This window comes from Haloferax sp. ATCC BAA-644 (genome assembly GCF_000336975.1).
Classification (GTDB): domain Archaea; phylum Halobacteriota; class Halobacteria; order Halobacteriales; family Haloferacaceae; genus Haloferax; species Haloferax volcanii.
On sequence record NZ_AOLF01000013.1, the window covers coordinates 219,968 to 439,963 of the forward strand.

Genomic DNA, 219,996 nt, shown 5'->3' on the forward strand with positions numbered 1-219,996 from the left:
CACGCGCTGAAAACGGGCGAAACGAGCGTGACCGTCCCGCCCGAAGGCGACAGCATGGACGACGACGACCCGAGGCGACGACCGCGAATCGACGGCAGCCGCCAGTGGGAAGTGTTCTACCGCGACGTGCCGACCGAGCCGATGCGCCACGTCGGCAGCGTGAGCGCGCCCGCCGAGGACCTCGCGACCGAGCAGGCGCGGACGCTGTTCGGCGGCGGCGACGCGGACCTCTGGCTCGCGCCGGCCGACGAGTTCCTCCGACTCGGGGGGAACGACCTCGCTGCGAAGGGCGAGGAGTCGAACGGCGGGGCGGGAACCGGCGACGATGCGGGGGACGCCCGCGGTGCCGAAAACGGGGTGTCCGCCGAGTGATTTCCATCAGCAAGCTCCTCTGCGGGCAGGGAGCCGAGGGCGACGGCCTCCGCTACGACGACCCCGACGCCGACATCGACCAGATACGCGAGGAGAAACAGAAACGTCCGGTCGTGGTCTGGAACACGACGCGGCGCTGTAACCTCTACTGCGAACACTGCTACGCCGGGGCCGACCTCGACCCCGCGCAGGGCGAACTCTCGACCGCCGAGGCGAAGGGCCTCATCGACGACCTCGCGGCCTACGACGTGCCCGTGCTTCTGTTCTCGGGCGGCGAACCGCTCGTCCGCGAGGACCTCGTCGAACTCGTGGACTACGCCACCGACGCCGGCATCCGGGCGGTGCTTTCGACCAACGGGACGCTCATCACCGAGGAGAAGGCCCGGGCGCTCCGCGACGCGGGGCTCTCGTACGCCGGCGTCTCCGTCGACGGCTTGGAGGAACGCAACGACCGCTTCCGCGGGAAAGACGGCGCGTTCGACGCCGCCGTCCGCGGCATCGAAAACTGCCTCTCGGTGGGGCTCAAGACCGGCCTCCGGTACACCATCACCGAGCACAACGCCGCCGACATGGAGGACGTGGTGGACCTGCTGTACGACGTGGGCGTCGACCGCTTCTGTTTCTACCACCTCGACTACGGCGGCCGCGGCGGCGACATCGCCGACGCCGACCTCGACGACGAGGCCCAGCGCCGCGCCGTCCGCCGGCTGTTCGACATGACCCGCGAGTACCACGCCGAGGGCGAGGAGATAGAGACGCTCCTGGTCGGCAACTACGCCGACTCCGCCTACGTGGTCGAGTACGCCGAGGAGGAGCTCGGACGCGACCACGCCGAGCGGATTCACCGGTATCTCCGCGTCAACGGCGGCGACCCGACCGGTGAGCGCGTCGCCGACGTGGACTACCGCGGCGACGTGCACCTCACGCAGTTCTGGCAGGGGTACAGCCTCGGCAACGTCCGGGACCGCCCGTTCGGTGACATCTGGGACGACGAGTCGAACCCGCTTCTCGCCAAACTCCGCGAGCGGGAGGAACACCTCACCGGCAAGTGCGCGACCTGCCAGTATCAGGACGTGTGTCGCGGCTCCTCGCGGCTTCGGTCGCTCGCGGCGACGGGCGAACTGTTCGGTCCCGACCCGCAGTGTTACCTGACGCCCGAGGAGCGCGGCGCGGGGGCCGACGCGAGTCCGGGCGCGGCCGACTGAGCGCCGCCGACCCCGCCGTCTCCTTTCACCCGCTGGGAACGCTCCGTACGCTTATTTTTCGTCGACTCCAACCGCGGCTATGGAAACCAAACGGGGAGTTCCGAACATCCTCGGGAACGGGCTCGTCGGCGTCGGTCTCGTCATCTTCGCCGTCGCGGTCGCGGACGCGGTCGGCGTCGTGGACGCGCGCTTTTCGCCCGGCGTCTACCTCATCTTCGTGGCGATTAGCTTCATCCTCGCGTGGCTGTTGCGGTCTTTGACGTAGCGCGTCGAAGCCGGACACGACCGAAAAACCGGAGATTGAGACGGGACGCTCGCTTACTCGGCCGCGCCCGCGGCCGCCCGCTTCTCCTCGCGTTCGAGCTCTTCGAGGTAGTCGTCGGCGTCGAGGGCGGCCTTCACGCCCATGCCGCCGGCGGTCGCGGCCTGCTGGTAGTGGTAGTCGACCACGTCACCCGCGGCGAAGATGCCGGGCACGTCGGTCGCCGTCTGGCCGCCGCCGGAGCCGCCCTTGGCGACGATGTAGCCGTCGTCGTCGCGCTGGACGCCCGTCCCCTCGAGGTAGTCGGCGTTCGGCGTGTGGCCGATGGCGTAGAACACCGCGCCCACGTCGAAGTCGAACTCCTCGGTCCCGGGGTCGTCGAGCTTGTCGCTCGGGTGACCCTCGGGGTTGCGGACGAGCGTGACGTGGTCGACGCCCTCCTCGGGCGAGCCGTGAAGCTCCGTCGCCTCGGTGTTGAGCATGAGTTCGATTTCGCCCTCGTCGACCTTCTCCATCAGGCGGTCGACCCAGTAGTCCTCGGCGCGGAACTCCTCGCGGCGGTGGACGAGGTACACCGTCGAGGCGAACTTGGTGAGGAAGTTGGCCTCCTCGACGGCGGCGTCGCCCCCGCCGATGACCATGATTTTCTCGCCGCGGAAGAACGCGCCGTCGCAGGTCGCACACGTCGACAGGCCGTAGCCCATCAGGTTCTCCTCGCCGGGGATGCCGAGGGTGCGGGCCGACGCGCCCGACGCCGCGATGAGGGCGTCCGCGGTGTACACGTCGCCGTTCTTGAGCGTGACCGTGAAGGGTCGCTCCGAGGCGTCCACGTCCTCGATGATGCCGTGGCGAATCTCCGTGCCGAAGCGCTCGGCCTGCTCTTTCATGTTGTTGATGAGCTCCGGCCCGGAGATGCCCTCGGGGAAGCCGGGGTAGTTGTCGACCTCGGTCGTGAGCGTGAGCTGTCCGCCCGGCTCGTCACCCTCCAGTACCAGCGGCTCGTTGTTGGAGCGGGCCGCGTAGATGGCCGACGAGAGGCCGGAGATACCCGAGCCGGCGATGATGAGTTTCCTGTGTTCCACGAACGAATCGGCGTCCTCTGTCATAGCCGATAGTTCGCTACACCGGCGTCTTAAGGTTTCGCTGTATTGCGAGGCGCGCTACACCACCGACACGACAACGCATGCCACGGCTCTCGCGGCGCGCGGAGCGAAAGACCGGTATCCGTCGCGGACGCACGACTCCGCATGGCCGCCGACTTACAGGAGAAGACGAACCGCTACGAGGGAATGCTCGCCGACGCGCTCGACGAGGCGGTGCAGGCCGTCCCCGACGAGACGCACCTCGGCGACGCCGCCGCCGACTGTCTGGAGATGGCCGAGTCCTACCTCGACGACGGCCGGCACTTCAAAGCCGACGACGACTGGGTGAACGCGCTGGCGTCATTTTCGTACGGCTATGGCTGGCTGGATGCGGGCGTCAGAATGGGGCTGTTCGACGTTCCCGACGACTCGCACCTGTTTACGATGTGAGCCGGGGAACCGGGAGGATTACTCGAACCGGAACGTCGCGCCGTCGGGGCCGTCTTCGACCTCAACGCCGAGCGCCGTCAGGTCGTCGCGCAGGTCGTCGGCGCGCTCGTAGTTGCCCGCCTCGCGCTCGGCCTCGCGCACGTCCAAGACGAGCTGGACGAGGTCCTCCGCGACCGACACGTCGCCGCCCTCGCCCGCGTCACCGAACGAGAGGCCGAACACCTCGCCGCCGAGGTCTTCGAACGCCTCGATTGCCCGCCGGAGCGCGCGGTAGTCGTACGCGTCGGCGTCGACGACGTGGCGGTTGACCGCGCCGGCGAGGCCGAGCAGTTCGGCCATCGCCTCGCGGACGTTGAAGTCGTCGTTCATCGCCTCGCGGAAGTTCTCGCGGGTCGCGGTCACGGTGTCGCGGAGCTCCCCCGCCTCGACTTTCGTCCGGGCGTCGGGGCTGTCGGCGGCGTCGACGGCCGCCTCGTAGGCGCGTTCGAGGCGCTCCCAGCGCTCTTCGGCCTCGGCGATGGTCTCCTCGGAGTACGTCTGCTCGGAGCCGTAGGCCGTCGAGAGGTAGAACGTCCGAATCACGTCCGCGCCGAACTCGTCGAGGGCGTCGCCGACGGTGAAGAAGTTGCCGAGGCTCGAACTCATCTTGTCGCCCTCCGTCTGGAGCAGGCCGACGTGGAGCCAGTAGCGGGCGAACTGCTGGCCGGTCGCCGCCTCAGACTGGGCGATTTCGTTCTCGTGGTGCGGGAACACGAGGTCGCGGCCGCCGACGTGGATGTCGAGGGTGTCTCCGAGGTGCGTCATCGACATCGCGGAGCACTCGATGTGCCAGCCGGGGCGGCCCTCGCCCCACGGCGACTCCCAGGTCTGACCGCACGGCTCGTGGAGCGGGTCGAGGTCGGGGTCGCGGTGTTCGGCGGCCGTCTTGGGGTCGACCGCGCCGGCCTTCCAGAGCGCGAAGTCGGTCGGGTTGCGCTTCTCGGAGCGCTCGTCTTTCGTCGCCCGCGACTCCAGTTCCTCGAGCTTCTGGTTCGAGAGCTTCCCGTAGTCGTCGAACGTGGACACGTCGAAGTAGACGGAGCCGTTTGACTCGTAGGCGTGGCCGCGGTCGACGAGCGTCTGTACGAGGTCGATAATCTCGGGGATGTGCTCGGAGACGCGCGGGTAGACCTCGGCGCGCTTCAGGTTCAGCCCGCGCATGTCGCGAATCACGTCGCCGACGAAGTGCTCGGCGACGCCCGCCTCGTCGCCGCCGAGGTCGTCCTCGCCGATGCGGGCGGCTATCTTCTCGTTCACGTCGGTGAAGTTCTCGACGTGGCGCACGTCGTAGCCCTCGTAGTCCAGCCAGCGGTGCATCAGGTCGGCGTGCATCCACAGGCGGGCGTGGCCGAGGTGCGCGTGGTCCGAGACCGTCAGTCCGCAGACGTAGAGCAACACTTCGTCGCCGTGCGACTCGAACTCCTCGCGCTCTCCCGTCAGGGTGTTGGTCACGGACAGGGTCATCACATTCGGCTACTTCCGGGACCGCTTTCAACCCGTCGGAAGCGCGGCCGGTTCGGGGTCGGTGTGCCGCCGTCCTCACGGGCCGACCGCCGCGCCGTCGTCACCTCATCGCAGCGGTTACTTCGTCCACTCCGGGCGGTCGGCCTCGCCGCGGCGAATCTTCGCCAGCGTCTCCTCCGAGAGCAGTCGCTTGACGAACGCCGGAATCCGGTCGGTTGGGTCGGCGGTTGCATCGTCGCCGGTCGGGGTGGACTCAGCGCCGCCGACTCGGTCGCCCGTCGAGGTCGTCGCACCCATCTCCCTGCTGACCGCGCGGTCGGCGTTCGCCGCCGACGCGAGCGCGTAGTGACCGCCTCTGGTGGCGACGCCGCCGTCGGTCGTCGTCTCCGCGCGCCGGCGGAACGATTCGAGGTCGGCCTCGCGGTCCAACTCCTCGACGGCCGTGTCGAGGTCGGCGGCCTGTTCGGCCTGCTCGGAGACGCTCTCGGAGATGCGGTCTATCTCCTCGGTCACCTCGTCGACCTGCGTCGCCGCGTCGTCGACGAAGGTGGCGATGTCGGAGGTGAGCGTCGCCTGCTCGTCGGTCGCCCGCGCCACCTCGTCGATGCCGTCGGTCACGTCGGCGACCGAGTCGGTTATCTCGTCGAGGCTCTCGACGGTCGATTCGACCCGCTCGATGCCGTGGTCGATGTTCTCGTCGGCCGACGACAGCGCCTCGGCGGTGTCCTCGATGTGGTCGGTCACGTCCTCTATCATCTGGCCGATGCGCTCGGCCTGCGACTTCGACTCGTTGGCGAGCGATTTCACCTCGTCCGCGACGACGGCGAAGCCGGAGCCGGCCTCGCCGGCGCGAGCGGCCTCGATGGAGGCGTTGAGCGCGAGCAGGTTCGTCCGGTCGGCCACCTCGTCGATGACCTCGACGATGTCCTGAATCTCGTCGATGGCGGCCACGAGCGCCTCGACGTTGACGGTTATCTCGTCGCGGTCGTCACCGACCTGCCGCATCGCGTCGATCGCCTCGCCGGCCTCGGCGCGGCCCTCCTCGGCCCGCGTGGTGGCCTCGTCGCTTCGGGAAGACACGTCGTCGGCGGTGGCCGCGACCTCCTCGACGGTCGCGCTGAGGTTCGACAGCTCGGCGGCGATTTCCTCGGTCATGTCGGCCTGCCGGGCCGCCAGTCCCTCGATTTCCGCGATGCTCTGGCTCGTGCCCGCGGTCTCCTCGTGAAGCTGGGACGCGACCGACTCCAGGTCCCCGCGGCTCTCTCTGGCCCGGCGGACCTCCTCGCGAACGTCCAGCGAGTACGAGTAGAGGTAGGTTGCGTTGACGACCTGCCGGTCGAGGTTGAGCCCGCGGACGACCGCCATCATGTCCGCGAACGCCTCGTCGATGGTGTGTTCGACGCGGTCGGCGTCGTCGCCCGACAGCGACTCGGTGGCGTCGGCGACGGCGCGCCCGCGGAGTTCGTCCGCGAAGATGCCGGTGACGTTGGCGAACATCCCGCCGAAGTAGTGCAGCGGCATGTCGAGTTTGTCGTGGAGCAGGCCGATTCGGGTGCGCGCCGCGTAGTGGTTCCGGTCGTAGTTCCCGTCGGTGAACGAGCGGTAGTAGCCGGAGACGACCGCGCGGAGGCCGTCGAGGTCGGTCGTCGAGCGGTCGATGACGTCCGTCGTCCGCTCGTTCGCGAGAATCGGCTCGACGAAGCCGTCGACGAGCGCCTCGTCGCGGGTCTCGACGACATCTCGGAGATCTGCGAGACGCGCGGCGTCCTCGTCGTCGAAGCCGACGAACGACTGCCGCCAGCCCAACTCGTCGCCGTCGAGGTCGAGTTCGGCGAGGAGTTCCGTGGATGAAAGCGAGATGTTGCCGTCGTCGTCGCGGGGGCTGGGCGAAACCATTGAGGAACTCACCGACTCCGAGGTAATAAGCGCCGGCCGCCGGCTATCACGGTTGATAGCCGAGAATCAGACGTATAAATCGCTGACGGCCGCCTCGACGACGCGGAGGGCGGCGGCCCCCTGTCGGCGCGGCACGACCACGGCGAGCGCGTCGCCCGCGACGCCCGCGGCGTCGACGACGACGGACTCGGCGTCGAGTCGGGAGAGGACGGCGGCGAGGACGGTCGGGTCGACCTCGCCCTCAGCGATGATAGCCGTGAGCGGGCCGCCGCTTGCGAGGTCGACGCCGGCGACCGAGAGCACGGGGTCGTCGTCGGTCTCCTCGACGTCCTCGCCCACGAGGCCGACGCCGCTCCGCATCGTCACGGACGCGTCTCGGGGGTCGGCTTCCAGCGACGGGAGGTCGTCAGCGAACCGGCGGAGCGCGGCCGCGACCGCCTCGTCGTCGCCGAGGTCGAGTTCGGCCGCGGCGGCGGCGTAGTTGACGACGCCCGCGCGGAGCGCGGTGAGGAGGTACGGTCGTTCGCGGACTGCGTCGCGCGCGTCGGCGGCGAGGGACATGCCTCAGCGGTGGTCGGGCGCGCGCAAAAAAGCGCCGCTCGCCGGGCGCTGTCGCGGCCGTCTCGGAGGCGACTCCCCGCCCCACCGCGTCGCGCCGCCTGAACGAGTAGTGAACGCGAGTTGGCCGAACCCGAAGATTCCTTTCTTCGATGCGAAGTTCATAAGACACTCCCCTCGTAACCCCCGGACATGCAAGCTCTGGTCATCGTGGCGCACGGGTCGCACCTGAACCCGGATTCGAGCGCCCCCACCTACGACCACGCGGACACGGTCCGCGAGGTGGGCGCGTTCGACGAGGTACGGACCGGCTTCTGGAAGGAAGAGCCGTCTATCCGCGAGGTGCTCCGGACCGTCGAGGCCGACGAGGTGTACGTCGTCCCGCTTTTCATCAGCGAGGGCTACTTCACGGAGCAGGTCATCCCGCGGGAACTCCGCCTCGACGGGTGGGACGTGGCCGACTGGGACTCCGACGGCCTGTCGGCGTCGCACGTCACCCTCACCGCGAACGACGTGCCCGAGAAGACGATTCACTACTGCGGGCCGGTCGGGACGCACGCGGCGATGACCGACGTGTTGGTCCGCCGGGCCGAGACGGTCACCGGCGACCCGAACGTCGGTGAGGGCTTCGGCCTCGCCGTCGTCGGCCACGGGACCGAGCGCAACGAGAACTCCGCGAAGGCAATCGAGTACCACGCCGACCGCATCCGCGAGATGGGCCGTTTCGACGAGGTACAGGCGCTCTACATGGACGAGGAACCCGAGGTCGACGACGTGACCGACTACTTCGACTCCGAGGACGTGGTCGTCGTCCCGCTGTTTATCGCCGACGGCTTCCACACCCAAGAGGACATCCCGGAGGACATGGGCCTGACCGACGACTACCGAACGGGCTACGACGTGCCCGCCGAGGTCGAGGGCCACTGCATCTGGTACGCCGGGGCGGTCGGAACCGAGGGGCTCATGGCCGACGTGGTACTCGAACGCGCGGCCGACGCGGGTGCCGACATCGGTAACAGCCTCGAAGTCGTGCGCGAACGCACCCGGAAGACGCCGCAGGAGGCGAACTGATGGGGCACCACCGCAACGCCCTCGTCGACGCCGCGACGACCGGCGGCGGCGTCTCGCTCGACGGCCTCACCGTCGCCCCCGACGGCGACGGCGGGTTCCGCCTCGAAACGCCCGACGCGACGCTCTCGGGGCTCACCGAAGACGGACTCCGCGAGGCTCTCGACGACTGCGACGACTACGCGACGAACTGGTACTTCTGGTCCGAGGTCGTCGGGGAGTCCAGCCCGCAACGACGGGCGTTCCTCCGCTGGGTCGAGGGCGCGCCGGTCGATACGGGCGGCGACGGAAACGGAAGCGACAGCGCCAGCGACGCCGACGCTGACGCCGCCGTCGCTTCGGTCCCCGAACGGTACGACGACCTCCGGGACGGGGTCAGCCGCGAGTGGGGCCAACTGCTCGTCACGGTCACGGTCGACGACCACGGCGAGCGGTCCTACGAACTCCGCCACGCCGACGAGGCCGCCGCCGACCGCGACGACCTCGACGCCTACCACGAACCGCTCGCGGCCCGCCAGTTGGCGACCTACGACGAGAAGGGGCGGTACCGCCCGCTGAAGTCCGGCAGCAACCTCGCCGGCGGCTGGCTGTTCCCCGCCCTCGACGGCCGCGACCTCGTGGAGACCGTCGAGACGTTCTACCCCGCGTCGGTTCCCAACTGGTACCGCGAGCGCCGGGGCGAACTCGACGTGACCCACTGGGAGGACGCCATCGGCCGTCAGACCGGGATGTACAGCGTCGTGAAGACGTGGAACCGCGGCGACGGTCACGAACACGTCGACTGGGTCGCGGAGGCCTGCTGCGACGACAGCCAGTGCGTCAAGCGCCGCGAGTGGGAGTACGACGACGACACCGACCTCGACGTGGACGGCGGCGACGGCGCGTTCCCGTGCCGCGAGCCGTGTTCCGTCGTCATCGCGGCGTCCCGAAAGTGGACGCGGCTGGAGGGCGAGGAGACCCGGACCTACGAGTTCGAACTCACGCCCTCGGAGAAACAACAGGTCGAGGACATCATCGACGCCGTCGCGGACGGCCGCATCGACGACATCCGCGAGGCCGACGTGTACGAGGGCGCGAACCGCTACCGGGCGCGGTTCCTGCGCGCGAAACTGTTCGACGACGACGGGAACCTCGGCGGCGTCCCGACCGACGCGCCCGACGACGAGTAAGTCGCGCCGCGAGAGACCCGCCCGACTTTTTCGGCTGCCGTCACCGCATCGTTAGCATCACCGCATCGTCAGCACCAGCGCCGCGAGAACGCCGCCGACGACGACGCCGGCCCCGAGGGTGATGGCGAAACTCTCGAACAGCGACGCGAGCGCCACCGCGAGAACGAGCGCGACGAGCGCGAGGCCGAAAAGCGGGGCGGCCCGCGGGTCGACGCTCGGGAACACGTCGGCGATGCTCTCGGTCACGCTCGGCTCGGGTTCGGGCTGTTTCGGCTTCGACAGCGTCTCGTCCACGTCGACCGGCGGTTTGCCGCCGGAGCCGGGTTCGACGGTCACGTCGACGTATCTCGTCTCCGAGCCGTGGCCCGAGACGATTTTGAGCTTCCCCGATACCGGCTCGGACGGCTGGGTGACGAACACCTCGACGGTCTTGGTCTGGTCGCCGTCGACGAAGTGGTTCCCTTCGGAGAGGCTCGCCGCGCGCGAGAGTTCGTCGTCGATGTGCAGGTGGACGTGCACCGCCTGCCCCTCGTTCGCGAGTTCGACCGAGAACGGCCCGTTCGTCGAGAACGACGGCGCTACCGAGAGGTCGTGCGGGCGCTCGTCGTTCAGCGTGACGGTGAGCGGCGCGTTCGACACGGCTTCACCGTCGAGACGAGAATAGAAAAACGTTCAGGTCCGATGAGGTGTCTCCTCAGTCGTCGCGCATGTCCGGCGGCAGGAGGTTCGGGATGCCGTCCTCGATGGGGTACACCTCGCCGGTGACCGTACCGATGAGCCGCCCCTCGATGATTTCGTCGCCGTCGCGCTCGTCGACTTCCAACTCGAGTTCGCTCTTGTCGAGGGGGTCACAGAGGATGTCCATCAGGGATTCTTTCATCGTCGTGACGGTGGATTGCGCGAAGTAAAAGCGTACGGGTTCGCCGCCGTCACGGCGGTGGTCGGCGGGCGGAAGCGCGCCGTCACCGGGTGGACGACTGCGCGGCGCTCAGTCGTCGAACGGGTTTTCGAGGTGGACCGTCTGCTCGCGGCCGGGGCCGACGCCGACGGCGTAAATCGGCACGTCGAGTTCGTCCGAGAGGTATTCGAGGTAGTCCTGTGCGGCGTCGGGGATGGCGTCGTAGCCCTCCTCGGCGACGGCCGCCCAGTCGACTTCCGGCCACGTGTCGAACTCCTTGAGGACGGGTTCGCACTCGCCCCAGCGCTCGGTCGTCGCGGGCATCGTCAGGCGTTCGTCGCCCTCCAGTTCGTAGGCGTGGCCGACCTTGACCTCGTCGAGGCCGGCGAGCACGTCGAGGTGGTTGACGGCGATGCCGGTGAAGCCGCTGACGCGGGCGGCGTGGCGGAGCATCGGCATGTCGAGCCAGCCGATACGGCGCGGGCGGCCGGTGACGGTGCCGAACTCGCCGCCCTTCTCGCGGATGAACTCCGCGAGCTCCTCGTCGCGGTCGTCGCCGTTCAGCTCGGTCAGCATCGGGCCCTCGCCGACGCGGGAGAGGTAGGATTTGACGATGCCGACGACCTCGCCCTGTCCGACGACGGTCGGACCGACGCCGGTGCCGGTGGCCGCGCCGCCCGCGGTCGGGTTCGAGGAGGTCACGTACGGGTAGCTCCCGTGGTCGATGTCGATGAGGGTGCCCTGTGCGCCCTCGAACATCACGCTGTCGCCGGCCTCGCGGCGCTCGGCGAGGAAGTCGCCGCAGTTGACGGCCATGTCGTCCTCGCGGAGGCGGCGGCCGATTTCGGTGTACTCCTCGACGAGCGCTTCCACGTCGCACTCCTCGCCGGCTTCGAGGCCGTACACGTCCTCGATGAGCGCCTTCTTCTGGGGCACGACGTACTCCAGTCGTTGGCGGAGCACGTCGGGGTCGAGCAGGTCGCCGACGCGGATGCCGCGGCGGCCCGCCTTGTCCTCGTAGGTGGGACCGATGCCGCGGCCGGTCGTGCCGACGGTGAGGTCCGAGTCGGCCTTCGCCTCCTCTTCGATGGTGTCGAGGCGGCGGTGGTACGGCATGATGACGTGCGCGCGCTTGGCGAGGCGCACGTCGGGGTCGAGGCCGCGCTCGCGGAGGTCGTCGATTTCGGAGAACAGCGTCCGCGGGTTGATGACGCAGCCGTTTCCGAGCACGCCGATTTTGTCGCGGACGGCCCCGCTCGGGACGAGCGAAAGCTTGTACTCCTCGCCGTCTTCGACGACGGTGTGGCCGGCGTTGTCGCCGCCCTGATAGCGGACGACGATATCAGCGTCGCCGCCCCACAGGTCGACGAGCGCGCCTTTGCCCTCGTCGCCGAGTTGCGAACCGACGATGGTAACAGTCATACGTCGGCCGTTCCCCGCGCCGGACTAAACAGATTACGGTCGCGGCCGACGAGCAATGCACATTCGTGTCTAATTCTCGAACCGTTGCCGAGGAATACGCCATGAACACGCATTGGCGTGGCGACGGATAACACAACGGTTAATTAGTGTCCTCGTTAAGGTCGCGTTATCTCATTTTTTCGCCGGCTCGGAGGGCAAGGCTTAAAGCCTCCCAAGAAGAGTTAACAAATGGCATGATAGACCGACTTGAGAAGGAAGTCGATATGTTGGAGCGCCATCTCCAGGTCCTGAAGATGGTCATCGAAAGTGAGCCGATCGGCATCGTGAAGATGTCCAACGAGACGGGCTACCCGCACCACAAGGTTCGCTACTCCCTCCGCGTTCTCGAAGAAGAGAACCTCATCGAGCCCTCCAGCCAGGGCGCAATCACCACCGAGCGCACCCAAGAGTTCGTCGACGAACTCGACGACAAGCTCGACGAAATCGTCGGCAAGCTCGAATCGATGAAAATCGAGGAAGCGGCCGAAATCGAGAACTAACCACACTTCAGGCGCACGCGGTCGTTCTATCCTGTTTCGTCCGACGAGTCTCTCCGGGCACGACATCGGACCGACCGCGTTAGCGACGCTTCGACGCGGTCGGAACCGAACGGTACCGACCCGACACCACGGACACTCGCCGCGGTCGCGCTCCGAGCCCCGCGGTCGTTTCACTATCGCTCAGTGCCGCCGACAGCCGCGGCGAACCGCGGACACAAACTAACACAGCGACAGCGACCGCGACGACGGTCGAATCGGGGGCGACTCAGAGGTCGGGCACGTTCAGGTGGAACTCGCCACCCCGCGCTTCGACCAGACAGAGGTGGTAGCCCTGTTTCCGCGAGAGCTTCACGAAGCTCTTGCGTTTCGACCGACTCAGGAGACCCCCGCCGGTCTCCTCGGTGGCGGCCTCCAGCGCCCCCGGCTCGAAGAAGCTCTTCGTGACCATGAACGCCGAGCCGAGCGTCTCCTTCGCGTTGGCGACGCTCTTCGAGTCCTTGATGAGTTGGGTGACCATCGGCCGGGTCGCCGGGTCCCGCGAGTCGTTCAGGTTCGCCACGAACAGCGGCTCGCCCATCTGGTCGCGGACGATGATGTCGAACTGCCGGGACTCGGCTTCGCCGTCGCCGAGGGGTATCGAGACGCTCCCGTACAGTTCGATTCGGTCGGCCTTCGGAATCGAGTCGAAGACGCCCGCGAGGCTCGACCGGTTGCCCGTCTCGCCGATTTCGTAGAGCAGGTCGGTGACGACCCACTTGGCGAAGCCGTACTCGGGCGTCTCGTGGAGGAACTCCTCGTAGGGCTGGCCGTCGATGCCGAGCCCCTCCGTGTCGAACGTGGTGTGGTGTTCGAGCCGGAGGTTCTCGACGACCTCCTCGCGGGAGGCCTGCCCGTCGTGGGCTTTCTCCAGCGTCGCCTCGCCCTTGCGGGCGTAGCGAACGAACAGGTTCGTCCCGCGGAGCGCCTCGTCGGCCGACATCGAGCGGTCGGTCGACCGAATCCCCGCCTCGTCGAGTTGTCCCCGAAGCCGTTCGACCTCGGATTCGAGCTCCGCGACGCGGTCTGCCAGCTCCTCGGCGCGCGAGCGGTGTTCGTCGCGCTCCTCGCGGAGTGAGTCGCGCTCGGATTCGAGCCGGTCGCGCTCCGACTCCAGCGCCTCGACCTGCTCTTTCAGCGACTCGGCTTCCGCCGGGTCGGCGGCGGGCTCGTCCGGCGTCCCGTCGGCCGGCTGGGCCTGCCGCTGGTTCGACCGCTGGCTCTGGTCTTGCGGCGACGCCCGCGATTCGCCCTGTGACTGCCGGCGATGCGTCGCCTGCGTCGTGTTCCGCTGGTGGCTTCGAGGCGTCCCGGGGCGGCCGTCGACGGACTCTCCCTCGGCGTCGCGGGGGTCGAGCGACGGAATCGACCGGGCGTTTCGCCACTGCGCCTCGGCGGAGAACACGTCGTCGCCGGTCGCGCCGCCCTCCGGATTCGGGTCCGGGTCCGGGTCCGGAGACGCCGCCTCGCCGTTCTTCTGTGGGGCGTCGGTGACGACCGGTCCCTCGCCCGTCGGCGGCCGCGACTCCTCCGGCACGGGCCGGTTCGTGGGCGACGCGGCCGCCTCGGTTGACTCCGGAGACCGCGACCCGCCCGGAGTCACAGACGGTCCGGACTCCGTCTCGGTCCACTCGTCGTCGGGGCTCGTCGACGCTGCCGGCTCGGCGTCGTCCGCGGTCGTGTCAGCCGCGGGACCCGGTTCTTCGTCGGCCGGAGCGTCGGCCATCGCCGGCTCGCTGTCGACGGGTTCGCCGTCGTCGCTGTCTCCATCGTCATCGCCGTCACCGTCGGCGGGCTCGGGTGCGGTCTCGTCGGCAGCGGTTGCCGCCCCCGACTCGTCAGGGACCGCCGGTTCGGGCTCCGGCACCTCGGACGGGTCTGTCGCGTCGGTCTCGTCGTCCGTCGGAGCGACGCCGCCCGCGGCGGCTCCCGTCGCATCGTCGGCTTCCTCGTCGGAGTCGGCCTCGGGAATGTCGACGAGGTCGATGTCCACGTCGTAAACCTTGTAGATGCCAACCTCGTCGCTCGCGCGCTCGAACGCCTCGTCGCCGGTGATGAGCCGCTTGCTGTTGCCGACGAAGGCGGCGCTCATCGACTTCCCCCCGTGGTAGACGACGAAGTAGTCGCCCGAGAGCACGTTCTCGGACAGTTCGACGTAGCCGGTGAAGCCGCCCGACGAGAGCGTTCCGTTTGCGTCTTGCAGCGGCGTCTCCTCCGTGTAGTACTGCGCGCGGACGTCGCCGCCGGTCTCCTGCATCGCGTACAGAAGCGGCAGCGCTGGGTCCGGTGCGCGGTGCGCCTCGAACGATTCACCCTCGAAATCTGCAACCGCCCCGTCGAAAACGCCGAGGAGACGGCCGTTGAGCATGAATCCCCACGTCATGCCAGCGACGACGGCTCCTGTGAAGCCGTCGTCCGCGAGCGACCGGAGGCCACCGTAGCCTCGTTCGGCGGGCGCGGAGTCCCACCCGGTCACCGCGTCAATAATCTCGCTATCCATTTGGGGTTACATCACCGGAACCGAATCAAATACTTTCCGGGCGAATCGAGCGAATGTTTAGCTCAGTTCACACTTCAGCGTGTCTGCTGTGACCGATTCGCTCGCCGCGGTCGGGACCGAGCCGGGAGAACGGTTATACGAGTCCGCCGAGACGGGTCGGTCGTGACCAGCCACGACGACCGGTTCGTCCACTACCTCCGCGCGAAGGAGCCCGTGGACGACCGCGCGCTCCACCGACCGACGCTCGCGAGCCTCATCGACCGGCTGGAGGCGCGCGCCGAGTCGCGGTCGGGACAGCCGCTCCGCGTCATCTCGGTCGGGGCGGGGACGGGCGCGATGTGTCGGCGGCTCCTCTCGTGGGGCGTCTTCGACGCGCACGACGAGATAAAGTACGTCATGGTCGACCGAACGCGCGGGATGGCCGACCACGCGGCCGCGGCGTTCGCTGAGTGGGCGCGTGCCGCCGGCTGGACCGCCGAGCCGACGCCCGACGGCTTCCGCATCGAACGCCACGGCCGCAGCGTCTCGCTGATCTACGTGACGAGCGACCTCTTCGAGGCGATGACGGTCCTCCCGAAGGCAATCGACCTCGTGGTCGCGCACGCGGTCCTCGACGTGCTCCCGCTCCGACGGGCGGTCGACGCGCTCCTCTCGCGGCTCACCGACGACGGCCTCTTTTACGCGCCCATCACGTTCGACGGTCGAACCGCGTTCCGCCCGAGCCACCCCGACGACGACGCGGTGCTCGGTGCGTACCACGAGACGATGCGCGGCGGCGACCGCGCGGGACCGAACACCGGCTCCGACCTCCTGTCGACCCTGCGGGAACTCGGCGCGCCGGTCGTCGCGGCCGGCGGCTCGGATTGGGTCGTCCACCCGCCGCACGACGACGAGGCGCGGATCTTCCTCGACCGCATCCTCGGCTTCGTCGAGGAATCCGTCGGCGAGTCGGCCGCGGTCGACCGCGCGACGCTCGACGGGTGGCTCGACGCCCGACACGACGCCCTCGCGGGCGACGAACTCGCGTACGTCGCTCACAACCTCGACGTGTTGGCCGAACTCGACTGATTACTCCGAGACGGTCGCGTCCCCGTCCCCGTCCGTGTCGCCCCCTCCCTCGCCCCCGAACCGCCCCGAGACGTAGCCCCAGTCCCGAGCGAAGCCGACGAGGAGCGCCGCCGCCGCGACGCCGGTCACGAGCGGCATCCACGGGTCGAAGACGCCGGGCGCGAGCGCCAGCGGGACGACGGCCATCTGGACGCCGGCGAGGACGCGCCGCGAGGCCCGCGGCGGGAGGTCGAACGTCGGCCGGCCCGCTCGCTCGCGGAGGCGGCGGCCGACGAGAAACACGTACCGCGCCGCGCCGACCGAGAGATACCACCACGCGAGTTCTCCGAGGAGGACGCCCGCGAGCGGGGCGACGAGGAGGCCGAAGGCGTCGACCGCGGTGTCGAGTCGCGCGCCGAGGCGGCTGACGCGGTCGAGTCGACGGGCGAGCGCCCCGTCGAGCGCGTCGAGCGCGGCGGCGACCCCGTAGCCGGCGGCGGCGGCCCACGCCCACGACGGACTCAGCGACCCGTGGAGCGCCACGCCGACGATTCCCGCGACGCCCGCGACGAGAAACCCGCGGACGAGCGTGACGGTGGTCGGGACCCCGAGGTCGTCGTAGGCGCGGGCCGACCCCGCCGCGGATTCGGCCGTTCCGGCGTTTCCGGGCGCGACGTTCTCGTCCGCGTTCGCGTAGGCGTACGCGCAGAGCCCGACGACGACGAGCAGGGTCCCGGCGGCCCACGTTGCCGCGGCGGTCTCGGGCGAGGGGGCGGCCCGCGAGACGAGCCAGAGCCACTCGACCGCGAGCAGTCCACCGACCACCAGCGTGGCCGCGGCCGCCGCGCCGCCGGTTTCGAGCACGCGCCGTCTCGTCCGACGTGTCGTCCGCGGCGTCGCCGCGCCGTCTCCCGAAAGCGTCACGGCCGCCGACTGTCGTCTCGGCGGTCGGACGGTGTGCTACACATACCCGTACAGGGGGACGGGCGGCTGTTAAGTATTCCTCGCGTAATAGGTCTGCGGGGCAGAGTCACGGGCGGCTCTCCCCTCGGCCGCGACTCCGAAACTCGACCGCCGCGAGGAGGAGCAGATAGGTCGAGAGCCCGGCCGCGACGGCGAGGAGCGACGCCGGCCCGAAGACGACGACGCCGAGAGAGCTGCCGACGACGGCGACCGCGACGGACGCGGTTCCCACGGTTCGTCGCGCCCACAGCCTTCGGACGGCGGACGCCCGCACCGAGAGCGCAATTTCGAGGGCGAGCGCCCCGGCGACGCCGACGAAGACTGGTTCGGGCGTCATCGGCGTCCCCAGAAGGACCGCCGCGGCCGCGACGGGGACGAGCACCGCGATTGCGAGCGCGGCGTCTCGACGGCGGCTCATGGAACGCCTCCCGCGTCAGGACGCTTTTAGCCACCGGCGGCCATAGCGGGTGTATGTCTATTTCGGGCGACGGCCCCGGGTTGTCGAAGGCGAAGCGACGACTCGGCCGCTATCTCGCGGGTGCCGGGCTGTTGATGCTCATGTTCTCCATCGCCTACCAGTGGGCGGCGGGCTTTTTCGCCGGCGAGGACATCACCTTCTTGCAGGCGGTCCACGTCGTCGTCGAGACGTTCACGACGACGGGCTACGGCGAACAGACCCGATTTTGGGTCGACCATCCGCCGTTACTCGCGCTGTCGATTCTGATGCAACTCACGGGCGTCACGACCGTCTTCCTCACGCTCCCGCTGTTTCTCGTCCCGCTCGTCGAAGACGCCCTGCGGACCGCGCCGCCGACGGCGTCGACTCGCTCGGACCACGTCGTCATCTGCACGTTCACCCCGCGCGGCGACGCCCTCGTGGACGAACTCGATTCGATGGACGTGCCCTACGTGATTCTCGAAGCCGACCGGGACCGCGCCGAGGAGCTACACGGCGCGGGCTACGACGTCGTCCACGGCGACCCCGAGGACGTCGAGTCGCTGGAGGCGGCGAACGCGGCCGAGGCGCTCGCCATCGTCGCCGACGACGACGACGAGACGAACGCGAGCATCATCCTCGCCGCGAAACAGGCCGCGCCTGACGCCCGCGTCGTCAGCCTCATCGAGGACCCCGATGTCGCTGACTACCACCGCTACGCCGGGGCCGACCGGGTCGTCTCGCCGCGCCGGCTCCTCGGCGAGAGCCTCGCGGGCAAGGCGACCACGTCCATCTCCTCGGAACTCGGCGACGCCATCGAAATCGGCGAGGACTTCGAGGTCGCGGAGCTGCTCGTCCAGCGCGGCAGCCCCGCCGAGGGCCGGACCATCGCCCAGAGCGGCATCGGGAGCGTCACCGGCGTCAACGTCATCGGCGCGTGGTTCACCGGGGAGTTCGTCTCCCCGCCGGCCCCCCACGCCGTCATCGACGAACACACAATCCTGCTCGTCGTCGGCCGCGAGAAGCAACTCGAAGAACTCCGCGCGCTGACGCTGTCGTCGGCGCGGCGCTTCCGCCGCGGAACCGTCATCGTCGCCGGATACGGCGAGGTCGGTTCCACCGCGGCCGAGAAGTTAGCGAGCGCCGGCGTCCCGCACCTCGTCGTCGACAAGCAGGACAAGCCCGGCGTCGACCTCGTCGGCGACATCACCGACCCGCAGACGCTCTCCGAGGCGAACGTCTCCGAGGCCCGCGGCGTCCTCCTCGCGCTTGACAACGACACCACGGCCGTCTTCGCCACCCTCGTCTCCGAGCGCGTCTCCGAGGAGACGGAGGTCATCGCCCGCGCCAACGAGACCGAAAGCATCGCCAAACTCTACCGCGCCGGCGCGGACTACGTGCTCGCGCTGTCGACGGTCGCCGGCCGGATGCTCGCCTCGACGGTGCTCGACGAGGAGGTCATCGCGCCGCAGTCGCAGATAGAAATCGTCCGGACGAACGCCCCCGGCCTCGTGGGGCGGACCCTCGCCGGGGCCGACGTTCGCGCCCGAACGAACTGCACCGTCATCGCCGTCGAGCGAAACGGCGCGCTCGTCACCGAGGTCGGCCCGGCGTTCCGGGTCGAAGCCGACGACGACCTCGTCGTCGCCGGCGTGGACGAAGACATCTACCGCTTCAACGAGCAGTTCGGGTGAGCGGCCGCTGACGGGTCGGTCCGGCCGTCGGTCGACGGTCGCGGCTCTCGGAAAAGAGCGGTTCGAAAGAATCGGTGCCGCGGCGTCGCGGCGACGGACGGTGACGTTACGCGCCGACTTCCGCGCCGACGTAGAGGACGACGACGAGGAAGATCCAGACGACGTCCACGAAGTGCCAGTACATCGAGGCCGTGCTGACGGAGACGTGGCGCTCGGCGGAGTACTGCCCGCGGAGCGCGCGGACGAAGACGATACCGAGAAGCACCGCGCCGAGGCTGACGTGGAGGCCGTGCAGGCCGGTGAGGCCGTAGAACGCCGACCCGAAGATGCCGTCGGTAATCGAGAAGTTCGAGTGGACGATGAACTCGTAGTACTCGTACACCTGCCCGCCGATGAATATCACGCCGAGCAGGAGCGTGACCGCGAGCCCGAGGACGAAGTTACGGTGGTTCTCCTCGCGGATGGCGACGTGCGCCCAGTGGAGCGTGAGGCTGGACACGATGAGGATGGCGGTGTTCGCTAACACTAACGACCCCGTGAGATGCGGGAGTTCCTGCGGTGGCCACGTCCCCGCGCGGATGAAGAAGTAGTACGCGAACAGCGCGCCGAACGTCCCGAGTTCGGAGCCGAGGAAGGCAATCATCCCCCAGCGGAGCTTCGACGCGCTCTTCTGGCTCGCGTCGCGCGACCAGAAGTGGCTCACGAACGCGTGGTACAACCAGCCGTAGAGCCCGGCCAGGAAGAGGAAGATACTGCCGATGAACACGGCGGGACCCGCCGTCTGACCGACGATTCCGTCCTGTCCTAAGACGTACAGCCCGGCACCGGCGTAGATGCCCGCGCCACCGACGGCGGTGACGAACGGCCACCAGCTCGCCTCGCCGAAGCCGCGCGGCCAGTCCTGAACCGCCGGCAGGTGATGGCCGTGGTCGTCGTGTGCTTCTTCGGTACTCATAGACGCCCGTTATGCTTGGGTTACTAAAAATCCTCCCAAACTGCGTTCGTCACGGGACCGCATGGGTCTCGAATGCGGTTCCGACGGGGTCGCGGCGGGTGCGAAGCGTGGCGTTCGCGGGAGAGAAATCCCCGCCGCGTTCGGCGGCGCTCGAAGCGAACGGACGGAGAAGAGACGCGAAAACGGAACCGAGGCCCGACCGACGGCGCGGCGTCGTCTTCAGTCGAGGTTCGTCGTCGCTCGGTGGAACGGCTGGCGCGAGATGATTTCGCGCATCTCGGCGAGCGACTCGGAGCTCGCGCCGTTCATCTCGGAGACGACGGCGAACACCTCCTGTCGGGAGATTTTGACCCCCTCGCCCGTCACCGCGTGTTCGGGGTTGGCGACGAGTTCGCGGAGCGTCCCGACCGCGAGGAGGAACGGAATCGCCCACGCGGCGAGCGTGTTGCCCTCGCGGAGCGGCACCGTCTCTAAGTAGGTCTGCGCGTCGTCGAGGAACGATTTCGCGTGGTCGGCGGTCCGCGCGACCACCGAGGCCGTGCGGTCGTTGTGCTCGGGGTCGACGACCTCCTCCTGCGGGACGCCCGCGTCGTCGAGCCAGTCGGCGGGGAGGTAGACGTTGTTCTCGGAGGTGTAGTCGTCGTGCACGTCCTTCGCGATGTTCACGAGCTGGAGGAGCAGGCCGAACTCCTCGGCGGTGTCGTAGAGCCGCGACCGGCGCTCGCTGTCGACGTTGCCGCGGGTCACGAGGTTCGTGATGAGGTTGCCGACGGTGCCGGCGGCGTAGTAGCAGTACTCCTCTAACTCCTCGCGGGACTGGATGCGGAGCCCGCCGGTCTGGGAGTAGCGTTCGACGAACATCGCCATGCCCGAGACGAGTTCGCGGACCGGCGGTCTGACCGCCTCCCGCACGTCCTCCGGCAGCGCCTCGAACGTCCGGAAGACCCGAGCGGTGTTGGCGACGACCATCCAGTCGTCGGACTGTTCGCCCTCCGCGGGGAGGTGCGGCTGTACTGCGGTCACGAACTCGTCGACGGTGGTGTCGTCGTCGGGGTCGAGCGCGCGGTCGTAGAGTCGAAGGAGGTGTGCCTGCTCGTCGGGCGCGATTGAAGACGAATCCTCCACGGTGTCGGCGATTCGACAGAGGAGATATCCGATACAGATGTGCGACGCCATCGGTTCGTCGAGGACGTCGACCGTGAGGGCGAAGGTCCGAGAGACCCCCTGAACTGCATCGTGACACCAATCGAGGTCGTCATCAGTTGCCGGTGGCCGGGCATCGGCGTGTCGAGACATTCGAAGCGTACCCGTATTACGGAAGGGGGGATAAAAAGTCTCGTGGGGGGCGCATCCGCGGACGGCCGGGACGACGCAGGAGAAAACCATAAGCATAGTCGATGAAAGATTCAGGCATGGACTTCGCGCTCACTGCGGAGCAGAAGCAAATCAAGGAGATGGTCTCGGAGTTCGTCGACGAGGAAGTCAAACCTCGCGCGGCGGAAATCGACGAGACCGACGAGTTCCCCGCCGACCTCGTGGCCGAGATGGGCCAACTCGGCTTGATGGGCATGCCCTTCCCCGAGGAGTACGGCGGTGCCGGCCTCGACTACCACTCCTACGCCATCGGTCTCGAAGAGATTTCTCGCGGCTCCGGCGGCCTCGGGACCATCGTCGCCGCCCACACGAGCCTCGCCGGCAACATGCTGTACGAGTTCGGGAACGAAGAGCAAAAGCAGACCTACCTGACGCCGGTCAACGAGGGCACCGACATCGGCGCGTTCGCGCTCTCCGAACCCGGCGCGGGCAGCGACGTGCCGGCCATGGAGACCACGGCGGTCAAAGACGGCGACGAGTACGTCGTCGACGGCGGCAAGCTCTGGATTTCGAACGGCTCGGTCGCGGACACCGTCGTCGTCTTCGCCAAGACCGACCCCGACGCGGGTAACAAGGGCATCTCGTCGTTCGTCGTCCGGCCCGAGGTTGACGACGGCTTCGTCGTCGAGGGCACGGAGCACAAACTCGGAGACAAGGGCTGTCCGACCGCCGAACTCCGCTTCGACGACATGCGCATCCCCGAAGACCGACTCCTCGGCGACGAGGGCGACGGCTTCGTGCAGGCGCTGAAGACGCTCAACGGCGGCCGCATCACCATCGCAGCGCGCTCTATCGGCATCGCCCGCGCCGCCCTCGACGACGCCGTGACGTACGCCGGCGAGCGCGAGCAGTTCGACCAGCCCATCGGGGACTTCCAGGCCATCAAGCACAAACTCGCGGACATGGACACGAAGGTGCAGGCCGCGACGCTCCTCATGCACAAGGCCGCGGACCTAAAGATGCGCGACGAGACGTTCATCAAGGAGGCCGCACAGGCGAAGCTCTACGCCAGCGAAATCAGCCGCGAGGTGGCCAACGAGGGCATCCAGATTCACGGCGGCTACGGTTACACCAAGGACTTCGCCGCCGAGCGCTACTACCGCGACGCGAAGCTCAACGAGATTTACGAGGGGACGAGCGAGATTCTCCGCAACACCATCGGTGACTGGCTCCAGAAGTAACGTCAGTCGACGACCGATTCGTTCGTATCCTCCGCGTCCTCCGCGCCCCGCGCCCCGTTTTCGACGCGCGCCGCGAGCCACGCGTGGTACGACTCGACCCGCTCTGCGCCCGCGTCGGTGAGGCCGTACACGTCGTGGATGCCTTCCGTCCGGCGTTCGAGGTGGCCCGCTTCAACGAGCGCGTCGAGCGTGCCGTAGAACGCTTGGGGGTCGATTCGGAGGTCGTAGTAGCGTTCCAGTCGGGTCTTCAGCTTCTGTCCCCGGAGTTCGCCCGCGTCGTAGAGGACGGCACACAGGTCGCGCCGACGGCCGCTCTGAAACCACATAGCTCCCGTCTCGTGGGAGAGACACACGTCACTTTCGTTCCGCCGGCCCGCCGGTCTGCCGGTCTGCCGGCCCGTCGCGTCCAGCCACGCTCTCCCACGCTAGTCCGCCGGAACCGATAGTTTAGACAGCCCGTGCTCCCTAGCGCCTCGCATGACCGACGCAACCGCAGAGGCGAACGGCGTCACCGCGCGGTACTACGTCACCGACGCCGAGCGCGTCCTCGAATTCGACCGCGACGGGCGGACCGCCGCCGTAGCCCAGAACATCGACGGCTACGCGATGCTGAAGGTCCGACCGACCGCCGACGGCGACGAACTCGAACGCTACTACGGCTTCGACATGGCGCTGGACCACGCCGCGGAACTCCTCGGCGTCTCGCCGCACGACCTGCCCGTCCCGGAGGACGCGGTTGACATGGGGATGTAAGCGGGCGCGTTCCGTTCCGCCGCCCCGGTCACGCCCAGTAGAAGCGCGGCCCGAGAAACAGGTAACCGAGCGCCAAGAACAGCAGGCCGAACGAGAAACCCTCACCGAGCGTCCCCGAGCAGACGATTGCGAGGCCCTGAACCACACCCATGACGAGCGCGTCCTGCGCGTGGAGGTCGGGGTAGCACACGTCCGAGAGCATGAGTGCGGCCATAACCGCCGAGAGGCCGACGAGCAACATCGGCTCGACGAAGCCGACGAGGACGCCCGCGGACAGAATCGTCGCGGCGAGCGTCGTCGGCACCCCGACCGTCTCGTCGGACCCGCTGTCGTAGGCGGTGTAGAGCGCCAGTCTGACGACCGCGGCCGCGACGAACAGCGCGGCGACGGCGACGCCGGCGACGACCCGGACCCGGTCGAAGCCCCACATCTCGCGGACGACCGCGACGACGAGCAGGGCGGGCGCGACGCCGAAGGAGGCCACGTCCGCGAGGGAGTCGAGATACGGCCCCGCGTCGGTCCCGCCGTAGCGCCGGGCGACCACGCCGTCGAGGCCGTCGGCCATCGCGGCGAGCAGGATGACCTTGGCCGCGAGGTGCACGTCGACCGCGGTTAACACCGCCGCGACGAATCCCAGCGCCGCGTTCCCGGCGGTGACCACGTCGGCGGGGCCCAACCGACCGACGAATCGGGGTCTCATACCGATGCGATTGCGTACCTGCCCTTTCCCTCTTACGTTCCGTCCGTCGGCGACCGGCTTCGCGTCGCTGTCGCTCGAACCGGCAGTCGCGGCGTGTTCCGCCCCGCTCGGCGGTTCGGCGGGCGAACCATGCGACATTTATCGGTCGCGTCCCGAGAAGCGACCATGCGAGACCACGGGTCTTCGGACGACGGTCGGACGCGGCGTCAGTTCCTCGCGGCGGCCGGTGCGGCGGCGACCGCCGGCCTCGCGGGCTGTGCGACCCTGACGGCGTCGGGCGACGACTTCGACATCGGGATGACCGCGGTCGCGTTCGACCCGCCGACGCTGACCGTCGAGGCCGGCGACGAGGTCGTCTGGCGCAACACGAGCTCCCGCGGCCACACCGTCACCGCCTACGAGGGCACCCTCCCCGAGGGAGCCGCGTTCTTCGCCAGCGGCGGCTACGAGACCGAACAGGCCGCCCGCGACGCCTACTCCAACTCGCTCGGCGGCCTCATCGCCAGTAGCGAGACGTACTCGTACACCTTCGACGTGCCCGGCGAGTACGAGTATCTCTGTGTTCCCCACGAGCAACAGGGGATGGTCGGCACTATCGTCGTCGAGGAGTAGCCCCGGAACTCACCACCCGCCGTCTGCCCCGGATTCAACACCCGACAGCGGCGTCGCTCGCTCATCTGCAGGTGCGGCCGCGTAAAAAGTCGAAGTTCGAAGTCGGGCCGCCGACGAGACGGCTTACGCTTCGGTCTCTTCGTCGTCGACGTCGACTGCGACGTCGCCTTCGTCGACGCTGACGGCGGCTTCCTCTTCGGCCTCGACCTCTTCGGGACGGGCTTCGAGGGAGAACTTCTTGACCTCGACGCGGCGCAGGGGGTAGATGACCTTCGCGTCGCCGTAGATGGCCGACGAGAGGCGACCCTGTCTCTTATACACATCTCTGAGCGGGCTGGCNGAGTTCCGTCATGATGCGACGGATTTCGTGTTCCTGGCTCCGGTCTGCCTTCTTCGTGGTGAAGGCGACAGGCTGGAGCTGGACGCGGTAGTCGTCCTTGGTGATGGCCGTGACGTTGGCCTCGATTTTGGACGCGCCGCGGCGGACGAGGCTCCGGAGGTAGTCTCGGGTGAGCTCCTGCTGGATGAACTCGGTGTAGGCGGCGTCGCTGCCCACGTCGGTAATCTTGAACGTGAGCTTGACGTTGTTCGCGCCCTGGTCGTCGTTGAGGTCGCCGAGGGTGGACTCGACGGTGCGACCGCTGATCTTCTCGGGTTCGTCCGCGAAGGTCGAACCGAGTTCCTTACGGTCGAAATTCTCGGGAGCGATGACGGTGTACCATCGCTTTCCGCGCTTCTGCTTGGAGACGGATCGTTCACTCATGGTTAGTGTCTGTGTGCGTTCGTGTGGCTTCGATGACGGTCTCGGCGACCGTCACGTTGACGACGTAGTCATCGACCGTGGCGTGCAGGCCGCCGGTCGAATCGCGTTCGATTGTGGTGACGAGTTCGTCCCCCTCGACTCGGCTGTGCATCGACTCGGTGTTGTCCGGTTCGAGCGCGCCGGCGACGATGTCGGCGTCGTCGTGGGTCGTCCGCAGGGTCGCACGCCGGCTCATCGGCGCACCTCCCTGACGGCCGCGACGACATCGCTCGGCTCCGCCGCGGAGTCGAACGTCATCGTCGCCTCCGACGGCGACCCGGTCGCGGACGCGGCCGGCAGGTCACTCGCGGCCGCGGCGAGTTCCTCGTCCAGTCCGGCGGGGCCGGTCGAGACGAGGGCCGCGGCTCCGACGCCGACCGCGAGAACGGTCGGCTCGGGCGAGCGGAAGTCGCGGGCGAGCCTCGCCACCGTGGCGAGTCGCCCCGGCGACGACAGGTCACAGGAGAGCGCGTAGAGGCTCTCGTAGCGGCCCGTCGTCGCCTCGCGGAGCGCGGCGTGGGTCGCCTGCGCGTGGTCGCGCCACGCGTCGAGCGCGGCGTCGCGAACGTCGTGTCCGAGCGCCAGCGCGACGGCGGTCCCGGGCGACTCTCGGACGGTCGCGTCGAGCACGTCGGCGAAGCCGCCGACGGTTTCGAACGGTCCGTTCGGAGTCACTTCCGGGCCCAAAACGCGCTCGACGGCGGTCGCCGCGCGGGCGGTCGCCTCGCCGCTCGTCGCGTCGATGGCGACGAGGGAAGCGACGCGCCTGCGGGCGTCGGCGTCGAGTTCGGCCGGGAGCGACAGTTCGGCGAGGTCCGCCTGCGCGCGCTCCCTGTCGGCCGAAAACGGCGCGTGGACGAGCGTCGAATGCGCCAGCCCGTCTGCGAGGTCGCCCGTGGGGACGGCCACGCCGGGTCCGGCTTCGACACCCGCGTCGGCCGCGGCGTCCGCGAGGTCGGTGTCGTCGTCCGGCGATTCGCCGGCGGCGTGGAGGCCGGCCAGCGCGACCGCCGGGTCGGGGTCGACCCCGAGTTCGCGGACGACCGAAACGGCGTCGTTCGGGTCGAGTTCGAGGTCCGCATCGGCGTCCGACAGTCCGACGACTGCCACAACGTCGTCGTGTGCGACAGTGTCCGGGGCGTCGGTCGCGCGGATGCGGAAGGGGACGTCGAGTGTCCTGAGCGCCCGTCCGATGACACCGGCGGCCGCGACAGCGGCACCGCTCCCGTGGACGCGGAGGCGAACGAACGTCGCCTCGCGCAGGGTCGCGGCGGCATCGGCGGCGGGTGTCTGTTCGGCGGGGCTCACGGACATTCAGTTATTCTTCGAGGAGTTCGACAGCGACGTCGTAGCTGTACGTGAAGTCGTCGTCGAGCTTGTCGCCGCGGTAGTACGAGACGAGGCGGCGAATCTTCGACTCCGTGTTCTGGAGCGCGCGACGGTTGGACTTGTCCTGCTGGTTCTCCTCCATGTGCTCGCGGAGGCGGACGGCGCGCTCCATGAGGTTGCGGAGGTCCTCGGGGAGGTCGCCTGCGGCGTCGTTCTCCTCGAGGATGGTGGTGACCTTCTTGCCCGTGGCGAGCTTGACGTCGGGGACGGGAACGCCCTTGACGCCTTCGTCGCGCAGGGACAGGCCGATTTGGCTCGGGTCCTTGCCCTGTTCTGCCAGTTCGACGACGCGGGCTTCGATGTCAGCCGCGTCGACGTCGCTCCACTCCGGTGCTTCGTCTGCCACCGGCTTGTCCGAGCTGGACGAGCCACGGCGGCGGGTGTGCATTCGTGCCATTGTTGCGGGTTGGAACCGCACTGACCGCAGAAACGAGTACCCCGCAGTCGTATCACCGACTACCGGGGCACTACCGCAATCCCAAGCCCAAACGGGCGAAGTCAGATTTGCGGCCGTGCTGGATTCCCATCGGGTTGTCCACGCGCGCCGGGTTAAACCGTTTCGACTCGGGCCCGACTCGCCCCGGTCGGAATCGAAGGGCTTCTAAACGGGCGACGGCTATCGGAGGGTGCGGGCTCGTAGATCAGGGGTAGATCACTCCCTTGGCATGGGAGAGGCCCCGGGTTCAAATCCCGGCGAGTCCATCAACTTCTGTCGATACCACCGGCGAGCGAAGCGGGCCGCGTGTATCGACTGTATTGATGTCTGTTCGAGACGGGATTTGAGCAGCGAGCAACGCGGAGCGTTGCGAGTGAGTTCAAATCCCGTGAACTCCGTTCACGACCGTTGCAAACCTCCAGTTTGCTTAGTCCCGGCGAGTCCATTTCTGAACGAAGTGAGGAAATGACGAGACGAGCGCTCGCCGTAGCGAGCTACCGCAATCGAACCGTTGTGGCTGAAACGTATCGAGACAGGGCGTTAGCGCCCGTCTGAAACCTCACGCCTCGTCTTCGTCTTCGAACACGCTCATGTCCTTCGCCGCGAGGTCGGTGACGTGCTTGACGATTTCGGGGTCGACCTGCGCGATGTCGTCGCCGTCGTGGACCTGTTCGTTGTGGCGCTCGATGGCGTCCGCGACCTCCGAAAGCGGAACGCGAGTGGTCGTGTCGCAGGCCTCGCACACCACCGGAACGTCGGGAGCCTCGTCGTCGGTCATACCGAGTGGTTCCGCCAGCGACGGAAAAAACGAGTCGGTTCGTCGCCGCCGTCGTGGTCTGGAGTGTTCGCCCGCCCACGCGGTTCCCCCACAGCCGTCGAACGATTCGAAGCCCTTATTTATTCGACCGGGAAATGGATGATTGCGTTTGAGGGCTCGTAGATCAGGGGTAGATCACTCCCTTGGCATGGGAGAGGCCCCGGGTTCAAATCCCGGCGAGTCCATTTCTGAACGAAGTGAAGAAATGGCGAGTCGAGCGCTCGCTGTAGCGAGCGTGTGGATTTGAATCCCTGGAAGTCGCGCGGAGCGAACATCGTGAGCGAGCACGTCTTGCTCCGGGTTCAAATCCCGGCGAGTCCACTCACTTCCTTCCGTCGCTTCGCTCCGTCAGTCGTTCGTGGACTCGCCGACGTCCCGCTCGCTGCGCTCGCGGGACTCCCGGCGAGTCCGCTAATGTCTCTCTGAACTTCCGACGAGTCCACTGTTCTGCTCGACGGTCGCGTGAACACGTCTCTCGAACGAGTCTACTTACCGGACTGTCAGGTACCCCGCGACGTTTTCACCCCGCATCTCCTTCAGGTAGGTAATGAGCGGTCGCCCCCGGGTTCCACTGGTCTACCGCGTCGTCAGAGACCGGACGGCGCAGACCTCACCGATTGCGGTGGTGCTCCTGTTAGCGGTGACGGTCGCCGGAACGACCGCCGTCGTCGCGCTCGGGGGCACCGCCCTCGACGAGACGGAACAGGCGTCCCAACTGACGCGCGCCGAGCACTCGATGACGCTGTTCGACTCGCGGGTCGCTATCTCCGCGCTCGGCGAGGGCGAAACGCAGTACGTCGACCTCAGCGGCACCGGCGGCGGTTCCTACGTCGTCGACGACGACAGCGGCCGACTGAGCATCACGCACAAGAACTACACCGACGCCGGCGACGACCAAGAACTCTACAACGAATCGCTCGGGAGCGTCGAGTACCGCAACGGCGACGCCCGCATCGCCTACGAGGGCGGCGGCGTCTGGCGCACGCAGGGCGGCGGGACGACGATGGTCTCGCCGCCGGAGTTCCACTACCGCGGTGCGACGCTGACGCTCCCGGTCGTCCGTGTCTCCGGCGACGGGTCGTCGTCAGGTGACGTGTCGGCGCGGGTCGCGGCGACCAAACGTGCCCGGAGCATCTATCCGAACGAGACGGCGGCGTACAACGAGACAGCGGGCAGTTACGACAACCCGGTCAGTAACGGCACAATCGTCGTGACGGTCCACAGCGACCACTACCGGGGGTGGGCGGGGTTCTTCGAGTCGCGGAGCGAGGGGACCGTGACGGTCGATGACGCCAACCAAACCGCGAGCGTGGAACTGGAGACCCTCGGCCTCGTCGGCGAGTTCCAGATGCCGAACGAGGGCACCTCGGTCGACGTGCGCGGAATGGCCGGGAATCACAACGTCTCGGCGTTCACGCTCACGCTCTCGAACGACCAACACCTCCAGAACATGGAGTGGGGGATGTACTACGACGGCGACCAGCGCGACCTCGAACTCCACGTACAGGCGGACGACAAGTGCAAGGGCGGTAGCTACGACGGCACGTTCGACCTGACGCTCTACTACGCCACCGAAGACGGCAAGTACCACGGCTGGCAGGCGACCGACCTCGACCCGGACACGAGCGACGCGGTGAGCATCGACTGCTCGCTGAGCAACCCCGAACTCAGCGTCGACTTCACCAGTTCGGAATTGATGACCTACGGCGACATTCAGTCGGACAAGGGCTTCGGTAACCAGAACAAGTGGCAGTTCGCCCCCGAGATCACGGACGGCGAGGCCTACGACAGCGTCACCTTCGACGAGCACGCCGCCGACAGCGGCCAGACGTTCTCGAAAGCCGACGGCGACACCGCCTCGATGGAGTTCGTCGTCAACCACTACTTCTCGCTCGCCGCGCCGCAGTTCGAACTGACCGTCACTGACGGGCCGGGCAACAGCCAGAGCGTCGACGAGTCCGGCTCGCGCGGCGAACTCGACTACGACCAAGCCGAGGGCGGCCAGTTCATCACCTTCCTGCACGTCACGGAGAACGAGGTCGAAGTCGACGTCGAGTGAGCGGGTCCGCCCGCCCACCCGACGGTCGCGGTCCGAGTCGGGTCCGGGTCCGGTTTCGACTCAGTCGGCGAACGTCATGTCAACCGATGTCGAGACGACGTGAACGCGGGCCGTCCCGTTCACGTAACACGAGACGCTCGGGTACGCGTCCGGCGGCTCAACCACACCGTCGCAGGTCACGTCGGGGCGGCTCGATAGCTCTCGTTCCCAGAGCGCCGCCCGCGGGGAGCGAACGGTCAGGTTCACGTCGTACGAGCCCTCGGTCCGCGCGGCCAACACGTCGCTCGCGGCCTTGTCGGCCCGGATGAGGAACGTCCCAGACCCGCCGACGGCGGTCGTCGCCTCCTCGTCGGGCCGCGTCACGAACGCCGGAATCAACACCCGCTCGTCGGTGAGCACAAGCGAGGGTCGTCGGACGAACGTCCCGGTGTCGCCGCGGGTCCGGAAGAGCGCGTCGAACGCGTAGACGACCTGCTCGTCGCTGGAATCGCTCTCGTAGACGATTGGCGACACCTCGTACGTGTTGGTGAAGTTGACCGACGGGTCTCCCGTCCGCTCGCCGGAGACGACGAACTCGACGGGGCGATCGAGCGTCAGGCTGGCGTCCTGAAGCTTCACCTCGGTCGCCCGACTCGGCGCGCCGCGGTCGGCGATGTCCTCCATGTTGTCCCCGAGGATGTCGAGGGCGCGTTCGGCGTTGTTGACGCGCTCGACGTCGCGGGCGTCTTGGAGGCCGGTCATCCCGACGGCGGTGACGAGGCCGACCATCGAGAGGACGATGGCGAAGACGAAGACGAACCCGAGCGTGTCGCTCACGGCGCGGTCGCTCACGACGCCACCTCCACGCCCGAGGCCGGGTCGTAGGTGATGGTCACGTCGCCGCCGTCGACCCGGCTCGCGACCAGCGAGGTCTCCGTCTCCACGGAAACGCGGACTGTCACCTCGGGGTCCGTCGAGGTAAGTACGAGTTCGTTCGACGCCGGCAGCACCTCGATGGTGTATGTCGTTCCAGCGACCCTCGGTGGCAGCCGAACCGTCGCCTCGACCCGGGACTCGCCGGGAGCGGCCCCGATTCGGTCGACCGATTCGATGCCGGCCGCGAGCCGGTTGCCGACGACGTCGAGTTCCGTCTCCGTGACTCGCTCGCGCTCGTCGGAGACGAACCCGCCGGCGGCGACCAGCAGCCCCGAGATGAGGACGACCGTGATGGTGAGCGTGAGGACGTAGCCGAGCGCCGTCGAGACGCCGCGGTCTCCCCGGTCGTCCGGAAGCGTCGGCGGCGTCACGCAATCTCACCCGGGGCGACCCGAAGCTCTCGGTAGACGTACGTCTCGCCCGACTCGTAGACGTACGAGACGGTGACGGCGTACAGCGCCTCCTGTGCGACCGGCGACGACCCGCTTCCCGCGGGTTCGTACTTCGTCGCGTCGAAGACCGTGGCGTTCGTCTCGTTCACGTACAGTTCGTAGGTCCCCTCGGCCTCCGCCGCGTTCCGATACGAGACCGTGACCGGGCCGTCGAGGTCGGTGTGGACCGCGTCGAGCGGGTCGCAAGCGGTCCCGTTGAGTCGGCCATCGGCGACGTCAATCGTGACGTAGTCACCCGCGTCGGCCGCGACGCTACAAGTCGTCTCCACGCCACCGGCGTCCTCGACGGTCACGAAGACCCGAGACGAGTCGCGGTAGACCGCGGTTTCGACCGCGTTCGTCTCGCCGTCGACGACGAGGTGGAACGACGACGCGTTCGACGTCGAAAGCGAGTCGCGCGAGACGTTGAACCGGACGCCGCGGACGCCGACATCGCTCGCGAGCGTCCAGTCGGCCGTCTCGTTCCTGTCCGTGAAGTTCCGCGCCGCGTCGGACTGGGAGATTCGCGTCCCCTCGACGGGGTCGGCGTGGTCGACGTACGAGGCGTCCGTCGCGGCCCCCCTGACTGCGGCGAGCGTCGCGGCCCCGTCGCTCCAGTTGCCGAGCGTCTCGTCGAACCCGTCGGCGAGTTCGCCGTACGTGCCGCCCTCGCGGTTGACCTCGTCGAGGAGCGTCCCCGCTCCCGCCTCGACTGCGCCGCCGTGATTCACTGCGCCGTCGAGGTTCGTGTCGGTCGTGCGCGTGGCGAGGTTTTCCGTATAAATCGCGGTGTTGAGCGTCAGCGCGAGGCCGACGAGGAGCACCGCGATTGCGAGCGCGGCGACGAGCATCAGCTGGCCGCGGTCGTCGCCGCCGAGACGCGGGGGGTCGTCAGCCGCGTCGCTCGCGCGCTCGACCGCGTCGGTCACATCCGCCATACGACCACCTCCACGTCGACGACGGCGTAGAGCGGCCCCGCGCTCCCGTCCTGTATGAAGTACGTCTCGTCGGTCTCGGCGGCGACCGAACCGAGCGTCTTCCGCGTTTCGACCGCGCGGGGGTCGCCACCCGGCGACGTGCCCGGTTCGGTCAGCGCGTCGTCGTCAGCGAGCGTCACGAGCCGGGTCCGCGAGACGGCGTGGTCGCTCGGCTCGCCCATGTACACGAGGCGGGTCGTCCGCCTGACCTCCCGGTCGCGCAGGTAGTGCAGGTAGACGTTGAACGCGATGCCGCGGTCCAAGAAGGACTCGTCGAGCATCGCCCCGAAGGCGGTCGGCGGGCCGCCGTCGACGTAGTAGCCGCGCGCGTCGATGTCGTAGAAGCTCCCGTTTTCGGGGTGCGTGAACAGCACCGTTCGCTTCAGCGCGCCGGTCTCGGCGGCCGCCGTCAGGACGCCGTCGGCGACGGCGGCCTGCTGGTTTTCGATGTGTTGGCTCGACGTGCTCGCGGTCAGGGGCGTCACCGCGGTCACCTGCAGCGCGAACGTGACGCTGGCGAGAAGCACCATCGCGGCGACGATGGCTTCGAGCGCGTGGGCCTGTGCGCGAGACACGGTCACCACACCCTCACCGATAGCTCGTGGAGTTCTCCGTCAAGGAGGACGGCCCGCCGGGCGGTGACGACGCTCCGGGTGGTCGGAACCGGCTCGCCGGTCGTCTCGACGACGCTTCTGTTCTGTGAGAGCGTGACGTTGAGCCCGTAGGACGCGCCGATGCCGGTCGCGGTGTTGGGGTCGGCGCTGCCGTAGTCGCAGTCCCCGGGGGGCTCGTCGGGCGAGTCCCCGTCGAAGAACGCCTCGGTGCAGACCGGGTCGAGCACGTCGGGGTTCTCGTCGTCGACGAGCAGGCGCTGGGTGAGCGAGTCGGCGGCGCGGTTGGCGACCAGCGGGCGGTCCTGTTCGGCCTCGAAGGGGTCGAGAATCTGCGGGATGGTGCCGACGACCCACGCGACCGCGAGGAGGAAGATGCCGACGCCGACGGCGAAGTCGATGGTCGTCTGGGCGCGGGCGCTCCGACCGCTCGTCTCGCGTCGCTGTCGGCGGTCGCTGTCGGCGTCGCGGCGGTCGCCGGCCCCGCGCCGACCGCGTCGCCGCATCAGCCGACCACCATCCACACCGCGAGCGACAGCGTCTGGAGGATGACGACGAACTTGACCCCCGAGAGGAGGTCCGCGTTGCGGATGTAGCCGCTGATGAACCCCGAGAGCATCGCCTGGATGGTGACGCCGTGGAAGAACAGAAGCGACAGCAGGTCGGGGTCGATGCCGCCGCCGAAGCTCGGGCCGCCGGTCGTCGCGCCGCCGGAACTCGACGCCTGCGAGGAGAGCCCGGCCATCACGTCGAGGAACTGCGTCTTCAGGATGGCCATCACCGCGAGCAGCGTCACGTACGTCATGAGGATGATGGCGACCTGCATCCGGGTCCGCGAGATGCGCTCGCGCTCGATGTCGTCTTGGTTCTCGGAGGCTTGGGCGGCGGTCGTCAGCACCTCGGTAATCTGGCTCGACGCCTCCTGGGCCTTCGTGATGAGTTTGACCGTCCGGGCGAGCCGCGGGATGTGATACTTGTTGTTGAACTCGACGAGCGCCTCCTTGAGGCTCATCCCGTAGTGGACCTTCGCGTGCATCACCTCAAACTCGTCGGCGAGTTTCCCGGAGGAGGTGTCGGAGACGGTCTTGACGGATTCGAGGAGCGTCTGGCCGGTGTCGTTCGCGCTCGACAGCTTGCGGAGGTTGTCGGAGAGCTTCCCGGTGATGGCCGCCCGCGAGTGGACGTTCCACTCGTGGAAGGCGGTCAGCGGCACCGCGACGAGGTAGACCGGGACGTAGAACCAGATGAACGTCCCCCAGACGGGGTTGGCAATCATCCCGTCCCACGTCGTCGGGGCGGCCCCGCCGGCGACGGAGACGCCGAGGAGCGCGAGCGCCGCCGGCACCGTCAGCGCGAGAGTGAAAAGCGGATGCCGCTTGAAAAACAGGTGCGGGCGGCGCAGGAGCTCCTTCGTCTTGAACGTCCCCTCGCGGGACTTGATGCGCGAAAAGAGGCTGAACTCGCCGACGTAGCTCTCGACGAGCCCCATGTGGACGAGCCCCTCGCGCTGTTGGCCTTGCAGGCGGTCGCTCTCGTCGTCGGGGCTGAGAAAGCCGTCACCGATTTCGTCCTGTTTGACCGTCGAGACGAGGACGAGGAAGCCGACGCCGGTGAGCGGGATGAGGCCGTAGACCGTGGCGTACAGCAGCCTCGACTGGGCCTCCCCGAGCATGCTCATGATGACGAGGATGATGATGAGAAGCAGCGGAAACAGCGACAGCGTCATGTACATCTCGCCGAACAGCTCCATCGTCTCCAGCGTCTGTTCCTGCTGTTGTTTGGCGGTTCGGAGGTGCTTGTCCTTCTTGTCGTCGAGGAAGCCCTGCATGTCGCCGCCGGAGTTGACGATAGAGAGCATGTCCGTCAGGAACTGCGAGAGCTCGTCCGAGGGGGTCAAAAGCGCCTGCTGGCGGATGGCGTTGCGGTAGTCGGTCCCGAAGTACTCCGTCTCCTGAACGATGCTCTGGAACTCCCGGGAGACCTCGCCGTAGGTGTCTTCGGCGCGGGCCATCGCCTCCAGAATCTCCAGTTGGTTCAGCCCACCCACGGAGAGGGCGTACATGAACGAGACGGCGTCCGACAGGAGCATGTTTATCTCGCGTTTGCGGGCGGACGCCGTCGAGTACGGGATGGCGACGAGCGTCCCGAACCCGCCGGCGAAGCCGAGCGACCCGAAGACGAACCCCGAGACGACGACCGCCGCGGGCATCGCGAGCGACCGGAGCGTGTCCGCCGTGGCCTCGCTCCCGACCGGAATCCCGAGGCTCACCGAGTCCGCCGAGACGAGCCCGAGCGCGAAGACGCCGTAACCGACGAGCATCCCGACGAGCCACGACACGAGGCCGACGAGCACGCCGACCGCGAGCGCTCGCGAGAGGTAGAGTTCGACGGTGTCGGGCATCCGGGCCTGCTGGAGTTTCGTTTCGATGTCGGAGACGAACTCTCCGTCCTCGTCGAAGAGGAGCTGAAACAGCGGGTAGAACGCGTCTCCGAGGGTGTCGGTACTGCGGTCGAGCCCGCCCGAGGTCTTCGAGTCGAGATTGCTCATCTACGCTCCCTCGCCGGAGTCGGAGCCGCGCTCGTCCGCGTCGTCCGGGGGGTCGTCGGCATCGACCGCCTCGAACCCGCCCCACGTCTCGTCTTCGTGGCCCCCCTTGTCGTTTCGGCTCGGTTCGTCGTCCGGGTCCGCGGTCGACCCGGACACCGACCCCGATTCCGGCCCCGGTTCCGCTCCCGACTCCGATTCCCCCTCGATACCGAACGCGCCGAAGAAGTCGTCGAGGTCTGCGCCGTCGTTGGGGTCGGAAAACGAGACGCCGTCGTCGTTGAACCCGAACGGGCCGTCGTCGTCTCCGAAACCTCCCGGTTCGTCGTCGGCGTCGGTGTCGTCAGGGTCGGTGTCGTCGGTGTCGCCCTCGTCGGCGTCGCGTCCCGCTTCCAGCGCCGGCGTCTCGCTCTCGCCGTCAAGCGACGAGGGGCCGCGGTCGCCGTCGACTTCGGGCGTGTCGTCGCCCGCGTCCAGTTCGGCCCGGTCGCGCCCCTCGTCGAGTTCTGGGTCGCCGCTCGACGCGTCGAGCGAGTCGAGTTCGTCCCGCTCGCCGGGGGTCGCCTCCACGTCCGGGGCGTCGCGCATGTGGTTGAGCGCCTCGGCGACCTCGCCCACGTCGCGGTCGCGGTAGTCGGGGAACAGTTCGTCTTCGGCCCGGCGGAGGATATCCTTCGCCAACTGCCGGACGTGTTCGGGCGGGTCGGGCCGGGGGACCATCGCCTCGCTGTCGGGGTCGATGTTGATGTGCACCGATTCCATCTCCCGGAGGTCTTCGAGACTGCGTTCGAGGTCGTCGGTCGCCATCAGCCCGAGGATGGTGTCCTGGTCGTTGATGAACGCCTGGAACGTCGCGGCGACCTGCGTGTAGGTGTTGAGCCCGCGGTCGATGAGGTACGCGAGGACGACCTGTCGCTTGAATATCTCCAGTTCGACCGTCTCCTGATTCCAGCCGCGGTCGAACTTGATCTCTTCGAGCGTGTTCGACGAGCCCATCTGGAGGAACTCGTCGGTCTCGGCCTGCCACTGATAGACGTCTTGGACGTTAATCTCGTCGTTTTCGGGGTCGTAGTGGTTGATTTCGGTGAGCGATTTGTTCCGGCGCACCTTGTTGCCGCCGACCCGCGTCGAGGTCTGGATGGACACGAGGTCGAGGGCGGTGAACATCGTCTTCGAGACGTTGATGGGCGCGGTCGTAAACCGCTTGAGCACCTCCCCGACCGAGTCCGCGTGGAACGTCGTGTACGTGGTGTGACCCGTGGACATGACCTGAAACAGCGTCCGCCCCTCCTCGCCGCGAATCTCGCCCATGACGATGTAGTCGGGGCGCTGGCGGAGGGCGGCTTCGAGCAGGTCGAACTCGTCCACGTCGCCCTTGTCGTCGTCCGCGAACGACGGCCGGGTGACGGAGGCGATCCAGTTGCGCTGGGGCAGTTCGACCTCGCGGGTGTCCTCGATGGAGACGATTTTCGTGTTCGACGGGATGAAAAGCGAGACGGCGTTGAGCGAAGTGGTCTTCCCGGACGCAGTCCCACCGGCGAAGATGAGGCTCTTGTCGTTCTCGATGCAGAGCCAGAGGAACGCCATCTCCTCCAGCGAGAACGTCGACCAGTTGATGAGGTCGATTGGCGTGAAGGGAACGTCCTTGAACTGGCGGATGGTGTAGTTCGTCCCGTGGTCCGACACCTCGCGGCCGAGCGTCAACTGGGCGCGCGACCCGTCGGGGAGCGTCGCGTCCACCTGCGGGCGGCGCTTCGAGATGCCCTTCCCGGAGCGCTGGGCGAGTTTCACGACGAAGTCGTCGAGTTCGCCCTCGCCGTGGTAGATGTTCGAGATGATCTGCTCGTAGTCGGAGTGGTAGACGAACACCGGCGAGTTGTAGCCGTCGCAGGAGATGTCCTCGACGTTGATGTCGTGTTTGATGCCGTCGATGCGCTCGTAGCCGATGAAGTCGCGACGGAGGTAGTACTGGAGCTTCCGCACCTGGTAGTCGTTCAGGACGTCGGCGTCGTCCGCGAGGACCGCGGACTCGGGCCGGGCGGCGATGCCGTCGATGCCGCCGAGCGGGTCGTCCTCGTCGGCGGTTCGCGCGCGACCGCCGAAGACTGAGTTCAGCCCCAACCGAGAACCGAGACCGCCGAACCGCCCGGAAGTCGTGGCGGTCGTCGAACCGTCGGCCGACGAGCCGTTGCCGCCGCCGAAGAGACCGCCCAGTCCGAGCCGGGACGCGAGGCCCGACGACTCCGCCGCGCCGTCAGCGTCAGCGGCCGCGGCGGCGGTCGAACCGTCGTCTCCGGCCGCCGCGGACGCAGACGCCGACGCCGGCGGGTCGTAGAGGTCGTACCGCGAGAGCAGTTCGTAGGTCTCGGCCTCGATGACCCGCCCGCGGTTGTCTCGGCCGCCCTCGACGACGCTGTCGTCGCCGTACTTGATGGCGGTTCGGAGCTTGTTCGTGAGGAACTCCGTCAGGTCGTCTTCGATGCGGTTCAGGTGCGGTTCGACGACGTAGTACTTCTTTTCGTTCTCCTTGACGGAGTGGAAGACGATGACGAACGCGTAGGGCTTGTTCACCCAGTAGCGTTCGACCTCGCGGAAGTGCGTCTTCTTCTCCATCGGGACGGCCTTTTCGAGGTCGTAGCGGTTCGCCAGCGTGGTCGTGCCGTCCACGCTGGAGAAAAACGCGTCCTCGTCGAACTCGGGGTCGACGTCGACCGTTCGTTCGTCGACGACAGCGGCCAGCTCCCCGGCGCGCTGGCCGGCCCGCGCGACCGCGTTCTCGATGTAGTCGGGGTCGAAGCCCAGCGCCGCCTCGCCGTCGAAGGGGACGATTTCGCCCGCCGAATCCTGCGGGCGAGCGCCGTCGTCCTCGTAGTAGTACTCGCGTTTGTAGTGTTCCCACAGCCAGACGCCCTTGACGACGGGCGTCGTCTCGGGGTCGCAGAAGGCTTCGAACTGCTCACTGAGGTTCTTCGCGTGCGCGCCGCGATCGCCCACGAACGCCGCCACGTCGACCGGGTGACAGTCGAGATACTCCTCGGGGTCGAGGTCGACGCGGTCCCAGTCGGCCCGGGTCGGCGTCGACGCCGACCCGTCGTCGTCTTCCCACCGGGACGTGCCGGGCGCGTCGCGTTGCGTCCGCGGGTCGGTCCCGTAGAGGGATTCGACATCGCCGTCGCTCCCGTACTCGTCGAGAAAGTCGGCCCACGTGTACGACCCGACGCGCGCGTTCGACGCCTGCTTCGGAGCGGCGTCACTCTCCGCCGGCGACGTCACATCACCGGATAACGCCTGTTGGTCTCCGCCGTCGGCGTCGTCGGTTGCCATTGTCACCGGGTATTCGGGCCGATGGAAAAGTCTTTTTCCCAATTAACTCACAATTTAAGGTCTGTTTAAGTTCTATTTTTATACTCGTTTATATGTAGTCGGTTCTGGACACCGCCCGGACGCGCCGTTAAAGTAGGGGTTTATCCCCAGCAGAGTCGGCGTGTGGCGTGAGTCCCGCGAGTGAAACGAGTGGAACGCGGGAACGGCAGCGTCAGGAACGACGTAAGAGAGTCTGACGTGGCGGGATTGAGCAAACACGGAGCGTTTGCGATGTCCATCACGGCCGCGGAGCGAACGCAGTGAGAGAAGCGGGCGTGGCGGGATTCGAACCTCGGTCGCAACTCTGCGAGTTGCTCCCTGATTCGAATCCCGTACGGGCGTTCCGACACGCCTCGCTGTCACTCGGCGGTCTCCACGGGCGTGACGGGAGTCCCGCGAGCGAAGCGAGTGGGACTCAGGAACGCCCGCTGAACGAACGCAGTGAGAGAAGCGGGCGTGACGGGATTCGAACCCGCGATCGAGAGGTTAGGAACCTCTCGCCCTGTCCACTAGGCCACACGCCCCACGGCGCTGTCTCTCAGGATCGGCCAAAAATCGCGTGGTTCGCGCTGGGCGGACAGAAGAGAGAAAGTGAGCTGTGATCAGTTCGACGATTCCGTCGAAACCGAGTCGGTCGAAACCGAGTCGGCGGAACTCTCGCTGGTCGCGTCGTCTTCGTCTTCGTCGTCGTCGCCCGTCATGTCCTGCAGTTCGTCTTCGATCTCTTCGCGCCCGCGCTGGAACTCGCCGATGGCCTGCCCGGAGGACCGAGCGAGCTTCGGAATCTTGTTCGCGCCGAACAGCAAGACGACGATGAGCAGCACGACGAGCAGCTCGGGCCCGCCCGGGAGACCCGGGAACAGTGGGGTGATGGTCTCGAACATCTATTTCTGCGTTACCTAGTGGCAATTATAGGCTTTTTGCCTTCTACGGGTTCTGGAAAGACGGAATATCGGCGCGTCGGAACGCCCGCATCCGCCGAATCGACGCGTCTCGGCGCGTCACTCCTACGAAAAGCTTGTGGCCGGTGTGTCGAGCGCAGTCGGTCGGCCGCTGCGGCGGCGACCGGCGAGTCCGCCGTCGGCGGTTCCCCTGAATTTCCGCCGACGGTGAAATAATGTGGGCGGAGTCGAATGCCTCCGTATGGTATCAGTCGGCGACGCCGCCCCGGACTTCACCGCACCGCTCACCGACATCGACGGCGACATCGAGTCGTTCACGCTCTCCGAGAATCTCGACGACGCGCCCATCGTCCTCGCGTTCTTCCCCGCGGCCTTCACCGGGACGTGCACCACCGAGATGTGCACGTTCCGCGACCAGATGGCCAACTTCGAGGACGTCGGCGCGACGGTGTACGGCATCAGCATCGACACGCCGTTCACGCTGACGGAGTTCGCCGAGCAGAACGGCCTCAACTTCGGCCTCATCAGCGACACGAACCGCGAACTCGTCGACGCCTACGACGTGGCGATGGACTTCGCGGGCCTCGGCGTCAACCGCGTGGCGAAGCGCGCGGTGTTCGTCGTCGACGGCGACGGCGAGGTCACCTACGCGTGGGTCAGCGACGACCCCGGCGTCGAACCCGACTACGAGGCGGTCGAGGCCGCCGCCGGAAAACTCGAAGAGCCGAGCGAGGCCGCGTAGGACCAAGACACAGCGTGACGTGGTAGCGCACCTGATTCGGAGCCCAAGTCCTTTTCTCTCCGTGCGACTACCTTGCGGGTCATGAGCGATACCGAAGACACCCTGAACGGCGGCCGCGTCTACGACCCCGAGGCGGACCACGCCTTCCCCGACGAGAAGCTCAATGAGGTGCTCCCCGTGCTCCTCGACGACGAGGAGGTGACGACGCTCCTCGAAGCGCAGAACGTCAACGCGGTGACGCGCAAGGGCTACAACGACCACGGCCCGAAGCACATCGAAATCGTTCTCAACCGCGCACTCCGGCTGTACGACCTGCTCAAGGCCGGCGGCTGCGAGTTCAACGGCGCGGCCGAACAGGGGCTCGACGAGGCCGACGAGGCGGTCATCATCGCCCTCGCGGCGCAGCTCCACGACATCGGTCACATCGTCCACCGCGACAACCACGCCTACTACTCGATTCCGCTCGCGTCGGACGTGCTCGACCGCTTCCTCCCCGAGTTCTACGACCTCGCCGACGCGGTCCGCATCAAGGCCGAAGTCCTTCACGCCATCCTCTGTCACCACCGCGAGGAGGACCCGCTCACGCTCGAAGCCGGCGTCATCCGCGTCGCCGACGCGCTCGACATGGAGCGCGGCCGGTCGCGCATCCCCTACGAGAAGGGCGGCCGCGGCATCAACACGCTCTCCAGTCGCGCCATCAAGGACGTCGTCCTCAAGCCCGGCGACGAGTCGGCGGTCCTCGTCGAAATCGAGATGCTCAACGCCGCCGGCGTCTATCAGGTCGACAACCTCCTGAAGGCGAAACTCGACGGCTCGGGCCTCGAAGACCACGTCCGCATCGTCGCGGTCAACACGAAGTCCGACGACCGGCTCGTCGAGCGCATCGAGCTCTAAGCGGCGCTGTCGAATCGGGTATGAAAAAGGCGAGTCGGTGTGTGAACCGGGCGGGGCGGCCCCCGCGGTCGGTCGTGTGCCTCAGTCGTTGGACTGCGCGAGGCGCTCCGCGCCGCCGACCGAGAGCTCGCCGCTGAGGGTGCGGTTCGGGTAGGGGATGTCGATGCCCTCCTCGTCGAACCGCTCTTTGACGGCGGTGACGTACTCGCCGCGGGTCTTGACGAAGTCGGCGCGGCTGGGCTGGGAAATCCAGATGCGCGACTTGAGCGTGACCGACGAGTCACCGAGTTCGGTCAGCCTGACCGACGGCTCGGGCGTCGTCATGATGCCGTCGTGCGCTTCGGCCTCGTCGAGGATGATGTCTGTCGCCTGCTGGATGTCGTCGTCGTAGCCGATGCCGAACGGCACCTGCAAGCGGAGTTTGTCCTTCGCGACGGGGTTTTTGATGACGCCGTCGGTGAGCTGCGAGTTCGGCACGGTGAGCAGTTCGTTGTCGAACGTGCGAACCCGCGTCACGCGGAAGGAGATGTCTTCGACGATACCGGAGTTGCCGTCCCATTCAATCCAGTCGTTGATGCGGAACGGCTTGTCGGTGAAGATGAAGATGCCGGCGACGAAGTTGGCGATGACGTCCTGCATGGCGAAACCGATTGCGAGCGTCGCGGCCGCGCCGATGGTGGCGAGCGACTGCAGGATGTTGCCGAGGCCGGCGAACGCGAACCCAGCGCCGAGGGCGACGAACGCCACGACGAGGGTCGCGATTTTCATCAGGGGCTTTTTCGCGTGTTCGTCCGCGCCGCGCCGGTCGAGGACGCGGTTGAGCGCGGACGACACGACGGCCTTGCCGACGATGTAGACGACGGCGAAGCCGAGAACGAGACCCAAGAGCGTCCCGAGCGTCTCGGCGTACGGGACGTTCTGCTGGGTGAGTATCCGGCCGACAGCACCGCCGTCACCCTGCAGTTGGAGCGGGACTACGAGCGCGTTCATCGGTGGTAGACCGCTGTCTTCCCCCGCGTCTCTATCAGGTCCGCGTTCACGCGCTCCGCGAGATCCGCGGCGGCCTCGTCGACCGTCGTGCCCCCGAGCGCCGCCCGGAGGAACTTCGCTTTCACGAGGTTCCGGTCTGCCAGCTGATCGTTGAGTTCGCCGACCACCGATTCGATGCCGCTCTTACCCACCCAGACGGTCACGTCGAGGTCGTGGGCCTCCTTCCGAAGCTCCTGCGTGTTCATGTGTGGCCTCCACTATGTGCCAGAGGGCTTCAATAGTAAGGCTTTGGCGGCCGTTTGGTTGTCGTACACACGCGGGAACGGGGCGATTCTGCCGAAATCGCCGTCGGGCGGTCAGTAGGGATAGCGCTCCGTCGCCCCGCAGTCGCACCTGACGACGACGTGGCCGCCGGCGCGGGTCCGGACGCGGGCGTTGACGCCGGGGCGGAGGTAGGCGTCGCAGTCGTCGCAGGTGAACCGGCGGAACGCTTTGGGGAGGCCGCAGCGGTTCCGCTCCGCGACGCGACGGGCGAGGCGGACGTACTCTCGGGCGCGGTCGTGGTCGCGGTCGCTCGCCGCCTCGCGGGCGAGGGCGTGGAGTCGGTCGATGCGCTCCTCCGCGATGTTCATACACGTTCGGGCGAGCGGCCCGGACAAAGACGTTCCGAACCGCGACGCGGGACCGACACCGAGGAACCGAAGCCGATACTGTGATACCCCGGCCGGAAAAACGGCGACTGTGCGCGTCCTGAACTACCTCGAGTTCGCCTCGCAACTCGAACGCAGCGGCATCGGCACCGCCACCGACCAGCAGCGGGCGGCCCTCGCCACGACCGACGTGGAGGTCGTCACCTCCCCGTGGCCCGAGTCGGTCGCCGCGAGTGCCGCGAGCCTCCTGCGGGGCGACGGGGTCGTCCGCGACTACGACGTGGCCCACTGCAACCTCATCGGTCCCGGCTCGCTCGCCGTGGCCAGACACGCCAAGCGTAACGACATCCCGCTCGTCCTCCATTCGCACGTCACCCGCGAGGACTTCGCCGAGAGCTTCCGCGGGTCGACCGCGGTCGCCCCCGCCCTCGGGAAGTACCTCAAATGGTTCTACTCGCAGGCCGACGTGGTGCTCTGTCCCTCCGAGTACACGAAGCGAACCCTCGAATCCTACCCGGTCGACGCGCCGATTCGCCCCGTCTCGAACGGCGTCGACACCGAGGCGCTCGACGGCTTCGAGGACCTCCGAGAGGAGTACCGGGCCGAATACGACCTCGACGGCATGACCGTGTTCACCGTCGGCAACGTCTTCGAGCGCAAGGGCCTCACGACGTTCTGCACGCTCGCGCAGGAGACCGACTACGACTTCGCGTGGTTCGGCCCGTACGACACGGGCCCGCACGCCTCGAAGAAAGTGCGGTACTGGGTCGAAAACCCCCCCGAGAACGTCACGTTTACCGGCTGGGTAGACGACATCCGCGGCGCGTTCGGCGCGGGCGACGTCTACCTCTTCGCGACGAAAAACGAGAATCAGGGCATCGCGGTCCTCGAAGCGATGGCCTGCGGGAAGGCGGTCGTCCTCCGCGATATCCCGGTGTTCGAGGAGTTCTACACCCACGGTCACGACTGCCTGAAATGTTCGAGCGACGCGGAGTTCCGCCGGGCGCTCGACCTGCTCGCCCGCGACCCCGACCTCCGGCGGCGACTCGGCGAGAACGCCCGCGAGACGGCCGCCGAGCATAGTCTCGACCGCGTCGGCGACAGACTCGTCGAGACGTACGAGGACGCGCTGGCCGGGCGACTCGAAGGCTGACCGGCGAGATACTCGGCTATCTGGAAGTTGGCACGCTAACACACGACAGTCCAGCGGGAAGTCACAACGGTTTATCCCGTCGGAGTCGCACGAACGGCCATGCAGTCGGTCGCCGCGTTCACGGACACGTACCTGCCGACCGTCAACGGCGTCACCTACACGATTCAGACGTGGCGCGAGCGGTGGCACCGCCGCGGCGGCCGCATGGACGTGGTGTTCCCGGCGGACGACGACTACGACCCCGAACCCGGCGAGTACGGCGTCCGGAGCCTCCCCTTCCCGTTCTACGAGGGGATTCGAATCGGCGCGCCGCGGATTCCGGGGGCCGTCGACGACGTGGATGTCGTCCACGCCCACACCCCGTTCGGACTCGGACTGGCCGGCCTCCGACTCGCCCGCCGGCGCGACCTCCCGCTCGTGGCGTCCTACCACACCCCGACCGGCGAGTACGCCGAGTACCTCAGTTCCGTCGGCGCTATCGAGCGCGGCGTCGAGCGCACCGCCGAGCGCTACGAGCGGTGGTTCTTCGACCGCGCCGACGCGGTCATCGTCCCGAGCGAGGACGCCGAGCGCCGCCTGGTCGACGAGGTCGGCGTCGAGGCCGAAATCGTCGTCCTCTCGAACGGTATCGACGCAGAGCGGTTCGAACCCGTCGAGGGCGGCGACTTCCGCCGGCGCTACGACCTCGGTGACGGCCCGCTCATCGGCTACACGGGTCGGCACGGCTACGAGAAGCGCCTCGACGAACTCGTCCGCGCCGCGGCCGACCTCGACGCGACGCTCGTCTTCGGCGGCGACGGCCCCGCCCGCGAGGAACTGGTCGCCCTCGCCGACGACCTCGGCGCGGACGCGCACTTCCTCGGCTTCCTCGACCGCGAGGAGCTGCCGGCGTTCTACTCCGCGCTCGACGTGTTCTGCTTCCCGAGCCCCGTCGAGACGCAGGGGCTCGTCGCGCTGGAGGCCAACGCCTGCGGGACGCCCGTCGTCGGCGTCAACGAGGGCGCACTGGAGGACACCGTCCTCGACGGCGTGACCGGCTATCACTACGAGTCCGGGGATTTGGAGGGCTTCCGCCGCGGGATTCGGCGGGCGCTCGCGGAGCGCGAGGCACTCAGCGCGCGCTGTCTCGACCGCCGCGACGAGGTGAGCGTCGACCGCTCTGTCGACCGACTCGCGGCGCTCTACGACCGATTGGCGTCGAAATAAAACAGCGAGACCGACTGCGAAACCGCGTTAGTCGCGGTCTTCGAGCGCGTCGGCGATGCGGCGCAGTTCGCGGTTCACGTCGCGGACCTCGTCGCGGAGCTGTCGGACCTCGCGGACGAGCTGTTCGTCGCTGCCGCTTCCCTTTTCGGGGTCGCGCGGGCCGCTCTGGCCGCCTCCCATACCGCCGGGGCCGCCACCCATGCCGCCGCCGCCCATGCCGCCGGGGCCGCCGCCGCCCATCATGCCGCTCATCATCTGCGCGAAGGGGTTGCCGCCGCCGCCCATGCCGCCGGGGCCGCCGCCGCCCATCATTTCTTCGGGGTCGGGGCGCTCGCCCTCTTCGCGCTCTTCCTCGCGGCGCTGTCGAATCTCTTCGACCCGCTCGCGGAACGACTTCTCCTCTTCGCCGTCGTCGCCCTCGTCGGGCGTCTGCGTCTCGTCTGCGGGTTCGTCGTCAGCCATGAGAGCGAATTGGCCGTCCTCCCGGAAAGTGCTGACGGTCTCTGAGAACCGCACCGCTCACCCGAACGCGCCGAGGCTCGACTGGAGGTCGCGGTCCGTCCCGCCGTCGTCGAGTTCGTGGCCGACGAGGTCGCGCAGGTCCACCGCGTAGGTCGTCCCGCGGTGGTCGAGGACGAGCACGCGCCCCTTCACGCCGCGGACGGTCCCCGTGGCGACGGTTTCTGCGACCGGCGAGCCGTCGAGGTCGAGGCCGTAGTCGAACGCGAACGTCTCGATGGGGTCGAACTGGGCGAGGAGCGCGTCCCACGCCGCGGCGTCGACCGACCGGCCGAACCCCTCGATTTTGGTCGGGACGCGGATGCGGTCGGGAATCTCGGTCGCCAGTTCGGCCTCGTACTCGCGGGCGACCCGGCCGTCCGAAAACGTCCGGACGTGGGCCGCGCGGTCCGCCCCCTGCTCGCGCAGGCGGGTGTCGAGCCGCCACTCGCGGGTGACGCCGACTTTGAACGTGTCGGGGGCGAACGCCGCGAGGTAGACCGCGTGGTCCTCGTAGCAGTCCATCTCGTCTTTCAGGCACGTCCCCGTGCACTTCGCGCAGACCCATGTGTGGCGGTGGTCCGAGCAGTAGGGCGCGCGGTCGTTGTCGCAGGCGACGTGGCGGTCGTCGTGGATAGTGCCCGCGCAGTGGCGCTCGCCGAGGCGGTAGTCGAGTTCGGTGCCGGGGGCGAGCGCGACCGAGTCGATGCCGTCGCTCGCGCTCACGAACAGCGCGGGGGTTCCGGTATCGTAGCCGACGACCTGCACGCTCCGGGGTAGGGAGTCGCGGTAGAAAGGTGGCTCGCTCCGGGGGCGGGTTTCGGGGTCGCCCCGGGCGTCGCCCCGCGGTGTCGGTGTTGGTCGCGGGTGTCGCCCCGTGGTGTCGGTCGCGGGTGTCGGTCGGCGCTATTCGTACTCGGCGCGAAGCTCCTCGGCGAGTTCCTCGGCGGCGCGGCGAACCGCCTCGTCGCTCGACCCGTCGGGCTCCCAGCCGAGCGCCGAGAGTTTCTCGATGGACAACCGCATCTTCGGTACGTCGCCGGTCCAGCCGCGGTCGCCGCCGGTGTACTCGAACTCGGGGTCGAGGTCCAGCACGTCGGCGACGATGTTGGCGATGGTCGTCACGGAGGTGGTCGTCCGCGTGCCGAGGTTGTAAACGTTGTAGTCGCGGTCGGCGTGTTCGACGACGTGACACATCGCGTCGATGCAGTCCTCGACGTGGAGGTAGGACTTCTCCTGTCGGCCGTCGCCGAGGATTTCGAGCGTCTCGGGGTCTTCGAGGAGCTTCTCGATGAAGTCCGGAATGACGTTGCCGCGCTGGTTCGGGCCGACGATGTTGGCGAAGCGGTACATGTAGACCGTGACGTCGTAGGAGTGGGCGAACGTCGAAAGCAGCCCCTCGTCGGCGAGCTTGGAGGAGCCGTAGATGCTGATTGGTTCGAGGGGGGCGTAGTCCTCGGGAGTCGGCCGCGGGGCCTCGCCGTAGATGGTCGACGAGGAGGTGAAGGCGATGTTCGACACGCCGACCTCCCGCATCCGTTCGAGGACGTTGTACGTCATCTCGGTGTTCTCCTCGAACAGCTGTCGAGGGTTGCCGTAGTTCGTGTCGGTGTAGGCCGCGAAGTGGAAGACGATATCGAGGTCCTCGGTGACGGCCTCGGCGACGTCGTCGTCGTCGGTCATGTCGGCCTGTACGAACTCGACGCCGTCGGGGACCTGCTCCCGAGCGCCTTTCGAGAGGTCGTCGGCGACGACGACGTGGTTGTCCTCGGAGAGGTGTGCGGCGAGATGAGAGCCGACGAGTCCCGCGCCCCCGGTCACGAGGACGCGCTTGTCGGAGAGTTCCAGCGACATGAGTCAGATGATTCGGCCGAGTGATAAGTCCGTTTCCCCTCCGGGCCGCCGACGGGCAGCGGTGGCGACCGCCGACGCGACCCGCGCCGCCCGCGTTCCGAAAGCGCCACTTTCCCCCGCCGTCTTCGGAGAGACATGCACAACGAACCCGAGGTCGCCGTCCTCCGGTACGGACACCGACCGGGGCGCGACGACCGGATGACGACGCACGTCGGCCTGACGGCCCGCGCGCTCGGCGCTGACCGGGTTATCCTCCCGGACAACGCCGGCCATTCGATGGAGACGGTCGAGGACATCACGGGCCGGTTCGGCGGCCCCTTCGAGGTCGAACTCACCGAGGCGCTCAACGGCGTCATCCGCAACTGGGCGGGGAAAGTCGTCCACCTCACGATGTACGGCGAGCGCGTTCAGGACGTGGAAGCCGACATCCGCGAGGCGCACGCCGAGGAACCGCTCCTCGTCGTCGTCGGCGGGGAGAAAGTCCCCTTCGAGGTGTACGAGGGAGCCGACTGGAACGTCGGCGTCACGAACCAGCCGCACTCGGAGGTCGCGGGTCTCGCGGTGTTCCTCGACCGCTTGTTCGACGGGCGCGAACTCGACCGCGAGTGGGAGGACGCCGAAAACCGGGTGGTTCCGATGGCGACGGGCAAGAAAGTCGTCCCGGCCGACGAGGAGTAATCGGAGCGTCGGCGCGCCCGCTTGCGGTTCTCCGCTGCCCGGGAGTAATAAGACTTAATGGCGTTCCTGACGCCATTTCGCACAATGGCTTTTGAGGAGTTACTGAACGACCCTGTTATCCAGAAGTACCTCCACGAGTTGGTCGGGCCAACCGGGATGCCGGTCGCGGCGGCACCCCCGGACGGCGAGGTCACCGACGAGGAACTCGCCGAGGAGCTGCGGCTCGAACTCAACGACGTGCGCCGCGCGCTGTTTATTCTCTACGAGAACGACCTCGCGTCGTACCGCCGCGTCCGCGACGAGGACTCCGGCTGGCTCACCTACCTCTGGACTTTCCACTACGAGAACATCCCCGAGAACCTCGAAGAGGAGATGTACCGCCTCCTCGACGCGCTCGAAGAGCGCCTCGACTACGAGCGCAACCACGAGTTCTACCTCTCGGAACCCGCCGGCATCCGCTTCGAGTTCTCCGAGGCGATGGAACACGGCTTCCAGTGCCCCGAGACGGGCGCGCAGCTCGAACCGATGGACAACGACGACCTCGTCGACGCGATGGAGCGACGCATCGAGGAGCTCCGCGACGAGCTCAACGTCGAAGTGACGGGGACGAACTGAATGGTCGTTCTCGCAACGAAGTGCTACATCGACGGCGACGCCCGCGAGCGGGCGCTCGACAGCCTCACGTCGCTCGTCGCCAACGACATCGGCGACCTCGACGTCGACTACGACATCGGCGTCCGCGACGACGGCTTCATCTCCGTGACGGTCTCGGGCGACGACGAGACGGTCGCGCGGAACGTCCTCCGCGAGGAGTGGGGCGAGGTCACGCCGCATCTGTCGGCCGGCGAGACCTACGTCGGCACCCTCGAGCACTGGGACGACGACGGATTCGTCCTTGACGCCGGTATCGAGGTGCGCGTCCCGACCGAGGAACTCGGCCTCGGCCGCGGCTCCGCGACCCAGATTCGCGACCGCTTCGGCCTCGTCCAGCATATGCCGCTGACGTTCGTCTACGGCGGCGACGACGAGCCCTCGCGGCTGGCCGACGAGCAGATCGACCGCCTCTACGACTGGACCCGCGGCAGCGGTCGCGTCAACGTCAACAGCGCGACCCGCGGCGAGGTCCGCGCGACGGTCAACCGCGCCGGCCACGCAAAGGACATCGTGACCGTCGAGCGCCTCGGCCTGCTCGAACAGAGCATCGTCTGCCGGGACGAAACCGACCCGCCGGGGCTCCTCGCCAGCATCGGCTCGTACCTCCCGTCGGAGCTGAAGTGCGTCATCGGCCAGTAAGACGATGAACAGGCGACTCCTCGTCGGTATCGCCGCGCTCGCCCTCCTCCTCGTGACCGCCGGGTGTCTCGGCGGCACCTCGAGCGTCTCGAACGACCGCCTCGACGCCGCGCCCGACGGCGAGTACGCGTGGACCGCCGAGACCGACGCGCACATCACGGTACAGGACAACGGTCGGTTCCGCGCGGTCTACGAGGTAAACAGCTCCTCGGTCGAACTCTACCGGTTCGACGGCTTCGGCAGTCGGACGCCGCTTTCGGTCGAGGCGGTCCGCTACCGCTACGGCAACGGGACCGTCGTCAACGGGACCGAGCTGAAGGCCCGCGGCGGCGACGTGACGCAGAACGACCGCATTACGAACGTCACGCTCCCCGCGGACGCCGGGAGCGAGGGAAAAATCGCGTTTAGCTCGTCCTCGACGCCGAAGCGGTTCTCGCTTCCCGTCTTCGTCGAGGGGAGCTACGAGGTCGTCCTGCCCGCGGACCGCCGCGTCGACTTCCCGATATTCGGGTCGGTTCGGCCGTCGGGCTACGACACCGAAGTCGTCGACGACCGGCTCCACATCCGGTGGGACGAGGTGACCGACGGGAACGTCGTCGTGCAGTTCTACCTCCAGCGCGACCTCGGCATCTTCGCGGCCGTCGCGGCCGTCTCGGTGCTCGTCGGCGGCGCGGGGATACTCTACTACCGCCGGCAGATTCAGACGCTCCGCGACCGCAGACAGGAACTCGGCTTGGACGTCGAAGACGACGACCGCTGAGCGACGCCACCTGACCCCGACCCCGACCCCGTTCTCGGCGTCGGTCGCTCGCCCCGGTTCGCCGGTGTGAACGCTTTTTTGCCTCGCAGCCCGCTACCTCGGGGTATGCAAGTCGCCGTGGTCACCGTCGGGGACGAACTCCTCGCCGGCGACACCGTCAACACGAACGCCGCGTGGCTCTGCGAGGAACTGACGGCGCGGGGCGTCTCCGTCGAGCGCGTGACGACGGTCCCCGACCGCGTCGCCGACATCGCCCGCGTGGTCAACGAGTACCACGCGGAGTACGACGCCGTCGTCGTCACCGGCGGGCTGGGACCGACACACGACGACGTGACGATGGAGAGCGTCGCGGCCGCGTTCGGGCGCTCGCTGGAGCGCAACGCCGACGCCGAGGAGTGGCTGGAGACCAACGGCGGCTACTCCGCGGCCGACCTCGTGGAGGGGACGACCGACCTCCCCGCGGGGTCGCGGATGCTCCCGAACGACGAGGGCGTCGCGCCCGGCGCGGTCGTCGGCTCGGTGTACGTGCTCCCCGGCGTCCCCGGCGAGATGAAAGCCATGTTCGCCCGCGTCGCCGACGAGTTCGCCGGCGAACGGACCCACGTCCGGTTCGTCCACACCTCGGAGCCCGAAAGCTCGCTCATCGAGCGGTTCGAGGCCGTCCAATCGGCGTTCGACGTGACCGTCGGGAGCTACCCCGGTGACCACGTCAGAATCAAACTCGCCGGGGCCGACGAGGAGACGGTCGAATCGGCGGCCGCGTGGCTCGAAGCGCGAGTCGAGTTGTACGAAGAGTAGGGTCGGTCGGCCGACGGGTCAGCGCTGGAGGTACCAGAGCCACCCGGCGGTCATGAGGATACCCACGAGAAGCACGGTCGCGGCCGTCTCCGAGGTCGGCAACACCTGCTCGCTGGCTGATAGCGGAATCATAGGTGACAGTTCCCACGTCCGGTTCTTAAACGGTGAGGTTCTGGCGACAGTTGTCACGGCGTGAGCGTCAGCGAACCCGTGGGGGCGCGCCCCAGTCGCCTCTCGCCGGCTACCGCGTCGCTTTTCCCCGGGGCGCGGGTTCGTTCAGTCATGCGAATCGGTGTCGTCGTCAACCCCGTCGCGGGGATGGGCGGCCGGGTCGGCCTGAAGGGAACCGACGGGAAAGTCGCGGAGGCCAGAGCGCGCGGCGCGGAGCCGCGGTCGCCCGAGCGGGCGCGACGGGCGCTCTCTCGGCTCTTCGAGGCCGCCCCCGAGACGGAACTGCTCGCGTGGGGCGGCGAGATGGGCGCGGCGGCCGCCCGAGACGCCGGCTTCGACCCCGAGGTGCTCGGCGGTCCGTCCGGCGACGAGACGAGCGCGGCCGACACCATCGCCGCCGTCGAGGCGTTCGTCGCCGCCGACGCGGACCTCGTGTTGTTCGTCGGCGGCGACGGCACCGCGGCCGACGTGGCCGAGGCGCTCGACGGGACCGACGTGCCGATGCTGGGCGTCCCCGCGGGCGTGAAGGTCTACTCCTCCGTGTTCGCCGTCTCTCCCGAGGACGCCGCCCACGTCGTCACCTCGTTCGAGCGGACCGAGGCCCGCGAAGTCATGGACATCGACGAGGACGACTACCGCGAGGGCGAGGTCAGACCGGAGCTTCGGGCGGTCGCGCACGTCCCCGTCGCGGAGGACCTCCAGTCGTCGAAACAGACCGGCGGCGGCACCGTCGAGGCGCTGGCCGCGGGCGTCGCCGACGATATCCGGGCGACCGCGGGCGTCACCTACGTCCTCGGCCCCGGGAGCACCGTCGGCGCGGTGAAAGCCGAGTTGGGCATCGACGGGTCGCCGCTCGGCGTCGACGTCTACCGCGACGGCGAGGTGCTCGCCCGCGACGCGACGGAGGCCGAAATTCTGGCGAGCCTCGGCGAGGAGAACGTCATCGTCGTCACACCCATCGGCGGACAGGGGTTTGTCTTCGGTCGCGGCAACCCCCAGCTCTCCCCGGCCGTGATTCGACGCTGCGACGTGTCGGTCGTCGCCTCGCGGTCGAAACTCGACGGGATTCCGGTCCTCCGGGTCGACACCGACGACCCCGACCTCGACGCGGACCTCCGCGGGTGGACGAAAGTCCGCGTGGGTCGCGTCGAGCGTCGGATGATGAAAATCGAGTGAGCGGCGCACCCAGTCGGAGTCGATTCGGCGCGCCGTGCCGACAGAAAAATGAGCGAGCGGCCGGGTTCGACAGCCGTCTCGTCAGTCGTCCGCCGGCGCCTGTTGTTTCGTGACGTACTCGACGATTTCGTCCGTTTCGGCCTTGAACTCGTCGAGTCGGTCTCGTTCCCGTGGAGCACCGTCGAGAAGTACTTCGTGTCGGCGGCGAGGTTGACTGCCTCTCTGAGTCCCTCGGCCGTGACGCCGCTCAACCGCGCTTCCTCGGTGTGGATACAGTAGGGACAGCTAGTCGCAGCCGCGACGCCGACGCCAATGAGCGCCTTCTCTCGCCCGGACAGTTCGGTGTCCGCTCCCAGATTGAGGTCGCGGAAGAGCCCCCAACTGTGTTCGCTCGCCGGTTCTGCCACGTCCTCCATCTAACTCGGGACCTGACTGAGCATTCCCTCCATCTCTTGTCGTGTGTTGTTCGATACCATCTCTCTTCCCGTCCCTCCGCAGTCCCGTCGCTATGGAGGCGATCATTACGAGCCCCGGAGCAGTAAAGTTATGAACAGTCTGGAAAATCACAATCTGCCCGTATCGACGACGTTCCGGGGGAACTCGGGGGTAATACGCCGGTGTACGGGACGGCCAGCCGTTTCCATCCCGCCCGCTCGACGTAGATGATTTAATATTCGGAATCGTGTGCAATGAGAACCACTACCCATTATTCACACGGGGTGTAATATAGTGAGATTTAAGGTCATTGGATGGGTTCTGACTGGCATGGAAACCCGGAAAGTCCAGCGTCTCGGTCCCTCCACGCTGGCGATGACGCTTCCAGCGGAGTGGGCCAAGGAACACAACGTCGAGAAGGGCGATGAGGTGACGATTCGGACGAGCGGCAAGGGAACGCTGACCGTGCTTCCCGAATCGGTCAACACCGAAGATTCGAAGGCGACGATTCGCGCCGACAGTCTGAACGCGGAGGCGCTCGAACGCGCCATCGTGGCGCAGTACGTCCTCGGACGGCGCGTCATCCACATCGAGAAAAGCGAGGGCGCGCTCGATTCGGACCACATCAACGCCGTCTACAAGGCCGAGACCCAGCTCATGGGCCTCGGCGTCATCGAGGAGACCCCCGAGCGAATCGCGATTCGCTGTTCGGTCGACGCGGAGGACTTCACCCTCAACAACCTGCTCGAACGCCTCGAAAACACGGGCAGCACGATGCGCGGCGAGGCCGTCAAGGCGCTCGCCCACGGCAACCCCGACCTCGCCCAGCGGGCGCTCAACCGCGAGCGGCAGGCGAACAAGATTTTCGTCCTCCTGCTCCGGCTCATCTTCACGTCCTACCAGAACCCCAACCTCGCGCGGGCGGTCGGCCTCGATTCGGGCTTCCCGCTCATCGGCTACCGCTCGGTGGCGAAAAACCTCGAACTGACCGCCGACAACGCCGAGGACATCGCCAACATCGTCATGGACGCTGAGGGCCACACCATCGACGTCGACCAGTCGACGATGCGGCGCATCCGCGAGTTCACGGACCACGTCGACGAGATTACGACGACCGCGGTGCGGGCCGTCGTCGAGCGCGACTACGACCTCACCATCGAGTGCCGAGAGCTGTTCCGCGAGATTAGCGACCGCGAGCGCGACATCCTCAACGACCTCCCGGAGATGGAAAACCAGAAGCTCCTCCAGATTCGCGAGGTGCTGGTGAGCCTCCAGCAGACCGCGCAGTACGCGATGCGGAACGCGGAAATCGCGTCGAACCTCGCGCTCAACGAGGAGTCGGACCACGTCACGATAGACTGAGGCTGCGGAACCGAAGACGGAAGGAAAGGCGAGTCGCGGTCGGCGCACCGGCGCGCCGTCGTACCGGCGCGCTCAGTCGGCGATGACTTCCATCGCCTCGCCGTTTTCGGTCTCGGACGACTCTTTTTCGCCCGTCAGCGGGTTCCGACTGGCGATGCGGCAGTCGAACCCCGGATGCTCGCCGAAGTGCCGGAGTATCATGTGGCGGCGCGACCCGGTGATGCCGGTGCGACCGATGTCCTCGGCGGTGAAGCGCTCGGGCAGGCGGTCGTACAGGCGGCGCAGTTCGTCGAAACTGGTGAACACCTTCGCGTTGCCGGTGGAGTCCGCGCCGCGGCGGGAGACGACGTAGCTGCCGTCTCGGCGGTACTCGCCGGCCGTGCGGAAGAACTCCCGTTTCTCGGTCAGCGCCGAGCCGATGGCCTCCTGCAAGTCGGCGGCGGCGTCTCGGGACAGTTCACAGGACTGGTCGCCAAAGGAGACGACGATGGTTTCGTCGTCGCTCTCGACGGACACAGGGTTCTCATTACGGGAGAAGAACTCGATCAGGAGCGTGGGTACTCCGTGTCATATCATCGACTATCGTAGCCGACGGTAAAGAGTTATCGGCTGAGTCAGGATTCACCGACGATTCTTCGATAGACGCCGGCGGTCGAACGGCCTCCGACGCCACGTCTGACGCGGGACTGTTATAGGAGGCCGTCGTCGGTGGTCGTGGTCCCGTCGTCTGACGAGGGCGTCGTCGTGGTCGTGGTTGCCGTCGAAGTCGTGGTTGCCGTCGAAGTCGCGGTCTCGGGCTCGGCTGTCTCAGTCGCCTCGGTTGTCTCGGCCGTCTCCGTCGCCGTGGGTTCGTCCGCCGTCTCGCTTCCGTCAGACGCCGCCTTGTTCCCGAAGATGTCCGTCTCGAACGTCTTCTCGTAGGTCAGCGGGTCGAGGGGGACGCGAAGCGTCGTACCGCCGGCGTCGAGGTTCGCGTAGAAGTCGATGCGCAGGTCGGTCGTCTGGTCGCGTTCGAGATGCGTGACCCACCACTCGTCGAGCCTGTCGTTTTCGATGTGGGTCGTCGCCTCGATTGTCTCCGTCGACCGCGGAGGGATGACGTACTCGGAGTTCGTGGTCCCCTCGCCCGCGGCCACGTCGTTCATGGAGATGTCGTAGCCGAGTTCGGAGACCGCAATCGGGTGCGGCTTGGGGTTGTGGACGATGAACGTGAGTTCGAGCGCCGTGCGCTCGTCCGTGGATTCGCCCCACTCGGCGTTCGTCTCGTTGACGTACAACACGGGGTCGGAGACGACCGGCGACTCCGCGTTTATCTCGCGGGTCTCCGTGGAGTTGAACGCCGACAGCAGGTCGGTGTCGATGCTCCGGGTAATCTCGGGCGCTTCGAAGGTCCGGCCGAGCGTCTCCGAGGTGACGGTGGCGTTCACGGCGAGGTCGGTGTGCTCGCCGTTCTGGATGTGCGAGACCCACCACTCGGGGATGCGCTCGTTTTCGAGCGTCGTCCGAAGCGGGACTGCTGTGGTCCCCTGCCCGACAGAGACGCCTTCCTTCTCGCCGGTCGCCATCCGAATCCCGTTCATCTCGACGCCGTAGTCGACGGCGAGCCCGGAGAGGTTCGCTGAAAGCGGGTTCGGGTTCGAGACGTACAGGTCGGTCTCGATGACCGTCGCCGTCTCGTTGACGCCGCCGAACCGGTTGTCGACCCGGTCGACGCTCGGCGCGCCGATTATTCCGGCCGCGAACGCCCCGCCGATGACGGTCGCGAGGAGCACCAGCGCGACGAGCGCGATACGGAGTTTACCGCCGAACAGCGCGGATGTCAGTCCCATCTTGTGGACACACGAGACTGGTGGTACATATGTCGAACGGCCGAGCGCGACGGCGGTTCGCGGGACCGTCCCGCACGCCTCGACCCCGACACGTCACCCCACGGCAGGCGGTGTCGAATGAACTAAGTGCGCACCCGCGAAGGTCGGGAACATGGAAACCAAGACGGTGCAATCCGACAAGTCCATCGGCTTTGCGGCGTTGTTCGGCGTACTCACGCTCGTCGGCGCGGGGCTGATGGTCGCCGGACCGGACCAGTTGACGAAGGCGCTCGGGTTCATGGTCGCGATTATCGCCGCCTCGCTGGCGGTCTGCGGCGCGCACCTGTTCCAGTAGCGTCGAGTATCAACGCTGAGGAACACGGGTAACCGTTAATAACGCCCATTCCCTAGACGGTCCGAGGATGACTGAGTACACCGACGAGGAACAACGCATTCTCGCCTATCTCCGCGACAGCGTCAGCCGCGGGGAGGGCTACTTCCGGGCGAAGAACATCGCCGAAGCCATCGGTCTCACCGCGAAGCAGGTCGGGTCCCGTCTGCCGCGGCTGGCCGAGAAGTCCGAAGACGTCGAAATCGAGAAGTGGGGACGAGCCCGCTCGACGACGTGGCGCGTCACCCGAAGCTGAGGCGATTCCACGGATTTTTACTGTGGAGGTGTGATGGTATCTCATGACCGTCCGCGTGAAACGAACGTTCGAGTTCGACGCTCCCGGCGAGCGCGTCTGGGAGTTCATCGCCGACCCGGCCAAGCGAGCGGGGGCTATCAGCGTCGTCGACCGCTTCGACGTGTCCGACGACGGCCGCCACGCGACGTGGTATCTCGAACTCCCGATTCCGCTCGTCCGTTCGACGGTGACAGTCGAGACGGAAGACATCGAAGTCGACGAGCCGACCCACGTCAAGTTCGTCGGCAAGTCGCGGGTGATGCGGGTGACGGGCGAACACACCATCGAGGAACACGACGGCGGCAGCCGCCTCATCAACGAGTTCACCGTCGACGGCCGACTGCCGGGCGTCGAGGCGTTCTTCGAGCGCAACCTCGACCGCGAACTCGACAACCTCGAAGCGGAGCTCCGACGCGAGTTCGAAGCGACCGCGTAACGCCGGCGACGACCGTCAACGCTCGGTGAGACAGGGCGAGGAACCGCGAGAGCCGTGCGCTCGCGGGGTGTGAGAGCGGCTGTTGCGGTGGCTTTATACATCGTGGCTCCTAAGCGAAAGTCGCCGACGCAATAGGCGCTTTTCTCGCCAGTCGTCGGCGACTCCACATCCGCCGCACCCGCCGCAACGTTTCGGGGTCCGTTGCGGCATCCGAAACGACGTGGCCACGTCGTTTCGCGCTCCCAAGCCCGGTGGGAGCGCACTCCCCCTCGTCTCACTTCGCCAACTGGTGACGCGAGACTCGGCGGGAGGCGCATTCGCCTCCGCCTTTTGACGACCGCTTCGCTCCGAGCCGCGGCGTCGTCGCGCCTCGGCGGCGACCCCCCGACAGTCCGAGAGCGCACGCTTCTTTCCCCCGGCCCTCGTCGGAGCCACCATGACCGAGACGATTCGAGGCGACGTGCTGCACGCCATTCCACCGGACGAACTCGACGACGAGGACCTGTCGCCCGAACTCCGGGCGCTGGCCGACTCGCGTCACGTACTCGTCGTTCGGAAGGGCGGTCATCCCTCGATGCTCGACCTCGTCTGGGCGTTCGTCCGCCGCGACCCAATCGAGGCCGTGACCGTCGTGACCGACCGCCCCGCCGAGGAGAACGAGGAAGTGGCGCTGACCGTCGAGGAGACGGGGATGCCCGGCGTCTACGTCGCGGCCGGCGCTCACGGGGAGGCTGAATCGACCGACGGACACTGAAACGGTGGACGGAAAAAGCAGGACTGCTGCGGGGCCGTGACGCGGTGACCGGCTGGACGACTTCAGTCGTCTTGCTTGGTCTTGATGTCCGCCGAGAGGCCCTGCGCCATGCGAATCTCCTTGGAGTTGTTGAGCGTCCACGCGGTGCGCTCGGTGACGGCCTCGATGATTTCGCGGGCCGAGGGGTAGCCGTTGCCGGACTTCTTCACGCCGCCGAACGGGAGGTGGACTTCCGCGCCGATACACGGGAGGTTGCCGTAGGCGAGGCCGACCTCGGCGTGGTCGCGGAAGTAGTTTATCTGGCGGTAGTCCTCGGAGATGACGGCACCGGCCAGCCCGTAGTCGGTGTCGTTCTGAATCTCGACTGCGTCCTCGATGTCGCCGGAGTACTTCAGCAGGGCGACGTGGGGGCCGAACACCTCCTCGTGGGTGCAGCGGAGGTCGTCGTGGGGGTCGGCCTCGTAGACGAACGGCCCGACCCAGTGGCCGTCTTCGTGGCCCTCGGGAATCTCGTCGGCGTCGAGCTCGGTGCGGTCGACGAGGACGTTCACGCCCTCCGTCTCCGCGAGTTCGTTGTAGTTCGTGACCTTCTCCTTGTGGCCCTCCTCGATGAGGGGCCCCATGAACGTGTCCTCGCGGAGCGGGTCGCCCACGGAGACGTTCTTCGCGTTCTCGACGAAGCGCTCCTTGAACTCGTCGTACACGTCCTCGTGGACGACGATGCGCTCGGAGGAGACACAGCGCTGGCCGGTGGTCTTGAACGACGACATCGTCGCGGAGTGGACCGCGATGTCGAGGTCCGCCTTCTCCGTGATGACGATGTTGTTCTTGCCGCCCATCTCGCACGCGGCGAGTTTGCCGGGCTGTTGGGCGACCTTGCTCGCGACCTCGTGGCCGACCTCGGCGGAGCCCGTGAACAGCACGGAGTCGACGCGCTCGTCGTCGACGATGCTCGCGCCGGCGTCACCGAAGCCCTGTACCATGTTGAACACGCCGTCGGGGATGCCGGCGTCCTCGAACATCTCGGCGATAATCTGCCCGCACCACGGCGTCTGCTCGGCGGGCTTCCAGACGACGGTGTTGCCCTCGACGAGCGCGACGGCCATGTGCCAGAAGGGGATGGCGACGGGGAAGTTCCACGGGGTGATACAGCCGACGACGCCGCGGGGCTTGCGGCGCATGTAGGCGTCCTTCGCGGGAATCTCGGAGGGGACCACGTCGCCTTTGGGGTGGCGGGCGTCGCCCGCGGCCCACTCGACCATGTGGTACGCCTCGATGACGTCGGCGCGGCCCTCGGAAATCTCTTTGCCGCACTCCTTCGTGACGACCTCCGCGAGTTCCTCCGTGCGGTCGCGCAGTTCGTGGTAGATGTCCCAGAGGTACTCCGCGCGGTCGATGTGGGAGAGTTCGCGCCACTCCTCGTACGCCTCGTCGGCCGCGGCGGCCGCCGCGTCGATGTCCTCGGGCGTGCCGCGTCGGAACGTCCCCAGCGACCCGCCCGTCGCGGGGTTCGTGCTCTCGAACGTCTCGCCGCCGGTGCCGTCCGTCCACTCGCCGTCGATGTAGTGCTGATATTCGTCCTGCGCCATATGACTCTATACTCACAACTATGATTAATAACCCCGGACCCTCCCATGGAAGGGACGCGCCCGAACCGACGCATCACCGCGACGCCGAGTGACCACAGATAACATCTTACGTAACGACGTATTACCCGGTGTATGAGCGAGCGCACGGCAGGTGAAGGCACGCGCCTTACGCTCGACCTGTGGCATCCGAACTGCTGGGCGATAGAATCGACGAGCGAACACGACGGCGGCATCCTCGCACACGCCATCTACGACGCCCCCGCCGCGGGCGTCGAGCGGTCGAACGGGTTGTTCACCGCCTACGGCGAGTCGCTCGACGAGGTCGAGACGCTCCTCGACGCCATCGCTGACTCGGAGCTCACGGGCGAGGTGTTGGAACTGCAAGAGCGGTTCGACTCCCGCGGGAAGCACGTCGCGCCCGGCCCGGTCGCCCGCGAGTTCTTCTTGGAGTACGACCCGAGCGACATGATGTGTCCGGAGCTGCTCAAGCAGGGCTTCGTCCACAGCGCCCCCACGCAGATAGAAAACGGCCGCGAGCGGTGGGAAGTCTGGTTCGCCGGCGCGCGCGAGGAGATACAGCCGCGCATCGAGACCGTCATGGACGAGACCGGAGCCGAGATTCGCGTCGCCTCCATCTCCACGTCCGAGGGCGCGGAACCGGAGCGCAGTCGGCGGCTCGACACGCTCACCCGGAGTCAGCGGGAGGCGTTCGAACTCGCGCGCGAAGAAGGCTACTACCGCTGGCCCCGCGAGGTGTCGACCCGCGAACTCGCCGCCGAGATGGACATCTCGAAGACGACGCTGCTCGAACACCTGCGCAAAGCGGAGTCGAAACTGCTCGACCCGCAGTAGCACGGGACGATTGGGTGTCTGTCCCGGCTCAGATACCGGCGACGGCGCGGAGCGCGAACAGCGCGTTCGACTTCCGCTCGCGGACGCGTCGGTAGAAGTAGGAGAACCATTTGTCCCCGTAGGGGACGTACTGCCACGTCTCGATGCCGGCGTCCGCGAGGTCGCGCTGGCCGTCCTCGCGCACGCCCATGAGCATCTGCACCTCGTAGGGCGTCCCGTACTGTTCGTGGAGGCGGCGGGCGTGTGCAATCATGTGCGGGTCGTGGCTGCCGACCGCCACCCCGTCGTCGAACTCGGTGAACATGAATTCGAGGAGGTCCCTGTACACCTCGTCCACCTTCGACTTCTCCTTGTACGCGATGGACGCCGGCTCGTTGTACGCGCCCTTGACGAGACGGACCTTGCCGGGTCCCTCCGCGAGGCGTTCGAGGTCGTCGCGCGTGCGTTTCAGGTTCGCCTGCACGCAGACGCCGACGTTCCCGCCCGTCCGGTGGCCCAAGTCGTCGACGGCGTCGAGGGTCACGTCGGTCGTCTCGTGGTCCTCCATGTCGACCCAGACGAACACGCCTTCGGCGTCCGCGGCGTCGACGATGCGGTCGAGGTTCTCCCGGAACGCGCGGTCGCTGATGTCGAGACCAATCTGCGAAGGCTTCACCGAGACGCAGCCATCGAGGTCCGTCGCGCCGAGTTGACGGACGAGGTCGACGTACGCGTCGGCGTCGGCGTCGGCGGCCGCCCGGTCGGTGTAGTGCTCGCCGAGCAGGTTCAGTATCCCCGCGATGCCGTCGCGGTTCAGCGACTCGACGTGCGAGACCGCTCCGTCGGCCGTCTCGCCCGCCACGAAGTTGTTCGCGATGGGGGGTATCACGACCCGCTATTGTGAGACACGTACCCTAAAGAGGGACCCTACCAAATCATTCTGAAAAATATTCCTGAAATAATTACGGAACGCTCGTTTCGTCCGACGGGGTCCGGGGCCCCGACCATGGACGGTCACAGGTATATTTACGATAGCTGGAGAGCAATGCTTGTTATGTCACCACACGACATGGACCGCAGAACGCTGCTGAAGCTGTCGGGGCTCTCGCTCGTCGGGGCGACCGCCGGCTGTCTCGAAGGGGAAGAAGAGACTCCCACGGCAACGACCACCGAGGAAAGCGGCGGCGGCGGTGACGGCGGCGACGAGACCACCACGACCACCGAGGAAAGCGGCGGCGACGAATCGTCGTACACCATCGGTATGGTCGACTCGCTCACCGGGTCGCTCGCGCCGTACGGCGAGCGCAACACTCGCGGCCGCGAACTCGCGCTCGCGGCCATCAACGAGGTCGGTATCGGCTCCGAAGGGGCGTCGCTGAACATCTCCGTCGAGGACGACGAGAGTACGAACCAAGGCGGGGTCAACGGCGCACAGGTGCTCGTCAACCAAGACGGCGTCCCGCTTCTCATCGGCTCCGTGGGCTCCGGCGTCTCCATCGCCATCCACGACAGCGTCACGAGAGACGCCGGCGTCGTCCAAATCAGTCAGAACAGCACGAGTCCCGAACTCACGACGCGGCCGGAGCTGCTTCGGATGAGCCCCTCCGGTTCCGCGAAGGGACAGGCGCTCGCCAGCCTCGTCAACGACGACGGCCACGACACGGTCGCCGTCACGTGGATCAACAATGACTACGGGACGGGGCTGTCCGACGTGTTCGCCGAGACGTTCGAGTCCGAGTTCGACGGTACCGTCGCCTACAACGAACCGCACGACCAGGGTCAATCGTCGTACAGCGGCATCCTCACCGAGATGGCATCGACCGACGCCTCGGCGTGGATTTTCCTCACGTACGCGAACGAGTACACGGTCATGGTCAACGAGGGCTTCGACCAGGGCTACAACACGTCCGTCGACTACTACGGCGCGGAGTCAACCGTCGCCGACTCCATCATCGAAAACACGCCCGAAGGTAGCATGGACGGGATGACGGGCATCACCGAGAGCGCCCCGCAGGACCAGGAGAACTACCAGAACTTCGTCGCCGCGTTCGAGGAGAACTACGACGGGACGCCGACGGTCTGGTCGGCGTACGCCTACGACGCCGTGACGGTCGCGGCCATCGCCATCGAGGCGGCAGACGAGTTCACCGGCGAGGCGCTCGCGTCGGTCGTCCGCGACGTGACCCGCCCCGAGGGCGAGGAGGTCTTCAACTTCGAGGAGGCCGCGGCCGTCCTCCGCGACGGCGGTTCCCCGAGCGACATCAACTATCAGGGCGTCAGCGGCCCGGTCGACCTCGACGAGAACGGCGACCCGCCGGGCTACTACCAGATTTACAGCGTCGAGGACCACGAGTACGTCTTCGGTGACTACATCACGAGCTAACTATGCACGCACGGAACGGACGGCGAACGACCCACGGGAGGGCCCCGGAGCCGTGATACCGCTCCAAATCAGCCCCTTCCAGTACGTCGCCAACGGCGTGGTGTTCTCGAGCATCATCGTCCTCGCGGCCATCGGGCTGTCGCTCGTGTACAGCATCGCGGACTTCGCGAACTTCGCCCACGGAGACCTCATGACCGTGGGGGCGTTCTCCGCGCTGTTCTCGGTCGGCTTCTTCCGACCGATGCTGGGCGACGCGGGCGTGTTCGGCCTGCCGCTTTGGTTCTTCCTCGCTCTCGCGTTCGGCATGGGTGCGGCGGCGGTCATCTCCGTCGTCACCAACCGCGTCGTCTACCGCCCGGTGAAGGACAGCGGCTCCATCGGACTTCTCATCTCCAGTATCGGCGTCGCGCTCGTCTATCGCGCGCTCGTGTTCCTGTCGTTCGGAACCGAGCCCGAGCGCTACGGCGTTCCCCGACAGGGGCCGGTTCCGTGGGTCCGCGAGACGCTCGGCATCGCGGTCACGCCGCGCAACCTCGTCGTCGTGGCGCTCACCGTCGTCCTCGTGACGGCGCTGCACCTGACGCTGACGCGGACGACCCTCGGCCGGAAGATGCGCGCGACCGCCGACAACGCGGACCTCGCGCGGGTCAGCGGCATTCGGACCAGCGAGGTCATCTTCGCCATGTGGCTCATCGGCGGCGCGCTCGCCGCGGCCGGCGGCGTCTTCCTCGGACTGGAGGAACTCGTCCGCCCGCGCATGGGCTTCGACATCCTGCTCATCGTCTTCGCCGCGGTCATCCTCGGCGGCATCGGCTCCGTCTACGGCGCGATGCTCGGCGGCCTCGTCATCGGGATGGTCCACGAACTGGTCCCGCTTTTCGACCAGTTGGGCGTCCCCTTGGTCAGCACACCGTACGCGGAGGCCGTCGCGTTCGTCATCATGGTCGTCATCCTGCTCGTTCGCCCGAGCGGAATCGCGGGTGATAGCGGATGAGCGCCGTCACCTCGTGGGTGCGTGAGACGCTCGTCCGCGACGCGACCGAGCGACGCATCTTCGCCGCGCTCGGCCTCATCACGGTGCTGCTCGTCGTCGGCGTCCTCACCGGCGTCGTCGGGCTGCGATTCCTCCTGTTCCAAATCGCGCTCGTCGGGATGTACGCCCTGCTCTCGCTCGGACTCAACGTCCAGTGGGGCTACGCCGGGCTCATCAACTTCTCCGTCGCCGCGTTCTGGGGCATCGGAGCCTACTGCGCCGCGCTGTTGACCGCGCCGAACTCCCCGCTCGGACTCGGACTCCACCCGGTGTTCGGGTTCCTCGCGGCAATCGTCGTGAGCGCGTTCGTCGCGGTGCTCATCGGTATCCCGACGCTCCGCCTGCGCGAGGACTACCTCGCCATCGCCAGCCTCGGACTGGCCGAGGTCATCCGCGCCATCATCCTCAACGAGCGGCAGTGGACCGCCGGGTCGAGCGGTATCAGCGGCATCCCGAACCTCATGTCGTGGCTCCCGCTGACCGACTCTGCGACGACGGCCGCCATCGTGGTCTTCCTCATCGCCGTCGTCTACCTGTTCCTCCGGCGCGTCCACCGGTCGCCGTGGGGGCGCGTCCTCCGGACCATACGGTCCGACGAGGACCTCGCCAAGGCGCTCGGGAAGAACACCTACCGGTTCAAGATGCAGGCGTTCGTCCTCGGCTCGGTCATCATGGCCGTCGCCGGGGCGTTCTACGCCCACCTGAACCTCTACATCGACCCCTCGGACCTCGTTCCCCTGACGACGTTCTACATCTGGATTGCCGTCATCCTCGGCGGGACCGGGTCGAACCGCGGAGCGGTCGTCGGCGCGGCCGTCGTCATCGCCATCCGAGAGGGAACCCGCTTCCTCAACGACATCGGCTTCATCCAGACGCTCGGCGTCGACTTGGCCCCGCTCCGACTGCTGTTCGTCGGCGGGCTCATCATCCTCATCATGCGGTTCCGGCAGGACGGGCTCCTGCCGCCGAAGGACGAACTCATCTGGCCGGCGGCGCGCGACGGAAGCGGTGCCGGCGGCGCGTCTCCCTCCGGTGCCGCCTCCGACGGCGGGACCTCCTCGAACGGGGGTGACGACCGATGAACGACGATGCGTACGAGGGTGCGCGCCTCGACAAGGACGACGTCGTCCTGAAGACGACCGGCTTGGAGAAAGCGTTCGGCGGCCTCGTCGCCACCGACGACGTCTCCATCGAGGTCGAACGCGGGACCATCACCGGGATGATTGGACCGAACGGCGCGGGCAAGTCCACGCTGTTCAACCTCATCTCCGGCTTCTACGAGAACGACGCCGGTCACGTCACCGTCAACGGCGAGGACGTGACCGACCTCGAACCGCACGAGCGCGCCCGAAAGGGGCTCGTTCGGACCTTCCAGACGCCCCGGCGGCTGGAGGGGATGTCCGTCCGCGAGGCGATGCTCGTCGGTCCCGGCCCGCAGAAAGGCGAGTCAATCTTCTCGCTTTTCTTCGCCGGCTCCGACGTGACAGAAGAGGAGCGGGCGAACATCGAACAGACGCGAGAGCTGCTCGAACGGTTCGAAATCGGGCATCTCATCGACCAGCCGTCGACCGACCTCTCCGGCGGGCAGATGAAGCTCGTCGAGCTCGCGCGGGCGTTCACGACGAACCCCGACATCCTGCTTTTGGACGAGCCGGTCGCCGGCGTCAATCCGACGCTCGCGAACGACATCAAGCGGTTCATCCGCGAACTCAACGAGGAGGGACAGACCTTCCTCATCATCGAACACGACATGCCGTTTATCATGGACCTCGCAGACCCCATCATCGTTCTCGACCAAGGGAAGGTGCTCATGGAGGGCTCGCCGGACGAAGTCCGCTCCGACGACCGCGTCATCGAGGCGTACCTCGGAGGGGCCGGCCCATGACCGAGCGCGCACTCAACGTGACCGGCGTCGACAGCGGCTACGGCGAGGTGCAGGTCCTCCGCGACCTGTCGCTCCACCTCGAATCGGACGAAATCGTCTGCATCATCGGGCCGAACGGCGCGGGGAAGTCAACCGTCCTCAAGACGGTGTTCGGCCTCCTCGAGCCGTGGACCGGGACGGTCGAGCTGAGCGGGCGAGATATCACCGGCGAGGAGCCGGAAGACCTCGTCCGCGTCGGGATGGGCTACGTCCCGCAGGTGGACAACGTCTTTTCGTCTCTCACCATCGACGAGAACCTCAGGATGGGCGGGGTCGCCCGCTCGGAGGGCTTGCAGGCGCGAATCGACGAACTGTACGACCAGTTCACGATTCTCGACGAGAAGCGCTCTGCGAAGGCCCGGACGCTCTCGGGCGGCCAGCGGCAGGTGCTCGCGTTCGCCCGCGCGCTCGTGATGGAGCCCGAAGTGCTCCTCATCGACGAGCCGTCGGCGGGCCTCGCGCCCAACATCGTCCAGTCGGTGTTCGAGGACGTGAAGAAGGTAAACGAACTCGGGACGGCGGTCCTGATGGTCGAGCAGAACGCCCGGGAGGGCCTCGGCATCTCCGACCGCGGCTACGTCCTCGACCAGGGGACCGTCGCTTACGAGGGCGACGCCGACGGCCTCCTCGACGACCCCGAAGTCTCGCGGCTCTACATGGGCGGCGCGGACTACGAGGGCGTCGAGGGCGAGTAACGCGCGACTCGCCCCGCGTTCGCGGCTTTTTCCGACCGCGTGCTACGCCGCGTGTTTCTCGATTTCGCCTTTGAGCGACGCGGCGTCGAAGTCGTGGTCGGGCCGGATGTTGACGAAGTCGAGGAAGTCGACGGCGTCCAACAGCGCGTCCGCGTCGTAGGAGTCGAGCGCCGCGGCGACCGCCGCCTTGGGTCCGACGAGCGGTTCGAGCGCGGCCAGCCCGCAGGCGAGGTCGTACGCGCGGGCGTCGCGCATCCCCTCGTCGTTGACGTTCGTCGCGTCGATGAAGTAGATGCCGTCCTCGCGGACGAGGACGTTCTCGGCCCGGAGGTCGCCGTGAGCGAGGTGGTTGTCGTGCATCGCCGCGAGCGCCGCGAACAGCTCGGGGGCGAGCCGTTCGACCTCCGCTCGCGGGGCGGTGTCGAGGGTGTGGAAGTTCGGCAGGTATTCGAGGACGAGCACGCCGAGGCCGTCAACCTCGAACGCCTCGACCGGCGCGGGCGCTTGCAGGCCGATGTCGCGGAGTCGCTTCGTCGCTTCGAGTTCGTGTTCGGCCATCTCCAGCGGCGTCCCGAAATGCCCGAAAAAGCCCTCCGTCCCGCTGGAGAACGCGCCGAGGTTTCGCCCGGTCGTGAAGACGGCGTGGACGAGCGAGTTCTGTTTCGAGATGACTTTCACGAACCACTCGTCGTCGACGACCATCGGGGTCGAAAGCCAGTTGTCCGCCTCGAGAAATCGGATGTGGAGGCTGTCGCGGTCGTATCGCCGGGCGAGTTCGCGGGCGACCGTCTCCAGACGCGGCCACCCGAGGCGGCCGCGGACGAGCCGACGGAGGTCCATGCACCCCCGTAAGACGAGGGGCGGCTTAACCTCGTGGGCCTACGCCGACTCCTGTCGGACCGTCAACACGGGCGCGTCGGAGCCGCGGACGACGCGCTCGGCGACGCTCCCGATGAGGTAGCGGTCGATGCCGCTGCGGCCGTGGGTTCCCATCACGACGAGGTCCACCTCCCGCTCGTCGGCGTGGCGGATAATCTCGCTCGCGGGCGTGCCCTCCGTGACGACGGTCTCGACCTCGACGCCGGCCTCGCGGGCCGCCTGAGCGACGCGGTCTAACACCTGCTCGCCGCTTTCGAGGAGCGCCTCGCGGACCCGTTCGAGCGAGAGCGCGGGCGCGGCGTAGCCGACCTCGCGCACGTCCGCGACGTAGAGCGCCACGAGCGTCGCGTCGTAGGTGCGGGCGTGTTCGATGGCGTGGTCCAAGGCGGCGTCCGCACAGTCGCTGCCGTCGGTCGGAAAGAGGATGTGGGAGTACATACGAGAACGTCGGGCCGCGGCGCAAAAAGACCCGGATGCCTATTCCCACGCGATGGGAGTACCCGATGCGGGCTGCCGCCTTCGCCGGCCGCGACGCATGTCTTTCATGGTCGTTCGATTAGTTTATGTCCGGCACGACGATAGTTGGTCGCATGGACTTCGACATCCCGGCCGAACACCGGATGATTCGGGATACCGTCCGCGAGTTCTGCGAGGAAGAAATCGCGCCCATCGCGCAGGACATCGAGGACGAACACCGGTTCCCCGCGGAGATATTCGACCAGTTGGCCGAGTTGGACGTGATGGGCGTCCCCATCGACGAGGCGTACGGCGGCCTCGGCGGCGACCAGTTGATGTACGCGCTCGTCGTGGAGGAACTCGGTCGCGTCTCGGGCGGTATCGGCCTGTCGTACGCCGCCCACGTCAGCCTCGCGTCGAAGCCTATCGAACTGTTCGGCACCGACGAGCAGAAGGAACGCTGGCTTACGCCGCTGGCGACCGGCGAGCACCTCGGCGGCTGGGCGCTCACCGAGCCCGGGTCCGGGAGCGACGCCAGCGACATGGACACGGTCGCAGAGCGGGACGGCGACGGCTACGTCATCGACGGCACGAAGCAGTTCATCACGAACGCGAACGTCGCCGGCTCGGTCCTCGTGAAGGCCGTCACGGACCCCGGCGCGGGCTACGACGGCATCTCGACGTTCATCGTCGACCCCGAGAACGACGACGGCTTCGAGGTAACGACCGAGTGGGACAAGATGGGGCTCAACTCCTCACCGACCTGCGAACTCTCCTTCGACGACTGTTGGGTGCCCGAAGACCGCCTCCTCGGCGAGGAGGGTGAAGGCTGGACGCAGACCATGAAGACGCTCGACGGCGGCCGCATCTCCATCGCGGCGCTCTCGGTCGGGCTCGCCGAGGGCGCGTACGGCCACGCCAAATCGTACGCCCAAGAGCGCGAGCAGTTCGACCGGCCGATTTCGAAGTTCGACGCCATCCGCGACAAACTCGTCTCGATGCACCGCAAGACCGAGCGGGCGCGACTGCTCACCCACAAGGCCGCGACGCGGTACGACGCCGGCGAGCGGGTGAGCCGGGAGTCCGCACTGGCGAAACTCGACGCCTCGGAGGCCGCCCGCGAGGTCGCAGAAGACGCGGTGCAGGTGCTCGGCGGCTACGGCTACACGACCGATTTCGCCCCTCAGCGGTTCTACCGCGACGCGAAGCTCATGGAAATCGGCGAGGGGACGAGCGAGATTCAACACCTCATCATCGGCCGCGAACTCGGCCTCTGAGCGGCCGTCGAAGCCGGCGGTGACTCACTCCGGCTACTCCGACTCGGTCATCGCTGACAGCCGAGCGACGTAGGAGAAACTGCGGACGTGGTCCTCTTCTGTCGGCGCGTCCTCGAAGTCGGCGGGGACGGTAAAGGAGACGACGCGCTCGCGAATCGTGTCGTGCGGCTCGTCGCCTATCCAGCCGATGTCGCGGTAGTACGACGCCATCTCCAGCGCGCCGCGACCGCCGAGTCGCTCGACGAGGTGGACACACCAGTCGAGCAGCACGCGCTCGGCCCGCGGCGTCCGCGGAATCTCGTCGAGGAACGGCTCGCCGTCCGAGGTGACAGCCGCGGTCGTCGCGAGGAGGCGCTCGTGAGCCACGTCGCTCCACGCCCGGTTCGTCGGTGCGTCGACCCAGTCGAACGACCGAGCGCCGGAGTTCCGTCTGAGTCCGGGGCCGGTCGGGCCGTCGGCGTCAGTCGGGTGACGTGACTCGCGCGGCATCTACCCCTGCGTGTGCGTCCATCCGAATTAAGCGTTCGGGCGAACGTCCGACATATGACAGCCACACGAACGTTCAATCCGAGAGAGTGGGTGAACGGTACGGTTGATAACTCCGAACGAGACTACGAGTCGAACGCTGATTTGACGGGCGTTTCACTCGGTGTGGCGTGATTTCTCTCTTCGCCCCGTGTGCTATCAACTTTGATATGTGGGGCGAATCGCTTAAGTTCCGTACCAGCTACACGTTTGATATCGCTCCGATGTGACACTCATCGGAAAGAATAGTTCCAAGAGAGTCACAGATGCGAGCCACGACCCACATATGACCGGCGTCGGGCAGTACCCACACGCGTACGCGCTGTTCGCCGCGGGCATCCTTGCGGGGGTCGTCACACTCGTTGTTCTCGGCCGGTTCCGACGCTACTCGCGGCGCGTCCGCCTCCCGTTTGCGCTGTTGACGCTCTCCGGGAGCATCTGGGCCACGGCGTACGGGTTCCTCTTCCTCCCGATGACGCCCAGCGCAGAACTGTTCTACGCGCAGTTGGCGTGGGCCGGCGCGGCCGTCATCCCCACGGTCTGGCTCGTCTTTGCGCTCGTCTACGCCGGCGAAGACCAGCTCCTCTCCACGCAGATGCTCGGCTTTCTGGCCGTCGAGCCCGCCGTCGCTATCGCCCTCAAGTTGACGAACGCCTCCCACGGGCTGCTCGGGTCGTCGGTCGGCCCCTGGCGGGCCATGCAGCCGGGCCGGTTCGCTGTCCCTGGAGCCGACTTCTTCGGCCCGCTCGGTCCGGACCTCGTCCTCGTCGCACACGTCGTTTACGGGTTCGGCGTCGCGGTCACCGGGGTGAGCGTCATCGCGAGAACGTACCTCAAAAGCTCGAACATCCACCGGCGACAGGCCGGGTTTCTCTTCGTCGCCGGGGTGATTCCGCTCGCCGCGCTCGGCGGCGAGTTCTTCTTCCCGTTCCGAATCAATCCGGTCCCCGTCTCTATCGGCGTTAGCTCGGTCGTCGTGCTCTGGGCGCTCTTCAGACACCAACTGTTCGATATCACGCCCATCGCCCGCGACGCGATTCTCTCGGAGATGCGCGACGCCGTCGTCGTCCTCGACGAACAGGACCGAATCGTCGAATCGAACGGGGCCGCCTCGGAACTGTTAGCGCGACCGGTCGCTGAGTGCGTCGGCGAGCCCGTCCTCGAAAGCGTTCGCGTGCCGTCCGAGGTTCAGGCGGTGTTAGCGGGTCGAGACAGGGCGCAAGCGGTCGTCGAAGACGACGGGACCAACCGCTATTTTGAGGTCCGTTCCGAACCGCTCGGCGACCAGACACGCGACCGGACGCGCTTGCTCGTCTTCTACGACGTGACGGAACGCCGCCGCACCGAAGCGGAGTTCCGCGCGCTCATCGAGAACTCGCGGGACGTCATCACCGTCCTCAACGAGGACGGCGAACGGACCTACACGAGTCCCTCGATGACCGAGGTGCTCGGCTATCAGACCGACGCGCTCGTCGGTGAACCGGTGCTCGACCTCGTCCACCCCGATGACAGAGACCGGGTCGCTGACTGCTTCGACGAGGTGGTCTCCGGCGACCCGCCCGTGCGCGCCGAGTTCAGAGTCCGCCACAAAAACGGTACGTGGCGGCGGTTCGAGACGGTGGGCGTCAACCTCCTCGACGACCCCGCCGTCGGCGGCGTCGTGTTGAACTCGCGGGACGTGACGAGTCGCCATCGCTACGAACAGCGCCTCCGAGTGTTGAATCGCGTCCTCCGGCACGACCTCAGAAACGACATGAACGTCATCCTCGGCCACGCCGACCTCCTCCTCGACGAACGCATCCCCGCGGAGTCGAAGGACCACGCCCGAACGATAAAGCGAAAGGCGTCGTCGCTGGTCGAACTCGGCGAGCAGACCCGGCACATCGACACGACGCTCACCCGCGGGCCGTCCGGACTCGAACCCGTCGAGGTGGTCGAGCGCATCGAGGCGCAGTTAGACGACATCGAGTCCGACTACCCCGAGGCAATCGTCCATCGGAACCTCCCCGACGAGATGTGGGTCACCGCGGACGACCTCATCGAGTCGGCAATCAAACACCTCATCGACAACGCGCTCGAACACAACGACCGCGTCATCCCGGAGGTCGGCGTCACCGTCGAGCGGAGCGCGACCTCGAACGACTACGTCGAGATTCGAATCGCCGACAACGGGCCGGGCGTCCCCGACGCCGAACTCTCCGTCCTCGAATCGGGGACCGAGACGCCGCTCCAGCACATCAGCGGACTCGGCCTCTGGCTGGTCCAGTGGATAATCGACCGCTCGAACGGTCGGCTCCGGTTCACGGAGAACGAGCCGCGGGGGTCCGTCGCCATCGTCGGCCTCCGGAGCGCCGACCGAGCAGCCTCCGCCAGCGACGGCGGCACGATAACGGGCGAGTCGGAGACGGACTGAGAGACGGGCTGAGCCGCGCAGTAATCGAGTCGCATACTCGGCGTGTCAAAGGCGGAACGCGAGAACGAGACAACGAGCGGACCCGAGAGCCGAGCGTGTTCAGGTCGCGTTTCGGTCCCGGAGCCGCACCGCGAGCCTGTGTGCGCCCGCGGCCGCGGCGGTCGTCGGGTCGTCGGGGACGACCACGTCTACGGGACGGTCGAACTCCGCGGCGAGGCGTGACTCGAGTTCTGCGACCAAGCCGGGGATGCACGCCATCCCGCCGGTGACGACCAGCGGGCGTGCGCGAGCGAGCTGATAGGTCTTCATGTGCGAACTCGCCAGCCGCGAGAAGAAGTCGCCGAGTTGGGCGACCGCGTCGTCGAGATAGTCGTCCAGCGGCTCCATCACGCCCCGTTCGACGGTGAACTCGCGGACGCCGTCGCCGCCGTCTCCGTCCCCGCGTTCGACCGCGTCGGTGAAGGGTTCGAACCCGTCGAAGTCGGCGTGCGTTTCCTTGTACTCGCGGGCGGTGTCGGGGTCGATAGTCGCGCGCCCGTCGGTCTCGGCTTCGACCGCCTCGGCGATGCGCCGGTCGACGCGGTCGCCGGACACCTCTGCGGAGACGAACGGGAGCAACCGCGTTCCGTGTCGGTACGCGCACGCTTCGAGGTTCGTCGCGCCGAGGTCGAGGGCGACGAACACCTCGCTGACCGCCTCGATTCCGTCGCCGAGCGCCGGAATCGACGCGCACAGCGATTCCGGGAGCCCTCGCGTGAGCGCCCCCCCGATGCCGCACTCACCGACTGCGGTGCCGAAGTTCGCGAGGCCGACCTTGTCGTCGACGGTCGGCATCGCGTAGACGACGGCGCTTTCGGCGGGGAGGTCGTGTCGCTCGCAGAGTTCGCGGACGAACCGCTCGAACAACTCGGCGTCGCGGGCGGTCGCGGGCACGCCCGAGCGAAGCATGAACTCCGCTCGGTCAGCGGACCGCCGGACCGCCTCCTCGTCGTCGCGGACGCGTTCGTCGCCGGGGAGCGCGTCTTCGCCGTCGACCAGACACGAAGGGACCTGAACGGTCGTCGCCGCGTCGCCGTCGTCGAAGACGAGCGTCGTTCGGGCGCTCCCGAACTTGACGCCGACGGCGGTCGGAGCGTCGCGCTCGACGGACTCGGGCGTCGCGTCAGTGCCGTTGGCCGTGGCTGCGTCGTTCGTCATACGGTATCAACTCGATTCGGACTCGGCGGGGTGGTTCGCGCAGTCATGGGATACATTCAGTCGTCGGAAGGAGAGACCGTGTTCGAGACCCGGCGGTCGGCGTCACACCATCGAGGAGAGGCGGGCGACGTAGACCAGGCTCAGCAGGTGGTCGTCGACGTCGAGGTCGGTCGGTTCGTCGACGTCGGCGGAGAAGCCGAGGAGATAATCCCGGAGCGTCTCCTCGACGTCCGGCGTGACCCAGCCGACCGTCTGGTAGTACCGGAGGGCGTCCATCGCCCGCTTGAACCCGCTTTTGAGGACGAGGAACTCCAGCCAGTCGAAGACGACGCGCTCCGCGCCGTACTTGTCCGGCAGCGAGCGGAGATACGGCTTTTCGACGCCGTCTTCCTCGCCGCGGGACTGGTGGACGAGCAGGTGTTCGAGTTGGCTCGACCGGAGCGCCTCGGACGCCTCCTGTCGGCTCCGGTCGAAAAGCGGGTTATCGAACCGGAACGGCCCGCGGTCGTCGAATCGGCCGTCGTCGAATCGGCCGTCATCGAATCTACCGTCGCCGTTCCGTCTGGCTCGTGGTGCGTCACGCGCGATACGTCGAAGTTCGTCTGGGTCGTATTCGTCCGGGTCCAGGTACATGGGTCACCTCGTTCAGGACGGCACGAATCCCCTGAGTCCCCCGACTCGGGGCGGCGGAGCGCGCAGCGCGCTGTCCGCGATGTCACACGCGATATCGTACCGTGTCGGTGAAAGCATTCGAAGGAGGCGACATAAATCTATTCGAGACATTATCACTCGTGATATCGAACTGGGCGGGCGCTCGGACTCGGTCGTCGTCATTCGACAGTCGGTGTCGCCGGTGTCGCCGGTGTCCGGGCGACGAGTGCGGGTCCGTTTCCGACACCGTCGCACCGAGACCGAGAGACAAGGAGCCGAGCCGCTCAGAGAACGTGGGTGCCGCTCTTCGCGCTTCGCACGCGGAGGTCGCCGGTCTCGCTGTCGAGTTCCAGCGAACGGCCGTGAGAGCCGCCGACGTCCTCGGCGACGACGTCGATGCCGAACCCGTCGAGCGTCGTTCGCGTCGCGGCGACGTTTCGGTCGCCGATACTGCCGTCGCCGTCGGCCGAGGTGAAGTCGAACATGGTGCTTCCCCCGGCGATTTTGGCGACGATTCGGTCGGTGTCCGCGCCGACCGCCTGCATCTCTGCGAGCAGGAGTTCGACGCCGGTGTCGACGAACTTCGCCGGTTCGCTGCCGTCGTCCGCCTCCGGAAGCATCGCGTGTGCGAGCCCCGAGACGCCGGTCTCGGGGTCGTACAGCGCGACGCCGATACAGGAACCGAGACCGCTCGTCGTCAGCGTGCTCTCGTCGCTGGAGACGGCGAAATCTGCGATTCCGACCTTGATTCGGCCGGAGCGGGCCGCGGGCGTGTCCGTGGTGTAAACTTGCATTGAGATTCCTCTACGGAGGGGTCACACGGCGGGCGAGAGTTGCTTGAGCGCCTTGCGCAGCTCCGTCTCGTCGGGGAGCGCGTAGATATCGCAGGTGAACTCGTCGTCGTCCGTTCGAATAGTCGAGTCGATGAGGAACGCGTACTCTTGGGACTGCGCGAGGTCGGTCGCGAGCGGGTCGATGATGGCCGACCCGATGTCGTGGACGTGCTTCGGCGGCGAGATGTCGATGGTCGTTTCGAGCGCGTTCGCCCAGCCGTCGAGGAAGCCGGAGGTCGTGATGTTCCCGATTTCCTGAATCGCGCTCTGGCGCATCGCCTCGTCGCCCTCCATGCCCGGGAGGAGGCTACTGGCGATGTTCTCGGCCGACGGCTCGTCGAAGAGGATGGCGATGTAGCCGCTCGGCGTCCCGCTGAACTCCAAGACGACGCCGCGGCGGACCGCGTCGGTCAGCGACATCGGCACGCCCTCGATGGGGACGAAACTCAGCCGACTCACCTCGACGGTCGTGTCGATGCCCGTCATCGCGGTGATGTCCTCGGACGCCTGGGTCGCGCCGTCGTTTATCATCTCGGAGAAGGCGGCGAACGACTCGACCGGGAGCGCGCCGTCGTCGCCGCTCGCCTCGACGATGGTCCCGATGGACGCCGCGGTCGGCACCATGTACAGGTCGAACTCGATGGCGTTGTCCGCGGCCTCCAACTGGTTTCGGAAGACGAGAACGTGCTCGTCGTCGCCGCCGTTTTCGAACCCCTCGGCGTCGACGCGGTCGAGCGGGCCGTCGTTCTCGTCGTCGACGTAGGTCGGCGTCGTGATGTCGACGGTGGTGTCGAGGTAGTCGGCCCAGCCGTCGATGAAGCCGCCGAGCATGATGTTCGCGACCTCTTTGAGGCTACTCTCAGCGAGTTCGCCGTCGGCGTCGGTGGCGTCGATGCCCGGCATCAACGCGTCGACTAACCGCTCGGCGGACTCGGGCGAGAACGCCAACACGGTGTGGCCGTCTAAGCCGCCCGAAAAGCCGATGTGGACGCTCACGAGGTCGCGCTCGGCGAACTCGTTTTCCACGTCCGACTTCGTCCCGAGTTCGACCTTGGTGACGTTGACGTACGTGTCGATGCCCGCGAGCGTGGTCAGCGAACCGGCGGCTTTCTCCGCGCCCGAGTGGGCGAGCCGACTGAACGTGCGGAGCGACCGGACGTCGAGATTCATGCCTCTGCCTGAATCACGTCGGCGATAGCCTGGAGCACGTTCGGCTTCTGGAACGGCTTCGTGATGTAGCCGTCCGCCCCCGCCTCGACCGCTTCGCGCATCTTTTCTTCCTGTCCGACCGACGTGCACATGATAACCGATGCGCCGGCGTCGAGCGACTTGATCTCGGACGTCGCTTCGATGCCGTTTCGAATCGGCATCACGACGTCCATCGTGACGACATCGGGTTCGAGTTCGCGGTAGAGTTCCACCGCTTCGACCCCGTTTTCGGCCTCGCCGACGACTTCGTGTTCACCCTCGAGGAGCTGTTTGAGGAGATTCCGCATGAACGCGGAGTCGTCCACGACCAGTACCTTGCTTGCCATACCTCCAGATTTCCGAAAATCACACCATAAACCCTTCCTCCCCATTATCAAGGCTGATATGGTGTGTCGAGGGCGAATCACCCGCGTCACGTCGTGCAGACCGCAGCTATCGGGTTCCAACGCCCACCCGGGCCGCGTCACCGACGCATCAGCGTCGGCGCGGCGGGAACGACGCGCCGGTGTCTTCGACGGCGTCGAGGAGGTCGCCGATGCTGTCGTCTCGGTCGAGTCCGTTGGCGGTCGCGAGCGCCTCGACGGCACGAACGGGATAGGTAACCCGCACCTCCGAGGCTAAAAGCAGGATGCCGAGCACCTCGTCGCGCGGGGTGTCGGCGTTGCCGACGGCGTCGGCGTACCACGAGAGAAACGAGTTGACGACCTCGGTCACGTCGTCGGAGACGGTCTCGTGGCGAGCGACGTTGCCGTCGACGAGCGCGGTGGTGACGAGCGCGTGGTCCGCGCGGACCGCTCCGACGCGCTCTGCGAGCAGGCGTCGAGCGAGCACGGCCCGTTTTTTCGGGTCTTTCGGGAGGACGAGTTCGGGAGCCGCGGCGTCCTCGTCGCCCTCGCCGGAGGCCTCCGTATCGGGCCCTGTGGTCTCACCCGAATCGGAGGGCTGGCTCTCGTCGCCTGCCGCGTCGGCGGCCGGCGGCTTGGCCTCCCCGGTCGAGATGACGTACCGGCCCGTGTCGAGCGCCGCGACGTGCTCGTCGCGGCTGATATCGAGTTCGTCCGTCCCGACGACCCCCTGTTCCCGCGGGTGATTGGGGGGACGTTCGTCCTCGTCGTCCATCGACGAATGCTCGGTGCCGTGGCATATAATCCCATCGTCACCGTCCGTGGCGGACTCACTACTACGACTGAGAACGTGGCAGATAGCCAACCAACACATTGACAAGCCGCGCGTCCTGATAAATCTCCATCTATGGAGTCTGACAGGACCCTCTCCGCACTGGGAAACGAATACAACCCTGACATCCTCCGTGCCGCGGACGAACCCCACTCGGCACAGGAGTTCAGCGAGATGTTGGACATCCCCATCGCGACCTGTTATCGCCGGATCGAGGAGTTGACGGCGGCGGGCCTCCTCGAACTGCACGACCGGGTTCTCTCCGACGAGCACCGACGAACGAACGTCTACCGCCGTGAAGTCGACGAAATCGTCGTTCGGTTCGAGGGCGACGACTACACGGTCAGCGTGACCGAACGCCCGGAGGTGAAGAACAAACTCGACGACGTGTGGCGGAAGATTACGCAGGACTGAACCGCTCCGACTCCGGACTCTTTTCTTACGTTTTCTGAGACGAGTGCTCGCTGATCGCCCGCGTGAGCGTGCGGAGAATTTTACGTATTGACGCACCGACCCATTGGTATCAGTCTTGATAGTGAGGGCCGTAGCGTTATGTAGGACCTCTCCAAGTTGACGAGTGACGGTTCCCCGCTCCCCACCGAGTGTGGGACCAAACCCACGAAATCTATGTTCGAAAACATCAACGAAGACCGGGGTCAGGTCGGTATCGGGACCCTCATCGTCTTCATCGCGATGGTTCTGGTCGCCGCAATCGCGGCGGGCGTCCTCGTGAACACGGCTGGCTTCCTGCAAGCCACCGCCGAGGACGCCGGACAGCAATCTGTGAACAAGGTCACCAACCGCGTCGACGTCGTCAACGCCCACGGCTTGGTTAACAAGACCGGTGAGGAACGCACCGTCGACCAGGTCTTCCTGACGGTTCGCCTCGCGGCCGGTTCGGGGAGTGTCTCTCTCGAAGACACGACGGTCAAGTACCTGAGTGAGACGACCGCGCGGACGCTCACCTACAACGACACCGTCACCGGCGCCGACACGGCAGACCCGGCTAACCTGACGACCGGGAACAACTTCACCGCGGGCGTCCTCGAAGACGGCGACGGCTCGTTCGAGGTTCTCAACGAGCAGTCCGACCGCGCGGAGATCGTCATCAACACCTCTACGGTCGAAGGTGACGCCGCGAACGGGACGGCCACGGGCCAGACCGTCAAGCTCGACATCACCAGCCGCAACGGTGGCACGACGCAGGTCATCCTGACGATGCCCCAGCAGCTCGCCGGCAAGGACGACAACGACCCCATCGCACTCTGAGGAGATTCAAATGTTCAACAACATCACTGACGACGACCGCGGTCAGGTCGGTATCGGGACCCTCATCGTCTTCATCGCGATGGTTCTGGTCGCCGCAATCGCGGCGGGCGTCCTCGTGAACACGGCCGGCTTCCTGCAAGCCACCGCCGAAGACGCCGGAGAGCAGTCCGTGAACAAGGTCACCAACCGCGTCGAAGTCCTCAACACGCACGGGACGGTCGGCAACGAAGACATCGACAACATCACGCTCACCGTTCGTCTCGCCGCCGGTTCCGACGCGGTGGACATGAACGAGACCTCGATTAAGTACCTCAGCGGCGACAGCGTCGTCACCCTGACCAACCAGACGGTGACGACCGGCGCGAACTCCGCGACGAACGACTCCGCGGAAGGCGTCGCAGACAGCGACGAGTTCGGTCTCGCCGAGGTCACCGACGACGACGGCTCGTTCGGCGTCCTCAACAGCATGAACGACCGTTACGAGGTCACCATCGACACGGCCGCAATCGAAGATAGCAACGGTGACGACACCGACCTCGTCGGTGGTCTCTCGACGGGCGAGCAGGTCACCCTCGAAATCACCTCTCGCACGGGCGGGACGACGCAGGTCATCCTGACGATGCCCCAGCAGCTCGCCGGCAAGACGCAGGGCGAACCCGTCGAACTGTAACCCGGCACCGAAACTTTCCTTTCATTTTATCGACGCCGACTGCCGAGCGGCAGCGCTGTCGTTTGTTCGGAGTCCACGGCTCACAGCGCGACTCGCCCGAGTGACGCTGTCGGTCGCGGCGCTCACGTGACGGGCAACGCCGCAGCCGAGTCGCGACGATGAGCCGAGACGAACTGCACGGAGACAGGAGCTGGTGAGACGAACACGAACAAATCGACGAGTCGGGCGCGTTCTCGTGTGCGAGCGAGTCGAAAGAGCCCGGCGGCGAAAACAGGAAGAGCGCAGCGAGACCGGGGCCACCGGCCTTCAGGACCGACCCGTTACTCGGTCTCTTCGCCGAACCACGGCGGCGACTCCCCGACCATGGAGAACCCGGCCGCCTGCTCGTATATCTTGATACCTCCCTGTGCGATTTCCAGCGGGAACATGGAGTTCTTGATGCTCTGCTTGCGCATTTTCGCGACCCAGATGTAGCGGTTGCTCGTCGCGCCCGCGGGACTCTGGATGAGGTAGATGTTCCCGTCGGTCAGGAAGTTCTCGAGGCCGATGTCGGTCTCGGGGAAGATGGCCGACTGCTCGGTCGTCAGAAGCGAGGTGAGACCGCTGTCTTTCAGGATGTCGATGAACTTCAACAGATACTGACGCTGTTCTTTCTCGTCGTCGAAAAATAGCTGGAACATCGTCAGCGAGTCGAGGACGAGCCGGTCGTAGTTGGTGTCCTGGAGGTCGCCGAGGATGCGGTCGAGCGTCGTCGAGAAGTCGCCGTCGCGGAGGAGCGTCCGCTTGTCGTAGACCTTGATCTCGCCGGACTCGACGTACTCGTGCCAGCGGTCGAAGCCGATAGACTCGGCCGCCTCGCGGATGTCGTCTTCCGTCTCTTCGAAGGTGAGATACAGGCCGCCCTCATCGAACTGGTCGACGCCGTTGTAGAGATACTGGAGGCCGAGGATGCTCTTCCCTGTCCCCGGGTTGCCGCTGATGAGCACCGCGGCGTTCTTGACGATACCGCCGTTCAGGATGGAATCGAGTCCTTCGACACCGGTCTTGACTAGTTCTGTCATGGTTGTGTTGAAACGGGTGTTGGCTGTCGGAGGAACGTCCGTGCCGACGCCGGATAATTCTTCTTACCGCCGCTACGCCGTCGTCTGACTTTTATTACACGTTCGTCGAACAGAAATTCAGGACCGCGGAAATATCGGGACTGATAACGGGACGGGAACTTTCTTGTACCGACTTACGTACCTTGCATCAATGTTACCTGCTCCCCCGAGTGCGTCGGACCTCCCCGGCCGGTTCGCCGCTCGGCCGGGTGACAGGCCGTCGCTCGAACGAATCGCCCCGCAGACGGTGCGGAGGTGCTCGCCGCGAGCATGATGGAGTGGCAGAACGACGAAGACACGGCCGACGCCGGGGACGAAACGGACACGGAAGAACAACATATGTCATCAGACGATGGACTTGGATTCGAGGAGGGAATCGACGACCTCTCCGACGAGTTTGGTGACTTCGGCGACGACCTCGACGACGGATTCGACGACGACGAATTCGGCGGATTCGGTGACGACAACAGCGAGGAACTCGCAGAGCTCGAAGATCGCGTCGGCGAACTCGAGAACGAAGTAAGCGCCATCTCGTCGGGGATGAACACCGTCCGCGAAGAGAACAAACAGATCGGTGAGACAGTCGAAGAACTCGACGACACGATTCGCAAACTGCTCGACATCTACGAGATGGTCACCCGCGGCATCAACCCGTTCGTCGACGACGCCCGCGAGATGGGCGGCCTCGACGGCGGCGGGGCGTTCGGCCTCTTCGAGGCGGAAGCCGAGGACGAAGAGCATCTCGACCCCGAGGTGGCGAACGCCGACGCCGAGTCGTTCTTCGACGACGACTTCGGCGAACTCGACGCCGAGGAGGGCGCGAAGGAAGCGGAGCTCGCCGCGGAGGACGAACTCGCGGAAGCGGAGCGCGAGAGCCCCGCGGACGTGCTCGACGATGAGGACGACGAGGACGGCGAAGCCGACGCAGCCGACGAGACCGACGACGCGGGCGGTGCGGGCGGCGCGAGCTTCGACGACCTCAAAGAACAGTACGAGGAGGGCGACGGCTGGGACGACGAGGACGACGCGGCGGCGGACGACGCCGGAGCGGACCTCGACGACGCGGCGGTCGACCTCGAAAACGAGGACGACGAAGCGCTCGACGACGCCGACCCGCTCGACTCCGAGACGGCGGACGACGCGGAGGAAGACGACGAGCCGGGCGACGAGGTGTCCGACGAATCCGACCGCGAATCCGAGACCGACCCGGCCCCCGAGATTGAGGACGGCGAGCGGGACGCCGACGGCGACGTCCGCAAGACGCTCGACGAACTGGAGGCCGAGTACGCCACCGCGGCGGGAACCAAAGACGAACTGTCGGACGACGACGAGGACGGCGCGGTCGCGGAACCCGAGTCGTCCGCGTCGGTCGAGGAGTCCGACGCCTACCTGACGGCGCTCCCGTCGAACTACGTCTCCGAGGTGCTCGTCCTCGAGTGGGCCGAACACCTCGTCACGGTCGGCGGCGCGCTCGGCGCGTCGCGTGCGCTCCGCCAGTATCGGGAGCAGGACTGGATATCGCGCGCCGTCGAGAGCGAACTGAACGCCCACGTCGGACAGATAGCGCCGTCGGTCGAAGACGCCGACGACCACGAACTCCGCATCGACGACCACCAGACGAGCCTCGCGTACGTCTGCCGGCTCGCGGAGGACGTTCCGCGGGGACAGCTGTACGAGGAGTTGGTCGCCTACGGGGGGAGATTCGATGGGATTCGGTGTTAGCGGCTCGACCGCCATCATCTTCCTCGGCGTCCTCATCGCCACGGGAACGCTGTACACGGCGACGTCCAACGCGTCGGAGAACGTACTCGAAGCGCAGGACGCCGACGCGGAGCGGGCGCTCGAACGGACGAACACGGACATCGCCGTCACGAACGCGACCTACGACACGAACAACACGAGCCTCACGGTGAACCTGACGAACGTCGGTTCGGAGACGCTCTCGGTGAGCGAGACCACGTTGCTCGTCGACAACGCCTACGTCGACGTGCCGTCGGCCAACGCGAGCGTCGACGGCGACGCCGGAACCGACCTCTGGTACGCCGGCGAGAACCTCTCGTTCGTCGTAGGGGTCGACCCAACCCCCGAACGGGTGAAAGTCGTCACCGGAAGCGGCGTCGCAGCCACGGAGGCGGTGAGCTAGATGGCCGACATCTCCGTTCCGAGCCTCATCCTGTTCATCGCCAGCATCGTCGTCGCCGCCGGCGTCTCGGGCGTCCTCATCGACACCGTGACCGGTATCAGCAGTTCGCTCGACGAGCGCGGCGGCGACGTGAGCACAGAGATCAGAACAGATATCGAAGTCATAAGCGACCCGCAGGCGGGCGTCTACGACGGCGGGAGCGACAACCTCTCGATATACGTCAAGAACACCGGCCTCAGGACGCTCCCGGCGGCCAGCGGCGGCTTCGATATCATCGTCGGCGGACAGTATCAGACCAACGTCACGGTGAACGTCGTCGACGGCACCGAGTGGCGGCCGAGCAACGTCATCGAACTCACGGTGACGGACATCGCGCTGAGTTCGGGCGACTACCGGATGACCGTCGTCGTCGACGGTGACGAAGAGGTGTTCGAATTCCGCGTACCATGAGCAGTCAATTCTCTCTCGGGCTATCCGGGCACGACCGTCTCGAAAAGGAACTCGGCGGCGGCATCCCCAAGGGTGCTATCGTCCTCATCGAAGGAGACTACGGCGCCGGCAAAAGCGTGCTGTCGCAGCGATTCAGCTACGGCCTCTGCGACGAGGAAACGGTGGTGACGCTCGTCTCGACCGAGCTGGGCGTCCGCGGCTTCCTCGACCAGATGCACTCGCTTTCGTACGACATCGTCAAGCATCTGCTCGACGAGCAGATTCTGTTCCTTCAGGCCGAAATCGACAGCAGCGGCGCGCTCTCCGGCGGGAGCAGCCAAGAGGAGCGCAAACAGCTCCTCCGGCGGCTGATGGACGCCGAGACGCTCTGGGACGCCGATGTCATCATCATCGACACGTTCGACGCCATCCTGCGCAACGACCCGCAGTTCGAGGCGCTGGTCCGGCAGAACGACGAGCGGCAGGCCGCCCTCGAAATCATCTCGTTTTTCCGCGAGCTGACGACGAAGGGCAAGACCATCATCATCACCGTCGACCCGTCGTCGGTCGACGAGGGCTCTATCGGCCCGTTCCGCTCTATCGCAGACGTCTACTTCGAACTGGAGATGGTGGAGGTCGGAAACGACGTTCGCCGGAACATCTTCGTGAAGCGCTTCGCGGGGATGGGCCAGCAGGTCGGAGACCGCGTCGGCTTCTCGGTCCGGTCGGGTATCGGGCTCGTCATCGAGTCGAGGAGCGTGGCGTAGATGGCGACCGAACACGGCTCCGCCAGGCTGTCGGACGACCTCAAGCGCCTCGCGATGCAGTGGCCGCACCTGCGGGACCACCTCAAGCGGTTCCGGCAGATTACCGGCGAGTTCCCGATGCTCGTCGACGAGCCGGGCGATTACGAGTCCCGGCGTCCGAACATCATCTACCCGCTGGGCGGCCCCGTGTTCTGCCAGATATACGGCAACTTCGGCGAGACGACGAAGTACTACACCATCGAACCCGAGATGGACGACGACGAACTCGACGTGTTCGGTCGCGTCAAGGACAAACTGCTCGAACGCAGCGTCTCGAAGCCGGCACCCGAAGAAAGCGCCGACTACGAGGAGCGCATCGAGGAGTTGCTCTCCGAAATCGTTCACATCGAGGGCGACGACCGCGGGCCGCTCGGCTCCGTGGCCAAGCGACTCGACGTGGCCGGCATCGAAGTCTCGCAGACGACGTACGACAAGATACAGTACCGGCTCGTCCGCGACATCGTCGGCCTCGGGCCGCTCGAACCCATCATGCGCGACCCGGAGAACGAGGACATTCACGTCATCGGTCCCGCCCAGGTCGACGTCGACCACGGCACGTTCGGCCTCCTGGAGACGAGCGTCGAATTCGACAGCACGGAGCAGTTCGACAACTGGCTCCGCAACATGGGCGAACGCATCGGCGACCCCGTCTCGGACGCCCACCCTATCGTGGACTCCACGCTCCCCGACGGCTCGCGTATCAACATCATCTACTCCGACGACGTGTCGCTGAAGGGGTCGTCGCTCACCATCCGTCAGGGCGACGACGTGCCGCTTTCGATCTTCCAGATTACGAAGTGGGGAACGCTCTCGCCGGAGTTGGCCGCGTACCTCTGGATCGCGCTGGAGAACGAACGCACCATCTTCGTGGTCGGGGAGACGGCGTCGGGCAAGACCACGACGCTCAACGCCATCCTCTCGTTCATCCCGCAGGACTCGAAGATTTACACGGCGGAGGACACCGCCGAGGTGCTCCCGCCGCACGACACGTGGCAGCAACTGCTCACCCGCGAGGGCCGCGGCTCCGACTCCGAAGTCGACATGTTCGACCTCGTCGCGGCCGCGCTCCGCTCTCGCCCCGACTACATCATCGTCGGGGAGGTCCGTGGCGAAGAGGGACGCATGGCGTTCCAGGCGGCCCAGACCGGCCACCCGGTGATGCTCACGTTCCACGCGTCCGACATCGTCTCGATGATTCAGCGTTTCACCGGCGACCCCATCAACGTCCCCGAGACGTTCATGGACAACTGCGACATCGCGCTGTTCCAGAACCGCGTCCGCCGGGGCAACGACATCCTCCGCCGGGTGACGAGCGTCCAAGAGATCGAGGGCTACTCGAAGGAGATGGGCGGCGTCGTCACCCGCGAGGCGTTCTACTGGGACCCCGTCCAAGACGAGATCGTCTTCCAGGGGATGAACAACTCCTTCATCATGGAGCAGAAGGTGGCGACGCTCCTCGGCTACGACGACACGCGGAAAATCTACGACGACATCCAGTTCCGCGCCGAACTCGTCCGCCGGGCGATTCAGGAGAACGTCCTCGGCTACCACGAGGTGAACGAGCTCATCGAGGACTACCAGCGCGACGGCGTCGAAGGACTGCCGTTCGACATGGCGAGGGTGTAACGAGATGGCAGGGGAACAGAGCACATCGATGCAGGCGGTGCAGGTCCGTGACTTCATCAGCGACATCATCGAGTCGTACGAGCAGATGCCGATGGAGCTGCCGCGGTACCTGCTCGCGGTGCTCGGGCCAGCCATCGTGTTCTTCTTCCTCTCTATGGCCGGTGCCATTGCGCTTCCCCTTCCCCTCCTCGTCCGCATCCCCGTGTTCCTCCTCGGCGTGTTGCTCTTGGGCGGGGCCGTCCTCTACCCGCGGCTCCTCGTCGAGCAGACGCGCCGCAGCCTGGAGAACCAACTGCACCTGCTTATCACGCACATGACCGTGCTCTCGACGACGAACATCGACCGCGTCGCCGTGTTTCGCACGCTCGCGCGCGAAGAGGAATACGGCGAGTTGGCGACCGAGATGAACCGCATCGTCCAGCTCGTCGACGCGTGGAACCAGTCGCTCGACGACGCCTGTCAGCGCCGGGCGCGGGAGGTCCCGTCGAAGCCGCTCGCTGACTTCCTCGACCGGCTCGCGTACTCCATCAACGCGGGGCAGAGCATCGACGACTTCCTCCTCGGCGAGCAGAACGCGATGATTCAGAAGTACATCACCGTCTACGAGAGCGCCCTCGGGAACCTGGAGGTCATGAAGGACCTCTACCTCTCGATGATTCTGTCGATGACGTTCGCCATCATCAACGCCATCGTACTCCCCATCCTGACGGGGACCGACGCGACGATGACCATCGGCGCGGTCATCGTGCTGTTCGTCTTCGTGCAGTTGGGCTTTTACTTCGTCATCCGGACGATGTCGCCGCACGACCCGCTGTGGTACCACCAGCGGGAGTACCGGACGAAGGCGAACCGGCAGATAGACATCACGCTGTACGGCGCGGTCGGCCTCTCTATCACGATGGTGCTCGTGCTCGCGTTGGGCACGTTCAACCTGACCCCCGTCGGCGCGACGGTTCGGCCCATCATGATTGAGCTCCCGATTCCGCTTCTCATCTCGACGCCGCTGACGCCGCTCGCGGTCCCCGGTATCGTCGCGCGCCGCCACGAGAAACGCATCGGCGAGCGCGACGAGGAGTACCCCGGCTTCATCCGGGCGCTCGGGGCCTCGGAGACGGCGAAACAGAGCACGACGACGGCCGTCCTGAAGACGCTCAAGACGAAGGACTTCGGCGTCCTCTCGCGTGAAATCGCCCGGCTGTACACGCGGCTTCGGATGCGACTCGACCCCGACCGCTCGTGGTTCTTCTTCACCGCGGAGACGAACTCCTACCTCGTCCAGAAGTTCTCCGAGATGTACAACGTCGGCCGGTCGATGGGTGGCAAGCCGAAGCTTCTCGGCGAGCTCATCAGCCGCAACATGAACGAGATTATCAAGCTCCGCCGGCAGCGAAAGCAGTCGACGGTGACCCTCATCGGCGTCCTCTACGGCATCACGGCCTCCGCGTCGTTCGCCTTCTTCATCGGGCTGGAAGTCGTCGAGATTCTCGCGTCGTTTTCGACGGAGATGAACCTCGACAGCCTCCAGTTCGGGACGCTCATCTACGCCGGCGTCTACGACGTGCCCTTTATCGAGTACATGCTGACGCTCATCATCCTGTTCAACGCCCTCCTGTCGTCGCTCATGATTCGGATGGTCGACGGGGGGCACAAGGCGAACGCGTACCTCCACTTCGTGATGCTCGTCTGGGTCGGCTCCCTGATGGCGGTCGCGACCTCGTCGCTCGCAGGAGCGCTGATTAGTGTATGACTGACGACGGACCACAGAGACAGACCCGAGATACGATGCCAGACACAGGAGGCGAACAGACCGCACAGGAGGCCCGTTCCCGCGCGCCCGAGGGGGGCGACGTGGCGAAAAGCGATCTCCTGCAGGCGTACCGCCGGAAGAAGTCCGAACCGTCGGACGAACGCGAGGAACAAGAGCGGGAGCGCTCGAAGAAGCAGACGGAAAAACAGACCAGCGACGGCGAATCCATCGTCGTCGACTTCGTCGCCAACTTCGTCGCCGGCGGCAACGCCTCGTTCGAACCCGTCAAGGGCCGCGTCCTGATGAGCCAGCGGCGGCTCATCCTCGCCACGTCGAAGGCGAAGACCGTCATTCCCATCACGTCCATCTTCGACATCGCCGTCGGGCAGGTTCCTCCGGAGGTCGAGGAGTTCTTCGACTACACCGTGATGGTGGGCTACATCATCGGCCGCCAGCGACGGACGACCGTCATCGGCGGCGACCGCGAGACCATCGAGAAGTTCTCGCTGCTGTTGTTCCGCGCGGCGCTCAACGGCTCGCGCGCGCAGGTCACCCACCCGGCCCGCATCGGCGGCCGCGTCCTCGACACGGAGCGCCGACCCTCGGGCCTGCATCTCGACTACGAGGCCGTCACGTTCCCCGACGACGACGGCCCGCTCACGGAGAACGGCGAGCCGTTCCACATCGACCTCGCGAGCGTCATCTTCTTCGAGGTGCTCGAACGGACCGTCGACGGCGAAACGCGACTGGTGCTTTCGGTCCAGCACGTCAAACAGGGCCAGACGGTCACCTCCGAGATAACGCTCGACTCGCGGCGGAAGATGAACATTCTCGGGCGCTACCTCAGACTCGTCTACCACTGGATAAAGTCGGGCGTCCGCGACGTCGAAATCACCGAACAGGGCCTCGAAGTCCTCGTCGGGCTGTACTCCGCCGGCGAGATGGCCGCCGAGGTCGACTTCAGCGAACTCCTCGGCGTCGAAGAGGAAGTCCTCGAAGCGGAACTGGAGACACTCCACGAGGAGGAACTCATCGGCGACGACGAACTGCCGACCTCGCTGACGCCGCAGGGCCGGTTCGTCGTCAACGAGGAAATCGAAGACGTGAACGTCTGAAACTGTTTTTTTACCGGGAGCGGTTTCGTCCGATGGTTGCGAAGAATTATCAACTGGGCAACTAACCAGCCACCATGCGGACGCGGACCTCGGCGCTCGTCGGGCTGGGACTCGGAAGTGCAGTCAGCTACTCCTTCGGCTTCCGACACGGCGACGCGTCGGGCGGTGTCGTCCTCCTTCTCACGTACACGATTGCGGGCTTCGGGTTCGTCGCCTTTTCGGCGTACCGCTGGCGGTGGTCGGGGCCGAAGGATCACTACTGGTACACGATAATCGGCGTTTTGAGTGCTCTGTTGCCGGTTCTATCGACCTACGGCCTCGGAATCGACCCCGGCGAGCGCGTGCGGGGCATCGTTCTCTTAGCCGGGGTCTGGGTGGGAGGCGTCTACGCTGGAATCGCGCTCGAACGCGCCTCGCGGCGCGCGAGCGACGACTGACGAGCGCGACGCGTGGCTCTCCGTCCGGCGACTGCGCCGCGAAAAACCGAGTGCTGGCTACTGCTCGTTGATTGCGTCGGAGGCGATGCTGCGGCCGCGGGCGTTGAGCTGCACCTCGTGGCGCACGCGAATCTCCTCGACGACGTTGTGGTCGATGAGTCGCTGAAAGAGCTCCTCGACCTCGTCCACGTCGAGGCCGAGGAAGTTCGGGATGTCGAACGGCGAGACGCCGGAGTACAGCGCCGTGAGGACCTGTTTGTCCGTCTCGCTCAGTTCGATGGAGGTCTCGGAAAGCTCCTCTCCCTCGCGGAGGAGCGTGTAGAGGAAGCTGACGGCGCGGTCGGAGCCGGAGATGTACGTCTGGAGGCTCGTCCCCTCGTCGTCGGAGTGTTCGACCTCGATGACGCTCCGGTGTTCGTCGACGATGGTCCGCTCGCCGGTCTTCACGTCGCCGATGTCGTCGAGGCGGATTTCGACGAACTTGCCGCCGACGGTCGCCATGCTCACGGCCTCCGTCTCGACTTTGAGCCGGGATTTCTCCCACTCGGTGTTCTGGACGACGCCGCCGGCGACGGCGGGGTGTCGCGCGAGGAACTGCTCGGTGTTGAGGAGCGCGCCGAAGAAGTCCGTCTCGAACTCGTCGTAGTCGACGGGCGCGAGCAGGACGACGCCCGACGGGATGTGGACGCTGAAGTAGTCGGAGACGGTCGCGATGCGTTGATTCACGTCGTACCGGCCGCCGAACTCCTGTATCTTCGAGAGCTGAATCGTCCGCTTGCCGCCCGTACCCGCGAGGATGAGCCGCCGGTTCGAAAGCAGGATGCGGCCGCTCGTCCAGTCCACGTCGTGCATCTCCCGGCCGTTCTTGACGACTTGGAGGAACCGCCCGCGCGTGTCCCCGAGCTTTTGCTCACCGGGCTTCATCGCTCACCTCCCGACCGCGGCGTCGCTCGCGCGGTAGATGCGGAGTCGTTTCTCGACGGGGTCGAACTGCTGTCTGCACGTCGGCGGGATGGTTTCGGTCATGCCGATGGTGAGGTAGCCGTCCGGCTTTATCGCGGAGCCGAGCGTCTCGAAGACGGCGCGCTTCGATGCCGCGTTGATGTAGATGAACAGGTTCCGGCAGACGACGAGGTCGAACGTCCCCGGCGGCTCCTCGCGGATGAGGTCCCGCCGCTCGAAGCGGACCATGTCGGTGACGGCGTCTTTCACCCGGAAGGTGTCGTCGTCGCGGTCGACGAAGCGCTCCCAGCGGCCGATGGGGTCGAGCTGTTCGGCCACGTCGTTCGTCTCGGAGGCGCGGTACTCGCCGGCTCTGGCGGCGCGCAGAATCTCGCGTTTGATGTCCGTACCGACGATTTCGATGCGGCGCTCGTCGACCCGGTCGTCGTCGTGGGCGAGCATCGCCAGCGAGTAGGCCTCGCGGCCGTCCGAGCAGGCCGCGCTCCATATCTTGATCGGGTCGTGGCGGCTCCCCCGCGAACTCAGGTCGCGGAGCACCTCCCGGAGCGCCTCCCACACCTCGGGGTTGCGGAAGAAGCTCGTCACGTTGACCGACAGCGCGTCGAGCAGCGCCTGCTGTTCGTCCTCGTCGTCGGTGAGGAGGTCGTGGTACGACCCGTAGTCGTCGACGCGTCGTCGCCGCATCCGCGCGGAGATTCGGCGGTCGAGGTAGGCGTCGTTGTACGAACTCGTCTGGAACCGCAGGGAGTCTTCGATGTAGTCCAAGAGCCGGTCGAACGCCGGGTCGTCGGTCGCCGACGACGGCATCAGTCGGCCGCCTCCTCGGCGGTGTCGGGGAGCTGGCTCGGGTCGAACTCGCGCATCGCCTGCTCGCCGTCGGCGGGGAGTTGAAGCGTCGATACGTCGAGAATCGGGATGACGTTCCCGTCGCCGATGACGGCCGTCCCCGACAGCCCGCCGACGCCCGACAGCGGTCCTTGGAGTGGCGTCACGACGACCTCCTCCTGTTTCGTCACGCCGTCGCAGTGCAGCGCGACCTGTCTGTCGTCGGGGCGGATGCGGACCACCATGCCGTCGTCGGGCTCGGGCGAGTCGATTTCGAGCGCCTCGCGGAGCCGAATCAGGGGGAAGATGGTCTCCTCGTGGACGATGACCTCCGCGCCGTTGACCGTCTGGACGCGGTCGCGGCGGCTAATCTCGTCGATGTACTTGATGGGGACGCCGAACTCGCGGTCTTCGACCTGCACGAACAGCACCTTGATGATGGCGACCGACACCGGCAGCCGGATGTTGAACGTGCTCCCCTCGCCGGGGTCGCTCTCGACCGACACCGAGCCGTCGAGCGATTCGACGGTCGTCTTCACCACGTCCATGCCGACGCCGCGGCCGGACACGTCGGTGATTTCGTCGTTGGTCGAAAAGCCCGGGTGGAAGATGTAGTCGTACACCTCGCTGTCGGGCATCTGGTCCAGTTCCTCGCGGGTCGCAACGCCCTTGTCGATTGCCTTCTCGCGGACGGCGTCGGCGTCGATGCCGCTCCCGTCGTCCTCGACGGTCACGATGACGGTGTCGTGTTGGCGGCGCGCGGAGAGCCGGATGGTCCCCGTGCGGGACTTGCCGTTCGCCTCGCGAACGTCGGGGTCTTCGATGCCGTGGTCGACGGCGTTCCGGAGGACGTGCATCAGCGGGTCGGAAATCTCGTCGAGGATGGTGCGGTCGAGTTCGATGTCCGCGCCCTCGACTTTGAACGAGACGCGCTTGTCCTGCTCGCGGGCGAGGTCGCGCACGAGTCGGGGGAACTTGTCGAACACCTTCTTCAGCGGGATGAGCCGCATGTCCATCACGGTGTTCTGGAGGTTCGACGAAATCTTGTCCAGTTCGTCGAGCGTGTCGAGCGCGGTCGTCTGCCCCACGTCGATGGCGTTTCTGAGCTTGATTCGGCTCGTGACCAACTGCTCGACGAGTTCGTGGAGTTCGTCGAGTTGGTCGACGTCCACGCGGACGGACTTGACCGCCGAGATGGAGCGTGCCTCCTTTTTCTGCTCCGCGCCGTCGCCCTCGGAGCCGTCGTCTTCGCCGTCGCCGTCGGTCGACTCGGCCTCGTCGGCGTCTCCCTCGGAGCCGTCGTCTTCGCCGTCGCCATCGGTCGACTCGGCCTCGTCGGCGTCTCCCTCGGAGCCGTCGTCGCCCGCCTGTTCGTCGGTGGCCGCGTCCGCGCCGGTGCCGCCGGCAGCGTCAGCGTCGGCGTCGGCGCTCGGCTCGGTCTCGTCCGACGCCGAGGCGTCTCCCTCGGCGTCCGCGTCGGAGTCGGCGGCCGGCACGTCGCTTGCAGTCGCGGTCGCGCCCCCGGCGGCGAGTGCGTCGGACACGTCGGTCGTCTCGACCGCCGAAACCTTCCAGAGGCCGTCGAGTTCGCTTTCGACGACGGCGGCGTCGCGCTCCGCGACGAACAGGTCGAAGCCGTCGCCGAACTCGCCGTCTTCGATGGCGTCGCGGGTCGGGTTCGCCCCGACCACGTCGAGGTCCTCGGGGATGCTGCTGAGGAAGATGCCGGCGTCGACGCCCTTCATCTGGCCGGCGTCGAGTTCGACGTGGGCGTGGGTGAGCGTGGTCGCGTCCAGCGCGTCCGCGTCGACGCAGTCGGCGGCGAGAGAGCCGAGGTCGACCGACTCGCGGTCGGCCTCGTCAGACGCCGCCGGATTCGAGTTTCCCGCGTCACCGCCATCCTCGACGGCCGCGCGAATCTCCTCGACCGTGTCGCTCGGGTCGATGGTGGACTCGCCGTTCTCCTCGATGTCGTGGAGGATGTCCACGATGAGGTCCATCCCGTCGAAGACGAGGTCCATCCGTTCGGCCGTCACGTCGAGTCGCTCGTGGCGAATCTCGTCGAGGAGGTCCTCGACGGCGTGGGCGACGGTCGCGGCGTTGTCGAAGCCCATCGCGCCGAAGTTCCCCTTCAGCGTGTGGGCCTGCCGGAAGATGTCGTCGATGGCCTCGGTGTCGTCCGGGTTCGACTCCAGCGACAGCAGCGAGTTGTTCAACTGCGTGATGCTCTCTTCGCTCTCGGTGATGAATGCTTGGTAGAGTTCTTCGTCCATGGTCAGGTAGTGAGCCCGCTGAGTGCTTCGTCCGCGATTCGCCCGTCGGCCGCGACGGTGTCGACACAGCCGGCCTCGATGGCCCGCTTCGGCATCCCGAAGATTGCAGAGGTCGCTTCGTCTTGTGCGACCGTGTGGCCGCCCGCCCGCTTGATTCGGGTCATCCCCTCGACGCCGTCGCGGCCCATGCCCGTGAGCAGGACGCCGGCCAGCGGCGCGTCGACCGCCTCCGCGGCCGACGCCATCGTGAGGTCGATAGCCGGTTTGACGCCGTGGAGCGGCTCGTCGTCGGAGAGTTCGAGCCGGAGGCGTCCCGCGCGGTCGCCGGTCACGAGGAGGTGCGAGCCGCCCGGTGCGATTCGAATCTGTCCGGGGCCGATTCGCTCGCCGTCTTCGGCCTCGCGGACCTCGTAGTCGCAGCGGCCGTCGAGCCGCGCCGCGAAGCGCTTCGTGAAGCCGGCCGGCATGTGCTGGACGACCAGCACGCGGAGGCCGGCCTCCGCGGGAAGCGCCGCGAGCACTCGTTCGACGACGTTCGGCCCGCCCGTGGACGCGCCGATAATCAGCGTCGAGCCTTCGGTCGGGAGCGACTCGGTCGTCCCCGACGCCGCCGATGTCGACCCCGCGGTCGCCGGCGACTTCGACTCCGCCTTCGGTGGGCGAGAGCCCCGGCGCGTCGCCGAAAGGTCGACCGCCGCGGCGGACTGAATCTTCTCGACCAGTTCCCGCTTGACGCGGGGCATCTCGGAGGTGACCTCGCCGCCCGGTTTCGTCACGAAGTCGACCGCCCCCCGGTCGAGCGCTTCGAACGTCACGTCGGCGTCCTCCTCGGCGTGCGCCGAGAGCATGAGGACGGGCGTCGGACACTCCTCCATGATGGCCTCGACCGCGTCGAGGCCGTTCATCTCGGGCATCTCGATGTCCATCGTCACCACGTCCGGTCGGTTCTCCTCGACCACCGAAATCGCCTCGCGGCCGTCGGCCGCCTCGGCGACGACCTCGACGTCGGCGTCTTCGAGGAGCGTGCGAATCAGCGTCCGCATGAACCGCGAGTCGTCGACGACGACCGCTCGCGTCGGCTCCGCCCCGGTGGCTGAACTCATCGCCCCCACCCGCCGGTGCCGGGACGAGGGGCGCGCTGGGTCGCCGAGCGGACCCCCCGCCGAGGGCTCGGTGGCTTCGTTAGTGTGCCGTTTCGTTGACCGCTCATCTACCTCCGTGGTTCGGAAATCGGGTATATAAACACTCGGCGGGGATAATCACGGCTGATAATCGAGTACGTATCTTTATACGCTGAATCTCACCACTCTGAAGCAGACAGGTGGCGGCGGATGTCGCCGCCGGGGATGACCATGCGACAAGATGCAATCACGACCGAGATGAACGCGGACGAGACCGACGCGGAGGACTCCGCCGAAGAAGTACAGGTGCTGGAATTCCAACTCGGACCGGAGACGTACTGCGTCGACATCGAGTACGTGAGCGAAATCGTCGACAAGGGCCAGCTCACGGCGGTGCCGAACGCGCCGGACTACGTCGAGGGCGTGATGGACCTCCGCGGGCGGACCACGTCCATCATCAATCCGAAGTCGCTTCTCAGCATCGACGCCGAGGGCGAGTCGAAGCGCATCGTCATCTTCGACCCGAACAAGTTCGAAGACGAGGCGGCGACCGGCTGGCTCGTCGACGAGGTGTACCAGGTCGTGCGCGTCTCGATGGACGACGTGGAGGACCCGCCGCTCGAAAAGGACGACTCCATCGAGGGCGTCATCAAGCGCGACGGCGACCTCGTCGTCTGGATTTCGCCGGTGCACGCCATCGAGTAAGGCGGTTCGACGACCGGCCCCGCTTTCGTTTTCGAGACCCTAATCGGCGAGCGACTGCTCTCCCGCCGCGACGCCCTGACCGCCGGTGAGCAACACCACGACGAGCGCACAGCCCACGACGACGCCCGCGAGCCCGAACGCCGCGACGTAGCCGGCGGCGTCCGCGACGAGGCCGCCGAGCGCCGAGCCGACCCCGCCGCCGAGGCTCGAAAGCGCCGTGTACGCGCCGAGGGCCTCGCCGCGAATCCGGTCGGGCGCGAGCCGCGTCACCAGCCCCGTCGCGGTCACCGCGATGACCGCCCACGTGACGCCGATGACGAGGAACGTCGCGCCGAGCGTGACGAGCGCGGCGAACGCGGCCAACTGCGTGCCGACGACGGCGACCGCCGGGAAGGCGAGGCCGCGGGTCGCCAGCGCGCCGGCCTGGAGGCGACGGGGGTCGTGTCGCGCCGCGAACGCACCGACCTTCGCGTAGCTCGCCGCCGACCCGAGACTCGACAGGACGAACAGGGCGAACACCTCGTCGGCGGTCCGTCCGGCATCGACGAGGTACGCCGGGAGCGGCCCGAAAAACACCGAGAAGCCGACGAAAAACAGCGTCGCGGCCGCGAGATACCGGAGGAGTTCGGGGCTCATCCGCGCCCGGAGGTCGTCGAGGTCGAGGCTCTGGAGCGCCCAGTAGAGCCGCGAGGGACCGTACGGGACCGCGCGGACGGAGCGCCCGACGAGGCCGCTTTGTCGACGGATACTGCCCGAGACGCGGGCGAACCGTCGCGTCGACACCGTCGAGCGCTCGGGGTACCAGACGCGGACGAGGACGGCCCCGAGGGCGGCGGCGACCGCGGCCGCGACGAGGAACCGCCGCTGGACCGACAGCGCGTCGAGGCCGAACAGCCGCGGGGCCAGCGCCGACCAGACCGCGCCGACGACGAGGCCGCCGAGCCAGCCGTAGCCCTGATAGTGGTTGAGGACGCCGAAGCGGCGGTCCCAGTCCGTCGACGGGACGCCCTCGACGACGATGAGGTTCAACACCGGCGCGGCCGCGGCGACGGCGAACCACAGGAGGGAGTTGGCGACGAGGACCGCGACCGGCGATGCGGCGACGGCGGTGAGAGCGAGCGCCCCGGCGGTCGCCGCGAGCGCGACGAGGATGAAGGGCCGTCTGCGCTTCGCGCGGGCGGCCAGTCTGCCCCAGAGTACCGCGCCCGGCGCGCCGGCGAAGGCGGCGGTCGCGGCGATGAGGCCGACGAACAGCGCGCTCGCCCCCAGTTCGATGGCGTACAGCGGGACGACGAGCGACGACGCGCCCACCGCGGCGTAGCCCAGCGCCCAGCCGAACAGCCATCGGTCGCGGTTCCCCGCCGCCGAAGCGCCGTGTCGGTCGGTCACACGTCACGAATGAAACCGGTGAAACAAAGTCGTTACTCCCCGAACGCGCGCGAAAAGCAGGACATATATAGTCTGAACAAAATCCTCGGACAACCATGCTCGGGAGCGAACCGCCACATACGGGGGGATGGTCGTGACGGACGACTCCTCTCCCTCCTCGTTCGTGCAGTACGGTATCGACGACAAACCACCTCTTCCGACCGCTCTCCTTCTCGGCGCCCAACACTACCTCACCATGGTGGGCGCGAACATCGCCGTCCCCCTCATCCTCGCCGGAGCCCTCGGCATGCCCGCCGACGTGGTTCCGCGGTTCGTCGGGACGTTCTTCGTCGTCTCCGGCATCGCGACGCTGATGCAGACGACGTTCGGGAACCGCTACCCCATCGTGCAGGGTGCGCCCTTCTCGATGCTCGCGCCGGCGCTCGCCGTCATCGGCGTGGCGACGGCGGCCGACCAGTCGGGCGTCGCGTGGCAGAGCGCGCTCTTGCAACTCCAGGGCGCGATTATCGTCGCGGCCGTCGTCGAGGTGTTCGTCGGCTACTTCGGCCTGCTCGGACGCCTCCGGAAGTTCATCTCGCCGGTCGTCATCGCGCCGACCATCGCGCTCATCGGGCTGTCGTTGTTCAACGCCCCGCAGGTCGCGTCCGCCACGAACAACTGGTGGCTCCTCGGCCTGACGCTCGCGCTCATCGTCCTGTTCTCGCAGTACCTCGACACCGCGCACCCGGCGTTCAAGCTGTTCCCGGTCCTGCTCGGCGTCATCGTCTCGTACGTCGTCGCCGCCGGCCTCTCGGTCGCGGGCGTCATCGCGCCCGGCGCGGCGGGCTACGTGAACCTCCAGACGGTCATCGAGGCCCCGGCGCTCATGCCCATCTACCCGCTTCAGTGGGGCTTCGCGGGCGGCGCGGGGACGACCACCGTTTCGCTCCCCGTCGTGGGGTCGGTCGCCTTCGGCATCCCGCAGTTCACGACCTCGTTCATCATCGGGATGCTCGCCGGCGTCGCGGCCTCGATGGTCGAATCGTTCGGTGACTACCACGCCGTCGCCCGGCTCTCGGGCGTCGGCGCGCCCTCCGAGCGCCGCATCAATCACGGCATCGGCATGGAGGGCGCGATGAACGTCTTCTCGGCCGTCATGGGCGGCAGCGGCTCGACCTCCTACTCCGAGAACATCGGCGCAATCGGCCTGACGGGCGTGGCCTCCCGCTACGTCGTGCAGGTCGGGGCGGTCGTGATGCTCGTCATGGGCTTCGTCGGCTACTTCGGCCAGCTTATCGCGACGATTCCCGACCCCATCGTCGGCGGCCTCTACGTCGCCATGTTCGGCCAAATCGTCGCCGTCGGCCTCTCGAACCTGAAGTACGTCGACCTCGACTCCTCCCGGAACGTGTTCATCGTCGGCGTCGCCATGTTCGCCGGTCTCGCCGTCCCCGCCTACATGGGGAACGTCGGAAGCGCGGCGGCGTTCCGCGAGGGGATGCGACAGGTCGCGCTCGTCGGCCCCGTCCTCGGGACCCAACTCGTCGCCGACACCGTCTTCGTCATCGGTTCGACCGGCATGGCAGTCGGCGGCCTCATCGCCTTCTTCTTCGACAACACCATCGCGGGGACCCGCGCCGAACGCGGCCTCGAAGAGTGGGAAGACACCGTCGAAGACGACGACGATTTCGAGTCGGCGCTGGACCGCTTCCGCGGCGACGAGTCCGCGACGGCCGACTGAACCGAGCGACGCAGGATTTTCGGCCTGCCTAAAAATCGACGCGTTTTTCTATTATTAGGCGTGCCTAAAAACATGGAATACAGCAGACGGCATCTCTTACAGACGACGGGGCTCGCAGTCGCGACCGCCGGGCTCGCGGGCTGCAACGGCCAATCGAGCGATGAGACGACCACCGCCACCGAGACCGATTCGGAGACGGAGACCGCGGCCGAAACGACCACCGAGGACGCCGAGTCGTCGGTGAGCGTCGACGCCGCCGTCGCCGTCGCGGCCGAGTGGAACGCGATGCGTGCCCGGCTCTACGACACCGTCGCGCTGGCCGCCGCGGGGCGACTGGGCACCGCCGCCCGCGTCACCGGCGACGTGTTCGCCCGCTTCGAGCGGTCTTCGGGCGAGTGGGGCGCACACGAGCAGTTGGAGGCGACGAACGAACAGAACTACGAGACGTTCGAATCGCACCTCGGCGGCGCGAGAGAGGCGTACGCCGCCGGCGATGCCGAGCGCGGGTCGGACCTCGCGGTGCAGGCGTCCGACAACCTGCTTGCGGCCCAGCGCGGCCGGGTCGACGCCGACGTGGTCGACGCGCTGGAGGTCCTGCTGTTCGGCGCTCGCGCTCGCGACGCCGGACTGCTCGCCGCGGCCGGCGAGGTCGACGCCGCGGCCGAGCTGGCGAACGCGGTGTACGAGGACTTCGAGGACGCGCCCGCGCACTCGTCGCTGGAGTCCGCCTCGGGCGAACTGTACGAGACGTTCGAGGCGGCCGTCGAGGGCGCGGCCGACGCCGGCGACGCCGAGACCATCGCCGCCTCGGCCCGGACCGCCGCCGACGCGACGGTCGATGCGAGCTACGAACTCGCTCCCGAGACGGTCGCGGGCGCGGGCCACCTCGCGCTCATGCAGGCGGTCGGCTTCGACGCGGAAGTGCTGGCCGGCCTCGGCGGTCCCGGCGACGAGTTCGCCCACGCGGCCGCGCTCTCGCTCTACCGGGCCCGCGCCGCCGACGTGCCCCGACTGGTCGCCGCGGGCGAGGCCGACTTCGCCGCGACGGTTGCGAGCGACGTGTTCGCGCACTTCGAGGGCGCACGGGCGCACGAAGCGCTGGAGGAGGCCGACCACGACGCCTACGAGGGCTTCGAGGGCGGACTGGAATCGCTGACCGAGGCCGCCGAATCGGGCGACGGCGCGGCGGCCGCGGAGGCGGTAGCGACGGTCGACGAGAACCTGCTCGCGGGGATCACGGCGCTCGTCGGCGGCGAGGCCGCGACGGTGCTCGAAGCGGCGTTCTTCCGCGCCCGCCTCGGCGACGCCCGCGAGCTGGTCGCGGTCGGTGAGACTGACCGCGCCGCCGCGGTCGGTGAATCCCTCTTCGCCCGGTTCGAAGAGAACGAGGCGAACCTCCACGAGTCCGTCGAAGAGGAGTCCGAAGAGCTCTATCACCGCTTCGAAGAGGAGCATCTCGCCGGCCTCGTCGAGGACGCGGCCGCCGGGAACGCCGACGCCGCCGCGGCCCACGCCGAGGGCGCGATGGACGCGCTGTTCGAGTTCGAGGCGGCCGTCGGCGCGACCGCCGAGGTGTCGGCCGCCGAGGCCGCGTTCTTCGGTGCCCGCGGATTCGACGCCGCGGCGCTCGCGCAGGTCGGCGCGTCGGCCCGCGCCGCGACGGTCGTCCAGTCCACCTTCGCCTTCTTCGAGGCCGGCGCGGGCGGCTACCACGAGACCTTGGAAGAGGCCGACCACGACCTCTACGAGTCGTTCGAGGGCGCGCTCGGGTCGGTCCGAACCGCGGCCGAGGAGGGCGGCGACGCCTACGGCGCGGCCAAGACCTACGGTCAGAAGGCGGTCGATTCGATGTACGCCGTCGTCGCCACCGCGGCCGCGGACGCCGGCCTCGGAGCCGCCGCCTCGGAGCGCATGACCGGCGTCTTCCAGACGTTCGAGGAGGCCCGCGTCCACGAGGCCTTAGAGGGGGCCGACCGCGACGCCTACGAGGGCTTCGAGGCGGCGCTGTCGGACTACGTCGCCGCGCTGGAGGACGGAAGCGAAGTCGACGCCGCCGCGGAAGCGTACGCGACGGCGACCGCCCGCGCCCAGTTCGCCGTCGTCGGTGAAGTCGGCAAGGCCCCCGAGGCCGGGAGTGCCGAGGAAAGCGGCTCCGCCGACGCGGCGCTGTCCGGCGGGCCGAACGTCGTCGAGGGCGTCCCCGAGGACGCCGACCACGTTGTCGAGATGTCCGCCGTCGCGTTCGAGCCGGCGGAACTGACGGTATCGGCCGGCGACACCGTCGCCTTCGAGCACGCCGCCGGCGAGGCCCACTCGGTCACGGCCTACGGCGACGAACTCCCCGAGGGCGCGGCGTACTGGGCCTCCGGCGGCTTCGAGTCCCAAGCGGCGGCCGAGACCGGCTGGAGCGAGGGGAAGGGCGCGGTCCAGTCTGGCCAGTCCTACGTCCACACCTTCGAGACGGCCGGCGAGCACGCGTACTACTGCGTGCCTCACGAGGCCGCGGGCATGACGGGAACTATCGTCGTCGAGGAGTAGGTTCAACTCCCGTCGCGCCCGGTCCGCCCGAGCGCGACGAGCACGAGGTAGCCGACGAACCCGGCGGCGAACAGCAGGACCGGAATCGCGAAGGGACCGAACGTCTCGATGAGCCCGTCCACGGGACCGAGTTGAAGCATATCCGAGCCACGGCCGCGCCGCGGTTAACGTTCTCGGCGGCGACCAGTGCGGGCGACCGAACCGGGCGCACCCACCGAGCGACACCGGGCGCTCACTCGTCGTAGGCGCTGTCGTCCCCGTCCGGGTCCGCGTCCGCGTCCGCGACATCGCCGGCCACCACTTCGTCGGCCGCCTCTCGGGCGCGCGTCGGCTGCCGGACGCCGCCGTTCGAGAGCCCGGCCGCGGCCGACTGCCGGGTCGCCTCGGCGTCCGCCGAGTGGACGTGCACGTCCCGCTGGGGGAACGGAATCCCGATGCCGGCGTCGTTCAGGCGCTTGTATATCTCGCGGTTGAGGTTGTGCGTCGCCTTCCCGCGCTTGAGCGGGCTGTTGACCCAGCAGACGAGTTCGTACTCCAGCGCGTCGGAGCCGAACCGGCGGAACCGCGGGCGCGGCCGCGGGCTGTCGAGGACCAGCGGTTCGTCGAGGGCGATGTCGGTCAGGAGGTCTTCGAACTCGTCCACGTCGGTGCCGTAGGCGACGCCCACCGGGACCTTCAGCCGGCGGCGGCGGTTCGGCGCGGACTCGTTGATGATTTTCGCGGCGTTGAGCACCGAGTTCGGCACCGTCACGAGCAGTTCATCGCGGGTGAGAAGCGTGGTCGAGCGGATGCCGACCTTGACGACGGTGCCCGCCTCGCCGGAGTCGAGGACGACGTAGTCACCGATTTTGTAGGTGTCGTCGAAGTACAGCGCGATGCCGCCGAAGAAGTTGGCGACGGTGTCCTTGGCGGCGAAGCCGACGGCGATGCCGGCGATGCCCGCACCGGCGAAAAGTGGCGTGATTTCGATGCCCCAGATGTACAGGAGCGCGCCGATAGTGCCGACCGAGACGACGATGGTCCAGACGTTCGAGAAGACGGGCGCGAAGTCGTAGCGACTGCCTTTGTCCTTGACCGCGTCGACGAGGCGGTTGACGAGGCGGTTGAGCGCCCACGCCCAGACGACGATGCCGACCGACAGCGACGGCAGGCCGAAGAAGTCGTTGAGCGTCGCCGCGTCGACGACGAACGCCTCCGCGACCGCCGGGGCTCTGGAAAACAGGAAGATGCCCGTCAGCGAGACGGTGACGACGATGGGCCACCGAAGCTCTTGGACGACAATGTTGTCGAGGGAGGTCTCGGTTCGGCTGGTGTATCGAAACAGGAGGCGGATGACCACCGTCTCCATGACGAACGCGCCACCGACCGAGATGAGAAGCACGAGGGCCGTCACCTCAAGCGCCGACAGACCCGAGAGGAACGACGAGAGGTGTTGGCTCATGCCGCGAAAGTCGCGGCCACCGGAGATAACGATTGCTCCGCTGACGGTCGCGGCGGCCGAAAGGTTTTGTTCGCCGGGGGCGCGAGGGCACACCAGATGTACCGATTCGGTCACTGGGGCGTCTCGCTCCTCGTGTTCGCCCCGCTCGGCTTCGCGCTCGTGCAGGCCGGCCGCCCCGAACTCGCCTTCGTCGCCGGCGCGGCGATGTGCTGGCTGGCGATGCTCCCCGACTACGACATGCGCGTCCCCGGCATCTCCCACCGGGGGCCGACCCACACCGTCCTCTTCGCCGCCCTCGTCGGCGGCGTCGGCGGCGGCGGCGCGTACCTCCTCGCCAGCAACGCGGGCCAACCCGAGACCACGGCGACGGCGCTCGGCGCGTTCGGCTTCGCCGTGGGCGCGCTCACCATCCTCGCGCACCTCGCGGCCGACGTGCTCACGCCCGCCGGCATCCGCCCCCTGTGGCCGCTTTCGTCCCGGAAGTTCACGCTCTCGCTGTGGACCGCGGACAACACCATCGCCAACTACGGCCTGTTCGCCGTCGGCGTGTTCGCCGTGGCCGCGGCGGCGTACCTCTCGGTCGCGCTCTGAACGCCCTGAAACCCGGAGTCGAACACCCCGGACTCGGGACGGCGAGCGCCCCTCGGATATGAGGAATCGTTAAGGTCCGTCCGGGAGACCGGGGACGCATGGACGACGACGCCATGCGCCGCTTTCCGGTGCCCGACCGCGACGACCTCCCGGACGACCTGCGGGAGCGCATCGACGACGAAACCGAGCGGGCCGGCTTCACGCCGAACGTCTTCGCCGCGTTCGCGTACAAGCCCTCGCACTTCCGGCCCTTTTTCGAGTACCACGACGCCCTCGTCGAGGACACCGACCTCGAACGCCACGAGGTGGAGATGATTATCGTGGCCGTCTCCGGCGTCAACCACTGTTACTACTGCAACGTCGCCCACGGCGCGCTGGTCCGCATCTACGCGAAAGACCCGCTGCTCGCGGACCAACTGGTCGCCAACTACCGCACCGCCGACATCCCCGAGAAACACAAGACGATGCTCGACGTGGCGGTCAAACTCACCGAGTCGCCCGTCGAAGTCGGCGGAGACGACCTCCAGCGACTCCGCGACGCCGGCTTCTCCGAGGAGGCGATATGGGACATCGGCGCGGTTACCGCCTTCTTCAACCTCAGCAACCGCATGGCGATGTTCGCTGATATGCGGCCGAACGAGGAGTTTCACACGCTCGGCCGGGAGCCACGCGACGACTGACTCGAAGGAGAGTAAACGAGTGCCACGGTCATTGGTAGCAATCGGCGGAATCCTTATGCCGCCAACCGATGAGTTTCGACACGCAATGGCGAAAGGTAAGGTTGCGTTCTTCAAGTCCTCCGGCGGCTACGGCTTCATCGAGACCGACGACCACGACGACGACGTGTTCTTCCACATGGAGGACATCGAGGGTCCCGACCTCGAAGAGGGTCAGGAAGTGGAGTTCGACATCGAGGAGGCCGACAAAGGCCCGCGGGCGACGAACGTCACGCGACTCTGAGTCCGACGCGTTCCGACCGGCGACGACTCGACAGCGAAGCAGAGTTCCGCATTTTCAGCCCGCCAGCCGCGGCGCTCGCGGGTCGTGGCCGTCGGCCGTGGACGGTCGGCGGTCGCCCGCCTCAGAGCGTCCCCACCCGGCCCATCCGCCGAATCTCGTCGGCCCGCGCCCGGATGGCGTCCCACTCCTCGTCGTCCTTGCGGTCGACGTGGGAGTACATGAGTCCCATCCGACCCGTCCCGCGGAGGCGTGCTTCGTTTTCCTTCAGGAAGTCCCAGTAGAGCGCGTTGAACGGGCAGGCGTTCTCGCCGGTCGTCTTCGACACCGCGTAGGGACACGACGAGCAGTAGTCGGACATCTTGTTCACGTAGTTCCCCGACGAGGCGTAGGGCTTCGACGAGAGCACGTCGGTCGCGAACGACCCCATGGCGACCACGTTCGGCGTCGTCACCCAGTGGAACGCGTCGACGAAGCCGAGGTGGAACCACCGATTGAGTTCCGCCGGGTCAACGCCGTAGACCAGCGCGAAGTTCGAAAGCACCATCAGGCGCTCGATGTGGTGGGCGTAGCCGCGGTCGCGGACGTGACCCACGGCCTCCGAGAGACAGCGCATGTCCGTCTCGCCGGTCCAGTACGCCTCCGGGAGCGGTTCGGTCTGGTCGAGTTGGTTCGCTTCGGCCAACTCGGGCATCGACCGGCGGTAGACGTGCCGCACGAACTCCCGCCAGCCGAGGACTTGCCGCACGAACCCCTCGGCGCTGTTGAGCGGGGCGTCGCCCCGTTCGTAGGCTTCTTCGACGGCCTCGACCGCCTCGCGCGGGTGGAGCAGGCCGAGGTTGATGGCCGCCGAGAGCAGGGAGTGACAGAGCGCCCACTCGCCGTCGACCATCGCGTCCTGATACGGCCCGAACTCGGGGAGGCGGACCTCGACGAAGTGCGACAGCGCCTGTCTCGCCGCCTCGCGCGACACCGGCCAGACGAACGGCTCGGGCGACCCCCACCCGTCGGGGTAGCGCTCGCGGACGAAGTCGATGACCTCGCGCGTCGTCTCGTCCGGCTCGAACCGCGGTGCCTCGGGCGGCGTCCACCCCTCCGGCGGCGTCTCTCGGTTCCGGTCGTCGTAGTTCCACTCGCCGCCGACGGGGTCGTCGCCGTCCATCAGGACGCCCGTCTCCCGGCGGGCGTGCCGGTACCAGTGTTCCTGTCGGTAGCCGTCGGCGTCGCCGGCCCAGTCGTCGAAGTCCGTGGGCGTCGTGAGAAACAGGTCGTTCTCGACGAGCGTGAGCGACCCGCCGCGGGCGGAAACGAGCTCTCGAAGCCGCTCGCCCGCGCCGTGGCTCGGCGGGTCCATCGCGACGAGGTCGTCTCCGGGCGCGGCGTCGAAGTAGCGGTCGAGCCCCTCATCGAACGTCTCGGCTTCGACGTAGGTCACCTCGTAGCCGCGCTCGCGGAGGTCGTCGCGGAAGTGCCGCATCGCCGAGAAGACGAGCGCGAGCTTCTGGGGGTGGTACGGCAGTCGGTCGCCGAAGGCGTGGGCCTCTATCATCAGCACGCGGTCGTCGGACTGGAGCGGCGCGGCCGACGGGTCGAGTTGGTCGCCGAGGACCCAGACGGTCATGGGCGTCCCTTCGGCGGTAGAGAAAAGAGCGTGTCGGCCGGCCGATGAGTTAGCGACGCGACCCCGGTTGGGGGTCGACGTGCGCGGGCGCGAGCAGGTCGTCTATCGGTTGGTCGTCGAGCCACGACAGCAGGCGAACGAGCTGGTCGGTCGCGGCCTCGAACAGCTCTTCGCCGGCCTCGGGCGACGCGTCGGTCTGGTCACCGAAGACGCCGTTTTCGGAGTTCTCGACGGCGTCGTAGAACGTCCGCGCGCCGTGTTCGCGGAGGTGGGCGTCGCTCAGGTCCACGACACCGCCGTCGCGGGCCGAGTCGAGTTCGCCCTCGCGGACGAGGTCGCGGGCGATGTGCATTATCATCGAGGTCTCCTTCGGTCCGCCGTGGGGGCCGGGGTGGTCGAACAGGTCGGTCACGAGGTCCGGAATCGACTCGTCCCACATCCACTCGATGGCGTACATAGTGCCGTCGTCGCGGAGGCGGCGACCGACCTCGCGGAGGTGTTGGACGTTGCCGCCGTGGGCGTTGACGAACACGACCCGGTCGACGCCGTGGTACGCGAGGTTGCGCGTCATCGACTCCACGTAGTCGCGGAACTGCGGCGCGTCCACCCACATCGTCCCGTGGAACTGGCGGTGGTGGGGGCTGACGCCGACGTTGACGGTCGGCGTGCAGAGGAAGCCGGTCCGGTCGGCCGCCTCGCGGGCCAACGCCTCCGCGATGAGGTGGTCGGTGGCGAGCGGGAGGTGTGGGCCGTGCTGTTCCGTCGAGCCGAGAGGGACGACCGCGAGCGACGATTCGGCCACGTAGTCACCGAGTTCGGGCCACGTCTGGTCCGCGATGTACATGGGCGTCACCAAGCGACGACGCCTAAAGAAAGGTGACAAAGGGGAAATGGACTCTCGGAGCGCGCCGGATCAGTCCTGCTCTCGGGACCGCAGTTCGATGCGGCGAATCTTCCCCGAGGAGGTCTTCGGCAGTTCCGCGACGAACTCGATTTCGCGCGGGTACTTGTACGGGGCCGTCTGTTCTTTCATGAACGACTGGAGTTCGTCCACGAGGTCGTCGGAGCCCTCGTAGCCGTCGGTGAGGACGACGTACGCCTTGACGATGCTCCCGCGTTCCTCGTGGGGGCTGGCGACCGCGGCGGCCTCCGCGACCGCCTCGTGGGAGACGAGCGCGTCTTCGACCTCGAAGGGGCCGATGCGGTAGCCCGCCGAGATGATGATGTCGTCGGCGCGGCCCTCGAAGAAGAAGTAGCCGTCCTCGTCGCGGGAAGCGAGGTCGCCGGTGCGGTAGTAGTCGCCCGAGAACGTCTTTTCGTCGAGGTTCGGCTTCTCGTAGTAGCCGTCGAAGATGCCGGGGCAGCCGACCGGGACGGCGATTTCACCGATTTCGTCGACGCCGACTTCCGCCTCGTTTTCGTCGATGATGGTCGTGCCGAGGCCGGGCGTCGGCTTGCCCATGCTGCCGGGTTTCACGTCGATGCCGGGGTAGTTCGTCAGGAGCGCGACCGTCTCGGTCTGACCGTAGCCGTCCCGCGGGGTGACGCCGAGCGCCTCGCGGAACGCCTCGATGGGTTCGCGGTTGAGCGGTTCGCCCGCCGACAGCGCCTCCTTCAGTCGCAGGTCGTACGAGCCGAGGTCGCGCTGGGCGAACATCCGGTACTGGGTCGGGACGGCGCAGAGGCGGGTGACGCCCTCTTCTTCCATGATGTCGAGGAACGTGTCCGGTTCGAAGTCGCCGCGGTAGACGAACTGGGTCGCCCCGGTCGTCAGGCCGACGCCGACGGGGCTCCAGAACCACTTGGCCCAGCCGGTTCCCGTCGTCGCCCAGAGCAGTTCGTCGGAGAGGTCGTCGTCGGCCGTGACGCCCCACCAGTAGGGGGCGTTGACGAGTTCGAAACAGCGCATCCAGCGGTGGCGGTGGCGGACCGGCTTGGGCTGGCCGGTCGTCCCCGACGTGTAGTTGATGGACATGGGGTCTTCGGCCCGGAGGTCGGGGCCGTCGTGTTCGGTTCCGGCGTCGGCGACGAGGTCGGAAAACGAGGTCCAGCCGTCGGCGTCGCCGCCGAGGACGACGAAGTTCGAAAGCGGCGTCTCGTCGCGCACCTCGTCGACCATCTCGACGAGCGACTCGTGGACGACGGCCGTCGTCGCCTCGCAGTCGTTCGCGCGGAACGCGATGTCCTTGGGCTTGAGCATCGAGGAACTCGGGACGAGCAGCGCGCCGCGCTTGAGCGCGCCGAGTTGGACGGCGAACACGTCGGGGTCGCGGGGAAGCAGGTGGATGAGCCGGTCGCCCTTCCCGACGCCCATGGATTCGAGCGCGTTGGCGAAGCGGTTCATGTCGTCGCGGAGGTCGCCGTAGGTCCGCTCCTCGCGGCCGCCGTCGGCGTCGCGGAACCGGAGGGCGACGCGGTCGCCGAAGGCGTCGGCGTGCGACTCGATGACCGCGGGGATGTTGTAGTTCTCGGGGATGTCCCACTCGAACGATTCCGACTCGGCCGCGTAGTCGACTGCCATGGCTCGACAGACAGAACAGACCATAATAATTGTTCGTCCGGGTTGGGGAGCGCCGCGCCGTCAGGTCATCGGCGAGCCCCCTTGCGGGCCTTCGTCGGGCGCGCTCACGTTCTCGTCGCCGTCGTCGGCGGACTCCCCGCGGAGCGCCAGCGCGAACGCGCCGAGCCCGACGAGCAGGACGACGAATTCGAGAACGCCCCCGAGGGGGACGAAGTCGAGGACGGCCAGTACGAACAGGCCGGCGAACAGCGCGACCCAGCGGTTGTCGTAGTCCGCGAGCGACAGGAGCCACGTCCCGAGGACGAGCGCGCCGTAGACGCCCGCGACCCAGAGGGCGAGCAGGAAGCCGACCCCACCGGCCAGCGAGAGCGGGATGCCCACGATGGTCAAAACCAGGAGCAGCAGGACGATGGGCACCGCGACGATGGCGAGGAGGCCGACGCCGCCGCTCCGCACGGCCTGCTTCGTCCCGAGGCCCGTCACGCGGCGGGCGAAGCCGGGGGCGACGAGGACGATAATCGCCCCGACGACGAAGTTGGCGAGGAGCCAGTAGCCCGAGACCACCCAGCCGGGGATGACGAAGTCGGACTGGCCGAACTGGAACGGCGTCCCGGCGACGACGGGCGCGGCAACCGCGAGGTCGTCCACCTGCCGCACGCCGCCGTCGACGACGGCCGCGGAGTCAACGGTCGCGGTCGTCGCGTCGTATTCGAGCGCCCCGCCGACCCGAGCGGTCGGGCCGACCGCGAGTTCGTCGGCCCCGACGCGGACGTTGCCGGCGACCGCGCCGTCGAGTCGGACGGTGCCGCCGGCGGCGTCTAACGACCCACCGATGTCGGTCGTGTCGCGGACGAACACCGCGCCGCCAGCGAGGCTCACGTCGCCGCCGACGCTGCCTTCGAGGGTCGCGGAACCCGCGACTGCGTCGAGGTTCCCGTTGATAACGCCCGTCTCCGTCACGAGGACGGTCCCGGCCGTCGCGGACACGTCGCCGGTTACCGTCCCGGCGACGACGACCGTGCCGCCGACCGCGTCGAGGTCGCCGTCGACGGTCTCGCCCTCGTCGACGACGACGGCCCCGCCGGCGGACGGTCCCTGTTGTGCGGCCGCGACGCCCGCGAGCGACCCCACCACGAGGAGGCTCAGGAGGATTGCGGCCAGTTGGTTGAGTGTGAACATCTGAATCACCGAGGCAACGCCTCGGATGAATGATACGACCCGGGAGAGCATAAACCGAGACAGACGGTTTCAGACGCCGGGAAACGGCCGACCCACCGACTATCAGCGATGCCAGCCGATTGGCGGAGTCGAGGCTTCGGTGCCCGGAGGTGACCCACCGCGGCTACCGCTTGGTCCATCTTTTTGCCGACTCGCGGGGATGTTCGCACATGGAGTACACGACGCTCGGAGACACCGGCATGGAGGTCTCCCGCATCTGTCTCGGCTGTATGAGCTTCGGCACGCCGGAGTGGCGCGAGTGGGTGTTAGACGAGGAGGCGGGGCTCGAACTGGTCGACCGCGCCATCGAACTCGGCATCAACTTCTTCGACACCGCCAATATGTACTCGAACGGCGAGTCCGAGCGCGTCCTCGGAAAGGCGCTGGAGGGCCGCCGCGACGAGGCGGTCGTCGCCTCGAAGGTGTACTTCCAGATGGACGACGACGACCCGAACTCCGGCGGCCTCTCGCGGAAGGCCATCGAGCAGGAACTCGACAACTCGCTTTCCCGCCTCGGGATGGACAGCCTCGACCTGCTGCAGATTCACCGCTACGATTACGACGCCCCCATCGAGACGACGATGCGCGCGCTCGACGACGCGGTTCGGCGCGGCAAGACGCGCTACGTCGGCGCGTCGTCGATGTGGGCCCACCAGTTCGCGGAGGCGCAGTACACCGCCGACTCGCTGGGGCTGGACCGCTTCGCCACGATGCAGAACCACTACAACCTGCTGTACCGCGAGGAGGAACGCGAGATGCTCCCGCTCTGCGAGAAGCAGGGCGTCGGCGTCATGCCGTGGTCGCCGCTCGCCCGCGGCTACCTCACCCGCCCCCACGAGGAGTTCGAGGCGACGACCCGCGGCCGGACCGACGAACACGCCAAGGGCCACCCGTACTTCGAGGGCGGCGGCCGCGAGGTGAACGAGCGCGTGGAGGAACTCGCCGACGAGAAGGGCGTCAAGATGGCGCAACTCGCCCTGTCGTGGGTGCTCCACAAGGACTGGGTTGACGCACCTATCGTCGGCACGAGCAGTATCGAACACCTCGAAGACGCGGTCGAGGCCCTCGACATCACGCTCTCGGACTCCGACATCGACTACCTCGAAGAGCCCTACCGGCCGGTGCGCGTCTCCGGCCACGACTAAGCCCAAGGGAAACAGCCTTCAGCGCCCGGACTGAGGGACGACCGTGTACGGGACACTCGCTCGAATCGCCCGCGACGAGCCGGAGACGGCGATTCTCGGCGTCGAGTCGCTGCTCGCGGCCGGCGTCCTCCTCGGCGTCGCGCTGACGCTCGTCTCGTCGCTCGCGCCGACGCTCCCGCTCGCCCACGTCGGGTTCACGCTCGCGGCGGCCGCGACGCTCCTTCTCACGGCCATCTCGCTCCTGGCCGCGTCGCGGCGAATCGCCCTCCTGCTCACCGGCCGCGGCGGCCTGCGAATCGAGACGTTCTGGCGGCTGCTCGAACTGATGCTCGCGTTCCTCGTCGCCGGTATCGTCGCCTTCGCGGTCCAACTCGGTGAGTTCGCGCCGACCGTCCCCGACCCGCGGGGCGGCGGCGTCTTCGTCGGCCTGTTCTTGGCGTTCGTCCTCGCGGGCGTCGGCCTCGCCGTGGTCGTCTGTCTCCGCGGGATGTGGCTCGTCGTGAACGCCGAACTTCAGTCGGCGCTCGACGGCGTCTGAGCCGCGCCGATGCCGTCGAGTCGCTTCACCGCCCGGAGCGCGACGACGGCGATGGCGACCTCTGCGAAGCCGACGACGAGAAACGACGGGAGGTAGCCGACCACGTCGGCGACGACGCCTCCGATGAGAAAGCCCGCGAGGAAGCCGAGGCTGCCGAAGACGTTGAAGCCGCCGAGGGCCGCCCCGCGCTCGCCCGAGTCCGCGAGGTCGGTCACGAGCGCCATCGTCGCGGGCGCGACGAGCGCGCCGAAGACGCCGACGACGACCATCAGGGCGGCCGCGAGTTCGAAGGCGGGCGCGACGCCGACGGCGACGATGGACACGCCGTAGAGCATCGACCCCGCGACGACGGGGACGAACCGGCCGACGCGGTCGGACAGCGAGCCGAGGGGGTACTGCAAGAGCGCGAAGGGGACGAAAAAGAGCGCGAGCACCCCGCCGGCGACGGCGGCGTTCACCCCGAACGCCTCGCGGAAGTAGTACACCCCGACGAGGGCGAAGAAGCCGGCGGTCATGCGGTCGATGAAGCCGAAGGCGTACGGGACCGCGAACGCCGGCCGGGCGGCCAGTTTCTTGAGGACGACGCCGACGCCGACGCGGGTCGAATCGGGCGTCCGGTCGGTGACGGTCGTGACGAGCAGCGCGACGGCGGTGAGCGACGCGGCCGACGCGTACAGCGGCGCGAGCGGGTCGACGGTCGTGAGTTGGCCGCCGACGACCGAGCCGAGCGCCGCGCCGAGGCCGATGGCGATGCCCGCCGCGCCCATGTTCCGGCCGTTGCCCCCCGAGAGGTCCGCGAGCATCGTAATCGACAGCGAGAACGCGCCGATGGTCATCGCGCCGCCGAGGAGGCGGACGACGAGCACCGCGCCGAACGTGGCGTCGAGCCACGGGACCGCGGCGAGCGCGAGGAGCGCGACGTAGCTGGCCGCGCCGCCGAGCGCGCCCGCGACGATGAGCCACGTCCGCCGGCCGAGCGCGTCCGAGAGCGCACCCCAGACGCTGGAGAAGGCGACGAACGAGGCGAACTCGGCGACGAGAAACAGCATCCCGGCCGAGAGGTCGTACTCCCCCTGTCCGCCGCCGAGGGCGGTCACGAGGTCGGAGACGCCGGGGTAGAGGAGCACCTGCGAGACGAGGACGCCCCAGACGGCGAGCGCGAGCGTCGCTCGTTCGCGGCGCGTCGAGTCCATACGGGGTCGGTCGGCCCGGACGGAAATAGCCCTGTCCTTGTTCGATTCGGTTGCCGTTACCCGAGGCGGACGGGGTCGAATTCGAGGAAGGCCGTCTCGTACCCCTCGTGGCGGGCGACCTGCGGCGGCACGTCCACCGCGAGGTCGACGGTCGCGTCGTCGCCGGTCAGCCCGGGCACCGACGCGCCGTAGTGGAACCCGATGTCGGCGTCGAGGCCGGGTTCGAGGCGGCCGTCGAAGCGGGTCGACCCGCCGGATTCGACGGTCGCGGTGAGGCCCAGCCGCGGAACGAGAAGGCGGTTGTAGGGCGTCAGCGGGAAGACGGCGAGGTACGGGTCGTCGCCGAAGCGGTCGGCGTCGAGGGCGGTGCCGACGAGTCGGAGGCTCCCGGTCGTCGCGCCCCCCAGCGCCGTGCCCGGAAGCGCCTCGGGGCCGCGGCCGAGCGGGATTGCGTCCATCGCCATCGGCCTGACCGCGCCGGGGTCGCCCTGCTGGTCGTCGAGCATCGTGTACGGGATGTCGTCGCGGTCGCCGGAACTGTACTCGAAGTCGAGCGTCGCGCTCGCGGGGGAGTCGAACCGGCCGACGAGGTCACCGAAGGGGCGCAGCGAGGGCGCGCCCACGTCCACCGTCACCTCGTAGGTGCCGTCGCCGTCGAGGCCGAAGTTCGAGCCGTAGTGAAAGCCCATCCGCTGGGAGAGCATCGCGTAGACGACCTCCTCGCTCACGAGGTCGCCGTCGCGGGCGATTTCGAGAGAGAGGCCCGTGTCGGGGACGACGACGCCCGTCTCGGGGTCCCAGACGGTCGCCATGAGATGCACGTCGTCGCCGGCCTCGACCGACAGTTTCGACGTGCCGAAGCCGTCGCCCTCGTCGGCCATCACCCAAAAGCGGTGGGGATAGCTGTAAAAGACGCCCACGCGGAGGTCGCCGGCGTCCGCGCTCCCGACCATGCGCATCCCCTCGGTGTGGGTCGGGACGTACACCTCGTCCGGGCGGTTCGAGACGACCGGCGGCTCGTTCGACGTGTAGAGCCGACCGAGTTCGGCGAGACAGCCGGAGAGACCCGCGGCCGCGACGGTCCCGCTCGCCGCGAGGAACCGACGCCGACTCGTCATGCCTCCCGGAGCGCGGTGAGGTCGTCGATGAGGGTCTGTTCGTCCGGCTGGTTACCGCGGTAGGTCCGCTCGACGTAGCCGTCGCCGTTGACGAGCGAGATGAGGCCGAGATGGGTGAACATGTAGTTGCCCTCGTCGTTCGGCTCGTTCTTCTGGAAGAAGACGCCGAACTGGTCTTCGACGACCGACTTCGCCTCGGCCTCGTCGGCGGGCCGGAGGAACTGCCAGTTGCCCGCGTCCATGTCGACGTTCATCTGGTCGGCCTCCGCGCGGAAGGCGTCGGCGTCGTCGCGGGCGGGGTCGAACGTGATGGGGTAGAACGACACCTCGTCGGCGTAGCCCTCGCTGACCGAGTGAATCTGGACCTCGCGGAGCGCGCTGATGAGCACCGGACAGACGGTCATGCAGTTGGTGAAAAAGTACGTGTGGAAGTGCGGCACGTCGATGTCGCGCACCGACACCTCGGCCCCCGCGATGGGGTCGGTGAGCGTCACGTCGGGGACCTGCTGGCCCCACGCCGGATACGGGAGGTCCTCGCTGGACACGTCGTTCTCGCGGTCCGGCTTCGACAGCGAGACGTTCGGGTTGGCGTCGCCCCCGCCGAGACAGCCCGCGAGGCCGACGGCCGCGCCCGCCCCGGCGGCGCGGAGATACGTGCGTCGTTTCATTACCCTCGCTAGCGCCCCGGCACTCAAATGCCGTTTGGTGCGCGTTTCGAACGGTGGCGCGCGTGTTCTCGTCCCGCACGACCGACGCGAAATCTTCGACGCACACACCAGAACGGACTTCCCCGCGAGGTCCCTAGCCCGGCGTATGTTCGACGGGTCTCCGTCCCGCCGGGAGTTCCTGAAGGCCGCGGTCGCCGCCGGCGGCGCGGCGGCGCTCTCCGCCTGCCTCGACAGGGCACCGGACGACCCCGTCCCGGCGGGGACCGACGCGTTCGAGGCGCTCCCGAGCCGGCAGCACGCGTGGAACGAGTTCTGCCGGGCCGACGACCACGGCAACGTCGAGATGCCCAGACATCAGGTGCTTCTCTACCTCGACCTCGACGGCGCGGGACCGCCCGACGAGGTCGCCCGCGCGACCGTCGAGGACGCCTTCCGCGTGCTCGACCGCGCCTACGAGCGGAGCCACGAGGGCGTCATCTGGTCGGTCGGCTATTCGCCGCGGTACTTCGACCGCTTCGACGACCCGCTTCCCGACAGCGTCGACCTGCCCGAACCGCGGGCGCTGTCGCCGTTCGAGACGCCCGAGTTCGACCGGCAGGACGCGCTCGTCCACCTCGCGTCCGACCGCGCCGACGCGGTGCTCGAAGCCGAGCAGGCGCTTCTCGGAGAGGTCGAGGAGGCCAACGGCGTCGCCGTCGACGCCGGCCTCTCGGGCGTCTTCTCGGTCACCTCCCGGCGGACGGGCTTCGTCGGGGCGGGCCTCCCCGCGGAACACCAGTCCGACCTGAACGGCATCCCGGACGGGAACCCCGTTCCCGAGGCGTCGCCGCTGTTCATGGGGTTCAAAGCGGGATTCGCCGGGAATCAGGCCACCGAGGAGTACGTCACCATCGACGAGGGGCCGTTCGCGGGCGCGACCACGAAGCACATGGCGAACATCCGCCAGCGCCTCTCGGACTGGTACGACGAGGAAGACCGTTACCACCGGGTCATGAAGCTGTTTTCGCCCGCGCACGCCGAACAGGACCTCGTGGAGGGCGTCGGCGACAACCTCGGGGACGACAGCGGCATCGACGCGATGCTCGACGGCCTCCGCGACGACGCCTTCGAGTTCGGCCACGTCGGCCACGCCCAGAAGGCCGCCCGCGCCAACCGCGACGACGAGGGGAACGTCAGACTCCTCCGCAGGCACTTCGAGTCGGCCGACGACGGCGTGGCGAGCCTGCACTTCCCGTCGCTCCAGCGCGGCATCTCGGCGTTTGAGGAAGTCCGCAAGGCGATGAACGGCACCGACCTGACCGACGTGCCGACCGTCCGCCAGCGCGTCAACAACGGGATTTTAGAGTACATCTTCGTCAAGCGCCGCGGCAACTTCCTCGTGCCGCCGCGGGGGATTCGGTCGTTGCCGACGCCGACCGGCGAAGTGCCGGGTTTGGACGGCTGAGTCGCCGCCGCGAGCTATCCGGCAGCCGACCGCTCGCGCCCTCAGACGTGTCCCAAGAACGACAGCGCCAGCCAAATCTGCCAGAGGCCGGCGAGCACCATCGCGGCCGCGGCGACTTTCTGGACCCAGCCGACGTAGCCCGAAAACAGACGGGCGAGTCCGTCGCCGAACGCGGCCGCGATGGTGACCACCGCGAGCGGGAGCGCTGCGGCGGCGGCGTAGGCCGCCAGCGAGACGACCGCCTGCACGGTCGGGAGCGCGAGCGATTGCGTGACGACGCCGAGGAAAATCGGGACGACGCAGCCGGCCGCGGCGAGGCCGTACACCCCGCCGAAGACGGCGAAACCGGTCACTGACGACCGGTACTCCGGGAGGACGACGTGGAGGCTCGGCGCGCGCCCGGTGAACATGAGGACGCCGAAGCCGACGAGCGCCGCGCCGACGAGCGGTTCGAGGAGCGCGAGGTGCGAGGCGACGCGGCCGCCGACGACGGCGAGCGCGCTCCCGATAGCGCCGAGGACGACCAGTGCGGCGAGCGACGCGACCGCCCCGCGGACGACCGCGCCGCCGAGGTCGGCCTCCTCGCTTGAGAGGTAGTAGCCGACGTAGCCCGGCAGAAGCGGGTAGGCGCAGGGCGCGAAGAAGGTGGCGACGCCGGCGCTGACGGCGAACGCGAGCGTGCCGGCGAAGGCGGAGTCGAACCCCAGCGCGGGGCCGAGACCGAACCCGGGCATCAGGCGACGTCCTCGACGGCGGCGCGGAGGTTCTCCTCGCTGGCGAGGCCGCGGTGGGTCCACGTCGCCTCGCCGTCGGCGTCGAAGACGACGAGATACGGGAGGCCGTTCGCGCGGACCGCGCGCATCAGGCTACTGTCGGGGTCGTGGCCGACCGTCCAGTTCCCGTCGTGTTCCGCCCACCACGCGCGGATATCGTCCATCGTGAGGCCGCCGCCGAGGCGCTCGTTCGTCACCGAGACGAACGCCACGTCGTCACCGAACTCCTCGTGGAGCGTCCGCAGCGACTCCATCTGGGCGACGCAGGGCGCACACCACGTCGCGAAGAGGTCGAGGACGGTCGGCGTCCCCTCGGCGGGGATTCGAACCTCGCCGGCCGACGAGCCCTGCGCCTCGACGGTATCAACGACGAGCGGGAGGTCGCCGGAACCGGACCCTGACGACGCGGTGGCGGAGGCGGTTCCGGCGGTCGTCTCAGTCGCCTCAGTCGTCTCCGGGGAGGCCGACTCGCCGCCGAGACAGCCAGCGAGGCCGGCGACGCTCGCGCCCGCGAGAAGAGAGAGGAGGGCGCGTCGTCTCACCGGGCGTCACCTCGTCGGGGTCGGGAGCGCGGTCGCGTCGTGTGCATACTCGTGGCTAGTGAATCCCGTCGTAAAGCATCGCTGGTGTCGTGCGCGAATCCCGCGCGAGAGGTGGTGTGGGCGTCGAACCACGCGATTCGCGTCCGACTACCGGGCGTTCTCGACGGCGCGTTGGAGGTCGGACCATCGCGGCGCGACCTGCTCGCCGTCGACGAGAACCGTCGGCGTCCCCTGGAATCCGCGCTCGTCGACGGCTTCGGTCCGCTCGGCCTCGACGAGCGGGCGGTAGCGTTCGCGCGAGGCCGCCGCGGCGACCGAACAGCCGTCGAGGCCGGCGTCGTTCGCGAGCGACTGGAGCGTCGACAGCGACCCCTCGGCGTCGCCGCCGCCGAACTCCGATTGGTTCTCGTAGAGCGTGTGGGCGAAGTCGAAGAAGGTCTCGTCGCCGGCCTCGTCCTGGGCCGCTCGGGCCGCCGAAGCGCCCTTCCACGACCACCAATCGTCCACCGGAATCGGGAAGTCGTGGTGGCGGTAGCGGGCGATTCCCTCCGAGACGTACTCGGACCGGAGTTGCGGGGCGACGTCGACCGCGAACGTCGCGCAGTGGGGACAGGCGAAGTCCTCCCAGACATCGACGACGACGCTCGCGTCCTCGGACCCGATGACGGGCGTGGTGAGCGAACTGACCGCGTCGCGTTCGGGGACCTCACAACCGATGGCGGCGACGGCGTCGTTTCCGGACCCGCCGCTTCCGCCGCCGAGACATCCGGCGGTGCCCAGCGTCAACGCACCCGCCGTGGCGGCGAGGTACGCGCGTCGTGTGTTGCGCATGGTCGGGGTCGGGGACGGACGAACTTAGATTCTCCGAGGCGAATCGCGGGGTTTCGGAGGGCGTTGCCGCTTTTCGTGGTTCGATTCGGGACACGGAGCTCCGGCGACTCACGGCCGACGACCGCGGTTTCAGTCGTCTCACAAACGACACTGATTAAGCCTCCTGTGGCGTCACCCGACACGTGCCAACCGTCCACTTCCGCGGCCGGGAAATCGAGTGCAACCGCGGGGACGTCCTCCGCGACGTGCTCCGCGCGGCCGGCGAATCGCCGCACAACGGCCACTCGTCGTGGTTCAACTGCCGCGGCGGCGGCTCGTGCGGTACCTGTGCCGTCCGGGTTCGCGGCCCCGTGACCTACCGGACGAAAAAGGAGCGCCGGCGGTTCCGATTCCCCCCGCACGACCCCGACTCGGGGCTCCGACTCGCGTGCCAGACGGTCGTCCTCGGCGACCTCTGGGTGGAGAAGTACCCCGGATTCTGGGGCCAACACGTCGACGACGCGGAGAGCGACGCGGACGAAGCCGGCGAAGCGGAGGGCGCGCAGGACACGGCTGACACACCGGACACCCGAGAACGGCGCGAAGCGACCGACTGAGCCGGCGGGTCGGTCAGTCGCCGGCGACGTGGTCGTACCACGACAGCAGGTCGTCGCGGTCGCGGGTGTCCGCCGGGAGCTCCGAAACGCGGAACCACCGCGCGGCCGAGATTTCCTCGTCGGGGTCGTTCACGCTGAGTTCGGCGGCCCCGTCGACTCGGGCGCGGTAGACGGGCATCACGCCCCACGTCTGGTGGCTGTCGCAGCGGATGTCGATTCGGGTAGCCATCGCGAGGCCGCCGTAGTCGGCGGTGAGACCGGCCTCTTCAGCGAGTTCGCGCCGGGCGGCCTCGGTGAAGCCCTCGTCGTCCTCGTCGACGCCGCCGCCGGGGAGGACCCAGAGGTCGACGCCCTCGTGGCGGACGAGCAGTATTTCGTCGCCGCGGCGGCGGACGACGGTGTGGACGCCGTAGGGCGTCCCCGTGGACTTCACGCGGGAGGCGAGCGTGCGGAACCGCGGGCGGGAGACGCGGCGGGTGTGAACCGGCTCGAGGTAGTCGGCGTCGGCGTGGTTCCGGCGCAGGCGGTGGTACGCCTGCTCGGCGCGCTGTCGCGCCTCGTCCGCGAGGAACCACAGGTCGTCGACCGTCATCGGCTCGCGGCCGGCGGTCGATGTGCGAGCGGGCGACTCGGCATACCGCACGGTTCGGCGCGACTCCACAAATCGGCTTCGACACGCGTCGTCGCGAGCGGCGGAGCCGGCGACTTCGCGGCCAATCATCGCCCTTTTATCCGGTGACGCGGAACCTGTGGGTATGAGCTTCGAGAAAGACGATAAGGTCGTCCTGAACGACAAGCACAGCGAGTTCGACGGCGAGACCGGCACGGTCACGCAGGTCATCGAGAGCATGTTCGGCGAGCCGACCTACACCATCAGCTTCGACGAGGGCCAGGAGGTCGGCATCGCGCAGGACCAGCTCGAAGCCGCCGACGGCGACGACGCGGACGAAGCCGGCGAAGAGTAAGCGACTCACACCGACCCGCCGCCTCTCAGACCCACTATGCCACGCGTTCCGTTCCACTACATCGACCTCCGAACGTTCTGCTACGAGACGGAAGACGAAAAACGGGTCGAGGAGGCGCTTCGGACGTTCCTCCCCGACGAGTTCGACGTCGACCGCGCCGAGAGCACCGGCCACCACGGCGACCGCATCATCGTCTTCTCCGCGCGCGTCGAGCGCGCCAACGACGTGCGGCACGTCCTCGACAAGATACGCGACCTCCCCGACTTCGAGACGCTCCTGGACGAACTCGACCAGCGCGTCACGGACAACACGGAGTTCTTCCTGCGGCTGGACAAACAGGCCGCGTTCAAGGGCGAGGCCCGTCGCGGCGGGGGGCTCACGCTCCGCGCGAAAGTCGAGGCCTACCCGGCGAAGAAGGAAGCCGCGGTGGAGAACGCCCGCGAAGCCCTCCTCGGCGACGAGTAGGGCCGCAAGCGAGCCGTCGGAATCGAGTCCCGCTCGCGTCCGATTGCGCTATTTTACTGGTCTTTCCACTTGATGGAACAGCCCTGCGAGGGGGACTCCTCGACGGGGATGTCGTCGCCGGCGAGGAGCGCCTCGGCGGCCGTCCGCATCTCGTGGTCGGTCACCTCGTCGTCGGGGCTCATCGCGTCGTCGATGCGGGAGTGGAACGCGAGTTCGAAGCCGTCGCCGACGTTCTCGAAGAGGAACGGGTCGGGCGTGCAGACCGCGCCGTAGTCGGCGGCGACCGCCTGCGACTCGTCGCGGAGGTAGGCGGTGTACCCAATCGTGCCGTCCTCGACGAGTTCCTGCATCTTCTCGAAGGAGTCCTCGGGGCGGTCCTCGGCGTCGTTCGGGTTGATGCCGACGACCGCGAGGTCGTCGTAGGCGCTGGCGAGGTGGTTCAGCTCCTCGAACTTCGCCTTCGCGTACGGACAGTGGTTGCAGGTGAAGACGACGAGGAGGGCGTCGTAGTCAGCGAACGACGAGAGGGTGTACGTCTCGCCGTCGGTGCCGGGGAGTTCGAAGTCGGGGGCGGCGTCGCCGCGTTCGAGTTCGGAGTCGGATTCGAGCAGTACCATGTCGCCACGTTGGCCCGCGAACATGAAAAGCGGTTGGCCCGCGGCAGTGCTGCATCGGCGTCGGAAGCTCCGTGACGCCCCTCAGTCGATGGACACGAGGGCGATTGCGAGGACCGCGAAGCCGATACCGGCGACCTTGCGAACCGTCAGCGGTTCGCCGAGCGCGACGATGCCGACGACAGACGAGACCGCGAGGAACATCCCGAAGATGGGAGCAACGATAGAGACGGGGCCGAGCGCGAGCGCCCGGTAGTACGAGAGAATGCCGACCGCGAGACAGGCACCGGCGGCGAGGACGTAGGGAAGTTTCGGGCTGATGACCGAGTCCGTGACGCTCTGCCCGGAGACGGCGATGACCCCGACGGTTCCCACGACGAGCACGCCGTTAGCGACCAGTGCGGCCACGTCGCTCGGGATTTTGGCCTGCCCGGTCGTCGCCACTTTCATCAGCGGCGCGACGAGCGAGTAGGCCCCGAGCGCGACGACCGCCCACGAGATGTAATTCACGGATAGAACGCGGTTCCGAGTCGTGTATAGGGTTACGATTCGACCGCAAGCCGACACGGACGAGCCGCGATAACACGGTGACGGCTCGATAGTAACCGATTTAGAATCGAGTATGAATTCTCACCTTAGATAGACAAACAAGACTAGATAGCGCCATAGACCAAATTTTTATCAAGTATTATCGCGTATTGGTGTGTATGTCCCAGGAAGTACAACCCTCGGTTATCGCGCACACGTGGGACGACCCGACTCGCTGTCCGTTCTGTCTCGACGAACTGGAGAGCGAAGGAGAGGGGTTCATGGACCACCTCGAAGAGAGCCCCGTCTGTCAACAGGGGTTCGGCATGTGGCGCGACGCGGTCGCCGACGACGTTCGCGGCGAGTGGTCCGGATAGGCGGCCAAAAACGGTTGTTTTTCGCGACTCGGTCGGTTCACTCGGGAGCGACGCCGAGTTGCGACAGCATGGTCATGCTGTCGGTGCTGTTCCACTCTTCGACGCACAGGCCGCCCTCGTAGCGCGCCTGCACGATACCCCACGTGTCCATCTTGCGGTGGGTCGCCGGGATGTCGCCGCGAGCGCTTCGGAGCGTTCCGTCGTGAGTGCCCGTCAGACGATACCGGGCGTACACGCTGTCGTCTCGCGCCGACACGTCGAACAGTTCCACGTGGAAGTCGGAGAAGGCGTCGTGGTACCGCCGCGCCCACTCTTCGACCGCGTCGGTCCCGATGATACCCTCGGGGTCCGAAAAGGCGTGAACCTCGACCAGCGGGTCGTACTCCTCTCTGATGATTCCGTAGTCGCGTTTGTTCCATAGTTCGTCTGCCACGCGCAGGAACGACGCTCGGTGCTGTTGTTCTTTCTCGGATGTTGCTGCCATCTCCACCACCGTTCGGAGAGACGGTCGACAGCGGCTTAGTTATGGATTCTTGGCATCACGAACGTCGCCGACGAAGGGAACCGACGGAGAAGTGGTAGCACCTCCCGGTCGCTCCACGAACGCGCTGCTCTCAGTCGCTCGGGGTCGCCTGCGGCCGTCGCGCCGACCCGTCCACCCGGCCGAGGAGCCACCGGGTCAACCCGAACGAGAGCAGGCCGAGGACGGCGACGACGCCGAAGGTGATGCGCACGCCGGCGAGATCGATGAGCGCCCCGAACGCCGGGGGCGCGACGGCCCCGCCGAGCGAGATGCCGACGGTGACGACGGCGAAGTTCTTGCCGAGGTCGGCGCGCTCCGAGAGGCGGTCCGCGAGCGTCGAGCGCGCGGGCCGGGAGACGCTGATGGTCCCGCTGAAGGGGAGAATCAATACGACGAGCGCGAGCGGGAGCGACCCGGTCGCCAAGAGCGCCCCCAGTCCGGCGAGCGCGGCGTAGCCGCCGAGGGCGACGGTGCCGGGGCCGACGCGGTCGGTGAGCGCGCCGCCGACGAGAATCGTCCCCGCGCCGACGACGAGCATCGCCGAGACGAGGAGGTTCGCCGTGCCCGGCGCGAGGCCGTAGCCGGCGGTGAGCAACTGCGGCGAGTACGTTCGGATGCACCACGCGGCCGCGGAGGTGAGAAACGAGAGGAGCGCGAGCCCCATCAGCCCCGCCGACGAGAGGAGTTCCGACGCGCCCCGTCGAATCCCCGCGAGCGTGGGGCGCGACGACGGGCGGTCCTCCGCCGCGGGCTTCTTGATTCGCTCGGGGAAGCCGCGGGCGATCGGGAGCGCAACGAGCGCGAACGCCGCGCCGAAGACGGCGATGGCCGCGACGGTCCAGCGCCAGCCGAAGCCGACCGCGCCGACGCCGGCGGCGATGGCGTACGAAACGGCGAAGCCCAGCGACCCGCCGAGGGCGTGCAGCGAGTACGCCCGCCCGCGATTCGTCTCCGAGGAGGCGGTCGCCAAAAGCGGGTAGTGCGCGGGGTGGTGGCCCGCGATACCGACGCCGAGGAGCGCCTGCGAGGCGAGGAGCCACGGGTACGAGGGCGCGAGCGCGGTGGCGACGATGCCCGCCGCGCCGAACCCGAGCGAGACGGCGAGGACGAGCGTCCGGCTTCGCGCGTCGGAGAGGTAGCCGAAGGGGAGTTGCAGGAGCGTCACGACACCGCCTTGGACGCCGATGGCGAGGCCGACGGCGGCGATACTCACGCCGAAGTCGTCGGCGACGAGGCCGATGACGGGCGCGAGCGCGACCAGATAGGCGTGGTTGACGACGTGCGAGCCGGCGACGAGGCCGACCACGCGGCGCTCCTGTGTCTCCGTCACACCGACTACTGGGCGGTGAGTCGTGAAAAGCTCGCGGTCCGCGGCGACAGTGGTCCGGCGCGTGGGTCAGCTGTCACCGGGGTCAGCTGCCACCGCGGCTACCGCGCCGTTCCCCGCCGAGCCGCGCGCCGAGCCAGAGGTCGGAGAACGTGTCGAAGAACTCCGCGCCGGTATCGACGAGTTCGCGCTCGATGCCGAGCGCCTGACACCGTTCGTCCACCGCCGCGAGATGCGATTGGAGCCGGTCTGTGTACTGCCGCGCCGCCGACCCGCCGAAGTAGGTCCGGCGGGTCGCCTCGGACTCGGGGTCCTCGAAGATGGCGTCGCCCGTCGCCTCGGGGTCGAGTTCGTCCGGGGTGAGCACCTGCGCGACGAGCACGTCGTTCCGCGCGAGCGCGGCGAGGCCGGACCCCACGTCGTCGGGGTCGAAAAGCAGGTCGCTCACGACGACCACGAGCGACCGCGAGTGGATGGTCTCGGCGTAGGTCGAAAGCGCCGCCGTGATGTCGCCGTCGCCGCCGGGCGTCGTCTCGTTGAGCCGCTCGACGAGCCGGAGCACCTCGCCGCGGCTCGACGCGTCGGTGTCGATGCGGTCGGGCAGGTCGCCGAGGAGCGAAAACCGGAAGTCGTTGTTCTCCTCGGCCGTCAGGTGGCAGAAGCCGAGGCCGAGCTTCGCGCCGTACTCGAATTTGTTCGCGCCGGCCTCGCCGAAGTCCATCGACGCCGAGGCGTCGAGGAGGACGTGGACCGTCAGGTTCCGCTCGGCCTCGAACCGCTTGATGAACAGCTCCTCGGTGCGGGCGTACACCTTCCAGTCGATGAGCCGCGGGTCGTCGCCGGCGGCGTACCGGCGGTGGTCGCTGAACGTGAGCCCCTCGCCCACGTCCGGCGACTCCTGTTCGCCCTGCCGCTGGGCGTTCGAGACGCGCTTCAGCGAGGTGTCGAAGCGGTCGAGTTCGTCGAGGAAGCCGGGGTCTATCATCGCTCGGTCACTCGTTCAACAGCCGTTGAATCACGTCGTCGGGGTCGAGTCCCTCGCGCTCCGCCCGGAAGTCGAGGATGATGCGGTGTCTGATGACCGGCGGGGCCATCTCGACCACGTCCTCCCACGAGACGTGGGTGCGCCCGTGGACGAACGCCCGCGCCTTCGCGGCGAGGACGAGCGCCATGCTCGCGCGGGGGCTGGCGCCGAACTCGACCTGCTCGTCCTCGCGGGTGCTGCGGACCAGTTCGATAGTCCGGTCGCGGATGTCGTCGGAGATGGGCACCTGCCGGACGAGTTGCTGCGCGGCGAGCAGGTGCGTCCGCGGCAGGACGCGCTCGACCTCGGGCGACTCGCCGCCCTCGGCGTACTGCTTGACGATGGTCCGCTCCTCGTCGAACTCGGGGTAGCCGACGAGAATCTTCATCAGGAAGCGGTCGGTCTGCGCCTCCGGCAGCGGGTAGGTGCCGCCCTGGTCGATTGGGTTCTGCGTGGCGAGGACGAAAAACGGGTCCGGAAGCTCGTAGGTCTCGCCCGCGGCGGTCACCTGCTTTTCCTGCATGGCTTCGAGGAGCGCGGCCTGCGTCTTCGGCGTCGCGCGGTTTATCTCGTCGGCCAGGACGACGTTGGCGAAGATGGGGCCGCGCTCGAACACGAAGTCGCGGCCCTCCGGCGTCTCGCGGATGATTTCGGTGCCCGTGATGTCCGAGGGCATCAGGTCGGGCGTGTTCTGCACGCGCGAGAACCCCAGGTCCGTCGCGTCCGAGAGGGCTCGCACGAGCGTCGTCTTCCCCAGTCCGGGGTTCGATTCGAGCAGCGCGTTGCCGTCGCAGAGGACGCAGACGAGGAGTCGCTCGACCACGTCGTGCTGGCCGATGATGCGCTTTCCGACCTCGTCTCTGACCGCGCCGACGCTCGCTTGGAGTTCCTCGATGCTGAGGTCGTCGTCTGTCGGGACCGCGGCGTCGGCGTCGGCCGCGGTTCGCTGTCCGTCGTCGCCGAATCGGTCTGGGTTGTCACTCATCTTCGTTCTCTCGTATCTCTAAGGTGTAGTCGCGAATCAGGTCGGCCTCTTCGAGCGTGTCGTCGGCGAGGTAGCCGGCGCGCTGGCTCTCGACGGCGTCGTCGCCGCCGTAGCCGGTCGAGTCGTAGGCCGCGGCCGCCGACTCCGGCCCGTCGCCGTCGCCGCTGCCGCCGGTCCCGGCGACGGTGGCGTTCAACTGCTCCGAGCCGGCGGCCACGTCCTCGGGGTCACCGAGGATGGAACTGCCGTTCTGGAGCCGCGTCTCCTCGTCGGAGAACTGTTCGGGGCGGTCGCCCGCGGAGACACCGTCCCCGGCGAGTCCCTCGAACTGGATGTCCGAGATGGCGACCTGGATGCTCCCCGCCGAGAGGAGCAGGGCGACGAGCAGCGCGCCGACGATGCGGCGGGTCGGCAGCAGTTCCACCGACGACGACTCCCGCAGGCGGGCCAGCACGTCGTCGTAGAGCGCGACCGACATGCGCGAGTCGCGGTTCGGGTTCCCGTCGTCGGCGACGAGGTCGCGGGCGGTCCGCAGCGCCTCGGCGACCGACGGGTTCACTTCCTCGAACTGCTCGACCGCCGGCACCCGCATGAGGATGAGGTACTCCGCGAGGCCGACGAGGAGGCCCACCGCGAGGGCGAGCGGGACGGCGACGTGGACCGAGACGGCCGGGTCAACCCGCGGGAGGAAGCCGAGCGACACCGACGACTCGACGGGGAGTTCGACGACCCGGAACGCGACGTTCGCCAACAGCGTCGCGGCCGCGGCGTCGACGACGCTGGAGACGACGGCGGCCTTCGCGGCCTCGCGGCGAACCTCACTCACGGCGTCGGCCATTTCCTCGCGGCGAGCGGCTCCCGCGTCGTCGGGCGAACCTCCCTCGTCGGCGGCGGTGTCGGGTGCCTTGTCAGACATCGCTACACACCGCCGGTTGGTTGCCGTCTTGGTAGCCGGCACAGGCCTGCTGGAGTTCGGCCCGGAGTTCGTCGACCCGGTCTTCGAGGCGGGAGACCTCGGACCGAAGCGAATCAATCTGGTTTTCCAGTCGGTCGTTCGTCGCTTCGAGCTCCTCGTTATCCGTTTCGAGGTCGTCTATCCGGTTTTCGAGGCGGTTGCGCTGTTCTTCGAGGTCGTCGAGCGTCGCCGTGAGTTCGCTGATTCGGCTCCGGGCGTCTTCGAGGTTGCTTTCGGTCTCTTGGAGTTCGTCCCGCGTCGACGACAGCTCGTTTTGCGTCGACGACAGCTGCGACTCCGTGTCTTCGAGGCTGTCGGAGACCTGCGACACGTCGCCCCGGGTGCGTTCGAGGCTGTCGTTCAGCTCCCGTAGCTCCGTCCGCGTCGCCGACAGGTTCTGTCGGGTTTGCGAAAGGTCCTCTTCGAGCGCCGCGTTTCGCTCGCGCAACTGCTCGTTCTGTTGGTCGAGCGAATCGACCGAGTACTGGTAGAACATCGTCGCGCCGACGGTTCCGGCGGTGAGTAGGACGACGACGACGACGAGACCGAGGTTCAGGGACCGACCCAGGGCACTCATATCAGACCACCTTCACTTTGCGTTCGACCCCGATACACTTGAAGACGCCGGGCGAGCACCTCGGCGAGATACAGGAGGAACGCGGCGGCGACGAACGCGACCGCCCAGTCGTCGCGCACGGGTTGGACGCCGGCGGCGTTGTCGCGGGCGGAGGCCGCGATTTCGGCCGCGTCGTTGGGTCCGTACATCGTCCCGCCGCTGTCGGAGACGGCGGCTTCGAGCGCGGCCGACCGGCCGAACCCGGCGTGCTCGACGGGGTAGTTCACGGCGAAGGCGGTGTCGAGTACGTCCCGATAGCCCGTCTCCGTGGGGACGACCGTCGCCTCGTAGACGCCGGGGCTGACCGCCGAAAAGCGCAGTCCCTCGACGCCCTGCGGGCGCTCGCCGCCGCGGTAGACGACGGTCGTCGACTGGTCGACCCGGGTGTCCGACACCTCGGTGACGCCGGACGCCTTCCGCTCGGGGTCACCGATGACGTAGTTCGTGGACTTGGTGAGCAGGAGCGAGTCGGGACTTTGGAGCAGGCCGTCGAGCGTGCCGTCGCCCGCGTAGGTGGTGACGGTGGCGACGCGACCGAGCCCGTAGCGCCACGACGCGACCGCGGGAGTGCCGTCATCGGCCGCGACGAGGAAGTTCGCGCCGCTCCTGACCGACACGTCGTTGACGCTGCCGGGGTTCGCGGTCAGCTCCACCCCGGCGGTGACGAAGTCGTTCTGGTCGACGACCGTGAGGCCGTCGCCCGCGTACTGGCGGTTCGACCCGCCGAAGAGGATGCGGAGTCGGTCGGTCTCGTCGGCTCTGAGGTAGTTCCCGCCGGACGCCCGCGCGATGGCTCGGAGGGTCCGTTCGTTCGGGTTCGGGCCGGTTCCGATGGCGATGACGCTGACCCCGTCGCGACCGAGTTGGTCCGCGAGCGTCGCGGCGTCTTGGAACCGGTCGTGCCCGTCGCTGATGAGGATAATCGTCCCGCGCCTGTCGCCGAGCTGCTGGGCCGCGCCGTCGAGGCCGACGGCGATGTCGGTCGCGCCGCCGGACTCGAGGCGACGGATGAGGTCGGCGGTCGACTCGCGGTTCGGCCCGAGCGGGCGGAGCGGCGAGACGTCGTAGGCGCGGTAGTTGAAGCCGACGATGCCGACCCGGTTCTCGTCGCCGAGTTGGTCGAGCGCGTCGAGCGCGACCGACTTCTGGACGCGCATCCCGCTTTCCGCGCTGCCGGAGACGTCGATGGCGAAGACGAGGTTCGTCTGCTGGGACGCGCCCTCGCCGGTCGTGACCGGCAGCATCGACGCGAGGCTCGACCCGTCGTAGCCGCCGTTTTCGAACGCGTTGCGCCCGCCGACGGTCAGCAGGCCGCCGCCGTCGATGACGAACCGCTGGAGCGAGTCGGTGTTGCCCACGTCCTCGGCGCGGAGGTCTTGGAGGACGACGGCGTGGTACGACGAGAGGTCCGTGGGGACGGTCTCGGCGGTCTCCACGTCGTACAGCTGCGAGAGGTAGTCGCGGAACGGGTAGTCGCCGCGGGAGACGTACAGCACCCGCGGGGGCTCGACCACGCGGACCGTCTTGCGGAACACGTCGTTCGTCTCGAAGCGGTCATCGCCGTCGATGCGGGCGGTGACGCGGTGAGTGCCGGTGGTCTCGAACGTCCGGGAGAACTCGATGCCGTCGGTGGTGTTGACCGTCTCGCGGGCGACTTCCTCGCCGTCGACGTCCACGGCGAGTTCGACGGTCGCGGTCTCGACGTCGTCGGGGACGACCCCGTCGACCTGCGCGAGGAAGGAGTTCTCGACGCCGACGCTGGTCTTCGACGGGCCGCTGACGGTGACGTACTGTTCGGTCTCGGTCGGTTCGACCCCGACCGCGCTCACGGTCGCGTTGAGGTCGCGGGCGAGCGTCGTCGCGGACGCGAGGCTCCGCCCCGAGGTGACCTGCCCGTCGGAGACGAGGACGACCGTCCCGTTCGGCCTGAGGTTGGCCGCGACGGCGTCACCGATGGGCGACGACCCGCCGCGGGCAACGGTCGAGGTGGTGACGGGGACGCCTTCGTCCTCGATGTCCGACGCGAGCTGCGACGCCACGTCCTCGGTGACGGCCGTGCTGTCGGAGTCGTCGACGAGGAGCGTCACCTGCGGGTCGCCGTCGGTCATCCGGGTCGTGACGGTGTACGGTCCCGCGGCCGCGACGACCAAGCACAGGACGACGAGAAGCCGGGACGCGAACAGGAGCCGCCGGGAGCGCCCGCCGGCGGTCCCGTCGGCCCCGCGGAAGATGAGCGCCCACGCGAGGAGCGCGGCCACCGGGAGCGCGACGAGAAACAGCGGGCGCTGGAGGCCGAGGGTCCGCCCGGCGGCCTCGACGGTCCACGCGAGGGGCGTCGTCGCGGCGGCGGGAGTCGTGGCGGCGACGCCGACATCCGCCAGCGCGGTCAGTACGACCGACGCCGCTCCGAGCGCCACCATTAGAGGTCACCCCGCCGGCGCAGGTAGGCCAACTCGACCATCGTCGCCGCGAGCGCGACCAGCGCGGCCCACTCGGTGAGCGGGTCCGGAACCTCGCGCTCTTCGACCCGCGTCGGGTAGTCCGCGGGGGCCGATGCGCCGTCCAGCGGCGCGGCGGCCACGTCGGACTCGGCCTCGCTGAGCAGCGACGCCGCGAAGCGCCCGTCGCCGACGCGGTAGAAGCCGGCGTCGTCGAGGCGGACCTCCGGGCCGGTCGCCTCGCCCGCAGGCGTCTCGACGGTCTGGTTCGCGCCCGCCGCGAGCGACCCGCCGGTCGCCCGGTTCAACTCGGAGAGCGTCGAGCGCCCGGCGAGGTAGAACACCGAGCGCTTCCAGAACACGGGGTACTGGTAGTTGTACTTGAACGCGGAACTGTCCTCCATGAAGCCGTAGTAGAGGACGCGGCCGGCCCCGCGGCGCTCGACGGCGACGAGCGAGGTGCCGTCGGTCGTGTTCACGAGCGACTGGCCGGACCGGAGGTCGCCCGCGACGTACTCGGTCGGCGGCGGGAAGGTGATATCGCGGGTTATCGGATGGCTCTCGACGGTCCCGATGGTCGGATTCGTCCCGACGCTTCCCTGCGAGACGAGCCGCAGGTCGCCGTAGCTCGGCGACTCCTCTTGGGCCTGAATCGCCACGCCGCCGCCGTCGGCGACGATTTCGCGGCCGGCCTCGACGTTGCCCGCGAGCAGCCGACCGGGGTTGACGTTGCTGTAAATAACCACGTCGTAGTCCGTCGAGACGGCCGTCGGCGGGTTGTCCACGGTCAAAGACACCTCGGGGATGACCGACAGCGCGGCCGTCAGATATCGGTTCTCGTCGTTCGTGAGGACGAGCACGTCCACCGAGGCGTCCTCGGGGGCCGCGACGTACAGCGCGTCGTCGGTCGGGAAGGCGTCGCCCGGCGAGAGTTCGACGCGCCCGCCGCCCGCGGGGACCGGGAGCGTCGCGGTCGCCACGTCGCCGGGGTCCATGCGGACCTCTCGGGTGGCTCCGGCGAGCGAGAGCGTCCGCGTCGCCGCCGAGTCGCCGTAGTTCTTCACCGTCACGGTGACGTTCGCGCCGGAGAAGCGCCGGTCGACGATGCCGACGTTGCCCGCGCCGCCGCCCGCGAACTGCTGGAGTTCGACCACGAGGCCGCGGGCGCGGGCTTCGCGGACCGCGTCGCTCCACGGCGAGTCGTCCGCGAAGTCGCTCAGAACGACGACGCGGGCGTCCTCGCCGGCGACGGAGGCGGCGGCGGTAATCGCGGAGCGCAGGTCACCCGGCGCGTCGCCCGCTTGCAGGCCGTCGAGGGCGGCGCGGGCGTCGGTCGCGCTCCCCCGGCGGAGCACCACGTCCGCGTTCGCGCCCGCCGAGACGACCGAGGTCGTGCCGGACACCTCGTCTCGCGCCGCGGCGAGGGCGCTGTCGAATCGGGTCCCGCCGCCGTCGCGGACGCCCATGCTCGCGCTCGTGTCCACGACGAGGACGGTCTCTTGGACCGCCTCCGACTCGGGAACCAGCACGTACGGCGTCGCCAGCGAGCCGACGAGCGCGACGAGCGCGACCAGTTGGATGAGGAGAAGCAGGCTCCGAAGCAGCCGGTCGAAGATGGGGTTCGAAGCGCTTCGCCCCGCCGCGTCCGCGAGGAACCGGAAGGTTGGGAGGGTGCGCCGGACCGGCTCCGGCCGCAACAGATAGAGGATGATGAGCGGGACTGCCCCCAGGAGGGCGACCAACCCGAGGGGGAACAAGAAGAACTCGGTGAGGGCCATGCCCGACCCGTGGCGCGCCTCCGGTATGGCTGTTTCCCTATTTGTTGACACGTTCCGCAATATCGACCTATCGGAATGCGTGACTGTTCGGCGCAACCGACCGGGACCGCTCGCCCGACGGATTACCCTCGGGCATTATATTGTCAACCAAAAGTACGTCATTGCATAACAATGCACTTAAATTATAACACGACACAATTTTATGCTCTAAAGTTATTTGTTGAGCCACGATGGGAACTGATAGGTACACACCGCGGTCGTACGACGACATCGCCCCGGACCAGCGTCCGACGCTGAAACAGGCGCTCGTTCCGGTGCTCGGACTCGTCGCCTTCCTCGGTCTCGGGTCGGCGTGGCTGGGGCTCGATCCGCACATCCCGCTCATCTGGAGTATCGCGCTGGTCGGCCTCCTCGGTCGGTTCGTCTGGGGCTACACCTGGGAGGACCTCTACGAGGGCATCGAACGCAGTCTGGCGATGGGGTTACAGGCGATTCTCATCCTGTTTACCATCTACGGCGTCGTCTCGACGTGGGTCGCCGCGGGGACGATTCCGACGCTGATGTACTACGGCCTCGACCTGCTGTCGCCGCAGGTGTTCCTGCCCGCGACGGCGCTCCTCGTCGGCATCGCCACCTTCGCCATCGGTTCGTCGTGGACCGCGGTCGGCACGCTCGGCGTCGCCTTCATCGGCATCGGCTCGGGGCTCGGCGTCCCCGAACCGATGACGGCCGGCGCGATTCTCACCGGCGCGTACGCGGGCGACAAGCAGTCGCCGCTGTCGGACACGACGAACCTCGCCGCCGCCGTCACGAACACCGACCTCTACGACCACATCCGCGCGATGCGGAACGGAACGGCCGTCGCGTTCGGCCTCTCGCTCGTCGGCTTCGTCATCCTCAGCCTCGGCATCACCGGGACGATTCCGGCCGGCCAAATCGTCGATATTCAGACCGCGCTCGCCTCCACCTACGACATCACGCTCCTCGCGTTCCTGCCGCTCGCGGTCACCTTCGGCCTCGCCGCGGCTGGCTACCCCGCGCTGACGGTCCTCCTCGCCGGCGCGTTCGCCGGCGCGTTCACGAGCATCCTCGTGCAGGGCGCGTCGTTCGTCGCGGCGTGGCAGACGTTCATGAGCGGCACCGGCCCGGAAACCGGCTCCGAACTCGTCAACAGCCTGCTCGCGTCCGGCGGCGTCTCCGGCTCCGCGTGGACCATCGCCATCGTCGTCGCGGCGCTGACGCTCGGCGGCCTACTCGAACAGACGGGCGTCCTCGCCGTCCTCGCCCACCGACTTCAGCGCGGCATCCGGAGCCCGCGTCTGCTCGTCGCTTCGACCGGCATCTCAGCGATGCTGACCAACGCGCTCACCGCCCAGCAGTACATGAGCATCGTCGTCCCCGGCATGACGCTCCGCGACACCTACGACGAGTTCGGCCTCGACAGCTCGGACCTCTCGCAGGCCATCGAGTCCGCCGGGACGCCGACCGGCGCGCTCCTCCCGTGGCACGCTGGCGGCGCGTACATGGCCGGTGTCTTGGGTGTGGCGACGTTCGACTACATGTGGTACTACTTCTTCGGCTACCTCTCGCCGCTCGTGCTGTTCGCCTTCGTCCTCGCGGGCGTCGGCTTCTCGGGCAACAGCGCGGCACAGCCCGGTCCCGCCGCTACCGCATCGGACGACGACTAACGCGACGAAAACTCGCGCCGCGATATCGAACCGACTTGCGCTTTTTTACCGCTCTACCGCCGCTCTGAGCGCCCGCACCTCGTCGCGGACGGCGGCCCACTGCTCGACCGTGCCGGGGAGTTCGTCGCGGTCGTCGTGACCCTCGATTCGGTCGCGGAGAGCGCCGGGGTCGTCCACGTCCTCGAACCGGATTGCGCCGCCGCCCGCGGCCTCGACCGAGACGGTCCCGTAGCCGAACCACGACCCCGTGACGCCCTGCGAGAGCGCGCTGTTCTGGACGCGGTCGAGGGAAACGCGCTGGACGCTCCGAGAGAGGACGCCCGTCTTCCGGTAGAGCGCCCGGTCGGTGACGACGTAGCGCGTGTTGGTGACCCGGAGGTACGACCACGCGGGCAGGAGGAGTCCGACGAGAGCCACGAGGGCGAGTTCGGGCGCGCCGTTCGCGACGGCCACGGCGACGGACACGACGGCGATGGCACCTCCGACGACGGCCGCGGGGATGACGGTCTGTATCCGCGGCCGACCCTCCCAGCGGACGGTCTCGTCGTCGCCGCGTGCCAGCCAGTCGTCGATGGCCGCGACGGTCTCCGAGCCCGTCGCTGCGTCGGCCGCCGACTCGGTCGCGGCGCGCTCGGATGGCGAGCCCCCGTTGCTCGAATCGCCGCCCGTCATCGCTCGTCGGTCGTCGCGTCGAACTCGAAGTCGCTCGGTTCGAGCGCGTCGTCGCTCGCGTCGGTGTCGGCGTCGGAGGCGGGGACGGCGTCGGGTTCGTCGCCCGCTCGGTCGGTCGCGTCGTCGCCCGCATCATCGCCCGCAGCGATGCCTTCCTCGCCGTCGACGGCCTGCCGAATCGCGCGGAGTTCGGTCAGGATGTCGTCGAGGACGGCCGCTTTCCCCTCGGCGTCGGTGTCCGGGCCGCCCCGGCGCTTGATTCGCTCGTTGACGAGCGTCTGGAGCGACTGCGGGTCGGCGACGTTCCCGAAGCTCATCTCGATGCCGCTTCCCCCGGCCGTGCTGATGTCGACGGAGCCGTAGCCGAACTGTCCGCCGAGGAACGTCTGGCTGTAAGAGGTGTCCTGCACCTTGTCGAACTCGATGCGCTGGACGTTCCGGGAGAGGACGCCCGTCTTCCGGTAGAGCGCGTCGGAGGTGACGACGTAGTTCGTGTTCTTGTGCGAGAGATACGACCCGACGAGAAGCGGGATGCCCACGAGGACGAACGACAGCGGGACGCCGACGATGAAGGAGGGCACGAGGCTGTACGGGTGCGGGGTGTCGGCCCAGAGAACCTCTTCGTCGTCGTCGAGGGTAATCCAATCGAACTCGGTATCCATCGCTGACACGTTTTCCCCGGCGATGGAATAGTGTTCCGCCGGCTGCGGCCGCCGCCAGTGAGTATCGGTATCAACCAACATGACAATTCCGCCCGGTTGGGCAAACCATTTTACCGATGCCTGCAACGGAGTGTCCATGGACAAGCAGTCACTGCTCGACTTGCTGCGTCACGACGCTCGCGAGAGCGTAGATGACATCGCCCGCCAGCTGGGCGCAGACGCCGAAGCAGTGGCAGCAGCGCTCGAAGAACTCGAAGACGACGGGGTCATCCGCGGCTACCAGGCGGTCGTCGACTGGAACAGCGTCGACGAGGAACGCGTCCGCGCGCAGGTCGAAGTCGACGTGGAACTCGACCGCGAGACGGGCTACGAGGAGATCGCCCGCCGCATCGCGCGGTTCCCCGAGGTCGCCACGCTGCGACTCGTCTCCGGCGACTACGACTTCTTCATCGAGGTCGAGGGCGCGTCGATGCACGCCGTCTCGAACTTCGTCTCCGAGCGCATCGCCCCCATCCCCGAGGTCACGAAGACGGTCACGCACTTCGTGATGGACTCCTACAAGGAGGAGGGCATCGAGCTCGGGGACGGCGACGACGACGACCGGCTCTCAGTGTCGCCATGACGCTCGGCGACCAGCTTTCGGACCGCGTCGAACAGGTGCCGCCGTCGGGCATTCGGAAGTTCTTCGAACTCGCCGAGGAGGTCGACGACGTCATCTCCCTCGGCGTCGGTGAACCCGACTTCTCCGCGCCGTGGGCCGCCCGGACGGCCGCTATCGACTCGCTCGAACGCGGCAAGACCTCCTACACGTCGAACCGCGGGATGCGCGAACTCCGCGAGGCCATCTCGGAGCGCGTCACCCGCTACGGGCAGGAGTACGACCCCGAAGACGAGATTATCGTCACGACGGGCGCGAGCGAGGCGGTCGACCTCGCGTTCCGGGCGTTCGTCAACCCCGGCGACGTGGTGGCGATTCCCCAGCCGTCGTACATCTCGTACACGCCGGGGGCCATCTTCGCCGGCGGCGAACCGCTGCCGGTGCCGACCCGCGCCGAAGACGAGTTCACGCTCACCCCCGAGGCGCTCGAAGCCGCGGGGGCCGACGAGGCCGACGTGCTGGTGCTCTGTTACCCGAACAACCCGACCGGCGCGGTGATGACCGACGACGAACTGGCCGACGTGGCCTCGTTCGTCAGGGACCACGACCTCGTCGTGCTCTCCGACGAAATCTACTCGGACCTCCGGTACGAGGACGACCACGCCTCTATCGCCACCCACCCCGGCATGCGCGAGCGGACCATCGTGTTCAACGGCTTCTCGAAGGCCTACGCGATGACCGGGCTGCGTCTCGGCTACGCCATGGGGCCGCCGGGGGCCATCGACGCGATGAACAAGGTCCACCAGTACGCGATGCTGTCGGCGCCCACGACGGCGCAGTACGCGGCGCTCGAAGCGCTGCGGTCCTGCGACGACTCCGTCGAGGAGATGCGCCGCGAGTACGACCGCCGCCGGCGGTTCGTCCTCGCCCGCTTCGAGGAGATGGGACTCGACTGCTTCGAGGCGAAAGGCGCGTTCTACGTCTTCCCCGAGGCCCCCGACGGCGACGACGAGGCGTTCGCCGAGGGCCTCCTCGAAGAACAGAACGTCGCGCTCGTCCCCGGAAGCGTCTTCGGTGAGGGCGGCGCGGGCCACCTCCGCGTCTCCTACGCGACGGGGATGCGCGAACTCCGCGAGGCGATGGACCGCATCGAGGCGTACGTCAGCGACTGAGACGGCCGGGGGACACCCGACTCGAACCCGTCACCCGCTTTTGCCCGAACGAACACCGAACTAGGGGTATGCGAAGCATTCACACGGGTGGGGCGCGTACGGTTAGTGATGTACGACGAAATCCTGCTCCCCGTCGACGGAAGTCCGGCGGCCGAACAAGCGATGCCGCACGTGTTCGACCTCGCGGAGCGGTTCGACGCGACGGTACACGTGTTGTTCGTCGTGAACACGACGCGGGACAGCGCGGGTGTTGTCGGCGGCACGGTCCTCGACACGCTCGAACGGGAGGGCCGACGCGTCGTCGACGAGGTCAAAGCACGCGGCGAACGCCGCGGTATCGAGACGCACGGCGTCGTCCGGCGGGGCGCACCGCCCGACGCAATTCTCGACTACGCGACCGAACACGGCGTCGAGGTCATCGTGATGGCGACGCACGGACGGACGGGCGTCGAGCGCGTGCTGCTCGGGAGCGTGACGGAGCGCGTCGTTCGGGCCGCGCCGGTTCCCGTGTTGACGGTCCGCGCAGCCGAGTAGTCGAGTCGTCGGGGCGAAGCGGCCACGACGGCTCGACCGGCCGAAACGCACCGCGATATCGCTGACCGAGCGCGTCATCGACGCTGGACACCGTTGGGACGGTTCGAGAGACCAACACGCAAAGTATTATTAAATGCGCTTTCGTCGTGCAATACGAATGGATTCGGGAGGTGACACGGACATCGCCGTGACTGAGGACGCGTCCACGTTTCAACTCGGACTGGACGACCTCAAGCGGCGAGGGAGCGCGCTTCTGGTCGTCGGGTCGGTCCCGACTGAACTCTACTCGCGCGCGTCCAAACAGATGCTCGGTGCCCCCGACGAGCCGCGACGCCGTCTGTTAGTTCTCAACGACTCGACGCCGCTCGCCGACCGACTCGACGACGACATCCAGCGCACCAAAGAGTGGACGCGCGTGGTTCGGTACTCGACGCTCGAACGGAGCGTGGCGGCATCGTCGTCTCCCGACGCCGTGCCGACCGCTGCGGACACCTACGAGCGCCGGGTTGGCGGCGGTCTCGGCCAGCTCGGTGCGGAACTCGCCAACGACGTGACCGAGTTCGACAGCCTCTCCGGCGGACTCTCTCCGGCCGAACTCCGCGTCGCGTTCGACTGCCTGCCGTCACTCCTCTCGCGGTACCGGCGAGACCAGGTGTTTCGGTTCCTCCACGTCATGACCAGCCACGTCCGCGCCCGAAACGGGATGGTCCACGTCTGGTCGCCCGGGGACCGCGAAGACGAGCGCAACCGGCTGTTCGAACCGCTGTTCGACGCCGTCGTCGAACTCGACGTCGAGGGCACGGAGGCTCGCCAGCGCTGGCATCTCCGGCGGCGAGACGCTTCCTCCGGCTGGTTTCCGTTGGAGTCGTGAACCTCGCACGACCAGTACGCTTTTCACCTTAATCGTGTCACATAGACACAATGGAACCGTCCGGGCAGGACCAGCGGGCTGACGCGTCTTCCGCGTTGGAAGTCGGTTTTTCGCTCCCTTCAGATGGCACGGGGTTGGTCGTTCGAGACAACATCGAACGCCACCAGTTCATGCTTCGAACGCCGTCGTCAGTCGCGCCGGAGCCGACCGACCGACGCCGGTTCTCGCTCCCGACGGACGCCGCGGTCCGCATCGAGACCGACCGTATCGGGTTGGCCGCGAACACGGTCGTCTGCGTCCGCGACGAGGCGGGGTCGATGCTCGCACAGGTCGACCAGCAGGGTCGCGAGGAACTCGACGCGGCGACGTACAGCATCGAGCTTTTCGGCGCGGTCAAGACGTATCTCCGAGTCGACGGGGCAGTGACCGTCGACGCGCAGCCGCTCGAAACCGTGCTCTCGTTCGAGGAGTCCCAGACGGTGTTCGTCGGCGCGCGGTCGTCCCACGAGAGCCCCGCGGCGACGATTACGACGACCGACGACCCGCTCGACGTGATGGAGGCCGTCTCGGCGTTCAGCTCCGCGCTCAAGACCACGAGCGTCGAGCGGTCGTACCCGACGCTCCGGGGCCACCCGCCGCTTCTCGAACTGGGCGACGAACTCGACATCCCGGCGGAACTCCGCATCCCCGACACCGGCGTCCGAATCGAACTCCCGCCGACGCTGAGCCACGTCTTCGTGGCGACGCCGCTGGCGTACTATCTCGGCGCGAGGCTCGTCCCCGGCGACTCGCCCCGACTCGTCACCGAAGGGGGGTTCGTCCACGACTTCGACGGCCCACACGGGTTCGAGGAGGCGGTCGCGCGCGCGCTCAAGCGCACGTTCTTCCTCGACTGCGTCGTTCGGACGGAGGGCATCTACGACGTGCCGCTCCACGAGCGCCAGACCGTCGAGTCGCGGACGGATATCGACGCCGAGGGGCTGTACGACGCGCCGCTCGACGAACGGCTCGCGGCGTACTTCGAGCTTCCGTACGACCAGATTGCCGACCTCGTCCCGGAGTGGAAGCTGACGACGCACGTCGCGCCGCAGACCGACAACATCGAACTGCTCCCCTTCGTCACGAACGACCTCGCGGTCGTCCGGACCCCGTCGGGGACCGAAGTCCCGCACTCGGAGGTGCAGGCGGCCGTCGTCGACGATTTCCTCCGAGACGACGCCGACCCCGAGGACAGCGACGCCGAGACCGTCAGGAGCGCCGGCGCGACGACGCCGAGCGAGACGTACGTCAAGCCCGGTTCGACCGATTCGGTCGAGCAGGCGTGGATTAGCGACGGAACGCCCGTCGGCGCGAGCAAGACCACGCCCGCCGCCTATCGGAACCGCCTCCAGCGCGAACCGGCGCAGGGTGACATCGGTATCACGGTCGTCTGTAACGACCCCGAGATGCTCGACGAGACCGACATCGTCGACGAGGTGTACGGCTCGCGCGACGGACTGTCGTTCGATGTCGACGCCCACTACGACCTCAGCAGGGCGGAGCTTCGGCAGACGCTCGCGGAGCCGACCGACTTCCTCCACTACATCGGCCACATCGACGACGACGGCTTCCAGTGCCGCGACGGCAGGGTCGAGGCGGAGACGCTCGACCACGTCGGGACGGGCGCGTTCTTCCTCAACGCGTGCCAGTCGTACGACCAAGGGCTCGCGCTCGTCGAGGCCGGCGCTATCGGCGGTATCGTCACGTTCAGCGAGGTCATCAACAGTCAGGCGGTCGGCGTGGGTCGCACGCTGGCCCGACTGCTCAACGGCGGATTCCCGCTCCAGGCGTCGCTCGACGTGGTCCGAATCGACAGCGATGTCGCACACCAGTACGGCGTCGTCGGAGACGGCGGACTGTCAGTTGTCCAGGCAGAGAGTGGGGTCGCGGTGCTCTGCGAGGTCGAATCCCTCGATAGCGACACTTACGAATTGGCGTATAATGCGTACCCGACATCACGGAGCGGACTGGGTTCGTTGATAATCCCTGATCTACCGGGGAACACCGAGTATTTTCTCTCGTCGCAACCGCTCTCGAAGGTTAACCTATCGACTCAGGAGCTACGAGAGTTCCTCGCGCTAGAACAAATTCCGGTTATCTATGACGATGCCGTCTACTGGGATTGCGAATTCCTCGTGTAGTTACGGCCCGTAGATGATTCCCGTGTTTCCGGCCGCCACGCTGCCGGCCTGCGAGAGCAGGAGCGTGAGCGTGAACAGGACACCCATCATGCGGGGGTTCTGACGGAGGTACGTTACCATCTGGTTGCTGTCGTCGGACATGTGCACTTACCCCAAGGCGCGAACAGAAATTATAATTTTTCGTGTATATCTGATATGAAATTAACTTAATTAACGGAGCGGGTGTCGCAAGTAACCATCAGTCTGGCGAACGGTTCCCGTAACGGCGTGCAAACTACCCGTCCGCTGCACGGGCTACGCGTCGGCTACGAGAACGGAGACGGGAGAAGACGGTCGGCGTCCGAAACGGTTGCCCGGTCTGGTCAGGAGTTGTCGATATCGGCCTCGCCGCCGATGTCTCGGTACACCGCGGAGATTCCTTCGGTTTCGTCGAGCTGCCCGAGCGTCTCGTCGAGCTCGCGCCGGAGCTCGGTCAGGCGGGCGGTGAGCCGCTGGTACTCCTCGTTTTCTTCCAGCGCCGCCTCGTCTTTCTCCGACTCTAACAGCGCCTTCTTCGACGCGAGGGAAAACAGGTCTTGGATACCCACGTCGTAGGCGTTTCGCAAGATGAGGTTAGAGACGGTCTCGGTCAGCGCTTCGCGCGAGACGGGTTTGACGAGGTAGTCGTCGAAGCCCATCGCGATGATGTCGAAGTCGGGTTCGACCGCGGTCACCATCGCGACGCGGCACTCGAAGCCACGGTCTCGAATCTCCGAGAGCGCCTCGTCGCCCGAGAGGTCGGGCATCCGACGGTCGAGGAGAACAACGTCAACCTCGTCGTCGAGCTTATCGAGCGCCTCGCGGCCGCCGTAGGCGACACGAACGCCGTAGTCGTTCCTAAGCCAGGTTGCGTACAGATCGGCGAGGTCAGGCTCATCTTCAACGATGAGCACCAGTGGCTGTTCTGCGCTCATTGGTAGTGGAGTGGTGTTCCGGAGACGCTCACGAAACTCAATGTCGTGCAGTGGTATATCAAAATACCTCTTGTCTAACGCCGTCCGAAACCGCGCTTGTGGGCACTAATTGCCCCCCGGAGTTGTTATACATTCCGGCGAACCGAACAGATACTAACTGTCGGATGTCCCCGAAATCGACTCGACGGTGATGCGGTTCGCCTCGACATCCTCTAACACCGCGCCCCACCCGCCGACGGTGTAGGTCTCCCCGTCGGTCTCGACGGTCAGACAGACCTGCCCCGCGAGTTCCGAAAACGACAGCGCGTCCGTCGGCGCCGAGACCGCCGTGTAGTACACGTCGGTCACTTCGCCGGTGAACTCGACGGGGTCGCGCTCGTCGGTCTCGTAGCCCTCGATGTGGGCGGTGATTCGGTTCCCGTCGCGGACGAGCGGCTCTACGTCCTGGACGAAGTGTCTGATGTCCGAGTACACTATCGGCGGCTCGTCGGTCTGTGCGTCGTAGACGACCTCCCAGACCTCCCACAGCGCCGTCTGGAAGTACCAGTGGAAGACGTACGCCAGCGTGTAGTCGTCGACGAGGACGCCGTACTGGTTCACCGAGTTGTCGTGCGGGGCGAAACACGCGCCCGTCCGGTCGACGATGGCGACGAACGGCGTCGGGAGCGTCCGGTGTCTGACCTCCGTGGCGACCCCGCGGTACTCCCGTTCGGCGGGTGGTTCGAGTTCGTCGGTCCGCTCGGGGTGGAGCACGACCTTCACCAGCGCGCCGTTCTCGTACGCCTCCGACAGCGCCGGCTTGAGCTCGTCGAACTGCTCGGGGGTGACGGACAGTTGAACCTCGCCGTCGGCCTCCCGAATCATCTCTTCGGCCCGATTGAACACCGTCTCGAAGCGCTTGACGATGCTCAGCATGTGTCGGTCGACCGCGGGCTGTTGCCAGCGCGCCTCAATTTCCTCTGCCGCGTCGTCCAGTTGGACGGCGCGACTCTTGAGGTCCTCCATCACCGATTGCGGGTCGCACGCCCGCGCGTGAAGGCTATCCTGCTCGTAGGTCTCGATGTAGCCCTTCGCTTCGAGGTCGCGGAGAACATCGTAGATACGGGCGGTCGGCACGGCGCAGGCGTCGGCGAGTTCGGTCGCGCTCGCCGCGCCGAGTTGCAGCAGCGCGACGTACGCCTCGGCCTGATACTGAGACAACCCGGCGTTCCGGAGTGCGGTGCGTAGCTCCGCGGTATTCATCGCTTGTAGATGCACGACATACATCCCTATTAATTATCGTATGTTCTCGCCCCGCGTTCGCTCCGGACATCGAGCCGAGAGCGGGGGGAAAGAGCAGTGAGGAGACGGGCACAGCGCGAAAACGAAACGGCCGGGTGCGCGTTACTCGCTCGGGCTGTAATTCGGCGCTTCGTCGGTAATCATCACGTCGTGGGGGTGGCCCTCGGTCTGGCCGGCGGCGGAGACGCGGACGAAGCGGGCCCGCTCTTTGACCTCGGGGATGGTCTCGGCACCGACGTAGCCCATGCCGGACTGCATACCGCCGACGAGCTGGTGGAGCTCGGACGCGAGCGAGCCCTTGTACGGCGTCGCGGCCTCGACGCCCTCGGGGACGTACTCCTCGTCTTCGTTGTCCTCTTTGAGGTAGCGGTCGGCGCCGCCGGACTGCATCGCGCCGACGGAGCCCATGCCGCGGTACTGCTTGTACTTCTTGCCGTTCATCGTGATGACGCGGCCGGGGGCCTCGTCGGTGCCGGCGAAGTAGGAGCCGAGCATGACGGCGTCGGCTCCGGCGGCGACCGCCTTGATGGCGTCGCCGGAGTAGCGGATGCCGCCGTCGGCGATGACGGGGATGTCGTAGTCGGCGGCGATGTCGGCGACCTCCGCGACGGCCGAAATCTGGGGCATGCCGGAGCCGGAAACGACGCGGGTCGTACAGATGGAACCGGGGCCGATGCCGACCTTGATGCCGTCCGCGAAGTCGACGAGTTCGGCCGCGGCCTCGCGCGTGCCGACGTTCCCGACGACCACGTCCGCCTCGACGGACTCCTTGATGTCGCGGGCGGTGTCGATGACGTTGAGGTTGTGCGCGTGTGCGCAGTCGATAAAGATGACGTCCGCGCCGGCGTCGTCGGCCATCTGCGCGCGCTCGTCGTCGAACGGGCCGACGGCGACGCCGCAGACGAGGCGGCCGTCGTCGTCGCGGGCGGCGTTCTCGTGTTCGCGGCGCTGGAGGATGCCCTGCATCGTGACGAGGCCGACGAGGCGGCTGTCGTCGTCGACGATGGGGACGCGCTCTATCTTGTGGTCGTACATGAGTTCGAGCGCGTCGCGAGCGGTCACCTCGCGTTCGGCCGTGATGACCTCGTCCGTCATGGCCTCGCCCACCTCGTCGGACTCACCGACTTCGAGGTACGGGCGGATGTCGGTGCCGGAGATGATGCCGAGGACCACGTCGTCGTCGTCGACGACGGGTGCGCCGGAGACGCCGGCGCGCTCCATCATCTCGTCGACCTCGCTGATGGTCTGGCCGGGGTTGGCCGTGACCACGTCTTCGCGGCGGATGACGAGCTCGTCGGCGCGCTTGACGCGCTCGATTTCGCGGACCATCTGCTCGGCGTTCATGTTGCGGTGGAGCACGCCGAGCCCGCCCTCGCGGGCCATCCCGATGGCCATCCCGCTTTCGGTGACGGTGTCCATCGCCGCCGAGAGGATGGGAATGTTGAGTTCGACGTTCTTCGAGACGCGCGTCGACACGTCGGCGTCGTCGGGTTCGACGCGGCTCTCCATCGGGCGGAGCAGCACGTCGTCGAATGTGAGGGATTCGGGTACCCGTAGCTTCTCGGTGAAGGGTTCTCGGTCAGGAACGTCGTTCGCCATATCAAGCGTGGTTGCGGGGACGACAAAAGGGTTGCGAGATAGCACGGGCGTGTCGATGTATCGCAAACCCGACCGTCGATATACCCACATTCGTGAGTATTCTCTGCATCGCCGGTCGACCGAGACGACCACCGAAGCGCGTGATGACGCCCGTGAACGACGGACGCCGCCGGCCCCCAGATACGCCGGGATGTTCGTCCCCTCGTCACGGTGTACCGAACCGCAAGACCATCGTGAATAATCACCATGTTCACGAACGTGTACCGCGGGATTTTCGAGATTTCAAATTATAACCGACGAATCGTCAGTGCTTTTTATAATGATGGCAGAAATACTCGTGTCCCGTGCGGTCGTATCCCACACAACGTTTAATACTCCTGTCCTATTGTAATCCCGTATGGACTCCACGCGTCCCGCCGCATCGCGCATTGCCGGTCAAACGACCTCCGACTCCGGCATTCTCTTTACAGCGATGTGGCAGACATTTAAACGGGAGTTCAATATCGGACGAAATGGGCTTCGCGTGCGGAGCGCCCGCACCCCGCTGTCCGAATTGCGTCCCTATCGCCGCTTGGGCCATGGTGACGGCCAGTAACATCGAATGAGTGTCTCACGCCACCCAGTCGCCCTTCGCCTCGAGCAACAGGTGGGGGGTGCCACCCGTCTGCTCGCAACCGTCATGGGGCTGCCCCTCGTCGACGGCATCTTCCCCGCGCTCATCATCGCGGGGGCGATGACGACCGCCGCGGGCGACCCCTCCATTGCGGGCATCCTCCAGACCGGCCTGCTCATCTTCGGCGGCTCCGCGACGGTCGCGGTCATCCTCGCCGAGATGGACGGTACGCGCCGCGAGCAGCTCACGTCCATCCTCCTGCTCGGCGTACTGCTCATCCCGGTCGCGGTCGCCGAGGCCGCCGTCGCCGAGACCATCGAGACGCTCCTGAACTTCGAGGTGTTCCACCGCTTCGCCGGCCTCGTCATTCTGGCCGTGGCGGCGAAGACGGCCTCCTCGAAGGTCGGTGAGTACCTCCCCTCGCCGAGCATCATCATCGGTCTCGGCCTCGTCGCGAGCTTCGAGCCCGCCGGGTTCGAACTCATCGTCACCCCCGACCCGATGCGCCTGCTCAGCGCCGGCGCGGCGGCCGGCACGGGCGTCGGCTTCGCCGGGGCCGTCGCGCTGTTCGCCCCGCGGCTCCGCGGCAACGTCGACATCGACCTCTTCCGCTTCGGAAGTTCGGTCGCCCTCGGCATGCTGGCGCTCGACGTGCTCGGCCTGATGCCGACGCAAGCGCCCGTCGCCCTCGGCGTTCTCGGCGTCACCGCGCTGTTCGCGTTCGACCCCGGCTCCGACGGCGCGGACCTCGACGAGTTCGTCGACGACGCCTCCGCCGAGTCGGCCACGCCTAACGCGAACGCCAACGGGGCGGTCGCAGACGGCGGCGACGACGCCGACCCGGCCGACTACGACGCGCTGGTCGACGACGCGAACGAGACCGACGACGACTCCGAGCCGGGGTACGGCTATCCCGGCGAAGAAGAGTCGCGCGCGCCCTGGCTGTAACCCGCCGGGCGACTTTTTCTCCCGGCCGGCGAACCACGTCGCATGCGACGGACTTTCGATATCCGAACCGAGCGCCGGCTTCAGGTCGTCGACGTGACCGACGAGGTCGAGGCGGCGCTTCCCCGGAAGTACGACGGCGTCTGTACGGTGTCTCGACACACACGACGACCGGCGTCTGCGTCAACGAGGCCGAATCGCGGCTGCTCGGCGACATCGAATCGATGCTCACCGAGGCGGTCCCCGACGACGGCTGGGACCACGACGAACTCGACGGGAACGCCGACTCGCACCTCCGCGCGCTCCTCGTCGGCAACGGCGTCTCGATACCCGTCGCCGACGGCGCTCTCGACCTCGGGCGGTGGCAGTCCGTCCTCCTCGTGGAGTGCGACGGTCCGCGCACGCGGACCGTGACGGTGGCGACGCCCTGAATCGACTCGGGGCGCAGCCTCGCGGACAGCCGGGTCCCCGGCTCCTCCCCGACCGCTGGCGGAGGGCTTACTTACTTCGGGACGGTTGCACGGGTATGAGCAACCGCGTCGTGCAAGGACGGATGGTCACGCCCGAGACGCTCGCCGAACTCGTCGAGGGCGAGCGCCCGATGGACGCCGAGCCGATTCAGGACGCCGACTTCGACTGCCCGGAGTGCGGCGAGAACGTCATTCAGGTGGGCTACATGCCGAGCGTGACGGAGTTCGTGACGGCCTACAAATGCCAGGAGTGCGACTGGGCCGACGACGACCGCGACGAGTAGAATCGAAACCCCTTTAAGAAAAATCGCCATACGAGAGAGTGCAGACAGAACGAATCGGGGCTGTGGCCAAGCCCGGCATGGCGACTGACTCCAGAGGCTTGGCGCCCGGGACGACACTCCAGCTGATATACTGAGCGACCGACTGATCATCGGTCGTGTTGACGACCCTCTGGAGTTCCGAGGTGCCCACCGGAGATATCAGTCGATCGGGGGTTCAAATCCCTCCGGCCCCACTCTAACCTTAATCCTTTCGCAGGGTTTTAACAAGGAGTAACGACGCCCTCGCGTGGGTTCTCTCCCACACAGGAGGTGCGTTCTCCGTGAGCGATTCGCCACCAGAGAAGAGCGACTGCGACGGCGAGAACCAACGCGCCGTCGCGGCAGCGGTCCCGCGGCTGTGTCTTTCTGCACCGAGTCTCTATCACTCGTTTGAAAAGGAGTGGTGTTCTGTCGGGGAAATTACCACAAGAATACCAACTGATTATAGTCGCCCGGGGTGACGGGGCGGTATGGTACGGGACACAGCGCACCGACTCGCCGGGTATCTGAGCAGGCGCATCGGCGACGGGCTTCGGACGGTCGTCATCGCCGACGACGGCGGCTACGGACTGGAATACATCCGCGACGACCTCTCGGAGCGGTACACCGAACGGACGCTGACGGCGGCCGTCACCGACCTCCAGGTCGAAACGTCGCTTTCGTCTCCCAGTAGCGACTCGTCCCCTGCCGGCGAACGCCGCGCGGTCGTCTACTACTACGAGAACGCGTTCGTCCTGCAGTTTCCCTTCTCCGAGGCGGAGCGAATCATCATCAGCATCGGAACCGATGCCGGGGCCGACCTCCTGCGGTTCATCGAGGACTGCCGGCGCATCGTCGACCGGGAGAACTGAGCGCCGGGGTGGTCGCGGGCGGGGGCGAGGTCGGTGCCGGGCGCTGACGACGGGAGGCGACGCCGCCGCTGCACAACGATTTTCTCTCGTGCGCCCGACGTGGGAGTGATGGAACTCGTCTCTGTCGCCGCGCTCGCCGAGAACCGCGTCATCGGTCGCGACGGCGAACTCCCGTGGCCGAGCATCCCCGCCGACAAGGAGCAGTACCGAAACCGCATCGCCGACGACCCGGTCGTCCTCGGTCGGACGACGTTCGAGTCGATGCGCGACGACCTGCCGGGGAGCGCCCAAATCGTCATGAGCCGAAGCGAACGGTCGTTTTCGGTCGACACCGCCCACCGCGCGGCGAGCGTCGAAGAGGCGGTCGACATCGCGGAATCGTTGGGCGCGGAGACGGCCTACGTCATCGGTGGTGCCGCCATCTACGCGCTGTTCCAACCCCACCTCGACCGGATGGTGCTGAGCCGCGTCCCCGGCGAGTACGAAGGCGACACGTACTACCCCGAGTGGGACGACGACGAGTGGGAACTCGACGCCGAGACCGACTACGAGGGCTTTACGCTCCAAGAGTGGGTCCGGTCGGCGTAGGTCCGGACGGCCGACGGCCCTAGACTCGCTCGACTCCGGCGGACCCGGCGACTCCGGCGAGGCCCGCTGGGGCGCGTAGCTTGATACGCCGGAGGGCCGTAGCGGGCGACCATGCGTCCGAACCTCGACACGCGGATTCTCGCGCTCGCGCTGGCTCGGATGGTCGACGCTCTCGCAAACTCGTTTCTGGTCGTCGTCCTCCCGCTGTACATCGGGAGCCAACTGGTGTCGATGCCGTCGTTCGTCGGGACGACGCTTTCTCTCGGGGTCGTCGAGGTTCCCCTCTCGACCGAACTCCTCATCGGCGTCGTGCTCTCGCTGTTCGGGTTTCTCAACAGCTTCAGTCAGCCGTTTACGGGGTCGCTGTCGGACCGCACGGGCCGCCGCCGAGTCTTTCTTTTGACCGGGCTCGCGCTCGTCGCCGTCGGGAGCGCCGGCTACCTCGTGTTCGCGGACTACGGCTCGATACTCGTCATGCGTGCGCTCCAGGGTCTCGGCGCGGCGTTCACCATCCCGGTCACGGTGGCGCTGGTGAACGAACTCTCCGACGAGGACGAACGCGGCGGCAACTTCGGCCTGTTCAACACCTTCCGACTGCTCGGCTTCGGGACCGGCCCGCTCGTCGCCGGCGGCGTCGTCACCGCCGGCCCCTACTCGCTCGCCGGCGTCGCGCTCTCCGGCTTCGACGCCGCGTTCCTCGTCGCGGTCGTCGGCGCGGCGGTCAGTTTCGTCCTCATCGCGCTGCTTATCGAGGACCCAGAACGGACCGACAGCGAGGCGGCCGACGACATCTCGATTTCGGTTCGGAACCCCGACGGCCCCGGCCTCGACCCCGTGTTCGCCCTCGGCGTCGCGACCGTCGTGATGGCGCTGAGCATCGCCATGTACGCCCCGCTCGCAAACGTCATCAACGAGCGCCTCGACCAGGGGACGTTCCTGTTCTCGGTGCAGTTCGGCGCGACCGTCCTCGCCAACGTCGTCTTCCAGTACCCCATCGGCCGGCTGAGCGACCGCTACGGGCGGCGGCCGTTCCTCGTCGGCGGCTTCGTCCTCCTGCTCCCGACGACGCTCGCACAGGGGTTCGTTCAGACGCCGGCGCTGATGATTCTCGCGCGGTTCCTGCAAGGCGTCGCGGTCGCGGCCGTCTTCGCTCCCTCGCTCGCCCTCGCCGGCGACATCGCCAAGGCGGGGCAGTCGGGGTCGACGCTCTCGCTTCTCACGATGGGGTTCGGCCTCGGCGTCGCCATCGGCGCGCTGTTTTCGGGCGTCCTCGTCGGCTTCGGCTTCGCCGTCCCCTTCGTTGCCGCGACCGCGCTGGGCGCGGTCGGCCTGCTCCTCGTCTACACGCAGGTCGGAGAAACCGTCGAGGTCGGCGGCGGTGGCGGCGACAATCCCTCGCCCGCCCGCGGCGATTAGCGCCGATTCGAGGCTGTTGATGGGGGCGACGCCGCATCAGGCGTCGGTGTCGGCGTCCTCGTCGGCGTCCACGTCAGCGTCGGCGTCAGTCGGCGTCACCGACGATATCGAGCAAAAACGAGCGAACCGTCGCCGCCGTCTCGTTCCACGTCGGGTGCGCGAGAAAGCGGTCGCGGGCCGAGATAGCGAGCGACTGCAACCGCCGGCGATTCCGACACAGCGGGGCCACGGCGTCGGTGAGTTCGGCCGGGTCGGTCGGGTCGACGAGGAAGCCGTCTTCGCGGTGCGTGACGAGCTCGCTCGCGCCGCCGGCCGCCGAGACGAGCGCCGGGAGGCCGAACCCCATCGCCTCGACCGCGGCGATGCCGAACCCCTCGTAGTGGGAGGGGAGCGCGAACAGGTGTGACTCCCGGAACGTCGCGGCGAGGTCTCCGTCCGAGAGCCGGCCCGCGAACGTCACGCGGTCGTCGATGCCGCGGGCGACCGCGAGGGCCGAAAGCGAGTCGGCGTAGTCGGCGTCGACCGCCGCGCCGACGACGGTTAGCTCCCAGTCGTCGCGGACGCGAGCGAGACCGCGGAGCAGGCCGTCGACGTTCTTCCGCGGTTCGAGGTTACAGACGGTGATGATGCGGAGCGGCCCATCGGCGGCGCGCGCCCGTATCTCGTCGTCATCGAGGGGCGCGCCGAACGACGCAAACCGGTCGCCGGCGGGGTGCGCCACGACGCTCGGGTCGGGGTCGGTGACGGCCGCGACCGTCCGTTTCGTCGTCTCGCTGTTGAAGACGAACGCGTCCGCAGAACGGAGATACCGGCTCTCGACGGCGCGTCTGGCGCGCTGTCGCCACCACCGAAACCGCTCCAGCGAGTTGAGGTGGTGGACGACGGAGACGACCGGGGTCTCGCCGTCGAGCAGGGCGTTCGCGCCGACGAGCGAGGGGTGACAGAGTTCGTCCTGCAGGAGCACGTCCACGTCGAGGGCGCGGAGGCGGCGGACGGCGGTGAGGTTGTCCCGGAGTCGCTTCCGGTACGGCCGCTCGGGGAGCGAGACGACGGTCACGTCGTCGCCGGCGGCGCGGAGTCCGCCGACGAGTTCGGAGTCGTAGCGATAGCCGCCGGAGCGGTCGTCGAGCGGGCCGTAGACGACGAGGCCGACACGCACGTCAGAGCGGGGTCTCGTAGGTCGCGCTCGCCGCGTCGTCCTCCCAGACGCGGACCGAGACGTGCTGGGGCGCGTCGAGGGAGGCCGCCTCGACGAACCGCTCGCACACCTCGCGGGCGAACCGCTCGACGCTCGGGTTCTGCCCCGAGAACTCCACGAGTTCGTTCATCGTCTCGTCGCGGTAGCGGGACAGCGTCGCGTCCAGCGCGGCTTTCACGTCGTCGATGTCGACGAGGTAGCCGTACTCGTCGAGCTCCGGCCCCGACAGTTCGACCTCGACGGTGAACGCGTGAGAGTGTAACTCACCCTCCGGGCCGGGGTTCGGAACCGTCAGGTAGTGCTGGGCGATGAGGTCCCTGCGAACCGAGACGCGGTACATGAACTGTCAACAGTTCCGGTACGTAAAGAGGATTTGGACGGCCTCGTCGGGGGCGTCTTCGAGGAGTCGGTAGGCGCGCGCGGCGGACTCGACGCCGATTCGGTGGGTCACGAGCGGGTCCAGCCGGAGGTCTTCGAGGTGGTCCCACGCCAGCGAAAAGCGACGGTCGGCGTCCCAGCGGCCGCGAAGGTCGGGGTCGATGGTGCTGACCTGACTGCTCTCGACGCTGATGCGTGAGCGGTGGAACCGCCCGCCGAGGTCGAGGGTGGCGGGCTTGGTGCCGTACCACGACCCGACGACGACCCGGCCGTCGTACCGCGTCACCGACAGCGCGTCGTCGAGCGCGTCGGGGTCGCCCGAGAGTTCGAGCGTCAGGTCGGCCCCGTCGGCGGGGGCGTCAAGCGACTCGGGATGGACGGCCTCGTCGGCACCGAGGTCCTCGGCGATGGCCCGGCGCTCGGCCACGCAGTCGACCGCGGTCAGACTGCCGAGCGGGAACTGCGCGAGGAGCGCGGTGGTCACGAGCCCGACGACGCCCTGTCCGAAGACGACGGCGTGCTCACCGATGAGCGGCCGGCCGTCCATCACGAAGTTGAGCGCGGTTTCCATCGTCGGCAACAGCGCGGCGCGCTCGTCGGTCACGTCGTCGGGGACGGCAATGAGTTCCGAGGGGGACGCGAGAAAGCGGCTCTCGTGGGGATTGAACGCGAAGACGCGGCTGCCGAGCCGCGAGTCGGGCACGCCGTCACCGACGGCCTCGATTTCGCCGACGGCGGCGTAGCCGTAGCGGAGCGGAAACGAGAGGTCGCCCTCCAGCGCCGCGATTGACTCGTCGGCGGCGAGGTCGGTCGGCGCTTCGCCGCGGTAGACGAGCCGCTCTGTCCCGGAGCTCACCGCGGAGGTCAGGGTGCGGACGCGGACCTCCTCGGGGCCGGGTGCGGGCACGTCGCGGTCGCGGACCTCGACGCGTTCGGGGGCCACGAAGTAGACCGCGCGACCCTCCATCGCTCAGTCGTCTGCGGTCTCGACGGCGGCGTCGGCGTACTCGACGGTCGTGCCGCGGTGGCGACAGTCTTCGAGCGCGTGTTTGGCCGCGAAGCCGGCCTCGTGAGCGTTCGACGCCGTGCCGACGCCGACTTTGAGTTCCACGTCCGCCTCGGCCTCGACGTGGGCGATGGCGTCGCGGTACTGGTCTTCGGAGAGGTCGGGCGTGACCGAGATGATGTTGTCGCCGCCGACGAAGAACGACAGCGCGCCGTGTTCCTCGCGCAGGTGGCGCATGAGCGACGCGTAGCCCTGTTCGATGTGGATGAACGTGTCGAATTCGTTGAGGCGGTCGGTGTACTTGCCCGTCGCGTCGTTCACGTCGAAGTGCGCGATTTGGAGGTCGGTACCCGTGCGGTCGGCGTCCGCGAGGGTCTCCCCGGAGAGCACTTCGCGGCGGTCGCCGTCCTGTGCGCTCCCGACGCGCTGGATGCGGTCGGTGGCGCGTTCGAGCGCGACCGCGGGCGACCGATCGACGCCGATGCCGAGACTGAGCGTCACGGGATAGCGGTTCGCGATGGACTCCTGCAGCAGTTCGTGGTCGTCGCGGTCGAGCCCGTTGGTGACCGCGACCATGTTGTCGAATCGGGTGAAAAACGCGTACCCGTCGCGAGAGCCGACGAACTGGGCCAAGTCGGCGAAGAGCCGCGACTGGAGCGTCTGGAGGTCCATCTCCCGCCGCGGGTCCGGGGTGACCGTCCACGGCCCGTAGTTGTCGATTTGGACGAGTGTCAGCTGCGTGTTCGTCACGGTAGACGAGTAGGGCGACGCGCATATTGGTCTTTGGTTCTGTGACGGTTCCGCCGCAACCCCGAGTCGCTCAGCCGCCCGACTCCCGGAGCGTCCGGCTGGCGACCACGTCGAGGACCGCCCACGTCGCCAGCCACACGCCGACCGACAGGAGGGCGATGGCCGTCGTCGACAGAAGCGGGACGACGACGGAGACCGTGGCCACGATGGAGTACGTCAGAAACACCGCGACCATCGCGGTCACGAGCCCGTAGACGCCGACGGCGCTGTTGCCGGTCGCCGGCCCGCGAAGCCACCCGACCAGCCGCTTCGAAGAGACATCCATGCGACGACATATGTCACCAATGAGCATAATAGTTCTCTCGGGCGAACGTTCAACAGCCCCGGCTCCCTACCGAGGACGATGGACTACCGAGGTGTCGTTCTCGACGTCGACGGAACCGTCGTCCGCGGTGACGAAGCGATTCCGGGCGCGCTCGACGGGCTCGCCGCCGTCGACGCCGCCGGACTCGACCGACTGTTCGTCTCGAACAACCCGACGAAAGCGCCCGTCGCCTACGAGGCTCGGCTCCGCCGAGCCGGCATCGAGGCGACCGCCGACGAGGTCGTCACCTCCGGCACGACGACGACGGCGTACCTCGCAGACCGGCACCCGGGCGCGCGGACGTTCGCCATCGGAGAGTCGGGCTTCCGCGACCAACTCCGCGACGCCGGCCTCGAACTCGTCGGCCCCGGCGACGACCCGGAAGTCGTCGTCGTCGCCATCGACCGCGAGTTCGACTACGACGACCTCCGCGACGCCAACAGCGCGCTCCGCGGCGGGGCCGCCTTCTACGGCACCGACCCCGACGTCATCATCCCGACCGCCGACGGCGACATCCCCGGGTCGGGCGCGATTATCAACGCCGTCGCGGGCGTCGCCGAGCGCGACCCCGACGCGATTCTCGGCAAGCCCTCGAAGGTCGCCCAGGAGAGCGTCCTCGACAGACTCGGCCTGCCGCCCGAGGCAGTCCTCATCGTCGGTGACCGCCTCGATACCGACATCGCGCTCGGCCTCGACGCGGGCATGGGGACCGCGCTCGTCCGAACCGGCGTGACCGACGACGCGGCTCTCGCGGCCAGCGAGTACGAACCCGACCACGTCCTCGACGACCTCGGTGAGGTCGAACGTCTCGTCTCGAAGTAGCCCGGAGCGGCCGCGGGAGCGGTCGAACTGCGCCGTCCGCGCCGCGGGTCCCCCCTACACAATCATTATCGTTCTGACGCGACAACTACCGACCGGGTGATGCCCATGTCCGGAAAGAAGATTCTGCTCCTCGCCGGCGACTTCGTCGAGGACTACGAGATTATGGTACCGTTCCAGGCGCTCCAGATGGTGGGACACGAGGTCCACGCGGTGTGTCCCGAAAAGGAGGACGGCGACCGGTGTAAGACCGCCGTCCACGACTTCCGCGGCGACCAGACGTATCTGGAGACCCGCGGCCACGACTTCGCACTGAACGCGACGTTCGCGGACATCGACCCCGCGGACTACGACGCGCTCGTCGTCCCCGGCGGCCGCGCGCCGGAGTACCTCCGCGGCTACGACCAGGTGCTCGACGCCGTCCGGCACTTCTTCGACGAGGGGAAGCCGGTCGCCGCAATCTGCCACGGGCCGCAGATTCTCGCCGCCGCGGGCGTCCTCGACGGCTACGAGATGACCGCCTACCCCGCCGTCCGCGCGGAAGTCGAGCGCGCGGGCTGCTCGTGGGTCGACGAAGTGACCGTCGACGGCAACCTCGTTACCGGCCAAGCGTGGCCGGACCACCCCGAGTGGCTGGCGGCGTTCCTCGACGTGCTCGGCACCGAAATCAGCCACGAACCGGCCGCAGCGGCCGCGGACGACTGATTCGTTGAGTCGCTCACACGATATCGCGTGTGAGAATGTCTGACAAAGATTTTTATTAGGGGCGACGAAGGGAGAGGTATGGAAGAGCCGAACAGCCCGTACTTCCGCGAACAGGTCGACGACGTCGTCGAATCGGACCCCCAAGACCGCGAGGTTATCATCGTGGAAGGCGAGGCGATGAGTCTTCGAAGCTATAAGAAGCGCCGCGACTGACCCGGCGGGGCGTCTCCGAATCCGAACCCGAGCCTGCCGCGATACACGTCGCTGGCGGCGTCGGTTTCTGCGAAAAGAATGAGTGCGTGTCGGCGCAGCCGCGAGCGACGCTTAGAACGCGTCGCCGACGACGGTCACGTCGGCCTGCAGTTCGTCGCGGAGCGCGTCGTGGACGTGGCAGATGTCCTCGGCGAGTTCCGTGATTTCGGCGAACTCGTCGTCCGAGAGGTCGGACTCCACGTAGACGTCGAAGCTGATGCGTTCGAGGTCGTCGCCGTCGTCGAGGTCGGCGTCGGCGTCGATCTGGACCTTACCGAGGTCGTCGAAGCCCGTCTTCTGCCCGCCGACGCGGAAGGCGGGGAGGAAACAGGAGGCGTACGTCGCGACGAGCGCGGCGTTCGGGTTCGGACCCGTCTCGTCGGTGGCGTCGATCTGGAGGTCGAAGTCGCCGACCTGGCTCGTGCATGCGAAACCGTCCTCGCTGACAGTAGAGGTCTGGATGTCGGACATTCACTCCGAAGAAAGAAGCGACCGACCCTAAAAGTTCCTCAATAGGACAACGGTGTGCACAAGCGCCGACCCCAAACGGGTCGCCGCCGAGCGAGCGGGGTTATTCGAGCGTGAACGACTCGTCGCCGTCGAGCGCGTGGACCTCGGCCCGGCTGCCGGCGGCTTTGACCTCGCGCTCGAAGTCGCGCACGTCGATTTCGATGGCCGGGAACGTGTTGTAGTGCATCGGGAAGGCGTGGTCGACACCGAGCCAATCGGCGGCGACAGCGCCCTGCCACGGCCCCATCGTGAAGTGGTCACCGACCGGGAGCGCCGCCGCGTCGGGCTCGAAGTACGCGCCGAAAATCTCGCGCATGTCGGTCATGAGCCCCGTGTCGCCCGCGTGGTAGAACGTCGTCGAGTCGGCGTCGCTCTCCTGTGTCGGCAGCGCGTCGCTAATCATGTAGCCGCCGGGCATCCCGGCCTCGTGCTCGTAGCCGGTGTTGATGCCGTTGGTGTGGTCGGCGCGGACCATCGTGACGAACGCGTCGCCGAGTTCGACCGTCCCGCCGATGTTCATCCCGATGGTGTCGTCGACGCCCATCTCGGCTTCGACGTAGCCGGTGAGTTCGGGCGTGCCGACGATCGTCGCGCCGTCGAACTCGCCTGCGTGGGCGATGTGGTCCGCGTGCCCGTGGGTGAGAAGCACGTAGTCCGGCGTCTCCACGTCGCTCGGGTCGAGGGACGTGGCGGGGTTGTCGAAAAACGGGTCGATGAGAAGCGAGGTGTCTCCGACCGTGACGTACCACGTCGAGTGACCGTGCCAGGTGAGTTCCATAGCACTCGGTTGTTACAGGCGAAATACACAAAAAGCTATTCGCAGGGGGTGGTGTGACCGCTTTTCGGCGGTGCCGCTCGTCGGACTTTCTCGGCGTCGCTCGACGGCACAGCCCCGCCGCTCTCGTCTCGAATTCGACAGCAGAATCGGCCGCCCGAGTCCACTCGAACGAACTGTCCGGGACGGCCGATACACGTCCGTCACCCCACGGCCACAAAAGCGATGAGAATCGTGCAACACTGTCCCGCGTCACCGGGTGACTCGCGCGATGTAAAAGCCTATCACGCCACCCGCCGACGCGTGGGGCATGCATCACGTCCGATTCCGCGACCCCGCGGGCGCGGTTCGAACCGGCGAGTGGCACGGCGATTCGGTCTCCTTCGGCGGCGAGCGCTACGACCTCGACGAGGTCGACGTGCTCCCCCCGTGCGAGCCGTCGAAAATCGTCTGCATCGGCCGCAACTACGCCAAGCACGCCGAGGAGCGCGACGAGGAGGTCCCCGACCGGCCGCTTCTGTTCCTCAAGCCGCCGAACGCGGTCGCCGGCCACGGCGACACCGTGACGCTCCCCGCGGGCAAGGAAGACGTCGAACACGAGGCCGAGCTCGCGGTCGTCATCGGCGAGCAGTGCCGGAACGTCGCGCCCGAGGACGCCGCGGAGGTCATCGCGGGCTACACCGTCATGAACGACGTGTCCAACCGCGACGACCAGGACGTCGAGACGAACTGGGTCCGCGGGAAGGCGTTCGACGGCTCGGCCCCGCTCGGGCCGGTTCTCGCCGACCCCGACCACCTCCCCGACGACGCGAGCATCTCGCTGCGCGTGAACGGCGAGACGCGACAGGACTCAAGCATCGAACACCTCATCTTCTCGATTCCCGACCTCGTCTCCGAAATCACGACCTACATGACGCTCGAAGCCGGCGACGTCATCTCGACCGGAACGCCCGAGGGCGTCGGCCCGCTGACAGACGGCGACACCGTCGAAGTCGAAGTCGAGGGCGTCGGCGTCCTCGAACACGACGTGCGACAGGACTGAGCGCGACCGATACCCCGTTTTTTCATCACCGAGTCGCAATCCGACCGTATGCGTGTCCCTCGGTTGACGCTCGTCGGCGTCGCGATGCTCGCACTGAGCGCCGTCGCCGGCGTCGCCCTCCTTCCCGCGCTCCCATCCTCGGTCGCGATTCACTTCGGCGTCGGCGGCGACCCCGATTCCTTCGTCGCCGCCCCGCTGGGCGTGCTTCTCGTTCCGGCAATCGGCGTCGGCGCGCTTCTCATCACCCGTCTCGCGGACGCCTCGGGCATCGGAACCGGCGCGCCGCCCGTCTTCGACACGATACTGGCGACGTTTCTCGCGTACGTGCAGGCGCTCGTCCTCGCGTACAACCTCGGCGCGCGGTTCAACATGGTCGTCGCGGTCGTTCCCGCCGTCGTCACGTTCGGCGTCGTCGCCGTCGTCCTCGACCGCGCGGGCTGAGAAGGCAAGCCCTAAGATTAGGCTGGCCTAATTCCCGCCGAATGCGACTGACGCGACGGGACGCGCTGGCCGTGCTCGCCGGTCTCGGCGTCACCGGCGGGGCCGTGTCGCTGACCCGGTTCGACCCGCCGACCGCCGAGTCGACCGGTGAGAGGGGTGATTCGTCCGGAGAGGACGGAGCGGCCGCCGACAGCGACGACGCCCCGCCGACCGCGGTGCGCGAGACGATGGTCGCCGCGGGCGAGGTGGTCTTCCCGAGCGCGGCCGAGGGCGTCTCGGAGTTCGTCGAGACCTACGTCGTCGGCCGCGCGAGAGACGACGCGCGCCGGGATGCGATGGTCGACGCCGCGACCGAGTTAGACGACGTGGCCCGCGACTGGGAGGGCGCGGCCTTCGCTGACCTGCCGGCGGGCGACCGCGACCGCCTCCTGCGCGAACTCGGCGTCGACACCGCCGACCCGGTTTCGGACGGGACGCTCTCCGAGCGCCTCCGGTTTCACGTCGTGAACGAACTGCTGTACGCCTTCTACGCCTCGCCGACCGGCGGCCGTCTCGTCGGCATCGAAAACCCCATCGGCCACCCCGGCGGGACCGAAAGCTACCGGCGGGCGACGATGGACGCCCCCGTCGAACTGCCCGATTCGGGCGGTGAGCACGATGGATAGGTCGCCCGTCTCGGATGCCGACGTGTGCGTCGTCGGTGCCGGCCCAGCCGGCGGTATCGTGGCCAATCGTCTCGCAGAGTCGGGGGCGTCGGTCGTCGTCCTCGAAGCCGGGCCGCGGTTCGACGGCGACAGGCGGGAGCAGCTGGAACAACACATCCGGCCCGGCCTCGGCGGGCCGTGGGAGATGGGCGGCCCGCGGGACGCGTTCTCCTCGACGGGCGACTCGTTCTACCCGCTGAACGCCGCCCGCGTGAAGGGCGTCGGCGGGTCGACGCTCCACTGGCAGGGGATGGTGATGCGCCTCCACGAGCGCGATTTCGAACTCGACTCCAGACACGGCGTCGGGGCCGACTGGCCCATCGGCTACGACGACCTCCGTCCGTACTACGCCGCCGCGGAGCGCGAGTTGGGCGTCGCCGGCGCGGCCGACAACCCCTACGCGCCGCCGCGGGAGGAGCCCCACCCCCTTCCCGCCTTCCGGCCGTCGCACTCCGACTCTATCTTCGCTGCGGCCTGCGAACGCCTCGGCATCGACATGCACTCGGTGGGCAACGCCCGCAACTCCGAACCCTACGACGGCCGGTCGTCCTGCGTCGGCTACGGGACGTGCAAGCCGGTCTGTCCCTCCGGCGCGAAGTACACCGCCGAATCACACATTGAGAAGGCCGAAGCCGCGGGCGCGCGGGTCATCGACCGGGCGCGGGTCCGGCGACTCGACCACGACGAGACGGGCGAGCGCGTCGTCGCCGCGGCCTACACGACGCCCGACGGCGAGACCCACAGACAGGAAGCGACCCAGTTCGTCCTCGCCTGCGGCGGCGTCGAGAACGTCCGACTGCTCCTGCTCTCCGACTCCGACCGCTACCCCGACGGCCTCGCCAACTCCTCGGGGGCGGTCGGTCGGTACTTCATGGACCACCTGTTCGCCGGGGCGGGCGGCCGCCTCGACCGCCCCACGCGACAGAATCACGTCGGCTTCAACACCAGCGAGTGCCACCAGTTCTACGACGACGCCGAGCCGGTCAACGGCCTCAAACTGGAGTTTCTCAACTACGCCGGCCCGTCGCCGGTCATCGACGCCCTCCACGCCGATACGTGGGGCGACGACCTGCGCGACCAGTTGGCCGAGGGGTACGGGACACACGTCGCCATGGGCGCGCTGGTCGAACAGCTCCCCCGCGAGGACAACTACGTCGGCCTCGACCGGGAGACGACCGACGACCTCGGCGACCCCGTCCCCGAGATACACTGGTCCGTCGACGAACAGACGGAGGCCGCGCTCTCGCGGGCCAACGAGATTCAGACGCGGGTGTTGGACGAACTCGGCGTCGAGGACCGCTGGACCGTCGGTCCCGACGAGACCGGCCCCGCGTACCACCATATGGGGACGACCCGGATGGGCGACGACCCCGATTCGAGCGTCGTCGACGCCGACTGCCGCGCGCACGACCTCGACAACCTCTGGATTTCGGGGTCGAGCGTCTTCCCGACCGGCGGCGCGATGAACCCGACGCTCACCATCGCGGCGCTCTCGGTTCGACTCGCCGAGTCGCTGCGGGCGGCGCTCGGCTGACGGCCGTCGGGGTCGCGTCTCGAATCCGGCATCCTCTACCGCCTCGTCCGACCCGGAGTACGCACGCTTAAGAACCGCGACCCGCATTTTCCGACCATGCAACCACGGGACCTCTCCGCGCACGCTCCCTACGTACCCGGCCGCGGGACAGAGGAGGTCGCCCGCGAACTCGGGATGGACCCCGAGGACCTGACGAAACTCTCCTCGAACGAGAACCCCCACGGCCCGAGTCCGAAGGCGGTCGCCGCCATCGAGGACGCCGCGCCGACCGTGAGCGTCTACCCGAAAACCGCCCACACGGACCTGACAGAACGCCTCGCCGACAAGTGGGGCCTCGCACCCGAACAGGTGTGGGTGTCGCCCGGCGCGGACGGCTCTATCGACTACCTGACCCGCGCGATGCTCGAACCGGACGACCGAATTCTCGAACCGTCGCCCGGCTTCTCGTACTACTCGATGAGCGCCCGGTACCACCACGGCGACGCCGTCCAGTACGAGGTGTCGAAGGGCGACGACTTCGAACAGACCGCCGACCTCGTCCTCGACGCCTACGACGGCGAGCGCATGGTCTACCTCACGACGCCGCACAACCCCACCGGCTCCGTGCTCCCGCGGGAGGAGCTCGTCGAACTGGCCGAGTCGGTCGAAGAGCACACGCTCCTCGTCGTCGACGAGGCCTACGGCGAGTTCGCCGAGGAGCCGTCGGCCATCGACCTCCTCTCGGAGTACGACAACGTCGCGGTCCTGCGGACGTTCTCGAAGGCGTACGGGCTGGCCGGCCTCCGCATCGGCTACGCCTGCGTGCCCGAGGCGTGGGCCGACGCCTACGCCCGCGTGAACACGCCGTTCGCCGCCAGCGAGGTCGCCTGCCGCGCCGCGCTCGCCGCGCTCGACGACGAGGAACACGTCGAGAAATCCGTCGAGTCGGCCCGGTGGTCCCGCGACTACCTCCGCGAACACCTCGACGCGCCGACGTGGGAAAGCGGGGGCAACTTCGTCCTCGTCGAGGTGGGCGACGCCACGGCCGTCACCGAGGCCGCCCAGCGCGAGGGCGTCATCGTCCGCGACTGCGGGAGCTTCGGCCTGCCGGAGTGCATCCGCGTCTCCTGCGGCACGGAAGCCCAGACCAAGCGCGCCGTGGACGTGCTCAACCGCATCGTCTCGGAGGTGCCGACGGCGTGAGAGTCGTCGTCACCGGTACGCCCGGCACCGGAAAGACCACGGCGACGGAGCGCGTCGCCGCCGACCTCGACCTCGACCTCGACGTGGTCCACCTCAACCGACTCGTGAAAGACGAGGGGCTGTGGACCGAGCGCGACGAGGACCGCGACACGCTCGTCGTGGACCTCGACGCCGCCCGCGACGAGCTCGGTGATTGGGACGGCATCGTCGAGAGCCACCTCGCACACCACTTCGAGGCCGACCGCGTGGTCGTGCTTCGGTGTCGGCCCGACGTACTCGAAGAGCGCCTCCTCGACCGCGGCGAGTCGGGAGCCAAAGCGCGCGAGAACCGCGAGTCCGAGGCGCTGGACGTGATTCTCGGGGAGGCCGTCGAGTTCCACGGCGAGGACGCGGTGTACGAAATCGACACGACCGAGCGCGACCCCGACGCCGTCGCCGACGACATCGCGGCGGTCGTCTCAGGCGAGCGCGAACCCTCGGCGGGAACCGTCGACTTCATCGACTACCTATGACGCTCGACCAGTACCGCGACACCGCCGACAAGCTGCTCGCCCCGTTCGTCTCCGTCGCCGACGCCGTCGGCCTCTCGCCGAACGGCGTGAGCGTCGTCGCCTTCGGGTTCGCCGTCGCCGCCGGCGTCGCCTTCGGCCTCGCCGACCCGCTTTGGTACGGACTCGGCGCGGTGTTCGTCTTCTGTAACGGCTGGCTCGACCTCGTGGACGGCGCGCTCGCCCGCGAGCAGGGCGTCTCCTCGAAGGCCGGCGACCTGCTTGACCACGTCCTCGACCGCTACGCCGACATCGTCGTCCTCGTCGGCCTCGCCGCCGGTATCGACTCGTTCGCGCTGGGCCTCGCCGCCGTCACGGGCGTCCTCATGACCTCCTACCTCGGCACGCAGATTCAGGCGGTCGGCCTCGGGCGCGCCTACGGCGGCCTCGTCGGCCGCGCCGACCGACTGGCGCTCATGGGCCTCGTCGGCCTCGCGTCCGCCGTCTCCCCCGACGCCGTCGGCGGGCTGACGCTCGCCGGCTGGCTCCTCGTGTTCTTCGCCGTCGTCGGCCACCTCACCGCGGTCCAGCGCTTCTGGGGCGCGTGGGGCGACCTGACCTGACCTGACCTGACCTGACCTGACCTTCTCCACCCCGTCAAACTTCGGCTCAGCCAACCACGCCCGAATCGACTCAGTTCGGCGCGGGGCGACGCGACCCCGAGCCGGTCGCCGCGGCGCGCTCTTTCGGTCCGCTCGAGCATCCGTTTCTCTCCCGTAACCAAGTGGGACCGCCCCGCGTCGGGTGTGGATGTTGCCCGCTAAACCAGATTTATATGATTGAGATTATCACCAGTTACCGTCCTCAAATGATATTGAATTATACTACACAGCGTCTGTATCGGGGACGATACCGGCGTTCGATTCGGTTATCCTCAGTTTTGAATCTGGAGCGTGTTCGGCCGTGACGCGCTCGCACGACGGAGTTCTCGACGTGGGGTGCGGCCCGAGACGCGCCGGCGGAGCCGATATCGCCCGCGACGGCGCGGCACAGTCCGTCGAGTTCGTGACCGAACCGGCGGGCGTCTCGGTGGCGACTCGCCGGCTCCGAACGCGGGACCGACCGCCGTACGCGACGCTCAGCGACTGATGTTCGTCGTCGACGCGGCGGGAACCGTAATCCACGCGAGCGACGAGTTCGCGGCGCATCTCGGCGCGGACGCCGCGGCGCTCCGGGGGCGACCGCTTTCCGACTTCGTCGGCGACGGGGACTGGCCGGACGTTCGCGGGACGCTCGACGCCGTGCGAAGGGCGAGCGGGTGGGACAGCCGTCGGTGCCGCTGTCGGCTCTCGGCGGGTGACGACGGGCCGGCGGTCGGGGACGCGCCAGCCGAAACCGACATCGAACTCGAGTTCGTCCCGTACCGCGGCGACGGCGATGGTTATGGGGACGGGGACGGCGACCGCTTCGACTCCGACTCCGATGCGAACCGGGTCGTCGGCGCGGTCTGTCGCGAGCCGTCCGAACCGACGACCGCGCGACTGCACACCGAGCGCGACCGCTTCGACCACCTGTTCGACCTCATCGACGACGCGGTCATCGAGTTCGAAATCGTCGGCATCGAGCCGGTCGTTCGGGCGGTCAATCCGGGGTTCGAGAGCGTCTTCGGCTACGACGCGGACGAGATTCGCGGCGAGTCGCTCAACGACTTCATCGTCCCGCCGGACGCCGACGACGAGGCGGTCGACTTCGACCAGCGGACGGCCGACGGGAAGGCAAACCACGCCATCGTCACCCGGCAGACCGCGTGGGGCAGACGCGAGTTCCTCTACCGCGGCATCCCGTACAGTCGCGGCGACGGGAAGCAGTACGGCTTTTCGATCTACTCCGACATCACCAGCCAGCGCCGGGCCAGAGAGCACTTACAGGTGCTCCAGCGCGTCCTCCGGCACAACCTCAGAAACGAGATGAACGTCGTCCTCGGGATGGCCGAGGAGATACGCGAAGCGACGGCCGACCCGCGCGTCGACCACGGGGCGGCGCGAATCACCGACCACACGGAGACGCTCCTCCGAGTCAGCGAGAAGGCCCGGACCGCCGCGGCGGTCCTCGACGACCAGCGGCCCGACGAGGTGGTCGACGCGACCGAGACGGTCCGGGCCGTCATCGAGTCCCGGCGAGCACGGTACCCGGAGGCGACGTTCGACCTCGACCTCCCGCCGTCGCTCCCGGTGTCCGCCGGGCCGAAACTCACGCAGGCGCTCGCCAACGTCGTGGAGAACGCGCTCGAACACACTCCCGAGGACGTGACGGTCCGCATCGAGGCGAAGCGCTGCGAGAACGACGCGACGCTCCGCGTCAGCGACGACGGCGACGGCATCCCCGAAATCGAGTGGGCGGCCGTCTTCGGTGACGAGGACATCACCCAACTCAGCCACGGCTCCGGGCTGGGGCTGTGGGTCGTCAAGTGGGTCGTCGAGTCGGCGGGCGGCCGCGTCGACTACGACCGACGCGACGGGTGGAGCACCGTCCGACTGGCGCTCCCGCTGGCGGACGAGGCGCGGTGCTGACTGTCCCGAACTCCCGCCAAAACTACTATTAGATGACACGAACGACGAGGATTCGTGCCCTCCATCGTTCCGTCGCCCGCGGAGGCGACGCTGTTTTTCGTTCCGGTCGTCGTCCTCGTCGCCACGTCGCTTTGGGTCTCGCAGAACGCCGCCGCCCGCGGCCACGGCTTTCCGAACCTCCTCGGGGCGTTCGTCGCCTTCGTTCCGGTCGGACTGGTCGCGTACCTGCTGTTTTTCGTCAGCGGGTCGTCGAGACGGCGACCGCCGTCGAGGACCGAACGCGCCGCGCTCGCCGTGATGCTCGCCGGTGTGGCCTCGTACGTCGCCGGCGCGTTCACGCTCCCACCGGACCCGTTCACACAGGGGCGCGGGCTCATCGTCGCGTTCGCCGCGGCGCTCCCCGTCTCGTACCTCGTCGTTTACCGACGGGGCCACCGCGTCGTCACGGAACCGCTCCGACGGCAGGTACGGCAGCGTCTCGGACGCCAGTAAGGCGGAAGGGCCGCGTTCCGGGGACGGTTCCGTCACAACCCGACCGCGTCGATTCGGTGGCCGGTGGCGTGCCTTTTATACGCGGCGGGCGGGTACGTGAGTGTATGCCTCAGTGCGAGATGTGCGGCTCCGACCAAGCCTCTCTGAAGACTGTGAAGGTCGAAGGCGCAGAACTGCAGCTGTGTGACGACTGCGCCGAGTTCGGCACGGAGGTCCGCACCGAGTCGACTTCCAGCGCGAGCACGAAGTACTCCACCTCCTCCTCGTCGGGCTCGAACTCCTCTCGCTCCTCGGGGTCGTCTTCCTCCTCGTCGTCGAAGACGCGCCGCCGCGATATGTTCGACGACATGGACGAAATCGCGACCGACTACGACGACCGCATCCGCCAGGCGCGGGAGTCCCGCGGACTGAGCCAAGAAGAGCTCGCCCAGTCGCTCAACGAGAAGGCGAGCCTCATCCGCAAGCTCGAACGCGGCGACATCATGCCGCCGGACTCCGTCCGGAAGAAAATCGAGCGCAAGCTCGACATCTCGCTGGTCGAAGGCGAGAGCGACGACGATTCCGAGTGGTCCGGCGGCGGCTCCACGACCACCACCCTCGGCGACGTCGTCAAGCGCAAGGACTAATCGGAAGCCCCCGACGCCGACCCGTCGCGGAAACGACGCGCCTGCGTCTCCGTTTCGTTTATCACGATTTTTCCGCCCGCGAGACGCCGTCTCGTGGCAATCGCGTCCACGAAAACCAATCTATTAGTCTCGCCGGACGCGAGTTCGATTGTGTTCATCCTAGTCAACCTCAAGGCGTACCCGTGTGACCCCATCGAAGTCGCCACCGCCGCGCGCGACGTGGCCGAGGCGTCCGGCGTCCGCATCGCCGTCTCCCCGCAGGCGGCCGACATCTCCCGCGTCGCGGACACCGGCGTCGAGACGTGGGCCCAGCACGTGGACCCGAACGGCCACGGCAGCCACACCGGCAGCACCCTCGCCGAGGCCGTCGCCGAGGCCGGCGCGGTCGGCACGCTCATCAACCACTCCGAAAAGCGCCTGAAGCTCGCCGACATCGACGGCTCCGTCCAGGCCGCCGAGCGAGCGGGCCTCGAAACCTGCGTCTGCGCCAACAACCCCGCCCAAATCGGCGCGGTCTCCGCGCTCGGCCCCGACTCGGTCGCCGTCGAGCCGCCGGAACTCATCGGCGGCGACGTCTCCGTCGCGACGGCCGACCCCGGCATCGTCACCGACGCCGTCGACGCCGCGGCCAACGTGGACGAGGACGTGGAGGTCTACTGCGGCGCTGGCATCTCGACCGGCGACGACGTGGTGACCGCCGAGGAACTCGGCGCGTCCGGCATCCTGCTGGCCTCCGGCGTCGCCAAGGCCGACGACCCGCGCGCGGCGCTCGAAGACCTCGTCTCCGGGCTGTAAGCGCGTCAAAAAAGTTCTTTCCGACCGACGGCTCGGGTCTCCGCGCCTCGCGGCTACTCGCCGTCGGCCGCTTCTTCGACGAACGACGCCTCGATAGCCGCGACCGTCTCCCGAAGTTCGTCGTCGCCCAAGAGGTCCGCGTACTCGTCGCTCACGAGGTCCGGCAGGGCGTACTCGTATTTCCCGCGGCCGGCGTGTCTGATGAATCCCGCCCGACGAAGCGACCGATTTCGCCCGTAGGCGAGGTGCTGGTCGCCGGTCTCGCCCGCGGCGACGTGGGCCGCCAACGGGTCGGAGACGCCGCGCTCGCGGTAGTGCGCGAGCATCCCGTGGTGGGCGTCACCCAACGCGTCGATGATGGCCGTCATGCGGTCGACGACATCGCGGCGGCTCTCCGCGCCCGGCGCGGGATGGAGTTCGGCCGGTTGGAAGTCGCCCATCTCGGCGTCCGCCAGCCACGACTCGTCGCCGGCCGGCGGGGCCGCCTCGCTCGCCGCGCCCGCGCCGCTCGGCCCGCCCGTGCCGTCGGCCGCCGCCTCGTCGCGCTCGGAGAGCAGTCCGTGAGTCGGCCACGGCGGTCCGGAGGGCGCTTCGAGCTGTCGGGGTGGCGCGTCCGCGTCTGCGGCCCCGTCGTCGCCGGAGTCGGCGTCGGCAGCCGCGTCCCCCACGTCGCCGTCGGCACTTCCGTTGTACTCGCCGAGGGCGGCCTGCTTGTCGGCGGGGCGGTTGAGGTTGCGACCGTCGCCGCCGCGGTAGGGCGCTTCGGCCTTCTGGAACATCGCCTGCGCGAACTGGTCGGCCATCCGCGAGAGGTCCCGCGCCTCCTCTAACTCCCGTTCGAGCTGTCGGATCCGAGCGTCCTTCTTGTCGATTTTCTGTCTGAGGTCGGCGATGCGGCTCTCCTGTCTCGCCTTCTCGTCGGATATCTCCTTGAGGTCGGAGACGAGGTCGCCGTCGACGGACTTCAGGTCGGGGCGCTCGAAGTCGTCGAGGCCGGGGGTCGCGCCCGCGTCGAACGTCTCTTTTTTGTGGAACTGCACGCGCCGAATCGACTCGGACCAGTCGGTGACGAGGAAGCCCTCGCCGTTGCCCATGTCCTCGATGGCGTCGGCGTACTCCGACCCGAGGATGCGCCCGACGACCTTGGTGTCGTTGCGCCAGGTGAGGCGGTGCCAGACGAGCCAGTCGCACTGGGTGATGAAGTCCTTTTTCACGTCGGCGGGGCGCTGGGAGATGCCGACGACGCCGAGGCCGTGTTTGCGGCCGCGCTTCCCGATTTTGATGAGCATCTTGCCCGCCTCGTCCATCCCGCCCTTCTCGGGGATGTACTCGTGGCACTCCTCGATGAGCATCAAAAACGGCTTCTTGAGCTTCTTTTCCTTCGCGAAGAGGTGTTTTGCGACCTCCGTCACCAGCTCGTCGGAGGCCGCGTCGTCGAGGTAGCCGGACACGTCGAGGATGATAGGCACGTTCTGTTCGAGCGCGAGCGTGGCGAGTCGCTCGGCGTGTTCGGGACTCACCTGGATATCGCACTCGTCGTCGGCCCCGGCGTGGAGCAGTTCGAACTCCTGTTTGAGGCCGTAGTACTCGCCGTCGGTGTCGACGATGAGAACCGGAAAGTTCGCCGACAGCAGGTTCTCGATGATGACCGACGCCGTGTTCGACTTGCCCGACCCCGACTTGCCCGTGACGAACCCCCGGCCGGTGAGGATGTCGACCACCGGCAGGTCGACCGTCGTCCCCGGTTCTTCGGTTCCCTCTCCCCCTGGACCGTCGCTGATCTCGGCGACCGAGATGGTTTCCGTGTCCGAATCCGTCATCCGATTTGGTGGACTCCCTCGGACGCCATAGTTCCTCCCCCTCGCCCCGTCGGTCCCCGGAGTCAGTCGAACTCGACGAGCGACGACTGCCCCTCGTGCGAGCGGTCTCCACCCCCGGCCTTCGGGGGCTCGTCGTCGCTGGTGTCGTCGGCTCGGTCGTCGCTCACGCGCTCGTCGCCGTCGCCGCCCGTCTCGCCCGCCTCCGCGGACTCCCAGCCGTCGAGGCTCGACTGGTCGGCGTCCGCGAAGGAGAGCTTCGAGACGCGGACGCCGAGTTTTCGGACGGTCGTCTCCGCGAACTCGGCGTCGAGCAGGTCGAGCGCGACCGACTCGACGAGTTCGGGGTCGTCCACGGGCCCGGAAAGCGACGTTGCTCGCGTGTTGATGTCGAACGGCGGGACGACCACCTTGATGCCGATGGTCCGGTACATCGCCCCGCGGGAGCGCGCGCGGTCGGCCACGTCGGCCGCGAGGGCGCGGACGACCTCTCGTTTGTCCTCGATGTCAGCCGTCGGGTCGGTGAACGCCGACTCCCGCGAGAGGCTCTTGGGCCGGCCCGTCGGCGTGACCGCCCGGTCGTCGTAGCCCCGCGCCCGCTCGTGGAGTTCGCGGCCGCGGGAGCCGAACTCGGCTTCGAGGACCGACGCGTCGGCCGCGGCGAGGTCGCCCGCCGTCTCGATACCGAGCGACCCGAGTTTCCGGGCCGTCACGGGGCCGACGCCGTGGACCTCCTCGACCGGAATCGGTTCGAGGAACGACCGAACCTCGCCGGGGCGGACGACGACCAGCCCGTCGGGCTTGTCGAAGTCGGAGGCGATTTTCGCGGTCGACATGTTCGGCGCGACGCCGATGGAGGCCGCGACGCCGACCTCGCGGGCGATGCGCTGTTTCACGTAGCGGGCGAAGCCCTCCGCCAGCGTCCGGTCGCCCGAGGCCGCGAGGTCCCACGCGGTCCGGTCGGTCACGTCGAGGTAGGCCTCGTCGATGCTCACCTCGCGGACCACGTCGGCGCAGTCGTGGAGAATCGCCTTCACGTCGGCGGCGACGCGCTTGTAGAACTCGAGGTCGACGGTGCGGTAGCGGCCCGCCGCCGCGGGGTCGTCGTCGGAGCCGAGGTCGTCGATGCGCGGGAGGCGTTCGAGCGCCGTCGAAATCGGCTGGGCGCTCTCGACGCCGAACTCGCGGGCCTCGTAGCTCGCGGTGGCGACCGCGCCGTGGCCCTCGCCGGGCTCGTAGCCCATGCCGACGACCACCGGCTCGCCTTCGAGTTCGGGTTCGCGCAGGCGCTCGCAGGCGGCGTAAAAGCAGTCCATGTCGACGTGAAGGACGATGCTGTCGGGACCGTCGTCGTCGTCGGCCGTGCCCGGCAGCGTCTCCTCCGCCATGGTCGAGTGGACGGGCGCGACGCACCTGAAGCTTCAGATAGCGCGGCGAAAGTAAAGCGGGAGGGAACGGACGCGGCGAGTCGGTCGCGGTCGTCGGCTTCTCGGCCGAGCCGGTCGCGTTACTTCAGTCGCTCTTGGAGGAACGAGGGGTGTGCAGCCGTGACGCCGTCGATAGACAGAATCTCGTCGGAGATGACGTCGCCGAGGGAGTCGCCGCTGTCTCTTATACACATCTCTGATGGCGCGAGGGANGGTGTAGAGCGCCTCCACCGAGTCGAGTTCCTTGAGGATGCGCGTGACTTCGACGTAGCGCTCGCTGGTCGCGTCGATGCCGACCATGGCGATGGACTGTCCGGCGAGTTTCTTCGGGTCGATGTCGGCGGAGTAGCCGATGATGACGCCGTCGTCTTCGAGTTTGCGGATGTACTTCCGAACCGTCGGCTTCGACACGTCCGCCCGGTCTGCAATCTGGGCGTACGACGCTTTCGCGTCTTCCTCCAAGACCGCGAGGATGCGTCCCTCCGTGGACGTGGTTTCCATGCCCGTTGGTTTTCCTACGGGAGAAAAATATCTTGCGAATCCGAAAAGGGTTCTCGGTCACATCGAACCGGAGCGGCTACCGGCCGAAAACCGAGCGCCGAGACGGCGTCGGCGGCGTTACTTGTGCTTGTCGAGGAAGTTGTCGAACGTCCGCTCCCACTCGTAGGAGTCGTCGAAGTAGCGCTCCGCGAGCGGCTCTTCGGGCATCTCGCCGATGCGCTGTTTCTCCTGCTGGTAGGACGGGCGGTCTTCGTCGACGTAGTACCGACCGGTGAGGACGGTGCCCTCGTGGAGGGCGTTCTCCGTCTCGAACATCATCTCGGAGGCCTCCGAGCGGTTCGTGTTGTCGAACTCGTAGTCGTCGGAGTCGTTGATGTCGATGTACGGGACGTACTGACGGGCGTCCTTGTTCCACGTCGGACACTGCGTGAGGAAGTCGACGTGGGAGAAGCCGTCGTGCTGGATGGCTTCCACGATGATGTCCTTCGCCTGGTTCGGGTTGACGGCCGCGGTCCGCGCGACGTACGACGCCCCGGCGTTCAGGGACATCGACAGCGGGCGCAGCGGCGTCTTGGCCGAGCCGTGGGGCTGGGTCTTCGACTTGTGACCCATCGGCGACGTGGGCGAGGTCTGGCCCTTCGTGAGGCCGAAGATCTCGTTGTTGAACACGATGTAGGTGATGTCGTGGTTCTCACGGGCGGTGTGCATGAAGTGGTTGCCACCGATGCCGTAGCCGTCGCCGTCGCCGCCGGCGGCGACCACGGTCAGGCCGGGGTTCGCCAGCTTGGCGGCGCGGGCGATGGGCAGCGAGCGGCCGTGGATGGTGTGGAAGCCGTAGCTGTTGAAGTAGCTGTTGAGCTTGCCGGAACAGCCGATGCCGGTCGTCACCATCATCTCGTCGGGCGAGAGGCCGAGTTCGGCCGCCGCGCCTTTGAGCGCCTTGAGGACACCGAAGTCACCGCAGCCCGGACACCACGTCGGCTGGGGTTCGAGTCCGGGGGTGAACTCGTTTTGGTCCTGCTCCGTTTCTTCACCGATTGCGCTGAATGCACTCATGATTTATTCACCCACCTTGGGGACGAACTTCGTGCGGTTGTCTGGGAGCTCCTCGCCTTCGAGGAGCGCCGTCTCGAAGCCCTCGACGATGTCGGCGGGCTCGAACGGGTTGCCGTTGTACTTGAGGAGACTCGACATCTGGTCGCCGTAGCCGCCGAGTTCCTTGGAGATGAGTCCGCGGAACTGGGCGGAGGCGGTCATCTCGACGACGAGCGCCTCGTCGACGCTGTCGAGGAACTCCGCGACCTGCTGTTTCGGGAACGGCATCATCTCGGAGACGCCGAGGACCTTGACCGAGTGGCCCTTCTCGTTGAGAACGTCGGCGGCCTCTTCGACGGTGCCCTGCTGGCTGCCGAAGGTGATGAGGCCGAGGTCGGCGTCCTCGTCGCCGTGGACCGTGTTGAACTCGCCGTCGGCGTCGAGTTCGGCACGGATGTTGTCGACCTTCTGCATGCGGCGGTTCATCTGCGCGACGCGGTTCTCGGGGGACTCCGAGATGTGACCCGCGGGCATGTGCTCGTTACCCGTGGCGAGGTAGCGACCGCCCTTCTGGCCCGGCAGCGAACGCGGCGAGACGCCGTTTTCGGTGTCGTGCTGGAAGCGCTGGTACTTGCCGGAGTCGTCGTGCGGCGCGTCTTCGAGTTCCGCTTCCGTCAGGACCGAGCCGAGGTCGGCGTTCGGCTCCTCGTCGAAGACCGACGCCGGGACGTTCGAGAGCTCGCCGCCGAGCTTCTGGTCGTAGAGGACGATGGACGGAATCTGGTACTCGTAGGCGATCTGGAACGCCTTGCGCGTCTGGGAGTACGCCTCGGCGGCGTTGCCGGGTGCGAAGACGATGCGGTGGGAGTCGCCCTGCGAGGTGTAGAGGACGTGTTCGAGGTCGGACTGCTCGGGCTTCGTCGGCATCCCCGTCGAGGGGCCGGCGCGCATGGCCTCGACGAGCACGAGCGGCGTCTCGGTGATTTCCGCGAGACCGAGCGGCTCGGACATGAGCGAGAAGCCGCCACCGGACGACCCGGACATCGCCTTGACGCCCGCGTGAGAGGCACCGATTGCCAGCGCGGCCGCGGCGATTTCGTCCTCCACCTGTTCGGAGATGCCGCCGAGTTCGGGGAGGTTCTGGGTCATGATGGTGAAGACTTCCGTCCACGGGGTCATCGGGTAGCCCGCAATGAAGCGGCAGCCTTCGTCGATGGCACCGTACGCGATGGCGTCGGAGCCGGAGAGAAGCACCTGCTCTTCGTCGTGTTCGCCGGTCGGCGCGGACACGTCGGGAGCCTCGATGTCGTACTCCTCTTGGACCATCTCGTAGGCGTCGTCGAAGACGGTCAGGTTGGGTTCGAGAATCTTGTCGGGCATCGCGTCCGACATCAGGCTCTTGATGACGTCGGGTTCGATGCCGGCGATGGCGCACGTGACGGCGACACCGGCGGTGTTGCGCATGACCTCGCGACCGTGCTCGCGGGCGATGGTGCGCAGGTCGATGTCGTAGACGTGCCAGTTGTTCTCTTCGACGCGCTCGTCGAAGTCCTCGATTTCGGAGGCGTCGAGCAGGCCGGAGTCGTAGACGATGACGCCGCCTTCGTCGAGTTCGTCGAGGTTCTCCGACAGCGGCTTGATCTCCTCGTTGCCGTAGTAGGCACCCTCGCTCGGGTTGCGGGCGAAGGAGTCACCGAGCGCGAGGAGGAAGTTGTACCCGTCGCCGCGGGACTTGACGGGGTCGGCGCTGACGCGCACTTCCGTGTACGTGTGGCCACCGCGGATGCGCGACGGATAGTGTCGATGCGTGAAAACGTGTAGCCCCGCTCGCATCAGGGCTTTGGCGAAGTTCTGGCTCGTCGAGGCGATACCGTCACCGGAACCCCCTGCGATACGCCAGATAAGTTCGTGGTCAGTCATATGTTGAGCTCACGGCCCCGCTGGGGCGCTACCTGAAAAGTTGGGGAGGGTCCGATTAAAGACTTTGCTATGGATTAACAAGTAAAGATAATGAAGGTCTTAATATTGTTAAACTGGCTCACTCTCCCACCGTCGAAAGTGGACGAACGGACTGTCACGCCCGCGGAATAGAGTGAACGATAACTCGGAATCGGGTTCGCTACTCGTTGTCGGGGCTCGACGGGTGGTACGGCGTGTCGTACTCGCCGGCCTGCCCGTCGAGGCGGTCGGGGTTGATACGTCCGCCGAGGAGCATGAAGTCGAGGACGGTCACGTAGAGCATCGCCTCGACGACGGGGACGCCGCGGGGCGGGAGCACGGGGTCGTGCCGGCCGACGACCTGAATCTCCTTTTCCTCGCCGGTCTCCCAGTCCACAGTCTGCTGTTTCTTCGGGATGGACGTGGGCGCGTGGAGCGTCAGTTCGCCGTACACCGGCTCGCCGGTGGTGATGCCGCCCTGAATGCCGCCGTGGTTGTTGCCGACGGGTCGGGGGTCGCCGTGCGCTCGCGGTTCGTCACCGCTCGCGTCTTCCGAGTCGCTTTGCGACTCGCTCTCGTCAAATTCCCAGTTCTCGTTTCGGTCGTGGCCGGTCCACTCGCGGGCCTCGCGGCCGAGGCCGAACTCGAACGCCGTCGCCGCCGGCACCGACATGAGCGCCTGTCCGAGTCGCGCGGAGAAGGAGTCAAACCGCGGCGCGCCGAGGCCGCGCGGGACGCCCTGCGCCTCGAAGTAAATCGAGCCGCCGATGGAGTCGCCTTCCTTCTGGTACTCCTCGATGAGCTCCTGCATCTCCGCCGCCGTTTCGGGGTGCGCGCAGCGAACGTCGTTTTCCTCGGTGTGTTCGCGCAAGTCGTCGAAGGAGACCTCGGGCGCTTCCACGTCACCGATTTGGTTGACGTGCGCCTTGATTTCGATGTCGTGGTCGCTCTGCTCGATGACCTGCTTGGCCACCGCGCCGGCGGCGACCCAGTTCACCGTCTCGCGCGCCGAGGAGCGCCCGCCGCCGCCCCAGTTGCGCGTGCCGAACTTCGCCGAGTACGTGAAGTCGCCGTGGGAGGGCCGCGGCGCGGTCACGTACGGCTCGTACTTGCCCGAGCGGGCGTCCTTGTTCTGGACGACCATCCCGATGGGCGTGCCCGTCGTGTAGCCGTCCTGTACCCCGGAGTTGACGACGACGGCGTCCGGTTCGCCGCGGCTCGTCGTAATCATCGACTGACCCGGCTTCCGTCGGTCCAACTCTGCCTGTACGTCTTCGACCGAGAGTTCGACGCCGGCGGGACAGCCGGATATCGTGACCCCCATCGCGTCGCCGTGGCTCTCGCCGTAGGTGGTCATCCGAAAGAGACGACCGAATTCGTTGCCGTTCATTCCCCGCCCCTCGGGTGGCCGCCCATTTAGTGTTTGTAGAAAGGTGCAATCGTGGGCGGGGGTTCGGCGCCCCCACGTTCATGCTCGACGCGGACGAACCGAGCGTATGGATTCACCGCCCTCCACCGACCCCGCCGCCTCCGCTCTCGACTCCGACCCCGCCGCCGCCGACGCGTCCGCTTCCGGCCTCCGCGACCGCTTCGAAGCGACGTTCTGGGAGCGCCACGCCAACCCGTGGAGCGCCGGCACGCGCATCCTCGTCTCCCCGGTGTTGATGTACGCCGTCTACCGCCGGGACCGCCGGCTCTTTCTCGCCGCCGTCGCCTTCACCGCAGTCAACCCGGTGTTGTTCCCGCGGCCCGCGCGCACCGACAACTACCTCAGTCGAATCGTCCTCGCAGAGCGCGCGTGGCTCGACGCCGGGCGGGGGACGATGGGGTTCGACTACCCGAACGTGCTCAACGTGCTCAACGTCCCGGTCACGGTCTACGCCGTCGTCGCGGCGATTCGACGCAGGCCGGTCGGCACGCTCCTCGGCACGCTCGGCGTGATGGTCCTCAAACTCTGGTGGGTCGACGCCGTCGTGAAGGAGACGGGCGTGACGGGTCGCGGCCCCGACGCCGACTCAGCGGAGTGAGTCGAGCGTCGCCGTGGCGAACGGAACCAGCATCTCGTCGGGGTGGAGGCCGCCGTGCATTGCGACGAAGTCGAGTTTCCCCCCGTCCTCGTCGCCGTACCAGACGCCGAGGTCGCGGTGGACGACCACGAGGTCACCGAGTCGCCGCGTGAACGTCTCGGACGGGTCGGGGCCGAACAGGCCGGCGTCGAGTATCTCTCGTCTCCGAAGGACTCTCGCGTCCAGTTCCGCCGTGAGCGTCTCGTAGACCGGGTCGATTCGGTCTTCCTTCAGGTGGAGGTGGACGTTCCGCGGACTCCCCGAGAACCGAATCGGCGTCCCGTCAGTGAGCGTCCGCAGGTCCGAAACGAGGTCGAACGGCGGCTTCGAGAGGTCGGGGTTGCGCTCGGGGTCGGTGTCGACGAGGCCGTGGTCGGCGGTGACGCAGACGAGCGTCTCGCCCGCGCCGTCTTCGTCGGTCGCTTCCGCGAGCGTCGCTATCGCGTTCTCCACGCGGGCGAAGGTCTCTGCGGCCGTCTCGCGGTACGCCTCGGAGTCGACGCCCTCGGCGTGGGCCACGGCGTCGGTCTGGGGGAGGTACGCGAAGATGTACGACGGGTCCGCGGCCTCCTCGGCGGCCTCGGTGAAGGCGTCCGAGAACGTCGAGAGGTCCTCGGAGTCGTAGGTGTGCGGGACCGTCTCCGCCGACGGGAACGGCGTCACGTGGTGCGTCTCGACGCCCGCCGCCGCCAGCGCGGGGTATATCGGGTCCGCGTCCGCAACGTCCTCGAAGTCGAGTCCCTCGGGTCGCGTCCCGTCGCTCTTGAGAAACGGAAGCGCTTCGAACTGTTCGTCGGCGTCGGGGTCGTAGACGTACCACCCGACGACGCCGTGTTCTGCCGGGAGCGCCCCCGAGTGGAACGTGTTCAGCGCGGCGGCCGTCTCCGAGGGGAAGACGGTGGTGAGCGGCGTGACCCGGCCCGCGCGCTCGAACTCCCGGAGGAAGGGAATCCGGTCGCGCTCGCCGTCCCACTGGGCGAGGCCGAAGCCGTCGACGAGGAAGACGACCACGCGCGACACGCCGTCGTAGCCGTCGGTCGCCGGCGCGGGGAGTCGCGGGTCGGCGTCCGCGCCGAGCAGGTCTGCGATGGTCCCCGGAATCCGCGAGAAACACCAGTCGTCGTAGGCCGGCAGAAGGTACTCGCCGTCCGACTGTCGCTCGCGGAGCGCCTGCGCGTCGGCGTCGAACATACCACCGTCGGCGTGCGGGCGGGCGAAAAAAGTTCCGTCCGTGCGGGTCGCTGTGGGGTCGCGCCTTCAGTGCTCGGTCATGTCGGCTCCGAGGTCGCGCATCGCCTCGAAGAAGTTCGGGAACGACACGTCGACGTGCTCGCTGCCCGCAATCGTCGTCTCGCCGTCCGCGACGAGGCCGGCGACGGCCAGCGACATGACGATGCGGTGGTCGCCGCGGCCGTCGACCGCCGCGCCGACGAGGTCTGTCTCGCCGCCGTGAACCGTGAGCCTGTCTTGTTGTTCGGTGACGTTCGCGCCCATCTCCGCGAGTTCCTCGGCCATCGCGCTCACGCGGTCGGTCTCCTTGAACCGGACGTGCTCGCAGTTCTCGATGACCGTGTCGCCGTCGGCGATAGCGCCGAGGACCGCGATGGTCGGCAGCAGGTCGGGCGTGTCGCCCACGTCCACGGTCGTGCCCGTGAGGTCGGCCGCGGAGATCACCAGTTCGCCGGCGTCCTCGTCCCAGTCCACCGTCGCGCCCATGTCGCGGACGATGTCGACGATGGTGCTATCGCCCTGCGCGGACGGCCGCGCGCCCTCGATGACAACGTCTTCGCCCTCCGCGCCGGCGACCGCGCCGGCCGCGAGCAGATAGGAGATAGACGAGAAGTCGCCGGGGACGCTGTACGCGCCGCCTTCGGGGGCGTACGACTGGCCGCCGGGGACCGAGAAGCCGGCGTCAGTCCGGGTCGCTTCCACGCCGAAGTCGGCGAGGAGTTCGAGCGTGATATCGACGTACGGCGAGGACTTGAGTTCCGTCGTGAGTTCCACGTCGATGCCCTCCTCCGTGACCGCACCGGCCATGAGGAGCGCCGTGATGAACTGCGAGGACACGTCGCCGGGAATCTCGACCGTGCCGCCGGTCATGCCGTCGCCGACGACGAGCGGGGCCTGTCCGTTTCGGCGCGTGCTCTCGGCGCGGCCGTCGAGGTCGAAGACGGCGTCGAGAAGCGGGCCGTGGGGGCGCGACCGGAGCGACGCGTCGCCCGTGAGGACCGTCAGACCCTCTCCGAGGGCGGCACAGCCGGTGACGAGGCGCATGGTCGTCCCCGAGTTCTCGCAGTTGATCACGTCGTCGGGCGTGCCCGGGCGGCCGCCGAAGCCGGCGACCTCGACCGTCTGGCCGTCGCGGTCGACCGACCCGCCGAACGCCTCGACCGCGCGCATGGTCGCCTCGGTGTCGGCGCTGACGAGCGCGTCGCGGACGACCGCCTCGTCGCTGTAACCCGCGGCGAGGACGGCTCTGTGGGTGTAACTCTTCGACGGCGGCGCTCGGGTGCGTCCGGCGACCCGAGACGGGGTGACGTGGGCGTCCATACGCGAGGGGTCGGCAGGGTCCGGTATCAGGGTACCGGACGCGGCGACGTTCTCCCGGACGGCGACGACGGCGCGGTCGCTCGATTTCGTGTCTGCCAATAAACATATATCGCGGGAGAGCGTATCGTACGTCCGGTAGAACCTCACCGTCGCAGCGGCCCGTTGCGCCGGCGAGCCACGCGACGCTCGCATGGCGGTCGCGGCGAGTTCCGGCGGTCAATCCGCGGCGCGTCTCTCGCCCGAAGAGGCGCGTCGCGGTGCCGATACCGGAACCCGCCGACCGCGACGCGAGAGCTTTACTACCGGCCGGGCGAACCCCGGAGTATGGAACCCGATTTCTCACCGTTGGCCGAGTTCCTCGGCGACGAGTTCGACGGCTATCTCATCTCGGCCGACGGGAGCGACTCCAACCAGCTGTATCTCTCCGGGTTCGACGCGCCGGACCCGTACGTGACGCTCTACACGCCGGCAGGCATCCACCTCCTCGTCTCGACGCTGGAGTTCGGCCGCGCGAAAAAGGAGAGCCGCGCCGACACCGTCTCTCGACTCTCGGACTACGACTACCGCGACAACCACGCCGAACACGGTTCGGTCGTCGGGAAGGCGAAGACCATCGCGGCGTTTCTCGCCGACCACGAAGTCGACTCGCTCGCGGTCCCCGCGGACTTCCCGCTCGGCACCGCCGACGCCCTGCGCGACGAGGGCGTTGCGGTCGAGGCCGAAACCGACGACGTGCTCACGAACATCCGCGCGGTGAAAACCGACGAGGAAGTCGAGCACGTCCACGCCGCACAGGACGCCAACGAGGCCGCGATGCGCGCCGCCGAGGGCCTCATCCGCGACGCCGACGTGGCCGACGACGGCACGCTCACCTACGAGGGCGAACCGCTGACGAGCGAGCGCGTCAGAGAGGAAATCGAGGTAACGCTGCTGCGCCACGGCTGTGCCCTCGACGAGACCATCGTCGCCTGTGGAGCCGACGCCGCCGACCCGCACGACCGCGGGAGCGGCCCGCTCCGGGCCGACGAGGCCGTCATCATCGACATCTTCCCGCGCGACAAGGAGACGAAGTACAACGGCGACATGACCCGGACGTTCGTGAAAGGCGAGCCGTCGCCCGAAATCCGCGAGTGGTTCGACCTCACCGAGGAGGCGTTCGAGGCCGCCCTCGACGCGGTCGAGCCGGGCGCGACCGGAGCCGACGTGCACGACGCCGTCTGCGACGTGTACGAAAACGCCGGCGAGAGCACGCTCCGCGCCGACCCCTCGGCCGAAACCGGCTTCATCCACAGCACCGGCCACGGCGTCGGCCTCGACGTGCACGAGCTCCCGTCTTTGAGTCCGAGCGGCGAGGAGCTTCGCCCCGGTCACGTCATCACTATCGAGCCGGGGCTGTACGACCCCGACATCGGCGGCGTCAGAATCGAAGACCTCGTGGTCGTCACCGAGGACGGCTACGAGAACCTGACGGAGTACCCGGTCGAGCTCGTCGTCGAGTAGTCGGTTCCGAAACGAGAGCGCGGAGCGGGAGCAGAAACGGAAACGGAATCCGAACCGGAGGCGGAATCCGACTCGACCCGGACCCGGAAAATCAGCTGTCGAGGGCGTTGTCGCCGGTCGGGCTGCCGGCGGGCGACGCGTCGGTCCACCCGGAGTTGGCCTCGCGCCACTGTTTCAAGAGGTCCTCCAGCGCGTCGCCCGTCTCGGGCGTGAGCACGCCCGCGGCCCGCCGCACGACCGTCCCGTCTTCGATGAGAAGCGCGTAGATGTTGCCCTCGCCGAGCAGTCCGAGGCGGCGCTGGAGCGCGGTCTTGTCCACCCGCGCGACGAGCGCGTTGTCGTGGGTTCGGCTCCGGGCCGCCTCCGGAGACATCCCGCCGCCGGACATCGGCGGCATCATCCCGCTCCGCCCGCCGAGGACGAGCAGTTCGTAGTACTCGAAATGCCCGTACGTCTCGCACAACTCCTTTGCGAACCCGCGCCACGACCCGACCAACGACTGCTGGCGGCGGTCGAAGCTGATGAGCACGAGCGTCTGTTCACCCTCTAAGTCGTCCGGCAGGACGACCTTCTGGCCGCTCGTATCTCGTGTCGGGAGGCGAGGGAACTCCATGCGCTATGCGATTCCCCACCGGTAGTTAAGTCTAATTGCCGATTCGGTAGAATATCGCGTCGGAGAGACCGGGTCCACAGCGCCGACGCATGAACTCATCGCACAGTAGTTCGAGTTCATCGAACATAAACGTCCGGCTCCGAGTCTCACCGCCGATAACCGGTGGTCAGCGTTCGTAGGCCGGGTCGAACAGCTGGGCCGACATCGGACCGGGGTCGCTCCCCTCGACGATGGCGTACGGTGAGAAGTCGTCGACGCCCGCCTCGGCCAGCAGTTCCTCGTCGTAGAACGCGTTTCCGGTGCAGTCGGTCGGGTCGCGCGAGAACAGTTCGGCGACGGCGTCGCACATAATCTGCGGGGTGCGCCAGTCCTCGGGCGTTCCCATCCCGAAGTGTCGCGTCGCCTCGGACTCGATGGCCGCGACCGGCCACAGCGCGTTCACGCCGATGTCGTCGGCGTCGAGTTCGCCCGCGAGCGACTGCGCGATGAACGTCATGCCGTACTTCGAGAGCGCGTAGGCCACCTTCCCCGGCGCGGGGCGGGCGGGCATCGGCGGCGAGAAGGTGACGACGTGAGCGTGGTCGCTCTCGCGGAGGTGCGGGAGCGCGGCGTGCGTCGTCGCGTACGCCCCGCGGGCGTTCACGTCCATGAGGAGGTCGAACCGCTTCGGCGGCGTGTCCTCGAAGCCGGCCATGTGAATCGCGCCCGCGTTGTTGACGACGAAGTCGATGCCGCCGAAGGCGTCGACCGTCTCGTCGATGGCGGTCTGCACGGAGGCGTCGTCGCGCACGTCGAGTTGACACCAGATGGAGTCGCCGCCGCGCTCGCGTATCTCCTCCGTCGTCTCGACGATGGTTCCGGGGAGGTCCTCGCGCCCGTCGACGGTCTTGCCCGTCGAGACGACGTTCGCGCCCCGGTCGGCCAGGTCGAGCGCGACGGCCTTCCCGATGCCGCGACTGGTCCCAGTGATGAAGGCCGTCCGGCCCTCGAAATCAACATCATCGAATGCCATGGTTTCCTATCGGCTAACGACCACTTGACGGTTCGGACACCGGGAGTCGGTTGAACGCGGTTTGCGGGTCGGGCGCGGGTGAGCGTCTCGCCACACCCGCCGCCACCGATTCCCTTTTGCCCGCCGCACCTCCACACCCGTACCGATGGACGTGCTCATCGTCGGCGCGGGCGCAATGGGACGCTGGTTCGGCCGCACCGTCGACGCCGACCTCGCGTTCGCCGACGCGGACCCCGAGAGCGCGGTCGCCGCAGCGGACGCGCTGGGCGGCCGGGCGGTCCCGCTGGACGGCGACGAGCGGTTCGACGTGGTCTGTCTCGCGGTTCCGATGCGGCTCGCGGCCGACGCCGTCGCCGGCAACGCCCACCGCACGGACGCCGCGATGTGCGACGTGACCGGTGCGATGGGGCCCCCGGTGGCGGCGATGCGCGACCACCTCCCCGACCGCGAGCGCCTCAGCCTCCACCCGCTTTTCGCCCCGCACAACGCCCCCGGCAACGTCGCCGCCGTCACCGACGAACCGGGCGCGTACACCGACGCCCTGCTCTCCGGCCTCGACGCGGCCGGCAACCGCGTCTTCGAGACGACGCCCGAAGAACACGACGCGGCGATGGAGACGGTGCAGGCGGCGGCTCACGCCGCGGTCCTCGCGTTCGGCCTCGCCGCCGACGACGTGCGCGAAGAATTCGCCACGCCGATTTCCGCCGCGCTCGACGAACTCGTCGCCTCCGTGTCCGGCGGTACCCCGCGCGTGTACGCGGACATCCAGTCGTCGTTCGGCGGCGGGGCCGACCGCGTCGCCGACGCGGCCCGCGAACTCGCGGCGGCCGACGACGAGGCGTTTGCCGACCTCTACCGACGCGTCTCCCGCGGCGACGACGCCGGCGTCGGTTCCGCGGGCGATGCGGGCGACGCGAGCGCCGACGACCGCACCCGCGACCAGACCGACAAGCACGACCCCGTCGAGTGACGAGTGAAGGGAGACACCGACGCCGACGCCCCGCCGCGGGCCCGACTCCCGCCGCGCGGGCGACGGCGACTCGCTCCACAGCCCACCGATGATAGACAGAGACGCCGTCCGCGACAACGCGAAGTACCTCAGAAACGTCCGCCCCATCGACCCCGACGAGATAGCCGACTACATCGAGGGCGCGCCCCATCCCGCCGTGGTGAAACAGACGCTCCGCGAGGAGGCCCACGACCTCGGCCTGTTCGAGCGCGACGACGGCACGTTCGTCCCCGCGAGCGACGACCCCGCGCCGCTCCAGCGCTGGTCGCCCGAAGCCTTCCCCGACGACTACTCCTTCGCCCTCGAAGACCTGCTCATCGGGCGCTACGGGGCGAACTGGCACGTCGGTGAGTCGGGCGACCGCCTCCGGGAGCGCGTCCGCCAACTGAAGGAGGACTACTACCGCGGCAACCCCGTCGAGTACGACGAGGACGCCGCGCTCGGCTACGCGATATACCACCTCCCCGACTACTACGCGGCCGTCGGCTACGTCCTCTCCGACCTCGCGGAGCGGAGCCTACTCCCGCGAAACCCCCGCGTGCTCGACGTGGGCGCCGGGACGGGCGGCCCCGCGCTCGGCCTCCACGACTACCTCCCCGACGATTCGGTCGTAGACTACCACGCGGTCGAACCGAGCGCCTCCGCGGACGTGCTCGACCGAATGCTCGGCGAGACGCGCCGGAACTTCCGGACGACCGTCCACCGCGAGACCGCCGAGGCGTTCGCCCCCGACGGCGAGTACGATATCGTCCTGTTCGCCAGCGTCCTGAGCGAACTCGACGACCCCGCCGCGGTCGTCGAGAACTACCTCGACGCCCTCGCGGACGACGGCGCAATCGTCGCCATCGCGCCGGCGGACAGAAACACGAGCATCGGCCTCCGCGAAGTCGAACGCGAGGTCGCGCCGGCCGACGGCGACGTGACGGTGTATTCGCCGGCGCTCCGCCTCTGGGACGGCTACGCGCCCTCGGACCGCGGCTGGTCGTTCGATGTGCGGCCCGACCTCGACGTGCCGGGGTTCCAGCGCCGCCTCGACAAGGGTCGCGACGGCGACGAGGACGAGGGCACCTTCGTCAACGTGGACGTGCAGTACTCCCACAGCGTCCTCCGAACCGACGGCGAGCGCCGCCTCGACGTGCGCGGCAACCCCGCGCGGTTCGCCAAGATGGCCGAGATGGAACGCCACGTCACGAACCGCATCGACCTGCTGGCGGTCAAACTGAGCCACGACCTCTCGGAGGGGGACAACCAGGTGTTCAAAATCGGCGACGGGAGCGAGGCGGTCGACCACTACGCCGTCCGCACCCGCGACACCGTGCTGAACGCCGATGTGGCCGACGCCGACTACGGCGACGTGCTCGTCTTCGAGAACGTTCTCGCGCTCTGGAACGACGACGAGGAGGCGTACAACCTCGTCGTCGACGACGAGACGCTCGTCGACCGCGTGGCCTGAGCGGGCCGCGCCGGCGAGGGGTCGGCCGGACGGGTCGTGTCCGACGGGTGGCTTTTTGCGGGTTCCGTCCCCAAACGGACTATGAGCGAACCCAGCATCCTCCTCACTAACGACGACGGCATCGAGAGCGTGGGCTTCCGCGCGCTCTACGACGCCCTCTCGGAGTTCGCCGACGTGACCGCGGTCGCACCCGCGACGGACCAGAGCGCGGTCGGCCGGAAGATGTCCACCGACGCGGTCGTCGCCGAGCACGAACTCGGCTACGCGCTGGAGGGGACGCCCGCCGACTGTACGGTCGCCGGCTTGGAGGCGCTGTGTCCCGACGTGGACATGGTCGTCTCCGGTATCAACAAGGGCGCTAACATCGGCGCGTACGTCCTCGGCCGATCGGGCACCGTCAGCGCCGCCGTCGAGGCCGCGTTCTTCGACGTGCCCGCCATCGCCCTCTCGCTGTACGTCCCCGCCGGCGGCGACCTGCCGTGGCACGAGAAAGCGACCGACCCGCGGGACTTCCACGAGGCGACCAGCGCCGCGTCGTACCTCGTCAAACACGCCGAACCCGCCGGCGTCTTCGAGCAGTGCGACTACCTCAACGTCAACGCGCCCGTGTCCGGTCCCGACGGGGGACCCGCGGACATGCAGGTGACGGTTCCCTCGGAGCTGTACGACATGACCGCGGAGTTCGAAAACGGCACCGTGAAGCTCCACGACCGCGTCTGGGAGCGGATGCGAACCGGCGACATCCCGGACCCCGACGGCACCGACCGCCGGGCCGTCGTGGAGGGCCGCGTGTCGGTCTCGCCGCTGACCGCGCCGCACACGACCCACCGCCACGAGGCGCTGGACGCGCTCGCCGAGACGTATCTGGAGTGAGCGCCCGAGGGCAACAAAACGTATATCGGCGGGCCTGAAACCCCGACGAAACCGATGTCTCCGTTTCTCCGGGCCGCAGGTGCCGAGTCGGGAAGTGTCATCGTCTTCCTCGCCACATCGCGGTGCTGTTCAGCCTCCCGCTCGTCATCCTCCTCCTCGGACGGCTGTTCGAGCAGTTCTTCTGAGGCCGCGACTCTGGGTCCCGACAGACGGAACGACCTACTAGCGGTGATTCGCGGACCACTTCACACTCGATAGCCAGACACCATCGCAGTCTTTTTCATCGGTATGATATTTTTATATGACATGAACCGCGACGAGCTCAACGAGTACCTGAAAGAGCGGCCGCTCTTGGGAGGTCTCTGGGTCGTCGCGGTGCTCGGTGTGGGTACGCTGCTGTGGCTGAAACTGCTCCGACCGACGCAGTCGGTCGTCGACATCCTCTCGAACACCGGCTACCAGTTCGGCTTTCTCGTGATGGGCGGGCTCTGTTACGTGACCTACGTCGGCTTCTCTCGGGCAGTGAACTGATTTCTCACTCCGCCGCCCGCCGACTGTCCACCAGCAGTTTGTACGCGAGGCCGACGACGCCGGCGAACACCGCGAGCGCCCCGGCGAGCGAGGCGAGGATTCCGAGAGCGAACATCAGTCCGAAGCCGTAGCCCGCGAGGGCGAAACTGCCGACGGTCAAAAACACCCAGCCGCCGACGATGACGGCAAAGAGGACGAGTACGTCGTCTTCGGTCGCGTAGCGGAGGGCGTCGCGGGCGGAGACGCGTGACATACCGAACGCGTCGCCGAGGTCGGAGTTGGACCTTTCGGTCGACCGACACCAAAGCTTGAATCCCGGGCCGGCCGACGGACGCGTATGTCCGAAGCAGATGCGGTCGAGCGCGTGGACGAGCCGGGAACCGTCGAGTCGCTCGCCGCGGACCTCCGCGCGCTCGGCGTCGCGGCCGGCGACACCCTTCTGGTCCACTCGTCGCTCAGTTCGCTCGGCTGGGTCGCCGGCGGCCCGCAGGCGGTCGTCGACGCCCTCCAGACGGCGCTGACCGCCGACGGGACGCTGGTCGTGCCGACCCACACGGGCCAGTACACCGACCCGTCGGCGTGGGAGAACCCACCGGTCCCCGACGACTGGGTCGAAGTTATCGGCGAGTCGATGCCGCCGTTCCGCCCCGACGTGACGCCCACCCGCGGGGTGGGTGCGATACCCGAGTGCTTCCGCACCTACCCCGGCGTCGTCCGCAGCGAGCATCCGACGGTCTCCTTCGCGGCGTGGGGCGCGGCCGCCGAGGAAATCGTCGGTGACCACGAACTCGATTACGGCCTCGGCGACGGGTCGCCGCTGGCGCGGGTGTACGACCGCGGCGGCGACGTGCTCTTACTCGGCGTCGGCCACGGGAACAACACCTCGCTCCACCTCGCTGAGCACCGCGCGGACTTCGAAAAGACGCGGACGAGAGAGCGCGCGCCGCTGCTCCGAGAGGGCGAGCGCGTCGTCGTCGAGTACGAGGATATCGAGGTCAGGACCGACGACTTCGAGGCGGTCGGCGGGGCGTTCGAGAGGCAGCGCGGCGCGACCGAGGGGTCGGTCGCGGCCGCGACGGCGACGCTCCTCGACCAGCCCGCGCTGGTCGATTTCGCCGAAGACTGGTTCGAGTCGAACCGCTGAGACGGGGGCGCGGTCGACTCGGTCGGGTCACGAAAAACGGCGGGCGACGCGCGCCCTCAGGCGAGCGTCGCGGTCAGCGTGAGTTCCGGCCCGGCGAGCGCCTTCGACACCGGGCAGTTCTCCTTTGCGCGCTGGGCGAGGTCGGCAAACGTCTCCTCGTCGATGTCGGGCACGTCGGCGTCGAGCGTCAGGTCGATGCGCGAGATTTCGAAGCCGCCGCCGTCGGCCGGGTCGAGATGCACGTCGGCCGCGGTGTGGAGGCTCGTCGGCGCGTAGCCCTCGCCTTCGAGGAACGCGGTCAACTGCATCGAGAAACAGCCGGAGTGGGCCGCGCCGATGAGCTCCTCGGGGTTCGACCCGAGTTCGTCCTCGAACCGCGTCGGGAACGTGAACGTCCCCTCGACGGTCCCGCTCTCGGTCGAGAACTCGCCGCTCCCGTCTTTGCCGCCGGTCCACGTCGTCTCCGCCTTGTGCGTGGGCATGACACGCGTACTACGGTCGCAAGCGATATGGAGATAGCGGCGGCGAAGCGTTCGAGGGGCTCGAACCGGCGGGATGCGGAGGTGCCGGGTGGCCCGTCACAGGCCGCTCCAGAGCGCCGCGACGCCGAACCCGACGATGACGACGCCGGCGAGTTGGTTCACCCGGCGGAGGGCCGCCGGGGTGACTCGCTCCCGGACGCGATCGACGGCGGCGCTCAGGACGAACCACCAGAGCGCCGACCCGGCGAAGACGCCCGCGACGAGGACCGCCGCCGCGAGGTAGTCGCCCGAGACGCCGACGCCCAAGCCGGCGAAGATGCCGACGAACGCCAGTATCGTCACCGGGTTCGTCAGCGTCAGGAGGAACGTCGACCCGAAGTCGGCCGCGAGCGTCCGGGCAGTCGAGTCGGGCGACACGGCGGCCGACTGCTCGGTCGTCGGTGCCGACTCGACGGACGCCGGGTCGCCCCGAATCGACTGGATGCCGACGTACAGGAGAATCGCCCCGCCGGCGAGCGCGATTGCGTTGCGGTGGCCGAGCAGCACCGACGAGAGCGCGGCGAGGCCGAACCCCGCGATGGCCCCGTAGACCGCGTCCGCGGACGCCGCTCCGAGTCCGCTGACGAAGCCGGAGCGCCGACCCTTAGAAAGCGTTCGCTGGATGCACAGGACGCCGATTGGACCGACCGGCGCGGCTATCGAGACGCCGAGAACGAGTCCGCGGACGAAGATTCCGATTGTGGCGGCTAATAGACATCACCTTCGTGACCGCTCCGATGCGTCGCCGGGTGATAGCTCTATCGCCGGAGCTGAGCGGACCGCCGGCGCAATCGACGTTGGGGGCCGTGTGGTCGGACCCGCTCAGAACAGCCCCGTGATGAAGCCGAGACCCATCAGGACCAACACGGCCGCGGAGAACGCCGGGAGATACGGCGTGTACTTCTCGACCTCGTCTTCGTACTGCTCGTAGCCCGCAATCAGCAGCATCGTCAGCCCGACGATGCCGACGACGACGGTGACGGCGTAGGCGCTCATCAGTTCGAGACAGTAGTTCGACCCGGCACAGAGCGCGATAATCTCGAACTCCTCCTCGTGGGCGAAGCCGAGGACGAACGCGAACCACGCGATACCGAGGAGACCGCGGTCCGCGGCGTCGTCGAGGTCGCCGTGCGAGTGGGAGTGCCCGCCGACGAAGGGGACGAAACGCTTCAAGCGGGCAAACAGCCCGTTGCCGTCGTGGGTGTGACCGTCGTGGTCGCGTGAGTGGCTCTGGTCGCCGTCGTGCGAGTGTTCGTGGCCGTGGTCATGGCCCTCGCCGTAGTCGCGTGAGTGTCCGTGGTCGTCGTCGTGGCTGTGGCCTCCGTGGTCGTCGTCGTGCCCGTGCGTGCCGTGAGAATGCCCGTAGGTGTACTCTCGGATACCGAGTACGATGAGCAAGACGCCGGCGACGAGACTGACCGGACCGCCGATTTGGACGCCGCCGAGTACCGTCATCGGCTCGTTGACCCGCGTGAGGTCGAAGTACGCCTTCGCGTAGAAGAACACGCCCACCATCGCGATACTGCTGACGAGGTGGCCGACCCCGAGGATGAAACTCGCCGCGAACCCGTACGCCCACTTGTTCGCTTGGTCGAGCGCGTACGACGCGGCGACGGGCCAGCCGTGACCCGGTTCGACGCCGTGGACGGCCCCGAGGAGTACCGCGCCGGCGACGAGGCCGAGCAGTTCGTTCGTGGCCATGTGCTACCGTATCCGTGGCAAACGACGGGTATAGGGGTTGTTAATACCGAATCGGGGGTATCGTCATAACGAGCACTCTTGTAGCTGTACGCGTCAGTTGGGGGTAATGCGGACGAGTTTCAACATCCCCGACGAACTGGTCGCTGAGTTCGACCGGGCGTGGCGCGACGAGGGCATCGAAAACCGGTCGCGGGCGGTTCGAGAGGCCATGCGCGAGTTCGTCGAGTCCCACGCCCGACTCGAAGACGTCTCCGGCGAGGTCGTCGCGCTCGTCGGCTTCGACTACCGCCACCACGACGTGATTCGCGAGCTGCACGGGACGCAACACGAGTTTCAGGACGTCATCCTCAACACGAGTCACACCCATCAGGGCGAGTGGTGTCTCGAATCGCTGTTCTGCCGCGGCCCCGCGGCGCGCATCCGCGCGCTGACCTATCGGCTTCGGGACTTCGACGCGGTCCGGCGGGTGAAGGTGATGGTCATCCGCGAGTGACGCGGGGGCGGCCTTTGAAATAGTGTGGGTGGAGGGCGGTGGATGAGAACGCGAGGAGCTATCGGTTCTGCCGCTGTTCGGCCTTGTTCATCTCGATGAGCAGTCGGAAAATCGCCTTCACGAGGTTCGAATCGACCTCGAAGTGGGCCGCGTTCTTCCCGGCGCGCTCCATCACGCGCTCTTCTTGGGACTCGTCGGTCGTCGGCAGGTCCTTCTCGGCTTTGACCTTCGCCACCGTGTCGGCGACGTAGGTCCGGCGGGCGATGAGTTCGACGATGCCGCGGTCGATATCCTCTATCTCCTCGCGGAGTTCGTCGAGGGACATGTCCTGAAACGGTTCGGCGGCGTCTACGGTGTCGTCTGTCATTGGATTCGTGCTCCGTCGGTTCGGGTGGTCGTCAGTCGGGTCTCCCCCTCGCGGGCGTCCCACAGGTCCGCGACGCGTTCGAGGTCGGCGCGGTCGCCGACGGCGACGACGCTCGGGCCGGTCCCGGACAGCGAGACGCCGTCGGCGATGGGCATCGCCTCGACGGCGGGGTCGGTCGGGAAGTCGAGCGCGGCCGAGAAGGCGAGGCCGTTGACGGTCATCGCCTCGGCGTAGCGGCCTTCGAGCGCGAGGTCGGCCACGAGGTCGGCCATCGGCGCGACGTTCTCACAGCGGCTCACGTCGGCGTCGGCGCTGTAAGCGCGCTCCGGGGGCGTCCACACGAGCACGTCCCAGTCGACCTCGTCGCGGGCGATGAGGTCGTCTTCGGTGTTGTCGGTGACGACGACGCCCCCGACCATGGAGGCCGCGGCGTCGTCGAACGCGCCGGTGGCGGTGACGCCGACCTCGCGGGCGGCGCGGACGCCCATCCGGCAGGCGTCGAGGCGGGAGATATCGGCGTCCGGGCCGGGGCCGACCGAGCGACCGAGCGCCGAGAGCGTCGCCAACACCGTCGCGTTGGCGGCGGCGCTCGAACTCTTGAGGCCGGCGGCCATCGGCAGGTCGCTTTCGGTCTCGACGGTGCCGCCCTCGCCGTCACCGAACGCCTCGACGGCGAGTTCGACACAGCGCTCGATGAGATGCGCGTCGTCGTCGGGGGCCTCCGCGATGCTGCCGCGGACCTCGCCGGAGTCGTCCAGTTCGACCGACGCGGTGGTCTCCGCGTCGATGGCGAACGCGGAGCCGGTCGCCGTCGCGAGGGCGTTCAAGACGGTGCCCGCCCCGAGGGCGGTGGCTCGGCCGTGCATACTTCGGGGAGGTCGGCACACCGTGTTATGTGTGGCGGTCCGTGCCGTTTTCGCCCGTAGGTTCGGGGACGCGGCGGCGGAAGCGACGCCCGACGCGAGTCGTCCCGAGACGCGACGCTTTTGCCGTCCCCGAAGCAACGGTGAGCCATGCGCGCCCGCAACGACATCGCCCCGAGCACGCTCGGCGTCGAACTCCACGACTACGGCGTCGAAGTGGAGTACCTCGACAACCGAACCACAGTCTACCGGGGCGTCCCCCAGGCGGTCACGGGCACGCTCGCCACCGCCCCCGGCAAGGAGGTCCACGTCCTCGTCACCGATCCCACCGAGACGGAGGGCGTCATGATGTACGTCAACGACCTCACGAGCCACGACGAGGTGCTCGAATCGAGCGGCGTCGGCCGCGTCATCCTCGGTGAGGACGAAGAAGAGGAGCTGTTCCCCGGCGTCCTCGTCCGACGGGTGCCCGGCCACCGCTTCGAAATCGAGGCCGACCCCGAGGTCGCCCGCGGCCGCGTGTTCGTCTTCGTCGAGGACGACTGGGGCGAAGACTCCTACGAGTTCGTCGCCGAGTGATGCTCCGGAAGCGCTGGGAGCCGCTGGAAACGCGGACCATCGGCAAGGCTCCGGAGGCCTACGGCTACTACGAACTCGGCGACGCCGACGGCGACCTCGTCGGCCGCGGCGTGGGCGTCCTCCGCGACGAACTGAAAGAGGCGCTCGCCTACGGCGACGCCGAGCGCGTCCGCTGGGAGCGCGCGACCTCGCTGGACCACGCCGAGCGACTCGCGGACGAACACGACCCGGCGTAGCTCTCGCGCTCGCCGCGTAACCCTCGCGCTCGCCGCCGTCGCCGCCGTCGCCGCCGACGCTCTCGCTTCCCCGCTACTGCAAGTACGACGGGCTGTCCGTGTCGCAGTTCTCCTCGTGCGCCTCGGCGTCGGACCGCACGTCGAACAGCATCCCGCACTCTTCGCACCGGTACCACGTCGCACCGTCTTTCTCCGTCGTGGCAACCATGCGTAGTGTTACCGCGCCGTCCGGGAAAACCGTTACTCCGGGCGAACCCTCAAGAGTCGAGCGACCGAACCGGGGGGTATGTCAGAAGATGGGGTGACGCTCGTCGTCCGCGCCGCGGAGAAACGCGACGCGGGCCGCGGCATCGCCCGCCTCCCCGAGGCCGCCCGCCGGGAACTCGGCGTGCTCAGCGGCGAGACGGTCGTCATCGAAGGGTCCCGAGAGACGGTCGCGAAGATGTGGCCCGCCCGCCCCGGCGCGGCGGCGGGCGAGATGCTCGTCGATGCCGACACGCGGGCCAACGCCGGCGTGAAAATCGGCGACAGCGTCCGCGTCAGGAAAATCGACGTCGAGGACGCGCGCTCCGTGACGCTCGCCGGCCCCAGCGCCTTCGAGCGAACCAGCGTGGACCGCGAGACCATCGAGGAGGTCGTGAAGGCGGAGCTTCGGAACCGCCCGCTCCGCGAGGGCGACCGCGTCCGCGTCGAGCGACTCGGCGGGGCCGCCCTCGTCGTCAGCGAGACTAGCCCGGCGGGCGTGGTTCGCGTCACCGACGCGACGACCGTCTCCGTGACGGCGACGAGTTCGAAGGGCGCGAGCGAGGCCGTCCGCGACGCCGTCAAGAGCGTGACGGGCGGCGACGACGGCGGCGGCGACGGGAGCCGCGGGCGAGCGACGGGCGTCACCTACGAGGACATCGGCGGCCTCGACGACGAACTCGACCTCGTCCGCGAGATGATAGAGCTCCCGTTGTCCGAACCCGAGGTGTTCGCGCACCTCGGCATCGAGCCGCCGAAAGGCGTCCTCCTGCACGGCCCGCCGGGCACGGGGAAGACCCTCATCGCCAAGGCCGTCGCCAACGAGGTCGACGCGAGTTTCACGACCATCTCCGGGCCGGAGGTGCTGTCGAAGTACAAAGGCGAGTCCGAGGAGAAACTGCGCGAGGTGTTCCAGTCGGCCCGCGAGAACGCGCCGGCCATCATCTTCTTCGACGAGATCGACTCCATCGCGTCGAAGCGCGACGACGGCGGCGACCTCGAAAACCGCGTCGTCGGCCAACTGCTGTCGCTCATGGACGGACTCGACGCCCGCGGCGACGTGGTCGTCATCGGCGCGACCAACCGCGTCGACAGCCTCGACCCGGCGCTCCGCCGCGGCGGGCGCTTCGACCGCGAAATCGAAATCGGCGTCCCGAACGAGACGGGTCGCCGCGAGATTCTCGACGTGCACACCCGGCGGATGCCCCTCTCCGAGGACGTGGACATCGACCGACTGGCCACCCGAACTCACGGCTTCGTCGGTGCCGACCTCGAATCGCTGGCCAAGGAGGCCGCGATGACCGCGCTCCGGCGCGTCCGACGCGAGGGAGGTGGCGGAAGCGAAAGCGGAAGCGGAAGCAGAAACGAGGGCGGAGACGAGGAGGGACGCGTCGCCGTCGCGGACATGACCGTCACGCGCGCCGACTTCGAGTCCGCGATGGCGACGGTCGAACCATCGGCGATGCGCGAGTACGTCGCCGAACAGCCGACCGAGGGGTTCGAGGGCGTCGGCGGCCTCGACGACGTGAAGCGGACGCTCGAACGCGCGGTGACGTGGCCGTTGACCTACGCGCCGCTGTTCGAGGCGGCCTCGACCGACCCGCCGACGGGCGTGCTCCTCCACGGTCCGCCGGGGACCGGCAAGACGATGCTCGCCCGCGCCATCGCGGCCGAAAGCGGCGTCAACTTCATCCACGTCGCCGGCCCGGAACTGCTCGACCGCTACGTCGGTGAGTCCGAAAAATCCGTCCGCGAGGTGTTCGACCGCGCCCGACAGGCCGCGCCCAGTATCGTCTTCTTCGACGAGATAGACGCCATCGCCACCGACCGCGACAGCGCCGGGTCGGACTCGGGCGTCACCGAGCGCGTCGTCTCCCAACTCCTGACGGAGATGGACAACGCCGCCGACAACCCGAACCTCGTCGTCCTCGCGGCGACGAACCGTCGGGACGCGCTCGACCCCGCGCTCCTCCGACCCGGCCGACTGGAGACCCACGTCGAGGTGCCCGCCCCCGACATCGAGGCGCGCCGCGCCATCCTCGACGTGCACGTCCGAAACAAGCCGCTCGGCACCGACGTGGACCTCGGCGACGTGGCCGCCCACATGGACGGCTACACCGGGGCCGACGTGGCCGCGGTCTGCCGCGAGGCCGCCCTCCGCGCGATTCAGGACGTGGCCGACGCCTACGAGGGCACCGAGGCGAACGACCACGCCGACGAGGTGCGAATCACCCGAGCACACTTCGACGCGGCGCTGGAATCGGTCTCACCGACGCGGGTCTGACGGGGGGCGACCGCGGGAGGCGACCACGCCCCCGCACCGCCTGCGAGATTATCTCGTCTCGCCGCGTACTGTGTCCCATGTTCACTCGCAACAGAGGTGTGTCGTGAACGCGGCGTGGCGGCGGAAGGTCCGCCGTGAGTGGGGCGCGCTGACCGGCGGCCCGCTGTCCGCGACGTGGTGGGTGACGAAGGCCGGCCTCCGGGTCGCGTTCGCCGAGGCGATGTTCGTGTTTCTCGTGTTGCTGAACAACGACCCGAGCGCGGTCTCGGCCGTCGCCGACGGCGAGGCCTCGGTGTTCTCGCTGGTCGCGGTTGTCCTCGGGTCGCCCGGCTACCTCGCTATCGCGGGCATCGTCTTCGCCGTCGCGCTGCTCCTTCCGTTCCTCCCGCGGCGCAACGAGGCGACCAACCGCTGGGAGTAGGGGTCGAGAAGCGGCCCGACCGCATCGACCTCGCTCGCAGAGCCACCGCGACCGCACCGACTCACGCCAGTCGCGCCCGGTAGTAACCCGACTCGGTGTTCGGCACGGTCACCTCGTGCGCGTCGAGGCCCGCCTCGGCGGCGACCGCCCGGAGTCTGGCGGGCGAGACGAGAACGAAGTCGAGCGTCGGCCCGCGCAGGTCGCCGTACTCGACGCGGAACGACCGCCGAGCGATGCCCTCCCGCGGGTCCGACCGGTAGCCGAAGAATCGTTCGGGGTCGATGCGCGTCGGGTCGTACGAGTCCACGACGACCTCGCCGGACGACGAGGCGAGGCCGGCGAACGACGCGAGCAGGTCGGTGAGACGGTCCAGCGACCCCGCGAGGCCGACCTGCGTCCCGTTTGCGAGCACCGTCTCGAACCCTCTTGCTGATGAACCCGCTCGGCCCGCTTCGACCGGCGGGTCGAACATGTCACCGACGACCGCCGCCTCGACGCCGCGCTCGCGGGCCGCGCGCACCGCGTTCGGGCTCACGTCGAAGGCGACGACCTCGCCGCGCTCCTGTACGGCGAGGGCGTGTTGGCCCGCGCCGCACCCCACGTCGAGGACGGGCGTCCGAAGCGAGTCGACGAACTCGCGCTTCGCGGCGGACCACCGCTCGGACGGGACGAGATAGTTCTCGTAGACGTGTGCGTCGCCGGCGGCGGCTCCGGCGTCGTCGCCGGCGCGGTAGACGCACGGGGCGCGCAGACAGCCGCGAACCCGGTCCAACATCGCCAGTCCGAGGGCGTCGTCGGCCATGACGACTCGTTCGTCTCCTTCGTGTGAATTATAATTAATGTGATTGATGATAACAATCAGTATTAGCACAGCAATCCGGTCGGTTCCACGTCTCATCCCGACCGGACCTGTCGAAGCCGCCGCCTATTTGGCACTCGCTCCCACAGGCTGAAGCGATGTCCAATCTCCTCCCCGAGGAAGCAGAGGAAAAGCTCGTCACCGTCTGCCGCACGGCCGTCGGCGACAGCCTCCGCTCGCTCACCTACTTCAACCGCTTCGACTACGTGCAGGTGTACCTCCGCGAGGACCTCGAACAGGAGGCCGACCTGAACTCCTTTATCGGCAACGAGTGGCACGACTTCAAGATGACACAGGACGCCTACCGCGGGTCCGAACTCGGTGACTACGAGTACACGATTCGCGTGTTCGAAAACGGCTACCTCGTCCGTATCACCGTCGAGGACTTCGGCGTCTTCGTCACGACCGACGGCATCTCGATGCAGGACTTCGAGGCGCTGGCGGCCGCGACGACCGAAATTCTCGACGAGTGGGCCATCGAGGAGTAAGCGGGCGAACCGGAAGCCGTCCCGTCAGTCCCAGAACGACTGGGTTCGGGCGTACTCGCGCTCCCGTTCGAGGATGTCGCGGTAGAAGTCGTCTTCGTCCTCGCGGAGCTTGTTGATGATGCGCGCGGCGTTGTGCGGGCCGACCCCGCGGGCCGCGAGCGCGACGACCGCCCGCGTGCCGTGGGCCTGCACCAGACTCGCCGAGCGGTAGGCTCGCTTCGTCAGTCGCTCCTGTTCGTCGTCTTTCTCCGGCGCGCGGACGGCTTTCACGGTCTCGTCGTCCCACGGGTTGAGCGCGGCGACGCGGGTCGCGCCGCACTCGGGACACTCCACGGGGTCGCGGACGCGTTTGACCTTCGTCTTGCGAGTCCAGTCTTTGCAGTGGAGACACGCCAGCAGCACGCGGTCGTTCTGAATCCGGTCGCGGACCGTCTCGATGACGCTCGCGTCGGCGTTCTCGGGGACGAGCAGGTCGGTTCCCGACCCGCGGCCGCCGGTGCCGATGGCGGTGGATTCGCGGGCGACGGCGAGTTCCACGTCGCCCTCGCGGACGCGCCGGAGCAGTTCGACCGTCTCCTCGACGGCGAGGTCGGTGTGGAACACCTCGCGGACGGCCTCGTCGTAGACGGGCGTGTCCTCCAGCGCGGCGAGGAGGCGGTCGCCGCCGAAGCGACCTTTCCCCTGATAGCGCTTGAGCGCGCCGAACTTCGCGGCCACCTGCGCGAGCGTGAACTTCAGCGAGTCCGACCGCTTGAGCGCGAGTTCGAGCAGCGCCTCGACGTGGTCGGGGTCGGTCTCGCGGAGCACCTCCGCGAACGTCGTCGGGCGGACCTTCCCGGGCACGTCGAACTCGACGCGGTAGGGGTCGACCTCCATGCCGACCGACGAACCGGTGCGCTGGCCGATGAGCGCCGACAGGAGCCGGCCGAGCGTCTCGTTCACTCGGTGGCCGTACGGCGAGTTCAGCGTCACCTTCCGGGGCGAGCCCTCGAGGACGAGCCTGTTCGCCGTCGGAATCGGCGCGTCGGCCTCGACCTGTTTCTCGATGGGGCCGAGCGCCGACCGGACCGTGGCCTCGTCGGTCGGGTAGCGCATGGCGATGTCGCGGGCGACGGCCTCGCGGTCGGCCCCGGACTCGAACTGCGGCGCGGCCACGTCGCGGAGTTCGCCCACCTCGCCGGCGACCGGCGCGGGCACCGGAATCTCCGAGCCGACCCACGACGGCACCTCGCCGCCGGGGTCCTCGATGGGCGAGACGTTCACCCGCGCCTCCTCGTCGTCCACGTCGTTGACGCGCCACATCTCGCCGCGCTGGATGAACGTCGCGCCCGGCGCGGCGAAGTTGAGGACGAACTTCTCGTCGAGCGTCCCGATCTGCCGGCGCGAGGAGATGTCGTGAACGTCGTAGGTCTCCTCGTCGGGAATCATCGAGAGGTTGGCGTAGAAGTACTGCCACGTGCCGCCGGACTTCTCGAGGAGGTCCTTGTCCTCGTCGAGCCAGAGGAGGCGGTTCCCCGATAGCTCGCGGACGACGGCGCGGAAGTCGTCCTCGGCGAGGTCGCGGAAGGGGTACGCCCGCGTGATAATCTCGTAGGCGCGGCGGGCCGACACGTCGCCGTAGTCCATGACGACGCCGACGATTTGGTTGGCGACGGTGTCGAGGCTGCCGTGGTGGACGCGGGCGGGTTCGACCTCGCCGGAGACGGCCCGCCGGGCGATGGCGAGCGCTTCGAGCGTGTCGTCGGGGTGGTCGGTGACGACGGTCCCGCGGGAGACGACGCCCAAACGGTGGCCCGCGCGACCGACCCGCTGGAGGAGCCGCGATACCTCGCGGGGGCTGTTGTACTGGACGACGTGGTCCACCCGACCCACGTCGATGCCGAGTTCCATCGACGACGTGCAGATGAGGGCGTCCAGCTCGCCGGCCTTGAAGCGGTCTTCCACGTCGATGCGCACGTCTTTCGACAGCGAGCCGTGGTGGACCTCGATGGGGTCGCCGAGCGCCTTGAACCGCGAGCCGAGCGCCTCCGCGGTCTGTCTGGTGTTGACGAAGACGAGCACCGACTCGTGGTCGCGGACGATGTCCCGAATCGTCCGGACGTGACTCGCTATCTCGGGGTCGGTGGCGAGTTTGCCCGCCAGCGCCTCGTCCTCGTTCGTCACCTCGGGGCGGACGACTTCGAACTCGACGCGGTTGTCCACGTCCACTTCGATGACCTCGAAGGGTCGGTCGCCGGTCAGGAACTTCCCGACCTCGTCGGGCGACCCGACCGTCGCCGAGAGGCCGATTCGCTGGAACGCCCCGGCCAGCTCGCGGAGGCGCTCTAACCCGATTGTCAACTGCGCGCCGCGCTTGGCGGACGCGAGTTCGTGGACCTCGTCGACGACGACGTGGTGCACGTCGGACAGGGCCGTTCTGAGCTTCTTCCCCGTGAGCATCGCCTGCAGCGTCTCGGGCGTCGTCACCAGCACGTCCGGCGGGTCGTTGGCCTGCTTCTGGCGCTGGTACTGCGTGGTGTCGCCGTGGCGAACGTCGATGTCGATATCGAGCTGTTCGCCCCACCAGTCGAGCCGCTCGCGCATGTCGCGGTTCAGCGCCCGAAGCGGGGTGATGTAGAGCGCCGAGATACCGAATCGGTCCTCGGCGTCGGCGATGGCCGAAAACACCGGCAGCATCGCCGTCTCCGTCTTGCCGGTGCCCGTGGGCGCGATGATGAGGCCGTTGTTTCCGTCCGCAAGCGGGGGAATCGCCCGGCGCTGCGGCTCGGTGGGCGTCGTGAATCCGCGCTCCGAGAGCGCGTTCCGAACGGGCGACGAGAGCGTCGCGAAGGCATCCATTCCGGCGGCAGCGGCCTCGCCGTCTGGCATCGCCCGAGGTTACGGTTCGAGGCGATTAAGCGCACCGCTCGGGGCGGTCCCCACCGGGAGATTCATGTCGCCAGTGAATCAATTTCGGACGTGTCCCCGAAACGAGCCTACTGGTCCGCGTTCGTCGTCTTCGGGCTCTGTGGCGCCGTGGATGTCGCGCTCGACGCTTCCGCGGGAGACGTGGGTATCAACACCGCCGCGGTGGCCGCGGGCGTCGTCGCGGTCGGCTACGCGTCGGTCGTCGCCCTCCGCGACCCCGAACGCGCTCGGGTCCCGTCGGACTGGGGCCCGCTCGTCTACCTCGTCATCGTCGGCGCGGCGCTCTACGCGTTCGGCGTCGCCTTCCAACTGTACTCGGTGGTGACGTGACGCCCGAGCGCAGCTTTTGGCTGTCGCAGGCGGGCTTCACCGGCGGCAATCTGCTTTTCGTCCTCGGCAACCAACGGGGCGACCTCGCGGCGTGGCAACTGGTCTTCGCGGCGGTGCTGGTGCTTTCGACCCTCTGGTTCGTCGGCTACGCCGTTCGAGAACGAGAGGAGGGCGTCCCGGAGTTCTTCCGCGAGTGGACCGGCTGGCAGCGACTCGCCCGCGTGGCGAGCGTCGCCGTGTTCGTCCTCGGAACTCTCACGTTCGTCTTCGCGTAGGCGTGGCCGCGGGTTCCGCCGACCGCGATCACGACGGCGACCACCGCGACGACCCGGGCATCTCAGACGTTTCGGTAGTCGCCCAACCGCGTGCCGTCGAGCAGGTAGGCCTCGCCGTCCGCGAGGCCGTCGGGGAGGAACGGCGAGAGAAAGCCCTGCCCGGGGACGTTGACCCACGTCCCGCCCGAGGTGTCGTTGAACGCCGGGAACACCACGAGTTCGGCGTCGGCTCGTGCGACTTCGGCGGGGTCGACTTCGTAGTGGTCCGCGAACACTTCGGGAGCGAGCGCGCCGCGGAGCCAGACGCGCTCTTTCCGCGCGCCGCCGACCTCGTCTTCCAGCCTGACCGCCGGGTGTTCGTGGGCCGAACAGACCACGTCGGCGGCGAGCACTTCCCGCGAGGGCCACGTGTGGCCGTGGCAGAACCCCACGTCACCGAGGCGGACGCCCGCGGGGTCGGTCACCTCCACGTCGTCACCGAAGAAGTCCGCGAGGCCGCCGTCGTGGTTGCCGGGGACGACCGTCAGTTCGGCGCGGTCGGCCACGGCGTCAGCGAGGTCGCGCAGTTCCTCGGCCTCGTCGCCGTCCGGGTCGCCGATGCGGTGGCCGAGGTCGCCGAGAACGACCAGTCGGTCGGCGTCGGTCCGGTCCAGAAGCGACAGCAGGCGCTCGCGGCGGACCGCGGCCTTCGACGGGAGTTCCACCCCGCGTTCGTACCGCAGGCCGGCCTCGATGCCGGCGTGGTAGTCGGCGACGACGAGCGAGCGCTCGGGGAATCCGCGCCTGCCCGTCCGCGCCACCGCGGCGGGATGGCCGGGAATCGGTTCGACGAGCGGTTCCGGCACGGCCTCAGATGGCCTTCAGCACGCCGTCCTGCGGCTCGTAACACCGGCCGCCGAGGAGCGCCTCCTGGATGGCGTCTTCGACCGCGCCGGGGTCCGCGCCGTGCTCGTCGACGACGGCCGCGACGACCTCGTCGCGGGTCGCGCCATCGCCGTCGTCGAGGTCGTCCATGGCGTCCACGACGACCGATTCGAGGTCGATGTCCTCCGCGGACTCGTCGCCGTCGCCGTCGTCGGCCTCGGCTTCGTTCCCGTCCGACGCCGCGTCGGGCGTCGGCTCGGGTTCGAGTTCAGGTTCGGAGTCGGTGACCGGCTCGGATTCCGCGGGGGCGTCGGTCGCGGGTTCCGGGTCCGGCTCGGCGGCCGCGGCGGATTCGCCTTCGAGTTGCTCGGTGAGGTCGTCCGTGTCGGGCACGTCGATGTCCGCCTCGCCGGCAGGGTCGACGTCCGCGCCGGAGGTGAACTCCGTGCCGAACTCGGATTCGATTTCGGCCCGCTCGTCCTCGTCGAGTTCGTACATCCCGTCGGGGTCGACCGAGTCGTCGGCGTCGGCGGAGGCGGAGTCGGTCGAACCGGTCGAATCGCCAGCCTCGGGGTCGGGGTCGTCGAAGCCGTCGTCGAAGTCGCCGAGGGTTCCGCTTCCCGAGTCGTCGAGCGAACCGGCGTCGGTCGCGCCCGCGTCGGGCGCGTCGTCTTCGAAGTCACCGAGCGCGCCGTCGTCGGTCCCGGCGTCGAAGTCGGGCTCAGACTCGGTGTCGAGCGAGTCGGTCGCCGGTTCGGGCTCGGACGCGAGGTCGGGTTCCGCGGCGGGTTCGGATTCTGCCGCGGGTTCCGGCTCCGGTTCGGCATCGACCGTCGTGGACGGCTCAGACGCCGGTTCCGACTCGGACGCCTCCGGATGACTCTCGGTCGAAGTCGTCGTCTCGGCGGCGACCGGCTCGGGGTCGGACGCAGACTCCGGCTCGGAATCGGGTTCTGCGATAGGCTCGGATTCGGACTCCGACTCGACGGGCTCGGACTCGGCACTGTCGTCGAATTCCGGCGCCGAATCGAGCGTTGCGGCCGGTTCGGAACCGGACTCGTCCTCGAACTCGTCCGGGTCGGCCTCTCCCTCGTCCGCGTCGGTCTCGTCGACATCGATATCGACGCTGTCGGCCGGTTCGAGGTCGAGTTCGGGGAGCGGGCCGAGCACCGCGTCGCCGCCGTCGCCGGGTGCGACATCGAGTGGGTCCACCTGGTCGCGGTCGCCCGCGACGAGTTCGAGCGCCTGCACGGCGACTTCCCGCAGGGCGTCGAGGTAGGTTCGGGTCGTCCCGTAGTGGTCGATGGCGCGGGGGACGCCCGCCGCGAGCGTCGAATCCACGCCGCGGGCTTCGAGCGCGCGGGTCAGGTCGTCGCCGCGGTACGACATCGACAGCGCCTCGTCGAACACGGCGATGCGGCGGAGCGTCGCCTCGGCGGCCGAGACGATCCACCGGTCGCGCACGTCGGCGTCGACGGTGTTGACGCTCTCGGGGCGGACTGAGGAGTAGACCACGTCGGCGTCGTCCGGTTCGTACGTCCGGGCCTTGCCCGCGAGCGAGACGAACGCCGGGGGCGTCGCGCCGTCGAGGTAGGCCATCGGCTCCGGCTGGTACTGGCCAGCGTAGGTGACGAACGCGCCCGTCGGGTCCGCAATGCGCCCGCGGAGCACCTCGTCGTTGACGTGTTCGACCTCGGTGAGCACGCCCGCGACGAACGTCCGGTTGAGCCGCGCGCCGGTGGGCGTGACCACGTAGTTCGGCGCGCGCTCCTCGTCGCTCTCGGAGTACGACAGCGACGCGTCGTCGAACTCGGCGGCGAAGACGCGGTAGGCGATTTCCCGCGTGCCGACGACCGGCGAGGCGCTCATGCGCGCACCTCCGTCAGGAGGGCGGCCGCGCGTTCGGCCGGGTCGTCGTCGGTCTCCTCGAACTCGTCGGCTTCGAGGTTCGCGCCGTACTCGTCCACCGAGAGGTTCCCGCGGACGCGGTACTCGCGGCCGACGAGTTTGTCGGCGATGTCGTCGGCGACGACCTCCTTGTCCATCGCCTCGCGGGCGGCCTCCATCGCGTCGGCCATCGTCCCGCCGTAGACCTCCTCGGTGAGGTCGCGGTCGAGGATGGCGGTCACCGTGCCGGTGCCGTCGTCGACAATCGCCTTCACGCGCATATCGTCCTCGCCGTCGACCTCGCCGTGCTGACGGCACTGGCCGCTCTGGACGACGCGACTGCATTTGGGACAGCGCTCGATGAGCCCGGAGCCGTCGCGCACTTCGAGGACGTTTCCGAGCAGTTCCACGTCGAACATCCCGCCGGCGTCGACGGCCTCACCGATTTTCAGACGCGGCGCGGAGTCCGTCACCGCGACGGGGTCGTCGAGGACCTCCAGCGACGTGAACTCAGAGAGGTTCACCTGCGGCACGCCGCGGAACTCGCGGACGTACACGTCCGAGAGGCGCAGGCTCGCGCCCTCCTTCACGTCGGGGCGGGGTGCCCAGTCGGTGAAGGGCAGTCGGCCGGTCTCGTCGGCGACGACGCCCGAGAGGATTGTCGTCTCGCCGTTGCGGCCGTCGATGGTGCGCGAATCGACTTCGAGGACGCGGACCTCGACGGTTCGGCCGCGGTCGCCGGCTTGCAGGTCGATGAGGTCGGCCTCGCCGCCGATGCGGTCGTCGTAGGGCGTCTCGACCGTCTCGGACTCCACGCCGACCGTCGAGGACGCGCCGATGTTCAGTTCGGGCTTGCCGTCCCACTCGCGGACGCCGGCGTTACCGATGACGACGGAGTCGCCCGGCTCGAAGCCGAAATCCTGCCACGCGGTGTAGGAGATGACGCCGGACTCGTCGGCGAGTTCCCCCTCGCGGATGGTCTGTTCGTCGCCCTGATAGACGATAGAGCGCGTGCCCACGGTGAGCACGCGGACCGTCACGGAGACGTTGCCGCCGTCGGGGTCGATGTCGGCGATGCGCTTCGTCGCGGGCGCGCCGTCGCTCCCGCCGGAGCTGCCGCCGCCGTGTTTCCGTCGGACGCTCTGTTTCGCCTCGTCGAGCGGGACGCTGTACTGCAGCAGGTTCTGCAGGTCGGATTTGACCTCCTCTTTGTCGACACCGAGGGCGGAGGCGAGCTCCTCGGCATGCTGGTCGAGTTCCATCGAGTCGGGATTCGCCCCCGTCGGATAAAAAGTGTTGCCGGGCGACCGAGTGGCCAGCCGGGCGACCGGCCGCGGGCGAATCACTAAGTGCTCGCGTGCCAGTTGGACTCGTATGTCGAACGACGAGGGGCCGGACGCCGGCGACGCCGACGAGGAGGTCTCGTTCTCCGTGACCATCGAGGACGGCTGGACGACCATCGTGATGGAAGGCGACAAGGACTCCGCGGTCGTCGTCCGGTCGGCGTCCGGCGAGCGAATCTACCTCCCCCCGGAGGGGTTCGACGCCGAGGCCGCAAGCGACAGCGCCTACCAGTCGTCGGACAGCCCCTACCAGTCGGCGTACGACTCGCCGTACCAGTCGGTGCAGACCGATGACTCGCCGTATCAGTCCGCCCGCGGGACGATGCCGCGAGAGGGGATGGTCCCGACCCGCGGCGGCTACCGGATTCGCCACCCCGAACCGGTGACCGACGTGCGACTCCTCCGCTGAACGGGGGTCGCCCGCTCAGTTCGCGTCCGACTCGGCGGCGTCCGCGTCCGCGTCGCTGGCTTCTACTTCGTTCTCCGCCCCGGCCGAGGGGTCGTCGTCGAGGATGCTGTGGTAGTAGTCGACCGTCTCGTCGACGACGCGGTCCCACGTGTACGGTTCGTACTCCGGTTTCCCCTCCAGCGAGAGGCCGTACTCGATGCCGTCGGCGATGGAGCGCGAGTCGGGTTCGACCTCGATAACGCAGTCCTCGGGGAGGACCTCGGCTGCGCCGCTTTCCGTGGCGACGACGCGGGTGCCCGTCGAGAGCGCCTCGACGATGGTGATGCCGAACGGTTCGGACAGCGACGGCGAGACGAACAGGTCCGCGGAGGCGTAGTAGTCACCGAGCGCCTCTTCGGGGACGTAGCCGGCCCACTCGATGCGGTCTTCGACGCCGAGCAGCTCTGCGAATCGCTTGAGCTGGGCGGTGAGGTGGCCCGACCCGCCCATGACGAGCGTCACGTCGTCGCGGGCGAGCTTCTCCATCGCGTAGACGAGGTGTGAGATGCCCTTCTGGTCGGTGTGCCGGCCGACGAAAAACAGCATCTTCCCGTCGATGCCGAGCTCCGCCTTGAGGTCGCGACCCGTCGTCTCGCACTCCGAAAAGCCGTTGTAGATGACGTGGCAGTCGCCGCCGTACTCCCGTTTGACCTTGTCGGCGAGGAGTTCGCTCACCGCGAGCAGGTGGTCACAGCGCTCGGCGATGCGGCGCTCGGTCTCGACTTCCCGCTGCGGCGGGTCGATGTTGCGGTCCGACGAAAGCGAGTGGAACGTGGTCACCCACTCCACGTCCTCGTTGTTCGACTTCGCGCGCGACCCCGGTCCGTAGCCGAACCAGTCGTGCGTGTGGACGATGTCGGCGTCGGCGGCGCGCTCCGCGAACGTCGACCCCAGCCGTCCGATGCGGGTGATGATGTCCCCTTCGCCGGTCGGAACCCCGACGATTCCCTCGCGGTCCGGCGCGTACTCGGCCGGGAGCACGAGTTCGATGTCCACGTCCTCCCGGTCTTCGAGTCGCTCGAACATCTCGCCGACGTGCGTGTCGAGCCCGCCGCTGACGTTCGGCGGAAACCCCCACCCCAGCATCAGGACCTTGGCAGTCATAGATGACACAATGTACCACAGAGCCCTATTTAATTCCTGTCCGGCAACACCGTGAGAGCACCTCACCGAAAGGCGTTTTCACCGCGGCGACGACCCGCGAGTATGCACGTCCACGTCAACGCCGCCGCGAGCCTCGACGGCAAGCTCTCGTCTCGACGCCGCGAGCAGGTGCGGATAAGCGGCGACGACGACTTCGCCCGCGTTGACGAGATTCGCGCGGCCGCCGACGCCGTCGCCGTCGGCGTCGGAACCGTCCTCGCGGACGACCCGCATCTCACGCTCGACGACCCCGGCCTCGTCGCCGCCCGCGAGGACCGCGGCGACTCGCCGCATCCCGCCCGCGTCGTTGCTGACTCGCGCGCCCGAACCCCGACCGACGCCCGGGTTCTGGACGACGCGGCGGCGACCTACGTGCTCGTCTCCGAGGCCGCGCCCGAAGGCCGGCGCGAGGCGCTCGAAGCCGCCGGGGCGGAACTCGTCGTCGCGGGCGCGGAGCGGGTGTCGCTCCCCGACGCCTTCGACGCGCTCGAAGCGCGCGGCGTCGCCAGACTCATGGTCGAAGGCGGCGGCGAACTCATCTTCTCGCTGTTCGAGGCCGGCCTCGTCGACGAACTCACGCTCTACGTCGGCTCGATGGTCATCGGCGGCCGCGACGCGCCGACGCTCGCCGACGGCGAGGGGTTCGTTTCCGACTTCCCCCGGCTGTCGCTCCGCGACGTGGAGCGGGTCGACGACGGGGTGCTCCTGACCTACGACTGCTGAGTCTGCGTCTTCGCCTCCGCCTCGTTCCGCGAATCCGACCGTTTTCGCCGCGAATGCGGCGTTTCGCGGTCGTGCGTCGCCGCGCAAACAGGCGCAATGGGTAAGAGTGTCGCGCCGATACGTGGAGGTATGAGCACTCCGAAGACAACCGACGCGCCGATCCATATCGAGAGTTCGGACCAACTCGACGAACTCATCGCCGACAGCGCGGTCGTTCTCGTGGACTACCACGCCGACTGGTGCGGCCCGTGTAAGATGCTCGAACCCACCGTGGAGGAAATCGCCGAGGAGACCGACGCCGTCGTCGCCAAGGTCGACATCGACGAACTCCAGGAGCTGGCCCGCGAGCAGGGGATTCGCAGCGTCCCGACCCTGCAGTTCTACGCCGGCGGCGAACAGGTCAAAGAGGTCATCGGCGTCCAGAGCAAAGAGGACCTCGTCGACATCATCGACGCGGCCGCGTAAGCCGGCGTCAGCTCCGCTCGGCCCGATTCTCCGGTTTCCATCACGGCGAGCGGCGAGCGCGGCGCGCGCTCGGAGCGTCGTCGCTCGTGGGGTCGGTTCGGTCGAAAAGCGATGGTAGAAGGCCGCTCAGAAGGGCGCGTCGGACACGTCGGGTTCGAACCCCGCGCCCGGCTCGTCGTCGTAGAAGCCGCCGGTCGAGGCGTGGACCGCGTCTATCTCCTCGAACTCGGCGACCATGCGCGCCTTCAGCGCCTGAATCGTCATCGGGGAGATACCGCAGCCGGAACACGCGCCGGTGAGGGAAATCCACACCTCGCCGGTCTCCTCGTCGATGGCCTCGATACCCGCGTCGCCGCCGTGCATCTCGATTTGGGGGAAGTTCCGCCGCATGAACAGGTCGAGCCGTTCTTCGAGGGACTTCTCCGACGCCTGCGAACTCATACGAAGACGTGGGGCGCGGGCGAGCATAACGATTGCTCCGAACGGGGCCGCAGCGAATTTTGCGTGACGCCGCCGAGGGCTTTTTACCACGGAGAGAGAATCGGAAGCTATGATTTCACTCGACGAGGCAGTCACGGCCCGCCTGGAATCTCACGGCGCGCGGTTCGAGGTGCTCATCGACCCGGACGCGGCGCTCTCGATAAAGCGCGGCGAGTTCGACGGCGACCTCGAAGAGGTCATCGCCGCCGAAGACGTGTTCGAGGACGCCTCCCGCGGCGACCGCCCCGCCGAGAACGACCTCGAGACGGTGTTCGGGACGACCGACCCGCTGGAAATCATCCCCGAGGTCGTCAAACAGGGAGAGATTCAAATCACGGCCGAACAGCGCCGCGAGATGCAAGAACAGAAGCGCAAGTCGCTCATCAACCGCATCGCCCGCAACGCGGTCAACCCCCAGATGAACGACTCGCCGCACCCGCCGGAGCGAATCGAGCGCGCGCTCGAAGAGGCCGGCTTCAAAATCGACCCGATGGAGCCCGTCGAGTCGCAGGTCGACGACGCCCTCGACGCGCTCCGCCCCGTGTTGCCCATCAGGTTCGCCGAGGTCACCGTCGCCGTCCAACTCCCCGCCGAGTACGCCGGCAGCGGACAGGCGCAGATTCGAAGCTACGGCGACCTCGAACGCGAGGAGTGGCAGAACGACGGCTCGTGGGTCGGCGTCATCACGTTCCCCGCGGGGATGCAAAACGACTTCTACGACAAGGTGAACAACATCACGAGCGGCACGGCCGAGACGCGCATCGTCAAGGACGAAGACGAACTCTGAGACGGGACAGCGCGTCTTCGAGACGCGTCGATTATCCCTTCTTGAAGCCGACGAGGAAGCCGCCGGAGAAGCCGGCGGAGATGGACAGCGTCGAGAGAATCGTCGAAATCCAGTCCGGCGGCGCGCCGGTCGCGGCGTCCTGCGTGGCGCTCACGAGGCCGCCGGTGAGGCGCTCCCAGTCGACGGTGATGATGCCCCGCGATTCGAGGAATTTGAACACGGCGAGTTCGAGACCGACGATGACGGCGATGAGCTTGGCGATTTTCTTCGCCGCGAAGCCGATGATGCCGCCGATGACCGCGCCGCTCCCGAACTCGATGCCGAGCTGTTGGGGGTCGATGCTCAGTTGTAAGGGGTCCATACGGCGAACATCCCGCCCGTCGGCATAAGTGATTTGTGAGGATACTGTCGCCATCATCGGACTGTCAGGTCGCGCCCGGGCAACCTACAAGAGTCCCGGCGACCAAACGCGGCCATGGAACGGGAGGTGACGGGACGCCATCTCGACGCGTAACCCCGGCCGAGCGGGGCTTAAGTGCCTCCGGCGGCTAGTACCGACTGACACAGTGCAGGCAACGTACCCCACAATCGAGGTGCGGCGATGAGCCGCGTCGTCGTCGCGAAGCGCGTCGACCGCGGAGACGCCGACCTGACGGAGATATCCGACCTCGCCCGCGCGGCGGGCTACGAGGTGGTCGGTGAACTCACGCAGACCCGCGAAGAGGACGCCGCGTTCCACTTCGGCGAGGGGAAGGTCGGCGAGTTAGCGTCGCTCGTCGCCCGCGAGGACGCCGCCGCCGTCGTCTTCGACAACCGGCTTGGCCCCTACCAGACGTACAACATCGCCCAGAAGCTCCCGGACGACGCGGAGGTCATCGACCGCTTCACGCTCATCCTCGACATCTTCGGCCAGCGGGCGAACACCCGCAAGGCGCAGTTGCAGGTCGAACTCGCCGAGCTACGCTACGAACTGCCGCGCGCCGAGGCGAAGGCGTCGCTGGCGAAGCGCGACGAGCGCCCCGGGTTCATGGGCCTCGGCGAGTACGACGAGAGCCGCGAGCAGGACATCAAGGCCCAGATTTCGCGCATCAAGAACGAACTGGACGCCATCGCGGACAAAGAGGAGACCCGGCGCGAACAGCGCCGCGAGTCCGGCTTCGACCTCGTGGCCCTCGCGGGCTACACGAACGCTGGGAAGTCGACGCTGATGCAGCGGCTCGCCGCCGACCTCGAAGTCGGCCAGAACGACGACCTCCACCCGGACCTCGACCCGACCGCGGAGTCCCAAGACAAGCTGTTTACGACGCTCGGGACGACCACGCGCCGCGCCGAGACGGGCAAGCGAGACGTGCTTCTCACCGACACCGTCGGGTTCGTCTCGGACCTCCCCCACTGGCTCGTCGAGTCGTTCAAGTCCACGCTCGATTCGGTCTACCGGGCTGACCTCGTGTTGCTCGTCGTGGACGCCTCCGAACCCGTCGAGGAGATGCGCGAAAAGCTCGTCACGAGCCACGACACGCTCTACGAGCGCAACGAAGCGCCCATCGTGACCGTGTTCAACAAGGTGGACAAGGTCGCGGCCGACGAACTCGACGAAAAACGCGCGGCGCTGTCGGCGCTCGCGCCCAACCCCGTCGCCGTCTCGGGGCTGACCGGCGAGAACGTCGAGGAACTGGCCGCCCGCGTCGAGGACGAACTGCCCGCGTGGGAGCGCGAGCGCCTCCTGTTGCCGATGGCGGACGACACGATGAGCCTCGTCTCGTGGCTCTACGACCACGCCCACGTCGAGACCGAGGAGTACGAGGGCGAACAGGTCCACGTCGAGTTCGAGGCGCGCCCCGCAATCGTCGAGAAGGCGCGGGCGAAGGCCGCCGACCTCTCCGTGCCGGCCGACTCGGCCTGAGTCGCGCGCCGGGACGCCCCCTCTCAGCACCTCACGCGAGCGTCGTTTTCTCCTTCGTGACGACCTCCACGTCCGAAATTCGCGTTCCCGGATACTGGCCGTCGTCGTCTTTCTCCGCGGCTTTCACCATGTCCCAGACGACGTTGAGTCCGGTCGTCACGCCCTCTAACGCCTCCATCTCGCAGCCCGTCTTGCCGGTCGTGCCGACCGTGACAGAGAGCGTGACCGACTCGTCGGCCACCTCGAACGCGGTGTCGACGTTCGTGATGGGAATCTGGTGGCACATCGGAATCGTCTCCCATGTGTGTTTGACGGCCTGAATCGCGCCGATTCGGGCGGTCGCCAGCACGTCTCCCTTCCCGATTTCGTCGTCGCGGATAGCCCGCACCGTCGCGGCGCTGAGGTGGATGGTGCCGCGGGCGACCGCCCGGCGGCGGCTGTCCGGCTTCGCGCCCACGTCGACCATCTGAACGTTGCCCTCCTCGTCGACGTGCGTCAGGTCGCGGTCGCCGCCGTCGGCCGACTCGTTCGACTCCGAACCGGCGCGCTCGTCGCTCATTCGTCGTCACCTCGGAGGGCCGCGGGCAGTCGTTCGAGCAGGTCGGTGGCGACGAGGCCGCCGCCGAACTCGTCGGCGGCGAGGTCGCCCGCGCGGCCGTTCGCGTAGGCCGCGACGGCGGCGGCGTCGAGCGGGGGCAGGACGGCCGCGAGCGCGCCGGTTGCGCCCGCCAGCACGTCGCCGGTCCCGCCGACGGTCATGCCGGGGTTCCCGGTCCGGTTGACGCGGACCGCGTCGCCGTCCGAAACCACGTCGTACGCGCCTTTCACGAGGAGCGTGTGGCCGAGGTCGGCGGCGAACTCGCGGACGAGGTCGCTCCGCGTCTCCCAGTCGGCGTCGGTTTCGCCCCCCATCTTCCGCAACTCGCCCTGATGGGGCGTGCAAATCAGCGCCGCCTCGGTGTCCACCTCGGGGACGACCTGAAGCGCGTCGGCGTCGACGACGGCGGTTCCGTCGTGGGCGGCGAGGAACTCCCGGACCGCGGCGAGCGACTCGTCGGTGTCACCGAGGCCGGGGCCGAAGACGACGGCGTCGCGGTCGGCGGCGAAGTCCAGCAGGTCGGGGACGTGTTCGGGCGCGAGTCGGTCGCCCGAGAAGCCGCGGACGATGAGGTTCTCCGAGTAACCCTGCACCTCGCGGGCGACGGCTTCGGGGCAGGCGACGCGGGCGAGGTCCGCGCCGGCTCTGAGCGCCGACTGCGCGGCGAGCGCGGGCGCGCCGGTGTACGGGCCGCCGCCCACGACGAGCACGTCGCCGTGGTCGCCCTTGTGGCTCTGGGCGTCGCGGTCGAGCGCGAGGAGGTCGCCGGGACCGGAGAACAACTCGGCGGCCTCGGGGATACCGATGTCGGCGACGACGACCTCGCAGTCGAGGTCACCGAGACCGGGCTTGTCGTCGTGGAAGGTGACGACCCGGTCCGCATCGACCGCGAGACCCGCCGCGTCGCCGGTGTCGGCGTCGACGCCGGAGGGCACGTCCACCGCGAGAACGGTCGCGGACGACTCGTTGATTGCGCGCGCGGCCGTCGCCTCGGGTTCGCGGAGCGCGCCGGTGACGCCGGTGCCGAGCATCGCGTCCACGACGAGGTCGGGGTCACCGAGGTCGACGGCGGTCGAGTCGGTGACGGTCCGGCGGTCGGCCTCGCCCGCGACGAGGGCGTCCCAGTTCTCGCGGGCGATGTCGGTCGAAATCGTCTCGGGGCGGCCGAGCAGGTGGACGGTCACGTCGTACGCTTTCAGGAACCGCGCGGCGACGAGCGCGTCGCCGCCGTTGTTACCGCGGCCGGCGACGATTGCGACCGACGCGCCGGGGTCCGCGAGGTCGCGGCAGGCCCGCGCGACGGCGTTCCCGCTCGACTCCATGAGCTGTTTCCGCGGCACGCCGAGCGCCTCGGCGTTCAGGTCGACCGCGGCCATGCGTCGACTCGTAATCATACGCCCCCGTTCGCCCGGCGGCGCGTTAACACATGTGGTCGCGGGTCGGATTCGCAACGTTTGACTCGGAGGCGACTGAATTCGAGGTAGTGACTCGCCGCCTCTTCGGAACTCTCTGCGGACTCGTCTTCCTCGTCAACTTCGGCCGCGTCGCGTTCCCGCCGCTCGTCGAGACGCTCCAGACCCAGTTTTCTGTCGGCCCGGCGACCATCGGCGTCGTGACGAGTCTCGTCTGGCTCGGGACCGCCATCCCGCGCATCCCCGTCGGCTACCTCCTCACGCGCGTCTCGCGGTCGAAGGTCGTCCTCGGGTCGGGGACGCTCCTCGTCGTCGCCGCGGCGTTCACCGCGAGCGCCACGTCGGTGCTGACGCTCCAAATCGGCGCGTTCGGCCTCGGCCTCGCCTCCGGCGCGTACTTCGTCTCCGCGACCCCGCTCGTCGGCGAACTGTACCCCGAGCGCGTCGGCCGCATGGTCGGCATCCACGGCGCGGCCAGTCAGGTCGCCGCCGTCGTCGCCGCGCCCGTCGTCGTCTTCATCCTCGCGTCGTACTCGTGGCGCGAGACGTTCTGGGTGCTGGCGGCCGCCGGCGCGCTCGTGACGCTCCTGCTCTACGCCGTCTCGCGAGACGGGAGCGCGGGGGCCGGCACGGGCGCGGACCGCGACTTCTCCGCCGCGCTCGGCCACTGGAAGCTCATCCTCACGGGCATCCTCCTCATCGCGCCCGCGGGGTTCGTCTGGCAGGGCCTGTTCAACTTCCTCGTGTCGTACATGACGCAGGCGAAGGCGTTCGACGCCGCCACCGCGAGCACGATGCTCACCATCGTCTTCGCGGCGGGCGTCCCCGCGTTCTCGCTGTCGGGCCGCCTCGCGGACAACCTCCCGCACGTCCCGTACATCTTCGGCCTGCTCGTCGCTTTCATCGGCGCGCTCGTCGCCCTGACGTACGCGCAGGGCTTCGTCGCCGTCGCGGCCGTCGTCGCGGTGCTCGGCTACGTCATCCACAGCCTGTTTCCCGCGCTGGACACGTTCATGCTCTCGTCGCTGCCGAGCGACGCCCGCGGGAGCGCCTACGCCGTCTTCAGCGGCGCGGCGCTCCTCTTGGAGGCTAACGGAAGCGGCGCGGTCGGCTTCCTGACCGAGGCGGACTACGCCTTCGAGGCGGTGTTTCGGACGCTCGCCGGGGGGCTCGCGGTGTTCGTCGCCGCGCTCGCTGTCCTCTACGCGGTGAACCGGCTCCCCGGTGTCGACCGGGCCGAACCATCGAGTAACTGACAGACGAAACGATTTACTTCCCCCCTCCCGTGATGTCAGTTGTATGTCAGGGTCGCGGCCGACTGACGGGAGCGCCGATACGACCGGTGAGTCAGACCCCCGGGTTCACTGGCTCGACGACGATGAGACGGCGCAACTCCTCGGGAGCCTCTCCTGTGACACCGCCCGCGACCTGCTGTCGTGTCTGCAAGAGTCGCCCGCGACGGCGACCGAACTCGCAGCGCGGGTCGACACCTCCGTCCAGAACACTCGCCACCACCTCGGAAACCTCATCGGCGCAGACCTCGTCCGCGTCGCCGACACCCGCTACTCAGAGAAGGGTCGCGAGATGAAAGTGTACGCCGCCGCCGCGCCGTTCGTCGTCTGCATCGGCGGCGATGGGGACGACCGCGAGGCCTTCGCTGAGGCCGTCTCCGCGTTCCTCGAATAGCTCGGCGCGTCCCGCGCCCCGTGCGCCGGCGGGCTCGCTCTCGCGCGAACGTTCAAGTACGGGTCCGCGACCAGTCACCGACACCCCTATGGCCGTCGCAACTGGACCACAGAGCGTGACCTGGCAGGAGGTGTTCGGCCACCCGGAGGCGTACCCGGAGCAGGCCGACGGAATCGAAACCGCGATACAGACCGCCCGAGACGACGGGTTCGCCGTCGTTGAGGGCGCGTGCGGGACCGGCAAGACGATGCTCGCGCTCACCGCCGGCATCGACCTCGTCCGCGACCCCGACTCCGACTACGAGCGCGTCTTCGTCCTCACGAGCGTCAAGCAACAGCTCCGGCAGTTCGAGGCCGACCTCCGAACCATCAACGAGAACCTCCCGACCGACTGGAAGCCCGTCTCGGGGCTCACGCTCGTCGGCAAGTCCGACGTGTGTCCTTACAGCCGCGAGGGCTGCGGCGGCATCGACGACGCGACCGTCTACGACCGCTGTGAAGCCCTCCGCGACCGGACCCGCGGGCTCGTCGGCGACGGCGGCCGGACCAGCGCCGAGACGCTCGCCAAAGACGCCCGCGAGCAACAGACCGGCCTCCTCGACACCGGCTCGACGGCCGCGGGCCCGGACTACCTCGAAACCGCGGGCGACCCGACGCCGTACCCGACATCGATGCCGGAGTACGAGGACGTGGAGTACTGCCCCTTTTACGCGAACTTCCTCGCGGACCTCCCCGACGACGGCGACCCGATAGAGGCCGTCCCCTTCGAGTTCGACGACGAGGGACTCATCGGGACCGAAGACCTCGTCTCGCTGGCCGCGGGCGCGGGGTCGTGTCCGCACTCCGTGATGGGCGCGCTATTGCCCCACGTCGAGGTCGTCGTCGGCAACTACTACCACGCGTTCGACCCGACGACCGTCGGCACGTTCACCGGCGCGCTCGTCGACGACTCGACGTTCGTCATCTGCGACGAGGCGCACATGCTCGAACCCCGCGTCCGCGACCTCGTCTCCGTCGGCGTCGGCGACCGGACGCTCCGCGACGCCGAAAGCGAGTTCACGCGCGTCATCCAGCCGGTGAAGTTCGACGACGCCGGCAAGTCCACCGTCGACGCCGACCTCGTCCGCGGGGAGCTTCAGGAGGCCGACGTGACGCTCCGCGAACTGGAGGAGACCCGCGACTTCATCCGCGACCTCCGGGAGGAGCTCGACCGGCGCGTGACCGCCCATCTCGACCGCGAGTACGTCGGCTGGCGCGCCGACCTGACCGAACTCGACGACGAGGAGCTCCCGCTTCGCGACCCCGAGGAGCCCGGCGTCGACGAACTCACCGAGTGGGCCGAGGAGCGCGGCCACGACGAGGGAACGTGGGTCCGCGCCGAGGCGACCGGCTCGGCGGTCGCCCGCATCCTCGACTCGGTCGAAGAGGACGACAAGCGCCGGGCCGCCCCCGCGGCGGGGCGGGCGCTTTCGACGTGGGCCTACGCCGACCACGAGAAGCACTTCCGCGAAATCGAACTCGAACGGACGTGGGACGAGATGGAGCCGCCGGAGTCGTGGCGGCGCGCCTACAACGCCCGGCTGTCGGTCCACAACTGCGTCCCCGGCGAGGCCATCGCGGAGCGCCTCGGTGACTTCGGCGGCGGCGTCCTCATGAGCGCGACGCTCGAACCCATCGACGTGTTCCGGCGCGTGACCGGCCTCGACGCCCTCGCCGACGACGGCCGCCCGGTGGCCGAGCGGACGTTCGGCCTCGGCTTCCCCGAGTCGAACCGCGCGAGCTTCGCCGTCGACGTGCCGAAGTTCACCCACAGCAACCGCGGGCCGCCCGGCGAGGAAAACGAGACGCGACTGGCGTACACCGACGCCGCGGTCGAGGCGTGCGAGCGGTCGCCGGGCAACGTCCTCGTCGGGATGCCGAACTACGCCGAGGCGGAGTGGATGGCGGGCGCGCTCGAAGCCCGCGTCGATAAGCCCGTCCTCCTCGACGAGTCGTCCGACGACGGTGCCACGGAGCGGCTCAAGCGCGACTTCTTCGGCGGCGAGGGGAAAGTGCTCGTGACGAGCCTCCGCGGCACGCTCACGGAAGGCGTCGATTACAGCGGCGACAAGCTCTCGGCCGCCGTCGTCTGCGGCGTCCCGCTCATCAACACGTCGTCGCCGCGGACCCGCGCGGTGAAGACCGCCTACGACCGCGAGTTCGGAGACGGCTTCGAGACGGCCTTAACCGTTCCCGCGGTCAGAAAGGCGCGACAGGCCATCGGGCGCGTCATCCGCGGGACCGACGAGGTCGGCGTCCGCGTCTTCGTCGACGCTCGGTACGCCCGCGACTCGTGGAACGGCGTCCGCGACTACCTACCGGCACAGGAACGCGAGGAGTTCAGGCCGGTGAGTCCAGATATGCTCGGCTTCGGCCTCGACCAGTTCTGGTCGTCGGTCGAGTAGTCGCGGCCGGGGTCGCGTCGCGGCGGCGAGCGGACAGTCGTCAGGAGAGCGTCAGCGTTCGTCGTCCCACGCGTCCCGGCAGTCGTCGTCGCAGAAGTGCCGCGCCTGCACAGCGTCGTCTTCGACCCACGTAACGACGTGATGCGTCGGGTTGTTCGCAATCGGCTCCCCGCACGTCGCGCAGGTCGGGGCGTCTTCCGGGTCTACGTTCGCTTCCAAATCGGACGTGGGATCGACCATTGACACCCAGATGGCGGTTCCGGGCACTTCAACCCGTCTCCGCCGGCAGAAGTCGCCCGACGGCGCGCCAGACAGCGCGCCCGACGCAACGAAACTGTGGAATCCACACCTGCGCGTCGGTGAACACGGCTATGTATCACTCCGTACTCCCACTTGGTGCAACGTTTTGTAACCCGCGGGTATTGTCAATGCCTACCACACTTAGTGAAGGTTATGTAATCACGGTCGCGTTTGTGTACGTGACGGCGAATGTCCGAACTGCCCGCATCTCAGAACTCGGTTGCAGGGACCGCTGACCGCGCCGGCGCGGATACCACCGGAGACCGCTTCCTCCATAGCGTCGTCGTCTCCTATCGAGGGAGCCCGGACCAGGTCACCGTCTACCCCCGACGCGATAGCTGCTGCGACCGGATGGAGGCGTGGTTGACCGCCGACGCCGACGCGTTCGTCCCGCTCGACGAGATGTGCTGAGTCGTCGAGGCCGACGCGGTCGATGCGCCGCCGACGAGCGTTCCCGCCGCCGCTCGCCCCCCTCCGACGCCGCGTCGGCTCAGTCGACGAACTCGGCGTCGGACAGCGTTTTCTGTACCGCTTCTTCGCCCACAGCCGCCGCCAGCGCCTCGAAACCGGCGCGCTCGGCGCGGTCGCGGGCGTTCGCCACCAGCCGCGAGACGATGAACTCCGGCGTGGACTTGCCGACCGTTCCGAACCGCGGCTGGTAGTCCACGCGCAGTTCCAACTCGTCGGTCAGCCCCTCGGCGAAGATGCCGTCGATGCGGGCCTCCGGCGGCAGCGGGCTCAGTTCGTCCGCGAGGTGCGTGACGTAGACGCCGAAGGCGTCGCGCTCGACGGTGAGGTTCACGAGGCCGTTGAGCAGGTCGGCCGCGCGGCCCGGCTCGGTGATGGCCTCGAACTCGTCGACGAGCATCAGCGTCCGCCCGTCGCCCGAAAGCGGCGGGACGATGGACTTGAGCGTCGATTCGAGCACGCCCGCGTTGAAGCTCGCGTGCCGGCGGTGGAACACGACCGAGTCGAACCGGCCGACGACCGCCGACGCCGCGGGGACGGGAAGCCCCATCGACGCGAGGATGGCGACCTGCGAGAGCGTCTCCAAGAGCGTCGTCTTCCCGCCGCTGTTGGCCCCCGTGAGGACCGACACGCGGTCACCGACCGGCGGCGTCGGGCCGGACGCGCACGCGAGGCCGTGGTCACCGACGGCGTAGGAGACCGGCTGTGGGTCGTCGAGAAAGAGGTTCCGCGCGCCGCAGACCGCCAGCCCCGTCTCGGCGATGTCCGGCGGCGTCAGGTCGTACTCGTCGGCGAACCGCGCGAGCGACAGCGACAGCGCGACCTCATCGACGGCCTCGACCGCGAGGTCCACGTCGTCGCGGGCGGCCCAGATACGGTCGCGTAGCTCCTCCGCGACGGTCTCCTCGCGGGCGGCGGCGTCGGCTTCGAGGTCCTCGACGAGCGCCCGGAGCGACGCGCTCACGAAGTCGGTCGCGTCGCGGGCGTCCTCGGCGGCGACCGCCTCGACCTCGCCGCGCGAGAGGTCGGTCTCCTGGGCGACGTACTGGACGAACGCGGCGCGGAAGTCGTCCAGCGAGCGGACGCCCCGCGACTGGATGGTTTCGAGCACGTCGAACGAGCCGGATTGGAGTTCCTTCGCGGTGTCGAGTCTGCTCCGCAGGCTGTCGAGGCGGTCGTCGGCACCCGCGGCGACCGAGCCGTCGTTGTCGACGTAGCCGAGCGCCCCGAGCGCATCGCGGAGGGCGTCGGGGTCGGCTTCCGCCAGCGCGTCGAACGGCTTGCCGCGGAGTCCGGCCTCGCGGAGTTCGAGCGCCGCGCGAACGGCGGCGCGCTCGGTCTCGCCGGCCTCGTCGTACTCGCGGAACGTCGCCTCGATGGCGTCGCGGGCGTCGTCGTCGAGGTCGGCCCACGCCTCCCGCGCCGCGAGGATGCGGTCGAGGCGGTCGCGCCGGGCCTCGACGGTCGGCAGCGGCGTCAACACGCGGATGCGGTCGGCGGCGTGTTCGGTCAGCGCGCGGTCGCTCGCCAGCGACAGCAGGTCGTCGTACACGTTGCGGGCGTCGCGGGTCGCCAGCGCGTCGATGCCGGCCTGCCCGTCGGCGCGGCGGAGGATGCGAACCGCCCGCCCGCGGGTGACGCCGGCGTCGACGAGCGCCCGCACGTCGGCCGACTCGATGGCGGCGACCGCCCCCTCCCTGCCGAGCGCCGATTCCAGTCGGTCCGAGGTCTTCGGGCCGACGCCCCAGTAGTCTTCGAGTCGCATACCGGGGGCGTCTCACCGGGCGCTCTTAGGTCCACCCGTCGGGCGGTGCCGCCGCTGTTCGAGGAGCGGGCCGCGAAGAAAACTCAGTACGAGGGGGCGCGCTGGTCGGTGTCCGTGCTGGCCGTCTCGTCGGACCGGAGCAGGTGTCGGCCGGGCACCGCCTCCGCGTCGCGGTCGAGGTCGCGGGCCGCACAGACCGCGAGGGTGGTCGTGAGCGTGCGGACGGCGCGCTCGTGGTCGGCGCGGCAGTCCCGGAGGGCCATCGGGCCGATTCCCAGTCGGTTGTACGGTTCGAGGTCGCCGCTCGTGAGTATCCCACCGTCGCGGTAGTCTGTGGCGATTTCCACGAGCAGCGAGTGGACGTGGATGAGCTCGTTTTTCTTCATTGGTTGCACGTATGTGCTCATCGGGGGTAAATGACGCGGTGAAGCGTTTTTTCGGTCTTGTATCTGCCTCGGCTAGAAATGAATGTATATGCCGGAGACACGAACGAAACATCCGCGGCTCGTCGGTCGATTCCGCGGAAAGGGAGTTGGGGTTTGGGCAGGGACACGTCCCCTGGGCGGAGAGAGGGGGTGGGTTGTCGATTCCGCCGTGGGGGCGTGCGGGCACGACGAGTGACCCGGGCAGGTCACTGTGGCCATATAGTCGAATGGAACGGTTAGTAGTAAGTCACAACCCTACGTGGTTAGGGCCGATTCGAGCCGACCGAGAAACGCACAAGTCGGTGGGGGTTAGAGTCGGGGTATGCACGCACGACGGGACGCCGGTCCGCGGAGGGGTCGAGAGGGATGACAGACGGCTCTCCGCGGTCGGTCGACGAGCCGTCGGCGGCCGAGCGCGAACTGCGCCAGCGGCTCGACATCCTCGCGACGTTCAATGAAGTGATTGCGGACGTGAACGAGACCATCGTCGACGCCGCCGAGCGGGCGGACATCGAACGGCAGGTCTGCGAGCGACTCGTTCAGACCGAGGAACTCCGGTTCGCGTGGGTCGGCGTCGTCGACGAGACGACGGGCGACGTGGAGCCGACCGCGTGGGCCGGCGACGAGGACGGCTACCTCGACGAGATAGCCGTGTCGGTGTCGGCGGACCGGCCCGAGGGTAACGGTCCCGTCGGCCGCGCGGTCCGGTCGAACGCGGTGCAGGCGACCCACAGCATCCCCGACGACCCGGCGTTCGGCCCGTTCCGAGAGCCGGCGCTCGAACGCGGCTACGGCTCGGCGGCGTCGGTGCCGCTCGTCTACGACGACGCCCGCTACGGCGTGCTCACGATGTACGCCGAACACGAGCGGGCGTTCACCACGGAGCTCGACGAGCCGATTTCGAACCTCGGCCACGCCGTCGCCCACGGCATCGACACCCACGTCCGGCGGGAGCGCGAGCGCGAACTCGAACGCCGCGAGCAGGCGTTTTCGCGCATCGTCGAGAACATCGAGGAGTACGCGCTGTTCCGCCTCGACGCCGCGGGGCGCGTCGAGAGCTGGAACCGCGGCGCGACGGCCATCAAGGGCTACGACGCCGACGAGATACTCGGGAAACACATCGAGACGTTCTACACCGACGAAGACGCCGAAGACGGCCTGCCCGAGCGCCTTCTCGACCGGGCGCGGACCGAGGGCCGGGCGGAAAACGAGGGGTGGCGCGTCCGGGCCGACGGCACCCGCTTTTGGGCGTCCGTCACCATCACCGCCCTGACCGACGACGCCGGCGAGGTCATCGGTTTCGCCAAGGTAACGCACGATATGACCGAGCGGAAGCGCCGCGAACAACAGCTCGACGCGGTGTTCAACAGCACCGTCCAGTACATCGGGCTGGTCGAGCCGGACGGCACGGTCCTCCGGGTGAACGACGCCGCACTCGACCTCGTCGACGCCGACCGCGACGACCTGGTGGGGACGCGGGCGTGGGAGACGCCGTGGTGGCGCGGCGACGACGAGCGCACCGCCGACCTCCGGGCCGCCCTCGGCCGCGCGGCCGACGGGGAGTTCGTCCGCTACGAGGTCGAAATCGACCGCGAGAACACCGACCGACTGGTCGTCGTCGACTTCTCTGTCACGCCGGTTACCGACGACGAGGGCGAGGTGTCGTTTCTGGTCCTCGAAGGCCACGACATCACCGCCCGCAAGGAGCGAGAGCGAGAGCTGCGACGCGAACAGGAGCGACTGGAGTTCGTCAACCGCATCATCCGCCACAACCTCCTCAACGGCTTGAACGTGGTCGGCGCGCGGGCGGACATCGTCGAGGACTTCGTGGACGATGCGGGGCTGACCCACCTCGAAACGATACAGGGACGCGTCCGCGAGATGACCGAACTCGTCGGGACGATGCGGACGTTTATGAAAGTCATCGTCGAGCGGGAGTCCCACGAGTTCCGCCCGCGTCGCATCGACGAGGCGGTCGGCCACGGCGTGGAGTCGCTCCGGCGGGAGTCCGACGCCGCGAGCGTCGCCGTCGGGCGACTGCCGGAGATTTCGGTCGTCGCCGACGACCTGCTGGACGAGGTCGTCGAACACCTACTGAAAAACGCCGTCCAGCACAACGACAAACCGGACCCCGCGGTCGAAGTCGAGGTGGCCGCCGGCGGCGACGCGGTCGAACTCCGCGTCTCCGACAACGGGCCGGGCGTCCCCGACGAGGAGAAACACCGCATCGTCGACCAGCGCATCGAGGACCTGTCGAACCCGGGCAACGGCTTCGGGCTGTTTCTGGTCCGCGAAATCGTCGAGAGCTACGGCGGCACGGTCGAAATCGAGGACAACGACCGCGGCGGAGCCACGTTCGTCGTCACGCTCCCGCGGGCGTGAGTTCGCCCCCGAACTGGACCGCTTCAGTCGGGGAGTAATCCGACGGCGAAGACCGCCGACTCGGGTCGCCGTACCGCCTAAATTCCACCTGTTTCGATGGGCAGATATATTACCGTCCGCCGTTACTGTGTGTTCGATACGATGGTCACCGAACGCTCGGCGCGCGAGAGCCCCGACCAGCGGGCCGCCGAGCAGGTCGTCCTCGTCGTCGACGACGACGAGGACCTCGCGGACACCTGCCGGTACTGGCTCGACGGCGAGCGGTTCGCCGTCGAGACAGCCTACGGTGGAGCGGAAGCGCTCTGCCGACTCGACGACACGGTCGACGTGGTCCTCCTCGACCGCCGGATGCCGAACGTCACGGGCGACGACGTGCTCGAAGAGATTCGCGAGCGCGGCCTCGACTGCCGCGTGGCGATGATGACCGCGGTCGAGCCGGACACCGACATCGTCGAGATGCCGTTCGACGCCTACCTCGTCAAGCCCGTCTCGGAGTCGGAGGTCAAAGAGACGGTCGAAGAGCTGCTCGTTCGGTCGGGGTTCGAGTCCGGGGTCCGCGAGTACTTCGCGCTCGAATCCACCGAGGCGGCGCTCGACAGCCGTGACGTAGAGGAGCTCCGCGAGCCGGAGGCGCTTTCGGACCTCCGCAGTCGCTTGGAGGCGGTGCGGGCCGAACACGAGGCGGCGATTCGAAACCGCGAGGCGCAGCTCGACCGCCTGAACCGAACGAACGAACTGCTCCGCGACGTCGACCGGGCGCTCATCGACGCGCGGACCCGCGACGAAATCGAACAGACCGTCTGCGACGTAGTCGCGGACGCGCACGAGGCCGCCGTCGTCCTCAGGCGCACCGCCGCCGGCACGCTGCGGTGTACCGCGGCGGCGGGCCACGGTCTCGACCCCGCGGGCATCGACCTCGACTTCGTCGACGAGGCGTTCGGCGTCGACGGGGCGGTCGAAGACGGCTTCGTCTTCGAGGATATCTCCGAGGCGCACCGCGCGGCCGTACTCGGCGACGACGCCGACGACCTCGACGCGGTCTCGGCGCTCTGTGTTTCCATCGACTACCGCGAGACGATGTACGGCGCGCTCGTCGTCTACGACGAGACCGACGGCTTCGACGACGAGTCCGCGGGGCTGTTTTCCGACCTCGGAGCGACCGTCGGCAACGGCATCAACGCGACCCAGAGCAAGCGGCTTCTCAACGGCGACAGCGTCGTCGAACTGGAGTTTCAGGTCGGTCGCGACGCCGGCGTGCTCGCCCGCCTCTCGGAGGCGCTCGACTGCCAACTCTCGCTCGACGGCGTGACCCGCCTCGACGACGGTCTCGCCTGCTTCGTCAGCGTCGCGGGCGCGTCGGGCAGCGACGCGGTCGCGGCTGCGGTCGACGCCGACGGCGTCTCGCAGGCCCGCGTCGTCTCCGAGGGCGACGAGGAGTCCGTCGTCGAACTCCGCACCGACGCCGAGGCGGCGCTTTCGACCGCTATCGACCACGGCGCGAGCGTGGAGCAACTGACGCTCTCGGAAGGGACCGGCAGTCTCGCACTCCGCGTCGCGGCCGACGCCGACCACGGCGCGCTCGTGGAGGCGGTGGCGACGACCGCACCGGGCGTCTCCGTCGTCGCGAAGCGCGAGGTCGAGCGGTCCGTCCAGTCGCCCGACTCCTTCCGGCGGGCGCTCGACTCGAAGCTGACCGACCGGCAGCGGACGGTCCTCGAAACGTCGCTCGTCTCCGGCTACTTCGAGTGGCCCCGGGGGAGCACGGCCGAGGAGGTCGCGGACTCGCTCGGTATCTCGCCGCCCACGCTCCACGAGCACCTCCGGACGGCGGAGCGAAAGCTCATCGAGACGTATTTCGACGAGCTGAATCCAGCGCCGGCGGACGATTGAGGCGGGCGGGGGCGAGCGACCGAGGAGAGTTAGTCGAGTGTTGCTTCGGGCGTGTCGTCGATGAGTCGAGCGGCGGCGTCGAACACGTCGCCTTTGGTGACGGGTTTCGTGAGCACGTCGTCGACCGGGAGGGCGGTTAGCTCGTCGTCGGGCGTGGCGCTGAGCATGACGACGCCGAACGACGCCGGGTCGGCTCGGCGGCGGAGTTCTTCGAGGACGGACTCGCCGGAGAGACCGGGGAGGTTGCGGTCGAGAAAGACGAGGTCGACGTCGTCGTCGAACGACTGGAGCGCCTCGCGCCCGGTGTAGGCGACCCGGACGCGGTAGCGTCGTTCGAGCCACAGCGCGAGGCTGTCGGCGAGGGCGGCCTCGTCGTCGACGAGGAGGACGGTCGGCGCGTCGTGAGTGTGAGTCTGTGTCATGGCTCGGACCGTGGCTACGGTGTCTCGGAGGCGGTCGTGCGGACTCGGAGGCGGTCGGTCGAAAGCGGTCGTCG

At 67.9% G+C, this 219,996-nt stretch carries 230 protein-coding genes, 4 tRNA genes and 4 pseudogenes; 117 read left to right on the plus strand and 121 right to left on the minus strand.

Annotated features, from left to right (window positions below; all coding sequences use genetic code 11):
• Positions 1-27 precede the first annotated feature (27 nt).
• From C458_RS04850 to C458_RS04860, 3 genes are all read left to right on the plus strand, one after another.
• The gene (locus tag C458_RS04850) at positions 28-372 is read left to right on the plus strand and encodes an Htur_1727 family rSAM-partnered candidate RiPP (RefSeq protein ID WP_008579181.1); all 345 of its coding nucleotides are present in this window, start codon (positions 28-30) and stop codon (positions 370-372) included.
• Positions 369-1,577, plus strand: a complete 1,209-nt coding sequence (locus C458_RS04855; RefSeq protein WP_008573708.1) for a TIGR04347 family pseudo-SAM/SPASM protein — start codon at positions 369-371, stop codon at positions 1,575-1,577. The genes C458_RS04850 and C458_RS04855 overlap by 4 nt, the downstream gene beginning before the upstream one ends.
• A 79-nt stretch (positions 1,578-1,656) precedes the next feature.
• A complete protein-coding gene (locus C458_RS04860) occupies positions 1,657-1,842 on the plus strand; it encodes a hypothetical protein (RefSeq protein WP_008573710.1) in 186 nt (61 codons plus the stop codon).
• A gap of 53 nt (positions 1,843-1,895) precedes the next feature.
• Here the strand turns inward: C458_RS04860 and C458_RS04865 are convergent, their stop codons facing one another.
• Complete coding sequence (locus C458_RS04865) at positions 1,896-2,945, minus strand: NAD(P)/FAD-dependent oxidoreductase (RefSeq protein WP_008573712.1); 1,050 nt, start codon at positions 2,943-2,945, stop codon at positions 1,896-1,898.
• Between the two features lie 141 nt (positions 2,946-3,086).
• Between C458_RS04865 and C458_RS04870 the strand changes: the two genes are divergently transcribed.
• Entirely contained in the window at positions 3,087-3,371 is a 285-nt protein-coding gene (locus C458_RS04870) for a DUF357 domain-containing protein (protein WP_008573715.1), read from the plus strand.
• Between the two features lie 18 nt (positions 3,372-3,389).
• Here the strand turns inward: C458_RS04870 and cysS are convergent, their stop codons facing one another.
• The 3 genes from cysS to C458_RS04885 all read right to left on the minus strand — a co-directional run bounded on the left by cysS (position 3,390) and on the right by C458_RS04885 (position 7,331).
• On the minus strand, positions 3,390-4,874 hold the full coding sequence (gene cysS, locus C458_RS04875; protein WP_008573716.1) for a cysteine--tRNA ligase: 1,485 nt from the start codon (positions 4,872-4,874) through the stop codon (positions 3,390-3,392).
• A gap of 117 nt (positions 4,875-4,991) precedes the next feature.
• Entirely contained in the window at positions 4,992-6,770 is a 1,779-nt protein-coding gene (locus tag C458_RS04880; RefSeq protein WP_008573717.1) for a globin-coupled sensor protein, read from the minus strand.
• Positions 6,771-6,836: 66 nt separating this feature from the next.
• The gene (locus C458_RS04885) at positions 6,837-7,331 is read right to left on the minus strand and encodes a hypothetical protein (protein WP_004063889.1); all 495 of its coding nucleotides are present in this window, start codon (positions 7,329-7,331) and stop codon (positions 6,837-6,839) included.
• Positions 7,332-7,520: 189 nt separating this feature from the next.
• Between C458_RS04885 and C458_RS04890 the strand changes: the two genes are divergently transcribed.
• Positions 7,521-8,399 carry a CbiX/SirB N-terminal domain-containing protein gene (locus C458_RS04890; protein WP_008573720.1) on the plus strand — a complete coding sequence of 293 codons (879 nt, stop codon included), beginning with the start codon at positions 7,521-7,523 and terminating at the stop codon, positions 8,397-8,399.
• Positions 8,399-9,565: a DR2241 family protein gene (locus C458_RS04895; RefSeq protein ID WP_008573722.1), complete on the plus strand. Its 1,167-nt coding sequence runs from the start codon at positions 8,399-8,401 to the stop codon at positions 9,563-9,565. Before C458_RS04890 ends, C458_RS04895 begins: the two co-directional genes overlap by 1 nt.
• A gap of 57 nt (positions 9,566-9,622) precedes the next feature.
• Here the strand turns inward: C458_RS04895 and C458_RS04900 are convergent, their stop codons facing one another.
• The 3 genes from C458_RS04900 to C458_RS04910 all read right to left on the minus strand — a co-directional run bounded on the left by C458_RS04900 (position 9,623) and on the right by C458_RS04910 (position 11,885).
• Positions 9,623-10,204, minus strand: coding sequence for a hypothetical protein (locus tag C458_RS04900; protein WP_004063868.1), 582 nt, complete (start codon positions 10,202-10,204; stop codon positions 9,623-9,625).
• A gap of 55 nt (positions 10,205-10,259) precedes the next feature.
• The gene (locus C458_RS04905) at positions 10,260-10,445 is read right to left on the minus strand and encodes a methytransferase partner Trm112 (protein ID WP_013035425.1); all 186 of its coding nucleotides are present in this window, start codon (positions 10,443-10,445) and stop codon (positions 10,260-10,262) included.
• A gap of 108 nt (positions 10,446-10,553) precedes the next feature.
• Positions 10,554-11,885 carry an adenylosuccinate synthase gene (locus tag C458_RS04910; protein WP_008573724.1) on the minus strand — a complete coding sequence of 444 codons (1,332 nt, stop codon included), beginning with the start codon at positions 11,883-11,885 and terminating at the stop codon, positions 10,554-10,556.
• Positions 11,886-12,118: 233 nt separating this feature from the next.
• On the opposite strand from C458_RS04910, the gene C458_RS04915 reads away from it, so the two are divergent.
• The gene (locus C458_RS04915) at positions 12,119-12,424 is read left to right on the plus strand and encodes a hypothetical protein (RefSeq protein WP_004043804.1); all 306 of its coding nucleotides are present in this window, start codon (positions 12,119-12,121) and stop codon (positions 12,422-12,424) included.
• Between the two features lie 265 nt (positions 12,425-12,689).
• Here C458_RS04915 and C458_RS04920 read toward each other — a convergent pair whose 3' ends face one another.
• On the minus strand, positions 12,690-14,960 hold the full coding sequence (locus C458_RS04920) for a hypothetical protein (RefSeq protein ID WP_008573727.1): 2,271 nt from the start codon (positions 14,958-14,960) through the stop codon (positions 12,690-12,692).
• Positions 14,961-15,122: 162 nt separating this feature from the next.
• Here C458_RS04920 and C458_RS04925 point away from each other — a divergent pair, with 162 nt between their 5' ends.
• Complete coding sequence (locus C458_RS04925; RefSeq protein WP_008573729.1) at positions 15,123-16,028, plus strand: hypothetical protein; 906 nt, start codon at positions 15,123-15,125, stop codon at positions 16,026-16,028.
• Here C458_RS04925 and C458_RS04930 read toward each other — a convergent pair whose 3' ends face one another.
• Positions 16,029-16,871 carry a CDP-alcohol phosphatidyltransferase family protein gene (locus C458_RS04930; RefSeq protein WP_008573730.1) on the minus strand — a complete coding sequence of 281 codons (843 nt, stop codon included), beginning with the start codon at positions 16,869-16,871 and terminating at the stop codon, positions 16,029-16,031.
• A gap of 166 nt (positions 16,872-17,037) precedes the next feature.
• Positions 17,038-17,388: a hypothetical protein gene (locus C458_RS04935; RefSeq protein ID WP_008573732.1), complete on the minus strand. Its 351-nt coding sequence runs from the start codon at positions 17,386-17,388 to the stop codon at positions 17,038-17,040.
• Between the two features lie 53 nt (positions 17,389-17,441).
• Between C458_RS04935 and C458_RS04940 the strand changes: the two genes are divergently transcribed.
• Positions 17,442-19,100: a TrkA family potassium uptake protein gene (locus C458_RS04940; RefSeq protein ID WP_008573735.1), complete on the plus strand. Its 1,659-nt coding sequence runs from the start codon at positions 17,442-17,444 to the stop codon at positions 19,098-19,100.
• 106 nt (positions 19,101-19,206) lie between these two features.
• Here C458_RS04940 and C458_RS04945 read toward each other — a convergent pair whose 3' ends face one another.
• Positions 19,207-20,055 carry a heme-copper oxidase subunit III gene (locus C458_RS04945; RefSeq protein WP_008573737.1) on the minus strand — a complete coding sequence of 283 codons (849 nt, stop codon included), beginning with the start codon at positions 20,053-20,055 and terminating at the stop codon, positions 19,207-19,209.
• Between the two features lie 219 nt (positions 20,056-20,274).
• On the minus strand, positions 20,275-21,351 hold the full coding sequence (locus C458_RS04950; protein WP_049897022.1) for a phytoene/squalene synthase family protein: 1,077 nt from the start codon (positions 21,349-21,351) through the stop codon (positions 20,275-20,277).
• Between the two features lie 116 nt (positions 21,352-21,467).
• Between C458_RS04950 and C458_RS04955 the strand changes: the two genes are divergently transcribed.
• Positions 21,468-22,610, plus strand: coding sequence for an acyl-CoA dehydrogenase (locus C458_RS04955; protein WP_004063838.1), 1,143 nt, complete (start codon positions 21,468-21,470; stop codon positions 22,608-22,610).
• Between the two features lie 2 nt (positions 22,611-22,612).
• On the opposite strand, the gene C458_RS04960 is transcribed toward C458_RS04955, so the two are convergent.
• A complete protein-coding gene (locus tag C458_RS04960) occupies positions 22,613-22,936 on the minus strand; it encodes a DNA-binding protein transcriptional regulator (RefSeq protein ID WP_008573743.1) in 324 nt (107 codons plus the stop codon).
• A gap of 151 nt (positions 22,937-23,087) precedes the next feature.
• On the opposite strand from C458_RS04960, the gene C458_RS04965 reads away from it, so the two are divergent.
• A complete protein-coding gene (locus C458_RS04965; RefSeq protein ID WP_008573744.1) occupies positions 23,088-23,363 on the plus strand; it encodes a hypothetical protein in 276 nt (91 codons plus the stop codon).
• 28 nt (positions 23,364-23,391) lie between these two features.
• On the opposite strand, the gene C458_RS04970 is transcribed toward C458_RS04965, so the two are convergent.
• A complete protein-coding gene (locus tag C458_RS04970; RefSeq protein ID WP_008573746.1) occupies positions 23,392-24,063 on the minus strand; it encodes a protein sorting system archaetidylserine synthase in 672 nt (223 codons plus the stop codon).
• Between the two features lie 165 nt (positions 24,064-24,228).
• Between C458_RS04970 and C458_RS04975 the strand changes: the two genes are divergently transcribed.
• Positions 24,229-24,675 carry a plastocyanin/azurin family copper-binding protein gene (locus C458_RS04975; RefSeq protein WP_008578301.1) on the plus strand — a complete coding sequence of 149 codons (447 nt, stop codon included), beginning with the start codon at positions 24,229-24,231 and terminating at the stop codon, positions 24,673-24,675.
• A 123-nt stretch (positions 24,676-24,798) separates the two neighbouring features.
• On the opposite strand, the pseudogene C458_RS04980 reads toward C458_RS04975, so the two are convergent.
• The 4 genes and pseudogenes from C458_RS04980 to C458_RS04995 form a co-directional block, all read right to left on the minus strand.
• Positions 24,799-25,438, minus strand: a pseudogene (locus C458_RS04980) (30S ribosomal protein S3ae).
• Positions 25,431-25,673 carry a KEOPS complex subunit Pcc1 gene (locus tag C458_RS04985; RefSeq protein ID WP_008573748.1) on the minus strand — a complete coding sequence of 81 codons (243 nt, stop codon included), beginning with the start codon at positions 25,671-25,673 and terminating at the stop codon, positions 25,431-25,433. The pseudogene C458_RS04980 and the gene C458_RS04985 overlap by 8 nt, the downstream one beginning before the upstream one ends.
• Positions 25,670-26,791 carry a hypothetical protein gene (locus tag C458_RS04990; protein ID WP_008573751.1) on the minus strand — a complete coding sequence of 374 codons (1,122 nt, stop codon included), beginning with the start codon at positions 26,789-26,791 and terminating at the stop codon, positions 25,670-25,672. The genes C458_RS04985 and C458_RS04990 overlap by 4 nt, the downstream gene beginning before the upstream one ends.
• A 4-nt stretch (positions 26,792-26,795) precedes the next feature.
• Positions 26,796-27,263, minus strand: a complete 468-nt coding sequence (locus C458_RS04995) for a 30S ribosomal protein S15 (protein WP_004977438.1) — start codon at positions 27,261-27,263, stop codon at positions 26,796-26,798.
• Between the two features lie 233 nt (positions 27,264-27,496).
• Here C458_RS04995 and C458_RS05000 point away from each other — a divergent pair.
• Positions 27,497-27,568, plus strand: a tRNA-Ala gene (locus C458_RS05000).
• 293 nt (positions 27,569-27,861) lie between these two features.
• On the opposite strand, the gene C458_RS05005 is transcribed toward C458_RS05000, so the two are convergent.
• Positions 27,862-28,080 (minus strand): hypothetical protein, encoded by a 219-nt coding sequence (locus C458_RS05005; RefSeq protein ID WP_008573753.1) that lies wholly within the window; start codon positions 28,078-28,080, stop codon positions 27,862-27,864.
• A gap of 152 nt (positions 28,081-28,232) precedes the next feature.
• Here C458_RS05005 and C458_RS05010 point away from each other — a divergent pair.
• Positions 28,233-28,304: transfer RNA gene (locus C458_RS05010), tRNA-Ala, on the plus strand.
• A gap of 362 nt (positions 28,305-28,666) precedes the next feature.
• A complete protein-coding gene (locus tag C458_RS05015; protein ID WP_049897021.1) occupies positions 28,667-30,178 on the plus strand; it encodes a hypothetical protein in 1,512 nt (503 codons plus the stop codon).
• 60 nt (positions 30,179-30,238) lie between these two features.
• Here the strand turns inward: C458_RS05015 and C458_RS05020 are convergent, their stop codons facing one another.
• The 9 genes from C458_RS05020 to tatAt form a co-directional block, all read right to left on the minus strand.
• Complete coding sequence (locus C458_RS05020; RefSeq protein WP_008573759.1) at positions 30,239-31,009, minus strand: hypothetical protein; 771 nt, start codon at positions 31,007-31,009, stop codon at positions 30,239-30,241.
• Positions 31,006-31,464, minus strand: coding sequence for a hypothetical protein (locus C458_RS05025; RefSeq protein WP_008573761.1), 459 nt, complete (start codon positions 31,462-31,464; stop codon positions 31,006-31,008). Before C458_RS05025 ends, C458_RS05020 begins: the two co-directional genes overlap by 4 nt.
• Entirely contained in the window at positions 31,461-32,462 is a 1,002-nt protein-coding gene (locus C458_RS05030) for a hypothetical protein (RefSeq protein ID WP_008573764.1), read from the minus strand. The genes C458_RS05025 and C458_RS05030 overlap by 4 nt, the downstream gene beginning before the upstream one ends.
• A complete protein-coding gene (locus C458_RS05035) occupies positions 32,450-33,085 on the minus strand; it encodes a hypothetical protein (RefSeq protein ID WP_008573766.1) in 636 nt (211 codons plus the stop codon). The genes C458_RS05030 and C458_RS05035 overlap by 13 nt, the downstream gene beginning before the upstream one ends.
• A complete protein-coding gene (locus C458_RS05040) occupies positions 33,079-33,618 on the minus strand; it encodes a hypothetical protein (RefSeq protein WP_008573768.1) in 540 nt (179 codons plus the stop codon). Before C458_RS05040 ends, C458_RS05035 begins: the two co-directional genes overlap by 7 nt.
• Entirely contained in the window at positions 33,618-35,660 is a 2,043-nt protein-coding gene (locus C458_RS05045) for a type II secretion system F family protein (RefSeq protein WP_008573770.1), read from the minus strand. The genes C458_RS05040 and C458_RS05045 overlap by 1 nt, the downstream gene beginning before the upstream one ends.
• Positions 35,661-38,981: an ATPase, T2SS/T4P/T4SS family gene (locus C458_RS05050; RefSeq protein ID WP_008573774.1), complete on the minus strand. Its 3,321-nt coding sequence runs from the start codon at positions 38,979-38,981 to the stop codon at positions 35,661-35,663. It lies immediately after the preceding gene.
• A 490-nt stretch (positions 38,982-39,471) separates the two neighbouring features.
• Positions 39,472-39,544: transfer RNA gene (locus C458_RS05055), tRNA-Arg, on the minus strand.
• A gap of 78 nt (positions 39,545-39,622) precedes the next feature.
• The gene (gene tatAt, locus C458_RS05060) at positions 39,623-39,904 is read right to left on the minus strand and encodes a Sec-independent protein translocase protein TatAt (protein WP_004063801.1); all 282 of its coding nucleotides are present in this window, start codon (positions 39,902-39,904) and stop codon (positions 39,623-39,625) included.
• 259 nt (positions 39,905-40,163) lie between these two features.
• Between tatAt and C458_RS05065 the strand changes: the two genes are divergently transcribed.
• Positions 40,164-40,664: a redoxin domain-containing protein gene (locus tag C458_RS05065; protein ID WP_008573778.1), complete on the plus strand. Its 501-nt coding sequence runs from the start codon at positions 40,164-40,166 to the stop codon at positions 40,662-40,664.
• Between the two features lie 81 nt (positions 40,665-40,745).
• Positions 40,746-41,558, plus strand: coding sequence for an HD domain-containing protein (locus tag C458_RS05070; RefSeq protein WP_008573780.1), 813 nt, complete (start codon positions 40,746-40,748; stop codon positions 41,556-41,558).
• 81 nt (positions 41,559-41,639) lie between these two features.
• Here the strand turns inward: C458_RS05070 and C458_RS05075 are convergent, their stop codons facing one another.
• The 3 genes from C458_RS05075 to C458_RS05085 all read right to left on the minus strand — a co-directional run bounded on the left by C458_RS05075 (position 41,640) and on the right by C458_RS05085 (position 43,180).
• Entirely contained in the window at positions 41,640-42,548 is a 909-nt protein-coding gene (locus C458_RS05075; protein ID WP_008573783.1) for a mechanosensitive ion channel family protein, read from the minus strand.
• A complete protein-coding gene (locus C458_RS05080) occupies positions 42,545-42,793 on the minus strand; it encodes a YhbY family RNA-binding protein (protein ID WP_004043775.1) in 249 nt (82 codons plus the stop codon). Before C458_RS05080 ends, C458_RS05075 begins: the two co-directional genes overlap by 4 nt.
• A 111-nt stretch (positions 42,794-42,904) precedes the next feature.
• Positions 42,905-43,180 (minus strand): ribonuclease P protein component 4, encoded by a 276-nt coding sequence (locus tag C458_RS05085; RefSeq protein ID WP_008573786.1) that lies wholly within the window; start codon positions 43,178-43,180, stop codon positions 42,905-42,907.
• A 109-nt stretch (positions 43,181-43,289) separates the two neighbouring features.
• Here C458_RS05085 and C458_RS05090 point away from each other — a divergent pair, with 109 nt between their 5' ends.
• Together C458_RS05090 and C458_RS05095 are read left to right on the plus strand one after the other, a co-directional pair.
• Positions 43,290-44,351: a glycosyltransferase family 4 protein gene (locus tag C458_RS05090; protein ID WP_008573788.1), complete on the plus strand. Its 1,062-nt coding sequence runs from the start codon at positions 43,290-43,292 to the stop codon at positions 44,349-44,351.
• A gap of 99 nt (positions 44,352-44,450) precedes the next feature.
• Positions 44,451-45,557: a glycosyltransferase family 4 protein gene (locus C458_RS05095; RefSeq protein ID WP_008573789.1), complete on the plus strand. Its 1,107-nt coding sequence runs from the start codon at positions 44,451-44,453 to the stop codon at positions 45,555-45,557.
• Between the two features lie 27 nt (positions 45,558-45,584).
• On the opposite strand, the gene C458_RS05100 is transcribed toward C458_RS05095, so the two are convergent.
• The 3 genes from C458_RS05100 to C458_RS05110 all read right to left on the minus strand — a co-directional run bounded on the left by C458_RS05100 (position 45,585) and on the right by C458_RS05110 (position 47,909).
• Positions 45,585-46,019: a hypothetical protein gene (locus C458_RS05100; RefSeq protein WP_008573790.1), complete on the minus strand. Its 435-nt coding sequence runs from the start codon at positions 46,017-46,019 to the stop codon at positions 45,585-45,587.
• 57 nt (positions 46,020-46,076) lie between these two features.
• On the minus strand, positions 46,077-46,823 hold the full coding sequence (locus tag C458_RS05105) for a DUF2797 domain-containing protein (protein WP_008573791.1): 747 nt from the start codon (positions 46,821-46,823) through the stop codon (positions 46,077-46,079).
• 138 nt (positions 46,824-46,961) lie between these two features.
• On the minus strand, positions 46,962-47,909 hold the full coding sequence (locus C458_RS05110) for an NAD-dependent epimerase/dehydratase family protein (protein WP_008573792.1): 948 nt from the start codon (positions 47,907-47,909) through the stop codon (positions 46,962-46,964).
• Positions 47,910-48,044: 135 nt separating this feature from the next.
• Between C458_RS05110 and C458_RS05115 the strand changes: the two genes are divergently transcribed.
• The 6 genes from C458_RS05115 to C458_RS05140 all read left to right on the plus strand — a co-directional run bounded on the left by C458_RS05115 (position 48,045) and on the right by C458_RS05140 (position 52,785).
• Positions 48,045-48,587: a tRNA (cytidine(56)-2'-O)-methyltransferase gene (locus C458_RS05115; protein ID WP_008573793.1), complete on the plus strand. Its 543-nt coding sequence runs from the start codon at positions 48,045-48,047 to the stop codon at positions 48,585-48,587.
• Positions 48,588-48,671: 84 nt separating this feature from the next.
• Complete coding sequence (locus tag C458_RS05120; RefSeq protein WP_004043767.1) at positions 48,672-49,202, plus strand: transcription factor; 531 nt, start codon at positions 48,672-48,674, stop codon at positions 49,200-49,202.
• Entirely contained in the window at positions 49,203-49,880 is a 678-nt protein-coding gene (locus C458_RS05125; RefSeq protein WP_008573794.1) for a DUF2110 family protein, read from the plus strand.
• 4 nt (positions 49,881-49,884) lie between these two features.
• The gene (locus C458_RS05130; protein ID WP_008573795.1) at positions 49,885-50,640 is read left to right on the plus strand and encodes a DUF5803 family protein; all 756 of its coding nucleotides are present in this window, start codon (positions 49,885-49,887) and stop codon (positions 50,638-50,640) included.
• Positions 50,641-50,745: 105 nt separating this feature from the next.
• Positions 50,746-51,438 carry a molybdopterin-binding protein gene (locus C458_RS05135; RefSeq protein WP_008573796.1) on the plus strand — a complete coding sequence of 231 codons (693 nt, stop codon included), beginning with the start codon at positions 50,746-50,748 and terminating at the stop codon, positions 51,436-51,438.
• 282 nt (positions 51,439-51,720) lie between these two features.
• Positions 51,721-52,785, plus strand: a complete 1,065-nt coding sequence (locus C458_RS05140) for an ATP-NAD kinase family protein (RefSeq protein WP_008573799.1) — start codon at positions 51,721-51,723, stop codon at positions 52,783-52,785.
• 81 nt (positions 52,786-52,866) lie between these two features.
• Here C458_RS05140 and C458_RS18920 read toward each other — a convergent pair.
• Positions 52,867-53,201 (minus strand): annotated as a pseudogene (locus C458_RS18920) (carboxymuconolactone decarboxylase family protein).
• 349 nt (positions 53,202-53,550) lie between these two features.
• On the opposite strand from C458_RS18920, the gene C458_RS05150 reads away from it, so the two are divergent.
• The gene (locus C458_RS05150; protein WP_004043760.1) at positions 53,551-54,582 is read left to right on the plus strand and encodes a phosphate uptake regulator PhoU; all 1,032 of its coding nucleotides are present in this window, start codon (positions 53,551-53,553) and stop codon (positions 54,580-54,582) included.
• A gap of 72 nt (positions 54,583-54,654) precedes the next feature.
• Here C458_RS05150 and C458_RS05155 read toward each other — a convergent pair whose 3' ends face one another.
• Both C458_RS05155 and C458_RS05160 read right to left on the minus strand, forming a co-directional pair.
• Positions 54,655-55,098, minus strand: a complete 444-nt coding sequence (locus tag C458_RS05155) for a hypothetical protein (protein ID WP_004063773.1) — start codon at positions 55,096-55,098, stop codon at positions 54,655-54,657.
• A 173-nt stretch (positions 55,099-55,271) separates the two neighbouring features.
• The gene (locus C458_RS05160) at positions 55,272-56,411 is read right to left on the minus strand and encodes an LEA type 2 family protein (RefSeq protein WP_008573816.1); all 1,140 of its coding nucleotides are present in this window, start codon (positions 56,409-56,411) and stop codon (positions 55,272-55,274) included.
• A 151-nt stretch (positions 56,412-56,562) separates the two neighbouring features.
• Here C458_RS05160 and C458_RS05165 point away from each other — a divergent pair, with 151 nt between their 5' ends.
• From C458_RS05165 to C458_RS05180, 4 genes are all read left to right on the plus strand, one after another.
• A complete protein-coding gene (locus C458_RS05165) occupies positions 56,563-56,745 on the plus strand; it encodes a hypothetical protein (protein WP_004043756.1) in 183 nt (60 codons plus the stop codon).
• A 67-nt stretch (positions 56,746-56,812) separates the two neighbouring features.
• Positions 56,813-57,037, plus strand: coding sequence for a hypothetical protein (locus tag C458_RS05170; RefSeq protein WP_004043755.1), 225 nt, complete (start codon positions 56,813-56,815; stop codon positions 57,035-57,037).
• A gap of 43 nt (positions 57,038-57,080) precedes the next feature.
• Positions 57,081-57,512, plus strand: a complete 432-nt coding sequence (locus tag C458_RS05175) for an SRPBCC family protein (protein ID WP_008573819.1) — start codon at positions 57,081-57,083, stop codon at positions 57,510-57,512.
• A 436-nt stretch (positions 57,513-57,948) separates the two neighbouring features.
• Positions 57,949-58,266 (plus strand): hypothetical protein, encoded by a 318-nt coding sequence (locus C458_RS05180; RefSeq protein ID WP_008573821.1) that lies wholly within the window; start codon positions 57,949-57,951, stop codon positions 58,264-58,266.
• Between the two features lie 62 nt (positions 58,267-58,328).
• Here C458_RS05180 and C458_RS05185 read toward each other — a convergent pair whose 3' ends face one another.
• Positions 58,329-59,855 (minus strand): aldehyde dehydrogenase family protein, encoded by a 1,527-nt coding sequence (locus C458_RS05185; protein ID WP_008573823.1) that lies wholly within the window; start codon positions 59,853-59,855, stop codon positions 58,329-58,331.
• 132 nt (positions 59,856-59,987) lie between these two features.
• Between C458_RS05185 and C458_RS05190 the strand changes: the two genes are divergently transcribed.
• On the plus strand, positions 59,988-60,707 hold the full coding sequence (locus C458_RS05190) for a helix-turn-helix domain-containing protein (RefSeq protein ID WP_008573826.1): 720 nt from the start codon (positions 59,988-59,990) through the stop codon (positions 60,705-60,707).
• Between the two features lie 28 nt (positions 60,708-60,735).
• Here C458_RS05190 and C458_RS05195 read toward each other — a convergent pair whose 3' ends face one another.
• Positions 60,736-61,575 carry a proline dehydrogenase family protein gene (locus tag C458_RS05195; RefSeq protein WP_008573828.1) on the minus strand — a complete coding sequence of 280 codons (840 nt, stop codon included), beginning with the start codon at positions 61,573-61,575 and terminating at the stop codon, positions 60,736-60,738.
• A 180-nt stretch (positions 61,576-61,755) separates the two neighbouring features.
• Between C458_RS05195 and C458_RS05200 the strand changes: the two genes are divergently transcribed.
• From C458_RS05200 to C458_RS05220, 5 genes are read left to right on the plus strand one after another with little or no spacing between them, the layout of a single operon-like run.
• Entirely contained in the window at positions 61,756-63,069 is a 1,314-nt protein-coding gene (locus C458_RS05200; RefSeq protein ID WP_008573830.1) for an ABC transporter substrate-binding protein, read from the plus strand.
• 52 nt (positions 63,070-63,121) lie between these two features.
• A complete protein-coding gene (locus C458_RS05205; protein ID WP_008573832.1) occupies positions 63,122-64,063 on the plus strand; it encodes a branched-chain amino acid ABC transporter permease in 942 nt (313 codons plus the stop codon).
• A complete protein-coding gene (locus C458_RS05210) occupies positions 64,060-65,184 on the plus strand; it encodes a branched-chain amino acid ABC transporter permease (protein WP_008573834.1) in 1,125 nt (374 codons plus the stop codon). The genes C458_RS05205 and C458_RS05210 overlap by 4 nt, the downstream gene beginning before the upstream one ends.
• The gene (locus C458_RS05215) at positions 65,181-65,987 is read left to right on the plus strand and encodes an ABC transporter ATP-binding protein (protein WP_008573836.1); all 807 of its coding nucleotides are present in this window, start codon (positions 65,181-65,183) and stop codon (positions 65,985-65,987) included. The genes C458_RS05210 and C458_RS05215 overlap by 4 nt, the downstream gene beginning before the upstream one ends.
• Positions 65,984-66,721 carry an ABC transporter ATP-binding protein gene (locus tag C458_RS05220; RefSeq protein ID WP_008573838.1) on the plus strand — a complete coding sequence of 246 codons (738 nt, stop codon included), beginning with the start codon at positions 65,984-65,986 and terminating at the stop codon, positions 66,719-66,721. The genes C458_RS05215 and C458_RS05220 overlap by 4 nt, the downstream gene beginning before the upstream one ends.
• Positions 66,722-66,763: 42 nt before the next feature.
• Here C458_RS05220 and C458_RS05225 read toward each other — a convergent pair whose 3' ends face one another.
• Positions 66,764-67,561, minus strand: coding sequence for an RIO1 family regulatory kinase/ATPase (locus C458_RS05225; protein WP_008573840.1), 798 nt, complete (start codon positions 67,559-67,561; stop codon positions 66,764-66,766).
• 39 nt (positions 67,562-67,600) lie between these two features.
• Entirely contained in the window at positions 67,601-68,038 is a 438-nt protein-coding gene (locus tag C458_RS05230; protein ID WP_008573842.1) for a universal stress protein, read from the minus strand.
• A gap of 152 nt (positions 68,039-68,190) precedes the next feature.
• Between C458_RS05230 and C458_RS05235 the strand changes: the two genes are divergently transcribed.
• Positions 68,191-69,333 carry an acyl-CoA dehydrogenase family protein gene (locus tag C458_RS05235; protein ID WP_008573844.1) on the plus strand — a complete coding sequence of 381 codons (1,143 nt, stop codon included), beginning with the start codon at positions 68,191-68,193 and terminating at the stop codon, positions 69,331-69,333.
• 33 nt (positions 69,334-69,366) lie between these two features.
• On the opposite strand, the gene C458_RS05240 is transcribed toward C458_RS05235, so the two are convergent.
• Positions 69,367-69,822, minus strand: a complete 456-nt coding sequence (locus C458_RS05240; protein ID WP_008573846.1) for a FlaD/FlaE family flagellar protein — start codon at positions 69,820-69,822, stop codon at positions 69,367-69,369.
• Between the two features lie 322 nt (positions 69,823-70,144).
• On the opposite strand from C458_RS05240, the gene C458_RS05245 reads away from it, so the two are divergent.
• Positions 70,145-72,271, plus strand: a complete 2,127-nt coding sequence (locus C458_RS05245) for a histidine kinase N-terminal 7TM domain-containing protein (protein WP_008573848.1) — start codon at positions 70,145-70,147, stop codon at positions 72,269-72,271.
• A 99-nt stretch (positions 72,272-72,370) separates the two neighbouring features.
• Here the strand turns inward: C458_RS05245 and C458_RS05250 are convergent, their stop codons facing one another.
• The 6 genes from C458_RS05250 to C458_RS05275 form a co-directional block, all read right to left on the minus strand.
• On the minus strand, positions 72,371-73,468 hold the full coding sequence (locus C458_RS05250; RefSeq protein WP_008573849.1) for a hypothetical protein: 1,098 nt from the start codon (positions 73,466-73,468) through the stop codon (positions 72,371-72,373).
• Positions 73,469-73,570: 102 nt separating this feature from the next.
• Entirely contained in the window at positions 73,571-74,101 is a 531-nt protein-coding gene (locus C458_RS05255; RefSeq protein WP_004043738.1) for a FlaD/FlaE family flagellar protein, read from the minus strand.
• Positions 74,102-74,403: 302 nt separating this feature from the next.
• A complete protein-coding gene (locus C458_RS05260) occupies positions 74,404-74,913 on the minus strand; it encodes a chemotaxis protein CheD (RefSeq protein WP_008573854.1) in 510 nt (169 codons plus the stop codon).
• A gap of 21 nt (positions 74,914-74,934) precedes the next feature.
• Positions 74,935-76,122 (minus strand): chemotaxis protein CheC, encoded by a 1,188-nt coding sequence (locus C458_RS05265; RefSeq protein ID WP_008573856.1) that lies wholly within the window; start codon positions 76,120-76,122, stop codon positions 74,935-74,937.
• Positions 76,119-76,487 (minus strand): chemotaxis protein CheY, encoded by a 369-nt coding sequence (gene cheY / locus C458_RS05270; protein WP_004043735.1) that lies wholly within the window; start codon positions 76,485-76,487, stop codon positions 76,119-76,121. The genes C458_RS05265 and cheY overlap by 4 nt, the downstream gene beginning before the upstream one ends.
• Before the next feature lie 148 nt (positions 76,488-76,635).
• On the minus strand, positions 76,636-77,280 hold the full coding sequence (locus tag C458_RS05275) for a hypothetical protein (RefSeq protein ID WP_008573859.1): 645 nt from the start codon (positions 77,278-77,280) through the stop codon (positions 76,636-76,638).
• Between the two features lie 132 nt (positions 77,281-77,412).
• Between C458_RS05275 and C458_RS05280 the strand changes: the two genes are divergently transcribed.
• The 3 genes from C458_RS05280 (at position 77,413) to flgA2 (ending at position 79,276) form a co-directional block, all read left to right on the plus strand.
• Positions 77,413-77,751 carry a helix-turn-helix domain-containing protein gene (locus C458_RS05280; RefSeq protein WP_004043733.1) on the plus strand — a complete coding sequence of 113 codons (339 nt, stop codon included), beginning with the start codon at positions 77,413-77,415 and terminating at the stop codon, positions 77,749-77,751.
• A gap of 213 nt (positions 77,752-77,964) precedes the next feature.
• Entirely contained in the window at positions 77,965-78,606 is a 642-nt protein-coding gene (gene flgA1, locus C458_RS05285; RefSeq protein ID WP_008573860.1) for a flagellin A1, read from the plus strand.
• 10 nt (positions 78,607-78,616) lie between these two features.
• The gene (gene flgA2, locus C458_RS05290; protein WP_008573861.1) at positions 78,617-79,276 is read left to right on the plus strand and encodes a flagellin A2; all 660 of its coding nucleotides are present in this window, start codon (positions 78,617-78,619) and stop codon (positions 79,274-79,276) included.
• A gap of 320 nt (positions 79,277-79,596) precedes the next feature.
• Here the strand turns inward: flgA2 and C458_RS05295 are convergent, their stop codons facing one another.
• On the minus strand, positions 79,597-80,337 hold the full coding sequence (locus C458_RS05295) for an ATPase domain-containing protein (RefSeq protein WP_004063737.1): 741 nt from the start codon (positions 80,335-80,337) through the stop codon (positions 79,597-79,599).
• A 294-nt stretch (positions 80,338-80,631) separates the two neighbouring features.
• Here C458_RS05295 and C458_RS05300 point away from each other — a divergent pair, with 294 nt between their 5' ends.
• The 8 genes from C458_RS05300 to C458_RS05335 all read left to right on the plus strand — a co-directional run bounded on the left by C458_RS05300 (position 80,632) and on the right by C458_RS05335 (position 88,679).
• Complete coding sequence (locus tag C458_RS05300; protein WP_008573862.1) at positions 80,632-82,098, plus strand: flagella accessory protein C; 1,467 nt, start codon at positions 80,632-80,634, stop codon at positions 82,096-82,098.
• A complete protein-coding gene (locus C458_RS05305; RefSeq protein ID WP_008573863.1) occupies positions 82,082-82,519 on the plus strand; it encodes a fla cluster protein FlaF in 438 nt (145 codons plus the stop codon). The genes C458_RS05300 and C458_RS05305 overlap by 17 nt, the downstream gene beginning before the upstream one ends.
• Positions 82,520-82,969: a CARDB domain-containing protein gene (locus C458_RS05310; protein ID WP_008573864.1), complete on the plus strand. Its 450-nt coding sequence runs from the start codon at positions 82,520-82,522 to the stop codon at positions 82,967-82,969. It begins immediately after the preceding gene.
• Entirely contained in the window at positions 82,966-83,715 is a 750-nt protein-coding gene (locus C458_RS05315; RefSeq protein WP_004063732.1) for an ATPase domain-containing protein, read from the plus strand. Before C458_RS05310 ends, C458_RS05315 begins: the two co-directional genes overlap by 4 nt.
• On the plus strand, positions 83,716-85,380 hold the full coding sequence (locus tag C458_RS05320; RefSeq protein ID WP_008573867.1) for a type II/IV secretion system ATPase subunit: 1,665 nt from the start codon (positions 83,716-83,718) through the stop codon (positions 85,378-85,380).
• Positions 85,381-85,384: 4 nt separating this feature from the next.
• Entirely contained in the window at positions 85,385-87,127 is a 1,743-nt protein-coding gene (flaJ, locus tag C458_RS05325; protein ID WP_008573868.1) for an archaellar assembly protein FlaJ, read from the plus strand.
• Positions 87,128-87,228: 101 nt separating this feature from the next.
• Complete coding sequence (locus tag C458_RS05330; protein WP_008573871.1) at positions 87,229-88,242, plus strand: CheF family chemotaxis protein; 1,014 nt, start codon at positions 87,229-87,231, stop codon at positions 88,240-88,242.
• A gap of 74 nt (positions 88,243-88,316) precedes the next feature.
• Positions 88,317-88,679 carry a hypothetical protein gene (locus tag C458_RS05335; RefSeq protein ID WP_008573873.1) on the plus strand — a complete coding sequence of 121 codons (363 nt, stop codon included), beginning with the start codon at positions 88,317-88,319 and terminating at the stop codon, positions 88,677-88,679.
• A gap of 57 nt (positions 88,680-88,736) precedes the next feature.
• Here C458_RS05335 and C458_RS05340 read toward each other — a convergent pair whose 3' ends face one another.
• Genes C458_RS05340 through C458_RS05355 form a run of 4 tightly spaced genes read right to left on the minus strand, consistent with a single transcriptional unit; the run spans position 88,737 to position 93,843 of the window.
• Positions 88,737-89,603 (minus strand): CheF family chemotaxis protein, encoded by an 867-nt coding sequence (locus C458_RS05340; RefSeq protein ID WP_004043721.1) that lies wholly within the window; start codon positions 89,601-89,603, stop codon positions 88,737-88,739.
• Between the two features lie 3 nt (positions 89,604-89,606).
• Positions 89,607-90,449, minus strand: a complete 843-nt coding sequence (locus tag C458_RS05345) for a protein-glutamate O-methyltransferase CheR (RefSeq protein WP_008573884.1) — start codon at positions 90,447-90,449, stop codon at positions 89,607-89,609.
• On the minus strand, positions 90,449-92,740 hold the full coding sequence (locus C458_RS05350) for a chemotaxis protein CheA (protein WP_008573885.1): 2,292 nt from the start codon (positions 92,738-92,740) through the stop codon (positions 90,449-90,451). The genes C458_RS05345 and C458_RS05350 overlap by 1 nt, the downstream gene beginning before the upstream one ends.
• A gap of 2 nt (positions 92,741-92,742) precedes the next feature.
• Positions 92,743-93,843: a chemotaxis response regulator protein-glutamate methylesterase gene (locus C458_RS05355; protein WP_008573886.1), complete on the minus strand. Its 1,101-nt coding sequence runs from the start codon at positions 93,841-93,843 to the stop codon at positions 92,743-92,745.
• 249 nt (positions 93,844-94,092) lie between these two features.
• Here C458_RS05355 and C458_RS05360 point away from each other — a divergent pair, with 249 nt between their 5' ends.
• Positions 94,093-94,566, plus strand: coding sequence for a chemotaxis protein CheW (locus C458_RS05360; RefSeq protein WP_049897050.1), 474 nt, complete (start codon positions 94,093-94,095; stop codon positions 94,564-94,566).
• 39 nt (positions 94,567-94,605) lie between these two features.
• Here C458_RS05360 and C458_RS05365 read toward each other — a convergent pair whose 3' ends face one another.
• Entirely contained in the window at positions 94,606-95,955 is a 1,350-nt protein-coding gene (locus C458_RS05365) for an MFS transporter (protein ID WP_008573888.1), read from the minus strand.
• 127 nt (positions 95,956-96,082) lie between these two features.
• Here C458_RS05365 and C458_RS05370 point away from each other — a divergent pair, with 127 nt between their 5' ends.
• Together C458_RS05370 and C458_RS05375 are read left to right on the plus strand one after the other, a co-directional pair.
• Positions 96,083-97,675: a uracil-xanthine permease family protein gene (locus C458_RS05370; protein ID WP_008573889.1), complete on the plus strand. Its 1,593-nt coding sequence runs from the start codon at positions 96,083-96,085 to the stop codon at positions 97,673-97,675.
• A 72-nt stretch (positions 97,676-97,747) separates the two neighbouring features.
• Positions 97,748-100,213: a DUF5059 domain-containing protein gene (locus C458_RS05375; RefSeq protein WP_008573892.1), complete on the plus strand. Its 2,466-nt coding sequence runs from the start codon at positions 97,748-97,750 to the stop codon at positions 100,211-100,213.
• A 2-nt stretch (positions 100,214-100,215) separates the two neighbouring features.
• On the opposite strand, the gene C458_RS18375 is transcribed toward C458_RS05375, so the two are convergent.
• Together C458_RS18375 and C458_RS05380 are read right to left on the minus strand one after the other, a co-directional pair.
• Positions 100,216-100,353 (minus strand): hypothetical protein, encoded by a 138-nt coding sequence (locus tag C458_RS18375; protein WP_004043713.1) that lies wholly within the window; start codon positions 100,351-100,353, stop codon positions 100,216-100,218.
• 92 nt (positions 100,354-100,445) lie between these two features.
• Entirely contained in the window at positions 100,446-101,654 is a 1,209-nt protein-coding gene (locus C458_RS05380; protein WP_008578292.1) for a mechanosensitive ion channel family protein, read from the minus strand.
• Between the two features lie 96 nt (positions 101,655-101,750).
• Between C458_RS05380 and C458_RS05385 the strand changes: the two genes are divergently transcribed.
• The 3 genes from C458_RS05385 (at position 101,751) to C458_RS05395 (ending at position 103,205) form a co-directional block, all read left to right on the plus strand.
• Complete coding sequence (locus C458_RS05385) at positions 101,751-102,245, plus strand: metal-dependent hydrolase (RefSeq protein ID WP_008573897.1); 495 nt, start codon at positions 101,751-101,753, stop codon at positions 102,243-102,245.
• A gap of 98 nt (positions 102,246-102,343) precedes the next feature.
• Entirely contained in the window at positions 102,344-102,925 is a 582-nt protein-coding gene (locus C458_RS05390; RefSeq protein ID WP_004043710.1) for a peroxidase-related enzyme, read from the plus strand.
• Between the two features lie 85 nt (positions 102,926-103,010).
• Positions 103,011-103,205, plus strand: coding sequence for a cold-shock protein (locus tag C458_RS05395; protein WP_004043709.1), 195 nt, complete (start codon positions 103,011-103,013; stop codon positions 103,203-103,205).
• Between the two features lie 121 nt (positions 103,206-103,326).
• Here the strand turns inward: C458_RS05395 and C458_RS05400 are convergent, their stop codons facing one another.
• The 4 genes from C458_RS05400 to C458_RS05415 all read right to left on the minus strand — a co-directional run bounded on the left by C458_RS05400 (position 103,327) and on the right by C458_RS05415 (position 108,523).
• Positions 103,327-104,823: a cryptochrome/photolyase family protein gene (locus C458_RS05400; RefSeq protein ID WP_008573903.1), complete on the minus strand. Its 1,497-nt coding sequence runs from the start codon at positions 104,821-104,823 to the stop codon at positions 103,327-103,329.
• A 49-nt stretch (positions 104,824-104,872) separates the two neighbouring features.
• Positions 104,873-105,667 (minus strand): creatininase family protein, encoded by a 795-nt coding sequence (locus C458_RS05405; protein ID WP_008573904.1) that lies wholly within the window; start codon positions 105,665-105,667, stop codon positions 104,873-104,875.
• 69 nt (positions 105,668-105,736) lie between these two features.
• Complete coding sequence (locus C458_RS05410; RefSeq protein ID WP_008573905.1) at positions 105,737-107,344, minus strand: acyl-CoA synthetase; 1,608 nt, start codon at positions 107,342-107,344, stop codon at positions 105,737-105,739.
• Positions 107,345-107,404: 60 nt separating this feature from the next.
• Positions 107,405-108,523, minus strand: a complete 1,119-nt coding sequence (locus tag C458_RS05415; RefSeq protein WP_008578291.1) for a polymer-forming cytoskeletal protein — start codon at positions 108,521-108,523, stop codon at positions 107,405-107,407.
• 209 nt (positions 108,524-108,732) lie between these two features.
• Here C458_RS05415 and C458_RS05420 point away from each other — a divergent pair, with 209 nt between their 5' ends.
• Complete coding sequence (locus C458_RS05420; protein WP_008573907.1) at positions 108,733-109,707, plus strand: aldo/keto reductase; 975 nt, start codon at positions 108,733-108,735, stop codon at positions 109,705-109,707.
• Positions 109,708-109,750: 43 nt separating this feature from the next.
• Positions 109,751-110,245: a hypothetical protein gene (locus C458_RS05425; protein WP_008573908.1), complete on the plus strand. Its 495-nt coding sequence runs from the start codon at positions 109,751-109,753 to the stop codon at positions 110,243-110,245.
• Here C458_RS05425 and C458_RS05430 read toward each other — a convergent pair.
• From C458_RS05430 to C458_RS05440, 3 genes are read right to left on the minus strand one after another with little or no spacing between them, the layout of a single operon-like run.
• Positions 110,221-111,438: an MFS transporter gene (locus C458_RS05430; protein ID WP_008573909.1), complete on the minus strand. Its 1,218-nt coding sequence runs from the start codon at positions 111,436-111,438 to the stop codon at positions 110,221-110,223. The genes C458_RS05425 and C458_RS05430 overlap by 25 nt on opposite strands.
• Positions 111,439-111,494: 56 nt before the next feature.
• Positions 111,495-112,556, minus strand: a complete 1,062-nt coding sequence (locus C458_RS05435; protein WP_008573910.1) for an iron transporter — start codon at positions 112,554-112,556, stop codon at positions 111,495-111,497.
• The gene (locus C458_RS05440; protein ID WP_008573911.1) at positions 112,553-113,224 is read right to left on the minus strand and encodes an SCO family protein; all 672 of its coding nucleotides are present in this window, start codon (positions 113,222-113,224) and stop codon (positions 112,553-112,555) included. The genes C458_RS05435 and C458_RS05440 overlap by 4 nt, the downstream gene beginning before the upstream one ends.
• A 145-nt stretch (positions 113,225-113,369) precedes the next feature.
• Between C458_RS05440 and C458_RS05445 the strand changes: the two genes are divergently transcribed.
• On the plus strand, positions 113,370-114,668 hold the full coding sequence (locus tag C458_RS05445; protein WP_008573912.1) for a twin-arginine translocation signal domain-containing protein: 1,299 nt from the start codon (positions 113,370-113,372) through the stop codon (positions 114,666-114,668).
• A 41-nt stretch (positions 114,669-114,709) separates the two neighbouring features.
• On the opposite strand, the gene C458_RS05450 is transcribed toward C458_RS05445, so the two are convergent.
• From C458_RS05450 to C458_RS05460, 3 genes are all read right to left on the minus strand, one after another.
• Positions 114,710-115,402 carry a cytochrome c biogenesis CcdA family protein gene (locus C458_RS05450; RefSeq protein WP_008573913.1) on the minus strand — a complete coding sequence of 231 codons (693 nt, stop codon included), beginning with the start codon at positions 115,400-115,402 and terminating at the stop codon, positions 114,710-114,712.
• Positions 115,402-115,983, minus strand: coding sequence for a TlpA disulfide reductase family protein (locus C458_RS05455; protein WP_008573914.1), 582 nt, complete (start codon positions 115,981-115,983; stop codon positions 115,402-115,404). Before C458_RS05455 ends, C458_RS05450 begins: the two co-directional genes overlap by 1 nt.
• 147 nt (positions 115,984-116,130) lie before the next feature.
• Positions 116,131-116,814 (minus strand): DsbA family protein, encoded by a 684-nt coding sequence (locus C458_RS05460; protein WP_008573921.1) that lies wholly within the window; start codon positions 116,812-116,814, stop codon positions 116,131-116,133.
• Between the two features lie 182 nt (positions 116,815-116,996).
• Between C458_RS05460 and C458_RS05465 the strand changes: the two genes are divergently transcribed.
• Positions 116,997-117,410, plus strand: a complete 414-nt coding sequence (locus C458_RS05465) for a 2Fe-2S iron-sulfur cluster-binding protein (RefSeq protein ID WP_008573923.1) — start codon at positions 116,997-116,999, stop codon at positions 117,408-117,410.
• 13 nt (positions 117,411-117,423) lie between these two features.
• Here C458_RS05465 and C458_RS05470 read toward each other — a convergent pair whose 3' ends face one another.
• On the minus strand, positions 117,424-118,002 hold the full coding sequence (locus C458_RS05470; RefSeq protein ID WP_008579149.1) for an NUDIX hydrolase: 579 nt from the start codon (positions 118,000-118,002) through the stop codon (positions 117,424-117,426).
• Positions 118,003-118,165: 163 nt separating this feature from the next.
• Here C458_RS05470 and C458_RS05475 point away from each other — a divergent pair, with 163 nt between their 5' ends.
• Entirely contained in the window at positions 118,166-118,375 is a 210-nt protein-coding gene (locus C458_RS05475; protein WP_008573927.1) for a hypothetical protein, read from the plus strand.
• 36 nt (positions 118,376-118,411) lie between these two features.
• Positions 118,412-118,840, plus strand: coding sequence for an RNA-binding protein (locus C458_RS05480; protein ID WP_008573928.1), 429 nt, complete (start codon positions 118,412-118,414; stop codon positions 118,838-118,840).
• A gap of 53 nt (positions 118,841-118,893) precedes the next feature.
• On the opposite strand, the gene C458_RS05485 is transcribed toward C458_RS05480, so the two are convergent.
• Together C458_RS05485 and C458_RS05490 are read right to left on the minus strand one after the other, a co-directional pair.
• Positions 118,894-119,457, minus strand: coding sequence for a thioredoxin family protein (locus tag C458_RS05485; RefSeq protein WP_008573930.1), 564 nt, complete (start codon positions 119,455-119,457; stop codon positions 118,894-118,896).
• 81 nt (positions 119,458-119,538) lie between these two features.
• Positions 119,539-119,964, minus strand: a complete 426-nt coding sequence (locus C458_RS05490) for an EamA family transporter (RefSeq protein ID WP_008573932.1) — start codon at positions 119,962-119,964, stop codon at positions 119,539-119,541.
• 197 nt (positions 119,965-120,161) lie between these two features.
• Between C458_RS05490 and C458_RS05495 the strand changes: the two genes are divergently transcribed.
• Complete coding sequence (locus C458_RS05495) at positions 120,162-120,359, plus strand: hypothetical protein (RefSeq protein WP_008573933.1); 198 nt, start codon at positions 120,162-120,164, stop codon at positions 120,357-120,359.
• Between the two features lie 37 nt (positions 120,360-120,396).
• On the opposite strand, the gene C458_RS05500 is transcribed toward C458_RS05495, so the two are convergent.
• The 8 genes from C458_RS05500 to C458_RS05535 all read right to left on the minus strand — a co-directional run bounded on the left by C458_RS05500 (position 120,397) and on the right by C458_RS05535 (position 130,005).
• A complete protein-coding gene (locus C458_RS05500; RefSeq protein ID WP_008573934.1) occupies positions 120,397-120,843 on the minus strand; it encodes an ester cyclase in 447 nt (148 codons plus the stop codon).
• Between the two features lie 130 nt (positions 120,844-120,973).
• A complete protein-coding gene (locus C458_RS05505; RefSeq protein WP_008573935.1) occupies positions 120,974-122,212 on the minus strand; it encodes an MFS transporter in 1,239 nt (412 codons plus the stop codon).
• Positions 122,213-122,294: 82 nt separating this feature from the next.
• Positions 122,295-123,194 (minus strand): DUF58 domain-containing protein, encoded by a 900-nt coding sequence (locus C458_RS05510; protein ID WP_008573936.1) that lies wholly within the window; start codon positions 123,192-123,194, stop codon positions 122,295-122,297.
• 7 nt (positions 123,195-123,201) lie between these two features.
• Entirely contained in the window at positions 123,202-124,218 is a 1,017-nt protein-coding gene (locus C458_RS05515; protein WP_008573937.1) for a MoxR family ATPase, read from the minus strand.
• A complete protein-coding gene (locus tag C458_RS05520; RefSeq protein WP_008573938.1) occupies positions 124,211-125,134 on the minus strand; it encodes a hypothetical protein in 924 nt (307 codons plus the stop codon). Before C458_RS05520 ends, C458_RS05515 begins: the two co-directional genes overlap by 8 nt.
• On the minus strand, positions 125,127-125,750 hold the full coding sequence (locus tag C458_RS05525; RefSeq protein ID WP_008573939.1) for a DUF4200 domain-containing protein: 624 nt from the start codon (positions 125,748-125,750) through the stop codon (positions 125,127-125,129). The genes C458_RS05520 and C458_RS05525 overlap by 8 nt, the downstream gene beginning before the upstream one ends.
• Positions 125,747-128,209, minus strand: coding sequence for a vWA domain-containing protein (locus tag C458_RS05530; protein WP_008573940.1), 2,463 nt, complete (start codon positions 128,207-128,209; stop codon positions 125,747-125,749). The genes C458_RS05525 and C458_RS05530 overlap by 4 nt, the downstream gene beginning before the upstream one ends.
• Positions 128,209-130,005 (minus strand): BatA and WFA domain-containing protein, encoded by a 1,797-nt coding sequence (locus C458_RS05535; protein ID WP_008573941.1) that lies wholly within the window; start codon positions 130,003-130,005, stop codon positions 128,209-128,211. The genes C458_RS05530 and C458_RS05535 overlap by 1 nt, the downstream gene beginning before the upstream one ends.
• 230 nt (positions 130,006-130,235) lie before the next feature.
• On the opposite strand from C458_RS05535, the gene nhaC reads away from it, so the two are divergent.
• A complete protein-coding gene (gene nhaC, locus C458_RS05540; protein ID WP_008573942.1) occupies positions 130,236-131,693 on the plus strand; it encodes a Na+/H+ antiporter NhaC in 1,458 nt (485 codons plus the stop codon).
• A gap of 45 nt (positions 131,694-131,738) precedes the next feature.
• Here the strand turns inward: nhaC and C458_RS05545 are convergent, their stop codons facing one another.
• Both C458_RS05545 and C458_RS05550 read right to left on the minus strand, forming a co-directional pair.
• Entirely contained in the window at positions 131,739-132,365 is a 627-nt protein-coding gene (locus C458_RS05545) for a PH domain-containing protein (protein ID WP_008573943.1), read from the minus strand.
• Positions 132,362-133,027: a PH domain-containing protein gene (locus tag C458_RS05550; RefSeq protein WP_008573944.1), complete on the minus strand. Its 666-nt coding sequence runs from the start codon at positions 133,025-133,027 to the stop codon at positions 132,362-132,364. Before C458_RS05550 ends, C458_RS05545 begins: the two co-directional genes overlap by 4 nt.
• Before the next feature lie 136 nt (positions 133,028-133,163).
• Here C458_RS05550 and C458_RS05555 point away from each other — a divergent pair, with 136 nt between their 5' ends.
• The 5 genes from C458_RS05555 (at position 133,164) to C458_RS05575 (ending at position 138,382) form a co-directional block, all read left to right on the plus strand.
• Positions 133,164-133,649, plus strand: coding sequence for an Lrp/AsnC family transcriptional regulator (locus C458_RS05555; protein ID WP_008573945.1), 486 nt, complete (start codon positions 133,164-133,166; stop codon positions 133,647-133,649).
• Complete coding sequence (locus C458_RS05560; protein ID WP_008573946.1) at positions 133,646-134,797, plus strand: pyridoxal phosphate-dependent aminotransferase; 1,152 nt, start codon at positions 133,646-133,648, stop codon at positions 134,795-134,797. Before C458_RS05555 ends, C458_RS05560 begins: the two co-directional genes overlap by 4 nt.
• Before the next feature lie 108 nt (positions 134,798-134,905).
• The gene (locus C458_RS05565) at positions 134,906-135,331 is read left to right on the plus strand and encodes a universal stress protein (RefSeq protein ID WP_008573947.1); all 426 of its coding nucleotides are present in this window, start codon (positions 134,906-134,908) and stop codon (positions 135,329-135,331) included.
• Between the two features lie 157 nt (positions 135,332-135,488).
• A complete protein-coding gene (locus tag C458_RS05570; RefSeq protein ID WP_008573949.1) occupies positions 135,489-136,202 on the plus strand; it encodes a hypothetical protein in 714 nt (237 codons plus the stop codon).
• Between the two features lie 134 nt (positions 136,203-136,336).
• Entirely contained in the window at positions 136,337-138,382 is a 2,046-nt protein-coding gene (locus C458_RS05575; RefSeq protein ID WP_008573950.1) for a hypothetical protein, read from the plus strand.
• Here C458_RS05575 and C458_RS18380 read toward each other — a convergent pair whose 3' ends face one another.
• The 4 genes from C458_RS18380 to guaB all read right to left on the minus strand — a co-directional run bounded on the left by C458_RS18380 (position 138,383) and on the right by guaB (position 142,215).
• Positions 138,383-138,523 (minus strand): hypothetical protein, encoded by a 141-nt coding sequence (locus C458_RS18380; RefSeq protein ID WP_004043668.1) that lies wholly within the window; start codon positions 138,521-138,523, stop codon positions 138,383-138,385.
• Positions 138,524-138,744: 221 nt separating this feature from the next.
• Entirely contained in the window at positions 138,745-139,335 is a 591-nt protein-coding gene (locus tag C458_RS05580; protein ID WP_004063642.1) for a HalX domain-containing protein, read from the minus strand.
• Between the two features lie 153 nt (positions 139,336-139,488).
• On the minus strand, positions 139,489-140,577 hold the full coding sequence (locus C458_RS05585; RefSeq protein WP_008573951.1) for a TrmB family transcriptional regulator: 1,089 nt from the start codon (positions 140,575-140,577) through the stop codon (positions 139,489-139,491).
• A gap of 141 nt (positions 140,578-140,718) precedes the next feature.
• Positions 140,719-142,215, minus strand: a complete 1,497-nt coding sequence (gene guaB / locus C458_RS05590) for an IMP dehydrogenase (protein WP_008573952.1) — start codon at positions 142,213-142,215, stop codon at positions 140,719-140,721.
• 397 nt (positions 142,216-142,612) lie between these two features.
• Here guaB and C458_RS17800 point away from each other — a divergent pair, with 397 nt between their 5' ends.
• From C458_RS17800 to C458_RS05620, 8 genes and pseudogenes are all read left to right on the plus strand, one after another.
• The gene (locus tag C458_RS17800; RefSeq protein ID WP_081603265.1) at positions 142,613-142,810 is read left to right on the plus strand and encodes a hypothetical protein; all 198 of its coding nucleotides are present in this window, start codon (positions 142,613-142,615) and stop codon (positions 142,808-142,810) included.
• Between the two features lie 84 nt (positions 142,811-142,894).
• Complete coding sequence (locus tag C458_RS05595) at positions 142,895-143,776, plus strand: DUF5794 domain-containing protein (protein ID WP_008573954.1); 882 nt, start codon at positions 142,895-142,897, stop codon at positions 143,774-143,776.
• Positions 143,777-143,818: 42 nt separating this feature from the next.
• Positions 143,819-144,204 (plus strand): annotated as a pseudogene (locus C458_RS05600) (secondary thiamine-phosphate synthase enzyme YjbQ).
• Positions 144,205-144,299: 95 nt separating this feature from the next.
• The gene (locus tag C458_RS05605) at positions 144,300-144,527 is read left to right on the plus strand and encodes a DUF5795 family protein (protein ID WP_013035372.1); all 228 of its coding nucleotides are present in this window, start codon (positions 144,300-144,302) and stop codon (positions 144,525-144,527) included.
• A 56-nt stretch (positions 144,528-144,583) separates the two neighbouring features.
• Positions 144,584-144,760: transfer RNA gene (locus tag C458_RS18045), tRNA-Trp, on the plus strand.
• A 276-nt stretch (positions 144,761-145,036) separates the two neighbouring features.
• Entirely contained in the window at positions 145,037-145,417 is a 381-nt protein-coding gene (locus C458_RS05610) for a hypothetical protein (protein ID WP_008573956.1), read from the plus strand.
• Between the two features lie 108 nt (positions 145,418-145,525).
• Complete coding sequence (gene hdrA, locus C458_RS05615) at positions 145,526-146,005, plus strand: dihydrofolate reductase HdrA (protein ID WP_008573958.1); 480 nt, start codon at positions 145,526-145,528, stop codon at positions 146,003-146,005.
• A 111-nt stretch (positions 146,006-146,116) separates the two neighbouring features.
• Positions 146,117-147,421, plus strand: coding sequence for an MFS transporter (locus tag C458_RS05620; RefSeq protein ID WP_008573960.1), 1,305 nt, complete (start codon positions 146,117-146,119; stop codon positions 147,419-147,421).
• Between the two features lie 85 nt (positions 147,422-147,506).
• Here the strand turns inward: C458_RS05620 and C458_RS05625 are convergent, their stop codons facing one another.
• The 5 genes from C458_RS05625 to C458_RS05645 all read right to left on the minus strand — a co-directional run bounded on the left by C458_RS05625 (position 147,507) and on the right by C458_RS05645 (position 151,078).
• Complete coding sequence (locus C458_RS05625) at positions 147,507-148,580, minus strand: glycosyltransferase family 4 protein (RefSeq protein WP_008573962.1); 1,074 nt, start codon at positions 148,578-148,580, stop codon at positions 147,507-147,509.
• A 1-nt stretch (position 148,581) separates the two neighbouring features.
• Positions 148,582-148,959: a 6-carboxytetrahydropterin synthase gene (locus tag C458_RS05630; RefSeq protein WP_008573963.1), complete on the minus strand. Its 378-nt coding sequence runs from the start codon at positions 148,957-148,959 to the stop codon at positions 148,582-148,584.
• 6 nt (positions 148,960-148,965) lie between these two features.
• Positions 148,966-149,964 carry a zinc-binding alcohol dehydrogenase gene (locus C458_RS05635; protein ID WP_008573964.1) on the minus strand — a complete coding sequence of 333 codons (999 nt, stop codon included), beginning with the start codon at positions 149,962-149,964 and terminating at the stop codon, positions 148,966-148,968.
• A 3-nt stretch (positions 149,965-149,967) separates the two neighbouring features.
• On the minus strand, positions 149,968-150,753 hold the full coding sequence (locus C458_RS05640) for a GTP cyclohydrolase III (RefSeq protein ID WP_008573965.1): 786 nt from the start codon (positions 150,751-150,753) through the stop codon (positions 149,968-149,970).
• 70 nt (positions 150,754-150,823) lie between these two features.
• A complete protein-coding gene (locus C458_RS05645) occupies positions 150,824-151,078 on the minus strand; it encodes a hypothetical protein (RefSeq protein WP_008573966.1) in 255 nt (84 codons plus the stop codon).
• Between the two features lie 78 nt (positions 151,079-151,156).
• Between C458_RS05645 and C458_RS05650 the strand changes: the two genes are divergently transcribed.
• The 3 genes from C458_RS05650 to C458_RS18785 all read left to right on the plus strand — a co-directional run bounded on the left by C458_RS05650 (position 151,157) and on the right by C458_RS18785 (position 152,854).
• Positions 151,157-151,939, plus strand: a complete 783-nt coding sequence (locus C458_RS05650) for an HAD-IIA family hydrolase (protein ID WP_008573968.1) — start codon at positions 151,157-151,159, stop codon at positions 151,937-151,939.
• A gap of 105 nt (positions 151,940-152,044) precedes the next feature.
• Positions 152,045-152,641, plus strand: coding sequence for a DJ-1/PfpI family protein (locus tag C458_RS05655; protein ID WP_008573969.1), 597 nt, complete (start codon positions 152,045-152,047; stop codon positions 152,639-152,641).
• Between the two features lie 78 nt (positions 152,642-152,719).
• Positions 152,720-152,854, plus strand: coding sequence for a hypothetical protein (locus C458_RS18785; protein WP_004043651.1), 135 nt, complete (start codon positions 152,720-152,722; stop codon positions 152,852-152,854).
• Positions 152,855-152,965: 111 nt separating this feature from the next.
• Here C458_RS18785 and C458_RS05660 read toward each other — a convergent pair whose 3' ends face one another.
• Both C458_RS05660 and C458_RS05665 read right to left on the minus strand, forming a co-directional pair.
• Positions 152,966-153,364 (minus strand): OsmC family protein, encoded by a 399-nt coding sequence (locus C458_RS05660; protein WP_004063615.1) that lies wholly within the window; start codon positions 153,362-153,364, stop codon positions 152,966-152,968.
• A 100-nt stretch (positions 153,365-153,464) separates the two neighbouring features.
• Positions 153,465-154,181 (minus strand): metal-dependent hydrolase, encoded by a 717-nt coding sequence (locus tag C458_RS05665; protein WP_008573970.1) that lies wholly within the window; start codon positions 154,179-154,181, stop codon positions 153,465-153,467.
• Positions 154,182-154,488: 307 nt separating this feature from the next.
• On the opposite strand from C458_RS05665, the gene C458_RS05670 reads away from it, so the two are divergent.
• The 12 genes from C458_RS05670 (at position 154,489) to tpiA (ending at position 164,052) form a co-directional block, all read left to right on the plus strand.
• Positions 154,489-155,220 carry a fumarylacetoacetate hydrolase family protein gene (locus C458_RS05670; protein WP_008573971.1) on the plus strand — a complete coding sequence of 244 codons (732 nt, stop codon included), beginning with the start codon at positions 154,489-154,491 and terminating at the stop codon, positions 155,218-155,220.
• A 48-nt stretch (positions 155,221-155,268) separates the two neighbouring features.
• On the plus strand, positions 155,269-155,661 hold the full coding sequence (locus C458_RS05675; RefSeq protein WP_049897006.1) for a DUF1648 domain-containing protein: 393 nt from the start codon (positions 155,269-155,271) through the stop codon (positions 155,659-155,661).
• Between the two features lie 41 nt (positions 155,662-155,702).
• Positions 155,703-156,326, plus strand: coding sequence for a gluconate 2-dehydrogenase subunit 3 family protein (locus tag C458_RS05680; protein ID WP_008573973.1), 624 nt, complete (start codon positions 155,703-155,705; stop codon positions 156,324-156,326).
• Positions 156,319-157,899, plus strand: a complete 1,581-nt coding sequence (locus C458_RS05685) for a GMC family oxidoreductase (RefSeq protein ID WP_008579139.1) — start codon at positions 156,319-156,321, stop codon at positions 157,897-157,899. Before C458_RS05680 ends, C458_RS05685 begins: the two co-directional genes overlap by 8 nt.
• Before the next feature lie 96 nt (positions 157,900-157,995).
• Positions 157,996-159,081 (plus strand): histidinol-phosphate transaminase, encoded by a 1,086-nt coding sequence (hisC, locus tag C458_RS05690; RefSeq protein ID WP_049897004.1) that lies wholly within the window; start codon positions 157,996-157,998, stop codon positions 159,079-159,081.
• Positions 159,078-159,593, plus strand: coding sequence for an adenylate kinase family protein (locus C458_RS05695; RefSeq protein ID WP_008573976.1), 516 nt, complete (start codon positions 159,078-159,080; stop codon positions 159,591-159,593). Before hisC ends, C458_RS05695 begins: the two co-directional genes overlap by 4 nt.
• Entirely contained in the window at positions 159,590-160,192 is a 603-nt protein-coding gene (locus C458_RS05700) for a CDP-alcohol phosphatidyltransferase family protein (RefSeq protein WP_008573977.1), read from the plus strand. Before C458_RS05695 ends, C458_RS05700 begins: the two co-directional genes overlap by 4 nt.
• A gap of 340 nt (positions 160,193-160,532) precedes the next feature.
• On the plus strand, positions 160,533-160,718 hold the full coding sequence (locus tag C458_RS05705) for a hypothetical protein (protein WP_008573978.1): 186 nt from the start codon (positions 160,533-160,535) through the stop codon (positions 160,716-160,718).
• Positions 160,718-162,139 carry a PAS domain-containing sensor histidine kinase gene (locus tag C458_RS05710; RefSeq protein ID WP_008573983.1) on the plus strand — a complete coding sequence of 474 codons (1,422 nt, stop codon included), beginning with the start codon at positions 160,718-160,720 and terminating at the stop codon, positions 162,137-162,139. Before C458_RS05705 ends, C458_RS05710 begins: the two co-directional genes overlap by 1 nt.
• Before the next feature lie 54 nt (positions 162,140-162,193).
• A complete protein-coding gene (locus tag C458_RS05715; protein ID WP_008573985.1) occupies positions 162,194-162,631 on the plus strand; it encodes a hypothetical protein in 438 nt (145 codons plus the stop codon).
• 104 nt (positions 162,632-162,735) lie between these two features.
• On the plus strand, positions 162,736-163,257 hold the full coding sequence (locus C458_RS17805) for a multiprotein bridging factor aMBF1 (protein ID WP_081597081.1): 522 nt from the start codon (positions 162,736-162,738) through the stop codon (positions 163,255-163,257).
• 150 nt (positions 163,258-163,407) lie between these two features.
• Positions 163,408-164,052, plus strand: coding sequence for a triose-phosphate isomerase (gene tpiA, locus C458_RS05730; protein WP_004043637.1), 645 nt, complete (start codon positions 163,408-163,410; stop codon positions 164,050-164,052).
• Positions 164,053-164,105: 53 nt separating this feature from the next.
• On the opposite strand, the gene C458_RS05735 is transcribed toward tpiA, so the two are convergent.
• The 6 genes and pseudogenes from C458_RS05735 to aroC form a co-directional block, all read right to left on the minus strand.
• Positions 164,106-165,872, minus strand: coding sequence for an ATP-binding protein (locus C458_RS05735; RefSeq protein ID WP_008573994.1), 1,767 nt, complete (start codon positions 165,870-165,872; stop codon positions 164,106-164,108).
• 62 nt (positions 165,873-165,934) lie between these two features.
• The gene (gene dinB / locus C458_RS05740) at positions 165,935-167,257 is read right to left on the minus strand and encodes a DNA polymerase IV (RefSeq protein ID WP_008573997.1); all 1,323 of its coding nucleotides are present in this window, start codon (positions 167,255-167,257) and stop codon (positions 165,935-165,937) included.
• 119 nt (positions 167,258-167,376) lie between these two features.
• Positions 167,377-167,797 (minus strand): annotated as a pseudogene (locus tag C458_RS05745) (Lrp/AsnC family transcriptional regulator).
• Between the two features lie 117 nt (positions 167,798-167,914).
• A complete protein-coding gene (locus C458_RS05750) occupies positions 167,915-168,853 on the minus strand; it encodes a thiamine pyrophosphate-dependent enzyme (protein ID WP_004043633.1) in 939 nt (312 codons plus the stop codon).
• Between the two features lie 3 nt (positions 168,854-168,856).
• Positions 168,857-170,752: a 2-oxoacid:acceptor oxidoreductase subunit alpha gene (locus tag C458_RS05755; RefSeq protein WP_008573999.1), complete on the minus strand. Its 1,896-nt coding sequence runs from the start codon at positions 170,750-170,752 to the stop codon at positions 168,857-168,859.
• 199 nt (positions 170,753-170,951) lie between these two features.
• The gene (gene aroC, locus C458_RS05760) at positions 170,952-172,160 is read right to left on the minus strand and encodes a chorismate synthase (protein ID WP_008574000.1); all 1,209 of its coding nucleotides are present in this window, start codon (positions 172,158-172,160) and stop codon (positions 170,952-170,954) included.
• A 106-nt stretch (positions 172,161-172,266) separates the two neighbouring features.
• Between aroC and C458_RS05765 the strand changes: the two genes are divergently transcribed.
• Positions 172,267-172,797: a DUF6653 family protein gene (locus tag C458_RS05765; protein ID WP_008574002.1), complete on the plus strand. Its 531-nt coding sequence runs from the start codon at positions 172,267-172,269 to the stop codon at positions 172,795-172,797.
• Here the strand turns inward: C458_RS05765 and C458_RS05770 are convergent.
• Positions 172,786-174,027, minus strand: coding sequence for an alkaline phosphatase family protein (locus C458_RS05770; RefSeq protein WP_008574014.1), 1,242 nt, complete (start codon positions 174,025-174,027; stop codon positions 172,786-172,788). The two genes, C458_RS05765 and C458_RS05770, sit on opposite strands and share 12 nt — an antisense overlap.
• Before the next feature lie 66 nt (positions 174,028-174,093).
• Complete coding sequence (gene aroA / locus C458_RS05775) at positions 174,094-175,386, minus strand: 3-phosphoshikimate 1-carboxyvinyltransferase (protein WP_008574016.1); 1,293 nt, start codon at positions 175,384-175,386, stop codon at positions 174,094-174,096.
• Positions 175,387-175,710: 324 nt separating this feature from the next.
• Between aroA and C458_RS05780 the strand changes: the two genes are divergently transcribed.
• Positions 175,711-176,886 carry a Xaa-Pro peptidase family protein gene (locus tag C458_RS05780; protein ID WP_008574018.1) on the plus strand — a complete coding sequence of 392 codons (1,176 nt, stop codon included), beginning with the start codon at positions 175,711-175,713 and terminating at the stop codon, positions 176,884-176,886.
• 91 nt (positions 176,887-176,977) lie between these two features.
• On the opposite strand, the gene C458_RS05785 is transcribed toward C458_RS05780, so the two are convergent.
• Both C458_RS05785 and C458_RS05790 read right to left on the minus strand, forming a co-directional pair.
• Positions 176,978-177,499: a hypothetical protein gene (locus tag C458_RS05785; RefSeq protein ID WP_008574020.1), complete on the minus strand. Its 522-nt coding sequence runs from the start codon at positions 177,497-177,499 to the stop codon at positions 176,978-176,980.
• Between the two features lie 166 nt (positions 177,500-177,665).
• The gene (locus C458_RS05790) at positions 177,666-178,511 is read right to left on the minus strand and encodes an NAD(P)-dependent oxidoreductase (protein WP_008574021.1); all 846 of its coding nucleotides are present in this window, start codon (positions 178,509-178,511) and stop codon (positions 177,666-177,668) included.
• 145 nt (positions 178,512-178,656) lie between these two features.
• Here C458_RS05790 and C458_RS05795 point away from each other — a divergent pair, with 145 nt between their 5' ends.
• From C458_RS05795 to C458_RS05810, 4 genes are all read left to right on the plus strand, one after another.
• Positions 178,657-179,481 carry a prephenate dehydrogenase/arogenate dehydrogenase family protein gene (locus C458_RS05795; protein ID WP_008574022.1) on the plus strand — a complete coding sequence of 275 codons (825 nt, stop codon included), beginning with the start codon at positions 178,657-178,659 and terminating at the stop codon, positions 179,479-179,481.
• Positions 179,482-179,569: 88 nt separating this feature from the next.
• The gene (locus C458_RS05800) at positions 179,570-180,973 is read left to right on the plus strand and encodes a small ribosomal subunit Rsm22 family protein (RefSeq protein ID WP_008574024.1); all 1,404 of its coding nucleotides are present in this window, start codon (positions 179,570-179,572) and stop codon (positions 180,971-180,973) included.
• Between the two features lie 81 nt (positions 180,974-181,054).
• Complete coding sequence (surE, locus tag C458_RS05805; protein WP_008574026.1) at positions 181,055-181,846, plus strand: 5'/3'-nucleotidase SurE; 792 nt, start codon at positions 181,055-181,057, stop codon at positions 181,844-181,846.
• A 306-nt stretch (positions 181,847-182,152) separates the two neighbouring features.
• Positions 182,153-182,377, plus strand: coding sequence for a hypothetical protein (locus C458_RS05810; RefSeq protein ID WP_008574027.1), 225 nt, complete (start codon positions 182,153-182,155; stop codon positions 182,375-182,377).
• Positions 182,378-182,381: 4 nt separating this feature from the next.
• On the opposite strand, the gene C458_RS18690 is transcribed toward C458_RS05810, so the two are convergent.
• Positions 182,382-182,630 (minus strand): hypothetical protein, encoded by a 249-nt coding sequence (locus C458_RS18690; RefSeq protein ID WP_008574028.1) that lies wholly within the window; start codon positions 182,628-182,630, stop codon positions 182,382-182,384.
• 84 nt (positions 182,631-182,714) lie between these two features.
• On the opposite strand from C458_RS18690, the gene C458_RS05820 reads away from it, so the two are divergent.
• Complete coding sequence (locus C458_RS05820; RefSeq protein ID WP_008574029.1) at positions 182,715-183,521, plus strand: aminoglycoside N(3)-acetyltransferase; 807 nt, start codon at positions 182,715-182,717, stop codon at positions 183,519-183,521.
• Between the two features lie 56 nt (positions 183,522-183,577).
• Here the strand turns inward: C458_RS05820 and C458_RS05825 are convergent, their stop codons facing one another.
• The 3 genes from C458_RS05825 to C458_RS05835 form a co-directional block, all read right to left on the minus strand.
• On the minus strand, positions 183,578-184,003 hold the full coding sequence (locus tag C458_RS05825; RefSeq protein ID WP_008574030.1) for an OsmC family protein: 426 nt from the start codon (positions 184,001-184,003) through the stop codon (positions 183,578-183,580).
• Between the two features lie 96 nt (positions 184,004-184,099).
• The gene (locus tag C458_RS05830; RefSeq protein ID WP_192815230.1) at positions 184,100-184,741 is read right to left on the minus strand and encodes a LysE family translocator; all 642 of its coding nucleotides are present in this window, start codon (positions 184,739-184,741) and stop codon (positions 184,100-184,102) included.
• A 123-nt stretch (positions 184,742-184,864) separates the two neighbouring features.
• Positions 184,865-185,743, minus strand: a complete 879-nt coding sequence (locus C458_RS05835) for a hypothetical protein (RefSeq protein ID WP_008574032.1) — start codon at positions 185,741-185,743, stop codon at positions 184,865-184,867.
• Between the two features lie 106 nt (positions 185,744-185,849).
• On the opposite strand from C458_RS05835, the gene C458_RS05840 reads away from it, so the two are divergent.
• Positions 185,850-186,236: a CopG family ribbon-helix-helix protein gene (locus C458_RS05840; RefSeq protein ID WP_008574033.1), complete on the plus strand. Its 387-nt coding sequence runs from the start codon at positions 185,850-185,852 to the stop codon at positions 186,234-186,236.
• Between the two features lie 58 nt (positions 186,237-186,294).
• On the opposite strand, the gene C458_RS05845 is transcribed toward C458_RS05840, so the two are convergent.
• Positions 186,295-186,603 (minus strand): chorismate mutase, encoded by a 309-nt coding sequence (locus C458_RS05845; protein ID WP_008574034.1) that lies wholly within the window; start codon positions 186,601-186,603, stop codon positions 186,295-186,297.
• Positions 186,600-187,469 carry a shikimate kinase gene (locus C458_RS05850; RefSeq protein ID WP_008574036.1) on the minus strand — a complete coding sequence of 290 codons (870 nt, stop codon included), beginning with the start codon at positions 187,467-187,469 and terminating at the stop codon, positions 186,600-186,602. The genes C458_RS05845 and C458_RS05850 overlap by 4 nt, the downstream gene beginning before the upstream one ends.
• Positions 187,470-187,616: 147 nt before the next feature.
• Here C458_RS05850 and C458_RS05855 point away from each other — a divergent pair, with 147 nt between their 5' ends.
• Together C458_RS05855 and C458_RS05860 are read left to right on the plus strand one after the other, a co-directional pair.
• Positions 187,617-188,045: a DUF5796 family protein gene (locus C458_RS05855; RefSeq protein WP_004043614.1), complete on the plus strand. Its 429-nt coding sequence runs from the start codon at positions 187,617-187,619 to the stop codon at positions 188,043-188,045.
• Entirely contained in the window at positions 188,045-188,281 is a 237-nt protein-coding gene (locus C458_RS05860; RefSeq protein ID WP_008574037.1) for a hypothetical protein, read from the plus strand. The genes C458_RS05855 and C458_RS05860 overlap by 1 nt, the downstream gene beginning before the upstream one ends.
• A 73-nt stretch (positions 188,282-188,354) precedes the next feature.
• Here the strand turns inward: C458_RS05860 and C458_RS18790 are convergent, their stop codons facing one another.
• Positions 188,355-188,489 (minus strand): hypothetical protein, encoded by a 135-nt coding sequence (locus C458_RS18790; protein WP_004043612.1) that lies wholly within the window; start codon positions 188,487-188,489, stop codon positions 188,355-188,357.
• A 78-nt stretch (positions 188,490-188,567) separates the two neighbouring features.
• On the opposite strand from C458_RS18790, the gene C458_RS05870 reads away from it, so the two are divergent.
• Positions 188,568-190,808: a CDC48 family AAA ATPase gene (locus C458_RS05870; protein WP_008574038.1), complete on the plus strand. Its 2,241-nt coding sequence runs from the start codon at positions 188,568-188,570 to the stop codon at positions 190,806-190,808.
• Between the two features lie 103 nt (positions 190,809-190,911).
• Entirely contained in the window at positions 190,912-191,229 is a 318-nt protein-coding gene (locus C458_RS05875) for a hypothetical protein (protein ID WP_008574039.1), read from the plus strand.
• 61 nt (positions 191,230-191,290) lie between these two features.
• Here C458_RS05875 and C458_RS05880 read toward each other — a convergent pair whose 3' ends face one another.
• A complete protein-coding gene (locus tag C458_RS05880) occupies positions 191,291-192,031 on the minus strand; it encodes a bifunctional 2-polyprenyl-6-hydroxyphenol methylase/3-demethylubiquinol 3-O-methyltransferase UbiG (protein ID WP_008574040.1) in 741 nt (246 codons plus the stop codon).
• 155 nt (positions 192,032-192,186) lie between these two features.
• Here C458_RS05880 and C458_RS05885 point away from each other — a divergent pair, with 155 nt between their 5' ends.
• Complete coding sequence (locus tag C458_RS05885) at positions 192,187-192,576, plus strand: hypothetical protein (protein WP_004043606.1); 390 nt, start codon at positions 192,187-192,189, stop codon at positions 192,574-192,576.
• Between the two features lie 24 nt (positions 192,577-192,600).
• Here the strand turns inward: C458_RS05885 and C458_RS05890 are convergent, their stop codons facing one another.
• Complete coding sequence (locus C458_RS05890; RefSeq protein ID WP_008574042.1) at positions 192,601-195,444, minus strand: DEAD/DEAH box helicase; 2,844 nt, start codon at positions 195,442-195,444, stop codon at positions 192,601-192,603.
• 90 nt (positions 195,445-195,534) lie between these two features.
• Between C458_RS05890 and C458_RS05895 the strand changes: the two genes are divergently transcribed.
• Both C458_RS05895 and C458_RS05900 read left to right on the plus strand, forming a co-directional pair.
• Positions 195,535-195,813, plus strand: coding sequence for a hypothetical protein (locus C458_RS05895; RefSeq protein ID WP_008574044.1), 279 nt, complete (start codon positions 195,535-195,537; stop codon positions 195,811-195,813).
• Positions 195,810-196,088: a hypothetical protein gene (locus C458_RS05900; protein ID WP_008574045.1), complete on the plus strand. Its 279-nt coding sequence runs from the start codon at positions 195,810-195,812 to the stop codon at positions 196,086-196,088. Before C458_RS05895 ends, C458_RS05900 begins: the two co-directional genes overlap by 4 nt.
• A gap of 62 nt (positions 196,089-196,150) precedes the next feature.
• Here the strand turns inward: C458_RS05900 and C458_RS05905 are convergent, their stop codons facing one another.
• From C458_RS05905 to C458_RS05915, 3 genes are read right to left on the minus strand one after another with little or no spacing between them, the layout of a single operon-like run.
• A complete protein-coding gene (locus C458_RS05905; RefSeq protein WP_008574048.1) occupies positions 196,151-196,933 on the minus strand; it encodes a metallophosphoesterase in 783 nt (260 codons plus the stop codon).
• 4 nt (positions 196,934-196,937) lie between these two features.
• Complete coding sequence (locus tag C458_RS05910) at positions 196,938-198,821, minus strand: rpa-associated protein (RefSeq protein WP_008574051.1); 1,884 nt, start codon at positions 198,819-198,821, stop codon at positions 196,938-196,940.
• Complete coding sequence (locus tag C458_RS05915) at positions 198,818-200,101, minus strand: Single-stranded DNA binding protein (protein WP_008574053.1); 1,284 nt, start codon at positions 200,099-200,101, stop codon at positions 198,818-198,820. Before C458_RS05915 ends, C458_RS05910 begins: the two co-directional genes overlap by 4 nt.
• A 112-nt stretch (positions 200,102-200,213) precedes the next feature.
• Here C458_RS05915 and C458_RS05920 point away from each other — a divergent pair, with 112 nt between their 5' ends.
• On the plus strand, positions 200,214-200,591 hold the full coding sequence (locus tag C458_RS05920; protein ID WP_008574055.1) for a hypothetical protein: 378 nt from the start codon (positions 200,214-200,216) through the stop codon (positions 200,589-200,591).
• 15 nt (positions 200,592-200,606) lie between these two features.
• Here the strand turns inward: C458_RS05920 and C458_RS05925 are convergent, their stop codons facing one another.
• On the minus strand, positions 200,607-201,716 hold the full coding sequence (locus C458_RS05925) for a glycosyltransferase family 4 protein (RefSeq protein ID WP_008574063.1): 1,110 nt from the start codon (positions 201,714-201,716) through the stop codon (positions 200,607-200,609).
• 120 nt (positions 201,717-201,836) lie between these two features.
• Here C458_RS05925 and C458_RS05930 point away from each other — a divergent pair, with 120 nt between their 5' ends.
• Entirely contained in the window at positions 201,837-202,496 is a 660-nt protein-coding gene (locus C458_RS05930; RefSeq protein WP_008574065.1) for a 2,5-diamino-6-(ribosylamino)-4(3H)-pyrimidinone 5'-phosphate reductase, read from the plus strand.
• Between the two features lie 129 nt (positions 202,497-202,625).
• Positions 202,626-202,961, plus strand: coding sequence for a thioredoxin (trxA, locus tag C458_RS05935; protein ID WP_008574066.1), 336 nt, complete (start codon positions 202,626-202,628; stop codon positions 202,959-202,961).
• Positions 202,962-203,087: 126 nt separating this feature from the next.
• On the opposite strand, the gene C458_RS05940 is transcribed toward trxA, so the two are convergent.
• The gene (locus C458_RS05940) at positions 203,088-203,402 is read right to left on the minus strand and encodes a NifU family protein (RefSeq protein ID WP_004977179.1); all 315 of its coding nucleotides are present in this window, start codon (positions 203,400-203,402) and stop codon (positions 203,088-203,090) included.
• A 109-nt stretch (positions 203,403-203,511) separates the two neighbouring features.
• Between C458_RS05940 and C458_RS05945 the strand changes: the two genes are divergently transcribed.
• Entirely contained in the window at positions 203,512-204,228 is a 717-nt protein-coding gene (locus C458_RS05945) for a ribosome assembly factor SBDS (RefSeq protein WP_008574067.1), read from the plus strand.
• 31 nt (positions 204,229-204,259) lie between these two features.
• Here C458_RS05945 and C458_RS05950 read toward each other — a convergent pair whose 3' ends face one another.
• Positions 204,260-204,589 carry an FUN14 domain-containing protein gene (locus C458_RS05950; protein WP_008574069.1) on the minus strand — a complete coding sequence of 110 codons (330 nt, stop codon included), beginning with the start codon at positions 204,587-204,589 and terminating at the stop codon, positions 204,260-204,262.
• Between the two features lie 240 nt (positions 204,590-204,829).
• Between C458_RS05950 and hflX the strand changes: the two genes are divergently transcribed.
• Complete coding sequence (gene hflX / locus C458_RS05955; RefSeq protein ID WP_008574071.1) at positions 204,830-206,131, plus strand: GTPase HflX; 1,302 nt, start codon at positions 204,830-204,832, stop codon at positions 206,129-206,131.
• A 31-nt stretch (positions 206,132-206,162) separates the two neighbouring features.
• Here the strand turns inward: hflX and moaC are convergent, their stop codons facing one another.
• The gene (gene moaC, locus C458_RS05960; RefSeq protein ID WP_008574072.1) at positions 206,163-206,690 is read right to left on the minus strand and encodes a cyclic pyranopterin monophosphate synthase MoaC; all 528 of its coding nucleotides are present in this window, start codon (positions 206,688-206,690) and stop codon (positions 206,163-206,165) included.
• Positions 206,687-208,123, minus strand: coding sequence for a bifunctional ADP-dependent NAD(P)H-hydrate dehydratase/NAD(P)H-hydrate epimerase (locus C458_RS05965; protein WP_008574074.1), 1,437 nt, complete (start codon positions 208,121-208,123; stop codon positions 206,687-206,689). Before C458_RS05965 ends, moaC begins: the two co-directional genes overlap by 4 nt.
• An 89-nt stretch (positions 208,124-208,212) precedes the next feature.
• Here C458_RS05965 and C458_RS05970 point away from each other — a divergent pair, with 89 nt between their 5' ends.
• From C458_RS05970 to C458_RS05980, 3 genes are all read left to right on the plus strand, one after another.
• The gene (locus C458_RS05970; protein WP_049896998.1) at positions 208,213-209,397 is read left to right on the plus strand and encodes an MFS transporter; all 1,185 of its coding nucleotides are present in this window, start codon (positions 208,213-208,215) and stop codon (positions 209,395-209,397) included.
• A gap of 43 nt (positions 209,398-209,440) precedes the next feature.
• Positions 209,441-209,827, plus strand: a complete 387-nt coding sequence (locus C458_RS05975; RefSeq protein WP_008574076.1) for a winged helix-turn-helix domain-containing protein — start codon at positions 209,441-209,443, stop codon at positions 209,825-209,827.
• An 88-nt stretch (positions 209,828-209,915) separates the two neighbouring features.
• A complete protein-coding gene (locus C458_RS05980; RefSeq protein ID WP_049896994.1) occupies positions 209,916-212,270 on the plus strand; it encodes an ATP-dependent DNA helicase in 2,355 nt (784 codons plus the stop codon).
• 51 nt (positions 212,271-212,321) lie between these two features.
• On the opposite strand, the gene C458_RS05985 is transcribed toward C458_RS05980, so the two are convergent.
• Positions 212,322-212,510, minus strand: a complete 189-nt coding sequence (locus tag C458_RS05985; RefSeq protein WP_004063509.1) for a hypothetical protein — start codon at positions 212,508-212,510, stop codon at positions 212,322-212,324.
• Positions 212,511-212,759: 249 nt separating this feature from the next.
• Between C458_RS05985 and C458_RS05990 the strand changes: the two genes are divergently transcribed.
• Positions 212,760-212,981, plus strand: coding sequence for a hypothetical protein (locus C458_RS05990; protein WP_049896990.1), 222 nt, complete (start codon positions 212,760-212,762; stop codon positions 212,979-212,981).
• 79 nt (positions 212,982-213,060) lie between these two features.
• Here the strand turns inward: C458_RS05990 and C458_RS05995 are convergent, their stop codons facing one another.
• Positions 213,061-214,803, minus strand: coding sequence for a DNA mismatch repair protein MutS (locus C458_RS05995; protein ID WP_008574080.1), 1,743 nt, complete (start codon positions 214,801-214,803; stop codon positions 213,061-213,063).
• Between the two features lie 83 nt (positions 214,804-214,886).
• The gene (locus tag C458_RS06000; protein WP_008574081.1) at positions 214,887-215,189 is read right to left on the minus strand and encodes a UPF0058 family protein; all 303 of its coding nucleotides are present in this window, start codon (positions 215,187-215,189) and stop codon (positions 214,887-214,889) included.
• Positions 215,190-215,594: 405 nt separating this feature from the next.
• On the opposite strand from C458_RS06000, the gene C458_RS06005 reads away from it, so the two are divergent.
• Both C458_RS06005 and C458_RS06010 read left to right on the plus strand, forming a co-directional pair.
• The gene (locus tag C458_RS06005; protein WP_008574083.1) at positions 215,595-217,610 is read left to right on the plus strand and encodes a PAS domain S-box protein; all 2,016 of its coding nucleotides are present in this window, start codon (positions 215,595-215,597) and stop codon (positions 217,608-217,610) included.
• Positions 217,611-217,751: 141 nt separating this feature from the next.
• Positions 217,752-219,500: a bacterio-opsin activator domain-containing protein gene (locus C458_RS06010; RefSeq protein ID WP_008574085.1), complete on the plus strand. Its 1,749-nt coding sequence runs from the start codon at positions 217,752-217,754 to the stop codon at positions 219,498-219,500.
• A 29-nt stretch (positions 219,501-219,529) separates the two neighbouring features.
• On the opposite strand, the gene C458_RS06015 is transcribed toward C458_RS06010, so the two are convergent.
• Positions 219,530-219,922 (minus strand): response regulator transcription factor, encoded by a 393-nt coding sequence (locus C458_RS06015; protein ID WP_006600324.1) that lies wholly within the window; start codon positions 219,920-219,922, stop codon positions 219,530-219,532.
• Positions 219,923-219,996 lie beyond the last annotated feature (74 nt).

What these genes read in the sequence shown, in the direction of transcription:
- C458_RS05180 (WP_008573821.1), top strand. Translation starts at nt 57,949, where the DNA reads ATGACCGAGACGATTCGAGGCGACGTGCTGCACGCCATTCCACCGGAC.
- C458_RS05140 (WP_008573799.1), top strand. Translation starts at nt 51,721, where the DNA reads ATGCGAATCGGTGTCGTCGTCAACCCCGTCGCGGGGATGGGCGGCCGG.
- C458_RS05595 (WP_008573954.1), top strand. Translation starts at nt 142,895, where the DNA reads ATGGGGCTGCCCCTCGTCGACGGCATCTTCCCCGCGCTCATCATCGCG.
- C458_RS06000 (WP_008574081.1), bottom strand. Translation starts at nt 215,189, where the DNA reads ATGAAGAAAAACGAGCTCATCCACGTCCACTCGCTGCTCGTGGAAATC.
- C458_RS05770 (WP_008574014.1), bottom strand. Translation starts at nt 174,027, where the DNA reads ATGTTCGACGCCGACGCGCAGGCGCTCCGCGAGCGACAGTCGGACGGC.
- C458_RS05305 (WP_008573863.1), top strand. Translation starts at nt 82,082, where the DNA reads ATGGGATTCGGTGTTAGCGGCTCGACCGCCATCATCTTCCTCGGCGTC.
- C458_RS05220 (WP_008573838.1), top strand. Translation starts at nt 65,984, where the DNA reads ATGACCGAGCGCGCACTCAACGTGACCGGCGTCGACAGCGGCTACGGC.
- C458_RS05940 (WP_004977179.1), bottom strand. Translation starts at nt 203,402, where the DNA reads ATGAGTTCGCAGGCGTCGGAGAAGTCCCTCGAAGAACGGCTCGACCTG.
- surE (WP_008574026.1), top strand. Translation starts at nt 181,055, where the DNA reads ATGAGCGAACCCAGCATCCTCCTCACTAACGACGACGGCATCGAGAGC.
- C458_RS05870 (WP_008574038.1), top strand. Translation starts at nt 188,568, where the DNA reads ATGTCAGAAGATGGGGTGACGCTCGTCGTCCGCGCCGCGGAGAAACGC.
- C458_RS05265 (WP_008573856.1), bottom strand. Translation starts at nt 76,122, where the DNA reads ATGAATCTCGACGTCCGGTCGCTCCGCACGTTCAGTCGGCTCGCCCAC.
- C458_RS04990 (WP_008573751.1), bottom strand. Translation starts at nt 26,791, where the DNA reads ATGTCCGTGAGCCCCGCCGAACAGACACCCGCCGCCGATGCCGCCGCG.
- C458_RS05835 (WP_008574032.1), bottom strand. Translation starts at nt 185,743, where the DNA reads ATGGCCACGAACGAACTGCTCGGCCTCGTCGCCGGCGCGGTACTCCTC.
- hflX (WP_008574071.1), top strand. Translation starts at nt 204,830, where the DNA reads ATGAGCCGCGTCGTCGTCGCGAAGCGCGTCGACCGCGGAGACGCCGAC.
- C458_RS05545 (WP_008573943.1), bottom strand. Translation starts at nt 132,365, where the DNA reads ATGACGGGCGGCGATTCGAGCAACGGGGGCTCGCCATCCGAGCGCGCC.
- aroA (WP_008574016.1), bottom strand. Translation starts at nt 175,386, where the DNA reads ATGGACGCCCACGTCACCCCGTCTCGGGTCGCCGGACGCACCCGAGCG.
- C458_RS06010 (WP_008574085.1), top strand. Translation starts at nt 217,752, where the DNA reads ATGGTCACCGAACGCTCGGCGCGCGAGAGCCCCGACCAGCGGGCCGCC.
- C458_RS05485 (WP_008573930.1), bottom strand. Translation starts at nt 119,457, where the DNA reads ATGGTACTGCTCGAATCCGACTCCGAACTCGAACGCGGCGACGCCGCC.
- C458_RS04905 (WP_013035425.1), bottom strand. Translation starts at nt 10,445, where the DNA reads ATGAAAGAATCCCTGATGGACATCCTCTGTGACCCCCTCGACAAGAGC.
- C458_RS05475 (WP_008573927.1), top strand. Translation starts at nt 118,166, where the DNA reads ATGAGCTTCGAGAAAGACGATAAGGTCGTCCTGAACGACAAGCACAGC.
- C458_RS05840 (WP_008574033.1), top strand. Translation starts at nt 185,850, where the DNA reads ATGCGGACGAGTTTCAACATCCCCGACGAACTGGTCGCTGAGTTCGAC.
- C458_RS04920 (WP_008573727.1), bottom strand. Translation starts at nt 14,960, where the DNA reads ATGGATAGCGAGATTATTGACGCGGTGACCGGGTGGGACTCCGCGCCC.
- C458_RS04940 (WP_008573735.1), top strand. Translation starts at nt 17,442, where the DNA reads ATGTCTATTTCGGGCGACGGCCCCGGGTTGTCGAAGGCGAAGCGACGA.
- C458_RS05950 (WP_008574069.1), bottom strand. Translation starts at nt 204,589, where the DNA reads ATGGACCCCTTACAACTGAGCATCGACCCCCAACAGCTCGGCATCGAG.
- C458_RS05375 (WP_008573892.1), top strand. Translation starts at nt 97,748, where the DNA reads ATGGAATACAGCAGACGGCATCTCTTACAGACGACGGGGCTCGCAGTC.
- C458_RS05860 (WP_008574037.1), top strand. Translation starts at nt 188,045, where the DNA reads ATGCTCCGGAAGCGCTGGGAGCCGCTGGAAACGCGGACCATCGGCAAG.
- C458_RS05765 (WP_008574002.1), top strand. Translation starts at nt 172,267, where the DNA reads ATGGATTCACCGCCCTCCACCGACCCCGCCGCCTCCGCTCTCGACTCC.
- C458_RS05175 (WP_008573819.1), top strand. Translation starts at nt 57,081, where the DNA reads ATGACCGTCCGCGTGAAACGAACGTTCGAGTTCGACGCTCCCGGCGAG.
- C458_RS05420 (WP_008573907.1), top strand. Translation starts at nt 108,733, where the DNA reads ATGGAGTACACGACGCTCGGAGACACCGGCATGGAGGTCTCCCGCATC.
- C458_RS05670 (WP_008573971.1), top strand. Translation starts at nt 154,489, where the DNA reads ATGCATCACGTCCGATTCCGCGACCCCGCGGGCGCGGTTCGAACCGGC.
- C458_RS05050 (WP_008573774.1), bottom strand. Translation starts at nt 38,981, where the DNA reads ATGGCAACCGACGACGCCGACGGCGGAGACCAACAGGCGTTATCCGGT.
- C458_RS17805 (WP_081597081.1), top strand. Translation starts at nt 162,736, where the DNA reads ATGCCTCAGTGCGAGATGTGCGGCTCCGACCAAGCCTCTCTGAAGACT.
- C458_RS05790 (WP_008574021.1), bottom strand. Translation starts at nt 178,511, where the DNA reads ATGGCATTCGATGATGTTGATTTCGAGGGCCGGACGGCCTTCATCACT.
- C458_RS05580 (WP_004063642.1), bottom strand. Translation starts at nt 139,335, where the DNA reads ATGAGCGCAGAACAGCCACTGGTGCTCATCGTTGAAGATGAGCCTGAC.
- C458_RS05030 (WP_008573764.1), bottom strand. Translation starts at nt 32,462, where the DNA reads ATGGCGGATGTGACCGACGCGGTCGAGCGCGCGAGCGACGCGGCTGAC.
- C458_RS04945 (WP_008573737.1), bottom strand. Translation starts at nt 20,055, where the DNA reads ATGAGTACCGAAGAAGCACACGACGACCACGGCCATCACCTGCCGGCG.
- C458_RS05250 (WP_008573849.1), bottom strand. Translation starts at nt 73,468, where the DNA reads ATGACGAACGACGCAGCCACGGCCAACGGCACTGACGCGACGCCCGAG.
- C458_RS18690 (WP_008574028.1), bottom strand. Translation starts at nt 182,630, where the DNA reads ATGTCACGCGTCTCCGCCCGCGACGCCCTCCGCTACGCGACCGAAGAC.
- C458_RS05450 (WP_008573913.1), bottom strand. Translation starts at nt 115,402, where the DNA reads ATGCCCGGGTTCGGTCTCGGCCCCGCGCTGGGGTTCGACTCCGCCTTC.
- C458_RS05240 (WP_008573846.1), bottom strand. Translation starts at nt 69,822, where the DNA reads ATGCCGCGCGAGTCACGTCACCCGACTGACGCCGACGGCCCGACCGGC.
- C458_RS06005 (WP_008574083.1), top strand. Translation starts at nt 215,595, where the DNA reads ATGACAGACGGCTCTCCGCGGTCGGTCGACGAGCCGTCGGCGGCCGAG.
- C458_RS05565 (WP_008573947.1), top strand. Translation starts at nt 134,906, where the DNA reads ATGTACGACGAAATCCTGCTCCCCGTCGACGGAAGTCCGGCGGCCGAA.
- C458_RS05280 (WP_004043733.1), top strand. Translation starts at nt 77,413, where the DNA reads ATGGAGTCTGACAGGACCCTCTCCGCACTGGGAAACGAATACAACCCT.
- C458_RS04895 (WP_008573722.1), top strand. Translation starts at nt 8,399, where the DNA reads ATGGGGCACCACCGCAACGCCCTCGTCGACGCCGCGACGACCGGCGGC.
- C458_RS05370 (WP_008573889.1), top strand. Translation starts at nt 96,083, where the DNA reads ATGGTCGTGACGGACGACTCCTCTCCCTCCTCGTTCGTGCAGTACGGT.
- C458_RS05650 (WP_008573968.1), top strand. Translation starts at nt 151,157, where the DNA reads ATGGACTACCGAGGTGTCGTTCTCGACGTCGACGGAACCGTCGTCCGC.
- C458_RS05525 (WP_008573939.1), bottom strand. Translation starts at nt 125,750, where the DNA reads ATGAGTGCCCTGGGTCGGTCCCTGAACCTCGGTCTCGTCGTCGTCGTC.
- C458_RS05235 (WP_008573844.1), top strand. Translation starts at nt 68,191, where the DNA reads ATGGACTTCGACATCCCGGCCGAACACCGGATGATTCGGGATACCGTC.
- C458_RS05945 (WP_008574067.1), top strand. Translation starts at nt 203,512, where the DNA reads ATGATTTCACTCGACGAGGCAGTCACGGCCCGCCTGGAATCTCACGGC.
- C458_RS18375 (WP_004043713.1), bottom strand. Translation starts at nt 100,353, where the DNA reads ATGCTTCAACTCGGTCCCGTGGACGGGCTCATCGAGACGTTCGGTCCC.
- C458_RS05915 (WP_008574053.1), bottom strand. Translation starts at nt 200,101, where the DNA reads ATGGAACTCGACCAGCATGCCGAGGAGCTCGCCTCCGCCCTCGGTGTC.
- C458_RS05130 (WP_008573795.1), top strand. Translation starts at nt 49,885, where the DNA reads ATGAACAGGCGACTCCTCGTCGGTATCGCCGCGCTCGCCCTCCTCCTC.
- flgA1 (WP_008573860.1), top strand. Translation starts at nt 77,965, where the DNA reads ATGTTCGAAAACATCAACGAAGACCGGGGTCAGGTCGGTATCGGGACC.
- C458_RS05400 (WP_008573903.1), bottom strand. Translation starts at nt 104,823, where the DNA reads ATGACCGTCTGGGTCCTCGGCGACCAACTCGACCCGTCGGCCGCGCCG.
- hisC (WP_049897004.1), top strand. Translation starts at nt 157,996, where the DNA reads ATGCAACCACGGGACCTCTCCGCGCACGCTCCCTACGTACCCGGCCGC.
- C458_RS05510 (WP_008573936.1), bottom strand. Translation starts at nt 123,194, where the DNA reads ATGATAGACCCCGGCTTCCTCGACGAACTCGACCGCTTCGACACCTCG.
- cysS (WP_008573716.1), bottom strand. Translation starts at nt 4,874, where the DNA reads ATGACCCTGTCCGTGACCAACACCCTGACGGGAGAGCGCGAGGAGTTC.
- C458_RS04995 (WP_004977438.1), bottom strand. Translation starts at nt 27,263, where the DNA reads ATGGCACGAATGCACACCCGCCGCCGTGGCTCGTCCAGCTCGGACAAG.
- C458_RS05015 (WP_049897021.1), top strand. Translation starts at nt 28,667, where the DNA reads ATGAGCGGTCGCCCCCGGGTTCCACTGGTCTACCGCGTCGTCAGAGAC.
- C458_RS05460 (WP_008573921.1), bottom strand. Translation starts at nt 116,814, where the DNA reads ATGCGCAACACACGACGCGCGTACCTCGCCGCCACGGCGGGTGCGTTG.
- C458_RS05560 (WP_008573946.1), top strand. Translation starts at nt 133,646, where the DNA reads ATGACGCTCGGCGACCAGCTTTCGGACCGCGTCGAACAGGTGCCGCCG.
- C458_RS05975 (WP_008574076.1), top strand. Translation starts at nt 209,441, where the DNA reads ATGTCAGGGTCGCGGCCGACTGACGGGAGCGCCGATACGACCGGTGAG.
- C458_RS05550 (WP_008573944.1), bottom strand. Translation starts at nt 133,027, where the DNA reads ATGGATACCGAGTTCGATTGGATTACCCTCGACGACGACGAAGAGGTT.
- C458_RS05320 (WP_008573867.1), top strand. Translation starts at nt 83,716, where the DNA reads ATGGCGACCGAACACGGCTCCGCCAGGCTGTCGGACGACCTCAAGCGC.
- C458_RS05200 (WP_008573830.1), top strand. Translation starts at nt 61,756, where the DNA reads ATGGACCGCAGAACGCTGCTGAAGCTGTCGGGGCTCTCGCTCGTCGGG.
- C458_RS05120 (WP_004043767.1), top strand. Translation starts at nt 48,672, where the DNA reads ATGGCTTTTGAGGAGTTACTGAACGACCCTGTTATCCAGAAGTACCTC.
- C458_RS05040 (WP_008573768.1), bottom strand. Translation starts at nt 33,618, where the DNA reads ATGCGGCGACGCGGTCGGCGCGGGGCCGGCGACCGCCGCGACGCCGAC.
- C458_RS05750 (WP_004043633.1), bottom strand. Translation starts at nt 168,853, where the DNA reads ATGAGTGCATTCAGCGCAATCGGTGAAGAAACGGAGCAGGACCAAAAC.
- C458_RS05415 (WP_008578291.1), bottom strand. Translation starts at nt 108,523, where the DNA reads ATGTTCACACTCAACCAACTGGCCGCAATCCTCCTGAGCCTCCTCGTG.
- C458_RS05380 (WP_008578292.1), bottom strand. Translation starts at nt 101,654, where the DNA reads ATGAGCCAACACCTCTCGTCGTTCCTCTCGGGTCTGTCGGCGCTTGAG.
- C458_RS05910 (WP_008574051.1), bottom strand. Translation starts at nt 198,821, where the DNA reads ATGAGCGCCTCGCCGGTCGTCGGCACGCGGGAAATCGCCTACCGCGTC.
- C458_RS05495 (WP_008573933.1), top strand. Translation starts at nt 120,162, where the DNA reads ATGTCCCAGGAAGTACAACCCTCGGTTATCGCGCACACGTGGGACGAC.
- C458_RS04865 (WP_008573712.1), bottom strand. Translation starts at nt 2,945, where the DNA reads ATGACAGAGGACGCCGATTCGTTCGTGGAACACAGGAAACTCATCATC.
- C458_RS05665 (WP_008573970.1), bottom strand. Translation starts at nt 154,181, where the DNA reads ATGGAACTCACCTGGCACGGTCACTCGACGTGGTACGTCACGGTCGGA.
- C458_RS05410 (WP_008573905.1), bottom strand. Translation starts at nt 107,344, where the DNA reads ATGGCAGTCGACTACGCGGCCGAGTCGGAATCGTTCGAGTGGGACATC.
- C458_RS05150 (WP_004043760.1), top strand. Translation starts at nt 53,551, where the DNA reads ATGGAAACCCGGAAAGTCCAGCGTCTCGGTCCCTCCACGCTGGCGATG.
- dinB (WP_008573997.1), bottom strand. Translation starts at nt 167,257, where the DNA reads ATGGCGGAGGAGACGCTGCCGGGCACGGCCGACGACGACGACGGTCCC.
- C458_RS05405 (WP_008573904.1), bottom strand. Translation starts at nt 105,667, where the DNA reads ATGTACATCGCGGACCAGACGTGGCCCGAACTCGGTGACTACGTGGCC.
- C458_RS05635 (WP_008573964.1), bottom strand. Translation starts at nt 149,964, where the DNA reads ATGGAGGGTCGCGCGGTCTACTTCGTGGCCCCCGAACGCGTCGAGGTC.
- C458_RS05685 (WP_008579139.1), top strand. Translation starts at nt 156,319, where the DNA reads ATGGATAGGTCGCCCGTCTCGGATGCCGACGTGTGCGTCGTCGGTGCC.
- C458_RS04935 (WP_008573732.1), bottom strand. Translation starts at nt 17,388, where the DNA reads ATGAGCCGCCGTCGAGACGCCGCGCTCGCAATCGCGGTGCTCGTCCCC.
- C458_RS05260 (WP_008573854.1), bottom strand. Translation starts at nt 74,913, where the DNA reads ATGCAAGTTTACACCACGGACACGCCCGCGGCCCGCTCCGGCCGAATC.
- C458_RS05820 (WP_008574029.1), top strand. Translation starts at nt 182,715, where the DNA reads ATGTCCGAAGCAGATGCGGTCGAGCGCGTGGACGAGCCGGGAACCGTC.
- C458_RS05430 (WP_008573909.1), bottom strand. Translation starts at nt 111,438, where the DNA reads ATGGACTCGACGCGCCGCGAACGAGCGACGCTCGCGCTCGCCGTCTGG.
- C458_RS05515 (WP_008573937.1), bottom strand. Translation starts at nt 124,218, where the DNA reads ATGAGTGACAACCCAGACCGATTCGGCGACGACGGACAGCGAACCGCG.
- C458_RS05070 (WP_008573780.1), top strand. Translation starts at nt 40,746, where the DNA reads ATGAGCGATACCGAAGACACCCTGAACGGCGGCCGCGTCTACGACCCC.
- C458_RS05075 (WP_008573783.1), bottom strand. Translation starts at nt 42,548, where the DNA reads ATGAACGCGCTCGTAGTCCCGCTCCAACTGCAGGGTGACGGCGGTGCT.
- C458_RS05480 (WP_008573928.1), top strand. Translation starts at nt 118,412, where the DNA reads ATGCCACGCGTTCCGTTCCACTACATCGACCTCCGAACGTTCTGCTAC.
- C458_RS04975 (WP_008578301.1), top strand. Translation starts at nt 24,229, where the DNA reads ATGCGAGACCACGGGTCTTCGGACGACGGTCGGACGCGGCGTCAGTTC.
- C458_RS05315 (WP_004063732.1), top strand. Translation starts at nt 82,966, where the DNA reads ATGAGCAGTCAATTCTCTCTCGGGCTATCCGGGCACGACCGTCTCGAA.
- C458_RS05135 (WP_008573796.1), top strand. Translation starts at nt 50,746, where the DNA reads ATGCAAGTCGCCGTGGTCACCGTCGGGGACGAACTCCTCGCCGGCGAC.
- C458_RS04955 (WP_004063838.1), top strand. Translation starts at nt 21,468, where the DNA reads ATGGACTTCGCGCTCACTGCGGAGCAGAAGCAAATCAAGGAGATGGTC.
- C458_RS05100 (WP_008573790.1), bottom strand. Translation starts at nt 46,019, where the DNA reads ATGGCTGACGACGAACCCGCAGACGAGACGCAGACGCCCGACGAGGGC.
- C458_RS05980 (WP_049896994.1), top strand. Translation starts at nt 209,916, where the DNA reads ATGGCCGTCGCAACTGGACCACAGAGCGTGACCTGGCAGGAGGTGTTC.
- C458_RS05045 (WP_008573770.1), bottom strand. Translation starts at nt 35,660, where the DNA reads ATGAGCAATCTCGACTCGAAGACCTCGGGCGGGCTCGACCGCAGTACC.
- C458_RS05610 (WP_008573956.1), top strand. Translation starts at nt 145,037, where the DNA reads ATGGTACGGGACACAGCGCACCGACTCGCCGGGTATCTGAGCAGGCGC.
- C458_RS05520 (WP_008573938.1), bottom strand. Translation starts at nt 125,134, where the DNA reads ATGTCTGACAAGGCACCCGACACCGCCGCCGACGAGGGAGGTTCGCCC.
- C458_RS05645 (WP_008573966.1), bottom strand. Translation starts at nt 151,078, where the DNA reads ATGGATGTCTCTTCGAAGCGGCTGGTCGGGTGGCTTCGCGGGCCGGCG.
- tatAt (WP_004063801.1), bottom strand. Translation starts at nt 39,904, where the DNA reads ATGTTCGAGACCATCACCCCACTGTTCCCGGGTCTCCCGGGCGGGCCC.
- C458_RS05700 (WP_008573977.1), top strand. Translation starts at nt 159,590, where the DNA reads ATGACGCTCGACCAGTACCGCGACACCGCCGACAAGCTGCTCGCCCCG.
- C458_RS05110 (WP_008573792.1), bottom strand. Translation starts at nt 47,909, where the DNA reads ATGTCGCTGGAACTCTCCGACAAGCGCGTCCTCGTGACCGGGGGCGCG.
- C458_RS05245 (WP_008573848.1), top strand. Translation starts at nt 70,145, where the DNA reads ATGACCGGCGTCGGGCAGTACCCACACGCGTACGCGCTGTTCGCCGCG.
- C458_RS05445 (WP_008573912.1), top strand. Translation starts at nt 113,370, where the DNA reads ATGTTCGACGGGTCTCCGTCCCGCCGGGAGTTCCTGAAGGCCGCGGTC.
- trxA (WP_008574066.1), top strand. Translation starts at nt 202,626, where the DNA reads ATGAGCACTCCGAAGACAACCGACGCGCCGATCCATATCGAGAGTTCG.
- C458_RS05880 (WP_008574040.1), bottom strand. Translation starts at nt 192,031, where the DNA reads ATGGCCGACGACGCCCTCGGACTGGCGATGTTGGACCGGGTTCGCGGC.
- C458_RS05440 (WP_008573911.1), bottom strand. Translation starts at nt 113,224, where the DNA reads ATGAAACGACGCACGTATCTCCGCGCCGCCGGGGCGGGCGCGGCCGTC.
- C458_RS05255 (WP_004043738.1), bottom strand. Translation starts at nt 74,101, where the DNA reads ATGTACCTGGACCCGGACGAATACGACCCAGACGAACTTCGACGTATC.
- C458_RS04885 (WP_004063889.1), bottom strand. Translation starts at nt 7,331, where the DNA reads ATGTCCCTCGCCGCCGACGCGCGCGACGCAGTCCGCGAACGACCGTAC.
- C458_RS05080 (WP_004043775.1), bottom strand. Translation starts at nt 42,793, where the DNA reads ATGAACACGCAGGAGCTTCGGAAGGAGGCCCACGACCTCGACGTGACC.
- C458_RS05925 (WP_008574063.1), bottom strand. Translation starts at nt 201,716, where the DNA reads ATGCTGGGGTGGGGGTTTCCGCCGAACGTCAGCGGCGGGCTCGACACG.
- C458_RS05530 (WP_008573940.1), bottom strand. Translation starts at nt 128,209, where the DNA reads ATGGTGGCGCTCGGAGCGGCGTCGGTCGTACTGACCGCGCTGGCGGAT.
- aroC (WP_008574000.1), bottom strand. Translation starts at nt 172,160, where the DNA reads ATGAACGGCAACGAATTCGGTCGTCTCTTTCGGATGACCACCTACGGC.
- C458_RS04960 (WP_008573743.1), bottom strand. Translation starts at nt 22,936, where the DNA reads ATGTGGTTTCAGAGCGGCCGTCGGCGCGACCTGTGTGCCGTCCTCTAC.
- C458_RS05675 (WP_049897006.1), top strand. Translation starts at nt 155,269, where the DNA reads ATGCGTGTCCCTCGGTTGACGCTCGTCGGCGTCGCGATGCTCGCACTG.
- C458_RS18785 (WP_004043651.1), top strand. Translation starts at nt 152,720, where the DNA reads ATGGAAGAGCCGAACAGCCCGTACTTCCGCGAACAGGTCGACGACGTC.
- C458_RS05605 (WP_013035372.1), top strand. Translation starts at nt 144,300, where the DNA reads ATGAGCAACCGCGTCGTGCAAGGACGGATGGTCACGCCCGAGACGCTC.
- C458_RS05555 (WP_008573945.1), top strand. Translation starts at nt 133,164, where the DNA reads ATGGACAAGCAGTCACTGCTCGACTTGCTGCGTCACGACGCTCGCGAG.
- C458_RS05215 (WP_008573836.1), top strand. Translation starts at nt 65,181, where the DNA reads ATGAACGACGATGCGTACGAGGGTGCGCGCCTCGACAAGGACGACGTC.
- C458_RS05660 (WP_004063615.1), bottom strand. Translation starts at nt 153,364, where the DNA reads ATGTCCGACATCCAGACCTCTACTGTCAGCGAGGACGGTTTCGCATGC.
- C458_RS05930 (WP_008574065.1), top strand. Translation starts at nt 201,837, where the DNA reads ATGCACGTCCACGTCAACGCCGCCGCGAGCCTCGACGGCAAGCTCTCG.
- C458_RS04950 (WP_049897022.1), bottom strand. Translation starts at nt 21,351, where the DNA reads ATGTCTCGACACGCCGATGCCCGGCCACCGGCAACTGATGACGACCTC.
- C458_RS05990 (WP_049896990.1), top strand. Translation starts at nt 212,760, where the DNA reads ATGTCCGAACTGCCCGCATCTCAGAACTCGGTTGCAGGGACCGCTGAC.
- C458_RS04915 (WP_004043804.1), top strand. Translation starts at nt 12,119, where the DNA reads ATGATAGACCGACTTGAGAAGGAAGTCGATATGTTGGAGCGCCATCTC.
- C458_RS05065 (WP_008573778.1), top strand. Translation starts at nt 40,164, where the DNA reads ATGGTATCAGTCGGCGACGCCGCCCCGGACTTCACCGCACCGCTCACC.
- C458_RS05920 (WP_008574055.1), top strand. Translation starts at nt 200,214, where the DNA reads ATGTCGAACGACGAGGGGCCGGACGCCGGCGACGCCGACGAGGAGGTC.
- C458_RS05345 (WP_008573884.1), bottom strand. Translation starts at nt 90,449, where the DNA reads ATGCCGTCGTCGGCGACCGACGACCCGGCGTTCGACCGGCTCTTGGAC.
- C458_RS05210 (WP_008573834.1), top strand. Translation starts at nt 64,060, where the DNA reads ATGAGCGCCGTCACCTCGTGGGTGCGTGAGACGCTCGTCCGCGACGCG.
- C458_RS05680 (WP_008573973.1), top strand. Translation starts at nt 155,703, where the DNA reads ATGCGACTGACGCGACGGGACGCGCTGGCCGTGCTCGCCGGTCTCGGC.
- C458_RS18380 (WP_004043668.1), bottom strand. Translation starts at nt 138,523, where the DNA reads ATGTCCGACGACAGCAACCAGATGGTAACGTACCTCCGTCAGAACCCC.
- C458_RS05810 (WP_008574027.1), top strand. Translation starts at nt 182,153, where the DNA reads ATGAACCGCGACGAGCTCAACGAGTACCTGAAAGAGCGGCCGCTCTTG.
- C458_RS05655 (WP_008573969.1), top strand. Translation starts at nt 152,045, where the DNA reads ATGTCCGGAAAGAAGATTCTGCTCCTCGCCGGCGACTTCGTCGAGGAC.
- nhaC (WP_008573942.1), top strand. Translation starts at nt 130,236, where the DNA reads ATGGGAACTGATAGGTACACACCGCGGTCGTACGACGACATCGCCCCG.
- C458_RS05295 (WP_004063737.1), bottom strand. Translation starts at nt 80,337, where the DNA reads ATGACAGAACTAGTCAAGACCGGTGTCGAAGGACTCGATTCCATCCTG.
- C458_RS05890 (WP_008574042.1), bottom strand. Translation starts at nt 195,444, where the DNA reads ATGCCAGACGGCGAGGCCGCTGCCGCCGGAATGGATGCCTTCGCGACG.
- C458_RS05570 (WP_008573949.1), top strand. Translation starts at nt 135,489, where the DNA reads ATGGATTCGGGAGGTGACACGGACATCGCCGTGACTGAGGACGCGTCC.
- C458_RS05385 (WP_008573897.1), top strand. Translation starts at nt 101,751, where the DNA reads ATGTACCGATTCGGTCACTGGGGCGTCTCGCTCCTCGTGTTCGCCCCG.
- C458_RS05780 (WP_008574018.1), top strand. Translation starts at nt 175,711, where the DNA reads ATGGAACCCGATTTCTCACCGTTGGCCGAGTTCCTCGGCGACGAGTTC.
- C458_RS04910 (WP_008573724.1), bottom strand. Translation starts at nt 11,885, where the DNA reads ATGACTGTTACCATCGTCGGTTCGCAACTCGGCGACGAGGGCAAAGGC.
- C458_RS05225 (WP_008573840.1), bottom strand. Translation starts at nt 67,561, where the DNA reads ATGGACCTCCGTCGGCTCGTCCGCGGCCGCCTCGGGTGGCCGCGTCTG.
- C458_RS05585 (WP_008573951.1), bottom strand. Translation starts at nt 140,577, where the DNA reads ATGAATACCGCGGAGCTACGCACCGCACTCCGGAACGCCGGGTTGTCT.
- C458_RS05825 (WP_008574030.1), bottom strand. Translation starts at nt 184,003, where the DNA reads ATGCCCACGCACAAGGCGGAGACGACGTGGACCGGCGGCAAAGACGGG.
- C458_RS05850 (WP_008574036.1), bottom strand. Translation starts at nt 187,469, where the DNA reads ATGCACGGCCGAGCCACCGCCCTCGGGGCGGGCACCGTCTTGAACGCC.
- C458_RS05230 (WP_008573842.1), bottom strand. Translation starts at nt 68,038, where the DNA reads ATGTACTCCCACATCCTCTTTCCGACCGACGGCAGCGACTGTGCGGAC.
- C458_RS05340 (WP_004043721.1), bottom strand. Translation starts at nt 89,603, where the DNA reads ATGAAGCCCGGTGAGCAAAAGCTCGGGGACACGCGCGGGCGGTTCCTC.
- C458_RS05085 (WP_008573786.1), bottom strand. Translation starts at nt 43,180, where the DNA reads ATGAACATCGCGGAGGAGCGCATCGACCGACTCCACGCCCTCGCCCGC.
- C458_RS05160 (WP_008573816.1), bottom strand. Translation starts at nt 56,411, where the DNA reads ATGGGACTGACATCCGCGCTGTTCGGCGGTAAACTCCGTATCGCGCTC.
- flgA2 (WP_008573861.1), top strand. Translation starts at nt 78,617, where the DNA reads ATGTTCAACAACATCACTGACGACGACCGCGGTCAGGTCGGTATCGGG.
- C458_RS05125 (WP_008573794.1), top strand. Translation starts at nt 49,203, where the DNA reads ATGGTCGTTCTCGCAACGAAGTGCTACATCGACGGCGACGCCCGCGAG.
- C458_RS05310 (WP_008573864.1), top strand. Translation starts at nt 82,520, where the DNA reads ATGGCCGACATCTCCGTTCCGAGCCTCATCCTGTTCATCGCCAGCATC.
- C458_RS05005 (WP_008573753.1), bottom strand. Translation starts at nt 28,080, where the DNA reads ATGACCGACGACGAGGCTCCCGACGTTCCGGTGGTGTGCGAGGCCTGC.
- C458_RS18790 (WP_004043612.1), bottom strand. Translation starts at nt 188,489, where the DNA reads ATGGTTGCCACGACGGAGAAAGACGGTGCGACGTGGTACCGGTGCGAA.
- cheY (WP_004043735.1), bottom strand. Translation starts at nt 76,487, where the DNA reads ATGGCAAGCAAGGTACTGGTCGTGGACGACTCCGCGTTCATGCGGAAT.
- C458_RS05165 (WP_004043756.1), top strand. Translation starts at nt 56,563, where the DNA reads ATGGAAACCAAGACGGTGCAATCCGACAAGTCCATCGGCTTTGCGGCG.
- C458_RS05710 (WP_008573983.1), top strand. Translation starts at nt 160,718, where the DNA reads ATGTTCGTCGTCGACGCGGCGGGAACCGTAATCCACGCGAGCGACGAG.
- C458_RS06015 (WP_006600324.1), bottom strand. Translation starts at nt 219,922, where the DNA reads ATGACACAGACTCACACTCACGACGCGCCGACCGTCCTCCTCGTCGAC.
- C458_RS05995 (WP_008574080.1), bottom strand. Translation starts at nt 214,803, where the DNA reads ATGCGACTCGAAGACTACTGGGGCGTCGGCCCGAAGACCTCGGACCGA.
- C458_RS05800 (WP_008574024.1), top strand. Translation starts at nt 179,570, where the DNA reads ATGATAGACAGAGACGCCGTCCGCGACAACGCGAAGTACCTCAGAAAC.
- C458_RS05395 (WP_004043709.1), top strand. Translation starts at nt 103,011, where the DNA reads ATGGCGAAAGGTAAGGTTGCGTTCTTCAAGTCCTCCGGCGGCTACGGC.
- C458_RS05360 (WP_049897050.1), top strand. Translation starts at nt 94,093, where the DNA reads ATGCGACAAGATGCAATCACGACCGAGATGAACGCGGACGAGACCGAC.
- C458_RS05735 (WP_008573994.1), bottom strand. Translation starts at nt 165,872, where the DNA reads ATGACGGATTCGGACACGGAAACCATCTCGGTCGCCGAGATCAGCGAC.
- C458_RS04970 (WP_008573746.1), bottom strand. Translation starts at nt 24,063, where the DNA reads ATGAGACCCCGATTCGTCGGTCGGTTGGGCCCCGCCGACGTGGTCACC.
- C458_RS05755 (WP_008573999.1), bottom strand. Translation starts at nt 170,752, where the DNA reads ATGACTGACCACGAACTTATCTGGCGTATCGCAGGGGGTTCCGGTGAC.
- C458_RS04860 (WP_008573710.1), top strand. Translation starts at nt 1,657, where the DNA reads ATGGAAACCAAACGGGGAGTTCCGAACATCCTCGGGAACGGGCTCGTC.
- C458_RS05095 (WP_008573789.1), top strand. Translation starts at nt 44,451, where the DNA reads ATGCAGTCGGTCGCCGCGTTCACGGACACGTACCTGCCGACCGTCAAC.
- C458_RS05190 (WP_008573826.1), top strand. Translation starts at nt 59,988, where the DNA reads ATGAGCGAGCGCACGGCAGGTGAAGGCACGCGCCTTACGCTCGACCTG.
- guaB (WP_008573952.1), bottom strand. Translation starts at nt 142,215, where the DNA reads ATGGCGAACGACGTTCCTGACCGAGAACCCTTCACCGAGAAGCTACGG.
- C458_RS05335 (WP_008573873.1), top strand. Translation starts at nt 88,317, where the DNA reads ATGCGGACGCGGACCTCGGCGCTCGTCGGGCTGGGACTCGGAAGTGCA.
- C458_RS05535 (WP_008573941.1), bottom strand. Translation starts at nt 130,005, where the DNA reads ATGGCCCTCACCGAGTTCTTCTTGTTCCCCCTCGGGTTGGTCGCCCTC.
- C458_RS04890 (WP_008573720.1), top strand. Translation starts at nt 7,521, where the DNA reads ATGCAAGCTCTGGTCATCGTGGCGCACGGGTCGCACCTGAACCCGGAT.
- C458_RS04985 (WP_008573748.1), bottom strand. Translation starts at nt 25,673, where the DNA reads ATGAGCCGGCGTGCGACCCTGCGGACGACCCACGACGACGCCGACATC.
- C458_RS05845 (WP_008574034.1), bottom strand. Translation starts at nt 186,603, where the DNA reads ATGACAGACGACACCGTAGACGCCGCCGAACCGTTTCAGGACATGTCC.
- C458_RS05795 (WP_008574022.1), top strand. Translation starts at nt 178,657, where the DNA reads ATGGACGTGCTCATCGTCGGCGCGGGCGCAATGGGACGCTGGTTCGGC.
- C458_RS05470 (WP_008579149.1), bottom strand. Translation starts at nt 118,002, where the DNA reads ATGACGGTCGACGACCTGTGGTTCCTCGCGGACGAGGCGCGACAGCGC.
- C458_RS17800 (WP_081603265.1), top strand. Translation starts at nt 142,613, where the DNA reads ATGGACTCCACGCGTCCCGCCGCATCGCGCATTGCCGGTCAAACGACC.
- C458_RS05985 (WP_004063509.1), bottom strand. Translation starts at nt 212,510, where the DNA reads ATGGTCGATCCCACGTCCGATTTGGAAGCGAACGTAGACCCGGAAGAC.
- C458_RS05350 (WP_008573885.1), bottom strand. Translation starts at nt 92,740, where the DNA reads ATGGACGAAGAACTCTACCAAGCATTCATCACCGAGAGCGAAGAGAGC.
- C458_RS05630 (WP_008573963.1), bottom strand. Translation starts at nt 148,959, where the DNA reads ATGTACCGCGTCTCGGTTCGCAGGGACCTCATCGCCCAGCACTACCTG.
- C458_RS05115 (WP_008573793.1), top strand. Translation starts at nt 48,045, where the DNA reads ATGCACAACGAACCCGAGGTCGCCGTCCTCCGGTACGGACACCGACCG.
- C458_RS05275 (WP_008573859.1), bottom strand. Translation starts at nt 77,280, where the DNA reads ATGGACGACGAGGACGAACGTCCCCCCAATCACCCGCGGGAACAGGGG.
- C458_RS05435 (WP_008573910.1), bottom strand. Translation starts at nt 112,556, where the DNA reads ATGACGAGTCGGCGTCGGTTCCTCGCGGCGAGCGGGACCGTCGCGGCC.
- C458_RS05390 (WP_004043710.1), top strand. Translation starts at nt 102,344, where the DNA reads ATGGACGACGACGCCATGCGCCGCTTTCCGGTGCCCGACCGCGACGAC.
- C458_RS05785 (WP_008574020.1), bottom strand. Translation starts at nt 177,499, where the DNA reads ATGGAGTTCCCTCGCCTCCCGACACGAGATACGAGCGGCCAGAAGGTC.
- flaJ (WP_008573868.1), top strand. Translation starts at nt 85,385, where the DNA reads ATGGCAGGGGAACAGAGCACATCGATGCAGGCGGTGCAGGTCCGTGAC.
- C458_RS05855 (WP_004043614.1), top strand. Translation starts at nt 187,617, where the DNA reads ATGCGCGCCCGCAACGACATCGCCCCGAGCACGCTCGGCGTCGAACTC.
- C458_RS04880 (WP_008573717.1), bottom strand. Translation starts at nt 6,770, where the DNA reads ATGGTTTCGCCCAGCCCCCGCGACGACGACGGCAACATCTCGCTTTCA.
- C458_RS05885 (WP_004043606.1), top strand. Translation starts at nt 192,187, where the DNA reads ATGTCCAATCTCCTCCCCGAGGAAGCAGAGGAAAAGCTCGTCACCGTC.
- C458_RS05355 (WP_008573886.1), bottom strand. Translation starts at nt 93,843, where the DNA reads ATGAGTTCAGCCACCGGGGCGGAGCCGACGCGAGCGGTCGTCGTCGAC.
- C458_RS04870 (WP_008573715.1), top strand. Translation starts at nt 3,087, where the DNA reads ATGGCCGCCGACTTACAGGAGAAGACGAACCGCTACGAGGGAATGCTC.
- C458_RS05620 (WP_008573960.1), top strand. Translation starts at nt 146,117, where the DNA reads ATGCGTCCGAACCTCGACACGCGGATTCTCGCGCTCGCGCTGGCTCGG.
- C458_RS05170 (WP_004043755.1), top strand. Translation starts at nt 56,813, where the DNA reads ATGACTGAGTACACCGACGAGGAACAACGCATTCTCGCCTATCTCCGC.
- moaC (WP_008574072.1), bottom strand. Translation starts at nt 206,690, where the DNA reads ATGAGCGACGAGCGCGCCGGTTCGGAGTCGAACGAGTCGGCCGACGGC.
- hdrA (WP_008573958.1), top strand. Translation starts at nt 145,526, where the DNA reads ATGGAACTCGTCTCTGTCGCCGCGCTCGCCGAGAACCGCGTCATCGGT.
- C458_RS05185 (WP_008573823.1), bottom strand. Translation starts at nt 59,855, where the DNA reads ATGGCGCAGGACGAATATCAGCACTACATCGACGGCGAGTGGACGGAC.
- C458_RS05500 (WP_008573934.1), bottom strand. Translation starts at nt 120,843, where the DNA reads ATGGCAGCAACATCCGAGAAAGAACAACAGCACCGAGCGTCGTTCCTG.
- C458_RS04965 (WP_008573744.1), top strand. Translation starts at nt 23,088, where the DNA reads ATGACCGACGCAACCGCAGAGGCGAACGGCGTCACCGCGCGGTACTAC.
- C458_RS05965 (WP_008574074.1), bottom strand. Translation starts at nt 208,123, where the DNA reads ATGATTACGAGTCGACGCATGGCCGCGGTCGACCTGAACGCCGAGGCG.